The organism is Mesorhizobium sp. M8A.F.Ca.ET.165.01.1.1 (assembly GCF_004792065.1).
In the GTDB taxonomy this organism is placed as follows: Bacteria; Pseudomonadota; Alphaproteobacteria; order Rhizobiales; family Rhizobiaceae; genus Mesorhizobium.
The window spans coordinates 1-226,634 of the sequence record NZ_SRTH01000004.1; the positions used below are offsets into that span (position 1 = coordinate 1).

The window sequence follows — 226,634 nt, forward strand, 5'->3', positions numbered from 1 at the left end:
GGCACGCTGCATCTCAACAGCGACGGCACCTACACCTACACGCTCAACAATGGCCTGGCCTCGGTCCAGGCGTTGGCCGAAGGTGCCAGCGTCACCGACGTCTTCACCTACACCAACGCCGACAACCATGGCGGCTCTTCGAGCTCCAGCCTGACGGTGACCATCAACGGCACAAATGATGCTCCGGTCGCGGTTGCCGACATCAATTCGGTGAAAGAAGACACAGCGCCCAATCCGGTCAGCGGCAATGTGCTGACCAACGACACCGATGTCGACACTGGCGACACCCACAGCGTCACCGCCGTCAATGGCTCGGCCGGCAATGTCGGTGCCAACCTCGTCGGCACGTACGGCACGCTGCATCTCAACAGCGACGGCACCTACACCTACACGCTCAACAATGGCCTGGCCTCGGTCCAAGCTCTGGCTCAGGGTGCCAGCGTCACCGACGTCTTCACCTACACCAACGCCGACAACCATGGCGGCTCTTCGACCGCCAACCTCACCGTCACGGTGAACGGTACAGACGACGTCAGCACAACGTTGATTTCCTCCGTCGTGGACGGCAAGCAGGGAAACAACGCCCTGCCGAGTACCGTGACAATAACATTCACATCGGCCGTCACTGCGAACTTTGTAAATCTGTCGAGTGTGATGCACGTCTCCGGCTTGCCAAACGTGAGCGTCATCGCGGGATCGGGAAGCTTCAACGCGGCCCATACTCAGTACACGTTCCAAGTGGACAAAGGCGCGGGAAGCAACAACGGCTCGTCCTACACCCTGACGATCGATAGCGGGGCCTTCTCGGATTCGGGTGGGAACACAAACGCGGCGAATACGACCACCAATCTCAAGCCCGCCGGAACCGCCGGTGAGCCCATCAACCTCGCCCTCACCGACCCCTCACATGAAGGCGCACTCATCACCGTTACGGTGAAGGACGTGCCCTCAGGCTGGAGCATCGACGGCGCAACCCATAATGCAGACGGCAGCTGGACGGTGCAGACCAACGACCTGCACGGGCTGACCGTGACCACGCCGCCCGAATTCACCGGTGCCACGGTGCTCGACGTCCAGATGACCTGGATCAACGCAGACGGTACCTTGGGCAGCGCGTCGATCGCCGATAATGTCGAGGCCTACGCTCCGGGATCGCCGGTCTTTGCCTGGTCCGGCGACGACGTGCTGACCGGCTCGCACGGCAACGACCTCTTCGTCTTCTCGCAGCCGATCGGCGCCGACACGGTGCACAATTTCGACGCCGCGGCCGACCAGATCGACCTCATCGGCTACAGTGGATTGGCAGACTTTGCCGACCTCCAGACGCACATCGCCGACGATGCCAACGGCAATGCGGTGATCGCGCTCGGCGACGGACAGTCGATCACGCTGGACGGCGTGCATTCGGGCGCACTCACGGCAAGCAATTTCGTCTTCGACCAGACACCGGTGGTCAACAATTCAGGCACCATGACGATCGGCGACGGCGCTCTGCTGCCGCTGAGCGGCATCATCAACAACAGCGGCCTGATCTCGCTCGGCTCGACCGGCAGCGATACGCTGCTGCAGGTTATCCAGCACGGCGTGACCTTGCAGGGAGGCGGGCAGATCCTGTTGTCCGACAGCGCCGCCAACATGATTTCCGGCACAGGGCCGGATGTCACTCTCGTCAACGTCGACAACACGATCTCGGGCGCCGGCCAACTGGGCGGCGGCATGCTCAGCCTCGACAATAGGGGGACCATCATCGCCTCCGGCTCGAATGCGCTGGTCATCGATACCGGAGGCAGTGTCGTCACCAACTCCGGAACGCTGGAAGCAACGGGTTCGGGCGGGCTGACGATCACCGGCGGCCTGGCGAATTCGGGCATGCTCTGGGCCAATGGCGGTGACATCGTAATCCATGGCCAAGTCACCGGCGACGGCGATGCCACCATCGGCAACTTGTCGAAGTTGGAGTTCGGCGGCGCCTCGTCGACGGACGTCACCTTCGGACACGACGCTGCCGGCACGCTGCAACTCGACGATTCCTTCGACTACAGCGGACGCATCGGCGGCATCACCAATGATGACCGACTGGACCTCGGCGATATCCTGTTCGGTGCGGGAACGACGGCCGTCTATCAGGCAAACCAGGATGGCAGCGGCGGAACGCTGACCGTTTCGGACGGCACCCATGGCGCCGCATTGCATCTGGTCGGCAGCTATGATGCGAACGCCTTCAAGCTTGCCGACGATGGCCAGGGCCATACCGTCGTTTCGTACAATCCGGCGGAATTCACGCTGACCGGCATCGGCAGTGGGGCGATTTCGAGCGACTTGGTGGTGTGAGCGAACAGGGCCGCCGGCTGCGGCGGCTCCCTTGACCTGACGAGTATCGAGTGGGGTTCTGGAAGTGGATAGCAAGTCTCGAATTGTGAAGGATGCGCTTCGGGCATGCCGCCGCTATTTCCTGGTTGCGGCGGCATTCAGCCTGGCGATCAACCTGCTTTACCTCGCCTCCCCACTCTACATGCTGCAGATCTACGACCGGGTTGTCACCAGCGGCAGCGAAACCACGCTGGTGATGCTGACCCTGGTGTTGCTGGCGGCGTTCCTTTCGCTGGCCGGTCTCGACCTTGTCCGCGCCTGGATCCTGACGCGTGCCAGCGCCCGGCTCGACCGGTTGCTCTCGGCAAGGATCCTCGCCGCGTCCGTGGAAACCCCATCGCCCGGCTCCTCGCCGAGCCAGCCGATCCGCGACTTCGATACGTTCAGGCAGGTCATCACCGGCAGCGGCATCCACGCCCTGTTCGATCTGCCATGGTCGCCCATCTACATCGGCATCATCTTCCTGCTGCATCCTTGGCTCGGCTTCTTCGCGCTCGGCTGCTCGCTGCTCTTGATCGGCATGGCCGTGCTCAACGAGTATCTCGTGCGCTCGCCGCTGAAGCAGGCCAACGAGCTGGCGACGAACAACTATAACTTCACCGAGATGAGCCTCAGGAACTCGGAAGTCGTTCGCGCCATGGGGATGATCGACGGTCTCATCCGCCGCTGGGGGCGCGACCGCAACCTGGCGCTGCGGCGCCAGGCGGAGGCAAGCGACCGCGCCGCCCTGATGTCGGGCCTTATCCGGTTCCTGCGGCTCACCATGCAATCGCTGATCCTCGGCCTCGGCGCCTATCTGGTGATCGAACGGCAAATTACCGGCGGCACCATGTTCGCGGCGAGTCTCCTGCTGGGCAGGGGGCTGCAGCCTGTCGAGCAGATCGTCGGCCTCTGGCGCAGCCTGATCCTGGCGCGGGCTGCCTTGGCAAGGGTCGAGAAGCTGGTCGACGGCGGCGCGCACAACGAAAGGGCGTTCAACCTGCCCAAGCCCAGTGGCACGATCTCCGTCGAACAGGTCAGCTTTGCAATTCTCAGCCAGCAGAAGGTGCTTCTGCGCGAGGTGTCGTTTCGGCTGGAGGCTGGCGAGGCGCTCGGGATCGTTGGCCCCTCCGGCGCCGGCAAGTCGACCCTGGCGCGCCACCTTGCCGGCGTCATGCAACCCAGCCGAGGCACGGTCAGGCTGGATGGCGCCGACCTGTCGCAATGGGGGCACGACGCGCTCGGCGATCACATCGGCTACCTGCCGCAGGATATCGAACTCTTCTCCGATACGGTCGCCGCCAACATTGGGCGCTTCAAGACCAATGTCGACCAGGAGGTGATCGAGGCCGCGCGGCTCGCCGGCGTACACGAGATGATCATCCGCCTGCCGCAGGGCTACGAGACGCAGATCGGCGAGGGCGGCGCCGTGCTGTCGGGAGGATACCGGCAACGGATTGCTCTTGCCCGGGCGGTGTTTGGAACGCCGAAACTGATCATTCTCGACGAGCCGAGTTCCAACCTCGACGCCGATGGCGACCGCGCGCTGAGCGACTGCGCGATCGAGCTCAAGCGCCGCGGCAGCACGGTTATCATCGTCTCGCATCGTCCCTCGACCCTGGCGAATGTCGACAAGATACTTCTGTTGCGCGATGGCGCCGTCGAGGCGTTCGGCATGAGAAACGAGATCGTGGCGCTGCTCAACCAGCGCGCGGCTCCAATGGCGGTGGCAACCCAATGAGCCGTGGTCGGAGAGATCGATGAGCGACAGCGCCCTCACTTACCATAGCCTGCCCGGCGAGGCCGGCATCCTGGCTCCGGATTCCATCCGGGTGCCGGCCTATATCGGCCTGCTGATCATAATGGCCTTTTTCGGCATTTTCGGCGGCTGGGCGGCCTTTGCCCCTCTGAACGGTGCCGTGCTCGCCGATGCCATCGTCAAGGTGGAAGGCAATCGCAAGAGCGTCCAGCACTTCGACGGCGGCACGGTGAAGGAGATCCGCGTCAAGGATGGCGACGTCGTCAGGAAGGGCGACATCATGCTGAAGCTGGACGACACCAGGATTCGGTCCGAGTTCAATCTCTATGCCCAGCAATATGCGCTGTTGCGCGCAACCGATGCCAGGATCCGTGCCGAACTGGACGGCAGCGAGGCTGTTGCCTTCCCCAAGGACATCCTCAAAGAGCACGAGGACTACCTCAAGGACGCAATGGCAAACCAGATCGCCGACCTGGAAAGCCAACGCGCCTCGATGGCCGGCGCCAAACAGATCCTTCAGCGGCGCATTGCCGAGCTCGAGGAGCAGATACGGGGCAAGCAGTCTCGGGTCGAATCCTACCAGGCCCAGCTCAAATCGACGATCGACGAGAAGGCCAGCCTGTCGAAGCTGCTCAAGGCCGGTTTGACGACCCGCCCACGCATCCTGGAACTGGAAAGGTCGGCCTCGGATTTGCAGGGCTTGATCGACGATAATCTCGGCGCCATCGGCGGCAGCCAACAGAGCAAAGCCGAACTCGAGAGCCAGATCGCACAATTGACCAATGAGCGCCGGACCAAGTTGTCGGCCATGTTGATCGATACGCAATCGAACCTGTCCGACCTCATACCCAAGATGTTCGCCGCCCAGGCTGCCATGGACCGGGCCGAAGTGCGCGCGCCCTATGACGGCCAAGTGATGGATCTAAGCGTTTTCTCGATCGGTGCGATCGTGGCGCCGGGCCAGACCATCCTCGACATCGTGCCGACCGAGAATTCGCTGATCGTCCAGGCACAGGTTCGCGTCGAGGATATATCGAACCTGCGTCCCGACATGGCCGCCGAAGTTCGTTTCACATCATACAAGCAGCGTTCGATACCCATCATTCATGGACGCGTCACCCGCATTTCGGCGGATCGCATCACCGACACCAAGACCGGCTTTCCCTATTATCTCGCGGACGTGGCGGTCGATCCGGTGGAATTAGCCGCGGCCCCACAGATCGCGCTTTATCCGGGCATGCCGGCGTCGGTCATGATCGTTACCGAGCAACGCACGGCACTCGACTACATTTTAGGCCCGCTGGTTGTGTCGTTCCACTCCGCGTTTCGCCAGAAATGACGGTTCAGTCCAACACCGCGCGCGGCGAGAACTCCCGACGCGGCGAGAACCCCCGCCGACCTGTCGTGGAAAATGCTTCTCTCCGCGTTGCGGCGCGTCTGGCCGTTGGTGAAGAATCCAGGAGACCGTCGGATATAAGCGTGGACGTGTGTATGGGTGCGCGGTTCAGCCGCTTACCAAGCTCCACATCGAGGGCTGCATGCTGTCCCGGGTGATGTCGACCGTCGCAAGGGTGACAGGCAGCTTAAACCGCCGTGGGCCAGCGCTGCCCGGATTCAAATGGAGCACGCCATCCACTGTCTCCATGCTTGGCACATGCGAGTGACCGGACACGATCAAATCGATGCCCTGGGCAACCGGGTCGATCTGCAGCGTCTTGAGATCATGAAGCACATAGATTGCTCGCCCGGCGAGGCGGACGAGCTCGGTTTCCGCGTATTCCACTGCCCACCCACCGGTGTCCACGTTTCCTCTGATTGCGGTAACCGGTGCGATACCGCGAAGCGCTGCGATGATCTCAGGGCGACCGATGTCTCCTCCATGAATGATGTGGTCGACCCCGGCCAAGCAGCGCAGCGCCTGCGGCCTCAGCAGACCGTGCGTGTCCGAGATGATGCCAATTCTGAATGTCATGGCTCTGCCATCAGACGGTGAGGGTGCTCAAATCCGTTGCGACAAGGCTGTTCGTAAACGTCCGGACGGCTTCCGCGAGAATTTCGTCGTCGGGATAGCGGCCGGAGATGTGCGTAAGAACGAGTTGCTTTACATCACTGGTCGCTGCCAGCGATGCTGCCTCCGCGGCTGTCAGGTGTCCGTAGTCGCGCGCCATCGTTGCATCTCGTTCCAGGAATGTGGCTTCGATGACAAGCAGATCGGCGCCGCTCACCTTGTCGGCCAATCCATCGGTGGTTTCGGTGTCACCTACAATGACCAGCTTCTTGCCAGCCTCGGGTGGTCCGAGAACTGCTTCGGGAGCAATCGTCCTGCCGTCGGGGAGAGAAATTGAGCGGCCTTCGGCCAAGTCCTTCCGGATCGGGCCGTCTGGCACACCGAGAGCTGCCAAGCGGTCCGAAACGAGGTGACGACGCGCCGGCGTCTCGAAGACGAAGCCGTAGCTGTCGGTGTCGCGATGGCGAACTTGAAAGCAGTCGACCGTGAACTCATCCACGTCGAACACGCCTCCGGGCACAAGCGGCACCAGTTGCAGCGGGATCGGCGCGCGTCCCTCACCCCAAAGGCCAGCGAGCATGCGGGCGACGACCTCGAGAGTGTCGGCGCTGCCATGAATGGTCACAAGGTCCTCGCTCTGCCGGAGCCGCAGCGTCGAGAACAAGCCCGGAATTCCGAGCACGTGGTCGAAATGCGCGTGCGTGAGGAGCAGGCGATCAAGTCGCCTGAATCCGGCGCCGCTGCGCAGAAGCTGACGCTGGGTGCCTTCCCCGCAATCGACCAGCACCCGTTGACTGCCGGCTTCAACGAGCAGCGCCGGGTGGTTGCGCTCGGCCGAGGGCACGCTGGCCGAGGTGCCGAGGAAGATGAGCCTGAAGGTCATGCGAGCAGTCTACCTCGCGGGCAACGAGACCTCAAAGCCGGCGAAGGCCCCTAGACTAGTCTAGACGCTTAGGCGACGAAGCGGACCACGCCGCCATCCACGCGCAGAGCCGCGCCAGTGGTTGCGGAAGCCTGCTCTGAGCACACATAGACGATCATGTTGGCGACCTCGTCGGTCGTCGCGAAACGCTGGATGAGGGTGGTCGGACGCATAGCCCTCAAGAAGCCCTGCTCGGCTTCCTCTTGCATGATTCCGTTTGCCTCAGCCTGTTTCGCCATGAAGTCACCCAGGATCTCAGACCGGGTAGGCCCCGGCAGGACGGCGTTGACGGTGACACCCGTGCCCGCGACCGCCTCGGCAAGACCGCGCGAGACCGCCAGCTGTGCGGTCTTGGTCATGCCGTAGTCGAGCATCTCCTTTGGAATGTTGACCGCGGACTCGCTGCTCACGAACACGACGCGGCCCCAGCCCTTCGCCACCATCCGCGGCAGGTAGTGGCGCGTCATGCGCACGCCGCTCATCACGTTCAGCTGGAACAGGCCAAGCCAGTCGTCGTCGGGGATCTTCGCGATGTCCTCGATGCCGTTGTAGTTCCGGATGTGAGCCGTACCCACGTTGTTGACGAGGATATCGGCGTCGGGCGCCTGCGCGAAGAATGTCTCGGCGCCCTCCGCGGTCGAAAGATCGGCGGTGACGCCGGAGATCTCGCTGTCCGGGAAAGACTGGCGCATCTGCCGCACCGCCTCGTCGACCCGGGCATTCCCACGACCATTAATGACGACCGACGCCCCTGCACGAGCTAAACCTTCTGCGGTGGCGCGGCCGATGCCTGCCGTCGACCCGGTGACGATCGCTGTGCGGCCCTTGAGTTCGATATTCATGTCATTCATCTCCTATTGTGAGCAGCTAAGGCGATCGATGCGCCGAAGCGCATCGTTCCCCTCGACCGAGAGCCTTGAAACCTGGCCCGTGCGGCCCGAGCCTCAGGACAAATGCACTAACCTGCCTTTTTCGCGACATCCGCCTCCGCCGCGCGGGCGAGGCTTTCGACCCATTTCTGGTGATAGCGGTAGAGCGCACCGGGATGCTTGTGTCCGAGCTCCTCGATGAACCAGGGCCCTTGTTGCGTTTCCTCGGTCAGCACATGGCAGCCGTTGGCCGTCGGTGTGATGACCCAGCCGTGGTACGCGCTCGAGCCGGTCTCGTCGCCATCGACGGTCGTCGACCACGCAAGCCTGCGGAAGGGCGCGCATTCCGTCACGACCAGACTCATCGGGAATCCGACCGTCACCCGGCTGTATTTGGTTCCGAGCGCCAGTTCCGGCTCACCGGTCAGGATCTTGACCTGGTCTTCGGCAGGAAAGTAGCTCGACCAGTTCTCGGCGTCGGCCAGCAGCCTCCAAACCACTTGAGGGGGCGCCTTCACGTCGATGTCATTGAGCGCATAGATGGCCGACGTTTTGGGATCGTACTTCTCGGGCCAGATCACACGTTCGTACATCGATCACTGCTCCTTCTTGAACAAATCCTGGAAGATGAGCTGGCCCCAAATGCGGCCGCGTGCGTGCACCAGCGCGCCACCCTCGTCGAGCTTTCCCAGCTTGACGGGTGCGAACCCGAGTTGTTTGGCCAAGGCCGCCACGGGAGCGATCGCGTCCTCGTCGTCACCAGACAGAAACACGACCCGGTGGCCGCCCTCCACGGTTGGATCGGCAGCCAAAGTGGCCGCAATCAGGTGATTGAAACCTTTCACGAACTTGGCGCCGGAGAACGCCTTCGCGACGAAGGCGGAGGACAGGAGACCGTCCAACTCCTCAGGGGGGACTAACGCGTTCATCGCGTCGATGACCGTCTTGCCTTTCCAGCTCGGCAGGGCCCTCGCAACCTCGCGGTGCTCCCCGAACGGGACCGCCAGGATGATTGTGTCGGCCTCGAGTGCGTCCCGCAGCGACTTGGCGACGACCGTGGGTCCAATTGCCCCAGCCTGCGGCGCCAACGCCTCGGGCGGCCGGCGGCTCGCGACGGCAACCTTGATGTTTTTACGGGCGAAAGCGTGGGCGAGGGCCTGGCCTACCTTACCGAACCCTACAATTGCGTAGCTCATAATATTTCTCCGATCCATGTTGATATTGATTCCCCGACCTTCAACGGCGCTGGGTTGTCCGTTCTCGCCGATCAGCCGTTTCCCGCGATCCGGCGCGATTTCAGATCGCCGAGAAGCCTCCGTCGACAGACAACTCCAGCCCGTTCACGAAGCTCGAATCGTCTGAAGCAAGAAACAGCGCGGCCGCCGCAATTTCCTCGGGACGCCCCATCTTTCCCCGCGGGATCAGGGATTCGAACATCCGCTTCGCCTCCTCGGTGAGAACCTGGTCCTGCATCGGTGTGGCGATCGGCCCCGGGTGCAGCACGTTCACCCGGATATTCCTGCTCTTCAGCTCGTTGAGCCACCCGCGTGCGAATGCGTGCAACGCCGCCTTGCTCGCCGCATACACGCTGTAACCAGGAAAACCTTTCACCGAAGCCACTGATCCGGTCATGAAGATCGATCCGCCATCGTTGAACAGCGGCAACGCCTTTTGCACCGTGAACAGTGTGCCGCGCGTATTCAGGCCGAAGGTGGCATCGAAATGCTGCTCGGTAATCTCGCCCAGTGGGACGGCTTCGCCCGTGCCGGCGCTCGCATACAGGACGTCAATCTTGCCCTTTTCCCGCTTGACTGTATCGAACAGGCGGTCGAGGTCGTCGAGATTGGCCGCATCGCCGCGCACGCCGGTCACGTTCCGGCCAACCAGCCTGATGGCCTCGTCGAGCGCCTCCTGCCTCCGGCCAGTGATGAAAACATACGCGCCTTCTTCAACGAACCGTTTGGCGGTCGCCAGCGCCATGCCGCTCGATCCACCCGTGATGACTGCAACCTTGCCTTCGAGCTTTCCCATGATTTTTCCTTTCAAACTCCAACTTTGGTCGTTCGGGGGTGGCCCCCGAGACCCTCGAAATGGGTCCGCCGGCATCAGTTGTTGAGTGCGAAAGCGCGCACATCGGCGGTGCAAAATCGATCCGGTTGAACGACTAATGCCAGCCGCGGCGATCGGTGTCTGCCGTTCGAAAATTGGGCTGCGCTCATCGACATAGGCTATGATGACGGCCGTACTGCTTTACGATGGCGTTAGATACGGGCTTTGGAAGGCGCACCGCGCGGTGCTGGATTGCACCATGATCGACTGGGATGACATTCGCTATTTTCTCGCCGTCGCGCGCGGAGGCTCGGTGCGGGCTGCCGCCGAGGGCCTCGGGGTGTATCACTCGACCGTGCTGCGACGCATCGCACAGCTCGAGGAACGCCTCGGGGCGCAGATGTTCGAAAAGCTGCCTTCGGGCTACCGCCTGACGGCCGCGGGCGAAGAGGTCCTCGAACTCGCGAACCAGATGGAAGCGTCCTCGCATCAGCTGGAGACCCGCGTCTTCGGTCGCGACCAGAGTGTGCGCGGGCTTCTTCGGGTGACGTTGGCACCGCTCCTCGCGACACACCTGCTCATGGCGGACTTCGCCGACTTCGCGCGTCTGCATCCCGACATCGAGATGGAAATCTTGTCGGTCGGCGAGCTGGCAAATCTGACCAACCGAGAGGCCGACGTGGCGATCCGCGTCGTCTACGACCGCAAAACCCTGCCGCTCAATCTTCACGGACTGAAGGGACCGGAGCTGTTCGGCGGCGTCTACATGTCCCGCGATCGACTGGCCGCGTGGCGTGCGGGCGCGCCGGATCCCATCCGGTGGATCGTCATAAGCATTCATGGAATACCGGACTGGGCCAGCGAGGGCGAGGTTCGCACAACCGGGGTTCCATTCAGGACCACGGACGGCGAGGCGCAGATCGTTGCCGTTCGGCAAGGGCTCGGGATCACGACGCTGCCGTGCTTCGTCGGAGATGCCGACCCCCTGCTGGTGAGGGTGCCAGGCACCGACCTGCACATGTACGGAACGCTCTGGCTTCTCACACAGGGGGACACACGCAAGACGAAGCGCGTGCGGCTCTTCACGGAGTTCGTATCCGGCAGGCTCGCCGCGTACGCTCCGCTTCTCACGGGGCTGTCCATGTCGCGCGACTGACGCCCGGCAGGTCACCGGCGACGCCTGCCGTGATCCGGTGGAAGCCGAACCGCGATCGCTTGAAGCGGCATCGTTTTCGGGCCACGGACAATTGGTATCCGGCAAAGCTCCTCGTTCAGGCGGCCGCGGCCTCGATCTGCACCGGGATCTGGTACATCAATCGCTATCGCGCGCAATTAGCTCCAGCGGCCAGACCTCGCGCATGATACGTGGACCCTCCGGGCCGGCGAAGGCAGGAAGCGACGCCAGCAGCATTTCGGCGAGCCGCCGTCCCATCGGCTGCAGCGCCGGGCGGAAAGCAGTCAGCGCCGGCGAGAAATAGCGGCAGAGCGGCGTATCGACGATGACGGTCACCGCCATGTCGTGACCCGGCTTGATCCCCATCTCGGCCAGCGCCTTGCATCCCCCTAGCGCCATTGCGTCATTGTTGAAGATGATGGCGGTCGGCGGGTCCTTGCGGCGCATCACCCGCGGGGTCACTTCGTAGCCACCGGCCTCGTTGATGAAGCCGTCGGCAATCAGGTGGGGATCGACCGCGATGCCATGCCGGCGCAAGGCCTTGCGGTAGCCGTCGAGGAACAGATAGCCGAAATTCAGATCGAGCGATGGGCGGATGGCAGCGATGCGGCGGTGGCCGCGCTCCACCAGCCGGTCGACCGCGTCGGCGCCTGCTTTTTCGAAATCGAGATCGAGCGAGGGGTAGGCCTTGTCGCCGGAGCGGCTACGGCCGAGCGTGGCGAAGGGGAAGCCGGCCTGGGTGAGATAGTCGATGCGCTCGTCCTCGCGCCGCGTCCAGGCCAGCACCACCGCATCGGCACGGCGCGTCTCGACGACACGCCGCAGGCGCTCCTGCTGATAGTCGCCCGGCGCGCCCATCACCACGATCAGGTCCAGTCCGCTTTCGGCGAGCCGGCCCTGCAACCCAGTCAGGAACGGAATGAAGAACGGCTCGCCATATTCCTGGTCGCCCGGATGCGGCTGCAGCATGAAGGCGATCGAGTGGGTAGCGCCTTGCCTGAGACTGCGGCCGGACTGGTTCGGCGAATAGTTGAGAGCCCTGGCCGCCTCGAGAACGCGCTGGCGCGTGTCGGCATTGACGTCGGCGCGGCCGTTCAGTGCCCGCGACACCGTGCCGATCGAAATGTTCAGGTGACGGGCAAGGTCGTGAATGCTGGACGCCAAGTGACTGTTCTCCCCTTGCTTGGCTAGCACCGGTGGCCGCCCGGGCCAAGGCGCAACGACGATTTTCGCCGGCGGCCGATTGACATTCTACGCCTTCGGGTGTGTTCTCGTAAACGTTTACGGAAAAACGTTTACGGTCACGCCGTGAATGCCGGAACGATCGGCCTGGAGGGGCCGAGAGGAGGAGAGCTGGATGATCGACGCCGTTCTTGTCGGCTGCGGAGCGATGAGCAAAGCCTGGCTCGATGCCGCGCGGCAGATCGACGGGCTCGCCATTGTCGGCCTTGTCGACCTCGATGCCGACAGGGCGAAGGCGAGGGCGCGCGAATACGATCTCGGTGGTGCCGTCATCGGCACCAGTCTCGACGCCGTGCTCGACCAGACCCGACCGCAAGCGGTGTTCGATGTGGTGGTTCCCGCCGCCCGGCGCGACGTTGCGTTTTCCGCCTTTGCCCATCATTGCCATCTGCTGACGGAAAAGCCGCTCGCCGATAGCCCGGAGAATGCCCGCGCCATCGTCGAGGCCGCCCGCCAGGCCGGGCGCATCCATGCCGTCGTCCAAAACCGCCGCTACGTCGCCAATGTCCGGCGCATCCGGAGGTTTCTGGACTCCGGCGCCATCGGTGCCGCGACCAGCATCCACGCCGACTTTTTCGTCGCACCGCATTTCGGCGGCTTTCGCGAAGAGATGGCGCACGTGCTGCTGCTCGACATGGCGATCCACACATTCGACGCCGCCCGCTACATGGTCAATGGCGAGCCGGCCGCGGTCCATTGCCAGGAATGGGAACCGGCCAATTCCTGGTACCGACAGGGCTCATCGGCCAGCGCGGTCTTCGATCTCGGCGGCGGCAAGGTCTTCACCTATGCGGGCAGCTGGTGCGCGGCCGGCTTCCGCACCAGTTGGGAGGGCAGCTGGCGCATCGTCGCCGAGCGCGGCAGCCTGATCTGGGACGGCCATGACGGGTTGAAGGCGGAAGTGGTGATGCCGGGCCGCGACGGCATGTTCGACAAGATCCAGCCAATCGAGGTGCCGGCGCTCGATCCCGCCGACCGCATCGACGGCCATCTCGGCATCATCAGGGATTTCATGCGCGCCATCGAGACCGGCACAGAACCGGAAACGCGCGGCGCCGACAACATCAAGAGCCTGGCCATGGTCTTCGGTGCCATCGAAAGCGCCGAAACCGGACGTCGCGTGATGATCGCAGAGGAAGCACAATGATGCCAAACCCGCTTCTCGACATCAGGATCGGCACCATGGTGCGGGCCAACCTCGACGACCCGGCCGCCTACATCAAGGCAATCCTGCCGCTCGGCTTCGAGAGCATTCAACCCTTCTTCTGGCAGACGCTTGGTGGCAAGGACCTGCCCCGGCTGGCCGGCCAGATCCGCGAGGCGATCGGCGATACCGATGTCACGGTGTCCTCGATCGGCGTTTTCGGCAATCCGCTGGAGGGCGGCGATGTCGACCGTGGCGTGCTCCAGGCCTGGGAGACGGTCATCGACAATGCCCATTTGTTCGGCGCTTCGATGGTCTGCGGCTTTACCGGCCGGCTCCGCGGTAAGCCGCTGACAGACAGCCTGCCGCGCTTTCGCGAGGTGTGGGGGCCGCTGGCCAGGCGAGCCACCGACAAGGGCGTTCGAATCGCCTTCGAGAACTGTGCGATGGACGGCAACTGGGCTGCCGGAGACTGGAACATCGCCCACAATCCGGATGCTTGGGAGCTGATGTTCAACGAGTTGCCTGACGACAATCTCGGCCTCGAATGGGAGCCTTGCCACCAGCTCGTCTATCTGATCGATCCGATGCCACAGATCCGCAAATGGGCGCCGCGCATCTTCCACGTCCATGGCAAGGACGCGACGGTGCGCTGGGACGTCATTCGCGAGCACGGCGTGTTCGGCCGGCTGCCATTCGTGCAGATGCGCACGCCGGGCTTCGGCGACAGCGACTGGACGCGGGTGATCAGCGAATTGCGGCTGGCCGGATACAAGGGCGCCATCGACATCGAAGGCTGGCACGATCCGGTCTATCGCGGTGACCTCGAGATCACGGGACAAGCACGCGCCCTGGAGTATCTCAAGCTATGCCGGGGAGGTGCGAGCTACCTGCCAAATCCGGCGTGAGGACCGGTCGGCGGGAGGAGCCGGCCGTAAGTGGTACTGCCAAGGCAATCGTTCGAAAAACCCCTCGGCTGACGAGGGAAACAATGGGAGGAACGTGCATGAGCATCGCGACCAGAACGACATTTCTGCGCACGACCGTCGTGGCGGCGGCCACGGCGCTTGCCGCCGCAATCTCCATCTTGCCGGCGCAGGCGCTCGACGCCCAATGGTGCAAGGACGTCCACATCCGCTTCTTCGTCGGCGGCGCCGAGGGCGACGCCTTCGGCACAATCGTCTACAATGGCGCCAAGCAGGCCGCGGCCGATCTCGGGCCGAAGGTCGACTACATCTTCTCCCAGTGGGACGCGGAGAAGATGGTGCAGCAATTGCGCGAAGCGGTCGCGGTCAAGCCCCAGGGCATCGCCATGATGGGCCATCCGGGCGACGCCGCGATCATGCCGCTCGCCGAAGAGGCGCATAAGGACGGCATCAAGATGATGTACCAGAACGTCCCGGTGCCGAAGGTGACGGCGGCGTTCGGTGGCGGCTATGTCGGCGCGCAGCAGGAACAGCAGGGCCGTGCCCTCGGCGCCGAAGCGTTCAAGCTCGGCAAGCTCAAGGCCGGCGACAAGGCAATCATGATCGGCCCGTTCGAGAACGAGAATCGCGGCGCGCGCGAGCGCGGCACGGTGGCGGCGTTGAAGGAAGCGGGGGTCGAGGTCATCCAGCTGTCCTCGCCGCCGAGCGGCGAATGGGCGTCCGATCCCAACCTCGCCATACCGGTGATCACGGCGGCGCTCCTCAATCACCCCGACATCAAGGCGGTCGGCTATCCCGGCGGACAGATGCTCGGAAATGTCCCAACCTACATGCAGGCGGCGGGGCGCAAGCCCGGCGATATCTTCAACTTCGGCTTCGACACCAGCCCGCAGATCGTCGAGGGCTTCAAGGGCGGCTGGGTGCAACTGACGGCCGACCAGCAGCCATTCCTGCAGGGCTATCTCCCGATCCTCAGCCTGTGCCAGCAGGTGGTGCTGGGCCTGGCGCCGATGAATGTCGACACCGGCGCCGGTTTCGTGACGCCCGAAAATTACGCGATCGTCGCAGAACTCGCCAAGCAGGCGCTGCGCTGACCTCCCAAGCCGTCGGCCGGGATCAGGCCCCGGCCGACGGGACCGCCGGCGAGAAGGCCGGTGCGAGACAATCAAACGAGGATCCGATGGCCGAACGTCTCATAGAACTGCGCGATATCGCCAAGTCCTACGGCCACGTCTATGCACTTGGCGGGGTCAATCTCAGCGTCGACCGCGGCGAGGTGGTCGGCCTCATCGGCGACAACGGCGCCGGCAAGTCGACGCTGATCAAGATCCTCTCCGGCGTGGTCAAGCCGACCAGCGGCGAGATCCTCATCCGCGGCAAGCCGGTGACCGGTTGGAATGCGGCACGTTCGCGCGAGGCCGGCATCGAAACGGTGTTCCAGGACCGGGCGCTGGCCGTACAGCAGACGATCGTGCGCAACATCTTCATGGGCCGCGAACTCACCGGTTTTCTCGGCTGGCTGAAGATCGGCAAGGAAATCGATGAGGCGAGTCGGCTGATGCGCGAGATCGGCTTCACCTCGAAAGTATTCACGCCGCACTCGATCGTCGGCCAGCTGTCGGGCGGCGAACGCCAGGGCGTGGCGATCGCGCGCGCCATCTACAAGCAGGCGGAACTGATCGTACTCGACGAGCCGACGACGGCGCTGTCTCTGACCGAGACCGCCAAGGTCTTCCATTTCGTGCGCCAGGTGCGGGCGAGCGGCCGCTCGATCCTGTTTATCGGCCACAACATCCATCATGTCTTCGACATCGCCGATCGCTTCGTGGTGCTGGACCGCGGCAAGGTCGCGCTCACCGCCGACCGGAGCGAGGTCAAGTCGGCCGAGGATCTCATCAACTTCATGGAAGACGTCGCGCATCCGGGCGGGTTGGCCGGACTGCACGACACCGGCGACGCGGAGCAGAGAGCACGATGAGCAAGACCATGGAGCCCGATCTGCACGAGCCGTCGGCCGGCATCTCCCGCCAAGGCAGTTCCCGGAACGAGTGGAAGCACCCGTCCGACCACTGGCTGCGCGGCTTCGTCCTCGACAATCGGGCGTCGCTTGGCACGCTCGCCGTGTTCATCGTCATGATGGCGGTCTTCATGATCGCCAACCCGACGGTCTTCACAACCTGGTATCTCTACAGCGCCGTGCTCACCACGCTTCCCGTGGCGCTGTTCGTGGTCGTGCCGCTGGTCTTCGTCGTCACGTGCGGCGAGATCGACCTGTCGTTTCCCGCGACGATGGGTTTCGCCTCCTGGGTTTTCGCGCTGGTTGTGCAGGCCGGTTATGATCCGTTCCTCGGCATTGCGGCAGCGCTGGTCACCGGCACGCTGCTTGGTTTCCTCGTCGGGTCGTTGGTGGTCTATGGCGGGCTGTCGTCGCTGATCGCCACGCTCGGCATGAATTTCCTGCTGCGCGGCCTGATCCAGATCATCAATGAGGGCAGATCGACCTCGCTGACCAGCCTTGCCGACAGCTGGGCCTACCGGATCTTCTCCAGCCAGATCTGGGGCATTCCGGTGCAGATTTTTTGGGCGATCGCCTTCGTCGTCTTTTCGGCGATGCTCTACAACCGCCACCGCTTCGGCGCGCAGGTGAGGGTGGTCGGTGACAATCCCGACAGTGCCCAGCAGATGGGCATCGACGTCAAGCGCGTGCGGGTGAAAGTGTTCGTCTTCGTCGGCATCGGGGCCGCGATCGCCGGCACGTTCTCCGTAATGATCAACTTCACCTGGTGGCCAACGGCCGGCGACGGTTATCTCTTGCCGGTGCTGGCCTCGGTGTTCGTCGGCGGCACGCCGACCTGGGGCGGCATCGGCACGGTGGCCGGCGGCGCGATCGGCGCCGTCACGGTGTCGTTTATCCAAACCGGCGTCGTGGCGGCTGGCCTGAGCGGCTTCTATGTCCAGTTCTTCAACGGGTTGATCATCATCCTTTCGCTGCTTGGCCACAAATGGAACCAGGCACGGTATCGGTGACACGACCAGCTTGGTGCAAGGTGTTGGTAGCCGAAAGGCGCCGGCAAAAAGAGCCCGTGCCTGACAGGGACGACTGGAGAGTCACCCGTGACCTCGTCCGTCCATCAAGATTTCGGGTTGGCTTTCCGCCAAGCCTCATACTCATCATTTGCACTTGGGTGCAGCGGATAATAGCGTTGCAACGACCCGCCCTGCATGAGCTTCTCTCGCGAGAACTCCTCCCAATCGTGATGCTTCTGTGATTCCTCGATCACCTTCGCGGCCATTGCGACGGGCAGCACGACCACCCCGTCATCATCGGCGACGATGATGTCGCCGGGGATCACCGTGACCCCGCCGCAGGCAATCGGAACGTTGACGGCATTGGGATAGATGCTGGTTTGCACATGGTAGTTGGGTGTCCAGCCGCGCAGCCATAGGGCCAGGTCGAGTTTTTCGACATTGGGCCGATCGCGCATGCATCCGTCGATGACGATACCCGCGCCGCCTCTGCCTTTGAAGTATGTCGACATCATATCGCCGAACACGCCCGAGCTCATGTCGCCGCGCGCGTCGACCACGACCACATCCCCCTCTTGTGCGTGGTACAGCACATGCCGGTGCAGCTGTGTCTCCGGATCGGCATATTCTCCCTCGTTGAAAAGATCGGGCCGCTGCGGCAGGAACTGCAGCGTCAGCGCCGGCCCGACGATCGACTTGCCATGGTTCTGCGCCATCGGGCCGACCATATGCGGATTTCTGAAGCCCATATGGCCAAGCGTGCCGGCAACCGTCGCGGCGCCGATCTCCCTTAGCGCGTCGATCAGATCCCGGGGCGGTCGCGTGATGTCGGAAGTATGCGTCATTGTGGACTCCGATTGAAAGGGAACTACCAGTTCGTGACAGAACCATCGCGGCGCTTGAGGTGGGGCGCTTCCCAGAAACGGAAGCTTTGCGCCTGGACCGCCTGTTCGTTGACCTCGACGCCGAGCCCCGGCAGATCGGTGACGGGATAATCGGGGCCGTCGAGCCGTGGTTGCACCGGAAAGAATTCGGAATTGTCGAAGCCTAGCTTTGCTTCGGGCGCCCGGGTCTCGAGCCACGAAAAGTTGGGTACCGCGGCGGCGAGATGCACGGTCGCGGCCGTGCACACCGGACCCAGCGGATTGTGTGGCATCAGGTCCACATAGTGCGCCTCGCTCCAGCCGGCGACTTTCATCGCCTCGGTGAAGCCGCCGACATTGCAGATATCGAGCCGGTTGAACTGGTGGATGCCGCGCTCGACATAGGGCAGGAACTGCCACTTGCTGGCAAATTCCTCGCCGATGGCGAAGGGGATCTCGGTCATCTTGCGCAGGGATTCGTAGGCTTCCGGCGTCTCGTCGCGTATCGGCTCCTCGAGGAAATCGAGCACGCCGCGGTCGAGCTTGTTGCAGAAGCTCGCCGCCTCCGCCACCGACAGGCGATGATGATAATCGATGCCGAGGACGACGTCGTCGCCCAGCGCCTGGCGCGCCTTGTTCAGCATCGTCGCTGTTGCGCCGATCGACTCGCGCGGCTCGAAGACATCCTTGCTGTTTTGCCCGACGGGAAAGAAGCGGATTGCCTGCCAGCCCTGCGCGTGCAGTTCGCGGGCCCGTTCGATGGCCACGTCGCCCTCGGCCTCGTCTCCGGTCGAGGCGAAAGTGGGGATCCGGTCGCGCTGCTTGCCGCCCAGCAACTCGTAGACCGGTACCCCCAGCGCCTTGCCCTTGATGTCGTGAAGGGCGATGTCGATGGCGGATATCGCAGCCTGCAGAACGCGGCCGCCTTCGAAATACTGACTGCGATAAAGCTCCTGCCAGATCCGCCCGATCCGCATGGGGTCGCGTCCGACCAGAAACTCGCGATAGTGCTCGACCGCGCCAGCCACGGCCTTCTCGCGGCCGCTCAGGCCGCTCTCGCCCCAGCCGAAGATGCCGTGGTCGGTCTCGACCTTGACCAGCATCTGGTTGCGCGTTCCCACCCACACCGGATACGGCTTGATCGCGGTAATCTTAAGCTTCCTGGTCATCCACACCCACGTCCCACACGCATCCGCCTGCTCAGCTGGCCTCGAGGGCCATTTCGGTTTCGCCGTCGAACAGATGCATCCGCTCCTGGTCGAACTCGAGCCAGATCCGCTCGTCGGGCGTCACGGCAATGTTCGGTGGCACGCTGACGTTGACGATGGCACCGGACAGGAATGCCTGCACGAAGGTCACGTCTCCGGTTGGCTCCACGGTGTAGACCTTGGCCGGGATGCTGCCTGGCACTGCACTCTTGTGCAGCTTGATCGTCGAGTGGCGTGCGCCGAGCACGACTTTTTTGGTCGTTGCCTTCGTGACCTTCTGGACGTTGCGCGGCGAGAGCCCAAGGCTCCAGCCCTCCGCGCTGGTCAACACGGTGCCGCCGTTCGCTGTCGATATCTCCAGCGGAATGAGGCTCATCGCCGGGCTGCCGATGAAGCTGGCGACGAACATGTTCACCGGATGGGCAAAGACCTGCGCCGGCGAATCGTATTGCTGCAGGAAGCCACCGTTCATCACCGCCATCTTGTCGGCCATCGTCACGGCTTCGAGCTGGTCGTGCGTCACATAGATGATCGTCGCCTTGAGGTCCTGGTGGAAGCGCTTGATCTCGGACCGCATCTGTACGCGCAGTTTGGCGTCGAGGTTGGAGAGCGGCTCGTCCATGAGGAACACGGCGGGATCGCGCACAAGGGCGCGGCCGAGGGCCACACGCTGCTGTTGGCCTCCCGAAAGTTCGCGTGGCTTGCGCTCGAGCAGGTGCGTCATGTCGAGCACCCGCGCCGCCTCCTTGACCTTCTTGTCGATCTCGTCCCTTGGCAGTTTGCGCATCTGCAGCGGGAACGCCAGGTTCATGTAAACCGACTTTTGCGGGTAGAGCGCATAGTTTTGAAACACCATTGCGATGTCCCGGTCCTTGGGGTCGAGGTCGTTGACCACCCGGTCGCCGATGACGATGTCGCCCGAGGTGATCGGGGTCAGCCCCGCGACGAGATTGAGAGTGGTTGTCTTGCCGCAGCCTGAAGGGCCGACGAGCGCAACGAACTCGCCGTCGTTGACCGTCAGCGAAACGTCGTTGACGGCCTTGAAGTTGCCGTAGGTCTTGACGAGATCTTTGAGGACCACGTGGGCCATCGGCAACTCCCTAATGCTTGACCGCGCCTTCTGTCAGGGCGCGTACGAAGTATCGTTGCAGGACGAGGAACAGCACCACGACGGGCACGCTCATCATGAAGCTCGCCGCCATCAGGCCCGGAAAGTCCGTCGTGTTTTCCGAGAAGAAGCGCTGGATGCCGACCGGCAGCGTCAGCTGCTCGTTCTTGGAGAGGAAGGTGTAGGCGTAGATGTACTCGTTCCAGGCGCCGATGAAGGAGTAGATCGCGGTGGCGATGATCCCCGGCGTCGAAAGCGGCATCACGATCATGATGAAGGCCTGGAACCGTGTTGCGCCATCGATGCGCGCCGCCTGCTCGAGCTGCACCGGAATGTTGTCGTAGAAACCCTTGAGTAGCCAGATTGCCAGTGGCAGGCCGAAGGTGAGGTAGGTGAGAACAAGCGAGCCATGCGTGTTCACCAGCCCGATCGCGCGCATCAGGATGAAGAGCGGCACGAGAAAGATCACCGCCGGGAACATGTTGCGCAGCAGCACTGCGAAGAACAGGAAGTTGCGGCCCGGGAAGGTGAAGCGCGAAAACGCGTAGGCCGCGGGGACAGCCACGATCACCGAGAGGATTGTCGTGACGGTCGACACGAACAGGCTGTTCCAGAAGAAGCGCAGGAAGTCCTGGCCGACGCTGTTCTGCGGATCGAGCAGCTTCTGGTAGCTGGCAAGCGTAGGCTCGTCCGGCCACCATTGCGGCGGGAATTGCGTCGCCGCGAAGCCGGACTTGATCGAGGTGATCAGCATCCAGATCATCGGCAGCGCGGTGTAGAGCAGCATGAACAGAAGAAAGATGCGCCCGGCCCACCGCCATCCGTCCAAGCGCATACGGCGACGGGTCTGGCCTCGAGAGGCTGTCTCGGCGATCGTGCTCATGCGCCACCCTCTTTTCTCTCGTTGCCGCTCAGCGCACGGACGTAGAAATAGCCGAGGGTCATCAGGATGAGGAACAGGAGCACCGAATAGGCCGATGCCACACCCCAGCGTTGCCGGCCGAAGGCGAGCTCGTAAATATGGGTTATCCAGATATGCGATGCGTTCGACGGCCCGCCTGCGGTCATGATCCAGGGGATGATGAAGGAATTGAAATTGGCCACCGCAAGCAGCAGGATCGTCACCACCGAGACGTTGCGCAAGTGCGGAAAGGTGACGTGCCAGAAGCGCTGCCATGCATTGGCCCCGTCGACCTTGGCGGCGCGCAACAACTGGTCGGGAACTGTCTGCAGGCCGGCCATCATCATGATCATGGCAAACGGGAACTCGCGCCAGATATTGACGACGATCAGGGAGGGCAGCACCGTGCTGACGTTGTCGATGAAATTGGGCGGCCGGTCGGTCAATCCGAGGCCGACCAGTACCGCGCCTATGATGCCGAAATCCGAATGGTAGATCCACTTCCAGATATAGGAGGCGGCGACGGCGCTGATCACCCAGGGAATGATCAGGATGGCACGCAGGACGCCGCGACCGATAAAATCTCGATGCAGCGCCAGCGCCGTCGCAAAACCCAGGACAAAGGAGATGAAAGTCGATCCGAATGTCCAGACCAGGGTGTTCCAGGTGACTTTCCAGAACACCTCACTGGTCAGGATGGTGGTGTAGTTGTCGAAGCCGATGAAGGTCTTGTCGCGGAGTTGCAGGCCGGGCGGCGTCTTATAGAACGACAGCTCGATCGTGTAGTAGATCGGATAGGCGATGACGACGAGCATCACGGCGATTGCCGGAAGCACGTATGCGTAGTCGGCGCGATGAGCCCAGATGTTCCGCAATACGCCGGACCTGCCGGGTTGCAATTTTCGGCGAGCCTCGGCCTTGCCGGTCACGATCGTCACTGTGGCGTGCCCTTGTTCTTCGGAACGAACCGGCTGCGCTCTCGGTGCAGCCGGCCAGATCGGAGGTCAGGTCCGGACTAGAGTCCGCCCATCAGGTCTTTGACCTTCTTGGCCGCGTCGTCCGCTGCCTGATCGACGGTCATAGCTCCGGTCAGGGCATTCTGCAGCATGTCCGGGACGATGATGTTCATGATCTCGGGGGACTCCGGCAGCGCCGGGAACGGGATGCCATACGGCAGCATCGAGGTCGTGACATCGAGGAACTTGATATGGTCCAGGCGTTCCTTCATCCATTTGGTCTTGAAGCCGTTGAGATTGCCCGGGTTGGAGCCGGCATAGGCCATTTTCAGCGACCATTCAGGGCTAGCCCACATGCAGATCATCGCCTTCGCGGCCGGCTCGTCCACCTTGCCGCCCTCTACATATTCGGGCTTCAGGATGTGAATGTTCGAGCCGCCGAACACGACGGCGCGTTTGCCGTCGGGGCCGGTCGGGATCAGGCCGTAGCGCATGTTGTCGATGACGGTCTGCGCCTTGTCCTTGTCGGTCCCGGTCGCCTTTGCCTGGAGGTCGAGCATGACGTTGTAGTCGGATGGGTGGGAGACCATCATGCCCAATTGGCCGGCGACGAACAGAGGCTGGTTGTCGGCCTGCTGGTTGGTAAGTGCAGAGACCGGAACCGACTTGTCGCGGACGTACATGTCATATGAGGCTTGCAGCGCGGCCTTGCTCTGCGGGCTGTCGAGCTCCACCTGCTTGTAGGTCGGGTTCGCGGTGGCCTCGTCGAAGACGCCGCCGCCATAGGCCCACAGCTGCGGCATGAAGCGATAGGGCGTATTGCCGGCATTCTTGCGAGCCACGAGGCCGTAGCCGGCAATGCCGAGCTTGTCGTGGATTTGCTTGGAATATTTGACGACGTCGTCCCAGGTTGCCGGAGCCTTGTCCGGATCGAGGCCCGCACGCTTGAAGATGTCGGCGTTCCAGATGAACGCCATCGTCTCGTTGTTCGTTGGAACGCCGTAGGTCACCCCATCCCAGGTCACCGCCTTCATGGCGCCCGGCCAGAAATCCTCGGTCGAATAGCCAACATCCTCCGGCTTGAGCGGCTGCAGATAGCCCTTCGAGGCGAATTCGGTACCACCCAGGATCTGCAGACGGACCGCCATCGGCGCGGCATTGCCCAGCAGTGCCGTACGGAATTTGTCGAGAAGGTCGTTATAGGTGAGGGCCTGTTCCTCGAGCTGGATGTTCGGATAGGTCTTGCGGAAAGTCTCGAAGAAATCCTTGTAGTACTGGCGCAGGAGGTCGGGATCGCCCTCGAACACGCCCTGATACCAGAAAGTCAGTCGCCCCTTGTAATCGAGCGGGGTGACCTTGGCGCAATCGCCGGCCGTGTCGAAATCCTGTGTTCCGGCGATCGAGCGCACATATTCAGGCGACCATTTGCTCAGGTCGACCGGCGGCGCACCCAGCGCCGATGTGGACATAAGCGATGCCGCCAAAACACCGACGACAGTGCCGCGCAGGACCGCACTGCCGAGCATGATCCTCGTCATAGGTATCCTCCCTGGTTCTCCGCCCTGCGATCGCGAGGATGGCTTTTCAGTACGGTGTATCCTCTCGATCACTTAGTACGTTTTCAGATCACGGATTGCCTGTCAACGCGTCAGATCGTACATTGTTTATGGAAACCGTGCATGATATCGGACTGACTGTGTATTAATTTGGGGAGCCGGCCTTGGCCGAAACAAACGATTTTAAAGCAAAACCACCTCCGGGGATCGACGCTATCGGGGCCTCCAGCGAGGGCGCTTCCCTTTACGAGCTGATAAGGGAAGACATCATCGAGGGACGACTCGCCGCCAACGAACGGCTTGTTGTCACCGATCTCGCCCGTCGCCACGGCACCTCGACCAATCCCGTGCGCGAGGCCCTGCAGCTGTTGCGGGGCGAGGGATTCGTCATCTTCTCACCCAACCGCGGGGCGCGTGTAAGGCCCATCGATCAGGACTTCGTCCGCGATATCTACGAGATCGGTGTGCTGATCGAGCCGGCCCTGACGCGATGGTTCGTAAATATGGCTACAGGCGAGGACATCGCCGAGCTCGAACGTATCCAGGCGCTGATTGAAGAGAACAATTTCGCCGACACCTTCAGGCACAGTGAACTGGACACCGCCTTTCACACCGTGATGTACCAGCGGCACTATAACCGCCATGCCGCCGAGCTCTGGTGGAAGCATCGCGAAGTGTTGCGGGCGGTGAGCCGGCGCTTCAATTTCACGCTGGCGCGGCGTGCGGCGATCATTCGCGAGCACCGCGAACTCATCGCGCTCATCAAGGCGGGAGAGGCAGACAAGGCAGCCGAACTCATTTCCCGTCATGTCGAGGGTTCCGGCCGGCATGTTCTCGAACAGATGCGTGCGCGCAACGCCGCCCGGGCCGGATAGGACCAGGGGTCAAGTCTGGAACATCGTGGCTGACCATTGCTGACAAAGGTATTGAAATGAAAATCACGAGCGTTCGGCCGTGGCTGATCAAGTCTGGTGCTTCTTATTGGGGGGAATTCCTGTTCGTCGAGGTGACGACGGACGAGGGGGTGAGTGGCTGGGGAGAGATCACCACCACCACCAAGCTAGCCAACCGCGCGCTCTGCACGATCCTTCGACAGATCGGAGCCGCGGTGACAGGAGAGGACCCGGCGCGCATCGAATACCTCTGGCACAAGATATTCCGCAGCTTCACCTATATGGGCAGCCGTGGCGCCGCGGTCGAATGCGTGAGCGCGATCGATATAGCTCTCTGGGATCTCAGGGGCAAAGTCCTCGGCAAGCCGATCTACGAACTGTTGGGCGGGCCGGTCCGCGATGAAATCGCGCTCTATACCCATCCCAACCAGGCCAAATTCACCAGCAAGGATGCTGTGGTCCGCGAGATCCTGGACATTGTCGAGTCCGGGCACACAGCTCTCAAGTTCGATCCTTTCCCCCACCAGGGTCGCGGTGCCGACGGCGTGTCGCGTGAACAGCGGGACGGCTACCTCGATGGCGGCATGACCCGCAAGGACGAGCGCGAGGCGGCCGAACTCACGGCTCTGATCCGCGAAACGGCAGGCCCTGATGTCGACATCCTTATCGATGCGCATGGCCGCTTCGACGTCCCCACCGCCATTCGCCTCTGTCGCAGCCTCGAGGAAGCCGGCCAGATCGACTGGTTCGAGGAACCTTGCCCGCCCGAGAGCCTTAACGCCCTCAAGCAGGTGCGCGACAAGGTCAGCGCCGCTATCTCGTGGGGCGAGCGCGGCCACACGAAGTGGGATTTCATCCCGGTACTCGAGAACAAGCTCGCCGACTACATCATGCCCGACGTCACCTGGACCGGCGGCATAACCGAACTCAAAAAGATTTCCGCTCTGTGCGAAGCCTATTACATCCCGGTCTCACCCCATGACGCCGCGGGACCGATCAACGTGGTTGCGGGAGCGCAGGTGATGATGACCGTTCCCAATTTCTACAAGCTCGAAACGTCGGAGTGGAATTTGGGCAAGTACGATCATCTTATCGACAGGCCGCTCGACGTTTCGAACGGCAGCCTCAAGCTTTCGTTGAGGCCGGGTCTCGGCATCGAGATGAACCGCGATTACCTGCAAGCCCATGAGATCCAACTGGGCTAGCAACGTCATCGGCAGCATGCGGGGCGACAGGCCCCGCCGACCACAACGAGGATAAGTCATGCCAAAGACGGATGGAGCCGACGAGGCCCTCAACCGGGTCAACACCAACTCGAAGCCGTCCGAGCTTCGCATCACCGACATGCGGGTGGCCGAAATCGTCGGCGCGCCGTTCACCTCGGCGCTGCTCAAGATCTACACCAACCAGGGCATCGTCGGGCTTGGCGAGGTGCGCGACGGCGCAAGCGCCACCTACGCGCTGATGCTGAAGAGCCGGTTGCTTGGCGAGAACCCCTGCGACATCGACCGCTTGTTTCGCCGGATCCAGCAGTTCGGTGGGCATGGCCGGCAGGGTGGCGGCGTCTCGGCGGTCGAAATCGCCCTCTGGGATCTCGCCGGCAAGGCCTATGGCGTCCCCATCTACCAGATGCTTGGGGGACGATTCCGCGACAAGGTACGTGTCTATTGCGATACCGACGCCGAGAAACCGAGCGGCACCGAAACCGGAAAGCGCCTCAAGCAGCGCATGGACCGGGGTTTCACCTTCCTCAAGATGGACCTGGGCTTGATGCAGATCGCCCATGTCCAGGGCGCCGTGGCCGCGCCTGCCGGCGCGCTCGAAGGGTTTCGTGCCAATCCGCGCGGCCGTGGCGGCACGCTCGAGGAGCGCAAGGCCCGCAATCTCGCTTATGACGCGCAGAACGTGCAGCACCCGTTCACGGGCCTGCATTTCACCGAAAAGGGGATCGATCTGCTCGAGCAGTACATCCACGAGGTTCGCGCGGTGATCGGATACGAGATCCCGCTCGCCATCGACCATGTCGGCCACATTTCGCTGCAGGATGGCATACGCCTGTCGCGCCGTATCGAGAAATACGTTCCGGCCTGGCTGGAGGACGTGATCCCCTGGCAATACACCGAGCAGTACCGGCAATTGCAGCAGGCTACCACGGTGCCGATCTGCACGGGCGAGGACATCTACCTCAAGGAAGGCTTCGAGCCGCTGCTCAAGAGCGGCGGCCTCTCGGTCATCCACCCGGATCTGCTCACCAGCGGGGGCATTCTCGAGACCAAGAAGATCGGCGATATGGCGCAGGATCACGGTGTCGCCATGGCGATCCATATGGCCGAAAGTCCGATCGCCGCGATGGCCGCCGCGCATGTCGCCACCGCGACCGAGAACTTCATGGCGCTCGAATACCACTCCGCCGATGTCGACTGGTGGGACGATATCGTCACCGGCCTGCCCAAGCCGCTCGTCAAGGACGGCTTCATCACCGTGCCCGACAAGCCGGGGCTGGGCATAGACGACGTGGTCGACGAGGTGATCAGCCAGCATCTGCAGCCCGGTGTCACGGGGATATGGCAATCCACCGAGCATTGGGACAATGAATATAGCTGGGACCGGACCTGGAGTTAGCCCAGACCCCTTATCCTCATTCCCCCTAGGCTCACAGGGCCAACGACCGACCATTGGTGTCGACCTCTCCCAAGGGCGAGGCCAAGAAAGAAACGGACGAAACCATGATCTACGAACTGCGTATCTATGACTGCCTGCCGGGCAGGCTGCCGGCTTTGCTCAAGCGCTTTTCCGACCAAACGCTGGCCATCTGGGAGAGGCATGGCATCCGCCAAGCCGGGTTTTTCACCACGGCGATCGGCGAAAACAGCAATCGCCTCACCTATTTCCTCGCCTGGGAATCGCTGGCCGAGCGTGAGGCGAAATGGGCGGCTTTCGTCACCGATCCGGCATGGCACAGGGCCCGGGACGAGTCTGAGCGCGACGGGCAGATCGTTGGCAATATCAGCAGCCAGATGCTCACGCCGACAGCTTTCTCGTCTGTGAAATAGGACTGCGCCATGAAGATCACCGACCTTCGCTGTGCCGTTATCGGCAAGCATCCCATCGTTCGCGTCGTAACCGACGAGGGCCTCTATGGACTGGGAGAAGTCGAGTTCACCAAGACCTATCTCAAGCCTTGGGTGCTGCATTTCCGCGAAGCGCTGATCGGCGAGGATCCGACCGACGTCGAGCGGGTCATGTTGAAGATCCGCCAGCGCGGCTCGTTCAAGCCTTATGGCGCGGCGGTCAGTGCTATCGAGCATGCGCTTTGGGACATTGCCGGCAAGGCCGCGGGCGTGCCGGCATACAAACTGCTCGGCGGCAAGGTGCGCGACAAGGTGCGCGTCTATAACGGCTCGATCCGCCAGAAACGCACGGGCGACCGGCCGGAGGACTACGCCGCCGACGTAAAATGGATGATGGAGCAGCCGCAGAACTTCTTCATGGTCAAGCAGGGAATCTCGTTCCATTCCAACATGAAGGACACCGTCGAGGACTTCCATTACGGTGTGACGCAAAAGAAGGCCGGCTATCACGGTGCCATGGATCAGGGCATGATCAGTGAGCGCGGTTTCAACCACATGCTCGACTGCGTGATCGCGATGAAGGAAGTGCTGGGGGACAAGGTCAGCCTGGCGCTCGACTGCGGCCCGGGCTGGATGCTGCCCGACGCGATCAAGTTCGCCCGCGCGGTCGAGAAGTACAATTTGATGTGGCTCGAGGACATGCTGACCGGCGATTACGTGCCGTGGGTCAATCCGCAAGCCTATCGGGAACTGACCACCTCGACCTCGACGCCGATTCATACCGGCGAGCAGATTTACCTCAGGCACAATTTCAAGGAACTGATCGAGACCCAGGCCGTGCGCGTCATCGGCCCGGATCCTGCCGACATCGGCGGCATTGCCGAGCTCAAATGGGTCGCCGAGCACGCCTATATGCACTCGATCCTGATGGCGCCGCACGGCACCGCGAACGGCCTGCTGGGCCTCGGCGCGCTGGTCAATGTCTGCGCCACCTTGCCCGCCAACTACGTGGCGTTCGAATATCCCAGCGCCTCGGACCCCTGGTGGAACGACATCGTCATCGGCCTGCCCAAGCAGATCGTGAAGGACAGCATGGTCGATCTGCTGGAGGCACCGGGGCTCGGCCTCGATATCGATGCCGAAGGGGCCAGGAAGTATTTGCTGGCGGAGGATGCCGGCTTCTTCGATTGATTGGTAGGGCGGCCCTCGATCTCATCGACCGAGGGCTTGCTTCAAAGAAGCGTGGATGCACATCTTGCCGCAACGCAAATCGGCGCATTGTTGAAACGCGCCGATCGAGTCTAATGGTGGCGGATCTCGGTCCCCAGAACCTTCAGACACTCGCGAATGAAGGCGGCTAACGCTGTCCAACCCTTGGCCGACACCATGGTTCCGTCGACATAGGCCTCCGTCGGCGAGAGGTCGATGTAAGTGCCGCCGGCCAACGTCACTTCCGGTTCGCAGGCGGCGAGCGCGCCAACCTTCTTGCCGCGCACGACGCCGTCCACGGCAATCAGGATCTGAACCCCATGGCAGATCGTGAAAATCGGCTTCTGGGTATCGTGGAAGTGGCGCACCATGGCTTGCACCCGTTTGTCGGTGCGGATGTATTCCGGGCCGCGGCCGCCAGCGCAATATACGGCGTGGTATTGATCGAGCTGCTTTTCCGCCTCGGCGAACGTCTTGTTGATCACCTGAAAATGGCCGAGCTTTTCTGTGTAGGTCTGGTCGCCTTCGAAGTCGTGCAGGGAGGTCTTGATGAGGTCTCCGGCCTTCTTGTCCGGGCAGACCACGTGGACGGTGTGGCCGACGGCTTCCATCGCCTGCTGGTATACGAAGATCTCGTACTCCTCGGTGAACTCGCCGGTGAGCATCAATATTTTCTTGCCTGACATAGTCGGTTCCTCCGTCGTGTGAAAAGAGCGGGGCGAACCATGCTGCGCCCGCATTGGCTTTGTCCGTCCTCAGAATGGCGAGTTGGGGGCGTGGTATTCCTCAGTGTTGTGTTTGGCGGTCAGCGGCGCGGACATCGGTTTCGCCTCAATCGAAGGCCGGCAGCAGGCGATCGCGCGAGTGCTCGATGTGGGCGCGCATTGCTTTCGCGGCGGCATCGGGATCGGCTGAGCCGAACGCGGCGAGGATCGCCTCATGCTCGTCCAGCGCCTCCTCGGTGACGCGGGAGTGGTACATCAGGCGGAATATGTGGAAGTGGGTGTGTTGATGACCCAGCGTCTCGCGAATGAGCTCGTTTTCGGCATATTCCATGATCTTGTCGTGGAAAATCGCGTCTTGCCGGGCGAAGTTTGAATAACGCAGGCGCTCGTCCTTGCCTTCGCGGCGCGACATCACGCCTGCCGCCTCAAGCAGTGTGCCGAGTTTGGCCTCGTCCATCGCGGCGGCGGCCTTCGCCGCGCCGTGCGGTTCGAGCAGGAGACGCATTTCGTACAATTCGTCGAAGCGGCGCCGGGTGATCTGCTGTGCGGCGCGGTATCCGATCAGATGCGTTTTCAGAACCAGGCCTTCGCCTTCCAGACGCCCGAGCGCCTCGCGGATCGGCGTATGGGAAACGTCGAATTCCTTGACCAGATTGTCGACGGTGATGCGTGAACCGGGCGCGATCTTCAGCGACATCAGCTGCGCGAAGATGGCCTCGTAAACGTCCTCGGCCAGGCTGCTCGCGCGCTGGATGCGACCCGCTCCCGTGGGCGCCTCACCATTATTGCTCAAACTGACAGGTTGCATCTTTCGCCTCTCGACAGGGGAGACTGCTAACACGAGGGTTTGACCGATGCAATACTATATCCTATACGATTTTATCGGCGCCGTTCAGTTCCCTTCGGTGCGGATTTTGCAATGCGAGTTTCTCCGACACCCCTCAAGGATGCAGCCTGTCATGAGCCTTCTCACAGCCCTCCGGCTCCCACGCGACATTCTATTCGGAAAGGGGCAACGTCATGCACTGCCAGCCGTGGCCGGTCGCCATGGCCGACGCGCCCTGGTCTGCACCGACGAGCGTTTCGCCGGCACGGCGGTGTTTGCCGAAATCATGGAATCCTTGCAGTCAGCGTCGGTCGACGTGCTGGTTCACGACGGTGTCCTCCCTGACGTGCCGCGCGACTCGGTGGCGGTCTGCGTCGAGGAAGCGAGGGGCTTCCGGCCCGACATGGTGATCGGCATCGGCGGCGGCAGCTGTCTCGATTTCGCCAAATGCGCCGCCTTGCTGATCAGCCACGGTGGCGAGCTGCAGGACTACTATGGCGAGTTCAAAGTCCCGGGACCAACGCTGCCGCTCATCGCCATACCGACCACGGCCGGCACAGGATCGGAGGTGACGCCCGTCGCGGTGATATCCGATCCGGACCGGACGCTCAAAGTAGGCATATCGAGCCCCCATCTCATTGCCGCGGTTGCCATCTGCGACCCCGAACTGACAATGACCTGTCCGCGGGGCCTGACCGCGATCGCCGGTGCCGACGCGCTCACCCATGCGATCGAGGCCTTCACGGCCATGCGTCGGGACGGTGACTTCAGCCTGCCGCAGCGCCACGTTTTCATCGGCAAGACGCCGTTGACCGATCATTTCGCGCTGCTGGCCGTCAAACTGCTCGGCCGCAGCCTGGAGAAGGCGTGCGCCGACGGCGATGACGCCGAGGCGCGCGCCGACGTGATGATGGGAGCGCTGGCTGCGGGTTGCGCCTTCGGCACTGCTGGCACGGCGGCGGCGCACGCGGTGCAATACCCGGCCGGCGCGCTCACGCACACGCCGCATGGGCTGGGGGTGGCGACGATGATGCCTTATGTCATGAGCTACAACAGCCGTGTGGCCGCGGCGGAAATCGCCGAGATAGGGATTGCTCTCGGCCTTGAGGCGAACGGTCGTGGCGCCGACGAAATGGCGGAAGCGACCATCGAGGAGATCAGACGCTTGTTCGCCGCGATCGGTATCACTCCGACGCTGGCCGGTCTGGGGCTTCCGGCCGACAGGCTCGACTGGACCGCCGAGCAGGCGCTTGGCATCGATCGTCTGATCAAGAACAACCCGCGCCCATTCGACCTCGCCGCCATGCGCCGCCTTGTCCAGGCGGCCTATGACGGCGATCTCACCGCCTGCGCCATGTGAACGTCAGGAACAAGACGATGAACCTTCCTTACAATGCCTTCCAGCTCGATCAGGATCCCTACGATGTGCGAGGTTTCCCGCACCGGCTCTATATCGGCGGACAATGGCTGCCGTCTGCCGACGGCAGGCTCATCGAGGTCACCGATCCATCCTCCGGGGCGGTGATCGCGGCGGTTCCCGATGCGACCCTGGAGGACGCCACCGCTGCGGTCGAGGCAGCGGCCAAAGCCGCCAAGGGGTGGCGTGAGACCGCGCCACGCAAACGCTCCGAGATTCTCAGGCGCTGTTTCGAACTGATGGTCGAGCGGTCGGAGACGCTTGCCATGCTGATTTCGCTGGAGAACGGCAAGGCCCTGCGCGACGCGCGCGGCGAGGTGGCTTACGCGGCCGAATTCTTCCGCTGGAACGCCGAAGAAGCTGTTCGCATCACCGGTGAGTTTGGCACCGCTCCGTCCGGGACCAACCGGATCGTGGTCGACTACCAGCCGATCGGCATCTGCGTCCTCATCACACCTTGGAATTTCCCTGCCGCGATGGCGACACGCAAGATCGCACCGGCCCTCGCGGCGGGCTGCACGGTCATTTTGAAGCCGGCCAGCGAGACGCCGCTGACGGCCTATGCGCTGGCCGCGCTCTACAGCGAAGCCGGCGTTCCGGACGGTGTCGTGAACGTGCTGACGAGGTCGACCCCAGGCCCCCTGACGTCGGCCATGCTGGCCGATCCGCGCGTCAGGAAGCTCTCCTTCACCGGTTCGACCGGGGTCGGCCGGGCCTTGCTCGCCGAGGCCGCCAAACATGTGATTTCCTGTTCCATGGAACTCGGCGGCAATGCACCCTTCATTGTCTTCGACGATGCTGATCTCGGTGCGGCCCTCGATGGCGCCATGATCGCCAAAATGCGCAATGCCGGCGAAGCCTGTACGGCCGCCAATCGCATCTACGTCCAGTCGGGCATCCACGATGCGTTCGCCGACGGCCTGTCCCGGCGCATGGCCGCGCTCAAGATCGGCGCCGGCACCAAGGCGGACACCGAATGTGGACCCATGATCACCAAGAAAGCGGTCGACAAGATCGACCGGTTGGTCAAGGACGCGGTCAATCGGGGTGCCAAGGTGCTGTGCGGCGGCTCGGTGCTTGAGGGAGATGGTTTTTTCTATCCTCCGACCGTCTTGTCCGAAGTCTCGCCGGACGCTGACATGGCGCATGAAGAAATCTTCGGACCGGTGGCGCCCATCACCCGCTTCGAGAGCGAGGCACAGGCCATCCTCCACGCCAACGACACCGAATACGGCCTTGCCGCTTACCTCTACACCCGCGATGTGGCGCGCGGCATGCGGGTTGCTTCGGAGATCGAGGCCGGCATGATCGGCCTCAACCGCGGCTTGATGTCGGATCCCGCCGCGCCCTTTGGCGGAGTCAAGCAGAGCGGCCTAGGACGGGAAGGGGGCCAGCACCACGGTATCTCCGAGTTCATGGAGGCCAAATACATCGCTGTAACCTTTTGAGCGGACGCCATGTCGAAGGATCCTTTTCGCACCCGCGACCACGTTGCCGATTTCGATGACATCGTGGCCGATATCGTCGCCCGCAGCGCTGCGACGCGGGCTTCGCTGCCTATGCTGGCGGATGTCGCCTATGGTTCGCACGAGGCCGAGCGCCTCGACCTGTTCTTTCCGGAGGGACCGCGCAAGGACCTCCCGGTGCACATCTTCATCCATGGCGGCTATTGGCGCATGTTCACCAAAAGCGATTATTCCTACGTTGCCGAAACGGTCACGAGCGCAGGGGCAATCGCGGTCGTGATCGACTATGCGCTGATGCCTGCCGTCAGGATGGCGGCAATCGTCGACCAGGTCCGGCGCGCGAGGCAATGGGTGCAGGATAATATCGCCAGCCATGGCGGCGATCCCGGTCGGCTAAGCGTCAGTGGCCATTCCGCCGGCGCGCATCTGGCGACCTTTTTGTTCAACGAGGATTCGACACATCCCCCCTCGGCGGCACTTCTGCTCGGCGGCCTGTATGATTTGAAGCCTCTTCAGCATTCCTTCCTCGAGCCTTTGATAGGCTTGACCGACGCGGAAGTTGCGGCATTTTCGCCGATAAGCAAATCCCACTCTTCGCGGACAAAAGTCAGGATGTTGGTCGGCGAGCGGGAAACACAGCCGTTTCACCTGCAAGCCAGATTGTTTGCTGATCGTCTGATAGGGCAGGACCTGAGTGTATCGATGGGCGTGCTCACGGCGCGCAACCACATGGACAGCGTACGTGATTTAGGGCTGCGCGGGACAATCGCGGGCGACTGGCTTCACCACGTCGTCGTGGCCGCATAAATTCGACACGCGGCCCGCGAGAACATCACGGGCCTGCCGTCGCGGCAGCCGTTATGTCGTCTGACTTTCACGGATCGGCGAAACGGTTCGTCCGCAAGCCAAGTATGTGCCCGAAATCAGGAAGATCATTAGCGTTGAATCGAGAATGTCGTGGCCGACAAGGATGCCTGTTAGGCCACCAACAAGGTATACGATGACGGCGACCACTATCATGGTCGCCCCGAACCTCTCTAACGGATCGGCACTGAAGCGAAGAACCCTCGTTGCGTTCCAGATCGCGACGATGAAGATCGCCGCCAATGATAACGCGCCAACAAGTCCGGCCTGCACCAAGGCTGTCAGAAAGCCGTTGTGAAAATGGTTGAAGCCCTGGCTCACCCCAAATTGCTTTTTGAAACCCTGCTGTGAAATCGCCCGGCTGGCGGATATGCCGTGGCCGAAAAATGGCGCTTCGCGAAATGCATCCATCCCAATGTCCCAGAGCCCAACGCGTAGCCCGAGCGGAGTGGAATGATCATCCTTGGTGGCGAGGGCGTTCCAGTCATCGAACAGAAAATGAGTGCGACCTACGATGATTGGAGAGGTGATTGCCGCGGTGAGCAGGCAGCAGGCGACCGCAATCACCAGCAACCGCCTCATATTCGATCGCGTGAATCTCTGGCGATTGATCACAAGGACGGCGACAATGGCGATCAGCAAGGCTACCCAGATCATGCGCGAGCCGGAATAGACGGTCGCTACGGCGCCGGCGAGTACGGCGACGGTGAGTGTCTTCCAGGCTTTCTCTATTCCCGACACAGCGCCCGCAAGGCACATCATCACGGCGAGGCAGGTGACCGTCGCGAACACGATCGGATTTCCAGCCCCTCCTTCGGCTCTCAGCATCCCGATCCAGTAATATTGGACAATGGTCAGCACCAGCGCTCCGGCACATGCTGCCGCGCTGGCCCGCACAGCAATGCGTGCAAGCGTCGCCTTGTCGGTGATGCTCCAGGTCGAATAGGAGATCGGGAACACCAACAAGGTGATCAGCGGCAGGAAGTGCGTGACATCAGCCCGCAGGGTGCCGTTGACGATCGATGCCAGGACCATCGCCGCGCAATAGGCATAGATCGCAAGGGTCATGGCGAGCATCGGCCGGTCGATGTTAAAGCGGCGTCGCCTGGCGACCAGCAACACCACCGACCAGAGCGCTCCACCATGAAATACGAAGCTCACCACCGACCCGAGCACTGGCGGCGAAAAGAAGCAGATGATCGAGAAGCCACGGTTGACCTGTTCTGCCGTCAGGTGGCGCCGTAGCGATGTAAACGAGTTCAATGCCTTGCTTCGCAATGTTCCGGGTCGCGTGCGAATCGTTCGAACGATCCTTGCTCACCCGTGCTTCGCCCCTGTCCTCGAACCCGTATAGCTGCTTGCTCAGGTATCTGATAGTGCGGGACCGTCTCGCTCCCGATCCGGCTGCGCGAGTGAAAAAAACTGGCCCTGATGCCTGTTCAGGCAGCGACCGCCGATGAAGCTCCCTGGGTTCCTTCCTGCCAGGATTGGAACATCAAGACGTCCCAAAGCAGATACTGATTGTTACGGTGTCCGGAGAGGTGTTCAGACCACGCGCGCCGGATTGCATCGGCTCGAAAGAACCCGTCTTCCCGCAATCGGCGCTCGTCGAGCAGCGCCTCCGCCCATTCGCGAAGCGCGCCGCGCAGCCAGGTGTCGATGGGCACGCCGAAGCCCATTTTCGGACGTTCGACGAGCGCTTTCGGAACATGTCGATAAAGCAGTTGCCTGAGCGGCCACTTTGTCTGGTCGCCGGCTCGCAGGATGGAAAGCGGCAGCGAAAGTGCAAAGCCTATCAGCCGGTGGTCAAGCAGCGGCACGCGGGTCTCGAGGCTGACTGCCATTGCCGCGCGATCAACCTTTACCAGGATGTCGTCCGGCAAATAGCTCATCATATCGATGTACATCATCCGCTCGACGTTGCCCGGCAGCGCTGGAAGCGCCTCCAATCCCGTCAGCATGGTGGGCGGCTCGTCCGCATCCGGGATGATTTCGGTCGCTTCCCAATGCGAGCAGAGGCGGCGGTAGACATCGTCCATTGTTCGCAATGAAAGAACCGACGCCGCCTTGTGGATCTTGTCGCCGACGCGCTCGCGGCGCAGGCGCTGCGGCAGAAGCGGCATGATCCCACCCGCGACATTGTTGTAGAGACCGGGCGAGGGCAGTGTCGCCAGGCTGGCCGACGCGCGGCGCAGCCCCATCGGGACGCGGGAAAGCTTGTTCCATAACGCATCGGCGAGTGCGTAGCGCGTGTAGCCGGAGAACAGCTCGTCGCCGCCATCGCCCGACAACGCCACGGTAACGCTGCCACGCGCCAGTTTGGAGACGAGGAATGTCGGGATTTGCGAGGAGTCGGAGAAGGGCTCACAATAAATGCCGGGCAGATTGGGCACAACCTCTAGCGCGTCCCGCTCGCTGAGATAAAGTTCCGTATGGTCGGTGCCAAGGTGGCGCGCGACTTCCTTGGCATGGCCCGCCTCGTTGTAGCCGACTTCGTCAAATCCGATCGTGAAGGTCCGTACCGGTCGCGAACTGATCGACTGCATGACCGCCACGATGGCGGAAGAATCGATGCCGCCCGAGAGGAAGGCGCCGAGCGGCACGTCAGCGATCATCTGCCCTCCGAGGGCGCGGCGAAGATGACGTTCGAGTTCGTCAACCGCCTCTTCGGGGCTCCCTTGAAAAGGGTCGCGCTGGCCTTGTTCAGCGGCTTCCCTGGCGCTCCAATAGCTCTCGACATGTGGCTCACGCATCGGGTCGGAAAGGACGAGGAGATGGCCGGGTCTTAATTTGCGAATGCCTTGGTAAATGCTGTAAGGCGCGGGGATGTAATTGTGGCGCATCAGCAAAGCCAGCGCATTCCGGTCAATGTCCGGGCGCCAATCCGGCAGCGGTTGAAAGGCCTTGAGTTCCGAAGCAAACGCGAAGGCCTTGCCGATCCGGCCATAATATAACGGCTTTTCCCCCAGGCGATCACGTCCGAGAACGAGCGTTCTCTCCTTGCGGTCCCACAAGCCGAAAGCAAACATGCCGACAGCCAGTCCAAGCGCTTTGTTGGTTCCAAGCTCCTCGATTGCAGCCAGAAAGGTCTCGGTGTCGGAATGACCGCGCCATGCATGAGCGCCGAAGTCCCGATCGAGATGCGTCCGCATCTCGCCGTGATTGTAGATTTCTCCATTGAAGACGATGACATAGCGACCGCTGTGCGAAATCATCGGCTGCGCGCCGGCCGATGACAGGTCGATGATTGCCAGTCGGCGCTGACTGAGCGCGACCCCGGCCTCGGCGTCAGTCCAGATGCCGTCGCCATCCGGTCCGCGATGCCGGATCATGTCCGCCATGCGGCGCACGCTGAAGGGGCCGCTGCTTGTCGCGGCCGCTCCACCCACAATGCCGACGATACCGCACATCCGGCGTTACTCTCCAATGACCAGGCTCGGTTCTTTCTCTCTCTGCCGCGAAATCAGAGGAGGGAACCAGCGGCTATAAATCCATTCGCTCGAAACACCATTCACCACAGCCGGTGCCGAAGAGGCCAATCCCAGGCACTGCATTGAAGCGCCGCTTCGTGCGAAACCCAAGTTTTTCGACTGACGTCTCCAACTCTTCGGCCGAGGTGGATTGATAGGGATAGCCGCCTAGCCAGTCGTCGACATCCGCCAGGAATTCCATGCCTCGGCGCGCGCGATAGTTCTTTACAAACGAGATCGTGTCCCGATGGCGCAGCGTTCTCGCCGACATGTAGGCCGAGACAAACAGCGCTTTGACCGGAGGCCGCAGCCAGCGATGAGAGGAGTAGAGCCTTTTTTCGACCGTCCACAGTCCGCAAAGTGGCGTTTTCAGGTAGATCGCAATGCCAAATCTTCCGCCGTGACCAACGAGGCCGGCTGCGTTGCTGATCGCCGCCCACATGTCGCCCGTGTGATGCAGGACGCCCCACGAGTAGACGACATCGAACGTCCCGGTCGGAAGCGACGCCCTGTCGAGGATATCGGCACGCTCCACGCTCCATTCGGCTTCCGGCGCGAAGCGAGAAAGCACGGCCTTGGTCGTTTCGACACAACCCGGATCATAGTCAACGGCGTGAACCTTCGCTGCCCCCAGCCGAAGAGCGGCCGCTGAATGCAGGCCCGATCCGCAGCCCATGTCGAGAAATGTCTTCCCCTCCAGATCGCCCACCAGGCGGCGAAGATCCTCGCAAGCCCGATCCAGATGCTCGTCCTCGAAGCGCGCGGCAAGCTCGGACCAGTTGCGGCCGAAATCATAACGCGCGTTCATAAGCTTCCCACCGTCGCCCTTTCCGAATGACCGAAGCCTTAGCTGATGCCAGATAGAAGTCCCGAAACGAATGCGTTCAGCCGGTCGAGCCACGCCCGCCTCTTGTGGAGATGGAATCCTCTAAGACCGGCTGCGTCGGTGGTCAGAATCGGCCTGCTTAACCTCACGGTAGATCCCAGTGTTGAATTCAGGCCGAGCCTTACAGACTCCAATACTTTAAATTGTCAGGGATTTCATTCGGCTTGATGGCAGACTTGATGTCGAACAGCGTCCCGCCCTGCTTGATCATTTGAAAAAGACGCGCTCTCTCACTGGTGAGATAGACGTTGTGCGGTACCGCCAAGACAAGCGCCTGCAAATCGCTTATCTCATCGAGCGGCAGGATCGTTTCGCCGTGATCGCGTCGAGCGGATTCGGCGTCGGCAAGGGGATCGTGAAGCTTGGGCACGATGCCGAACTGTCTCAGTTCCTTGACCATGTCGAACACACGGCTGTTGCGCAAATCCGGAACGTCCTCCTTGAAGGTCAGTCCGAGAATGCCGACGGAAGCTCCTTTGACTGATATGTCCGAGCGGATCAACTGTTTGACGACTTGCTGGGCAACGAAGGCTCCCATGCCGTCGTTGATGCGGCGTCCGGCGAGGATAATCTGCGGATGGTAGCCTTCGGCCTCCGCCTTGGCAGTCAGATAATACGGATCGACGCTGATGCAGTGACCGCCGACGAAGCCCGGCTTGAAGGGGAGGAAGTTCCATTTTGTCGATGCGGCATCAATGACATCCTGCGTGCGGATCTCAAGCCGTTCAAAGATCATTGCCAGTTCATTCATCAGCGCGATGTTGAGGTCGCGCTGTGTGTTCTCGATGACCTTCGCCGCTTCGGCCACCTTGATCGACGGCGCGCGGTAGACGCCGGCATCGATGATGCTCCCATAGACGCTGGCTACGCGCTCCAGCGTCTCTGCGTTCTCACCGGAGACGACTTTGATGATCCGCCGCAGCGAGTGTTCCCGATCGCCTGGGTTCGCCCTTTCAGGCGAATAGCCGAGCGCGAAGTCATGAGGATGCCGCAGGCCGGATATATGCTCGATGATCGGCCCGCAAAATTCCTCGGTCACGCCTGGATAGACCGTCGATTCGAAAACGACGACGGCGCCTTTGCTCACCGCTTCACCGACAAGCTCCGATGCCAGTTTCAAAGGCGAAAGATCGGGAGCACGGTTGATGTCGATAGGCGTTGGCACGGCAACGATGAAGAAAGTCGCGCCCTTCAACATCTCTCGGTCGGTCGTAAGCGCGATCGAGGATTCCTTGATCGCCGCCGTGTCGACCTCTCCGGTGCGATCGACGCCGCGACGCAATTCCTCAATCCGGCTTTCGCTTATATCGAAAGCAATGGTGCCCGGGAAAACCTTCCCAAACGCGACGGCTACCGGCAGGCCGACATATCCCAGACCGATAACGGCGATGCGTTCGGACATCGGCGGAGTTCCTAAGTCACTTATGTCCAGCGCTTGTATGGCAGGCTGCACGCCAATTCAACGATGTGTAGTTGCGAAGTGGGAACTCTCCACTCAAAATAGCGCCTGATCGATGCGCGTGCCGCCATCGTCTCGTGGCGCTCGATGTTGTGGATAAGATGCGGCAGGATTGGGTTTCGAGCCTCAAGACCCCTACAAGAGCCGAATGGTCTGGACCAGTCAGCCAAGAACCTGAATGCATGGATCGCATCGTTGTTGTCGTAAGCGAACCAAGATCCCTTGCAACCACGCGGGGACATCTTCTGCTTGCGCTGCGCGCCGCCGGATACGAAGTACATGCCCTGGCGCCAGTCGATGCCATGACCGTTCGTTGGCTGACCGAGAACGGCATCCGTTTTCATCCATTGCCCATGGAGCGTGCGGCTATTGCGCCATTCGGCGATACGCTTTTGGCTTTTCGTCTTTGCAGGAAGCTACGAGAGCTCAAACCCCAGGCCGTGCTGACCTGTGCGATCAAGCCGATCGTCTATGGCATACCCGCGGCGCTGATTGCGGGGGTACCGCGCCGGCACGCGCTTGTCACGGGCCTCGGCTATGCGTTCACGGACCGTCACAAATCTCTACGGTGGAGGATGGTCAATGCGGTGGCCCGGCTTCTTTATGCCGCGAGCCTGCGTGTTGCCACCACGGCCACCTTCCAGAACGACGATGACCGCAATGACTTCGGTCGTCTGGGACTGCTCGGACGTACACCAGCCAATGTAGCCAACGGTTCAGGGGTAGATCTCGATCGATTCAAGGTTGCGCCATTACCAGAGAAGCCGCGATTTCTTATGATCGCACGCCTGCTTCGCGACAAAGGCCTCGGCGAATATCTGGGTGCGGCAAGGCTGGTTAAGGCAATTCGACCTGAAGCCCGTTTCGACCTGGTCGGCGATACGGATCCAAATCCCGCGGGATTTCCGGTATCGGAAGTTGAGGCAGCGGTCGCGGACGGAACCATCCGCTATCACGGGCCTGTGGAAGACGTCCGCGGGGTGATCGCCGATTCGCGTATCTTCGTGCTTCCATCCTACCGCGAGGGTACGTCGCGATCTGTCCTGGAGGCGATGGCAATGGGGCGCCCGGTGATCACGACAGATGCGCCGGGTTGTCGCGCGCCGATCGTTCCCGGCGTGAGCGGCCTGCTGGTGCCGGTCGGCGCCGCGCCCCCCTTGGCGGAAGCCATGATCCGCTTGATCGACAACCCAGGTGAAGCCGAATGCATGGGCAAAAACAGTCGATCGATCGCGGAAGAGCGCTATGATATTCGGAAAGTTACCGCTCATATGATGGAAATCATCGAAGCCCGGCACCGAGCCACAGAATGACGTTCGCGGGAAATCCATCGTCGAACCGATACGAGTTCGGAGCCAATTGGGCGTCGTTCATCGACAAGCACTACTCGGCGGAACGCCGCCGCATGGCGGCGGAGAAGCTCTTGTCCTTCCTCGGCAAGCAGACCCTCGAAGGCTTCGACTTCCTCGATATCGGCAGCGGCAGCGGGCTGCACTCGCTTGCCGCCTTCGATGCAAAAGCGGATAGGATACAGTCCTTCGACTTTGACCCGCTCTCGGTAAGCACAACCGGCAAGTTGCGGCAATTGGCGGGTGAGCCGACGAACTGGATCGTCGAACGCGGCGACGTGCTCGACGCCGACTATATGGAGAAGCTAGGCACCTGGAACCTCGTCTATTCCTGGGGCGTGCTCCACCACACCGGCGCGATGTGGCAGGCGATCGAAAATGCGGCGCGCACGGTTGCCCCCGGCGGTCTATTCTTCATCGCTCTCTATTCGTCGAATGTCGTGAAGCCCTCCGCGCAATTCTGGCTCGACGTGAAACGGCGATACAACGGCGCCAACCCTCGCCAAAGGCGGTGGATGGAGTACTGGTACATCTGGCGCTTCGGGCTCGGTCGCAATCCACTTCAACTGCCCTTGCTCGTGAAGCAGATCTATCAAAAGAAAAAAGGTCGCGGCATGAGCTACATGACCGACATCCGCGACTGGCTGGGCGGCTGGCCTATGGAGTTTGCCGACGACCAGGCGGTGATCGATTTCCTGAAGAAACGGTTCGATTTCGAGCTCGTCAGGATATCTACGGGTGAGGCATGCACGGAGTTCCTCTTCCGGAGCCCGAACAGTCGGCCGCCCAAACGGAGCAAGTCGTTTTAAGCGGTCTGTCCGCCGGCTCTCGTCCAGATATGTGGCCGGCCGTTTTCGAGGGTGACGATCTCGTCGCAATTTTCGACTGTTGTGAGCCGGTGCGCGATGATCAGCACCGTCAGGCCGGCGGGCAGCTCGCGGATCGCCTCCATGACCGCGGCCTCGGTCTCCGTGTCGAGTGCGCTCGTGGCTTCGTCGAAGACGAGCACGGAAGCCTGTCTGTACAACGCCCGGGCGATGCCGATGCGCTGGCGCTGACCACCCGATAGACGGACACCACGCTCGCCGACCCGCGTCTCATAGCCTTGCGGCAAACTTTCGATGAAATCCGCCAGTGCGGCCTGCTGCGCTGCATTGCGCACGCGGTCGCGGTCGATGTTGGCGGGATCGATGCCGAAGGCGATATTGTCGGCGATCGAGGCGTCCGCCAGGAAGATGCTTTGCGGCACATGGGCAATCTGTCTTTGCCAGGCACGCCGTGTGGTTCCGTCCAGCCGCTGCCCGTCGATCTCAATCACTCCGCCAGTCGGCTCGAGCAGACCCATTATCAGATCGACCGTCGTGCTCTTGCCGCTGCCCGTCTTGCCGATGAACCCGACCTTGCTTCCTTTCGAGATCGTGAGATTGAATCGCTCGAGTATCGGCGCTTGGTCAGAAGCGTAACGGAACGACACATCCTTGAGCATGATCGCTCGATCGAATGGGAGACGCTTAGGTGGCGGCTGGTTCCACTCTGGGCCGAGTGATGCCTCGAGCGCCTGGAGCACGACTTCGGCGCCGGCAAGATTGCTCAGTATCAGGGCCCAATTGCCGTATACAAGCTGCATGGATGGGAGCAGACGCTGCGCTCCAAGGACAAATGTTCCAAGTATCGGCAGAACCTGGCCGGCATCGTTCGAGCGGGTGATGAGGAAATAAGCAAGCGCCGCGATGATCACCATACCCGCAGCTTCGATCGCGAAACGCGGAGCGCCCGCGGCAAGTGCGTTCATTGCATTCGCGCGCTGCAGGCGTAAATCGAGTTCGGTGTACCGCAACAGAAAATACGGTTGGGTGTCGTTGATGATAACATCGCGGATGCCACCCAGTCCCTCTTGGACAGATCGGATGCCTTCCGCCTGCGCGCTGGCGATAATTTGCGCATTCTTCTTGAGGTGCTTGCGGATGACGAGCGACATGGCGAGGTAGACCGCCCCAAAGCCCGCGAAGATAACGAAGGTGATGAAAGAACTCAGAGCAAAAAGGGCAGCGACGATGAAGACGCCGATGACTATGCCGCTGATCGATTGCAACAGGGGCAGCATTACACCCGCGGTAATGGCTTGAACCTGGCGAAGCGCGGCCAACACCGAACTGGAATTGCGCGAAACGTGGTAGCTGTAGGGTTGGCGGAGTACTTGGTCATAGACCTTCACGCCCACCTCATGTCCCAGCGAGAAGACATAAGAGTTCGTGGCCCAGGCAAGGAATATGCGCACGGCGCCGGCTATGATCGCCACCACCGAAAACAGAATCGTCAAATCGAGAAGGCTGTCTGAAGAGCTGGTCAGCCGAAAGCCGGCAAGCTGGCGAGCGAGGAACGACTGGCCGCCAACCGCCTCGGGATTGGCGATGCGCGCAAGAAACGGCAGCAAGGCACCAAGCGTAGCGGCTTCCGCAAGTGCTCCGAACATCATCAAGACAAGGAGGCCGAAAAACTGCCTTTGTCTAGGCTTCGATACCTGCCGCCACAAGCGTCGCAGTGTGTCGAGAGTGCTGCCCGAGTTTCGGTTTCCGCTCAATGCCAAATCGATGTCCGCATTCAGAGCGCTCAATGCACACGTTCGGCGCTCCACGACAAGTCACAACAGATGCCCGCTGGCAACTTTATCACAGAAGCGCGAAGGTGACCTGTCCACAACTGCGCGTATGGGCCAGAGACCGTGATTGCGGTGAGGTGATATGCTTCAATCATGGGTGACGCTATAAAGATTCGGGATCGAAGGCAGCGGCTGGCCTTAATTGCGGCATTGCTTCGTGCACTCGGCGTGTTCTCGGCAGGGGTGGGGACGGCATTTCTGTTCTTTGTGTCGGCATACCCGCTCGGATTGGTCAGCGCCTACCCGGCACCACCTGCTTCGGCAATTGAGGGGCCACTGGGGTTTGCACAGAGAGTTGCGGACGTTGATGATCTCTATCGCCGCACGGGTGAGCCGATGCAGCCATATCTTGAGCGTCTGACAACGGCGGTCGCGCGTGGAATGGTACACTATTGGACAGAAGGTGACCGCTGGTCGGAGGCCGATGCGTCCTACACCCGGATCGGGGTTTTCGACAATTACTTGCTCTGGATGCTCAGCTTTCTTTCGGAATATCGGGAAAACCTGGGGAACTATGAATTTGTAACTCCCCGAAAGGCACTGGATCGCGGCTATGGGTTCTGTTCCCAGGTTTCGAAGATCGTCTACTCTGTCCTTGCCGATCAGGGCATCGAAGCGACGATCTACAGTGCGCCCGAGCACACTGTAGTTGAGTCAAATGGCAACATTCTCGATTCCGACTATGGTGTCTTCGTTCCTCACTCGCTTGAGGATGTACAACAAGACCCGTCGATCATCGACACGTACTACGCGCAATTCGGGCCGATGCTGCCTTTGCTAAGAAGGGCGTATGGTCAGGACTGGCAACCGCTCGGAACTGCCGAAGACTTCAACGGCGTGCGTGCGTACGAGGCAAAGTTCGAACGCCTGAAATGGGCTCCGCCGCTTGCGTTCCTTGCCATTGGTATTTTACTCGTCACCATCGGCATTCTGCTCCAGTATCTTCTTTTAGGACGCGGCCGGCTTGTGCTGCAGCGGGTTCGCGGAATTGCTCGGTCCTCTTGATTTCGTTTGCTCGTGACCATTTCTATAAGCCATCGCCTCGCAGAGGCTTCCGCTTGCAAGCGGCTGCGCCTAGCGGCAACCGGCGACCAATGAGGAAAGGCGGCGGAGCGGATGACGCTGCGAGAGAAATTTCCGATGACTGATGCTGAAGGCCAACAGTCGGCTGCCGGGCCTTCTGCCGCACTGGCTAGAAAGCCTCGTCGCAAAGTACTCTTTGTCATCGGAACGCTTGACCTGGGCGGCACCGAGAGCCAGCTCGTGCTGCTTGCCAAGGAATTGAAGCAGCGCGGCTGGAAGGTAGAAGTCTTTGCGCTTTCACAAGGAGGTGTTCTCTCGGAGACGCTGAATCGCGCCGGGATCCGGGTATTGTACGGACTTCATCGGCCGAATCCCCTACCTGCGTCGCCGACAGTGGCCAAAGTGGGTGCCAAGTCGGGCGCGGCGCCGACGAGGCGCCCGAGTGTGAAGGCGATGCTGGTTCTCGGCGCAGCCGTCACTTCGCTTGTCCTGCGCATCGTCTTGACCCGGCCGCGCGTGGTCCACGCCTTCCTGCCGCTGACCAATTTCCTGGGCGCCTTGGCGGGGCGGGTTGCGCTGGCGCCATTTGTCATCACGTCGCGACGCGGTCTCGGCAACCATCAGGAACGGTGGCCCAGGCTCAAGCGAATGGACCGGATCGCCAATCGGCTTTCCCATGTGGTGGTCGCGAATTCGCATGCGGTCGCGGCCGATATGGCGGCTCGCGACGCCTATGATATCGACAGAATAAGGGTGATCCCGAACGGTCTCGATCTCAGCCGCTTCGATGACATCGTCCATCGCCGGGACGAAACCCGGCGGCGGCTCGGCCTCAGCCAGGACGAAGTCGGCATCATCATAGTCGCGAATTTAATCCCATACAAAGGGCACAGGGATCTCATTCAAGCATTCGCTCTTGCGAGCGAAAGCCGGCCGAATCTGAAGCTGTTCATGGCGGGACAGGACCGAGGCATCGGGCCGGGCCTGGCGGAAGAGGCACGGCGGCTCGGCGTCGGATCGAAAGTCCATGCATTGGGATCACAGAGCGAGGTGCCGGAATTGCTCGCCGGCATGGATGTTGGCGTGATCGCCTCCCATGAGGAAGGTTTTTGCAATGCCCTGATGGAAAAGCTCGCGGCGGGTCTTCCTGTTGTCGCCACCAATGTCGGCGGAAATCCGGAGGCTATCTCCGGTATGCCGGGTTGTGTATTGGTGAAACCTCGTGACCCTGCCGATCTGGCTCGCGGGCTTCTAGCCGTTCTCGACCGATTGCCGGAGCCGACAGCCGACCGGGAATTTAGGCAACGGATGATGCGCGAGCGGTATTCGACAGGAGCTATGGTCGACGCATATGAACGCCTCTATCTCGTGGGCTGACGAATGAGCGGGATTGCCCACTCGGAACGCTCGGCGAGCTCAACGCATCCGCTGCGGGCGGTCCTGACGAACATTTCGGCCGGACTCTGTGCGTTCCTCATCGTCATCTGCCAGTCCTGGTTCTTGCCATACTTTATGCCGTTCTTCACCGGACGGGACGAGTTCGCCAGGCTGGTGTTCCATGCGCTCTATGGCGGAGTGCTGATTGTTTCGGTGGCCGTTCTTGTGACGCGTCGAGACGTGCGTAGCGCGATCCTTCTGCTTGCTATCACCGCCGCCATGGCAGTCGTCCCGGTTGCGCTTCATCCGATCGGGATCGTCGCCAAGTGTTACCTGATCACACTTTTCCTCGGCGGCGCGGCGATTGTGCTCATGCTTGCCTCAGCTCCCGCAATCGTGTTGCGCCTCTCGGCGTCAGTCACAGCGCTCAATGCGGTGGTTTGCTTGCTCGACCTCCTCTTTGCCAGCGGCTTCACCAACACGCCTGGCCGGGCCGCCGGTTTGGCGGTCAATCCCAATGTCGCAGCGGCCGGACTTCTGCTTGGGGCTGCGGCGAGCTACCGCGCCGTCGCACAAAAGTGGCGTGCAAGCTTCCTCGTGCTCGTAGCCATAACGCTTCTCGCGACGCTTTCTCGCTCGACCCTTCTTGCCGCCCTTGCAACGGTGGCGGTTCCGATTGTCGTCCGCATTTGGCAACAATTTCGCAGCGGCCGTCGTTTTCAGATCGATCTTGGGGGCTTGGGCCGTGCGGTCGTCGTCGCTTTTGCACTGCTGGGGGCGATCGGCATCGCGTTGACCACAAATGCTTCCTTCCGTATTGCCACGGACGAATCCTATGCCGGAATTTTGTCTGTAAGCACGGCGCTCAACGAAGCATCGAAGGCTGTCGATCGATCTCCGCCAGCCGCTACGGTGTCAATTGCGCCACCGCCTGAAGGGGCGTCGGCAAATCAACCGGCTCCGCCTCGGGCAAGTTCTGCTGACACTACCACGCCCCTCGCCGTCGAACCCCCGAGCGGTTCGGCCGCCGCTAAGGGCGGTGCATCCGCGGACGCCGTAAATTCGTCTCCTCTGCCATCCGGCCCCGCGCCCGCGGCTAACCAATCCACGAACGTCGCCAAGATGCAGGCGCTCGGCGAACGCCTGACCGATGAAGGCAAGAGGAACTCGATTTCGGCAAGGGCTCTCTTTCTCGAGCGCGGCCTGCTCGCCTATCGAGAAGGCGGTTTTTTCGGTCGCGGACTTGAACAGGCGCAAGCCCTTGCGCCGCACAACACCTTCGTCCTGTTTGCAATCGCTTTCGGTCACCTCGGCTGGCTGATTCCGATTGGCTTGGTCTGCTTCGCCTTTTGCTTTGCCCGGAACGCCGGTGATCTTGCCCTTGGTGTCGCGGTTCTAGGGGTGATGCTGACCTCGCATGACCTCTTGCTGACACCAAGTCTCTTTCTTCCAATCGCGCTCGGAATTGGCGGCATGCTCGCCGCACGAAAAGTGGCTGCCTCAAAGTCGTCGCCGACAGAGAAAGGCGAGCCTTGGAGCTTTGCTTGCGGAACAGTGGCAGGCGTCGTCGCCTTCGGGGCCGGCTGCATCGCGATACTGCTCGTCACACCACCGCTTATTACCGGGCGGCTGCAGAACGAAACCATGTTTGCCGCCCGAGGCGGATACGAAACGCTGCTTCCGCGGCCACCATTTCCCGGCCTTTTCCAGTTAGGCAACCTGTCTGACATTCCGCCTTTGCAAGCATCCAATCTGCGCGAAAACGGAACATCGCTACATCGCGTCGGCTGGTCTTCTCACGCATGGCCTGCCGTCAGGCAGGGCGAGTATACTTTTCGCCGGCCGGATGCTGTGCTGTTCGCGCCCACGGATTCGAGCGACCCTCGCAGCAATGACCGAACCTACGAGGTCGCCGTTCCGCTGTCGGTCAGTGCACTATGCTTCATTCTTCTGGGCACGATCATTGCATGGTCGATTGCAACTGTGGCTGCCGTGACGCCACTAACAAGTCGGTCTAAAGCCTCCGGATGATTTTCGGAACAATAAGCCTCGCGCCGAAGATCGACAGGTGATGATCTTCGACGTAGAGGCTATGTCCGGCGCTGTCGTCGCATGGCACAGAGCTGCGGGCTCAATTGCTCATGCTGGTTGTCGAAGGCTGCATGGCGTTCGCTGTCGATACACGAGTTCGCCCGTCGGCTGCGGCTAGGGCCTGGTGGAGACCGATCGTTCGCGCAAGGCCGACGTCGGTCTCCGGTGTCAAGTTTCGGCGCAGGTGAGCTTTGTCGCGGTAAATGAACTCGCCATTGATGTAGGTGGCGCAATGCCTGTCCGGACACATGCCTTTGAGTGGATCGACGAAGAACACCCCATTTTCATCCGCAAGCGACTCCAACGCCGTCACCACCGGCGACCAACGCCGTAGGATTTGCTCGCTATCCATGTCTGTCGAACAACGTCTCCGCTTTCGCGCATTGCCGCGCAGGACGTCAGATCCACGCCTGGCACAGGCACCTGTCCAATGATTCCGATGCGTCGTTGCCGAGCGGTGATTTCTTTTACGAGGCTGAGCAAGCCATCGCGCAACAGCAGGACCCTGTCCGCCTGCCGGCCGTCATCGGCGACGACATTGGTGTCAGCAAGGTTTGTCCAGGCGGAAGACAGGACCACGAGGTCGATATCTTTTCGCTGTCTCAGCATATGGACGACCGCCTTTCGGGAAGACGCGCAGCTTTCCTGGTAGTCGGGGTGCTCTGGAAAATCGCGATGGACACCTTCTCCGAATGCGGCCGGGCACGCGCGATAAAGAAAGAAGGCGGTATTCTCGTGCTGGCCGGCAGCATCGAACAGCGGGGCGAGGTGTTCGGCGTGGCTATCGCCCCACAGGACGGCGTGATGTCTCGCTTTGCCCCAGGGCGCCCCAAACGCGCAAAAGGTGCTGCCCAGTTCAGGAATGACGACCGTCTGTGGACACGGCCAGTCCCACATCACCTCGAGGCTGCGCATTGCCTCGGCTTCTTTCGGAATCCTGCTGGTGAAACCGCCGGCTTCGAAGATCGCATTGCCGCTCAGGCAAACTGTCGCCGCGGCGGCAACACCGGCGGCAAATGCCCTGGATGGAGGCGCCCGCGGACGGCGAACGGGTTCCTCGACGAACCGCCAAGAGAAATACGCCGCCAGCCCTGCCACGGCGACAAGGACAGACGCTTCGGCCGCCGTCGGCATTTCGGTGCCTGCATAGTGGCGGAAGAAAACCAGGATCGGCCAATGCCAGAGATAAAGGCTATAAGAAATCTTGCCCGTCGATCGCAATGGTGCGCTCGCAAGCAGCGCCGAGATCATTGACTGCGAACGCGGCCAGATGAGCAGGACGGCGCCGATCACCGGAAAGAGAGCACTCAAGCCTGGAAACGGTTGGCTCGGCGATAGCCAGATGGTGCTGGCGGCGACCAGGCAAAGGCCGATCAGTCCGAAAGCTTCGGAAGTGCCTCGGTGGCGGACGGGCGCCGCAAAGACCAGCAGGCCGCCGAGGGCCAGTTCCCAGGCTCGGCTGAAGGGAACATAGAACGCTTGTTTTGGATCGGTCGCCACCAGATGGAGGGCAATCGAGAAACTAATCAGTGCGACGGCACAGATGAGCGCGATGACCGGCAGATGGCGGCCCCGCGCCAACCGGTTCGCGGCCAGAAGCAAAACCGGCCATACCAGGTAAAACTGCTCTTCGACGCCGAGCGACCAGAGATGGAGCAGGGGCAGAAGCGTCGACTCGCGGTCGAAATAGCCCGTGTTCCAGAGAAAGTAGTAGTTCCCCACCCCGACGGTAGAATATGCCGCGCTGCGTCCTAAGTTGGCATAGTCCCCGGGGGACAACAGGAACCACCCCGCAACGAGCGAGAAGCAGATCGTTACCAGCATCGCCGGCAGAATTCGATGCATCCGCCTGGCGTAGAACTCGATCAGGGACAGTTCGCCGCCTTCAGCCACCAAAAGGCGGGTGATCAAGTAGCCAGAAATGACAAAGAAGATATCGACGCCGACGAAGCCCCCCGGAAAACCGGGCAATTCAAAATGGAAAAGAATGACGGCGACCACTGCGATTGCGCGCAATCCGTCGATATCTGGCCGATAGTCGGACTTCACGGCTCCCTCCGGGTTATTTCCCGGCCTCACAGCCCAATTGCGTATCATGAGTCGATGGCCGGACATATGCAACGGCGGCACCCGCAATTCGACTTACAAGTCGCATTTCGAGAAACGTGGGGATACCCTCACAATTTGTTTCGCGCTGGAGCGACGAAAACCTAAACATTGGTGCGCGTGTGCCAGAATCAGTCCTGCTCCTGGACCGGGGCGTCGGACCAGTGGCGGCTTTTCGGAGGGAGTATTCATTCGTTAATGATATCGGGGCGATGAAAACTTGCTCGCTTGATAGAAAAACGGGTTGTTCGTCCCGTCCCTGACTGTATAGAAGATTGTCCCGTGCGTTGCGAGGCCACGGGTCGTTCTGGAGGCTGTCAACGTTGGACAACCATAGCGCGGACATGGTTGAATTCGGCCAGCACGGACATGTGTTGGTTACTGGTGGCGCAGGCTTCGTAGGTTCGGCACTGGTCGATATGTTGCTTGCGCGCAATTGCACCGTGACCGTTGTCGATGATCTTTCGAACGGCCTGCTTCGCAATCTGCCGACTGGTGACCCTCGCCTGACGATCCGTACCTTCAGGGTCGGCGATCCGGCATATAATGGGGCGGTCCAGGATGAGGTTGGCCTTGCCGATGCCGTCTTCCATCTGGCGAGTCCGATCGGCGTTGAGCGTGCTCACAAGGAACGCTTCGCCGTCACCAGCGGCATTCTCGAATCAGGCTGTTCAATCGTCGAAGCATGCCGGCTGCACAGGCGCCCGCTTCTTTATACGTCGAGTTCAGAAGTTTACGGCTCCGGTCGGGACCGGCCAATCACAGAGTCCGATCCAGTTATGACGGATCTCCGACCGCGATGGGGTTATGCCGCTGCCAAGGCAGCCGTTGAGCATCTGGTTGCTGGACTGTTTTTCGATTTGGGCATCCCTAGCTGGATCGTTCGACCATTCAACATGGCCGGACCGCGCCAGCGCTCGGCGACCGGCCTCGTATTGCCAGTGTTTGTCAACGCGGCGTTGCGGGGCGAACCGCTTGTGGTTCACGACGATGGCGAGCAGAGGCGCGCGTTTCTCCACGTAGCCGATGCCGCCGAGGGGTTGCTTCTGGTGATGCAGTGCCGGTCGTTGCGAGGCCGGCCAGTCAACCTGGGCGGCAGCGAGGCGGTTCAGATTGGAAATCTCGCCAAGATGGTGGTTGACGCCACCAGGACGAGTGCGCCCATCGTTATGAAACCTTCCAGTGCGGTCTTTGGTGAGCGGTTTGCCGTGACGCATGACCGCGTGCCTGACACAAGTCTGTTGACCTCCATGACCGGATGGCGACCACTGCGAAGCACCAAACAGACAGTGGTCGACTGCATCGAGCACATGCGTGCCGAACGAGCAATGGCTTGACACCTGGTCCATTGGTCCCGTTCATCGGGGCTCTGCTCATATCGGCCGTTTGTGTGTGGCTGTTTGCGCGTCTGGCGATACGCATCGGAGCGGTCTCAAAGGTCAAGAGCGACCGATGGCACACATCGGGCGAGGTTCCCCGGCTGGCAGGGCCGGCCATGCTGATCGCGATGTCTCCGTGGCTTCCGGTTGAGTATATTCTTCTGCTGGCTGTTTTCTGCCTGATCGGCGCGCTGGATGACGTCCGATCCCTTTCCGCCGGTGTCAAGGCAGCGGCATTGGCCGCTGCCGCGATTTTAGCTGGCATCATTACAGGTCTGTGGTGGGTCCCGATCGTCATTTGGATAGCTTGCAACGCGGTCAACATGCTCGACCATGCGGATGGTCTTGCCGCAAGTGCAATCACGGCCGCCTTCCTGGGGCTCGGCGGCGATATCGGGATGGCCGGCGCGGGTGCGTGTGTCGGGTTCCTTTGCTTCAACTATCCGCCCGCCCGCGTTTTCATGGGCGACAGCGGCAGCCTTCTCCTCGGGGCGGCAATCGTGCTTCTTGCCTCGAAAAGAGGTTTTGACGCCTCGTTGGCGTGGATTGCCGTCCCGCTGATTGATGCAATATTCGTAACGACTCGCCGCTTGCTACAGGGGCGCAGGCCCTGGATGGGCGGCACGGATCACCTTGGTCATAGCTTGCTTCGGATTGGTGTGAACCGTCAGGTTTTGCCGGCTATCTACGCAGTGACGGCACTGGCGATAGGGCTGACATTTTCTGCTTTGGCTAATCCTTAGGCCGCTCTTCGCGATACCGATGGATCAGACTCGGCGGCTCCGCTCATTGTCTGCTACGAACGCCTGCCGGACCCACATCAGCGGCTCGCTGGCTGCCGAGCTCACGCAGATTTGCAGAATCGGCTTGAGGGCGGAGACGCGAGGCCGTCGTGGCACGGGTGGGCCCCGACACTGATCGCTACGGGCAGACGCTGTTGATTTGGCAAGCAAAACGCGCCGTTAAGCTTCATGCAATCTATGCAGCATAGACTGCCCGCCAGATTGCGAGGCACCATGAAGCGCAAACCATTATTGCTTTTCGCCTTCCCGGCCTTTGTCCTGCTGATCCTGGCGGCGGAGCGAATGGCCACGATCCTGCTCGGAACCTATCCCGCAAGCCCCGGTATGTGGAAGGTCTGGCTCACCTTGCACCCATCGTCCGGAATGGTCTGGCAGCAGGTCGATGTCTATCTGGGAGGGTCGATGGTCCTGGATTTCGCCCTGCTGGGTGCGGCGCTGGGGATCTGCTGGATGGCAAGTCAGGCCAGAAGGTCGGCCGCTTTCTTTCTTGCCAACCATGGCACCTTGATCCTCGCGGCGTTGATGATTTTGATCGGCGGCCACTCGCAGACCGCCAGCACCATTGCCGGGTTCTCGGCGCCGAGCGGCTTTCAGTTCTCACTGACGATGGACTTCACCTGGCTGAACTGCCTGCTGGCGGTCATCGGGGTTACGGCGTGCGCCTATTGCCATTTTGCCTATATGCGTGAACTCGGCATGCGCGTTGAACCGATGCGTGTCCGGCTCATGGCACTGCAGAGAGATTTCTAGCGCAGCGTGGCCGAGGCCAAAGCTAGTTTATCTTGTGATAGGTGACCTTGCCTTCCGGGGATACGATCCGCTGGTAGTTGGAACTTGGCGGGGGAGGCGCTGCCGGAGCCGGCCTCCTTCGCGTTGAGCGCGGCATATCCTCGGTGGCCGGTTCCGCCTCGGTGGCGCTGGCAACCGCCGCCGTATCTTCGGCGGGCGGGGGGAGCTCCACGACGCGCGGCTCGTCGCCACCGTGATTTCCCGACATTTCCGGTGCCTGCTTGGCGATGCTGGCGTTGACCTCGCCGAAGCTCGCCCGCAACCGGTCGTCCAGCGCCTCGAACCGGCTTTGAAATCCGTTGTTGACCGTGTCCAGCCGCGCGCTCATTCGCTGCTCGAACTGGCCGAGGTCCTCCAGCCGCGCCTCGATCGTACGCAGGTCGTTGATGCCACGGTAGAGATAGACGGCAGCGGTGGCGTTCAGAAGGGCAAACAGCGCCAGGCCGACGCAGACGGCAACGGCCACTCTGAACCGGCTCTTCTCCTTGTCGAGCAATGGCGGTTCGACCGCCGCCAGCAGTTCATCGGGATCGCTGATCGTTGTCATTGGACCACCACCTTGGTGCCGACAGGCACGCGCCTGAAAAGATCGATGACATCGGTATTGGTCAAGCGAAAACAGCCCGACGTGCCGTCGAAACCCACGCCCGAAGGGTCGTTGGTGCCATGGATGCGATAGAGCGTGTCGCGACCGTCCCGAAGCAGATAGAGCGCCCTTGCGCCGAGCGGATTGTACGGCCCCGAGGGAACCATCTCAGGCAACTCCGGCCGGCGGGCGCGCATTTCCTTGGGCGGGCGCCAAGCCGGCCACTCGGTCTTTGACCCCACCTGGACCGTACCCGTCCAGCCAAATCCATCGCGTCCGACGCTGATCCGGTAGCGCAGGGCCTCGCCCTTGCCGGTCACCAGGTAGAGCGCTTTTTCCTGCTTGCGGATGATTATGGTTCCAATCTTCTCGGCCGTGGGAAACACCACCGTCTTGCGCAGGCTGGGACCCATGGCCGGCAAAGGCGGGCGGCTGTCCGCCGACGCGTTCTGTCCGGCTGGAAGCGCCAGCGCCAGGCCGAGAAGGCAGGCGGCCGTCAGTCGAAAGCGATGGCCGCTAGCGGGCCGCATCGTCGAGCCGCTCGCGGAACATCTTCTTCAGATCCTTGTTGAAGCGGGCCCGGCCATCCACTTCGGACGGCAGCATCGCGCGGTTCAGGGCGTCGGCAAGCAGGGCATTGTCGAGGCTGACCGATTTGATATTCGGCGCCTTGAAGATCTTTTCCAGCTCGCCGCGCGAGAAGTGGTTGCCGAACCATTTGCGCTTGTGCTTGTTGGCCACCAGCGTGATGCTGACGTTATTGCCGCGCAGCTCGCGGATCTTCTTGTAGAGCCGTTTGCCTTGCCGCAGCGAAGCGACATTGAGCTCGAAGACGATGAAGATCTCGTCGCTCGTCGACAGCACGGAATTTTGCCAGGGCGTTTCGATGTTGGGCAGGTCGATGACGATGTCGTCGAAACGGTAGGCGACAAGGTCGAGCAGCCGGAACACGAAATCGGCGCCCTGCCGCTCGAACGGCAACTGCGGCCGCTCGAAGGCATAGAGCGTCAGGCCTGAAGGCCGCGACAGCTTGATGACATCCATCAGTTCGACATCGAGCCGTTCCGGCTGGCCGATGATGCCGGCAAGGTCGAACTGGTTGAACAGGTTGAGATAGGCGCCGCAATTGGCACTCTGGAAGTCGAGGTCGACCAGGCAGGTCGAGGCCGCGCGCTCGGTCGATTTCGAGGCCAGGAATTCAGCTGCCGACAACGCCAGCGTCGTGGCGCCGGCGCCGCCGCTGGCGCCGACGAAGGTGATGATGCGGCTTTTGGTACCCTGGTTGCCGCTGTCGTGGAAGGTGACGGCGTTGAGCAGTTCCTTGCCGTCGAGCGGCTTGTGCAGCCAGTCGGAGGCGTTCATGCGCACCAGCACGCGCGTCTGTTCGGACGTCAGCTCGTCCGAAACCGCGATCAGCGGCACGGTTGCCCACAGTCCACGCGCCTCGACGATGCCTGGATTGCCAAGCAATTCGCCGTTGCCGAGATCGAGGATGACGATGCCCGGGCGCGTCTCGGCCGGTGGGCCTTTGAGGAAGTCGCCCGTCTCGGCAACCCGCACGTCATAGATCGCCAGCGCATCGAGCCGCGTCGCCACATCGCGCTTGAAATTCGGATCGGAGGAAAACAGCGCGACCTGCTTTCGCTTGGTGGGCAGGACCTTGGTGTTGATGGCGTTCATGGCGTCCACGTGCTCTTCATGTCTTCGCCCGTGGCCGTGCTCAGCATGGAGGGCATGGTGATGGTTCCGAATCCGAGAAACCCGGCCAGAAAGAAGAACTGGAAGGGATGATTGACGATGCTGACGGTGATCGTTGGCACCGGCCCGCTGGGGCGAGTCCAGTAACCGAGGCCTGAAGCCTGATATTGGATCTGGACCTCGGATTTCAGAAGGGTTGGCAGGAATGTCAGCATGCCCGGCCGGGAGCTGCTGCCGCTAAAGATAAAGTCGAAAGCGGCTTGGCTCACATTGAGGTTCTGGCACGTGGCGCCTGTTCCGCAGCTGCAAGATACTGCTCCGGCGGCACTGGCGGTACAGATGTAGCTGTAAGTGTTGGCTGGAACCGCCTTTCCCACGTCCAGTGGGTCGCTGGGGGTTTTTGCCTCCAGCAGAAGTCCGCTGGCGATCGGAGCGGAAATCTGCGCCAGCCTGGCGCCAGCCTGCACCGCCTTGTTTCCGGCATTCCATTGGTAGAAGGCGTAACCGAAGTCGACGAAACCAAGCAGCAGAGTGAGCAGCACGGGCATTGCGATGGCCGCCTCCACCATTGTCGCGCCGGATTGGTTTCTCCAGAACGTGCCGCCCGACATCACCATCCCAAGACACGCTCCTGATGGAAAACATTGAGCGTAAGGGCACCAAAGCCAAGATAAGACCAGAGGCCCAGGGTGGGATATGGATATGCGGTGCTGACCTGCACGACAACGACAGTGCCGGTGCTGCTGAGATAGAGCTCGGTACCGGTCGTGGGATCGATCGCCTGGAGCGATTGTACTGGCGTGACGGTGACTTGACCCACGGTCCAACCGGTAACCCTCTGGCTGCCGTTCGTGACGGCCCCGTTTACCGCGAGGTTTTTTGCCAACGTTGAACAAGTATTCCAGTCACTGCTGCAGCGCGCCATATAGCGAGCGGCATCCTCGACGCCAGCTGCGAGAAGCAGACGCGTGTTGAAGATGTTCGAGAATTCGAAGACGCCGGCCGACAGCAGCAACACGAGTGGCATGACGATCGCTATCTCGACCAAGGCAGCGCCTTGTTCGTCATGGTGGAACCGCTGGAGGAACTGCCTTATTTTGATGAACATGGCGCTACCGGTACAATTGCGCTTCGTTGCGAAACGCCTTGTCGACAAGGGTATTATTGGCAAAGGCGCCATCCACGTCGACGATCTCCAGACTGATGGGTTTCTCGCCTGCGGAAGGATCGTCTGGATCCTTCGTGTTGTCCTGCTTCTGAACCGGCGTGTTAATGAACACGCTGACATAGCCGTCCGGCTTGATCGAGACGTGACCGTTTAGCTTGTCCTCGTTGGCGAGGCAGTTGACGATCGCCATGTTGAGCAGCCGGCGATCTGGATCGAGTGTCGGGTTAGGACCCTTGTAGCAGGATGGATCGCCGCTTTCCTTGGTCGGATTCAGCGACTTGTCACCGACAAGGCTTTTGGCGATCTCGTACTTGTAGACGTCATATCTTGATGCGGGAGCGCTCGTGGAGCCGGTCGGGTTGGTGGTGCTGGGGACGTTCGGATACGCCGTCCCGTGGTTGACCTGCCAGTAGCTCGTCCAGAAGCTCTGCGATCCGATCGCGTCGGACATTCCCTTCGCATCGACGTAGTTGGTGCCCGGAGGCAAAGGCAACGCGGTGTTGTCCGTCACGGGATCGTACTTGCTGCAGCCGGTCTTCTGGCCCTTGCGAACGTTGGTCGCCGGCCTGTAATTGAAGTCCTTGCTGTCGTTGTTCAACGAGCCGCTGTAGAGATCGAATCGGGTGTTGAGGCCAGTGTTGACCTGGCCAAGGGTGACGCCGGTCTTCGTGGTCAGTGCGTTGCGATTGTAACAGGTTCCCGAGGTGCCGATCGCAATGGCATCTCGCAGCGAGCTGAGATTGTTGTCGATCAGGCCGAAATTGCCGGGGCCAGGATTGGAATCGACTTTCAAAATACGGAACTCTCTCCCGTAAGTATCGCCCGAGGCAAAGGCTTGCTGGATCGTCTTGCTGGTCGAAGAATCCGCTGTCTCGAACGGGTTGCACATGAACAGGGGAACGGTTTCGCAGATTGACTGAACGAACCCGGCCACCGCCTGCGGCTGGATATCCATGGTGTCCTTGCTGCCGACCAGACTTGCCGGAAAGATCGTCGCGAAGGCACCTGCGCCAGCCGCAACGCCGGAAGCGTTGATCGTGACTTCAGCGAATGAAACAGCCTTGGGATCGGTGCTTGCCCAGTTTGTGCCATCGGCATCGACGCCGGCAGCGCTCAATGCGGTTTCGTCGCTGGCTGGTATCCCGGTCAGATAGGTGACGGTCATATCGGCTAAAACCAGCGGATGATCACCCGATGTCGAAAACAGGGTGTTGTTGGTGACGAGGGTTGTCACGGCCAAGTTGGCCCGGGTGATGGAATCCGATCTGCCGTCCAGTTCCGCGGCGGCGGCAAGCGCCATCGCGTCGATGCCCTTTTGCAGATCGTTGTGGAGGCTGTTGACGCGGCTCACGTCGATGGCCAGCACCGAGAAACCGATAAGCACGGGCAGCATGATGGCCACCAGGATCATCGCTATGCCGCGTTGATCGTTCCAGAAGGCTCGAATGGTCCCCAACATGACCTTACTCTCTGCTCTCTCGCGCAAGGGCCCCTCGCATGCCCAGCGCCCTCCGCATCCTTCCGTTCAGTTCACGGCGTCGTCACACCCGATCCACCGACATTGACCGTGATGGCCGGCGGTGGCGGGGGTGGCGGCGGAAATTTGTAGTTGTGCGCGACAGCGGCGGCGCGCGTGCCGTCGCCTTCGATATGCGTGTTCCTGGATGCCGGATTGAGTGGGTCGACCGTCTGCAGCAGGGAATTGTATTTCTGCGTGTCGCCCGCGGCCAAGGTCACGGTGTCGTAGTGGTTCAGATAGTCCGCGGCGCAGCCCGAAAGCGACCCGGCGCACAGAATGAGGATCAAGGCGCTATTTCTTGACATAGAGCATCTTGTCCTTCGATTTGAAGTCCAGCATGTGGCCATAGGGGCCGGTGACGCCGTCGCCTGTTTCATATTTGCGGATCATGTCCTTGTTCACTTCGAGCTGGCCGAGCACGAAGAATTCCGGATCATTCGCGGGCCGGGTCTTGTCGAAAGGCGTCGCCAGCTGTTCGCCGGGCTTCACCGGCCGCACGATGTGCGGCGTGACGACAACGACCAGTTCGGTCTCTTCCTTCTGGCTGCTCGAATTGCGGAACAGCGTGCCGATGACCGGCACCTGGCCGAGCCACGGCACCTGCTCCTGAAGCTTGGTCGTCTTGCTCGACAGGAGCCCGCCGACCGCGAAGCTCTGGCCGTCGCGCAGCTCGACGACGGTTTCCAGCTTGCGGTTGGTGAAGATCGGATCGCCGGCTGTGGTGAAGCCGGTCAGGTCGCTGACCTCGGGCGCCAGCTGGATGTGGATCTTGTCGTCGGCGAGCACCACCGGCGTGAACAGGAGATTGACGCCGAATTGCTTGTATTCGATCTGGACCTCACCATCGTTGTTGACACTGCGGATGGGAACCTGGCCGCCGGCGTTGAAACTGGCGGGTTCGCCGGAAAGCGTGGTGAGGTTCGGCTCGGCAAGCGTGCGCACCACGCCTTTGGCCTCGAGTGCTTCGATGATCAGGTCGACCTTGATATTGCTGTCGATTATCTGGGTGATCAACGCCGCGAAAGGGTTACTGTTCGACAGCAGGCCGGTCACGAGGGTCCCTGGGGCCGTTCCTGTTGGCGTGGTAGCTGCGATGCCCGTTCCAAAATGAGTTGCATTGCTGTCCCTGCTTCTGAACGACACACCGAGATCGCGGCCGGCGTTGCGCTTGGCTTCCAGCACACGCACTTCGAGATTGACCTGCTGGCTGTCGTCGACAGTGACGGAATTGATGATGGCGTCGGGACCATATTGCTGGGCCACTTCCATGATCGCCGACAGCGTGGCGCCGTCCTTGACATGGCCGCCAAGCCTGACCTTGCCGTTGATCGAGCCGATTTCGATGCGCGACCTCGGCGAAACCTGACGGATCGCCGCCGCCATGTCGCTGACATCGACGCCGACCTCGATCTGGATGACGCCGAGCGAGCGCTTGTCGGGCGAGAACAGGTTGACCGTGGTGGTGCCGGCACCCTTGCCGATGACATAGAGCGTGCGGTCGGTCATTGGCTGCGCATCGGCGATCTTCTCGTCGCCGACGACGATGTCGCCGAGATTGGCATTTACCTGGATTGTCACCGATTGCGACATCGGCAGGAAAACACGATGGACGCTGGGGTTGGACACGTCGATGAAGCGGTCAGCCGCCTCGGCCACGAGGCTCGACAGCAAAAACGCCACCAGACAGGCCAACGCGCCCGCCGCCATCCTCAACCAAGTCCCCTGCATCCCCGTCTCCCAAATGCTGCTTAAGGCAGCCACCGTGTCGCGCGGTATTATGCCGCAATAGTATCATGGTTGTCGCGGCACGTCATATGTCTCGAGCTTCACGCCCCGGAACACGCCTACCGACACATTCTTCGGCGGCTCAGGCTGTACATACTTGACCACTTCCTTGACGACTTCCCGCACTTCAGCTGCCGCCGCTGGAGCGGGCTTAGCCTTGCCCAGTTCGTCAAGCCGGCTTCCAACGCGCTCCACGGCCTGGGTGAGCCCGGCAATCTTTTCCTCGGCACGCTTGCGCTCAGCTTCCGCCAATGCGTCCGCGGCAGCTTTCTTCTCGAGTTCGGCCTGTCGCTTGGCGACGTCTTCTGGCATTTCGCCGGTCAGGTCGGAAAGCGTCACCCGCTCGGTGGCCTCGCCCTTGCTGGCCGCCGCCTGGCGCAGCGCCAGAGACAATTGGCCGGCGCCGGCTGCCAGGGTCAGCTTCTGTGCGTCCTTGGTGCTGACCTCGAGCGTCACTGACTTGACGACGGTCGGGCTGTCCTTGCTCACATCTGCAACCTGGTCGATGGCGAGAACCTTCATGCTCTGCAGCAGCACGTCGACGAAACTCTTGTCCGCACCGTCGTCGCCACGCACCGTGCGCGTCAGCAGAATATCGACGCGGTCGCCGGGGAAAACGAATCCAGCCACCCCAAGCACGTCGTTGACCCTGATGGAAACGGCTTTCATGCCTTCGCCCAGCACCGCCGAGAGCGTGGCGCGCTGGCCGGGGCCGGTGATCTTGGTGGCGAGGACAGGCTCATTGGTGCCGATCGCCTGCAGCGCCTGCTTTACGCCTTCGCCAGCCAGCATCTCTTTCGTTGTCTTGAAAGCGCCGGCCGGAACCGCGCCCGCCGGCCACGCGATTTCGCGCAACTTGTCGTCGGTCAGCGTGTCACCGAATTTCAAAGGTACGGCCGCCACCACCACCGTATCGTGCGGGACGTCATCCGTCCGCGCCATGGCATTGCGCTGGCTGGCCAGCCAGATATTGGCGAGCACCACCGCCAGTACGCCGAACACGCCGGCGAGGACAATCATGATAAGCGTATTAGCGCGCATCTTCCCACCCCACCATCGCCCGCCGGGCGAATGTCAGCCCCTTCAAAGCGCAGAATTCTGGGCCGAAATCGAGCGATTCCGGCCCAGAAGGTTTTTAGCAAGTGCCACCGGCACTACCATCAGCCTTCAGGCCCTTGCCGTTCAGGTTCGCGCAAAGGCCGGTGAATTGACTGCCGACCCATCCGCCGATGGCAATAACCGCAATGATCGATGCCGCCGCAATGATGCCGATCAGGATCGAGTATTCCACCATGGCAGCACCGTTCTCATCATCGCGGAACTGCCTGGCTGCAATGATAAGCCTTTTCATGGCTGTATCCTTCGCCTCAGCAGGTGCCGCCAGCGGTACCATCAGCCTTCAGGCCCTTGCCGTTCAGCTTCGTGCAGAGGCCGGTGAACTGGCTGCCGACCCATCCGCCGATGGCAATAACCGCAATGATCGATGCCGCCGCAATGATGCCGATCAGGATAGAATATTCGACCATGGCAGCGCCGTTTTCATCGTCGCGGAACTGCCGGGTCATCGTCATGAGCTTCTTCATGTCAATTTCTCCCTTTGGAGGTTTGAACCCGACGAGACAGAGCCAAGGATGAACTCCATACCCAAGCATCCCCCGTCATCTCGATCCTAGGTCCCGAGAAATTGCGGAGTCAAACGGGATTAACGGTTCCTTAACTTCCCAATACATGAACTTGCGAGTTGAGAGCGGCTTTAAATTTCAGCAAGAGCTTGATTCGTCTAATTTTTCAAGCGTCCTTAACCATTCGTTCACAATTATGCGTAAGGACTAATAAAGTGACGGCTACTTTAGATGTGTAGCATATCCCTTTATATCTAGGGGGTTATAGCCAGATATGGAGTGGATTCCGATGTCGGAAGCACGCAAGGGCACAGGAGGATATAAAGCATAGTCGCACACTCATGTTTGGCAACGCGGGGATCATAAATAAAAACGATATTTTTTGGGTGCGCTCCTTAACTATGTTGAAAGTATTGCCGGCATGTGAGGCGCTCCGGCGCTTGTGCGTCGCTTGGTTAACGTTTAGTTTCCGCTAATATGCGCTGGAGGGGTATAAGGGATTATGCTGGGGCGGTTTATCAAGGGACCAAGCGAGCAGCAGGCCGCGACAAAGGCCGAGCCGCTGACTGTACTGCCCATCGTTCCGGCTGTTTCTCCAGTTGTTGATATAGAACCCCATGGCGACGACTTCCTGACGCTGAAAGTCGAACTGCATCGCCATTTGATTGACAGGTTCAATCTATCCGCGCTCGAAACTGCGTCCAAGGACGAGATTCTGAACGAGATCCGCCCGATCGTGCGCGAGTTCGTGCGCAGCCACAGTGTGCCGCTGAACGCACGCGAGCTTGATCAAATTACCAGCGAGACTGCCGACGAGATGCTGGGACTCGGCCCGATCGAACCGTTGCTCAAGGATGACACTATCACCGATATCCTGATCAACACCCACAAACGCGTCTTCATCGAGCGGCGTGGCCTGGTTGAAGAGACGGCCATCCGCTTTCGTGACGAGGCGCATCTGCTGCGGGTCATCAACAAGATCGTTTCAGCCATCGGCCGGCGCGTCGATGAATCCTCGCCGATGGTCGATGCCAGGCTGGAGGATGGATCGCGCGTCAACATCGCGGTGCGGCCGATCTCGGTCGACGGCCCGCTGGTGTCGATTCGAAAGTTTTCCAAGAATCCCTATTCGCTCGAACGCCTGGTGGCGCTCAATTCGATCCGTCCGCCAATGGTCGATCTGCTGCGGATCGCCGTGCAGGCGCGCAAGTCGGTCCTCGTTTCGGGAGGGACGGGCAGCGGCAAGACGACTTTGCTCAACGCGCTGTCGAGCTACATTCCGTCCAGGGAGCGCCTGATCACCATCGAGGACGCGGCGGAACTGCAGCTGCAGCAGCCTCATGTCGGCCGGCTGGAGACACGCCCGCCCAGTGTGGAAGGAAAGGGAGAGGTTCGCCAGCGCGAGCTGGTCAAGAACGCGCTCCGCATGCGTCCCGACCGTATCATCGTCGGCGAGGTTCGCGGCGAAGAGGCCTTCGACATGCTGCAGGCCATGAACACCGGCCACGAGGGCTCGATGACCACCATCCATGCCAACACGCCGCGCGATGCGATCTCGCGGCTTGAGCAGATGGTCGGCATGGCGGGAATGCCGATGACGCATGAGTCCATCAGGGCGCAGATTGCTTCCGCCATCGACGTCATCGTGCAGACACAGCGCCTGTCCGACGGCGGCCGGCGCGTGACATCGATATCGGAGATTACCGGTATGGAAGGAAATGTCGTCCAGATGCAGGAGATCTACACCTTCGTGCGTCGCGAGGTGACGGTTGACGGTCAGATCGTCGGGGAATTTCGCGCTACCGGCGTTCGCCCACGTTTTGCCCCGGAAGCGGCGACTCTCGGGCACCATTTCGCCAAGGACGCCTTCAATCCCCAGGTTGCGCTCTAATGCCCACCGGCCAGACCTTGCTCTACTTTATTTACACGCTTACGGCCGCGGCCGTCATTCTCGCCGGCGAGGCGCTTTATCTGTCTTTCGCCGATCGCCGATCCCGTGCCGGCATGATCAACCGGCGGCTGAAGCGATTGTCCGATGAGGTTCCGGCCGAAAGGACCTTGCAGGGATTGCTGCGCGAACGCGGCCTGACGGATACCGGTGATTTTCTTTTCGGCATGGTCGGCTTGAACAGGCTCTACACCCAATCCGGCATTACCGGAAACCCGCTGACTTTCGCCGCGATGTTCCTGGTCTCAGCCCTTGCGATCGCGCTGCTTTTCTCATTCCTTCTGCGTTTTTCCATATTGCCTTGCATCCTGATTTTTCTGGTGACCGGATTTGTCCTGCCACTTCTGCTTCTGCGTCGTGCGCGCAGGAAACGGATCCAGAAATTCGCGAAACAGCTCCCGAATGCACTCGACATGATCGTGCGTTCGCTGCGGGCGGGGCACCCGGCAACGGTGGCCATAGGTCTGGTCGCGCGCGAAATGCCCGATCCGATTGGCACGGAATTCGGCATCGTCTCCGACGAAATCACCTTCGGACTGAGCATCGAACAGGCGGTGCGGAAGCTTTCCCAGCGCGTGGGCTTCGAAGGCCTCCACCTGTTGTCTGTGTCGCTGTCGATCCAATCGAAAACTGGCGGCAACCTGACCGAGATCCTGGCTAATCTTTCGTCGGTTCTGCGCGAGCGTCAAAAACTCAGGATGAAGATCAGGGCGCTTTCGTCGGAGGGCCGGGTGTCCGCGTGGATCATTTCGCTTTTCCCGCTCGTAATGTTCCTGCTCCTCCAGCTCGCCGCTCCGACATATTACGGCCAGATATGGCACGACCCTTTGATCATGCCGGTGTTCGTGATCTTCGGAACATGGGCGCTGCTGGGTGACTTCATCATGTATCGCATGGTCAATTTCGATTTCTGACAGGAGCGAGCCATAAACCTGCTATCGAATATTCAGGGACTGAGTTTCCTGGTTTCCACCGCGGTGTTCGTGGCGGCTGCGTCGCTGTTCCTGTTCGGTGCGCTTGTCTTCTTGCCGGCGTTGCAGACGCGCAAGCTGGTTGCCCAGAGCCTGACGTCGGAAGGCATCGTCGACCGCCGCTCGCTCGCGGGGCAGGAACAGTTGCTCAAAATCTCGGCGCAGCGTCCAGTTGACGCCTACTTTCGATCGATGGAGAAGGAACGCAACGAGCCAAATGCGCTCGAGGCGAAGCTTTTTCGCGCCGGGTTTTATCAACCCAGTGCTCCGCTCATCTACACCTTGTCGCGGCTGGGCGCGGTCTGTATCGGCTTTTTGGTTGCCTATGCCCTCCTTGTACGAGTACTCCCGCCTCAACTCCCTGCTTTCATGGCCTTTGCCGGTTCCGCGTTGTTCGGACTCGCCTGCATCGTGATCCCAGCTATCCTGCTCGACCGCTTCGAGAATGCTCAAAAAAATATCTATCGTCGCGGATTCCCCGATTTCATGGACATGATGATCACCTGTGCCGACGCCGGCATGAGCCTGGAGGCGGCGGTCGAACGTGTCGGCGCCGAACTGGCCGGCACCCACAAATGGCTGGGCATCCAGCTTGCGATCATGAACCTGCAATTGCGGGCCGGCAAACCGTTGCGGGAGGCGCTGCGTGAACTCGCGGACCGCATCGGGCTGGAAGAGGCGCGCTCCCTGGCCGTGCTGTTCCGGCAGTCGGAGGAACTCGGCACCAGTCTGACGGATGCGCTGCGCGTCTATAGCGACGAGATGCGCGGACAAAGAATTCTGAGCGCTGAGGAGAAGGCCAACGCCCTGCCTGTCAAAATGATGATCCCGTTGGGATTATGCATCTTCCCGGTGGTCATGATGGTGATCATGTTGCCGGTGATCATCCGCATGAAGGGCATTTTCTTCTAAACGGTTCTATGCTTTGATTCTAAAATAGAGTCGCCGGACTCTGGGGGATAAAATGACAGGGCCAATGCGCCTCGCAACCGTCGTCGCTGCCAGTCTCTTGATGGCAGCCCTTGCCGGCTGCCAGACAAACGGCGCCGACACCACTGGCGGTGTCGTGCGCACCAATGAACCCTCGAAAGGCGATGTGACGTCCTTTGGCGATGCGTTCGACGGATTGAAGACGGTCAGCGACGTCGAATATTACGCATCGGACCAGGCCGTGGCCGAAGCCAAGAACCAGTTCCGCGCGGAAAACTATGGCAACGCCGGCGCGCTGTTCTTCAAGGCGACGCAACTGGCCCCCAATGACGGCGGCGCCTGGATGGGACTGGCCGCTTCGTGCGACCGGATCCACCGCTTCGACCTCGCCGACCGTGCCTATGGCCGCGCCTTCAAGCTGATGGGGCCGTCGCCCGAATACTACAACAATGTCGGCTATTCCGATCTGCTGCGCGGCAAACTGCAGGACGCGCGCGGCAATTTCCTCAAGGCTTATGAGCTGGCACCAAACGATCCGACCGTAGCCAACAATCTGAAGCTGCTGTCGTCGAGCGTGCAGAACATCGAGCGCTAGCATGCTGCTCGTCGAAGCGCTGCTGTTGAAGGCCCTCGCCATCCCGCTGCTCGCCAGGATTGCGTGGCTCGACTTCACGACGCAGAGGATTGCCAATCGCGATGTGCTGCTGCTGCTCTGCCTGGGAGTGGGGTCGCTGTTGCTGCTTGTGCTCCGATCCGGATCCTGGTTGGACATGGGCTTGAGCGCGGCTGCCGGCCTCGTGCTGTTTATAGCCTTGTTCCCGTTCTGGGTCTTGCGCAAGATCGGCGCCGGCGACGTCAAGCTGATGGCGGTCGTCCCTTTTCTGACTGGCGGCGAAGACCTCGTCGTTTTTTCCGTGCTGCTCCTGGTTTTCGCCCTCGTCACTGCAGGGGCAATGAAGAATCCATTCCTGCTGCCCGCGGGCGCCTTCCGCATCTACGTCCAGCATCTCGATCGCAAAGGCGTTGTGCCGTTTGGCGTGCCGATCTCGGTCGCGGCGATCTGCACGACAGCCCTCGTGATCTATGAAAATATGGTGTTGGCGAGCAGTTCTGGAATCCTGAATCAGCTTAACTAACCCCGGCAGCGCGGGCAGCCGCCATCGACCAGAAGATTCCGGTTGTGATCGTCGATTGGATGGCACCTGCGCGATCGACTGCCAAGGGGTCAACGGATATAGGCTTGGCGCCCTTGATCTGGTCCTTGCAGGTACTTCGCTTCGTTGCCGCGCTGATGGTCGTATATGTCCACGCGGCCCAGACCGCCGTTACGGCCACCGGATCCAATGGCCTTTTGCCTCACGATTTGCAGGTGGCCGGCTTCGCAGGCGTAGACATCTTCTTTGTCATATCCGGGGTGATTATTGCCAGGACGGCACCTGGCCTGACCTGGCGATCCTTCGCTTGGAGACGGTTCCGGCGCATCGTTCCGCTCTACCTGCTGATCAGCATCCCCTATGCGATCGTCGCCTACAAAACCGGCTTCGGCTGGCGGGACGCGGTGGCGACACTCCTGCTGTGGCCCGCTACGGATCAAATGACCGCGCCAGCATTGCCCGCAGCCTGGACGCTGTGCTTCGAAATGCTGTTCTACGCCGCCGCAACCGTGGTTCTCGTCGACCGGCGGCTGCTTTGGGGTCTCCTCGGTATCTTCGGCCTCGCAATGATGTTTCGCTCGGCGGGTCCGGTGCTGCAGTTTCTTGGCAACCCGCTGATCATCGAGTTCGGCTTTGGCATCGCTCTCGCCTATGCACCCAAGTGGAGACCGGCGGTGTGGTGCCTGCCGATCGGCGCCGCGGCGATGATCGCTGTGGGATTCATCGGGATGGCGCCGCAAGGGGGGACGATGGAGTTTCTCGCCGGCGATAACGGGTTCCAGCGCGTGCTGGTTTACGGTCTCCCGGCGGCGATGATAGTCTTCGGCACGATGCAGATCGACGCACAGCCGAGCGCATGGACGGTTCTCGGTGATGCCTCCTATATGCTTTATCTGATCCACACTCTGCCGATAACGCTGCTTTTGATGGTGTGGACCGTTTTTCCGATTCCTGCCGACCTCATCATCGTGATTGGCACCGCAACATCAGTTCTTTTCGCTTGGCGGATGCACATCCGGTTCGAGTTGCCGCTGCGCAAATTCCTGCGCCGGTATGATCCCCAGCTGAAGACTGGCTGCCATCCGACTGGCCTGGCATTACGGGATTGACGCGTGCGCCTCGACAGAAGCTGCCCAGCTTCGAGACGGAAATCTTGTTCCCGACGACTCTCCATGATCGGCGGCGGCAGTCACGAAATATTACGTGAGGGAACGCCCGGGCCGCCAGTAGCTTTGACAATCGAGGCGGTTGTCGCCTCGTTCAAAACTCCAAAGGAGATCAAGAATGCCCAATCAAGGTGGAAGCCATGAGCAGCATGTGAAAGCAGGCCAGCAGAGCCATAAGAACATGGACGACAAGAACCGTCAGCAGCAGGCGGCGGGCGGCAGCCAACGCCAGCAAGGTGACGGGTCGGGCACGCGCGGCGGGACCCATGAACAGCATGTGAAGGCTGGCCAGCAAAGTCACAAGAATCGCTAGCCAGAGCTTGATGGCACCGAGCCCGTCCCGAGCAACCGGGATGGGTTCTGCATGTCACACCACTCATCGAAAGCCGCCCGGTTCACTGCCGGCCAGCAAACCGAGAGAAAAGGATTTTGATGCCCGATCCGAGAGAACCCGATCCCAACCGCGATGTGCCCATGCCGGCTCCCAATTGGAAGCCCGAGCCGATCGGCGAACCGGAGCCGGACCGATTGCCCGACGAGGCGCCGCTACCCAATCCCGACGAGAATGAAGAGCCCCCGATGCATGCGGCCGGCTGACCGGATTGCGCACGTCGTTGGGGTCACTCTTCGTCGAAGCGGCCGCCTTCCCTCGAAGGATCGCGTGAAATGACCGCCTCCTCGACATCGTCGGGCAATGCCTCGTCGCTTTCCTGGTAGGGGTTGTCGTCGTCTTCCTCGGGCAAGTCGCCCTCAGCCTCGTCTTCCACCGCCGCGTTGTCGGGAAGGATTTTCGCCCCTGCGAGCGCGTCCCAGTCCTGCTGCCCCATGGCGGGACCTTCGGTTTCGTCGGGGTCTTCGGCCTGCACCGCCGGTTGCTCTGTTTTGCGGGGGTCCATCGTCGTTCTCCGAAATCCTGAGGAGTTGCCCCGGTCGCCTGGCGCCCGGGGCACAAACTTGCCAGCTAGGCGGCCTGTTCCAGGGCACGCTCGTTGACGCCGCCCTCGCCAAGGCTGGAAAGGGCCTCGTCGGTCGCCATCTCCTCCTCGAGGGTCGCGTTGAGGAGGTTGACCACGTCGCCCTTGCCGAGCTGTTCGGCCCAGGCGATCAGCGTGCCGTAGCGCGCAATCTCGTAGTGTTCGACGGCCTGGGCCGCCCCAACCAGCCCGGCGTCCAGCGCGGGGGCGCCCTTGTATTCCTCGAGGATTTCCGAACCCTCCTCGAGGATGCCGTCGATGGCGGGGCAGGTCTTGCCCCGGGCCGGCTTGTCGAGAAGCTCGAAGACCTGTTCGAGGCGATCGACCTGGCCCTCGGTCTCCGCCAGATGTTTCTCGAACGCCGCCGCAAGGTCCTCGGATTCGGCGCCCTTTGCCATTTTCGGCAGCGCCTTCAGGATTTTCTTCTCGGCATAGTAAATGTCCTTCAGCCCGTCGAGGAACAAGGCTGCAAGGCCCTTCGTTGCCGCTTTCTTCGCAGTCGCCATAATTGTCATCTCCAATTGTCGTGAAGCCCACCATCGGTGTAGCTGGGACTCAACTTGCTATCGGGACGGTTGTTCCAGCCGTCTCGCAAAGAGGCTGCCTCCGGCTCGGCCCACGCGCCGCCGCGGGGCGAACTCCCTCACTGGATCTGCCGCATGGTGCACTGGCGCGGCGCCTTGTCCGGCCGCCAGCGCAACAATTTGGTGCCATGCCGGAACCTGTCGCCGGTGACGTGATCGAAGCGGACCTCGACCACCAGTTCCGGCCGCAAGGGTTCCCATTCGCCGCTGCGCTGCGTGCTCCAGCGGCTCGGTCCGCCTGGCGCCTTGCCGGTGAAGCCAGGTCCGCCACGCAGCTTTTCCAGCTTTCGGGTGACGCCGGCCCGGTCGTCCCTGCCGATGGTCGAGGTAAAGCCGACATGGTTGAGTTTGCCGCTCTCCTCGTAGAGGCCGAGCAGGAGCGAGCCGACCTCCTTGCTGCCGGCCAGATAGCGAAATCCGCCTACCACGCAGTCGGCCGTACGCAACCGTTTGACCTTGACCATCGCGCGTTCGCCAGGCCGGTAGGGGTCGGCCAGCAATTTGGCGACCACGCCATCGGTGGGGCCGTGGCCGGCCCCTTCCAGCCAGCGCCTGGCGGCCGCCGGATCGGTCGCGCTGGGCGAGAGCCGCAAGCCGGGTTTGGCGCACTCCTCAACGAAGCCCTCGACCGCCCGGCGGCGCCTCGACAACGGCTCGTCAAGCAGGATCGTCCCGCCCGGCGCAACCGGCATGTCGAACAGGATCAGCCGCGCCGGCGTTTGCACGCTCAGCTTGCGGATACGGCTTTCGGCCGGGTGAAGCCGCATCTGCAGTGCGTCGAAGGAAAGCTGGCCTTCGAGTTCGATGACGATTTCGCCATCGACAACGAAGTTGCGGGCCTCGACCTGCTGCAGCATGGCGACGAGCTCCGGGAAGTAACGGCCGAGAGGTTTGCCGGATTTCGCGCGCAGGTCGACATCCGTGTCGCCTTTGAAGGCGAGGCAGCGAAACCCGTCCCATTTGGGCTCGTATTGCCAAAGGCCTTCCCCTTCCGGCAGGACATCGGCGGCCTTGGCCTCCATGGGAGGCGTGTCCAGGGAGAGGGCAAACCTGTCCGTCATTGAGCCGTTCAGTGGGCGTGGTGTTCGGCATTCCTCTTGCGCGTCGCCGCCGCCTTCTTTGCCGATTCGGACCGGCTCGCGGCCGATCGGGAAGCCGACGCCTTTCCGCCGCTCTTGCCGCCCTTGTGCGCTGCCGGATGGCCCGTGTGCTTGCCACGCCCGGAGCCGCCTTCCTTCTTGCCGCCACCATCGTCCTTGTTGACCGTTGCCCATGCGCGGCGCTCGGCTTCCTTGTCGGAGACGCCACGCTTCTCATAGCCTTCGGCGATATGGTCGGCCTTGCGTTCCTGCTTGTCGGTGTATTTGGATTTCTCGCCTCGTGGCATGATCGCTACTCCTTCTCGCTGGAGGTTGAACGTTAGGCCGGCGCCCGGGTTCCAACGCGGTCGGCGAACCGCCGTTCCCGGCATCGCCCATGACCGCGGCCTGGCTGCTACTCCTCAGGCGCCGTCGCTGGTGCGGTGTAGCGCCGCCGTACGGCATCGAGCACCCGTTTGCGGCTCTCTTCCGCCGAAAGCTTCCTGTCCTTTTCCGCCTCGGCGGTTTCGCGGGCGAGGTCCTTGTCCCTGATCTGGTGGCGGAACCATTTCGAATAGTCGCCCGCGCGCAGATGGAACTCCCAGGTCTTGTCGTCTATGCCTTCGGCCATCTGGGCAAAGATCATCAGATTATGGGCCCTCAGGTTCATCGCATCGTCGGGACCGCGGAAATAGAAGCTGCCGGTCTCATCGAGTTGGCCCTCGGCATATTTGCGGCTGTGGCGCTTGAGAGACTGGCGAGGTTCGATCACCTTGACCGTCGTGAGTTTTTTGCGCACCTGCGGCCGCCAGAAAAGAACCCGGTCGCCCTTGGGCGTGGGAATGTCCTTCGGTGGCTCGATGCCGGTCTCGCGGCAGAAGGCCTTCACCACGTCCTTCGCCGTCGGGCCAAGGGCGATAACGGCCGTAACCAGGCGCAGGGCGTCGGTCGAAATCGCTTCGGGATGGACGGTGATCAGGATTGTTCCCGGCAGTTCCAGGGAGAGCACGGAGCGCGTATCGTCGCGCCGCTTCGGAAGAAGATGGTGCGCTTCGTCGATGACCAGCCAATGCGGTCTCGCGGTGCGGCGGCGGAAGCTGCCAAGGCCAGGCAGCAGGTCGGCAAAGAAATCAGGCCGTTCGTTGACACGCAGCGAAAGCCCGTTGACGACGACATTGCTGTCGGCCTTGGCGACCAGATCCAGCACCTGCGCCTTTGTGGGCGCGCTCGATCCGTCCCCCAGCCGAACCGCACCCTCGAGGCCATCATAGTCGCCCTCAGGGTCGAAGACGCAAAACTGAAATCGGTTCTCGACGAAGCGTTCCGTCAGCGCGGTGGCCAGGGTGGATTTGCCGATGCCCGAACTGCCGGCGATGAGCACGCTGTCGGTCGGCGACAGATAGATGTCGTCGCCACCTGACGATCCCAGAACAATGCCGTCGTGGCGCCTCGGCACGATCCCATGGTCGCGCTTGATCAGCTTGGCGATCAGTTCCTCGACGCCTTTGCCGCGTGCACCGCTCGTGACCAGGGTTGCGGTGCTCTTGACCGCGGGAATGGCATTGTCGACTGCAACGCTGCAGCCGCAGGCCTGCAGGAAGGCATGATCGTTCTCGGCGTCGCCGATACCCACCACATTATGCGGCGACAGGCGAAGATCCTCGAGCGCGGCAGCCAGCCCGGTGGCTTTGTTGACCCCGCTCGGCAGGATCATCACCGCACCCTTGTTGAAGATGATTTCGAGCTCGAGCCCCATCTTCTTGATGACTTCGAGCACGGTCGCCTGATGTGGCTCCCAGGTGGCGACGATCGAACGTCCCACCGAAAGTGGCTTCACCCCCTGCTTTTTCAGTCTGGCGACGAATTTGGGCTCCGGCGATAGCGAGATCACCCGCTCCTCCTCGCTCGCCGGGGTGTAGATCAGGGCACCGTTCTCGGCGACGACCTTGTCGAACAGGCCGACATTGGGAAACACGCGCTTGAGGTCGGGCAGCTCGCGTCCGGTGACCAGAAGCAGTTTACGGCCACTTTTTTTGAACCGCTCCAGCGCGGCGAGCGTCTTCTTGGAGACAGCCCCGTCATGCGCGAGCGTCCCGTCATAATCGGTCGCCAAGGCAATGAAATACATTGCGATGACCTCAGTAGCCGCCGACGATCGGCAGGATCTCGCCGGTGATGTAGCTCGAGCAGTGCGGAGAGGCCAGGAACACATAGGCCGGAGCCAGTTCCTCCGGCTGTGCCGGCCGTTTCATCGGCGTGTCCGCGCCGAATTTCGAGACGTCGCCGGCTTGCTTGTCGGACGGATTGAGTGGCGTCCACACCGGGCCAGGCGCGACCGCGTTCACTCTGATGCCCTTGGCGATGAGATTGCCCGAAAGCGCGCGCGTGAAGGCATGGATGCCGCCCTTGGTCATCGAATAGTCGACCAGTTGCTTCGAGCCGTCTATGCCGGTAACCGAACCGGTGTTGACGATCGCCGAGCCCGGCTTCATGTGCGGCACCGCTTCCTGTGCCATATGGAAATAGCCATAGAGATTGGTCTTCAGCGTCGTGTCGAAATGTTCTTCGGTCAGGTCGCTGAAGTCGCTGGAATGGATCTGGAAGGCGGCGTTGTTGACCAGCACGTCGATGCGGCCGAATGTTTTGACCGTGGCCGCCACGGCATCGTGGCAATCCTGCCGTTCGCTGACGTCGGCCTTGATCAGGATGCAGCGTCGACCTTCTTTTTCGACGGCGGATTTCGTCTCTTCGGCGTCCCTGTCCTCGGCCAGGTAGACGATCGCGACATCGGCGCCTTCGCGGGCGAACAATACCGCCACCGCGCGACCGATGCCGGAATCGCCGCCGGTGATGAGAGCCACCTTTTCCTCGAGTTTCCTTGATCCGAGATAATAGGGAGCATCGTAGAGCGGGGCAGGTTCGATCGCCGCTTCATGCCCGGGCTTGGCCTGATGTTGCTTGGGGAAGGGCGGCTCGGGATAGGTGCGCGCGCCTGCCTGCATGGCGTGCTCCGCCTTGCCGTTGCGCTTCGATTTGTCCCTGGCATCGACGCCGCGCTGGATATGGCGCTGCTTGGCGGCTTCACCGGCGGTCCGGGATTTTGTCTCCATGGCTGTCTCCTCGGCTGAAGAAAGTTCGCGCGCCAAACCGAAAGGTCAGCGCGACGCATAAGCTTGTCGAAATGTGTCGCCGCCCGTCCGCGTCAGTCCTTGACATAGGCGCCGGGTTGGCGGCCCGATCTTGGAGACTTCGCGTCCTTCGAACGTTCGGAGATCGCCGGGCCCGCACCGGATGTCTTTTCGGTTGCAGGGCTGGGTGTCGCCTTGCCAGACGGGTTCTGGCCTTCGGACTGATGTGTTTCTTCATTTGTCTGATCCGCCGGTCGCGTGAGCCCCATTCCGCCTGCCGGCGGCTTGTTGCCTGCCGCATCGAGCGAGAAATCGTCGCTCGGATCCGGGCCGGTCCTGGCGGGATATTTCCGTGCTCCGGTTTCATATTCGGTCCTGTCGCGTGCCATGGCTGCCTCCGTGTTTGCCTGAATGCAAAACAGCCGCGGGCCGATCAGGTTCCGAACAAACGCCCTTGAACCGCGATGCAGGCTGTGCCGGCAGGGCAAGTGTTTCGCATCGGCCGGCAAAAACAGAATGTCGTTCCTTACGGATCGCATAAGCGCGATATAAATATCGGCTACTGGCGATATACGGGGAATTCATGGATCACGATGCCATCCTGAAGGCGTTGGCCCATCCGGTTCGGCGCCAAATGTTGAAGTGGTTGAAAGAGCCGGAAATGCATTTCACGAGCCAGGAACATCCACTGGCCATGGGCGTTTGCGCGGGGCAGTTCGAACGTTGCGGTCTGTCGCAATCAACCGTGTCGGCCCATCTCGCCACGCTTTCATCGGCGGATCTGGTGACCACACGCCGCCTTGGTCAATGGGTCTTCTACAAGCGGAACGACGAAACGATCGCCGCTTTCCGCGCTTCGCTCTCCGATATCTGAACCTGCATTTGCTTGAGTATGAAAGGCCTTCCGATGACCACACTTTTCGACCCGATAGCGGCCGGCGACCTCGCCCTCGCCAACCGCATCGTCATGGCGCCGCTGACGCGCAATCGCTCGCCGAATGCGGTTCCAGGGGATCTGTCCGTCACCTATTACCGCCAGCGTGCCACCGCGGGCCTGATCGTGACCGAAGCGACCGCGATCACTCATCAGGGCCAGGGCTATGCGAACGTGCCGGGTCTTTACGCGCCAGAACAGCTCGCCGGGTGGAAGAAGGTCACCGACGCAGTGCACGCCGAAGGCGGCAAGATCGTCGTTCAGCTCTGGCATGTGGGTCGGATTTCGCACACATCGCTGCAGCCGGGAGGCGGCAAGCCAGTTGCGCCGTCGGCGATCCGCGCGAAATCCAAGACCTTCCTGGTGGGTGCCGACGGCAGCGGCAGCTTTGCCGAGACGTCCGAGCCGCGGGCCCTTGAGGAAGGCGAGATCCAGGGTATCGTGCAGGATTTTCGGCGTGCGGCGAAAGCGGCAATCGAGGTCGCCGGTTTCGACGGCGTCGAGATCCACGCGGCCAATGGCTATCTTCTCGACCAGTTCCTGCGTTCGGGCAGCAATCATCGGACCGATGCTTATGGCGGTTCGATCGAGAACCGTGCCCGCTTCCTGTTGGAGGTGGTGGAGGCGGTCGTCGGGGAAGTCGGCGCCGGCCGGACCGGCATTCGGCTCTCGCCGGTGACGCCGGCCAATGACTCCTCCGATCCCGAACCCCAGCCCTTGTTCGAATACGTGGCCAGGAAACTCGGCCGTCATGGATTGGCCTATGTCCATGTCATTGAAGGCGCGACAGGTGGGGCCCGTGATTTCCAGCAAGGCGAGCGGCCGTTCGACTATGCCGCCTTCAAGGCGGCCTACCGCGATGCGGGCGGCGCCGGCGCCTGGTTGGTCAACAATGGCTATGACAGGGAACTCGCGGAAGCCGCGGTTGAGGCAGGGCGTGTCGATCTGGTCGCTTTCGGAAAATTGTTCATCGCCAATCCCGATCTCGTAGGCAGATTACAACAAGGCATCGCGCTGAACGCCCCCGACAGCAATACATTCTACGGGGGCAGTTCGAAGGGATATACGGACTATCCGACGGCGGCATAGCAGGTCGCCGACTGAACCGAAGTTCTGGCGGATCGCGGTCAATCCCGCGATACCGGAACTTCGACCGATCACTCAATGCCGCTCGGGATGCCCAGCCCATGACACATAAAAAGCAGCTGCGGCTCGGCGCGTTCATGCGCCCGGTCAGTTTGCACACAGGCGCCTGGCGTTATCCCGGCGCCTATCCGGACGCCAATTTCAACTTTGCCCATCTGAAGCGCTTCGCCCAGACGCTTGAGGCGGCGAAGTTCGATGCCTTCTTCATGGCCGACCATCTGGCAGTGCTCAACATGCCGATCGAAGCGCTGCGGCGCAGCCATACGGTGACGTCGTTCGAGCCATTCACGCTGCTGTCGGCGCTGGCCGCCGTCACCGATCATATCGGGCTGGTCGCCACGGCATCGACGACCTTCGACGCGCCCTATCATGTCGCGCGCCGCTTCGCCTCGCTCGATCATATCAGCGGCGGCCGCGCCGGCTGGAACATCGTCACCACGTCCAATCCCGACGCGGCGCTGAACTTCGGTCTCGACGAACATGTCGAGCATGATGAGCGCTACCGGCGGGCGCGGGAGTTCCACGATGTCGTGACGGGGCTGTGGGACAGCTTTGCCGACGACGCCTTCATCCGCGATCCTGAAAGCGGGCTCTATTTCGATCCGGCGAGGCTGCATGTGCTGGATCACAAGGGCGAGCATCTTTCGGTGCGGGGCCCCCTCAACATCGCTCGGCCGGTGCAGGGCTGGCCCGTCATTGTCCAGGCCGGCGCGTCGGAAGCCGGACGGCAACTGGCGGCCGAGACGGCGGAGGTCATCTTCGCCGCGCATGCCGACCTCGCCGCCGGGCAGCGTTTCTTTGCCGACGTCAAGGGCCGGGCGCAGAAACTCGGCCGCTCGCGCGACGACATCAAGATCCTGCCCGGCGCCTTCGTCATCGTCGGCGACAGCGCCGAGGAAGCACAGGCCAAGCGAGCCAGGCTCGACAGCCTCGTCTATTATGAAAGCGGCATCGCCTCGCTGTCGATCGCGCTCGGGCATGATGCGTCCGGTTTCGACCCGGACGCGCCCTTGCCGGACATTCCCGAAACCAACGCCAGCAGGAGCGGCCGCGAGCGCGTCATCGAACTGGCGCGCCAGGAGAAGCTCACCGTCAGGCAGCTCGCGCAAAGGCTGGGCGGCTATTCCGGCCTTGCCTTCGTCGGCACGCCAGGGACCATCGTCGACGACATGGAGGAATGGCTCGTCGCCGAGGGCTCCGACGGGTTCAACGTCATGTTTCCCTATCTGCCCGCCGGACTTGATGATTTTGTCGGCAAGGTCGTGCCTGAACTGCAGCGGCGGGGCATATTCAGGCAGCAATATGAAGGATCGACCCTGCGCGAGAACCTCGGCCTGAAGCGGCCTCCCAACAGGTTCTTCGCGTAGAACATCATCCGGGGAGGGCTATGCAATGTCGACGCTGACGAACACCCGCATCGTGCTCGCGGCGCGGCCGCAAGGCCGGCCCAAGCGGAGCGATTTCCGCGTCGAGTCCGTCGCCATCGGCGAGCCGGGGGAGGGCGAACTGCTGTTGCAGATCCTCTATCTGTCACTTGATCCATATATGCGCGGCCGCATGAACGCCGCCAGGTCCTATGCCAAGCCGGTCGAGATCGACGGCGTGATGGAGGGCGGCACGGTGGCTCGTGTCGTCAGATCCCGCCATGCCGGCTTCGCCGAGGGCGATATCGTGCTGTCCCACTCGGGATGGCAGAGCTTTGCCGTGTCCGACGGCGTCGGCCTGCGCAAGCTTGATCCTGCGGCGGCGCCCGTCACCACCGCGCTTGGGGTGCTCGGCATGCCGGGCTTCACCGCCTATGCCGGCCTGCTCACCATAGGACGGCCTAGGGCCGGCGAGACCGTGGTCGTGGCGGCCGCCAGCGGCGCGGTCGGATCGGCCGTCGGCCAGATCGCGCGCATCAAGGGGGCTCGTGCGGTCGGCATTGCCGGCGGCCCCGAAAAATGTGCCTTCGTGCGCCAGGAACTCGGCTTCGACGCGGTTGTCGATCATCGCGCCGATAATTTTGCCGAGCAACTGAAGGTTGCCTGTCCCGGAGGCATCGACGTCTACTTCGAGAATGTCGGCGGTCCGGTCTGGGATGCGGTGTTTCCGCTGCTCAACGAGTTCGCGCGTGTTCCGGTCTGCGGATTGATCGCGCAGTACAACATCCCTGCGGATTCCGGCGCCGACCGGCTTCCGGCGCTGATGCAGCAGGTGCTGCATCGCAGCCTGACGATAAGGGGCTTTATCCAGCGCGAATTTGTCGATCAACGCCCAGCCTTCTATCGCGAGATGGCCGAATGGATAGCGTCCGGGCGTGTGCGGTACCGGGAAGATATCGTGGACGGCATAGGGAATGCGCCACAAGCTTTTCTGAGGCTTCTCGAAGGAAAGAATTTCGGCAAGCTCATTGTGCGGGTCGCGAGATAGTCATCTCCCGGACGGCCAATTTCGGGAGGCAGTCTTTTAGGAATGAGAGCGTGGCGATACACTTCCGTGCCTGCCGGCCCGCTTCATGGCCGGGCTCGCCCCCGCAGGCAATCCCGTCGAGCAGATTGATGCGCGCGCTGCCAGACACCGCCATGCTTCTTCTTCAGCGCGTCCCGGGAAGAAAAATCTTCTCCGATTTCGTCCTACGGCGATCGTCAATTCCTTTCGTTCGATACCAATGTCTATAAAAACTATGGACATTCTGGCACACTGGCTCGAACATACAACAAGGCGTCCATCATGACCAATCCGGCCATTGTCGGCTTCTCCGGCAATTTCACGCGGCCCTCCAAGACCCGTGGCTTCGTGGACCATATCGTGACGGAGATTGCCGGGCGATACGGCCTCTCCGCCAGCACCCATGACATCGTCGATCTCGGTCCCAGTCTTGGCGGTGCCAAAGGGACGCGCGACCTGGATGGACAGGCCCGCGCCATTCTCGAGCGGATCCTGGCCGCCGATGTCCTGGTGGTCGGCTCGCCCACCTACAAGGGCAGCTATACCGGTCTGTTCAAGCATTTCTTCGATCTCGTCGACCCGGCCGCCCTCAGGGGCAAGCCGGTGCTATTGGCGGCGACCGGCGGCGGCGACCGCCATGCGCTGATCGTCGAGCATCAGCTGCGGCCGCTGTTCGGCTTCTTTGAAGCCTTTGCGCTGCCGACGGCCGTCTACGCCTCGGAGAAGGATTTCGTCGACGGCGTGCTGGCATCCGAAGCGATCCGGGCCCGCGTCGGCCTTGCGGTTGACGATGTCGGCCTGGCGCTCTTCGGCAGGCAGCGCGCCAGGATCGCTGCCGAGTAGCGTGCTCCGGAATATATCCCGCGCGCCAACCTCGTCAGGCGCGCGGTGGTGCGACTTCCAGGCGCTGCCTGAACCTCTTGGCCGTCCGGGGTAGCAATCGGACGTAGCCAGCAATCCAAATGTCCAATCCGTCACGGTTGCCGTGGTCCCAGCCGATGCCGTAGACAAGCGGCGGTGAATCACGTTTTCCGTTGGCGGAGAAGAAACACATGTCGGATCGGATGAAGATCATCTCCGCTGCCAGGTCGCATGGCGGCGTGCAGGGCGTCTATTCCCATGTTTCGGAAGTCTGCGCCTGCGACATGACGTTTGCCGTCTTCGTGCCGCCGCAGGCCCGTGAAAGACCTTGCCCTGTCGTATGGTACCTCTCCGGTCTCACCTGCACCCACGTCAATGTCATGGACAAGGGAGAGTACAGGCGTGTGGCCGCCGAGCTCGGCCTGATCGTCGTCTGTCCCGACACCAGTCCCCGCGGCGCCGATATTCCCGACGAGAAGGACAATTGGCAGTTCGGCAGCGGCGCCGGATTCTATGTCGATGCGACGCAGGAACCCTATGCCAGGAATTATCGCATGTATTCCTATGTCACCGAGGAATTACCGGCGCTGATCGCAGCGGAATTTCCGGCCGACATGAAGCGTCAGGCGATCTTCGGCCACTCGATGGGTGGACATGGCGCATTGACCATCGCGCTGAAGAATCCCGAACGCTTCAAGAGCTGTTCGGCCTTCGCGCCGATCGTGCAGCCCAGCACCGCCGGCTGGTCGAAGCCGGCCTTCGAAAAATATCTCGGTTCCGACGAGAAATCATGGCGGCGCTACGATGCCACCTTGCTCATCGAGGATGGCCACCGCTTCCCCGAGTTATTCGTTGACCAAGGGACATCGGATGGATTTCTCGACGACGGACTGAGGCCCTGGCTCCTGGAAGCGGCCTGCGCCAAGGCCGGTATTGCGCTGACGCCGCGCATGCAGGACGGCTACGATCACTCGTATTTCTTCATTTCGACATTCATGGACGACCATCTGAGATGGCACGCCCAGAGATTGTTGGATGCTGAAGTCTGAAGTCTAGTCCCGCAGCAGGTCGAACATCAGCTTGAAGAAACGGTCGGCGTCGACCTCATAGGCGATACGCGCATTGTCTTTTTCACCGCGCTCGCTCCAGAAATCGGCAACCGTCGCGCCGAACGCATAGGTGCCCGACAGATCGACGCCGATATGGGCCGGGCGCGTGCGCACCAGTGTCGGGTCGATGGCGAGCGCCAGAGCCAACGGGTCGTGCATGGCGCCGCCGACGCCCATCGAGTTGCGATGCAGCTTCTCGTAGAACAGTAGCCAGTCGTTGACGAGCTTGCCGAGCGGCGTGTCGATCGTGGCAAGCTCGGCATATTGCGGCGCCTCGATCAGCACCTGCATGGTGACGTCGAGGCCGACCATCAGGATCGGTACGCCCCTGTCCAGCACGATCTTCAGCGCCTCCGGGTCGCATAAGGCATTGAATTCCGTCGGCGTGATGATCTCGCTCTTGCGGTAGAACACACCGCCCATCCAGATCAGTTCCTTGATCTTGGGCAGCACGTCGCGATGCTTGAGGATCATCAGGCCGATATTGGTCAGCGGGCCGGTGGCGACGACCAGGATCGGCTCGGGCGCGGCGCGGAGCTTGTCGGCCAGGAAATCGACAGCGTGCCGGTCGACCGGCTTGATCGTGGCCTGCGGCAAATAGGGCGAGCCCTCGAGGCCGCTCGGGCCGTCGGCGGTGCCGAGGACCAGCGGCCGCGCCAGCGGACGGTGGCACCCCCGCGCGACCGGCACGTCGCCGGCGCCGATGTACTCCAGGATGCGCAAGGCGTTGGCGGTCGTCTTCTCGACCTCGGCATTGCCGCATGTCGTGGTGACGCCGACGAGTTCGATGGCCGGCGAGCGATGCGCCATGACCAGCGCAATGGCGTCGTCGTGGCCGGGATCGCAGTCGAACAGGATGGGAGTTGCAAGGGTCATTTTATCGGTCCTCACGCCACTTGTTCGTAGCGCGCGATGGTTTGCTTGAAGATGTTCAGGAAGCGGCGGCCGTCGAGATCGGTGCAGATGCGCGTGGTCTTCGGTCCGCCGCCGGGCAGCAGTTGCCGGCCGCGATGGGCAACCGTCTGTCCGCGCGCGAGGCGCCCGTCCAGCACGACATCGACGAAGAGCGGTTCGGTCATCGTGGCCAAGGCCGGGTCGAAGGCCAGCGCCACGGTGATGACGTCATCCATCGGGAAGCCGACGAGGTCGAAGAACTCGCGCCAGATGTCGATGTAGATCGGAAAGCTGTCGGTGATCATCTCCAGGACGGCATTCTTCCGCGCCACGGCCTGCATGTCGGCGATGTCGTCGCGCGTCAGCATCGAGGCGGCGACGCGGTTGTCCTCGCAGATGTCGAGCGGCACCAGGATCTTGTCGACGTCGGCGTTGAGCACGATGCGCGAGGCCTCAGGATCTGCCCATATGTTGTATTCCGACAGCGGCGTGATGTTGCCGGGCGTCTGGAAGTTGCCGCCCAGCACCATGAGCCGCTTCAGCGCGCCGGTCAGGCGCGGCTCCTGCAGCAGCGCCATCGCCGCATTGGTCAATGGGCCTGTGGTCACCAGCGTGATCTCGCCCGGATTGGCCATTACGGTATTGATGATGAAATCGACGGCATGCCCCGGCGTCGCCTGACGCGACGGGGTCGGCGCCGGCGGGTTGAACTTCTTCAGCCGGTCGCCGAAGCGGGCAACGAGCCGCTTCTCGAAATGGACCGGCGCCTCCATGTCGGCCTTGGCATTGCCGACGATCGGCCGCCAGGCGCCGGCATGAACCGGGATGTCGTCGCGCCCGGCAAGCGTCAGCGTGTTGAGCACGACATTGGTGACCTGCTCGATCGGGCCTGCCGCGCCGGTCACCGTGGTCACGCCTTCGAGCCGGACATTCGGGTTCGCCGCGGCAAACAGCACGGCCAGAATGTCGTCGCCGGCGGAATCCACGTCGAGGATTATGCGTTCCATGGGAGTTCCTTCATTGCGGATTTTTGTCGACCGAGGCGCTGTTCCTGTCCGTCGACAAGAGTTTCTGCATCGACGCCAGCGTCTCCTTGATGATCTTTGGCCGTGCCTGGTAGGACAGCACGAACAGCGCCGTCAGTGCCACGACATAGGGCACGGTCAGCACCAGATAGGACGGAAACCCGAAGGTCTGCAGGCGCAGCGAGAAGGCGTCGGCGAAGCCGAACAGCAGGCAGCCGGCCAGCACCTTGAGCGGATCGCCGTTGGAGAAGATCAGGATCGCCACCGCCATGAAGCCGCGGCCGGAAGACATGTTCTCGGTGAACATGGTGATGTAGCCGAGCGACAGATGCGCGCCGGCCAGCCCCGCCAGCAATCCGCACAGCAGCGAGGCGATGTAGCGGACGCGGGTGATCGAGATGCCGAGCGCCTCGGCCGCCTCGGGTTTCTCGCCGACGACGCGGATATAGAGCCCGAGCCGGGTGCGGTTGTAGAACAGCACCAGCAGCGGCACCGCGATGAACGCGACATAGACGATCGGCGTGAACCCCGAGATCAGCGGCGCCCATGAGCCGAGCAGTGCCTGCGCGCCGGGTATCTGCACCTTCGGCAGGCCGACAATGCCGTGACCGACGATCGATCCGCGCGTGCCGAAAATCGCTTTCATCAGCGAGATCGTCATGCCGCCGGCGAGGATGTTGAGCGCCAGCCCGACGACCACTTCATTGGCCCGGAAGGTCACCACCAGAACGGCAAAGGCGAGCGCGAAGGCAAGTGCTGCGGCCACACCGCAGGCGACACCCGCGAAGGCCGAACCCGTCCAGATCGAGCCGATGACGGCGAAGAAGGCGCCGGCCAGCATCTGCCCCTCGAGACCGATGTTGAAGATGCCGGCCTTGGTGGTGAACGACCCGCCAAGAGCGACCAGGAGAATGGGCGCGGTGGTGCGCAGCGTCGCCGCGATCAGCGCGACGTTGATGAGCTTATCTAGAATTTCCATCGCCGCTCCCCCGCCTGGCTGTCGCCGCGGCGTTTGATCAGAACCTGCGCCGACACGCTGAGGATGATCAACGCCTGGATCACGGTGATGATTTCGCGTGACGCGCTGGTATCGACCTCGAGCAGCAGCGACCCGCTGCGCAGCGCGCCAAAGAACAGCGCCGTGACGATGGTGGCAACCGGCGAGCCGTTGGCGAGCAGGGCGGCGATCAGCCCGTCGAAGCCGAAGCCAGGCGCAAAGCCTTCCATGAACCGGTGGTGCACGCCGAGCGTCTCGACGCCGCCGGCCAGTCCGCCGACGGCGCCCGAAAGCAGCAGGACCACGAAGCCCTGACGTTTCACGTTGACGCCGCCATATTCGGCGAATTTCGGCGCCGAACCGACCATGGTCACGCCGTAGCCCCAGCTGGTGTAGCGGAAGACCAGCGCGACGCCGACCGCCAGCAGCAGGCCGATCGCCAGTCCCCAGTTCAGCCGCGAGAATGAAAAGATCTCAGGCAGATAGGCCGTCGCCAGGATCGGCGGTGTCTCCGACCAGCCGCCGGGCCGCTTGAACAGGAAGATGGTGAAATAGGAGGTGAGCAGAACGGCGATGTAGTTCGACAGGATCGTCGAGACCACTTCGTTGGTGTTGTAGCGGGCGCGGAAATAGGCAGGGATGGCGACCCAGGCGGCACCTGCGGCGATCGCGAGCGCCAGCGCAGCCAGCGTATGGATGCCTGGCGGCAGGGAAAAGCTGAAGCCGACCCAGGCGGCGGCAAATCCGCCCAGGAAAAGCTGGCCCTCGATGCCGACATTGAACATGCCGCCGCGCAGCCCGATGCAGGCGGCGACGCCACAAATCAGGATCGGTGTCGTCTGCAGCAAGGTACCGGCAATTTTCTCCTGGTCGCCGAAGGCGCCGCGCAGCAGCGTCATCAAGACACGGACCGGGCTTTCGCCGACCATGAGGATGATGATGGCTCCCAGCAGCAAGGCAACGCCGATGGCGATGATCTGACCGGAAAAGGCGCGCAAGCGGTCATTCATCATGCGGGCTCCAGCTCAGGCGACACGCCCGCCATCATCATGCCGATACGGTCCTCGTCGGCATCATCACCGGCGACTTCGCCCATGATCCGCCCGTTGAACATCACCAGGATGCGATCGGCAAGCGCCGCCAGCTCATCAAGCTGCACGGAAATCAGCAGGATCGCACGGCCGGCCGCGCGCTGGCGCATGATCTCGTCATGGATGGCCTCCTGGGCGCCGATGTCGACGCCGCGCGTCGGCTGATCGATCAGCAGGAAGTCGGCACCATTGGTGAATTCGCGCGCCAGCACGACCTTCTGGATATTGCCGCCCGACAGCCGCTTGACGGGATCGCCCGACCCTTGCGCGCGAATATCGAAGCTCTTGATCAGCGCTCCGGCATTCCCGGCGATCGCCTTCCAGTCCAGCACGCCGCCGCGGCTCCACGGTGCACGATGCTGGCGGCCCATCAGCGTGTTTGCCGCGATCGACGCATTGCGATCGACCCCGCGCACCATGCGGTCGCCCGGCACATGGGCAAGGCCCGCCTCGCGTATCGCGGCTGGGGAAAGCATGGTGAGATCCCGGCCTTTCAGCCATGCCTCGCCATGGCTTGCCGGCCGCAGGCCGGAAAGCACCTCCGCCAACTCCGTCTGCCCATTGCCGGCCACGCCGGCGATTCCCACCACTTCGCCAGCGCGAACGGTGAAACTGGCGCCGCGAACAGCCGGCAGCCGGCGGTCGTCACGCGCCCACAGATCCTTGACCTCGAGGACGGCGCCGCCATGCAGCGCCGCGCGCGGCCGGCGGTCGAAACTGACCTCGCGGCCGACCATCATGCGCACCAATTCGTCCTTGCTGAGTTCCGATGTCGGACGAGTTGCCACCTTCCTGCCGTTGCGCAGCACCGTCACCGTGTCGGACACCTCCATCACCTCTTCCAGATGGTGCGAGATGAAGATCACCGTCATGCCTTCGGCCACGAAACTGCGCAGTGTCTGGAACAGCTCACGGCTCTCCTGCGGCGTCAGCACGGCGGTCGGCTCGTCGAGGATGATGGTGCGGGCGCCGCGCACCAGAACCTTGAGGATTTCGATGCGCTGCTCGATGCCGACCGAGAGCAGTCCGACGCGCTCCGTCGGGTCGACATGCAGCCCGAAACGCTTCGACAGGTCGCGTGTGCGTTCGATCTGGGCGGCATGGTCGATCAATCCATGACGGCGGATTTCCATGCCGAGAAAGACGTTGTCGGCGACCGAGAGCGAAGGCACCAGCTTGAAATGCTGGTGCACCATGCCGAGCCCGGCCTTGATCGCGGCGGCCGGATCGGCGACCACGGTCGTCTCGCCATTCAGCCGGATCGAGCCCTCGTCCGGCTGGAGCAGGCCGAACAGGATGTTCATCAGCGTCGTCTTGCCGGCGCCGTTCTCGCCGATGATGGCGTGGATTTCGCCCCGGCGTACGACCAGGTCGATGCCGTCATTGGCGATGAAGGCGCCAAACCGCTTGGTGATGGCAGCCAGTTCGACGGCCATCGCGGAGGTGCTGTGGAGGGGCGGTGACCCCGGCGCGTTCGACACGATGCTCTCCCAGATTGGGGGCTCACATAAACTGGACGCTGATCCGTCGCGGCAAGCCGCGGCGGATCAGCGTAGCGCTTTCTTGGGAGGGATGCGCTGGTGTTGGCCTATTTCGCCTTGGTGATCGCGATCTTGCCGTCGACGATGCCCTTTTTGATGTCGTCCAGCTTGGCGGTCACGTCGGCCGGGATCGTGGGGGCAATATCGTCGCACACCTTGAACTCGACACCGCCCGAAGCGAGGTCGAACGTGCGGGTGCCGGCGGTCACCTTGTGGCCCCCGACTTCGTCCTTGATCAGCGTGTAGACCGCGATGTCGCCCCGCTTCAACATGCTGCCGAGCACATTCCCGGGAGCCGTGCCGCACATGTCGATATCGACGCCGATCGAATATTTGTCGGCGGCGGCACTTGCCTGCATCACGCCTTCACCCGTCGGGCCGGCAACGTTGTAGACGATGTCGGAGCCCTGGCCGTAAAGCGCCTGGGCAAGTTCGCTGCCCTTGGCCGGGTCGTCGAAGGTTCCGGCGAACACGGAATTCACCTTCACATCGGGCGCGGCATATTTTGCGCCCTGCTCGTAGCCGCCGAGGAAGTTGCGGATCACCGGGATATCGCGGCCGCCGACGAAACCGATTGCCTTGCCGTCGCCGATCTTGGGAAATTCACTGCCCTTGGCCTCGACCATGCCGGCCAGCGCGCCGGCGACGAACGAGCCCTGCTCCTCGGCGAAGTTGGCGTAGATCATCTTGGGATTGTCGAGCACGCCGTCGATGAACACGAAGCGCTGGTCGGGATATTCCTTGCTGACCTTCTGCAACGAGTCCACCAACTCCCAGCCCATCACGAAGATGAGGTCGTATTGCTTGCCCTTGGCGAGGTTTTCGAACTGCTCCTCATAGTCGAGGGCACGATTGCCGGTGTCGACCAGCTTGAGGTCGATGCCGAAATCGGTCTTGGCCTTGTTGAGGCCGTTGACGATCGAAACGCCGAAGCCCTGTGCGAAATATCCCGAGATGGCGGCCACGGAAACCTTGGACTGTGCGGCGGCCGATCCCAACGAAACGGCAAGCATCGTGCCGGCCAGAAACAAACTCTTGAGTGCCCTTGTCATGTCATTCCCCTTCAGCTTTTTTCAGCTTTTGAAGCCACGCCTTGACCATCCCCTAAATATCGCCGGGACACTGGCGAGTTCGTTGATGGTCATATGAGTTTATGAGCGGCCAAACAGGCTGTCAATCGTCCTCCGGTGCAGTTTTCTCACCGCTTTGTCCGCATGGTCCTTGTCGACGCTTGACAAATATCGGCGATGCATAATTGTTGGTACTCTAACGAGTTTCATCAGAACGACGGGACGAAGGAAACGCGCCATGCCGGCTGTTGTGGTCAGGAAATTTCTGGTTCAGGTCGAAGAGATCTTCCATGAGGGCGGCCCCCTCGCGGCCCGCCCGCCCAAGCGCGGCGCGATCGTGGCGGTCATCGCCAACCCATTTGCCGGACGCTACGTGGAAGAGATCACCGGATTCATGGAGGACCTGAAGCCGCTCGGCCTCGACATGGCCCGGCGCCTGATCGACGCCATGGGCGAGGGGGTTTCAGCCATCGAAGGCTATGGCAAGGGCGCCGTCGTCGGCGCCGCCGGAGAGCTCGAACACGGTGCGCTCTGGCACAATCCGGGCGGCTACGCGATGCGCGAACTTCTCGGCAACGCCAAGGCTATCGTGCCGTCGACCAAGAAGGTCGGTGGCCCGGGAACGCGCATCGACATTCCGATAACGCACATAAACGCCTCCTATGTGCGCAGCCATTTCGACGCCATCGAGATCGGCGTCGGCGATGCGCCGCGCAGCGACGAGATGGCTGTCATCCTGGCGATGACCACCGGGGCGCGCGTTCACGCTCGGGTCGGCGGCCTGGCGGCAGCCGATATCAAGGGCGAGGACGGCTTGCGATGAGCCCTGAAATCCGCCGCGTCATTACCATCGTCGAGGAAACCCTGATCGAAGGCGGCCGCCCCGTCGATCCGCCAACGCGTCGCGCCGCGGTGATCGCGGTGATCCGCAATCCCTATGCCGGCACTTTTGTCGAGGATCTGTCGGCGCTGAGTGTCGTTGGTGAGGCGTTGGGCGACATCTTGCCCAGGCGGGCCGTCGCGGCCCTCGGCATTGGCGGTGACCAGGTCGAGAGCTTCGGCAAGGCCGCCGCCGTCGGCGCCGATGGCGAGCTTGAACATGCCGCCGCCATCCTTCATCCAACGCTCGGCGCCCCGTTCCGCGATGTGCTCGGCAAGGGGGCCGCGCTCATCCCCTCATCGAAGAAGCGCGGTGGCCTTGGCGTGCCGCTCGACATTCCGCTCGGCCACAAGGACGCGGCGCGGGTGCGCAGCCATTTCGACGGCATGGAGGTTCGCGTTCCCGACGCACCGCGTGCCGACGAGATCGTCGTCGCCATCGCCGTCACCGATTCCGGCAGGCCGCATCCGCGTGTCGGCGGGCTGACCACGGACAAGATCGTCGGCAAGGACGGCGTAAGTTGATGCGTTCGCAGGTGGCTGCCGCTACGCCGCCCTGACTTCCGGCACCCGCATCGCCGGCGGAGTATTGCGGCTGCGGTTGGTGCGCACCTCGCCGTCGATGATCACCATGCCGATACCCGGCAGATTGCCGAGCGCCACGCTGTCCAGCAGTCCGTCACCGGCGCCACCAATCGCCTGGTCGATGAAGATGAGGTCGGCGGCGCGGCCGACCTCGATGATGCCGCGGTCAGCCAGTCCGCGCACGCGCGCCGTGTTGCCGCTGGCAAGGCAGAACGCCACTTCAGGGGCGATACCGCCCAGCGAAGCGAGCATCGTCAGCGTCCTCAGGATGCCGAGCGGCTGCACGCCCGATCCGGCTGGGCTGTCGGTGCCGAGGATGACGCGCGAAAGTTCGCCGCGCTGCCTTGCCAGCTCGAGCACGAACAGGCCGGTGCGCAGATTGCCGTTGTGGACGATTTCCAGCGCGCGCGAGCCGTTCTCGCAGATCTGCCGGATCTCAGCTTCCGGCAGTGCCGTCGGTCCGCCATTGACGTGAGCCACGATGTCGGCATCGACCTCCAGCACGACATCGGCGCCGATGCGGCCGGAGCCGGGCAGGGATGGGCCGCCCGTATGGGTCATCGAGGTCATGCCGTATTTGCGCGCCCAGCCGATCATCTGGCGGCCGGTCGGACCGTCCTTGACGCCGCCGAGCCCGACCTCGCCGACAAGCGTCACGCCGGCCTCGGCGAGGGCGCGGAAATCCTCCTCGACTAGGCCTGGTTCCAGTATGGGAGCGCCGGCCAGGATCTTCATGCCGTTGGGGCGGAAGTTGGAGAAGGTCCTCTGCGCCGCGATCGCCAGCGCCTTCAGCCCGACCAGGTCGCGCGGGCGGCCCGGTGTGTGGACCTCTCCCGCCGAAATGATCGTGGTGACGCCGCCATGCACGGTCGAATCCATCCAGCCGATCTGGTTTTGCCGCGGCGTCCAATCGCCCGCGACCGGATGGACATGGTTGTCGATGAGCCCCGGCGCCACGGCGCAGCCCATCGCGTCGATGATCGTCGCCGCATTGCCGCCGTCGACCTCGCTTGCCTTGCCGATGGCGGAAATGCGCCCGTCGGCAACGACAATGGTGTCGGCCTCGAGGATCGGTCGGCCGAGGTCACCGCTCAGCATCAGGCCGATATTGCGGACGACGAGCGTGTTGGCAGACGACTTGGGGTCGGACGACATCGGTTCTCACTTCTGCTGGTATGGAACGTCCCGACGCGGCCTATTTGCCGCTGTCGCCATTCGATGGATCGTCGTCGTTGATGCGCGTGAGCAGGCGGAGCAACGTCGCCTGCTCGGCGGGTGAAAGCGGCGACAGGAAGCGGCGCCCGACTTCGACGCTGCGTTCAAGCCGTTCGAGCGTATACTCGGTCCCCTTCTCGGTCAGAGCGATCATCGACAGGCGCTGGTCGGTGTCGGAGGCGCTGCGCGTGATCAGTCCGTGCTTGAGCAGCTTGCGCATCACGATGCTGATGGTCGACGGGTCCATCGCCGTCAGCCGGCCGAGGTGGTTCTGCGAGACCTCGCCATGTTTGAGGATCGTGGCAAGCGCGGCGAACTGGGTCGGCGAAAGGTCTTCGCCCGCCATCACCTGCTGGAACCGCAGCGTCGCGCGCTGATGCGCCTTGCGGATGACGTGAGCCGGATGGAGGTCCAACGCGTATCCGGTCTGCGCGTATTGCTGCAGCACCTGCTCGCGGCTCAGCGGCGGCGCCTTGCCGCGCTGCCGCTTCGGTGTCGCGTCTTTCTCGGATTTCTTTTCGGTCGTCAAACCGGACTCCTGTTGCCTGTCTTGGATGTTGCTCACTCCAGGGCTCAAGCCGCAACTTCAGCCGGTTGCAGTGAGGCTCCATCGCGAAGAGCCGCGACGACATCAGCCGAACCGCTGACCACGCCGAAATGAGTCGCTATATCGTAGAGCGAGCTTTCCTGCTCGCGCGGTCCCGTCGCCGCGCAGCAATCGCTTGGCACCACCACTTCATAGCCCTGGAAAAAAGCGTCGTGGACGGTCGAGCGCACGCAGATATTGGTGACCACGCCGAATATGACCAGCTGGTCGACCTGCATGTCCTTGAGCGTCAGGTCGAGGTCGGTCTGAAAGAAGGCCGAGTAGCGGCGCTTGATCACGTGGATCTCATCGTCGCGGGCACCCAGGTCCTCGATGATTTCAGGTCCCCAGCTTCCTTCCACGCAATGCGGCGTGCGCTTCACCCATTCGCGCTCGCGGCGCATGCCCGGCCGGTGCGCGTCGTGAACCCAGATCACCGGGACGCCGGCGGCGCGCGCAGCCTCGATGACAGCCAGTTGCGGTGGGACCAGCGTCTCATAGCCAGGCAGGACCATGGCCCCGCCGGGCTTGCAGAATTCATTGACCATATCGATGACCACGATCGCCGCACGGTGCCGATCGAGGCGCATCGCGTCGTCGTGCCGGTGTGAGGAAAAGACGTCCACGGCCATGGCGGTCTCCTTGGGTCGATCGTTGATGCTCATACAAAAAACCCTGGCGAATGCCAAGTCAATCCCGTTCGACGCAAAGCGGTGACCGCCAGCCTTGCGCACGTTGGTCGCACCAGCGTATGCGCTATTTGTCCGGCGCGACATGGCCTTGACAAGAGGTGGCAATCATGTGCTCGATTTGTATGACCATCAATGATATTCAGATCGCCAAGTTTGCCGGGCCGAGGGCTGTGATATGAAGACAATCATCACCGGGGCCAGCGGTCTGCTTGGGCGCCATGTGGCCGAGGCCCTGGTTGCGGCCGGCCACGATGTGCTGGGCATCGACGCGGTGGCGCCCGCCGGCGCGGCATGGCGGCACGCCACCGCCGATCTGACGGATCTGGGATCGACCCTGCAGCTGGTACGCGATTGCGATGCCGTGGTGCATGTGGCGGCGATCCCGCGCCCAACCGGGCGGGCCGGCGGCGAGGTGTTCAAGACCAACATCGCGACCGCCTACAATGTCGTCGAGGCCGCTGCCCTGGCCGGCGCCAGGCGCCTCGTCTATGCCTCGTCCTTCAGCGTCTTCGGCTATCCCTTCTTCGAGAAGACGGTCATTCCGCCTTATCTGCCGGTCGATATGAACCATCCGGTCGGTGCGCAGGATCCCTACGGCCTGTCGAAATGGCTGGGTGAGGAGATCGTCGACGCCGCGGTGCGCCGCGGCGCGTTTTCAGCCGTCAGCATCCGCATGCCGTGGATCCAGACCCCGCAGTCCTTCTTCGCCGGCGTCGGTCCGCGCCGCGCCACCGCCGACAGTGCCCGCGACCTGTGGAGCTATCTCGACGCGCGCGATGCCGGTCAAGGCTTTCTGCGGGCGCTCGAGTGGCAAGGCAGTGGCCATCTGCGCGTCCTGCTCAGCGCCGCCGACACCTTCATGGAGGAGGAAAGCGAGCCGCTCGTGCGCCGGGTCTATCCAGCTGTCCCGCTGTCGCGGCCGATTGCGGGCTTCGGTTCGGTGCTCGATACGGCCCATGCGCGCGAAACGATCGGCTTCGAGCCGCGGCACTCATGGCGTTCCTATCCAAAGCCGGAGACCCAGGGATGAAGCGGTTCGACCGGAAGAAAGTCCTCGTCACCGGCGGTGCCGGCGCCATTGGCAGCGCCGCGGTCCGGCGTTTTCTCGACGAAGGCGCGCGGGTCGCGATCGTCGACCGCAACGGCGCGGCGGCGCGGCAACTGGCCAGCTCGCTTGGCAAAAAAATCATCGCCATCGAGGCCGACGTCACCGACGAGAACAGCGTGCGCGGCGCCGTCGAAACGGCCGTCGAGGCCTTCGGCGGGCTGGATGTGGTGTTCAACAATGCCGGGATTTCCGGTGTCGTCGCTCCCGTGCACGAGCTGCCGGTGGAGGATTGGGACGCCGTCATCCGCATCAATTTGCGCGGTATCTTCCTCGTCTTGCAGGCATCGCTCCAGGCCATGATCAAGGCCGGAACCGGCGGCTCGATCGTCAATATGGGATCGTCGATGGCCGGTTGGGACGTCCTGTCAGGCGGCGCCGGCTATGTCGCGTCGAAACATGGCGTGGTCGGACTGACGCGGGTCGCGGCGCTCGATGCCGCGCCTTACGGCATCCGGGTCAACGCCATCTGTCCGGGTGTCATCGAGACGACGCTCGGCGTGCCGGCTTCTGGGGAGGGCGATTTCAAGAGCAGCGTCCAGCATTTCGCCGACCGGATTCCGTTGCGCCGCATCGGCCAACCGGACGATGTCGCCGCGGCGGTGGCTTTCCTCGCCTCGGACGAGGCAAGGCACGTCACCGGCGTCGACTGGCTGATCGACGGCGGCCAGACCTTGCAGAGCTGGGCCAACGCGCCGGCCGGCGACACGTTTCCGAAGGTTCGCTAGGAGATGCCGGGCGGGCTCTTCTCGTCAGAGGCCGAATCGGTCCTTCACCCGGCCCGAAAGGATCGCCGCCTTGACGCCAAGCGGCCAGAAGCGATGGAACCGGATTGGCTTCAGCCCCGATATCGGCATCGGGAAGGGCGTGGTCGCGTCGCCGCGAAGGCGATTTGCCAGCGCATTGCCCATCGCAGAGGCCATGGCGACGCCACGGCCATTGTAACCAAGGCAAATCAGGATGCCGTCCTCCGGCTCGTGAACGTGCAGGAGATGATCCTTGGTGATGGCGACCCGGCCGTTCCAGCCATGTGTCCACGCGGTTCCAGCAAGCACCGGCCAGAGCCGTAGCGCATAGTCGGTAAGGTAGCGGATGGCGGAAGCATCGCCGATGGGTCTCATCGGTCCCCGGCCGCCCATGAGAAGCCGGTTTTGCGCATCGACGCGGTAATAGACGGTGATATTGCCGGCTTCGTAAACGACGGGCCTTTGAGGGAGGATTGCGGCCGCGACCGTTGGTGACAGCGGTTCGGTCGCCGCGATGGCGCTGAACACCGGAACGAGCGACTGCTCCAGGCCCGGCCACAGGTCGCCGGTATAGCCGTTGGTCGCGACAAGGACCTTCTCGGCGCTGACAGAGCCGTCTGCCGTCTTGAGGACCCAGCGTCCGGCCTGCCTGTTCAGCGAGAGGACTTCGCTGCCGCCGAATATCCGCGCGCCGGCCTTCCGCGCGGCGGCAGCCAGGCCGAGCGTGTATTTCAAGGGATGAAGGTCGCCGCCGCGGGCATCGAACATGCCGGATATGTATCTGTCGGTGCCGGTTCGCGCCGCCATCGCCGTTGCGTCGAGCAAGCCGACCGGCATCCCCCGCCGCTTGCATTGCGTTGCCGTGGCCCGCACCGCGGCTGCCGGCTTTGGCCGGATGGCCGCGCGTATGGTGCCGTTTTGCCGGGCCTCGCAATCGATCGACAGGCGCTTGATGAGGCCGAAGGTGAAATCCGGCGCACCGTAGGAGAAGTCGATCATCCGCTGCCCGAGATCGGGGCCGAACATCGCCTCGATCGTGTCGGGATCGTATTTGAGACCGGGATTGACCTGGCCGCCATTTCTGCCCGACGCCCCCCAGCCCGGCTGATGGGCCTCGAGCACGCAGACTTCGTCGCCGGCTTCCGCCAGGTGCAAGGCGGTGGAAAGGCCTGTGAAGCCACCGCCGACGATGGCGACCCTTGCCCTGTGCGCCCCGGAAAGGGCAGGGTAATTGGCTGTGCCGCCGGCCGTATCGCGATAGAGGCTCCTGGGCGGGCTGCTTGCGGGCATGGACGAGGCTCTTACGACAAGGCGGCTGGCTTGAGATATCTGGCTTTCAATTGCCCGATATCTTGCGCGCGTGGCAGACCCAGACTTTGGTGTCGGGTACGCCAGGCAATTCTGCGTGGCGTCGGGAAATCACAACAATTGCGACAGGGCGGCCATGAAGTGGTCGTTCTCCGACGGCGAGCCGATGCTGACGCGCACATAAGTGTCGAAGCCTGCCTGTTTCCATGGCTTGACGATGACGCCGTTCCGCAGCAGCCCTTCGACGAAGGCAGTGGCATCTTGCCGGCAGTCGAAGAACAGGAAGTTGCCTCTGGACGAAGCGACTTCGAGGCCCTTGCCCGCCAGGAAACGCTCGACGCGTGCCCGCTCCGTCCTGGCCAGCGCGACGACCTTGGCCAAGTGCTCCTCATCGGCGAGCGCCGCAAGCGAGGCGGCCTGCGCGACGCCATTGGCGTTGAAAGGCGTGCGCACCCTGTCGAGCAACGCGCGCAATTGCGGGTCGCCGACAATGCCGAAGCCGATCCGCAGCCCTGCCAGTCCGAACGCCTTGGAAAATGTCCGCAGCACGATCCAGGGTTGATCGCGTTTGCTCAGACAGGGCAGGGACGAAACATAGTCGTCTCCCTCGGCATATTCGGCATAGGCTTCATCCACGACGATCAGCGTCTCGTCGCTGACAGCGTCCAGGAGCCTCGACAGATCGCCGCCGGAGAGCCAGCTGCCGGCCGGGTTCATCGGATTCGAGAACAGCAGCATGCGAGGCCGTTCGCGCACCGCCTCGATCAGCGCGTCGAGATTGATGCTGAGATCGCCGTTGACGGTTACACGGTTGACGCTTGCACCCATCAGCGTCGCATAGTCCTCGTGCAGCGGGAACGATGGATAGAGCGTGACGACGACGTCGCCGGGCCGCAGGACGGCACGGCTGATGACGGAGAGGAGATCTTCCGATCCGTTGCCGAGGATGACCTGATCCTCGCCGGCCGCATGTCTGGTGGCGATGGCCTGCCGCAGTTCGCGCCCGGCCGGATCCGGATAAAGGCGGAACATTTCGGAGCCGCCCTGCATCATCTTGGCCAGGGTCGGGCTAGGGCCGATCGGGTTTTCATTCGAGCCCAGTTTGGCGATCCTGGCCGGGGCGTATCGCAACATGACCTCGGCGATGGTCAGCCCGGAATTGTAAGGCGACAGGCGCGTGACTTCGGTGCGGACCATGTCTGAAGCGTTGGACATGTCTGGTCTCCTCCATCGCCGGCCGATTATTGTCGCCAGACAAACCTCGAACAATCGCCGCCCGTGGCATCTCGTATTAAAGAGCCAGCTATGTGGTCGCGCGTGCGGCGGACGACGTCACCACTATCGCACTCGAGGCTGTTTGTATATGCTTGTATATGTAAGTCGATCTGATAGTCTCCGTGCCACGCAACCGGAGCGGCCAAGGAGGATCATATGCGCAACGCTGCTCTTTTCGACCTCTCTGGCAGGAAGGCGCTGGTCACCGGTGCCAGCCGCGGCATTGGCCGCAGCATCGCCGAGGCGCTGAGCGCCGCCGGCGCCGACGTCGCGGTCACGGCGCGTAGCGTGGACTCGCTTGATGAGACAGCGGCGGGCATTCGCGCGGGCGGCGGGGTTGCGCACGCCATTGCTCTTGACGTGACCGACGTCGGCCAGTGCCGCGCGGCTGCTGCCGAGGCAGCCCGTCTGCTTGGCGGCCTCGACATTCTCGTCAACAATGCCGGGGTGGAAGAGGTCCGGCCATCGCTCGATGTCGACGAGGCGCTGTGGGACCGGATCGTCGACACCAATCTCAAGGGGGCGTTCTTCTGTGCCCAGGCGGCGGCGCGGCAGATGCGGGATGCTGGCCGGCCCGGCGCCATCATCAACCTCTGTTCGCTGACGTCAGAAGTCGGCATTCCAACGGCGGTGCCGTATGGCTCTTCCAAGTCGGGTCTGCTCGGCATGACACGGGCTCTCGCGGCGGAGTGGGCGCAGCTTGGCATCAGGGTCAACGCCATTGCCCCGGGCTATTTCAGGACGGCGATGACGGAGGTGTTTTACGGCAATGAGGCATGGCGGCAATCAATGCTCGCCAAGATTCCGCAGCACCGTTTCGGCGATCTGCGCGATCTGCACGGCATCGCCGTGTTCCTAGCCTCCGATGCCGCCGCCTACATAACCGGCCAGTCCATTCCGGTGGACGGCGGGTTCCTTGCTTCGGTCTGACGTAGATCGCCGATGTTTCGAATTGAATGTCTTGCGCAGATGTGACCGGTCGGCACATTGCGCTCTGAACTGAAGGAAAAATCCATGTCCGACATCAGCTTCCACGATCTGTCATCCCTTGATGCCACTCGGCGGGCCGGGCTGCTGAAACGCGCCGAGGGCGATCTGTCGGTCTTCATCGAAAAGGTTCGCCCGATCATCCAGGCGGTCAGGGACGAGGGTGACGCCGCCCTGATCCGCTTCGCCAGGGACCTCGACAAGGCCAATGTGGCCGAAGGCGGACTGAAGGTGTCGGAAGCGGAATTCGACGCGGCATTCGACAAGGTCGAGAAGGATGTCGTCGAGAGCATCAGGTTCGGCATCGACAACATCCGGCATTTTCATGAAGAGCAGAAGCCGGAAACCATGTGGCTCAAGGAGGTCCGCCCGGGCGCCTATGCCGGCGACAGGTACACGCCGATCGCATCAGTTGCGCTCTACGTGCCGCGCGGCAAGGGCGCCTTTCCGTCGGTGACGATGATGACGTCGGTTCCAGCCGTCATCGCCGGCGTGCCGCAGATTGCCATCGTGACGCCACCAACCCCGGATGGTTCCGTGGACGCGGCCACACTGGTCGCCGCTCGCCTTGCCGGCGTCGAGACCGTGTACAAATGCGGCGGCGCCCAGGCCGTCGCCGCGGTCGCCTACGGCACCGAAACGGTGAAGCCGGCACTCAAGATCGTCGGCCCGGGCAGCCCCTGGGTGGTGGCAGCCAAGAGCGTTCTGTCCTCGATCATCAACACGGGTCTGCCGGCCGGACCGTCGGAAGCCATCATCTTTGCCGACGACAGCGTCGATGGAGGCCTCGCCGCGCTCGATCTGCTGATCGAGGCCGAGCACGGGCCGGATTCCTCCGCCTATCTGGTGACGCACAGCCGCAAGGTTGCCGAGGCCGCCCTGGCCGCTATCCCGCAGCACTGGTCGCGCATGACCGAGCAGCGTGTGGAATTCTCGCGCGCGGTGCTGACGGGAGAGCGCGGCGGCATCGTGCTGACCGGGTCGCTGGAAGAGTCTTACCGCTTCATCAACGACTATGCGCCCGAACATCTCGAGATACTCTCGAAGGAGCCGTTCGCGCATCTCGGCCACATCACCGAGGCGGCGGAAATCCTGATGGGTCCGCACACGCCGGTGACCCTTGCCAATTTCGTCCTCGGGCCGAATGCGGTGCTGCCGACCAGCCGCTGGGCGCGCACCTATGGGCCGCTCTCGGTGACGGATTTCGTCAAGCGCTCGTCGGTTGGCTATGTGACCTCGGCCGCCTATCCGGAACTGGCGCGGCATGCCCGCCGGCTCGCCCGCTACGAAGGCTTCAGCTCGCATGAAAACGCGGTTTCGGAGATCCGCGACCGCTATCTCGCCGGCTGAGGGGGACCATCGCGATGAAGGCGGCGCGACTTTATGGACCGGGGGATCTGCGCGTCGAGGATGTCGCCGCGCCAGGTATCCCGGATGCCGGCTGGGCAAAGCTCAGGATCGATGCCGCCGGAATCTGCGGTTCGGACCTGCACAATTTCCGCACCGGCCAGTGGATAAGCCGTTCGCCTTCGACGGCTGGCCATGAGCTGACCGGTACGGTGATCGCGCTGGGCGAGGGCGTCGACACAATCGCTGTCGGCGACAGAGTGGTCGCCGATTCCCGATTCTGGTGCGGGGATTGCGCGCAATGCCGCGCCGGCAGGCGGCATCTCTGCGGGTCGCTGGGTTTCGTTGGAGAAATCTGCGACGGCGGCTTTGCCGAACAGGCCGTGTTGCCCGCACGTTTGCTGCATGTCATCGACGCCGGCCTTGACGAACGGGTCGCCGCCATGGCCGAACCCCTCGCGGTCGCGCTGCACGCGGTGCGGCGTCTGCCGAAAACGGTCGGTTCGGTGCTTGTCGTCGGCTGTGGGCCGATCGGTGGTCTTGCCGCGTTGCTGCTCTCCCGAACCTTCGCCGGAACCGTGCTTGTCGCCGACCGCAACCAGGCACGTTGTGCCCGCGTGGCGCGGGTAACGAGCGCCACGATCGTCGATCTCGACCGCGATGCCATTGCCGCAGCCATCGCCAATGCCCCGCTGCTGGCGGCCGTCGAGGCGACGGGCAGCATCGCTGCGTTCAACCAGTTGCTCGGCGTTCTCGATCCAGGTGGCGCGGTGGCGATGGTCGGGATATTTCATGGCCGCCTCGACATCGACCCCAATCTTCTGGTCGAGCGCGAGATTGCATTGCTGGGATGTCACGCCTTCGCCGACGAATTGCCCGACGCTGTCCGCATGCTGGGTGAACTCAGCGAGCCGCTTCTGGCCTTGGTCGACCGCGAGATAGGCCTGGACGATATTCCAGCCGCCTATGAGCGGCTGTTGGCCGGGAAGAGCGATGGCTTGAAAACAATCATCCGCATGCGGCAACCTGCCGGAAAGGATTTTTGAAATGATCGATTTGCCCGATACGGCGAGCCCCCTTTACGAGAAGGTGAAGGACTACATCCTGACCAACATCGGAACGGGCAAATGGGGCAAGGACCGCAAGCTGCCGTCCGAGAACGAGCTGGTGGTTTCGCTGGGTGTGTCACGGATGACGGTTCACCGGGCCTTGCGGGAACTGACCGCCGCGGGATTCCTGATCCGGCTGCAAGGCGTCGGAACATTCATCGCGCCACCCCGGCCGCAATCGACTCTGATCGAGATCAACAACATCGCCGCCGAGATCGTCGAGCGCGGCAACAGGCATCGCTCCGAAGTCCTGGTCCTCGAAACCATCATGCCGACGAAGGAACTCGCGCTGTCGTTCGAGTTTGCGAAGCGCACCTCGATCTATCACTCCGTCGTCGTCAATTTCGAGAACGACCTGCCGGTGCAACTGGAAGAGCGCTTCGTCAATCCGGGCCTGATCCCCGACTATGACAAGCAGGATTTCACCAGGACGGCGACCTATGACTATCTGATGCAGAAGACCCCGGTCACCGAGGTCGAGCATATCATCTCCGCCGTCCCGGCCGACAGGGAGTCGGCGCAGCATCTGGGCATCGATGTCGGCAGTTGCTGCCTTCTCCTGCATCGCCGGACATGGACTGGGGCGGTCGTGGCCACGATCAGCAAGCTGACCTATGCCGGCAGCCGCTACTCGCTAGGCAGCCGCTACTCGCCTTCCAGGGCAAGCTGACTTCGACGAACCAATGTAAGCCGAGGCTTCGTTCAAATGTATATACATGTATCGATAAGAGTGCTTCGGCTGGTGGACGCACGGGCTTGCGGAGTCTGGGGATGACGGCGACACCGAGCCGCACGGCCCGGATACGGGCTCTCGCGCAGCATGATGTGGCCGAAGCGCAACGCGCGCTGACTGCGTTGCTGGCCGACTTGTTCGGGATGAACCCCGGCAACGTCCGCATCAATGTCGACAAATACAGCCTCAACTCCCTGAATGGCTTCTTTGACAGTGACGGCCAACCGTATTTCTTCAAATTCCATCAGGAAGAACGGGAAGAGGCGATGGCCGGCGAGTATTACCGGGCCGAAATCCTGTCGCGCGCCGGCTTGCCGGTCGACCAGCCCGTGCATATGTCCGCCCAGCCCGGCGAGCAGATCCTTGTCTATAGCCGCCGCGTGGATCCTCGATTTTCGGATGTGCTGTTCGCGCTGGACACCAAGGACGATGCCGGCAGGCGGCGCGAGGCGGTTCTTGCCGAGCGTGACCTGTCCGCCAGGCTGCTCGATGTCTATCTCGAAACGCTGCATCCGGTGACCGTCGCGCAGGTGTCGGCCGAGCCGATCCACCGGCTGTTTCATGAGCGGCTGATCGACGCCGATACGCGTTTGTCGCCAGGTGGCCGCCTGGCCGATTTCTACGTCGGCAAGTCGTTTGTCTTTCCCGGCGCGGAACTGGATTGGGATCGGTTTTCCCGGCTGAAATTCGTCATCAACGGGCAGCGCTACATCAGCAGCATCGGCGAGCTCTTCGACGCCGCCGCGGAGCGCCTGCGGCCGGACCGGCTTGCCGATGCCGGCGGCGTGGTCGCGCATGGTGACGCCCACAATGCCAATGTCTGGTACGTGGAGACGGCGGGACGGGCGGAACTGTCCTTCTTCGATCCGGCCTTTGCCGGCTCGCACATCCCGACGCTGCTGGCCGAGGTGAAGGCGACGTTCCACAACATCTTCGCCCATCCCTTCTGGCTCTACGATCCGGCCATGGCCACCCAGGCTTTTCAAGCGCGGGCGCGGCTGGATGGCGACTTTCTGTATGTCGACACGGACTGGGATTTGAGCCCGATCCGCCGCGACCTTCTGGAGGTGAAGGCGATGGAGCTGTGGCGGCCCTTGCTGCTGGAACTCAAGCGTCGCGGCATGCTGCCGGCGGATTGGCGAACGGTGCTGCGCTCTGGGCTGTTCCTGTCGCCGACCCTGGTGATGAACCTGCGGGCCGGCGCGCGCAGCCACACGCCGGTCTCGTCTCTCATCGGGTTTTCAGTCGCGGTCATGGTCGGCAGCGAGCCCGATGGCGGAACCGACCGGATGACCGGTTTTCTCGATCGGATCGATCCTGAAAAGCAGGAGTAGTCAGGCTGGGGACGCGCCAAATCAAGGTAAAATTTGAGTCACTCCAACTTGTATATGCATGTATGTATTTTAGCCTTGACATCCGCTGCCGCTGACGCTGAAATGTGCCAGCACTTCAACCACGAAGTGGCGGGCAAGACGCCGAGGCACAGTGCCGCAAGAGCAGAACCCCGCAGTCTCACCAGACCGGATGCCTGGGTAAAAAAGCGGTCTGATCATCAAGGGGAACGAAAGATGACGCTTAACCTAGCAGGACAATTTCGCGCGTTGGTGATGACCGTTGCCGTCGGGCTCACCGCCGCCCCAACAGCCCATGCGGCCGATGCGGCCATTCCCACGAAGCCCGAGGCCGGATCGTTCAAGATCGGCATCGAACCCTGGCTTGGCTATGGCCAGTGGCACGTCGCCGACGCCAAGGGCCTGTTCAAGACAAACGGTCTGTCGGATGTCCAGATCGTCAATTTCGCCGAGGACAAGGATATCAACGCCGCACTGGCCAGCGGCCAGCTCGACGCCGCCAACATCGCCACCCACACGGCGATGGGCATGGTTGCGGCCGGCCTTCCGGTGAAGATCGTGCTGCTGCTCGATGTCTCCATGACGGCAGACGCCATCGTCGCCGGCAAGGACGTCACCTCCATCGCCGATCTCAAGGGCAAGCAGGTCGCTTTCGAGGAAGGCACGACGAGCGACATCCTGCTCAAATACGCGCTCGCCAGGAACGGCATGTCGGTCGCCGATATCCAGCCGGTTCCCATGCCTGCCGCAGATGCCGGCGGCGCCTTGATCGCGGGCCAGGTGCCGGTCGCGGTTACCTACGAGCCGTACCTCACTGTCGCCATGGCGCAGAACAAGGACGTCAAGCTGTTGTTCACCGCCGGCGAGGATCCCGGCCTGATCAGCGACGTGCTGGTGGTGCGCGACGAAGTGATCAAGTCGCGGCCCGGCCAGGTGCTGGCCATGATCAAGAGCTGGGACGCCGCGCTCAAGGACTACAATGCCGATACATCAGGCGGTCGCGCCATCATCGCCAAGGCGGTCGGTTCCGACGTCAAGGACCTCAACACCGCCTTTGACGGCGTGCGCTACTATTCCCTGGCCGAAAACAAGACGGCGCTCACCGGCGATTTTACCACCAAGACATTCGCCGATGTCGAAGCGGCGGCGAAGAACGCCAAGCTGCTTCAGGCCGATGTGACGCCGGAGCAGATGATCGACCCGTCCTTCGTCAAGGCGGCGGAATGACGAAGGCCGGATCGCGGTGGTAACGCAGATGTCGGGAGAACCCACCGCGAAAACCGATCTGGCCCGTTCCGCAGCGAAGCCAGTCACGAAGAAGGCCACGCGTCGCCGATCCTCCGGGATCGGCGTGCCGATCGCCCGGTCACGTTTCCTGGCGATAGCGGTGGCCGTCTTTGTCGGCCTCGGCCTCGCCTGGTGGGCGGCGACCGGGCTGGAATGGGTAAAACCCATCTTCCTGCCGTCGCCGGGCAGCGTCGCGACCCAGATCGCCAAGCTCGCGGCCGACGGCACCTTGTGGCTGGACCTCCGGGCCTCCATGTACCGCATTTCCATCGGCTTTCTTCTCGCCTCGGCACTGTCCATCCCGATCGGCGTGCTGATCGGCAGTTTCCGCTCCTGGGAGGCTGCGATCGAGCCGCTGGTGGATTTCATCCGCTATATGCCGGTTGTCGCTTTCGTACCGCTCTCCATCCTGTGGGCCGGCACCGGCGATACCCAGAAATTCCTGATCATCTTCATCGGCACCTTCTTCCAGCAGGTGCTGATGATCATGGACAATGTGAAACGGGTCCCCGCCGACTTCATCGGCCTCGGGCGCACGCTCGGCCTGCCGGACCGCAAGATCCTGACGCGCATCGTCGTGCCCAGCGCCTTGCCGGGCATCTGGGACACGCTGCGCATCAGCCTCGGTTGGGCATGGACATGGCTGGTTCTGGCCGAACTCGTCGCGGCGACATCCGGTCTGGGCTATCGCATCACCGTATCGCAGCGCTATTTCCAGACCAACACCATCATTGGCTACATCCTGCTCCTGGGCGTGCTTGGCCTCATCACCGACCAGGTCATGAAGGCATTGGAGAAGGTGCTGTTCCGGCAGGATGGCCACTCGCAATGAGGAACCGCCGATGACTGTTCCCAAATTGCGCATTGCGGGTCTCGACAAGAGCTTCGGCGCCGGCGAGCGGCGCACGGAAGTGCTGCGGGACATCAATCTTGACCTTGCCGACAACGAGTTCGTCTCCCTCGTCGGCACGTCGGGCTGCGGCAAGAGCACGTTGCTGTCGATCGTCGCCGGACTGCAGGATTTTGACGCCGGCGATCTCAGCATCGACGGCGCGCCGATTCTGCAACCGGGTCTCGACCGTGGTGTCGTCTTCCAGTCCTACACGCTGCTTCCCTGGCTGACGGCGCGGCAGAACATCGAGTTTGCCCTCAAGGCCGCCGGCTATGATCGCTCCGCCTGCCGCGAGATCGCGCTCGAGCATCTCGACCTCGTCAAGCTGTCGCAAAGCGCCGATCGCTTCCCGTCCGAACTGTCGGGCGGCATGAAGCAGCGCGTCGCCATCGCGCGCGCGCTCTCCTATCGCCCCAAAATGCTGCTGATGGACGAGCCCTTCGGCGCGCTCGATGCCTTGACGCGGCACCAGATGCAGGAACTCCTGACCCAGATATGGGAAGAGCATCGTCTAACCGTGCTGTTCGTCACGCATGACGTCGAGGAGGCAGTCTATCTGTCGGACCGGATCGTCGTCATGGGGATCGGCCCGGGGCGCATCATGCAGACCTTCAACGTCGACATCGAGCGCCCGCGCCGCGAAGAGGTGATGGAAACCCCGGCCTTCATGGATTTGCAGCGCGGCGTGCACAAGGCGATCCGCGAGGCCTCAAGACGTCCCGAAATGGCGTAGTGCCGGCAACCTTCGCCGGCGCATTGGCGTTGTCGCCGATCCAACCGCTACCGACCCAACGGTGTCCGTGTTCGCGGTTCGCGGCGTGCGTGTGGCCATTATGACGGCGGTGACGCGGCATAGGTGGTGCCTGGTGACGGCGGCATCCGCGACAGTCGCGTCTTCTCGGGAAGGACATCGAAGCAATCTTTCGTTCGAACCCGCCAGCACCGGCTCACGTCGCCTTGCCGGCCGCCGCATCCATTCCCATCTCGTCCTCGGAAATGTCGTCGAAGGAAGCGTAGTTCATGTTGTAGAGGCGGGCGTAGAGACCTTTCGTCTTCATGAGCTGCTCATGGTTGCCGCTTTCGACGATCTCGCCATTCTGCAGGACGATGATGCGGTCGGCGCCGCGGATGGTGGCCAGGCGATGCGCGATGACCAGCCCGGTACGCCCTTCGAGCAGTTTGATCAGCGCCTTCTGGATCAGCATCTCGGTGTAGGAATCGATGCTGGCGGTGGCCTCGTCGAGCACAAGGATTTTGGCATCGGCCACCAGCGCGCGCGCAAAACTGATCAGCTGGCGCTGGCCGAGCGAGAGATTGCCGCCGCGCTGCTCGAGTTCGGTGTCGTAGCCGTCGGGCAGGTCTTCGATGAAGTCGTGCGCGCCGACGGCAACTGCTGCGCGCACCACTTCTTCGCGGCTGGCGCCGGTCTTGTGATAGCGGATGTTCTCCAGCACCGTGCCGGAGAACAGGAACGGCTCCTGCAGCACCATGGCCACCTGGTCGCCCAACGAATCCTGCGTCAGGTCGCGCACGTCATGGCCGCCGACCAGGACCTCGCCCGACCAGACATCGTAGAAGCGGTGCACCAGCGCCATCGAGCTCGACTTGCCCGATCCGGTCGGGCCGACAAGCGCGACCGTCTCGCCCGGATTGACGCGGAAGGAGATGTTCTTCAACACCGGCTGATTTTGACGGTAGCCGAAGGTGACGTTCCTGAACTCGACCGAACCATCCATGTCGCGCGACAGCGCGATGGCGCCGTCCTTGTCGCTGACGTCGACGGGCACGTCGAGCACTTCGGAGATGCGCTGGCCCGAAGCCATGGCCCGCTGCATGACGCTGTACTGCATGGTGAGCGAGCGGATCGGATCGAAGAAGCGCTGGATGTAAAACAGGAACGCCACCATCACGCCGATATCGAAACTGTGCGACAGCACCATCGACCCGCCGACGACGATGACGGTCGCCATGGCGATGCCGGTCAGCGTGTCGACGATCGGCACCATCACCTGTGCATATTTCGCCGACCGCAGATGGGCGTTGAGATTGGCCAGAACCTTTTCGTCGTAAAGGTCGAAATTGACATGCTGGCGCTCCAGGCTCTGCACCGTACGCACGCCGTGGATGCCTTCGGCAAGCGCGCCGTTGGCGATCGAGTTGGTTTCGTGCGCGGCCATGAAGGCGACCTTGGCCCGCGGCAGCCAGAACAGGCGCACGATGAACAGCATCGGCATGGTCGACAGCGTCAGCAGGCCAAGCCGGAAATCGAGCCAGAGCAGGACGGTGACGATGCCGAAAAGAAGCACGATATCGCCTACTGACATGACGGATGTTTCGAGGAACTCCTGCATCGAATTGACGTCGCCCTGCAGGCGCGACATCAGCCTGCCGACCTCGGTCTTGTCCATGAAACTCAGCGAGACGCGCTGCAGGTGGCTGAACATGGCGCGGCGCAAGTCGGACAGCACGTTCTCCGCCACCTTGCCGACGACGCTTTCCTGTACATGGCTGGCGGCATAGTTGATGAGGATGATCACGGTGAAGGCGGCGATCGCGGAGATCATCACCGAACGGTCGAGCCTGCCCGGCGCCATGCCGTGATCGATGGCGTAGCGGATGACCAGCGGGATCGCCAGCTGTGTCAGCGTGAACACCAGCACGGCGGCGACCGAGATGAAAATCCGGCCCTGATACGGTCTGACGAAGCTCCAGATGCGCCTGACGATGCGCGGGTCGTAGGCCTTGCCGAAGACCTCTTCCTCATCGCGGTGCGAGCCGACGACCGCCTTGGTCGGGCGTCCGCTTGTGTCTACCTTCTCGTCGTCGTCCTGCGTCGACATCAGGCGGCTCCCTCGAGCCGATCGTCGTCCGGCCGTAGCTGCAGGTCGTAAAGCGCGCGGTAGCGTCCGCCGAGCGCCAGCAATTCCTCATGCGTGCCGCGTTCCACGATCCGCCCGCCCTCGACGAACAGGATCTGGTCGGCATGCATCAGCGAACTCAGCCGATGCGAGATGATCAGCGTCACGCGATCCCGGGCGAAGCGCTTCATCGCCGCTCGTATACGCTGCTCGGTGCCGGCGTCGACGGCGGCCGTGGAATCGTCGAAGACCAGCACCGATGGCCGCAACATCAGGCTGCGCGCTATGGTCAGGCGCTGCCGCTGGCCGCCGGAAAGCGACGCGCCACGTTCGCCGACGACCGTGGTGTAGCCGGCTGGAAGGCCGATGATATAGTTGTGCAGCTGGGCATACTCGGCGGCCTGGCCGATGCGGGTCTCGCGCGCCCAGGGATTGCCATAGGCGATGTTGTTCTCGATCGAGGTGGTGAACAGGAACGCGTCCTGCTGGACGACGCCGACCGCCTTGCGCAGCGACTGCAGCGTGACCTTGCGGATGTCCTGTCCGTCTATGGTGATCGCGCCCGACGTCACGTCGTAGAAGCGCGGGATCAGATGCGCGATGGTCGACTTGCCGCTGCCCGGCGGGCCGACGATACCGACGGTCTCGCCCGGCCTGGCTTCGAACGAAACGCCCGAAAGCGTCGGACGCTCGCCCGCGCCCTCATAGCGGAAACCGACATTGTCGAAGCGCAGTACGCCGTCGGTGATGACGAGCTCCCTGGCGTCGGGCGCGTCCTTGATGTCGAGTTCGGCGTCGAGTAGTTCGAACAGCCGCGTGCCACAGGTCGAGGCGCGCGCGAAGGAGTTGACCATCAGGCCGAGCTGGCGCACCGGCATCTGCAATATGGTCATGAAGGTGAGAAACTGGGCCAGTGTGCCGACGCTGATCTGCCCCGCGATCACCTTCTGGCCGCCGAACCAGAGAACCAGGCCCATGGCGGCCAGGAAGGAAAAGTTCATGGCGCTGGTGTTCGAGACGCGGATGTCGACGCGCTCATTGGCGAGTTCCAGCGCATCCTGCTTGGCGCGGTCGAATTTTGCCAGCTCATGCCGCTGCGCCGCGAAGGCGCGCACGACACGGATGCCGCCGAGATTCTCATCCATCACCCGGCTCAGCACGGACAGCCGCTCCTGCAGCGTCAGCCAGGTGCTGCGCAGTCGGAGTTGCGTCACCGAAGAGCGCCAGGCGACGAACGGCACGAAGCTGAGGCTCAACAACCCGAGCACGAGATCGGTGCTGATCAACAGATAGGCGCCGACGCCGATCAGCACGCCGAGCAGCACCACGCGCAGGATGCCGGTGGAAAAGAACATGCGCACGCCGTCGAGGTCGAGCAGTCCGAGTGTGATGAGATCGCCGGTATGAACCTTGTCGTGGAAGGAAAAGCTGAGCCGCTGGATCTTCTCGTAGAAGGCGAGCCGCAGCTCATAGCCGGTCTGATGGCCGACGGCCTCGCCATAGTAGTTCTGCGCCATGGTGAAGAGGCCGCGCAGGATGCTGACGGCCAGCAGTGTCAGGGCCGTATTCCAGAGCGCCTGCTCGGCCGCGGTGCCGGCCCCCGCGGCCATCACGCCTTGCGCCTGATCGATGGCGCGCCCAAGGAGGCGCGGAATGAAGAGCTGCAGCGTCGCAGCGATAAAGGTCGAGACGAGGGTGATGGCAACCTGCCAGGGATGGCGCAGCGTCATGCGCACGATGCGCAGCAAGGTGCTGAGGCCCTTGCCCCAGGAGGCTTCCGCCACATGGGCAAATGATTTGCCGCGCCTGGCCGCGCTGGTTGCATCCGTGTGCAAGGAAAATACCCAGACCGATCCGGACATTAGCCCGAACGAATGTAGCAGACTCAATCAGATAGCTGGATTTTACGCGCGTCCGGCTTGCCCGTACAAGGGGCCAATGGCGACATCGCACTGTACCTGAAAGGGGTGCCGCGTGCCTTCTCGGCCATGGCCATCAGGGCCTGATCGGCGGCGCGGTCACCGGCAAGATCGTGTCGCAACTCGCTGCTGGTCTGCCGCCGGTGATCGATCTCACGCCGTTCCGGGCGGATAGGGTCGGAGTGTTCAGCGCCTGCTCTACCAGCAGGCCTTCCGTCCTGCATGAGGGGAACGACGTGACCGCGACCACAGACACACACGCCGTTGAGTCGATCGATCCGCAACGCGCCTACGCCGTCCTGGTCTGCGATCTGATCGGCCTGCGCTTCGACGCTGACGGAAAACCGGACCCTTCGGAGGTGCAGGCCCATATCGAAGCCAAGGGCGGCCGCTTTCATGCGGCCGGACTTGGCGACAAGGCCGCTCTCGAACGCGGGCGCGTTCATTTCTTCTACCAGCCGGATCTCAGCACTCGCGAAGAGCTGATCGAAGCCGCCGGCGACGGACGCTATGATGCCGTCATTGCCGCCGCGACCTTCCTGCCCGCCGAAACCGTCTTTCCGCTGGCCGGCGTGCGGATCGGCGCCGGCACCGGCAATATGGGCTCGCGCTCCTGGGGTGGCGGCAGTGGCGAGGGCGGCACTGCGGTGCTGATGAACACGCCCGGCATCAACAGCCGGGCCACGGCGCAGATGGTGATGAAGGCGATCCTGAAAGTGCTGCCGGATCTCCCGGTCGACACGCTTCACAGCCGTGTGGCGCGTGGTGCTTTCGACACCGGCAGGGACCTGCGCGATTTCCCCACCGAAAAGCTCGAAGGCAAGACCATCGCGATCATCGGCTACGGCAATATCGGCCGCGAGGTGGCCAAGCTTGCCCGCGCCTTCGGCATGCGCGTGGTGATCCACGCGCGGCCACGGCACCGCGACTGGATAGAAGCCGAGGGCTTTGCCTTTGCCGCGGACCTTGTCGAGGCGGCCGGAGGCGCCGATGTGCTCAGCGTTCACGTTGGCCTGGGCAAGCAGGATGCGCAGACCGGGCGCTACGCCAATGCCGGGCTCATTGGCGCGGACGTCTTGTCCCGCATGAACAAGGGCGCGGTGCTGGTCAACTACGATCGCGGTGAACTTGTCGACATCGAGGCTCTTGATGGAGCTCTGAATACAGGCCGGCTACGCCACGCCGCCATCGATGCCGACCTGTTCAGGGATGCCTCGACTGGCCGCCTGTTCGGGCCGATGCTGCCTTATCTCGGCCTCGTCGAGAAGCATGGCGCCAGTCTTGAGCTCCTGCCGCACGCTGCCGCCGATACGGACCACCCGTCGCGCGTCGCAGGCGCCAAGCAGGCTGTCGACCAGATATTCGATGTCATCTGCCGCAAATCGGTAACGAATGCGAAAGGCACAGTGCCGCAAGGCTACCTTTCCCTTGGCGCCACCACGCCTCCAGGCATTGGACCTGTGACGGCGGACCACCTTTTGAAACTGACCTCCAGCGACTGCGCCGAATTGGCGGATCTCTGCGATCGGCAAGGCCGTCTGTGGAAGGCTCTCTCCGATACCCCGCCTGCCGAGCGAGGCGCGATTGTCGTCGAACAGGGCGACGAGCTTGTCCGGTTGATCGACCGCTTCTGCCTTCTGGCCGAGAACCTCAATCTGAGGGGACCTTTTCAGAAATAGTCCGGAGTTCTCAGTCCCGGGGACCGGCCACCATACGGGCGACCCGCGTCATGTCGGCGCTCATCTCACGATCGTCGTCGAGCGGGCTGACGAGCGCACGCACCGCAGCAAAGGTGCGCTGGGGTCCTTCGCCCATGCTGTCGACGACGCCGCGCAACTCCACGCCCGTGGCCGCGAAGATCAGTTCCATCGCAACGAGATAGCGCAGGCGTTCGACAATCTCGGCGGTCTTGGCCACCACGCGCGGCGCCATCGACGACTGGTCCTCGATCCCATCCGAAACGGCCAGCGGGCTGAGTGACATCGGATTGGCCAGATGCCGAATCTCGGCTTCCAGCGCGGCCAGCGGCTTCTGCAGTTCCGCGTAGCCCTGGCGGCTGCCGCCCCTGGCCGACAGGAAGCGCGGCAGCTCGGCAATTGTCGGCGACATCAGCTTCATGCAGCGGTTGGCGGTGCCCACCGCGCAATGCGCGAGCGCCTGGCCGAGCTGTTCCCAGGCCAGCGTCATGGCAGTGAGGTCGAAATTGCCGTTCGAGACGACGCGTTCGTCTTCGGGCAGGATCACCGGGTTGTCGCCGGAATGGGTGAGTTCGATCTCCGTCGCGAGCTTCGCCTGTTCGAACGCGTTGAGCAGGCCGCCCCAGACTTGCGGCACACAGCGATAGCTGAGCGGATCTTGCAGCCGCCGCGCCGCTCTGTCCTTCCACAGGCCGCTTCCGGCGAGTTCCGCGCGCAGCCGTGCGCCGATCTCGCGCTGGCCGAAGGCCGGCCGAGCGGCCAGGGCATCCCTATCGATCGCGGTCAGGGAAGAACGGAACGCCTCATAGTTGAGCGCCACCGCGGCCAATGCCCAGTCGATGAGATGGGCGACGTCCTCGAGACACAGGCATGCCGTGCCGGTCGACAGGCTGTTGGCGACGATGATGGCATGGCCGTCCTTCTCGCGCAGGTCAAGCGGTTCGAGCCCGGCCAGCGCCAGCGCCTCGCCCGACGGCATGATCCTGCCCTGGAACTCCGTCTCGCCGTCGCCGCGCAGCGCTCGTGCCATGTGGCCAAGATGGGCAAGGTCCGCCGCGCCGATCGATCCCCAGGTGGGGATCACCGGATGGACGCCGGCGTTGAGCGCCGCCACGAGGCCCATCACCACGCGTTCGGAAGTGCCGGTGCCGCCGGCGGCCATGCCTGAGATGCGCGCGGTCATCAGCGCGCGCACTGCCTCGGTCGGAAGGGCAGGGCCGATGCCCATGCTGTGGCTGAGCGGCACGCTGTGCTGGAAGGCGATCAGATCGGCCTGCGCGAGCGGCGTGTCGACACAGGCGCCGAGGCCCGTGGTGACGCCGTAGATCGGCTTGCCGAGCCCGGTGAGGTGCTCGATCAGCGCGCGGCTCGCCCGGATGCGCCGCATCGCCTCCTCGCCCAGCATCAGCCGCGCGTTGCGCCGCGCGATCTCGGCGACGTCAGCCGCGCCAAGCGGCTTGGCGTCGAGCAGTATCATTCGCGCTGTCATGTCTCGCCTGTATCCTGTGACCAGAGGCCCGGACCAGCGGCGCGGCGGGCGTCACCATTTGTGGCGGCATGCCGGCTGGACTGCAAGCCATTCCCATTATGGCAGCGATGAGAAGGAGGCGGAGGCAAGGGACCCAGGATTTTGCGATTACGTCGATCGCTTCGCGACAGCGTCCGGCACCACCACCAGCTTGCCGACAAAATCCTTTGCGACGAAATCGGCCTGCGCGTGGTGGAAATCGGAGAGCTTGTAGACGCCACCGACCAACGGTCTGATCTTGCCCTCCTCGATGTAGCGAACGATGCGGCGGAAATCGGCACGCGTGCCCTGGCTCGAACCATGCAGTTGCAGCTGCTTGAGATACATTGTCCTGAGGTCAAGCTGGACGACCGGGCCTGCAATCGCGCCGGCCGTGGTATACCGGCCCTCGGGTCGCAGGATGCGCAGCAGGTCGTTGAAGATCGCGCCGCCGACGAGATCGGCGACCACGTCGATCGGCTGGCCGCCGGTCGCTTCGGTCACGGCTTGCGGCAGGTCCGCGACGCCACGGGTGATGACCGCCTCGGCGCCGATGTCGAGTACGGCCTGTTCCTTGCCCTTGCCGGCGATCGCATAGGGAATGGCGCCACGCGCACGCGCCAGCTGCACGATGCCGGAACCGACGCCGCCCGAGGCGCCGGTGACCAGCACTCGCTCGCCAGCCTTCAGGCCGGCGCGTTCCAGCATCTGTTCGCCGGTAAGGTAGGCGCAGCAGAAGGTGGCGAGTTCGACGTCGCTCAAGTTGGTGTCGACGACATGCGCGTTGTCGGCTGGCACAGCCTGATACTCGGCATAACCGCCATCGCGGCCGTGCCCCATATAGTCGATGTCGGCCAGTGAATCGTCGTCGCGGTTGTAGATGGAGAAATCGACCATCACCCGTTCGCCGACACGATCTGGCGAGACGCCTTCGCCGACGGCAGCGATGGTGCCTACCGTGTCGGTGCCCTGGACGCGCGGAAAGGTCAGCGTGTTGCCCTGGCGCCGCCAGGTCGACACGGCGGCGGCGTCCTCTTCCGTGCCGTAGGCGCCCTGGCGCACCCAGACATCGGTGTTGTTCATCCCGCAGGCGCTGACTTTCACCAGCACTTCGCCGGGGGCGGGCGCAGGCACTTTCACATCGGTGCGGTAGACGAGCTTTTCCGGTCCGCCGTGCCCGGTGAGCAGCACGGCGGCCATGGTGGCGGGGAGGGTTTTGGTCATGGCATTCATGGGTCGCTCTCAGAGATTGGCGAATACGCTGTTCACGGCATCGGCGGTCTTGGCCACCACGATGTCGGCCTCCTCGCGGGTCAGGCACAGCGGCGGCGCGAAGCCAAGTATGTCGCCCTGCGGCATGGCGCGGCCGATGACGCCGCTGGCGGCAAGGGCCGTGGCGACCTGCGGTCCGATCTTGAGCGAAGGATCGAAGAAGACACGGTCGTCGCGATCCCTGACGAATTCCACCGCCGCGAGCATGCCGTCGCCGCGCACCTCGCCGACGTGTTTGTGGCCGCCGACGGCCTTGGCCAGTTCGGCACGGAAATAAGCGCCGGTCTCGCCGGCATTCCGCACCAGGTCCATCTCATCGATCAGCTCGAGATTGGCGACGCCGGCTGCGACGCAGATCGGATGCGCCGAATAGGTCCAGCCATGGCCAAGCGAGCCGAGCTTGTCCGAACCCTGCACCAGGACCTGCCACATCTTGTCGGCGACGATGACGCCCGACAGCGGCGCATAGGCCGAGGTCAGGCCCTTGGCGATGGTGATCAGGTCAGGCTTGATGCCGTAATGGTCGGAGCCGAACATGGTGCCCAACCGGCCGAAGCCCGTCACCACTTCGTCGGCGACCAGCAGCACGTCGTACTTTTTCAGCACCGCCTGGATTTTCTCCCAATAGCCGGCAGGCGGCGGCACGATGCCGCCAGTGCCGAGGATTGGCTCGCCGATGAAGGCGGCGACGGTTTCAGGCCCTTCGGCGAGGATCATCTCCTCCAGCTTGTCGGCGCAATGCTGCGAGAACTGTTCCTCGCTCATCGAGCGGTCGGCGCGGCGGAAATAATAGGGCGCCTCGGTGTGCAGGATCGGCGCGCGGGGCAGGTCGAAGGCATTGTGGAAGAGGTCCAGCCCCGTCAGCGATCCCGTCATCACGCCCGAGCCGTGATAGCCGCGCCAGCGCGAGATGATCTTCTTCTTCTCCGGCCGGCCCAGCACATTGTTGTAGTACCAGATCAGCTTGATGTTGGTTTCGTTGGCATCCGAACCGGACAGGCCGAAATAGACCCTCGACATGCCCTTCGGCGCGCGGTCGATGATCATCTTCGCCAATGTGATCGAGGCCTCGGTGCCGTGCCCGACATAGGCGTGGTAATAGGCGAGGTTCTTTGCCTGCGTGGCGATGGCGTCAGCGATCTTCTGGCGGCCATAGCCGACATTGACGCAATAGAGGCCGGCGAAGGCATCGATGCTCTTCCTGCCGTTGTTGTCCCAGACGGTGACGCCTTCGCCGCCGGCCATGATCCTTGTCGGCGATTCACCGCGAGCGTGCGTGCCCATATGGGTCGAGGGATGGAAGAAATGGTCGCGATCCCAGGCGGCGAGTTCGTTGGACTGGTCGAGCATTTTTTTTTACTCCTTGAAAATTCCAGTGTGGCCTACGCCACGTCGAGGCATAGATATTTGAGATCAGTGAAGGCCTCCAAGCCGTGGCGCGAGCCTTCGCGGCCGATGCCGGACTGCTTGACGCCGCCGAAGGGGATCGGCGCGCCGGTGATCTTCACACGGTTGATGGCGACCATGCCATAGTCGAGCGCGCGACCCATGCGCTGCTGACGCGCGCCATTCTCGGTCACGACATAGGCGACGAGGCCATATTCGGTCGCATTGGCGCGGGCGATCACCTCGTCCTCGTCGTCGAAGGATGTGACGGCGGCGACCGGACCAAAGGTCTCCTCGCGCATGATCAGCGCTTGGTCGGGCACATCGGCCAGCAGCGTCGGCTGGTAGAACAGCGGCCCGGCCTGATGGCGCTTGCCGCCGGCAAGGCAGCGGGCGCCGTGGGCGAGGGCATCCGCGACCTGCTCCTCGACCTTCTGGACGGCACGTTCATGCATCAGCGGCCCGATGTCGGTTTCCTCGGCAAGGCCGCTGCCGGTCCGCAGCGCGTCAATGCGCTTGGCGAATGCGGTGCAGAAGCGGTCGTAAAGCGGACGCTGGACATAGATTCGGTTGGCGGCGAGGCAATCCTGGCCTGATGTGGCGAATTTGGCGTCGACAGCAATGGTCACCGCCTTGTCGATATCGGCATCGGCAAAGACGATCAGCGGCGCGTGGCCGCCGAGTTCCATGACCAGCCGCTTCATCGTCGGCGCACTTTGCGCGGCGATCAGCCGGCCGATCTCGGTCGAGCCCGTAAAACTCATGGCCCGCACGCGCGGATCTTCGCACATGCGTCCAACGATCGTCGCGGCCTTGCCGGTGACGATGTTGAAGACGCCGGCCGGCAACCCGGCGCGCTCGCCGAGTTCGGCCAGCGCCAGCGCCGAAAGTGGCGTCTCCGAGGAGGGATGGGCGACGATGGTGCAGCCGGCGGCAAGCGCCGCCGCCGCCTTGCGGGTCAACATGGCCGACGGAAAATTCCACGGCGTGACCACGCCGACGACACCGAGCGGTTCGCGCCGCACCATCATTTCCGCGTTCGGCAGATGGCTGGTGACGCTCTCGGCGTTGAGGCGCTTCGCTTCCTCGGCATACCATTCGATGAAGGAGGCGGCGTAGTCGATTTCGCCGAGCGACTCTTTGAGCGGCTTGCCCTGCTCAAGCGTCATCAGCAGAGCCAGATCAGCCTTGGCGGCGATGATCAGCTCGAACCATTTTCGCAGGATTTTCGAGCGCTCCTGCGGCAACAGCGTCCGCCAGGCCGGAAAGGCGCGCGCCGCGGCGTCGATGGCCTTTGTCGTCTGTCGGCTGTCGAGTGCTGCGACGAAGGCGACGGTGGTGCCGGTCGCCGGATCGGTGACCTCGAAACTCTCGGCCGCATCGCTCGCCGTCCAATGGCCGTCGACGTAAGCGAGTTCGCGCAGCAGCCGGCGGTCGGCGAGCCGGTCGAGCGCTTCGTGGCGATGCGAGCGGGCGAAATGCGCGGACATGGTCGAAGCCTCCCGGTTCGGTCTGATCCGGGAAGACTATCCTTCACCGGCAGACAGAGAGGCTGTTTGGGCGCCTGATCAGAGAGAGAATCTCTCTATTGCGCCGTGAGGGCAGCCCGTTTCTCCGGCGCTATGCCGATGCCGGCAACAGGTCCGCAATGGGCAGCGCGATATCATCCTTCACCGTCTTGATGACGATGTAGGTGAAGTAGCGGTCGATGCCGATCTCGCGATCGAGCAAGCCGTCGACCAGCCGCTGATAGGCGTCGATGTCGCGCGCCATCACCTTCAGCACATAGTCAACGCCGCCACCCACCGACCAGCAGGCGACGATCTCGGGGATATCGCGGATGACGCGCTCGAAGCGGTCGAAATCGGCCTGACGGTGGCTGGCCAGCGTCACCTCCATCAGCACTGTGGCGACAGGCGCCACGACGCGCATGGCGATGCGGGCGTGATAGCCCGAGACGATGCCGGCTTTTTCCAGCTTGCGCAGCCGCATCCAGCATGGCGTCGGCGACAGCCCGACCTGCTCGGCCAGCGCCAGCTTGGTGATGCGTCCGTCACGCTGGATGGCGTCGAGGATTTTGAGATCGATCGGGTCGAGTTTCGCAGCAGTCATCAGCGCTCACTTTTTCGTCCATCGTACCATGAGGGCGCATTATTTCGATTGTCAATTGCACTGATTTCGATCTCTAATAAGTCATGACATTGTGGCAACCCGATCCCGCGCTTATCCGCCGGCCAGCCTATCAATCATTGGCCGACCAGTTTGCGCGCGCCATCCATGACGGACGCCTGGCCAATGGCGCGAGGCTGCCGACGCATCGCCGGCTGGCGGACGATCTCAAGCTCTCGGTGCAAACGGTCAGCCGGGCCTATGAGGAATTGATCCGCCGCGGCCTGATTTCGGGCGAGATCGGGCGCGGCAGCTTCGTCCAGACGCAGCGCCGCGAGCCGGACCCGCCCTATCTGCCCGAGCGCCTCGGTGAGGTCATCGACCTCTCGATCCTGAAACCGGTCTGCGAGCCGATGCACCTGGAGCGGATGAAGCAGGCGCTGGGCTGGCTTGCCGAAAACCTGCCGTCGAGTTCGGCACTGTCGTTCCGGCCAAACATGGTGTTCCCGCGCCACCGCGCCGTGGCGGTCGAATGGCTGAAACTGTGCGGCCTCGAAGCCTCCGCGCAGAACATCAGCCTGACCAATGGCGCCACCGCCGGCATGACGGTGGCGCTGATGAGCGTCGCGCCACCGGGCTCCACCGTTGCCACCGAGGCGATAGGCCATCACACGCTGGTGCCGCTCGCCCGCTATCTCGGTTTCAACCTCGAAGGCCTGCCGATCGACGAAAACGGCCTGATTCCGGAAGCGCTGGACGAGGCTTGCCGGCTGTCCGATATCCGCGCCGTATTCGTGCAGCCTTCGGTGATCAATCCCACGGCAACGCTCATGGATGGGGCGCGCCGTGAGCAGATCGCGGCGGTGGCGCGCAAGCATGACATCGCCATCATCGAGAACGATGTGCTCGGTCCCCTGGTCGAGGATCGACCGCCGCCGGTCGCTGCTTTCGCGCCGGAGCGGACGCTCTACGTCACCTCCTTCACCAAGATCACCGTGCCCGGCCTGCGCATAGGTTATCTCGCCGCGCCCGACCGTTACGTTGCGGCCGTCGCCAACCGGCATCTCGTCTCGAACTGGATGGCAACACCAATGGTGGCCGAGATCGCCACCAAATGGGTAACCGACGGCACCGCGATGGAGCTGGTGCGCTGGCAGCGCGCGGCGTTGCGTCGCCGGCAGGATATCGCTGGCGAGGTACTGGCCGGCGTCGACTACCGTGCCCGTCGCGACGGATTGCATATCTGGCTGCAACTGCCGGCCGACCGTTCCGAGGAGAGCTTTGTCGCCCAGGCTCGGTTGCAAGGCGTGGCCATAGCCCCGGGCACCTCGTTCCGCATATCGGATGCGCCCTGGCATCCGGCAGTGCGCATCTCGCTGGGTTCGACCACCGAAGGGGAACTGCGCGCCGGTCTCGGCGTTGTCACCAAGCTCTTGCTTGGCGATCCGGAGCATTTGCTGCTCGCAATCTGAGCGCGCCACCCACTATCGCCAGGTGGTTCTGGGGCAACGGCATGCCCAAAAAGCCAGCTGCGATTGACCGGAAAATGTGCGTAATCAGAATAATTGTCATGATATTATTTTACCAATTGACATGATTTGGCGTGTTCCCCATCGTTAAGGGCACAGGCTTCTCCAGCACGGGGAAATTCATTTGTCCGCAACCGCGCCCATCATCAAGGTCGACGCCATCTCGAAGAGCTTCGGCGCCTTCAAGGTGCTGGACGGCTTGTCCATGCAGGTCATGCCGCGCGAGAAGCTGGCGCTGATCGGCCCCTCTGGCTCGGGCAAGACCACGATCCTGCGCATCCTGATGACGCTGGAGCGCATCGACGGCGGCCACATCCAGATCGACGGCGAGCAGCTCTACCACATGGAGCGCAACGGCCAGCTGCTGCCGGCCGACGAGCGGCATCTGGCAAAAATGCGCCAGAAGACCGGCATGGTCTTCCAGCTGTTCAACCTGTTTCCGCACAAGAGCGTCATCGACAATGTGACGCTGGCCCCGATGCTGACCAAGGGCACGCCACGCGCCGTTGCCGAGAAGCGGGCGATGGAACTTCTCGAGATGGTCGGCATGGCCGACAAGGCGAAAGCGATGCCGGCCCAATTGTCCGGCGGCCAGAAGCAGCGCGTGGCGATCGCCCGCGCGCTCGCTTTGCAGCCGAAGATCATGCTGTTCGACGAGGTGACATCGGCGCTCGACCCGGAACTGGTCGAGGAAGTGCTCAACGTCTTGTGGCGGCTCTGCGCCGAGACCGACATGACCATGCTGCTGGTCACGCACGAGATGGGTTTTGCTCACGACTTCGCCGACCGGGTGCTGTTCTTCGATCGCGGCCGAATAGTCGAGGAAGGCAAACCCGACGAGATTTTCCGCAATCCCAAGCAGGAACGCACGCAAGGGTTCCTGAAGAAGATCATCGCGGCCGGACACCGTGTCTGACCGCCATGCGGGGCGTGCGAATCGCCCACAGGCAAACCAAGAAGAGAAACAAGGAGTTGGGAACAATGAAGAAACTTGGCATTTTGGCTGGCGTCGCCGGCCTTGCAATTGCGGCGGTGCTCGCGACATCGAGCGTAGGCTCGGCCGCGGACAAGAAGCTCGAACAGCTGAAGGCTCAAGGGTTCGCCCGCGTCGCCATCGCCAACGAGCCGCCTTATACGGCGGTCGCCGCTGACGGCAAGGTTTCGGGCGCGGCGCCCGATGTGGCGCGCGAGATTTTCAAGCGTCTCGGAGTGGCCGATATCGTCGCCTCGATCTCTGAGTATGGCGCGATGATCCCCGGCCTGCAGGCCGGCCGCTTCGACGTCGTCACCGCCGGCCTGTTCATGAAGCCGGAGCGTTGCGCTGCGGTCGCCTATTCCGAACCGGTCCTGTGCGACGCCGAGGCGATGCTGGTGAAGAAGGGCAATCCGAAAGGCTTCAAGAGCTACGAGGATGTCGCCAAGGACACGTCCGCCACGATCGGCGCGCCGGGCGGCGGCACCGAGGAGAAGCTGGCGCTCAACGCCGGCGTGCCGCGTGAACGTGTCATCGTCGTGCCGGACGGCCAGAGCGGCCTGAAGATGGTGCAGGACGGCCGTATCGACGCCTATTCGCTGCCCGTGCTCTCGATCAATGATCTGATGAAGAAGGCCGCCGATCCGAACCTCGAAGTCATCGCCCCGGTGCAGGGTGCGCCGGTCTATTGCGACGGCGCCGCCTTCAAGAAGGGCGACGAGGCGATGCGCGACGCCTTCGACGTCGAACTCGCCAAGATGAAGAAGTCGGGCGAGTTCGCCAAGATCATCGAGCCCTACGGTTTCTCCGCGGCGGCGGCGATGTCGACCACGCGCGACAAGCTCTGCGCCGCGAAGTAGCGCTTCCTTTTTCCTTCTCCCCGTGAACGGGGAGAAGGTGGCCCGAAGGGCCGGATGAGGGGCAGCACAAGCTTTGCTTACGCTGGCACTGCCCCTCATCTGCCTGCCGGCATCTTCTCCCCGTTGAACGGGGAGAAGGAAGCTAACCGCCAACGTTGGAACCCAGATGACCCAGTGGTCCGGCTATTTCGGCCTGATATTGCAGGGAGCGCTTGTCACCATCGAGCTGACGCTGATGGGGTCGGTTCTTGCCCTGATCATGGCCTTTCTCGCTGGCATGGGGCGCCTATCGCGCTTCTTCGTGCTGCGGGCCCTGGCAACGGCCTATATCGAATTCTTCCGTGGCACCTCGATCTTCGTGCAGCTGTTCTTCGCCTATTTCGTGTTGCCCTTGGTGGGTTTCGAACTGACCCCGCTGCAGGCCGGCGTCTTGGCGCTGGGCTTGAATGTCGGCGCCTATGCCGCGGAGGTGGTGCGCGGCGCCGTGCAATCGATCGGCCGCGAACAGCATGAGGCCTGCATCGCGCTCAATCTGGGCCGCTGGCAAGGCATGCGCCATGTCATCCTGCCGCAAGCGTTTCTGGTGATGCTGCCGACCTTCGGCAACAATGCGATCGAGCTGCTCAAGGCGACATCGGTCGTCTCGCTGATCTCGCTCGCCGACCTGACCTTCCAGGCGCAGGTGGTGCGCGCCCAGACCGGCAACACCATGGTGCCGTTCACCACCATTCTCGTCATCTATTTCATCCTGGCGCTGCTCATCTCGTGGGGGGTGCGCTCGCTGGAACGCCGCATGGCGCGCGGCCTCGACGGAGTGCGCGTCTGATGGCCGGCGCATTCCTGATGAATTGGGTCCGCTGATGGATTGGGATTGGGATTTTGTCCGGCAGATCCTGCCGACGTTGATCCAGGGGGTGAAGATCACCATCCTGGCGACGCTGCTCGGTTCGGTGCTGGCGGCGATCGTCGGGTTGGGCATCGCGCTGGCGCGCCGCTCGCCCAACAAGGCGGTGTCTCGCACTGTCGGCTGGGTAGCCGAATTCATCCGCGGCACACCGCTCCTGGTGCAGCTCTATTTCATCTTCTATGTGCTGCCCGACATCGGCATCCTGCTGCCGCCGCTGGTCGCCGGCGTCATCGGGCTCGGGCTGCACTACGGCACCTACACGGCGGAGGTCTACCGCGCCGGCATCGACAATGTGCCGCGTGGCCAGTGGGAGGCCGCCAAGGCGTGCAATCTCAGCGCCCGGCAGACCTGGTCCCACATCATCATCCCGCAGGCCATTCCGCCGATGATCCCGGCATTGGCCAACTACTTCATCGCCATGTTCAAGGAGACGCCGCTGCTCTCGGCGATCACCGTGCTGGAACTGATGAACCAGGCAAAAAGCGTCGCCAACACCTACTATCGCTACCTCGAGCCGATCACGCTTGTCGGCGCCTTCTTCCTCGCCATCAGCCTGATCTCGGTCGTGCTGCTGCGCTGGCTGGAACGCCGTTACGGCAAGATCGAAAGATAAAAGATGAAGCCCTTGCCGCAGATCAAGCTTGTGCCCAACCGGCCAGCGCTCGATGAGCGTCCGCTGGAGCGGCGCGTCGGCCTCATCATCCTTGCCACGGACCATACGACCGAGCCGGATTTTCGCCGCATGGTGGCGAGCGAACGGATCGGCGTCTATGTCGCGCGCATCCCCTATGCCAATCCGACGACGCCTGAGAACTTGCGCAAGATGCAGCCGGCGCTGACGGCGGGCGCGGCCTTGATCCTGCCTGACGAGCCGCTCGACGCCGTCTGCTATTCCTGCACGTCGGCCTCGGTGGTGATTGGCGATGCCGAGATCGAGACGGCGATCCAGGCCGCCAAGCCAGCCGTGCCCGTCGTCACGCCAACAATGGCCGGCGTGCGCGGGCTGAACGCGTTCGGCGTGCGCCGGATCAGCATCCTCACGCCCTACACCATGGAAACCGCCAGGCCGATGGCGACCTATTTCGCCGAACGCGGCTTCGACATCCTAGGCTTTACCTGTCTCGGCTTCGAGGATGACCGCGAGATGGCGCGCATTGCCCCGGCAGCGCTTGTCGACCTCGCACGCCAGGCAATGCATCCGCAGGCCGATGCGCTGTTCGTGTCCTGCACGGCGCTGCGCGCTGCGCTCGCGGTCACCGGCATGGAACAGGCGATCGGCCGCCCGGTGGTGACCAGCAACCAGGCGACCGCCTGGTACTGTCTGCGCCTTTGCAGCGATGAGACGGCCCATCCCGAATTCGGCAGTCTGATGACGCTGCCCTTGCCGTGCGGCTGACGACCATGGCGACAGTGACCCTTGGCGATATCCGTGACGCGCGCAAGCGAATTGCCGGCAAGGTCGAGCGCACATCGATCGTGCTTTCGGCGAGTCTTTCCGAACGGCTGGGCGTGCCGGTTCATCTCAAGCTCGAGCATCGCCAGACCACCGGCAGTTTCAAATTGCGCGGTGCATCCAACGCCGTTGCATCGCTTGATGCCGAGGAGAGGGCGCGCGGCGTCGTCGCGGCATCGACCGGCAATCATGGCCGTGCGCTGGCCCACGCGGCGAAGCTCGAGGGCATGCGTGCGGTGATCTGCATGTCTCGACTGGTACCCAAGAACAAGCTGGACGAAATCCGCCGCCTCGGCGCGGAAGTCCGTATTGTCGGCAACAGCCAGGACGATGCCCAGCAGGAGGTCGAGCGGCTGGTGACGGAGGAGGGGCTTGTCATGCTGCCGCCCTTCGACCATCCCGCGATCATCGCCGGGCAAGGCACGCTCGGGTTGGAGATGATCGAGCAGGTCCCGGATGCCGCTCTGGTGCTGGTGCAACTCTCCGGAGGTGGGCTGGCCTCGGGTGTAGCGGCCGCAATCAAAGGCGTTAGCCCCGGCACAAAGATAATCGGCGTGTCGATGGCGCGCGGCGCCGCGATGAAGGCGAGCCTCGATGCGGGCCGTCCCGTCTTGGTGGAGGAACTGCCGACGCTGGCGGATTCGCTCGGCGGGGGCATCGGCCTCGACAACCGGCTGACCTTCGCCATGAGCCGAGACCTGCTCGACGATGTCGTCCTGCTCAGTGAGGACGAAATCGCCGCCGGCATTCGCCATGCCTATGAACTGGAACGCGAGATCGTCGAAGGAGCAGGTGCGGTAGGCATCGCAGCACTGCTCGCCGGCAAGGTCAGGGCGGAGGGGCCGGTGGTGGTTCTGCTTTCCGGCCGCAACATCGACATGGAACTGCACAGGAAGATCGTCTGCGGGGAAATGCCATCGATTTCGGAGCGCGCCGCATGAGCAGGATGACCATCCTCACCGAAGCTGAACTGCGCACGATCGTGACGCTCGATCTCGACGCCGTCGCTTGCGTCGAGAATGCTTTCCGCGCGCTGGCAACATTGCCGGTGGCCATGCCGCCGATCCTGCGCCTCGACATCGCCGAGCATCGCGGCGAGGTCGACGTGAAGTCCGCCTATGTACCCGGTATCGACGGCTTCGCCGTCAAGATCAGTTCCGGCTTCTTCGACAATCCAAAGCTCGGTCTGCCAAGCGGTGGCGGCATGATGGTGCTGCTTTCGGCAAAGACCGGTGTGGTCGACGCCTTGCTGCTCGACAATGGCTATCTCACCGACGTCCGCACCGCCGCCGCCGGCGCCGTCGCGGCCAAACACCTGTCGCGAGAGGACTCGTCCGTCGCCGCGATCTTCGGCGCCGGCGTCCAGGCCGGGCTGCAGCTCGAAGCCCTGATGCTGGTGCGGCCGATCACGCAGGCCCGCATCTGGGCGCGCGATGCCGCCAAGGCGGAGGCGGCCGCGGCCACCTTGCGCGAACGGCTCGGCATCGACGTGCGCCACGAACCCGACGCGGCCAACGCTGTCGCCGGCGCCGACATCATCGTCACCACCACGCCGTCGATCGAGCCGCTGATCAAGGCTGGGTTTGTCTCGGCTGGCCAGCACATCACCGCCATGGGCTCGGATGCCGAGCACAAGAACGAGATCGCGCCTGCCATCCTGCGCATGGCCGATCTCTATGTCGCCGACAGCGCGAAGCAGACACGGCGGCTGGGCGAACTGCACCATGCCATCGCCGCCGGCGTGATGGCAGCCGATGCCGAGGTCACCGAACTTGGCCAGATCATCGCCGGCGAAAAACACGGTAGGCGCTCGGCCAGCGACATCACCATCGCTGACCTGACCGGCACCGGCGTGCAGGACACTGCGATCGCCACGCTCGCCCGCGACCGCGCGCTGGCGGCCAATGCCGGAACCATTTTCGAAAGCTGATCCTGGCCGCGGGAGCATGATCTGGAAAAGTGGCAACCGGTTTTCCGACCAGATCGTGCTCCGACAAAACAATACCTGGAGACAGATTTTCAACGAAGTTGAAGCGGGCTCCAGGCCCAACAAACGAGGACCAACAAAAAATGCAGCCGAACCTGAAATTCTCGCGAAGCGAATACGCGGATCGCCTCGCCAAGACGCGCAAGGCGATGGAAGCCAAAGGCGTCGATCTCCTTGTTATCAGCGATCCATCCAACATGGCCTGGCTGACTGGATATGACGGCTGGTCCTTCTATGTGCATCAGGCGGTCATCGTGCCGCCGTCGGGCGAGCCGGTCTGGTATGGCCGTGGCCAGGACGCCAACGGCGCCAAGCGCACTGCTTATCTCGCGCATGACAACATCGTCGGCTATGCCGACCACTATGTGCAGTCGACAGAACGCCACCCGATGGACTTCCTGTCCAGCGTGCTGAGCGATCGCGGCTGGGGCAAGCTTGTCGTCGGTGTCGAGATGGACAATTACTGGTTCTCCGCCGCCGCCTTCGCCTCTTTGCAGAAGCATCTGCCCAACGCCCGCTTCGTCGACGCCACCGCGCTGGTCAACTGGCAGCGCGCGGTGAAGAGCCCGACCGAGATCGACTATATGCGCAAGGCCGCCCGCATCGTCGAGGCGATGCACCAGCGCATCTTCGACAAGATCGAGGTCGGCATGCGCAAATGCGATCTGGTCGCCGAGATCTACGATGCCGGCACCCGCGGCGTCGACGGCATCGGCGGCGACTACCCCGCGATCGTGCCACTGCTGCCGTCAGGCGCGGACGCTTCGGCGCCGCACCTGACCTGGGACGACAAGCCGATGAAGCGGGGCGAGGGCACCTTCTTCGAGATCGCCGGCTGCTACAACAGGTACCACTGCCCGCTGTCGCGCACCGTCTTCCTCGGCAAACCGACGCAGGAATTCCTCGATGCCGAGAAGGCGACGCTGGAAGGCATGGAAGCAGGTCTTGCCGCCGCCAGGCCGGGCAATACATGCGAGGACATCGCCAACGCCTTCTTTGCCGTCCTGAAGAAATACGGCATCGTCAAGGACAACCGCACCGGCTATCCGATCGGTATTTCCTATCCGCCGGACTGGGGCGAACGCACCATGAGCCTGCGTCCCGGCGACCGCACCGAGCTCAAGCCCGGCATGACCTTCCATTTCATGACCGGCCTTTGGCTGGAGACAATGGGGCTGGAGATCACCGAGTCCATCCTGATCACTGAAACCGGTGTGGAGTGCCTGGCCAATGTGCCGCGCAAGCTGGTGGTGAAGGATTGAGCCCGATGTCCAGTCATCGCCCGTCGCCGATCGCGCCGACCGTCGATTTCGATCGCGACGGCGTCCAGCATGGTTTCCTGCGCTTGCCCTATAGCCGCGACGACTCGGCCTGGGGCTCTGTGATGATCCCGATCTGCGTCATCCGCAACAGCAAGGGGCCGGCGGCACTGCTGACCGGCGGCAACCATGGTGACGAGTATGAGGGGCCGCTGGCGCTCTACGAACTCGCCCGAACGCTCGATCCCAGCCAGGTCAGCGGCACGGTGATCATCGTGCCGGCGATGAACTATCCGGCTTTTCGGGCCGGCACGCGCACCTCGCCGATCGACAAGGGCAACATGAACCGCAGCTTTCCCGGCCGGCCGGACGGCACGGTGACGCAGAAGATCGCCGATTATTTCCAACGCGAGTTGCTTCCCCGCGCCGACATCGTCTTCGACTTCCATTCCGGTGGCAGGACGCTGGATTTCGTGCCGTTTTGCGCTGCTCACACCTTGCCCGACAAGGCACAGGAGCAGAAAGCCTTTGCGGCGGTGGCGGCATTCTCAGCGCCGTTCTCGATGCGCATGACCGAGATCGATGCGATCGGCATGTATGACACGGCGGCCGAAGAGATGGGCAAGGTCTTCGTCACCACCGAGCTCGGCGGCGGCGGCACATCGCGAGCCGAAACGGTGCGGATCGCCCGGCGCGGCATCCTCAACGTGTTGCGTCACGCCGGTGTCGTCGCCGGGGCGGTCGAGACGGGCAAAACCCAGTGGCTGGACATGCCCTCGGGAGATTGCTTCTGCTTTGCCGAGGACGACGGCATGATCGAAACCATGGTCGATCTTGGTGAGCCTGTCGAAGAAGGCGCGGTACTGGCCCGCATCCATTCCACCGGCCGCACCGGCGTTGCTCCGCGGGAGATCCGGGCGAAAATGTCGGGCATGCTGGCGGCACGGCATTTCCCCGGACTGGTCAAGGCCGGCGACTGCGCCGCGGTGGTCGCCGTGAAGGTCGATTGACTGACGTGATTTCTCCGCCCGGACCAAACCGGGCGGACCCAGCCATCGACGGCTTCTCGTGTCGCTCTTCGGCCAGAAACCAAACCGCTCTCGTACACGGGGATACTTATATCGCCGGATGTTTTCCACTAGGCTGGCGATCGCGTGGCATGGGAGCATCGATTGCGCGGATTTATGGAAGGCCTGATCGAGAGGCCGCAGACGGTGGCGGAACAGGTCGCCAATGTCCTGCGCGAGGCTATAGCCAGCGGATCGCTGAAGGCAGGCACCACGCTGCGTCAGGATGAACTGGCCGAGCAATTCGGTTTCAGCCGCATGCCCATCCGCGACGCGCTTCGCCAATTGGAGGCGGAAGGCATTGTTTCCATTCATCCCACGAAGGGCGCGCATGTCGCCGGGATGGACGGTGCCGAGATCGCCGAAATCTACGCGGTGCGCGAATTGCTCGAATGCGAGGCGCTCCGGCTGTCCGTTCCGGCCCTGCCCGGCGCCAAGCTTGAAGAAGCCGAGCAGGTGCTCGACCAGATCGACGCGGAGCGCAATGCGGGCCGCTGGGGCGCCCTGAACAGGGCCTTTCACCTGTCGCTCTACGATGCCTGCGGCAACCGCCGTTTGCTTGACCTGATCGAGGCGCATCACAACGCGGCCGACCGCTATGTCCGCATCCTGCTGTCGAACCTCGACTACCGCACCCGCTCTCAGAGCGAGCATCGCGATCTGCTGGCCGCTTGCCGGCGGCGTGACGAGAAGAAGGCCGTGAGCGTTCTGAGGCAGCATCTTCGCGAAGGCAGCGACACACTCGTCAATGCGATAGACGGCGGCGGACTGTCGCGAAAATCCTGAGCCCGAGGGGCAGGGCCGTCCGCGATCGATGCCATGGCGCGCGGTTGCCAGCGGGGCGGTTCGCTGCCACATATTGCAACATCAACGCTCGACATAAGGATCGCCATGTCTCCCGTCAGCCACCTGCCGGCACGTGCCCTTGCCCCGCGCCGCCATGATGAGATCCTGCGGCGGCTGGGCGCCCAGGGCTCCGTCAGCGTCGCCGAACTGGCCGGGTTCTTCGATGTCTCGCGCGAAACCATCCGCCGCGATTTGAAGCTGCTTTCGGACCAGGGCAGGCTCGGCATCGTGCATGGCGGGGCCGCCCGCTTCGAGCCGAGCGAGCCGTCGATGAGCTTGCGCAGCCAGGAAAATGCGGCCGGCAAAGCGGCGATCGGCAGGGCGGCCGCCAGGCTGGTCAGGGATGGCATGGTGGTCTTTCTCGATTCCGGCACCACCACTTTGGCCGTCGCGCATGCCATATCGGAACTGCGCGACCTCACCATCTGCACGGCCAGCCTGAAGATAGCGCTGCATCTATGCCATGTCCCCGGCATGCGCGTGCATATGCTGGGCGGCGAAGTCGACCCCGGCGAGGAGGCGGCTGTCGGCATCGACACGCTCGATGCGATGGCCCGCTTTCGTGTCGACATCGCCTTTCTTGGTGGCGGCGCGCTGTCGCCGGACGGGGAGGTGACCGACTTCACCCGCGCCGGCGCCGAACAGCGCGGCCGCATGATCGCCCTTGCCGGGAAGGCCTATTTCGTGCTCGACGCCAGCAAGTTCGGCAAGCTGACGCCGCTCAGGATTCCCAACTTCGAACGTGCCGCCGGGGTGATCGTCGACGCCAATCCCGAACCGGCGCTTGCCGAAGCGCTTTCGCAAAAGGGTCCAGAACTCATCGTCGCAGCTTGATGTGATATTTTGTGACTTTATGGGTTGATATTTGGTTTTCTCGTGCTAATGTCCCGGCCATCCTTCAAATGGCGGAACGCTCATGGCCCATGAATTTCCCACCCAGGCTCGAATCGTCATTGTCGGCGGCGGCATCATTGGGTGCTCGGTCGCCTACCATCTGACAAAACTCGGCTGGACCGATGTTGTCGTGCTCGAACAGGGGCAACTCAGCGGCGGCACCACTTGGCACGCGGCTGGTCTTGTCGGCCAGTTGCGCAGCCATTCCAACATGACCAGCCTGATCCGCTATTCCACGCAGCTCTACAGCGAACTGGAGGCCGAGACCGGTCTTGCCACCGGCTGGAAGAATTGCGGCTCGCTGTCAGTTGCGCGCACGGCCGACCGCATGACGGTGCTGAAGCGCACGGCTGCGTCGGCGCGCGCCCAAGGGGTAGAGATCGACGTCATCTCGCCCAGGGAGGCTGGCGATCTGTGGCCTGTCATGGCGACAAACGATCTCGTCGGCGCTGTCTGGCTGCCCGGAGACGGTAAGGCCAATCCCACCGATCTCACGCAATCGCTTGCCAAGGGCGCGCGCAATGGCGGCGCCAAAATCTTCGAGCGGGTCAAGGTCACTGGTATCAGCGTCAGCAACGGCGTCGCTTGCGGTGTCGAGACCGACCATGGCGACATCGCCGCCGAGATCGTCGTCAATTGCGCCGGCCAATGGGCGCGCAAGGTCGGGCTGATGTGCGGCGTGTCGGTGCCGCTGCATTCGGCCGAGCACATGTACATCGTCACTGGCCGGATAGAAGGCGTGCATCCGGATCTGCCCGTCATGCGCGATCCCGATGGATTCATCTACTTCAAGGAAGAGGTCGGCGGCCTGGTCATGGGCGGCTTCGAGCCGCATGCCAAGCCGTGGGGCATGAACGGCATTCCCGAAAATTTCGAGTTCGCGCTGCTGCCGGATGATTGGGACCAGTTCGAAATCCTGATGGAAAACGCGCTGGTGCGCGTGCCGCAGCTGGCGCAGGCCGAGGTCAAGAAATTCTACAATGGTCCCGAGAGCTTCACGCCAGACAATAATTTCCTCCTCGGCGAGGCGCCGGAGTTGAAGAATTTCTATGTCGGCGCTGGCTTCAATTCGATGGGCATTGCCAGTGCCGGTGGCGCCGGCAGGGCGCTGGCCGAATGGATCGTCAACGGCGCGCCGACCATGGATCTGTGGCCGGTCGACATCAGGCGCTTCGCCTCGTTCAACAACAATCCGCGCTGGCTGCATGACCGGGTCAAGGAGACGCTCGGCCTGCATTACGCCATGCCATGGCCGAACCGCGAACTGGACACCGCGCGGCCATTCCGCCGTTCGCCGCTTTACGACCGGCTCGCCGCCAAGGGCGCGTGCTTCGGCTCCAAGATGGGTTGGGAGCGCGCCAACTGGTTTGCGGGTCCAGGAGAGACAGCCGGGAACGACTATGCCTTCGACCGCCAGAACTGGCACGCGGCGGTGCAACGCGAGATGAAGGCGACGCGCGAAGCCGTCGCCATCTTCGACCAGACCTCCTTCGCCAAGCTCTTTGTCCAGGGGCGCGACGCCCGTGCCGTGCTGAACCGGATCTGCGCCGGCGACATCGATGTGCCGGTCGGCACTTCGGTCTACACGGGTGTGCTCAATGCGCGTGGCGGCTACGAAAGCGATCTCACCGTGATGCGGCTTGGCGCGGAAAAATTCCTCATCGTCACCGGCTCCGCCCAGGCCGTCCACGATGCAGACTGGATCGTCAAGAACATCCCGGCGGACGCGCATGCGATACTGACCGACGTCACCTCGGCTTATGCGGTGCTGGCGTTGATGGGACCGCGTTCGCGCGACCTCCTGGGCAGACTGTCTTCGGCGGATCTTTCCAATGCCGGCTTCCCCTTTGCCACCATCCGCGAAATCGATATCGGCTATGCCACAGCCTACGCCAACCGCATGACCTATGTCGGTGAGCTCGGCTGGGAACTGATCGTGCCGACCGAGTTCGCGGTCGGCGTCTACGAGGCGCTGCATGAAGCCGGCCGTGAATTTGGCCTGGCCGACGCCGGCTACTACGCGCTCGATGCCTTGCGCATCGAAAAGGGTTTTCGCGCCTGGGGTCGCGAACTGACGCCTGATATCAACCCGTGGCAGGCTGGGCTCGGTTTTGCCGTCGCGATGGACAAGCCGGGCGGCTTCATCGGCCGTGATGCGCTCGCCGCCGCGAAATCCTCGTCGGCGCCGATCAGGCGCATCGTGCTGTTCACAACAGACGATGCCGAGCCGATGCTGTGGGGCGGCGAGCTGATCCTGCGCGACGGCAAGCCGGTCGGCGAGGTGCGCTCGGCTGCCTACGGCCACACACTCGGCCGTTCGGTGGCGCTCGGGCTGATCGAGCACGAAGCGGGCGTCGATGCTTCATTCCTGGCCAACGGCCGTTTCGAGATCGATCTTGCCGGCGTGCGCCATGCGGTTACCGCGCATTTGCGCAGCCCCTATGATCCGAAGTCGGAGCGGGTGAAAGCCGATGCAGTGGAGATCAAGGTCGCGGCTTAAAGCATGATCCCGAAAAGTTGGAACCGGTTTTCGGAAAAGATCATGCTCAACTAGTCCGCCGACATCGAGCGCGCCATGTCGAGAAAGGCGCGCACCAGTTTGCCGCCGCTGCGCTCGCGCAGGCAGATCAGCGCCTCGTCCATCAAGGTCTCGGGCGCATCGATGGTGATCGGGACGAGCCGCGAATCCTGGCCGAATTCGGCCGCCGAGACAAAGCCGATGCCGGCGCCCGAGGCGACGATCTCGCGCACGGCTTCGCGGCCCTCGGCCTCGATCACCGGCCTGAGCTCGACCTTCGACGTCGCCGCCATGTCTTCGAGCTTCTGGCGCGTCTTGGAACCGCGCTCGCGCATGACCAGCGATTCCTGCGCGAGCTGCTTGAGCGTCAGCGATTTTTTCCCTGCCAAAGGATGGTCGATCGAGGTGAAGGCGATGATCGGCGTCGAGTTCAGTTTCAGCACCTCGAAATCGCGCCCGGCGGGCACCTCGCCCAGCACGCCGATGTCGGCATCATAGCTGTAGAGGCTGCTGATCACCGTCTCGGTGTTGCCGGCGCGCACTGAGACCTGTACGCCGGGATAGCGGGCCCGGAAGCTGCCGAGGATGTGAAGCAGGTGGTGCGCTGCATCGGCGACGATGCGCAGCGTGCCGGAACGCAAAGCGCGCGACTCGGTCAGGAGCTCGAGGGCCTGTTGCTCGGTATCGAACATGCGGTGGGTTATTTCGAGCAGCTTCTGGCCCGAATGGGTCAGCGTGACCTGTTTCTTGTTCCGATTGAACAGCAGCACGTCATACTCTTCCTCGAGCTTGCGCACCTGGTCCGATATCGCCGGCTGGGTCAGGAAAAGCGCTTCGGCCGCCCGCGAAAAGCCGCCGGAGATCGCCACCTGATGAAAGGCTCGCAGCTGAACATAGCGCATCCTGTGTGCCTTTCGGGTCTCGAAGCCGCCTGCACCTTATCATAAGCCTGGCTAGCCAAAAGGACGGAATAAACGATTCCGCTAATGTCTGGGGATGAACCCTACCGCGTTCACAGCCGTGTCATGAGCGGCATGCAGCCTGTCCAATGCAATTCATCATCGTTCTAATCGATACGTCGATACAAAATAACGATTTTACAAATACGTCGCCCGGACCAACAATGGCGCCACATCAAAAAAGCAGCGACCTGTCGGAGGACATCATGCTCGCCGAGACGAAATTTGCCGCCGAGCCGCTGGCCAGGCCGGCCCTGGGCGAGCCCTATCTTTTGACCCCCGGGCCGCTCACCACGGCCTATTCGGTCAAGCAGGCGATGTTGCGCGACTGGGGATCCTGGGACGGCGACTTCCGCGCCATGACATCAGACATGCGCCGCCGCCTGCTGGCGCTGACCGGCGACACGAAAGGCGAGTTCGACTGTGTGCCGATGCAAGGCAGCGGCTCCTTCTGCGTCGAGGCGATGCTGGGCTCGTTCGTGCCCAGTGATGGCAAGGTTCTGGTGCTGGCCAACGGCGCCTATGGCCTGCGCGCCGCGCAGACCATGCAGTATCTCGGCCGCGCCTATACGCTGATCGACAAGGGCGACTACCTGCCGCCGCGCGGCGACGAGGTGGCGGCCGCGCTCGAGGCTGATCCTGCGATCACGCATGTCATCGCCATTCATTGCGAGACCAGCTCCGGCATTTTGAACCCTGTCGCCGAGATCGCCGAAGCAGTCCATGGCAAGGGTCGCAAACTGCTGGTCGATTCCATGAGTGCCTTCGGCGCCGTCGCGCTCGACGTCAACGAGATCCGTTACGAGGCGATGGTGTCGTCGGCCAACAAATGCATCGAGGGCGTGCCCGGCTTCGGCTTCATCATCGCCCGCAAGAGCGAACTCGAAGCAGCCAAGGGGCGCAGCCATTCCCTGTCGCTCGACGTTCACGCGCAATGGGCGCACATGAACAAGACCGGCCAGTGGCGCTACACGCCGCCGACGCATGTCGTCGCCGCCTTCCTGGAGGCGCTGCGCCAACACGAGGCCGAAGGTGGCGTCGCCGGCCGTGGCGCCCGCTATGTCAAGAACCGCGACGTCATGGTGGCGGGCATGCGCGAACTAGGCTTCGAGACGCTGCTTAGGGACCGCTGGCTGTCGCCGATCATCGTCACCTTCTTCAACCCGGCCCACGCCAACTTCGCCTTCGATCGTTTCTACGAACTGATGAAGGACAAGGGCTTCATCATCTATCCCGGCAAACTGACGGTCGTGGATTCCTTCCGCGTCGGCTGCATCGGCCAGATGGACGAACATGTCATGCGCCGCGTCGTCGAGGCGGCGGCGCAATCGCTTGATGAAATGGGCGTCGACACCGCCGCTCCACCCGCGGCGGCAATCGCCGAGCGCGCCAAACTCGCCGCCTGAAGCGGCCGTTTTCGAGGATTTTTGATGAACCAGATGTCTCCCATCAACGTCGCGGTCAATGGCCGCACCTACGCCTGGCCGCGCGTGCCGGCCATCGCCATCTGCCTTGACGGCTGCGAGCCGGCCTATCTTGACGAGGCGATCAGGGCCGGGCTGATGCCGGCCCTGGTCAGGATCAAGCAGAAGGGTACGGTGCGCTTTGCGCACTCGGTCATTCCGAGCTTCACCAACCCCAACAATTTGTCGATCGCCACCGGTCGCCCGCCCTCGGTGCACGGCATTTGCGGCAACTATCTCTACGAGCGCGAGACCGGCAAGGAAGTGATGATGAACGACCCGCGCTTCCTGCGCGCGCCGACCATTTTCCAGGCCTTCTACGATGCCGGCGCCAAGGTCGCGGTGGTGACCGCCAAGGACAAGCTGCGTGCGCTGCTCGGCAAGGGCCTCGCCTTCGGCGAAGGCCGCGCGCTGTGCTTCTCGGCTGAAAAGTCGGACACCACGACAGTGGCCGAGCACGGCATGGACAATGCCTCGAAGCATTTCGGTCTGCCGGTGCCGGAAGTCTATTCGGCCGAACTGTCGGAATTCGTCTTCGCCGCCGGCGTTCAGCTGCTCAGGGAATTCCGCCCCGACATCATGTACCTGACGACGACCGATTATGTGCAGCACAAATATGCGCCCGGCGTGCCACAGGCCAACGCCTTCTACGAAATGTTCGACAAGTACTTGACCGAGCTCGATGCGCTGGGCGCGGCGATCGTCGTCACCGCCGACCATGGCATGAAGCCCAAGCACAAGGCGGACGGTTCGCCCGACGTCGTCTACGTCCAGGATATTCTCGACGAATGGCTGTGCAAGGACGCCGCCCGCGTCATCCTGCCGATCACCGACCCCTATGTCGTGCATCACGGCGCTCTCGGCTCTTTCGCCACCGCCTACTTGCCTGATGGCGCTGATCAGGCCGGCATCATGGCGCGGCTGGCCAAGGTTGACGGCATCATGCTGGTGGTCGACAGCCCTGATGCCTGCGAGCGCTTCGAACTGCCGGCCGACCGCATCGGCGACATCGTGCTGATCTCCACCGAGAACAAGACGATCGGCACATCAGAACATCGCCACGATCTGGCGGCGCTGAACGAGCCGCTGCGCTCGCATGGCGGGCTGACCGAGCAGAAAGTACCGTTCATCGTCAACCGCGTGCTGCCGGATCTGCCCAATGAGCCGACCTTGCGCAATTTCGACGCCTTCTACTACGCGACGATGGCGGCGGCGCTGGCGGGCTGAGTGAGTTGGATCGCCAGCAGCGTGTAGCCGTCCATGATGGTGCTGGTCGACCCCCACTCCGGCCCTTCGGGCCACCTCTCCCCCGATCGACGGGGGAGAGGAAGGGCGCTGAGTTCGCCGGCCTTGGCTTTCCTCTCCCTCCGGAGGGGGGGAGAGGTGGCGCCGCGAAGCGGCGACGGAGTGGGGGAAGCCGGAGCCGAAACGCGATGACCTAGCCGACAAAAGATCAATGTTGCTCACTGAGCACAGGGAAGACTCACATGACCCAACTTGACCCTGCCATCAAAGTTCGCCACGAGCCGATGCGTATCGCCGGCAAGAAGGTCGATGCCGACGGCATCGTCGAGGTGCGCTACCCCTGGAACGACACTGTTATCGGCACCGTGCCAGCCGGCCGTGCCGAGCATGCGCGAAAAGCTTTCGAGATCGCCGCCGGCTACCGGTCGAAGCTGACCCGCTACGAGCGCCAGCAGATCCTGTTCCGCACGGCGGAAGCACTGGCGTCGCGCCGGGAAGAAATTTCCGATCTCATCACGCTCGAGCTCGGCATCTCCAAGACGGATTCGCTCTACGAAGTCGGCCGCGCCTATGACGTGTTCACGCTGTCGGCGCAGATGTGCATCCAGGACGATGGCCAGATCTTCTCCTGCGACCTCACCCCGCACGGCAAGGCGCGCAAGATCTTCACCACGCGTGAGCCGCTGAAGGCGATCTCGGCGATCACGCCATTCAACCATCCACTCAACATGGTCTCGCACAAGGTGGCGCCGGCCATCGCCACCAACAATTGCGTAGTCGTCAAGCCGACCGAGCTGACGCCGATGACGGCGCTTCTGTTGGCCGACATTCTCTACGAAGCCGGCTTGCCGCCGGAAATGCTGTCGGTAGTGACCGGCTGGCCGGTCGACATCGGCAACGAGATGATCACCAACGAGAATATCGATCTGATCACCTTCACCGGCGGCGTGCCGGTCGGCAAGATGATCGCCCGCACCGCCGGCTACAAACGCCAGGTGCTGGAACTCGGCGGCAACGATCCGCTGATCATCCTCAACGATCTGTCGGATGAAGATCTGGCAAAGGCCGCCGATCTCGCGGTGGCGGGTGCGACGAAGAATTCCGGTCAGCGCTGCACGGCCGTCAAGCGCATCCTCGTTCAGGAAAGCATCGCCGACCGTTTCGTGCCGCTGGTGCTGGAGCGCGCGAGAAAGATTCGCTTCGGCGACCCGATGGACCGCTCTACCGATCTCGGTACCGTCGTCCACGAGAAGGCGGCGGCGCTGTTCGAAACCCGCGTTCACATGGCCGCCGAGCAAGGCGCTGATATCCTCTACAATCCTGGCCGCCAGGGCGCTCTGTTGCCGCCAATCGTCGTCGACCGCGTGCCGCATAAATCCGAACTCGTGATGGAAGAAACCTTCGGGCCGATCATCCCGATCGTGCGCGCGCCGGACAATGACGATGCGCTGATCGCGCTCTCCAACTCGACCGCCTTCGGCCTGTCGTCGGGCGTCTGCACCAACTCGTTTCCCCGCATGCAGAAATACATCACCGGCCTTCAGGTCGGGACGGTCAACATCTGGGAAGTGCCGGGCTACCGCATCGAGATGTCGCCCTTCGGCGGCATCAAGGATTCGGGCAATGGCTACAAGGAAGGCGTCATCGAAGCGATGAAGAGCTACACCAATGTGAAGACCTTTTCGCTGCCCTGGTCCTGACCAGGCGCGACCGACGGACAGAAAACAGAGGGAGCGGCCAACGCTCCCTCATTCGCGTTTCGGAGATGATGATGGCCGCGATATCCGAGCTTGTGCATACAGAGGGCGATTCCAACACCACGGCGGCGCGCGGCCGCTGGGATGCCGGCCAGGACGATCCCCGCATTCGCGGCCTGCTTGATCGCGATGCCGCCGCCTTCATGCACCAGAGCCTGTCCAGCCCGTGCCTCTCGACGATCGCCAAGGCTGAAGGCATCTGGATCGAGGATACCGCCGGCCGCCGTTTCATGGATTTCCACGGCAACAGCGTCCACCATCTCGGCTACGGCCACCCGAGATTGGTGGCGGCGATCAAGAGACAGCTCGACGAACTCTGCTTCGCGCCGCGCCGCTTTACCTGCGAGCCCGCCGTCGAACTGGCGGAGAGACTGGCGGCCCTCGCGCCTGGCGACCTCGGCAAGGTGCTGTTCACCACCGGCGGCTCGGATGCCATCGAGGTCGCGCTGAAGATCGCGCGCGCCGCGACCGGCCGTTTCAAGACGGTGTCGTTCTGGGACGCCTTCCACGGCGCCGGCTTTGGCGCGGCAAGCGTCGGCGGCGAGGCGACCTTTCGCTCGCACATATCAGGTCCGATGATGACCGGCACCGAGCATGTCGCGCCCTGGGACGGCTATCGCTGCCCCTATGGCCACGATTCCCTAGAGGCTTCTGGGCTCGCTTGCGCCAACATGATCGCCTATGTGCTCGGCCGCGAGCAGGATGTGGCGGCGGTCGTTGCCGAGCCGATGCGCGCGACGCCCAATCCGCCGCCGCCCGGTTTCTGGAAGCGGGTGCGCGAAGCCTGCGACCGGCATGGCACGCTGCTGATCTTCGACGAAATCCCAACCGGCCTCGGCAAGACCGGAAAATTCTTCGCCCACGAACATGACGGCGTTACGCCCGACATCGTCGTCCTCGGCAAGTCGCTGGGCGGCGGCATCCTGCCGATCGCCGCCGTCATCGCGCGCCGCGACCTCGACGTCACCGGCGGCTTCGCCATCGGTCACTACACCCATGAGAAGAACCCGGTGACGACGCGCGCCGCGCTGACGACCATCGACATCATCCTGGAGGACGGGCTGGTCGAGCGTTCGGCCGAACTTGGCCGGCATATGCTTGGACGGATGCAGGACCTGATGGCGCGTTCGCCCCATGTCGGCGATGTCAGGGGCAGGGGACTGATGGTCGGGGTCGAACTGGTCGAGGATCGCGCCTCGCGCCAGCCGGCACGCGACCTCGCCGAACGCGTCTTCTACGCCTGCCTGGAACAGCGACTGAGCTTCAAGGTCAGCCAAGGCAACGTGCTGACACTCTCGCCGCCATTGGTCATTTCAAAGACCGATCTCGACCGGGCGCTCGACATCGTCGAGGCCGCGGTGCTGGCGGCCTGACATGAAGGCCGTCCGCACAGATCGCGAACTCGAATGTCCTGAAATCGATGCCGGCTTGCGGGCGAGGGGCGTCGACCTGGTGACGTTGCCGGACGGCATTCCCGAAGCCGATCTCATAAAAGCAGTGGCCGACGCCGACCTTCTCTTGATGTGCTACACGCCGATCACCGCGCGGGTGATAGACGCGGCGCCAAGGCTGAAGGGCATCGTGAAATATGGCGTTGGTATCGATGCAATCGACATCGCCGCCGCGATGAGGCGTGGTATTCCCGTGGTCAACGTGCCCGAATATGCCGAGGAAACCGTTGCCGAAGGCGCCTTTGCGCTGATGATCGCGCTCGCCAAGCGGCTGCCTGCGATCACGCAGGCAATGTCGCGCGATGGCTGGATCTGGCCCGAGCAACGCTGGCTGGGGCGTGATATTTCCGGCGCCACGCTTGGGCTCGTCGGTTGTGGCAAGATCGGCCGCAGCATGGCGCGCATGGCAGGCCAGGGATTTCGCGCGCGCGTGATTGGCTTTGATCCCGCTGTCGATGCAGCGACAATGCGCGCCGCCGGCATAGAGAAGGCCGACGACCTCGATGCCATGCTGGGCGCATGCGATTTCGTTTCCATCCATTGCGTGCTGAACGACCAGACACGCGGCCTGATCGGCAAGCATGAGCTCGCCTGCCTCAAACCCTCGGCCATCATCGTCAATGTCTCGCGCGGTGCGTTGATCGATGAGGCGGCCCTCGTCGAGACGATCGTTGCCGGGCGCATCGGTGGTGCCGGGCTCGATGTCTATTCGGCGGAGCCGCTGTCGAAGTCAGGCCATCCGATGAGCGCGCTGTTCGGTCGCGACAATGTGATCCTGTTTCCGCATCTCACCTTCTTCACGCACGAGGCGATGCGCCGGCTCGAGGACGACACGCTCGCGCGCTGTTTCGAGATTCTCGAAGGCCGGCCGGTGACCGTCCGTTCGCATGATCCGCGATTGCGGGCGCAGACGGGAGGTATTGTGTTCGGCTGATAAGCGAGATTTTTCAAGCTGATAGCTGCCTTCGGCCCAGCCACATTCATGGTCAAGACGTGGATGCGACAGTTCCATGACAAATATCAGAGGAATTTTGGCTCTCATAAAATAAATAGATTTTACTTATCGATCGCCGATCCCCAGAGTTGTCACAACGAAGACATCCAACCGGCTCAACGTCCGTCAGAAACCCAAGGCCGGTTGGTCCTAGTGCATCGCAGAATGTGCCTTCAATCAAAGGGGAACTCGTCATGAAATCAAGAAACGCAACCATGGTCGCGGCCTTCGCCGCATTGCTTGCATCGGCGGCCCTCGTCGGGCCGGCGCTCGCCGACGGCGTCGTCACCGTCTACTCCGCCGATGGCCTGCATGATGGCAATGGCAGCTGGTACGAGACCGAATTCGCCGCCTTCACCAAGGCCACCGGCATTACCGTTCAGTATATCGAGGCAGGTTCGGGCGGCGTCGTCGAGCGCGTCGCTAAGGAAAAATCTAACCCGCAGGCCGACGTGCTTGTGACCTTGCCGCCCTTCATCCAGCGCGCCGCCGCCGACGGCCTGTTGCAGGACTACAAGCCGGAGGCCGCGTCCCAGATCGACGGTGGCACCGACAAGTATCGGCCGCTGGTCAACAATTACATGAACTTCATCTACAACAGCGCCGTGCTGTCGGAAGCGCCGAAGAGCTACAACGATCTGCTCGATCCGAAGTTCAAGGGCAAGATCCAGTATTCGACCCCCGGCCAGGCCGGTGACGGCACCGCCGTCATGCTGCAGATCATTCATGCCTTCGGCGGCGAGGACGCCGGCTTCGAGTTCATGAAGAAGCTGCAGGACAACAATGTCGGCCCATCCGCCTCGACTGGCAAGCTGACCGCGCTGGTCAACAAGGGCGAGCTGCACGTCGCCAATGGCGACCTTCAGATGAACATGTCGCAGATGGCCGACAATCCCAACATCAAGGTGTTCTGGCCGGCGGGGCCTGACGGCGTGCGCTCCACCTTCGCGCTGCCCTACGAAATCGGGCTGGTCACCGGTGCGCCCAATGCCGACAATGGCAAGAAGCTGATCGATTTCCTGCTGTCCAAGGAAGCCCAGTCGACTGTAAGCTCGATTGCCATCGGCTTGCCTGCCCGCAAGGACGTGACGCCCTCCGACGCCAACTTCGCCAAGCTGCAGGAGGCCATGAAGGGCCTGACCATCTGGTCGCCGAACTGGGACGAGGCGCTGAGCAAGCTGCCCGACTACGTCAAGAAATGGAACGAAGCGACCGGAAGTTGATCCGCCAAGGAAACAGTCCGGAGAACAACGCCATGTCGGCAGCCGCCTTCACGGGTTCCGAAGTCACGGATATCGACGCCGCGAAAGTTCGCGGCGCCGGCTCCAATGTCCACTTCGACAAGGTCGTTGTCGCCTATGGCGCGCATGTCGTCCTGCATCCGCTGACCCTCGACATCGCGCCGGGCGAAATCCTGGCGATGATCGGCCCGTCCGGGTCCGGCAAGACGACCGCCTTGCGGGCCGTGGCCGGCTTCGTGCGGCCGAGAAGCGGACGTATCCGTATCGGCGCCACCGACGTGACCGATCTGCCGCCCTACGAACGCGGGCTCGGCATGGTGGTGCAGAACTACGCGCTGTTCCCGCATATGCGGGTCGAGGACAACGTCGCCTTCGGCCTGCGGGCACAAGGCGCCGACAAGGCGCTGATCGGCGAACGGGTGAAGGATGCGCTTGCCACCGTCGGCATGGCGACGTTTGCCCGGCGCTATCCACGCGAACTTTCGGGCGGCCAGCAGCAGCGCGTCGCGATTGCCCGCGCCCTTGCCGTGCGGCCACGCGTGCTCCTGCTCGACGAGCCGCTTTCAGCGCTCGACGCGCAGATCCGCCGCAACATGGTGGAGGAAATCGCTCGCCTGCACCGCAGCCTGCCCGGCCTGACCATCCTTTATGTCACGCATGACCAGACCGAGGCACTGACGCTTGCCGACAAGATCGCCATCATGCGCGATGGCAGGGTCTGTTCGCATGGGCCAACGACCGAACTCTATCGCCGCCCGCCAAACCGTTTTACCGCCGAGTTCCTCGGCCGCGCCAATCTTCTGCCGGTGACGGTTGCCGAAGCCGCCGGCCCGAAAGGCTTCGCCTCGGCAAGGCATGGTGATGCCGTGCTCACCAGTGCCGGTCGCGACGAGAAGGCCGGCGACAAGAGCCTGCTTTGCATCAGGCCGCAGCATCTGAGCCTCACGGCAGACAGCGAGCACACCAACCGCATTGTCGGCACGCTCAGGGAAGTGCACTGGCAGGGCGAACTCACCCATCTGGTGCTCGATGTCGGCGGCACGCCGGTGCGCGTCTCGGCAACGAAACTGCCTGTCGCCTTGCCCGAAACCGGCACGAAGGTGCCGCTGTTCTTCGCGCCGGCGGATACGTCACTTCTTCCGGAAGACGCCGGTGTCTGAAGCGCTCGCCATTGGTGCTCCGATGGCCAGGAAGCGAGAGCCGGGCCGGCTGTGGATCGTGCCGCCGGCTGCCCTGCTGGCGCTGCTGTTCTTCTACCCGCTGGCGCTGATTGTACGTCAGGCGTTCCTCGACGACAGCGGTGTCGCCAATGTCGCGGAGATCATCCGCGTCCTGCATTCGCGCTTCTTCCTCAACGCGCTGGTCAACACGATGACGATCTCGGTCGCAGCGACGGCCGGATGCCTGATCGTCGGCCTGGTGCTGGCCCTGATCCTCGCCTTCGTGCCATTTCCCGGCAGCGGCTTCATCGCCAGGCTGATCGACACCTTCATCGCGCTACCGACCTTCCTGGTGACGCTTGCCTTCACCTTCCTTTACGGTTCCGCCGGCATGCTCAACTCGGGGCTGATGGAGGCCTTCTCGCTGCCGTTGCCGCCTGTCGATTTCCTCTATTCGAGCTGGGGCGTCGTGCTGGCGGAAGTCACGGTGTACACGCCGTTCATCCTGCGGCCGCTGCTCGCCGCCTTTTCGCTGGTCGATCGCGGCCAGATCGAAGCGGCAAGCGTGCTTGGCGCCAGGCCGTTCCGCATTGTCCGCCAAGTCATCCTGCCGGCGGCGGTGCCCGCGCTCGTCGCTGGCGGCAGTCTCTGCCTGCTGCTCACCGTCAACGAATTTGGCATCGTGCTGTTCATCGGCGCCAAGGGCGTCATCACCCTACCGCTGCTGATCTACGGCAAGGCGATCCAGGAATCGGCGTACCAGGTCGCCTGCATCATCGCCGTGGTCAACATCGCGCTGTCGCTCGGCTTGTTCGGTCTCTACCGGTTTGCCGCCGGTCGATTGGGAGTCTAGCCATGCTGGTCTGGTCGCGCTCCGGCCGCTTGATCATCTGGGTGATCTTCGCGCTGATCTTCGGCGTGCTGTTCCTGGCGCCGCTGGCGGTCATCCTCTTGTCCAGCCTTGCCGACCAATGGAACGGCGTGCTTCCCAATGGCTTGACCACGCAGCACTATGCCGACGTCGCCAAGGGCGCGGCCTGGAACGCGGTCAAGGCCAGCCTCATCACCGGCTTCGCGGCAAGCGCATTGGCGCTGGTCAGCGGTACCTGGGCGGCCTTGTCGCTTCGCCTGCAAGGGCCGGCCTTGAAGCGGCTGCTCGGCCTTTTGTTCTTCATCCCGAGCGCGGTGCCTTCGGTGTCCGTCGGCCTTGGCCTGCTGGTTGCGTTCAGCCATCCGCCGCTGTTGCTCAACGGCACGATCGCAATCGTCATGATCGCGCATTTCGTGCTGATCTCGGCTTTCACCTTCGGCAACGTCTCGGCCGGGCTGGCACGGCTGTCGCCCGACTTCGAGCAGGTGGCGTCAAGCCTCGGCGCGAGGCCGGCCTACCGGCTCCGGCATGTCACGCTGCCTTTGCTCGCGCCCTATCTGGTCGCCGCCTTCGGTCTGAGCTTCGCGCTCTCCATGGGCGAACTGGGCGCGACCGTGATGGTCTATCCGCCGGGCTGGGTGACGCTGCCGGTGTCGATCTTCTCGCTAACCGATCGTGGCGACATCTTTGCCGGGGCCGCGCTCACCATGATCCTGGTGGCGGCGACGCTGATCCTGCTGCTTGGGCTGGAGCGCATCACCAAGCGTGCCACCGGTTCGTAGGCGCTGAAGCTCAGCTCTGCGCCGGCTGCCGTTCGACGATGTAGATATGGTCGGCCGCCAGCACCACCTCGCCGCGCTGGTTGATGACCTCGCATCGCTCGATCACGCGTCCCGACCCAGGCCGCTTCGGATCGTCCTCCTTGGCCGCGATGGTGGTGCGCGTACGGATCGTGTCGCCGATGAACACCGGCTTGATGAAGCGCAGCCGGTCATAGCCATAGGAAAAGGCGACAGGGTTGATCACGTTCGCCGTCAGCCCGATGCCGACCGAGAACACCAGCGTGCCATGCGCGATGCGCTGGCCGAACGGCGTCGTCTTCATGAATTCGGCGTCCATGTGGTGCGGGAAGAAATCGCCGGTGTGGCCGGCATGAACGATGAAGTCGGTCTCGGTGATGGTGCGGCCGCTGGTGAGGCGTGACGAGCCGATCTCGTACTCCTCGAAATAGGTGATCTGTTCCATCAGGGCCTTTCCGCGATCGGCGTCGCAGGCGCCGCGCTCGAACGATAGGCCGCTTCCACCAGCGCCATTGTGTTCCAGGCGTCGTCGACCGAGCTAATCAACTCATCGTCTTCGCCTGATGCAAAGCGCTGGACATTGGCCATGCGGCCGACGAAGGCGTCGGGAAACCATTCGCCGGCCAAAGGCACTGATATCCAATCGCTCCCGCCTTTCGGATAGATCTCCAGAATATCCGGCTCGCCCTTGGGATAGTCGAGGTTGAGGCCGAGCTTCAGATAGGCCGCACCCTCGGTGCCGCTGATGCGGAACTCGCAGGCCTGGTGCCGGCGCCCGAACTTGTGGTCGTGGTTAATCGACAGCGCGCAGCGCACCGTGTCGCCATAGTCGAGAATGGCACTGGTGCGCGTCTGCGCCACCTTATGGTTGGGGTGGCCAAGCGTCTTGGCATGCACGCCCTTGGGATCGCCGAGCAATTGCCGGATCAGGTCGAGATAGTGGATCGAGTGCATGGCGATCTCGACGCGCGGCGCCTTGAGCAGGAATTCCCACAACTGCCACGGCGTCGCCAGCGCCAGCCAGGCGTCGAAGTCGACGACCTCGCCGAGCCAACCCTTGGCGATTGCGTCCTTCAGCGCCAGCATCATCGGCGCGAAGCGCAGCTGGAAATTCACCGCCGCCTTGAGCTTCTTGGCGCGGCAGATTTCGAGGATTTCGGTTGCTTCGCCGAGATAGTTGCCCATCGGCTTCTGGATCAGTGCGAACGCACCGTCGGGCAGAGCCTTCAGGATCTCGGCATGCCGCCCCGGTGGCGTTGCCAGATCGAAGATCGCGTCCTTCACTGCAGCGGCTTCTTCCGCCGAACGGAACGCCGTCACACCCCATGTGTCGGCCAGGACCCGCGCCTTGGCCTGGTCCGGATCATAGAGGCCGGCGATCTGAAATCCCGCCTTCCGGTAGGCGGGAAAATGCGCATCGCCGACGATGGAGCCGGCGCCGAAGGTGACGATCGGCCGGGACTTTGAGGGTTTGGGCCAGGACTGGACGAGCGAGGCAGGGTCGAAACCGCCCTCAGTCCCTTCAGTCATGGTGAAAAACCTCGTCCATCTCGGCCCACCACTCGCCCTCCTTGCGTGTCGCCAGCGGCTCCTGGCAAGGTATGCAGACCGCCCACCACTCCTGCGTCCTGGGATCAGCGGCCATCTTGGCCATGTCGGCGGCATAATCGGTGCCATGGTATTCGAAATTGGAAAACAGCAGGTTCTCCGGCCTTTTCAGGTAGATCGAGTAGTTCTTGATGTTGCAGGCCGAAATCATTGTCAGCACGCCAGGCCAGACGGCGGCGTGCAGGCGGACATATTCCTCGACCTTTTCCGGTTTTAACCCCAGTACAAATCCCATCCGCTGCATATCAGCTTCCTTATGCCGTGATCGCCTTGGTGAATTCGGCGATGCTCATGCTCTTCACCGCGTCCCAGTCCCAATCGATGCCGATACCCGGTTCGTCGGGCGCCAGCGCGTGCCCATCCTCGATGCGCATGTGCCTGCCGGTCAACTGGTCGAGTTGCGGAATGTACTCGACATACCTGCCGTTCTGAACAGCGCAGGTCAGGCTGACATGCAATTCCATAAGAAAATGCGGGCAGACCGGAATGTCGAAGGCCTCCGCCGCATGGGCGATCTTGAGCCAGGGCGTGATGCCGCCGATGCGGCCGACATCAACCTGCACGATCGAGCAGGCGCCCTTCTGCATGTATTCGCGAAAGTGGCGCATGGAATAGAGCGACTCGCCGATGGCGATCGGCGTCGGCGTCGAGTTCGACAACCTGATATGCCCGTCGATATCGTCGGCAGGCAATGGCTCCTCGATCCAGGCAAGATCGAGTTCGCGCAACCTTGCCGCACGCCGGATCGCCTCGTCGACCGAAAATCCCTGATTGGCGTCGGTCATGATCTCATAGCCGTCGCCCACCGCCTTGCGCACCGCCGACAGGCGCGCAAGATCCTCGGACCCATGCGGCCTGCCGATCTTTACCTTCGAGCCGCGAAATCCCTTGGCCTTGGCAGCGAGCGCATCATCGACCAGCGCCTGCGTTTCGATGTGCAGCCAGCCGCCCTCGGTCGTGTAGAGCGGGCAGCGGTCCTTGGCGCCACCGGCCAGTTTCCACAGCGGCAGGTTCTGCTTCTTCGCCCTGAGATCCCAGAGCGCCGTGTCGATCGCCGCGATGGCGATGGCGGTGATGGCGCCGATCGTGGTCGCATGCGTGGCGAATTCGAGATCGTGCCAGATCGCCTCGATCATGTCAGGGTCGCGGCCGATCAGGCGCGGCGCCAGATGGTCGCACAAGAGCCGCATCACCGAGGAACCGCCAGTGCCGATCGTGTAGCTGTAGCCGGTGCCGACCGCGCCGTCGGAATCGGTGATCGTCACGATTGGCGTTTCCTGGCTGACGAAACTTTGGATAGCGTCGGTGCGCTTGACCTTGGGCACAAGGTCCACCATCCGCAACTCTATCTTTTCGATCTTGGCCATGTCCGTCATCTCCGCAAAGTCTTGCCGGTGTCGGCGGCAAACAGATGCGCCTGTGACAGGTCGAGGCTCATCGCCACTTGTTCGCCCGGCTTCAGCGGTCGCGGGTTCAACATGCGCGAGACCCAGTCGCTGCCGTTGAACTCGACGAACACCAGCGTCTCGTTGCCGAGCGGTTCGGTGACGGTGATCGGCAGTTCGATCTGATGCACGTCGGCGGCACCACCGGAGCTGATGCCATGGCCGGTCGGATAGATGTCGTCGGGCCGCAGCCCGAACACGACCTTGTCGCCGGTGGCGACGTTGGCCTTGAACTGGGCGGGCAAAGGCAGCTTTTCGCCGCTGGCGAAAACCAGTCGGCCATTGTCGGCCGTCGCCTCGTGCAGGTTCATCGGCGGCGAGCCGATGAAGCCGGCGACGAAGCGTGTCGCCGGCCGCCGGAATACTTCGTCGGGCGTGCCGACCTGTTCGATGTGGCCGTCGCGCATGATGACGATGCGGTCGGCAAGCGTCATCGCCTCGACCTGGTCGTGGGTGACGTAGATCACCGTCGATTGCACCTTGGCGTGCAGCTTCTTGATCTCGGTGCGCATCTGCGTGCGCAGTTTGGCGTCGAGGTTGGAGAGCGGCTCGTCGAACAGGAAGACATCGGGATCGCGCACGATGGCGCGGCCCATCGCGACGCGCTGCCGTTGCCCGCCGGAGAGTTGCGACGGGCGGCGGTCGAGCAGTGTGTCGAGGCCGAGGATGGCCGAAGCCTCGGCAACGCGGCGGTCCATGTCTTCCTTGGCGGCCCCGGCGATCTTGAGTGAAAAGCCTAGATTCTCGCGCACCGTCATATGCGGGTAGAGCGCGTAGGACTGGAACACCATGGAGATGTTGCGCGAGCGCGGCGGCAAATCGTTGACGACGCGCCCGCCGATCTCGATCGAGCCGGCGCTGATCTCTTCCAGCCCGGCGATCATGCGCAGCGTCGTCGACTTGCCGCAGCCGGACGGGCCGACCAGCGCGATGAATTCGCGGTCGGTAATATCGAGATCGATGCCATGCACGATCCCGATATTGCCGTAGCGCTTGGTCAGTTTTTTGAGGGAAACCGTTGCCATGGGGTCAGCCTTTCACCGCGCCGGAGGTCAGGCCGCCGACAAGGTGTTTCTGGACAATGTAAGTGAGGGTGAGCGCCGGAATGATCATCACCACGGCGAGCGCGCACATGCCACGCCAGTCGATGGTGAACTCGGCCGTGTAGTCGAGCAGGCCGACCGGCAGCGTCTTGGCGCTGACCGAGCGGGTCAGTTGCGAGGCCAATGCGAACTCGTTCCAGCAGGTCAGGAAGGCAAAGATTGCCGCCGACGCAATGCCCGGGCCGGCAAGCGGAAACTCGACTTGCCAGAAGGCCTGCCAGCGCGTGCAGCCGTCGATTTGCGCCGCTTCCGCAAGGTCCTTCGGCACCTGGCGGAAGAAGCCGTCGATCAGCCAGATGGTGAAAGGCACGTTGAGCGCGACATAGGCGAGGATCAGGCCGAAATGCGTGTCGATGATGCCGAGCCGCACATAGAGGAAGAACAGCGGCAGCGACAGCGCGATGCCCGGCACCGTGCGCGTCAGCATCAGTCCGAGGAAAACGCCGGATTTGCCGCGGAAGCGGTAACGCGCGAAGGCATAGCCGCCGGCCATGCCGATGGCGACCGCGATCACCGTCGAGGTCACGGAGATGATCAGCGAGTTGCGGAAATATTCGATGACCGGGATGCCGCCCTTGCCGATGCCTGAGAACATCGCGACATAGGCGTCGAACGAGATATCCTGCGGGATCCACACCGGCGGCTTGGCCATGATCTCGACCGTCGGCCGCAGCGACGACAGCACGATCCAGAGGCCGGGCAGGCAGATGGTCAGCATCGCCAGGAACAGGCCGACGCGATAGACGATACCAAAGAGCCGGCGCTTCAGGCGGGCGGAAGAATTCTCGTCCATTTTCACCACTCCGCCCTTCACCACTCAGCGCCGATCTGCGTGCGCGCCGCGGCGAGCTTGTTGAAGAAATAGACGGTGAAGGCGATCGACAGCAGGATCGAGAAATAGGCCATGGCGTTGGCCATGCCCATGCGTCCGTCGCTGTAGGCGGTGCGGGCCACCAAAGTCCACAACAGCTCGGTGCGCCCCGCCGGCCCGCCATCGGTCATGATCTTGACGATGTCATAGGCGCGCGCGACGTCGAGCGAGCGGATGGTCATGGCGATGTAGGCGAATGGCATGACGAAAGGCCACGTCACATAGCGGAATGTCTGCCACGGCGTGCAGCCATCGACGCGCGCCGCCTCGATCGGCTCCTTGGGCATGGCGAGCAGCCCGGCGAGGATCAGGATGGCGAAGATCGCCGTCGAGGACCAGATCTCGGCAATCGAGATGGCGATGAAGGCGAGATGGCCTTCGATCAGCCAGGGGATGGCATCCCTGGTGATGCCAAGCGACTGCAGGGCGTTGTTCACCAGGCCGATATTGTCGTTGAACATGAACTTGAACTGGAAGCCGACGAGGATCGGCGAGAACATCATCGGAAACATCATCAGAGTGCGCAGGATGCGCTGCCCGCGCGTCGCCTTCTCGACCAGCATCGCCAGGCCGAGGCCAAGCAGCATTTCGAGATTGAGCGCGATCGTCAGCAGCAGAACCGTGCGCCCGAACGCCCACCAGAAATCGGTGTTGCCTAGGATCGAAAGATAGTTGCGGAAACCGACGAAGACGAAAAACGTCTCGGGCTTGGTCAGCCGGAACGGCGTGAAGCTGGAATAGAGCGAGAGCAGCAACGGCACCACGACGACCGCCGCCAGCACGATGATAGCCGGAAGCAGCAGCAGGAATGGCGCGGATGGCTTGAAGCCCTTCATCGGGGTCCTTTGGTGTCTGGCATGCAATGTTGGGCCGAGGCCCGACCCGGTGAACAGCACCGGCAAGACGCGATCGCCTCCCCCATTCACGATGGGAGAGGCGGCCTTTGGAGCATTGGTTAGAGTTTGCCGGCGTCCTGCAGGATCTGCGTCGCCTTGGCGGCGGCTTCATCCAGTGCCTGCTTGGAGGTCTTGTCGCCGAGGATCGCGGCCTGCAGCTCGGGATAGACGGCGTTCGAAATCTCGATCCACTCGGGCGTCTGCGGCACGGCAAAGGCGTGCTTGGCTTCTTCCTGGAAAGCCGACAGAACCTCCTTCTTGTAGGGATCGTTGGCCGCCTGCTGCAGGTCCCAGTCCCAGACCGCGCTGCGGGTCGGCAGCGGGCCGGCGGCGGCCTCGAACTTCTGGCTGTCCTCGTTGGTCAGCCACCACACCAGCGATGCGGCAGCCTCCTTGTTCGGGCAGTTCTCGGTCACCGAGAATCCATGGAAGCCCGACCAGCCGGTGCGTACTCCGGCGGAGCCTTTCGGTGCGACCTTGACGCCGACATTGCCGGCGACCTTCGACGACTTCGGATCGTTGAAGAAGCCTGCCCAGCCCGGCCAGTCCAAATTGATGGCGACGGTGCCGGAGGCAAAGCCCTGGCCGAGATCGTCCCAGAGATAGTTGGTGGTGCCGGCCGGAACGGCCTTGGCCTTGTAGAGGTTGACGAACCAGTCGAGTGCCCGGATGCCAGCCTCGGAATTGAAGACGGGCTTGCCGTCCTTGTCGAGATATTCGCCGCCCTCGGCGACAACCATCTCGTAGAAGCGGCCGTTGATCGCCTCTTCCTTGCCGGCGAATTGCGTGCCGTAGAAATTGGGCGGATTGGCGAAGAACTCGGCCTGGTCGGTGACTTCCTTCCAGGTGTCCGGCGGCACCAGGTCATAGCCGTATTTCGCCTTGAACTTGGTCTTGTTGTCGGCGTTCTCGTACAGGCTCTTCTGGTAGTAGAGAGCCGAAACGTCGAACTGCGCGCGCGGCAGCATCTCCAGCTTGCCGTCGATGGTTGCCGCCTTGATGGTCGAGGGTACGAAGGCGTCGATCTCCGACTTCGGCAGCAGTTTGCTGAGGTCGGTGTAGAGGCCCGTATATTGCGGCGCGAACGAGGAATGGTTCCAGCCGACGCACCAATTGGTGCTGCCCGAGGCGATGTCGGACTTCAATTCCTTGTCGATGTCGAAGCCGTTCTTCTTGGTCAGGATGTTGATCTTGGCGCCCGTCGCCTTCTCCCATTCGGGTATGCGCTCGTAGAGCTTTTCATATTGCTGGCCGCCGATCAGCTTCACGTCGACGGTCACGCCCTCGAACTTGCCGGGCAGGTCGCCGGCAAGGGCTGCGCCTGCGCCTGACGCAAGCACCAATGCGCCGGCGCACACGCCGGAAAGCAGTCTGTTCATCGATATCCTCCCTGGGTGCGCCTCGATGGCGCCCGCAACTCGTCACGTGACAAAAGATGCTACATTCATATACAAACAAAACATTCATACGTACGTCAAGGCGAAATTTGTTTCCGCCGGCTGCGTTCCTGCGTATATGAAGAGCTGAATTCACTGGAGGGATGGGCCATGGACGACAGCGAAGACGAGCGCTACCGTGCGCCGGCGCTCGACAAGGGGCTCGACATTCTTGAACTGCTGGCGGGCGTCGACGGCGGCCTGACGCAGGCCGAAATCGCCAAGAAGCTCGACCGCAGCCCCAATGAATTCTACCGCATGCTGGACCGGCTGGTGCGGCGCGGCTACGTCACGCGGCTCGATGGCGACCGCTATTCGCTGACACTGAAGCTGTTTGGCCTGGCCCAGTTGCACGCGCCGGTGCGGCGGTTGGTTTCCTATGCGACGCCGCTGATGCGCGAGCTTGCCGAGACCTCGCAACAGGCCAACCAACTCGTTGTTTTTGATCGCGGTTCCGCCGTGGTGATCGGCCAGCAGGAAGCGCCGAATTACTGGGGCATCTCGATCCGCGTCGGTTCCCACATCAGCCTGTTCGACACCGGTTCAGGCCACGTCCTGCTCGCCTTCCGTTCGCCGGAAGAGCGGCAGATGATGATCTCGGAGCACGTCCGCAGCACCGACAAGACGGCGCAGCCGGCCGAGTTCTTCGCCCGTCTCGACCAGATCCGCGACCGCGGCTACGAGATGATGGCTTCCATGCAGACGGCAGGCGTCTTCAACCTCTCGGCCCCGGTGCGCGGTTCCGACGGCAAGGCCATCGCGGCGCTATCCATCCCCTACATCACGGTGGTCAATGCGCCGTCCGCGCCCGATATCACACGGACCATCGAGCTGTTGCTGGCAACCTGCGAAAAGCTGTCGCATCTGGCCGGGTCGGCTGTCGGCTCAGCGGCGTGAATTCTTATTTGAATGAAGAATTCCTCCGTGAGATGATCTGAAAAAAGCTATCGGAGGAGCCTCGCCATGATCATCGACACCCATCTGCATCTCATCGATCGCTCGGCCCTGCGCTATCCCTGGCTTGCCGGCGTGCCGGCGCTGAACCGCGATTTCTCCTATGAGGAATATGCGGTGGAGGCCCAGCGTGTCGGTGTCGGGCGCGTGCTGCATATGGAGGTCGATGTCGATCCGGCCGACATAGAGGCGGAAACCGCCCGTGTCGAAGGCCTGTCGCGGCAGTCCGGCAGCATGTTGGCCGGGGTGATCGCATCCTGCCGACCGGAAGAGGGTGACTTTCCTGCCTATCTCGAACGCCAGCGTGCGAACCCCTTCGTCAAGGGTTTCCGCCGCGTCCTTCACGTCGTGCCGGATGAGCTTTCGGAAGGGGCATTGTTCCGCGACAACATCAAGCGGCTTGGCGGCACCGGCCTGACCTTCGACCTCGTCGTGCTGCCGCACCAGATCCCCAGGGCGATCGCGCTCGCCGATCTGGCTCCCGATGTCCAGTTCGTGCTCGATCATTGCGGCGTCCCCGACATCAAGGGCAACGCCGAGCATCCCTGGCGCGAACATATGAGCGAGATCGCGCGGCGTCCGAACGTCATGGCCAAGATTTCAGGCGTGGTCGCCTATGCCGATCCCGGCAGTTGGACCGTCGAGACGCTGCGGCCTTATGTCGAACACACGATCGGTGCGTTTGGCTGGGACCGTGTCGTCTGGGGCAGCGACTGGCCGGTCTGCACGCTTGGCGGGGGTCTGTCGACCTGGGTGGCGGCGACCCATGCGCTGCTTTCGGGCTGCGGCATTTCGGAGCGCGACGGGCTGCTGTCGGGCAATGCCCGCAGGCTATGGCGGTTGAAGTAACGATGCAGTTCAGGTCCCTCAGGTGGGCGCCTGGGTACTGGCCCGGAACAGGCTGATGAGATCGGCGACGACCTGGCCGGCCGGATGGCCGGAGGTCAGCCCGGAATTGATGCGGTCGGACGCCGCCTGCTGGAACGCCATGTAGCCGTCATGGCGCGGCCGCACCCAGGCGCCCTCCAGCGTTGCGCGCGTGTCCCGATAGAAGCTGCCGGTCGCTTCATTGACAGCCTGGTCCTCCCAGGCAGCCGCGTGGCCCGGCTGGCCGCCGGCGGCGGCATAGATGCCGCGCTGGACATCGCAGCTGGCGACCCAATAGGCGAAATCGATCGCCGCCGCTTTTGTCTTCGAGAAAGCTGAAACGGCTATGCCCGTGCCGCCGAGTGCCGAGCCGATCGGACCATCGGAACCAATGACCGGGATGTCGGCAAAGGCCAGCCTGTTCGCGCGAAAACCCGACGCCGCATAAGAGACATAGCCGTAGATCAGCGGTGCGCAGACAATGCGAGAGACGGCCTCCGCCATGCGCTCCGAAACGGCGATCGGGTCCATGTCGAAACAGGCCGGGTCGAGCAGCGCCGCGATCTCGCGCATCCTCTCGAAGACTTCGCTGCCTGTCTCGATAGCGATGAGATCGTGGGACGGGTCGGTCCCGCAAGGACGTCCCAGATTGCCGGCCAGCGTGTAGAAGGTCATCAGGCAATGCGGTGGCCGCAGCGGCAGCAGCACACGGCCCTGCCGGGCGAGATCGAGCACCTCGCCCCACGTCGCTGCCGGCGCATCGAGCGCATCCGGCCGCCAGGCCTGCGCCTGCGCCGCCGCGTCGATCGGAAACGCCCATTGCCGGCCTTGCCAGCTGTAGCTCGGATAGGACTGGCCGACGCTGCCCGAGGCGAGCGCCGCGCGCTCGGCCTCGCGGCCGGCGACATCGAGCGGTTCAAGGCAGCGCTCCGCCGTGATCTGGCCGACATGCGGATGGTCGATGACGATCAAATCATAGGCCCGCGCCAATTCCTCGACCGGGAAAGATTCGAAATCCTGCAGCGAGCGCTTGTCCCATTCGACGGCAACGCCGGTTTTCTGCTCCCACCGGGATGAACACGCGACCATCGGATCGTAGCCGCGGGGGTGGCTCCAGGTCATGCCCTTGAGTTTATGCACGCTCACAGATCGAACTCCGCGCGGATTTTCGCACTGTGTTCGCCGATGCGCGGCGCCGCGCGGTCGACCTTGGCTCTGATCCCATCGACCCTGAGCGGCGAACTGGTGGTGAGGATGGAAACATCATCCTCGCGCGTCACCGTCTGCAGCATGTCGAGCGACTGGAAGCCTTCGCTTGCCAGCATCTCGGGCCAGGTCAGCACCTTGGCGCACCAGATGTCGGCTGGTTCGAGGATATCAAGCCATTCGTCGATGGTCTTGGTGGCAATTCTCCGCGCGATGATTGCCTTGATGTCGTCGCGCGCGGTGAACCACGATGCTGGTCTGTCGCGATAGGGGGCCAGTTCTCCGAGCGACAAAAGGTCGGCCAGCTTGGGGATCGGCGTCATGGCGATGGCGAGGTAGCCATCCTTGGCCGGATAGACGCCGTAAGGCGCCGACAGATAGGCATGCGCGCTGCGGAAACTTGAGCGTCTGGGCAGGCGGCGGCCGTCATTGAGATGCGTGGTCAGCACCTCGAACTGGAAGTCGACCAGCGCTTCCAACAAGCTGGTTTCGATATGGCTTCCCTGGCCGGTGATGCCGCGCCGAACCAACGCGGCCAATATGCCTTGCGCGCAGGCCGCGCCCGCCAGCATGTCGCCAATGGCGAGGCCGAACGGCACCGGCCCCTGGTCCTCGTCGCCGTTCAGCCACATCACGCCGGAGCGCGACTGCGCCAGCAGGTCCTGGCCGGGCCGCTTGACCCAGGGACCTTCCTCGCCATAGCCGCTGATCGAGGCATAGACCAGGCGCGGATTGATCTGGCGGACGGCCTCGTAGTCGAGGCCGAGGCGTTCGATGACACCCGGCCGGAAATTCTGAATCAGCACATCGGCCTTGGCCAGCAGCCCGCGCAATGCCTTGAGGTCCGCCTCGTTCTTCAAATCGATGGCCAGGCTTTCCTTGGCCCGGTTGATGGCATGGAAGATGGTGGAATCGCCGCCGATCTCGGTGTCGCTGAGATAGAGCCGGCGCGACAGGTCGCCCCCGTCAGGACGTTCGATCTTGATGACGCGGGCGCCGAGATCGAGCAGCCTGAGCGAGCAGTACGGCCCGGACAGGAACTGGCTCATGTCGACGACGACGAGGCCGGCAAGCGGCAATTCGGCTGCTGCCGGCATCTTCATTTCTCCGTCTTGCCGACGAAATCGGCAGGGTTGCGGTATTTCACCGTCTGCAAATGCTCGCAATACAAAACGAGTTCGCCTTCACCCTTGAAGACCTCGTAGCTGGCGCGGATCAGCCCCATCTCCTTGTAGCGGGGCTTTTTGTCGAGGTTGGAGCGGATCGAATAAATCGTGTCACCAATGAAGACGGGCTTTATGAAGCGCAGCTTGTCGTAGCCATAGGAGAAGGCGTTGACACAGTTGGTGGCGACCAGCCCGAGGCCCGCGGAGAAGACGAACGCGCCGGCAATCAGCCGTTTGCCGAAAATGCCCTCGCTCTCGGCAAACATCTGGTCCTGCACATAGGGGTGGATGTCGAGGACCAGCGTGTTGAAGAGGTGGCTGTCGCTCTCGGCCATGGTGCGGCGCAACGAGCGGATTTTCTGGCCGACCGGCCAGTCCTCGTAGAACCAGTTCTCGGCGTTCCACACCGGCAGGGCGGCATGATCGGCAGGCATGTTCGCAGGGTGCGTCGAGGCAACGCCGACGGTTGGCGCGAAATCGTTCATGGCGCAATCCACCGGTCTCGCGAGAACGCCCGGTCTATCATTCGAGCACGCATCAAGGCGCCTGACTGCACGACGTCTCCTCCCGTCAATCTTCTTTTGTAAATACTATTTTCACATATGGGGTTGCGTTGCAAGCGAGGACAGGCGAAATTTTGACCGGTTTTGGCGCGCGGCAGCGCGGGCAGGCAGGAGGAAATCATGCGCGGTGTCTGGAATGCCTGTCTGGTGTTTGTCGGCAGTCTGAACCGCGAGGCGCCGTATTTTCAGGGCGCCCGCGGTGTTGGTCTTGGTGTTTACAGTTTTGATGAAAGGACGCTGGCTGTTCAAAAGCTGGCTGAGACCAACGACATCGACAACCCGACCTTCCTGTCCGTCACCCCCGATGGTTCGCGCCTCTATGCCAACTCGGAAGTGTCTACCTGGCGGGAGGGAACTGTCTCCGCCTACAGCTTCGATCGGGCCTCGAACAGGCTGAGCTATCTGAACAAGCAGCCCGCCCTTGGCAGCATCACCGCCCACAACAGCATTACCCGTGACGGGACGAAACTCCTGGTTGCCAACGATGGCGCCGGGGAGGGTGGCCCGGATCGGGCGGTGGCGATCTATGCTTTTGACAAGGACGGTGCGCTGTCCGCGCCGCTGGCCAGCGTGTCGCACAAGGGCACCGGAACGAATGCGGCGCGGCAGGAGCGGTCGCATGCGCACAGCGTCAACGAAACCATTGCCGGTGGAACGGCAATCGTCGCCGACCTCGGCATCGACCGGCTGGTCTCCTACCGGATCGGTCAGGACGGGAGTCTGGTGAAGCTCGCCGAATCCGCACTGCCAGCGGGTGCCGGTCCGCGTCACATCGCCCTGCACCCGAACGGCCGCTTCGTCTTTGTCATGAACGAGTTGGATTCGACGATTGTCTCGATGGCACTCGACAATGCGACCGGCAGGTTGTCGATCATCGACATCAAGCCGGCGGTGCCGGACGAGGCGCGTGAGACCAACCACTGCGCCGATATCCAGATCTCGCCGGATGGCCGTTTTGTCTATGGCGGCAACCGCGGCCACGACAGCATCGTCATCATGGCGGTCGATCAGGAGACCGGCGGCTTGCGCCTTGTCGGCTATGTTCCTTGCGGGGGTGCCACGCCACGCAACCTTGCGCTGACACCGTCGGGCGGTCATCTGTTCTCGGCCAACCAGAACGCCGACCGCATCTCGATCTTTGCCCGCGATGCCAGCACCGGCATGCTGACCGACACCGGACGCGCCATCGAGATCGGCACGCCGATGTGCGTCAAGATCGTGGGTTGATCGCCAGCAGGCTCGCCGGACTCAAGCCTCTTGTATTGCCGAGAGCTTCCAGGTCGAGCCATTCTGGCGCGTGAACGTCCACAACTCTGTCGCCTCTGTCGGATGATCCTCGTCACCGTCGACGACCTTGCCGCTCGCCCGTTCGCGCGTCACGTCGCGAGACTCGTAGCGCAATGCGGCCGTGGCGTAGTCGCGGTCATCCTCGCGCCAGCTTTCCGCGATGTCGGCCTGCAGCAGGGTGACATCGGACACTTCGTTTCTGAGACCTTTCTGGGCATTGTCGGCCAGTTCTTCCGACAGATAGGACACCATCTCGGGCGTCACCGACCGGCGCAATGCGGCATGGTCTTCGCGGCCGAATGCTTCCTGGACCTCGGTCAACAACTGCTGGAAGGCGTCGAGGTCCGTCTGGGCCAGCGTGATCTCCTCGGATCCGGTGGCCTCATGGCCTCCGCCCGAACCGCCGCCAAAGCCGGGAATCGTGAAGGAACCCCCGGTTCCGGTCTCCTTCTGTGCCGTTGCGCGGTTCTCGAACCGCGAAGCCTGGGCATTGCCCATGCCGGCGAGCGCCGGCGCGGGACCACGCGCAGATTGCGACCGGGAGAACCGGATGGCCAGCATGATGGCGCCACCGATGAGCAGGGCCTGGAGCAGGAATCCGAACATGCCGGCGAGGCCGCCGAAGCCCTGGCCCACGAGCAGTCCGATCAGGCCGCCGAGCAGCAGGCCGCGCATCATCGTTCCGCCGAAGCCGCTCATGAAGCCGGGCCTCTGCGGGCCGGCCTGCGGCTGCCGGGCAGCATTGTTGACCCCGGTGTTGGGTGTCATCGAACGCTCGACCGGCGCGGTCGGCGCCGGCGCGGTCCTGGTCGGCGGTGCCGACTGGAAGGTGCGCGTGCCGCGACTGCCGAAGCTGCCGCCGCGCCGCGCCTCGGCATGATCGATCGCGACCATGGAGAAGGCGAGGAACAGTCCAGCGAAGAGGGCGGCAAATCGGCTTGTGCGGGAAGTCATCGGGGTGACCTTTATCGATGTGGTTTCGGAAATTTCAGCAAAACGTCGGCCGGGTGGCGGGCGTCATGCGATCAGTCGAACAACTCTTCGAAGAACGACTTCTTCCGCTTCGGATAGCGTTGGCCATGCGAGCGGGAATAGTCGTCATCGCGGTCCCGGCCATGGTGCGGCTGGGAGAATGCTGCCGGCTTTGGCTCCGGCGCGGGCGGCGCATCCCTGCCGGAGCGCTCGATGATCTTGTCGAGTTCGCCACGATCGAGCCAGACGCCGCGGCACTGCGGACAATAGTCGATCTCGATCCCCTGGCGTTCGCTCATTACGAGCGCGACGCGGCAGGAGGGGCAAACCATACCAAGCAGAGATGATGTCATCAGGGGCTCCGAACCAATGAAGGAATGAGCCCGCTCGACCGAAAAGAATGGAAAGGGGCCCGTTATAGCGGTCCGACATCACGGTCGCCGAAAAGCGACAGTCAGAGGGGCCCGGCCCGCATTCGGGATTTAGGAATGCGGGGCGGCGCCTTCAAGGGGTAATATTGCCGGTGAGAATGATTGCTGCTCAAACCGTCATGACGATCTTGCCGAACTGCTCGTTCGATTCGAGATAGCAATGCGCCTCGACGATCTGGTCGAAGGGAAACGTTCTGTCGATGATCGGCCTCAGCGTGCCGTCCTCAAGCCCTTGGAGGATGAACGCCTTGGCACCCTCCAACTTCTCCGGATTTCCGGTGATCTCGTGGACGAGATAACCGTGCAACGTCAGTGTCTTTCCTAGCACCGCAGGCAACGGGAACGGCGTCGGCTCGCGGCTGAGGCCACCGTATTCGATCAAAATGCCGCCCGACGACATGGACGCGGTCAACGGCTCGAAGATCGGCCCGGCGATCGGATCGAACACGACGCGTACGCCTTGCGGCCCGGCGATCTGGCCCAGTCTTTCCGCCAGTTCCTCTTCCTCGAGCACCACCACATACGCTGCGCCGGCGTCGAGAAGTGCTTGCCTCTTCGCTGACGTCCGCGTCACCGCGATCGCTGTCGCACCAACCCTGTTGGCAATCTGGATCGCGGCGAGCCCGACGCTGCTGGAGGCGGCGGTGATGACGACGAAGTCTTGTCGACACAGCCCAGCGATATCGATCAACGCACCATAGGCGGTGAGGTACGGCATCCAGATCGCCGCCGCCGTCCCCCAGTCGAGGGACGGCGGGTGTTTGACGATAAGCCCGGCGGGAAAGGTGACAAGCTCGCCATAAGCCGGCCAGCGAACCATCGATTGCGGCGGGATGACACTGACGGCATCGCCGGGGCTCAGCCCGGTCACGCCTTCGCCAATTGTCTCGATGACGCCTGCCGCTTCCAGCCCAAGCCCGGAGGGCAGCACGGGTGTCTCGATATAGCTGCCCGCGCGCAGCAGCGCCTCGGCGCGGTTGAGGCCGAGTGCCTTGACGCGGATTTGAACCTCATCCTGGCCCGGCCGGGGAAGATCGACCTCCTCGATGCGCAGGACCTCGGGACCACCATGCTGGTGGAAGCGGACGATACGGGTCATTTTGCTCACTCCAAATTATCTGAACCGAATGAGCTATGAGGCGAAGCCCGTTGGCGATAAATGGCTGTTTGGATTGTGCAGTAGAAACCAGGAGTTTCGAAAATGGATAGGCTTGAAAGCATGGCCGTGTTCGTCAGGGCCGTTGATCTCGGCTCGTTCGCGGCGGCGGCCACCGTGCTCGATCTATCCGGACCGATGGTCGGCAAGCATGTCCGGTTTCTTGAGGACAGGCTTGGCGTGCGTCTCATCAACCGGACCACGCGCCGCCAGAGCCTGACCGATTTCGGCCGCGCCTATTATGAGCGGTGCCGGCTGGTGCTGGCCGAGGCCGAAGCCGCCGATGCGCTTGCTGCTGATCAGCTCTCGGAACCGCGGGGAAAATTGCGCGTCACCATGCCGGCGCATTTCGGCCGCCACTGCGTAACCCCTCTATTGCTGCAATTGGCGCGGCGGTATCCGATGCTGGAGCTCGACCTGTCGCTGAGCGACCGCTTCGCCGATCTCGCCGAGGATGGCTACGACCTCGCCATTCGGACCGGTGAACTGGACGACAAGGCCGGCGTGATTGCGCGCCGCGTTGCACGCCAGGACATGGTCGTCTGTGCCGCGCCTTCCTATCTGGAAATTCATGGCGAACCACGGCGGATCGAGGACCTCGCCGGTCATCAGGCGATTGTCTACCGCCGGCTCGGCATGATCGCTCAGCCCTGGCTGTTTCCGCGCGAGGGACAAGCCGCGCTCGAACTCATGCCAAACGGCCGGCTGCGGCTCGACGATCTCGATGCCATCGCCGATGCCGCCGTCGGCGGCATGGGCCTCGCGTGGCTGCCTCATTGGCTGGTTCGCGAACGAATCCAGGCCGGCGCGCTGGTGGCACTATTGCCGGACCAGCCGCGCTATCCCTACGACTGTCATGCGCTCTGGCTGCAGACGCCGCATCTGCCGCTCAAGGTCCGGCTGGCCGTCGACGCATTGGCGGCCGGCTTGCCGAAAATGATGGCGTGATCGCCAGCAGACGACTAGCCCTCTTTGAGGCGTCGCGTTCCGGTGCCATATGAAGATGGCTGGCGGAATGCGCGCATCGCAGGAGAGACGGTTGATGACCAAGGGTTCGGATCTGTTCGTGGCTGCCCTCGAGAATGAAGGGGTCGATCGGATTTTCGGCATTCCGGGCGAAGAGAATCTCGACATCGTCGAGTCCATCCGCGGCTCGTCGATCCAGCTCATCCTGACCCGCCACGAGCAGGCGGCCGCTTTCATGGCCGCCACCTATGGCAGGCTCACCGGCAAGCCGGGTGTGTGCATCACCACGCTTGGCCCCGGCGCGCTCAACCTGACGACCGGTGCGGCCTATGCGCTGCTCGGCGCCATGCCGATGATCATGCTCACCGGCCAGAAGGGCATCCTGTCGTCGCGGCAGGCGCGCTTCCAGATCGTCGACATCGTCGCGGCGATGAAGCCGCTGACCAAGCTGTCGCGCCAGATCGTCTCGCCCAGGATGATCCCTTCGCTGGTGCGCGAAGCTTTCCGCGTCGCGCAGGAGGAGCGCCCCGGCCCCGTGCATCTGGAGCTGCCGGAAGACATCGCGGCGGCGCAGTGCGAGCCGGTCGCGCTGGTGCCGACACACCCGGTCGACCTCCCCATAGCCAGCGCGGACGGGCTCGATCGCGCCGCCCGCATGATCATCGAGGCCAAGCGTCCGCTGCTGATGTTCGGCGCGGCGGCGTCGCGCCCGCGCGTCACCCCTGACATCGCCCAATTCGTGCTGCGCACGCAGATCCCCTACTTCACCACTCAGATGGGCAAGGGCACCGTGCCCGGCGGCACCGAACTCTACATGGGAACGGCGGCACTCTCGGAACGCGACTATGTGCACGAAGCCATCGAGCAGGCCGATCTGATCATCACCATCGGCCACGACACGGTCGAGAAACCGCCCTTCATCATGGGCGCCAACGGACCGAAGGTCATCCATGTCGGCTACCACTCAGCCGACGTCGAGCAGGTCTATTTTCCGCAGGCCGAGATCGTCGGCGACCTCGGTCCGTCGCTGGCGCTGCTGGCGGACCGCGTCGAAGGCAAGATCCACAACGCGCAAGCTCTGCTGCCGCTGCGCGAAGGCATTCTGAGCCGCATCGCCGCGCGCGCCACCGAAGACCGCTTCACGCCACAGCGCATCGTGCACGACGTGCGCGCCGTGATGCCGGCCGAGGGGATCCTCGCGCTCGACAACGGCATGTACAAGATCTGGTTCGCGCGCAACTACCGCACGCGCATGGCAAACACGCTGCTGCTCGACAATGCGCTCGCCACCATGGGCGCTGGCCTGCCGTCGGCGATGATGGCGGCTTTGCTCTACCCCCAGCGCCGTGTCATGGCCATTTGCGGCGACGGCGGCTTCATGATGAACAGCCAGGAATTGGAGACCGCCGTCAGGCTCAAGCTCAACCTCGTCGTCCTGCTGCTCGAAGACCATGCTTATGGCATGATCCGCTGGAAGCAGGCGGTCGACGAGTTCCCGGATTTCGGCATGACCTTCGGCAATCCCGACTTCGTCAAATACGCCGAGGCCTATGGCGCCAAGGGGACCAGGGTTGGCGCGATAGCCGACCTGCAACCGACGCTGGAACAGGCCTTCACCGGTGGTGGGGTCCACCTCGTCGTCGTGCCGATCGACTATTCCGAAAACACCAGGGTGCTTGTCGACGAATTGCGCGAGCGCCTGCCGGCGCCGAAGGCGAGCTGACGGCAGCGGCACCACCGCCGTCAGACCGGGTGTGGCCTACAGGTTGCAGTAAGGCGTTACCGGCGCGATGGTGCCGAAATCCTTGGCGATCTCGTAGCCGATGCCGTCCGCCGCCGCCTTGCCGACATAGGAATGGCAAAGCGTGTGGTTGTTCGAGGCATCGACGCGGATCTTGCCTTGCGGTGCGTCGAACTCGATCGTCGGCAGCGCCTTCAGCACATCGTCGTCCTTCAGCGAGCCCGCTTTCTCGGCGGCCAGAGCGTAGAGATGCAGGCCGTTGTAGCCGGCTTCGCCGATGCCGTTGACCATTTTCTCCTGGCCGAACTTTTCGCGGAAGCTCGCGATGAACTTCTTGTTGACCGGATTGTCGAGCGCCATCCAGTAGGGCTGCGGCGCGTAGGTGCCGGCGGCGACACCGGGCGGCAGCGCGTCCTTGTTGAAGACCTCGTCGAGCGGCGCGATCAGCGGCTGCTTGATGTCGAAGCTGCGGTACTGCTTGAGCTGGGTGACGGCGTCGTTGCCGACCACCATCGACCAGACGACATCGGGCTTCAGAGACTTGATCTTCTGGAACGCCGGGCCGAAATCGGTGGTACCGAACGGATAGTAGTCGGCGCCGATGATCTTGCCGCCGGCCTTTTCGTAAGCCAAGGTGATCGCCTCGGTCATCTTCTGCGGCCAGGCATAGTCGGAGGCCATGATGTAAATCGTCTTGCCGAGGTTGTCGGCCACCCATGGCATCATCGGGTCGACCTGCTGCATCGGGATCGGGCCGGTGGCGACGAAGTAGCGGTTGCATTCGCCACCTTCGAAATTGGTCGGGTAGAAGAACAGCTTCTTGGCTTTCGCGGTCACCGACAGCGTGGCGCTGCGCTCGGGCGAGATGATCGTGCCCATGATCACGTCGACCTTGTCCTCGTTGAGAAGCTTGCGCGCCTTGTCGATCGACCCCTTCGTCGTGGTCTGGTTGTCTTCGATGAAGAGCTCGACCTGGCGGCCGCCGATGCCGTTGGCGGCGTTGAGCTCTGCGGCGGCGAGCTTGTAGCAATTGAGCAGCGTCTCGCCGAGGATCGCCTGCAGCCCGGTGATCGGGATCGACAGTCCGACCTTGACCGTATCGGCGGCACGCAGGATCGACGGCGCGCCGACCATGGCGAAGGCGGCCGCGGCGCCGCCGGATTTCAGGATAGTTCTTCTGCTTATCATTGTAGTGTTCCCTTCCAATCCCAGGCGCGCCCCATGCACGCCTTACAAAGCCAGGAGATCCTTCAGCAGGGTCTCGTCGGCGAATGCTTCGGGCGTGCCCTCGTGCACGATCCTGCCCTTCTCCATCACCAGGCAGCGGTCCGCCGCCTTGAGAACGAGATCGAGATTCTGCTCGACCAGAACGATCGCGATGCCGCGCTCGCGGGCGATGCGCGGCACAAGCTCGGCGATCGACTGCACGATGTTGGGCTGAATGCCTTCCGAGGGCTCGTCGAGCAGCAGCACCGACGGCAGGCCGCACAGCGCCCGCCCGATCGCCAGCATCTGCTGCTGACCGCCCGAGAGCGTGCCGGCAACCTGCGTCTCGCGCTCGCGCAGGATGGGAAAATAGCCAAAAATGTCCGTTGGAATGTCGCCGTCGCCGCGGTCCTGGGCGGCACGGGTGCCGACCTCCAGGTTCTGCCGCACGGTCAGCTGGTTGAAGATGCCGCGGCCCTGCGGCACATGCGCGATGCCTGCCCGCGCTCGGCGGAAGGCGGGAGCATTGGTGAGATCCTGGTCGCCGAGAACCACAGCACCGCCGCTCGCCTTCAAGGCGCCGGCGATGACGCGCAGCAGCGTCGTCTTGCCGGCGCCGTTGCGGCCAAGCAGGCCGACGACTTCGCCGGATGCCACGCCGATATCGATGCCGTTCAGCACTGGGAGCAGGCCATAGCCGGCCGAGACGGCGAGTGTCCGCAGCATGGTCAGCGCCTCCCCAGATAGACGTCGCGGACCATGTCGTCGGCCTCGATGTCGTGGAAGGGACCGCTGCGCAGCCGGCGCCCCTGATGCAGCACCAGCGTCTCGCAGTTCAGCGCCCGCACGAAGCGGATGTCGTGCTCGACGGCGACGATAGAAAACTCACCCTTCAGGCGCAGCAGCATTTCGGCTGTGGCAAGCGTCTCCTGCGGCGTCATGCCGGCGGTCGGCTCGTCGAGCAGCAGCAGCCGTGGCTCGATCGCCAGCGCCATGCCGATTTCCAGCCATTGCTTCTGGCCATGCGCGAGTTCGCCGGCCAATGTCGCCGCCCGATTGGTCAGCGCGATCAGCTCCATCAACTCGCTGATCGGGCGAGCCGGCGAGGGGGCGCCCCACCGTGCGACCTTGAGATTGTCCTCAACCGAGAGGCTGGGGAAAACCGACGGAATCTGGAACTTGCGGGCGATGCCGAGCCGGGCGATGCGGTGCAGCGGCAGGCCGGCAATGTCGTGGCCGAGGAAACGGACGCTGCCGCTGGTTGGGCGAAGTGTGCCGGTCAGCACGTTGAGGAATGTGCTCTTGCCGGCGCCGTTCGGCCCGATGATGCAGCACAGCTCCTTGTCGCGCACCATCAGGTTCAACCCTTCCAGCGCTTGCAACCCGCCAAAGCGGATGCCGACATTTTCGGCCTGGAGCAGGACGTCGCTCATCGCGCGTGCCTCCGGCCTTTGAACAGGCTCTTCAGCCGCGCGTAGATCGACAGGATGCCGTCCGGCAGCACAAAGACGATGATGACGAAGACGCAGCCGAGCAGCAGCGGCCACAGGCTCGGATTGAAGCTGCTGATGGTCTGCTGCGCGCGCTGGATGGCGATGGCGCCCAGGACCGGGCCAAGCAGCGTGCCGCGCCCGCCGACCGCCACCCAGACGATGACTTCCGTCGACAGAAGCAGCCCGGAGAGATCTGGCGCCACAAGCCCCGCCATGCAGACATAGAGCGCGCCGGCAAGACCGGCGATCGCCGCGGACAGGACGAAAGTGACAAGCAGCCGCAAGGGTGCATTGTGACCAAGTGCTGCCGCCCGGACCTCATTGTCCTGGATTGCGGTCAGCACGGTGCCCCAGCGGCCACGGCTGATCGACCACAGCACCAGCACGGCCACAGCGACGATGGCCGCGACGAAGATATAGCTCGGCAGGTCCTGGCTGAGATCGACATGCATCCCGCCAAGATCGAATGCGATCGGCGGGATGCCGATCAGGCCGCTGTCGCCGCCGGTGACTGAGCTCCAGGAGATCGCGGCCTGCTGACAGATGACACCCATGGCGAGCGTGACGATGGTGAAATAGCTGCCGCGGATGCCGCCGAAGAACAGGAAGTAGCCGATGATGGCCGCGACGAAGGCCGCACCCGTGACCGCGCCTATGACGCCGAGCACGCTGCCGACAGGAATGGCGTCGTTGAGCGTGACCAGCGCCATGATGTAGCCGCCAATGCCGAAGAAGGCGGCGTGGCCGAAGCACAATATGCCGGTACGGCCCCAGAAGAAATCGAGGCTCGCCGCGAACAGCCCGAAGATCAGCGCATCGCGGATCACCGTCAACTGATAGCCGTCGGCGATGAAGGGATAGAGAACCGCGAGCGCCACGCAGACGGCGAAGATCAGCAGCCAGTTGCGGTCGCGGGCGATCATCGCGACGCTCCGTTGAACAGGCCGTTTGGCCGCAGCCGCACGGCAACGATGGCCGCGAGCAGCACGATCGCCTGCGCCAGCGATGGCGAGATCTGGTAGTTGAGGATGCTGGTCAGCCCGCCGACGAAGACGCTGCCGGCGACGAGGCCGCCGATCGAGCCGACACCGCCGACGATGACGACGAAGAAGGCGTTGGCGAGATAGTTCACCCCCATCTGCGGCAGCACAATCGCCAGCGGCGCGACCAACCCGCCGGCCAGGCCCGCGATTGCCGCGCCGAAGGTGAAGGCGATGGCGTAGGTGCGGCGCGTGTTGATGCCGACCCCCTCGGCCATTTCCCGGTTCTGGATGACGGTGCGGATGTCGAGCCCGAAGGACGTCCGGCTGATCAGCAGGACCACGCCGAGCAAAGTCAGCATGGCGATGCCGATCAGGATCAGCCGGTAGGCCGGATAGACGGTGAAGAACAGGTCGAACGTACCCTCGATCGGCGGCGTCACCGGCTTGGCGCCAAGCCCGAAGGTCAGCTCCAGCCCTTGCTGCAGGATCAGGCTGACACCCCAGGTGGCGAGCACGGTCGAGACCGGCCGCGAGTAAAGGTGGCGGATGATGGCGAATTCCAGGATGCAGCCGACCACCGCGCCGGCGATCGGGGCAGCAAGCAACCCCAGCCAGAAGGAGCCGCCGATGCTCTGGACGAAATAGACCGCGAAGGCACCGACAGTGACGAACTCGCCATGCGCCAGATTGGTCACGTTCATCAGGCCGAAGCTGATCGCCAGCCCGAGCCCGACCAGCATCAGGATGCTGATCAGCGTCAACGCGTTGAGCAGTGTGGTGACGACAAAGTCCATCGCGTCAGGCCGCGCTGGCGAGGCGTTGGCGCAGGCCCGCGAGCAGGCCTTCGGCGGCGTCGATTACCTTGGCTTGGTGTGGCTGCAGATCCTGCCCGGCCCATTCGTCGATATGATCCGACAGGGGATCGACCACTTCGGTGCGATGATTGGCCAGCGTCTCGATGACGGCATGACCGCAGAACGGCACGTAGCCTTCGGAGTAGCCGCCTTCATGCGTCATCATCAGGCGGCCGTTCGAGACTTCGGCGGCCAGTGCCACCATGCGCGCGGCAAGGCGCCGGAAGCATTCGCTGTTGAGCATCATGCGGCCGAGCGGGTCGAAGCCCGACGCGTCGAAGCCGGAAGCGACGATGACGAGGTCCGGTTTGTAGGCGCGCAGCGCCGGGGCGACGACGCGGTCGAAGCTCGCTTCATAGGCGCCGGTGCCGCTGCCGGCCGGCAGCGGGATGTTGATGTTGTAGCCTTCGCCTTCGCCCTTGCCGTTGTCGGCCAGCGCGCCGCGCCCGGTCGGATAGAGATTGTCTTGGTGCAGGGAAATCGTCAGCACCGACGGGTCGGAATAAAACACTGTCTCGGTGCCGTTGCCATGATGCACGTCCCAGTCGACCACCGCGGCGCGGCCGAGCAGGCCTTCATGCTGAAGCCGGCGCACCGACACGCCAATGTTGGAGAACAGGCAGTTGCCCATGGCCTGATCGGGTTCGGCATGGTGCCCTGGGGGACGCGCCAGCGCATAGGAATTGTCGACGCGGCCGGTCAGCACCGCGCGCATCGCCGCATAGGTGGTACCGGCGGACAGCAGGGCAATATCGAAGCTGTTGAGGCCGATCGGCGCTTGCGGTCCGGCGAAACCGGATCCGCGTTCGCTGAGCATTCGGATATCGTCGATATGGCGCTGCGTGTGCACGCGCAGCAGGTCCTCGACCGTCACTGGCTCGGCGATGATCGGCACCAGATGACGTGACAGGCCGCTGACCTGGATGAGGTTGTTGAGCCGGCGCTTCGACCCAGGCGATTCCAGATGCCGGCCAGGCTCCACGAAGCGGCCGGGCGGCATCATGTCGGCGCTGGAGCCGGTGTCATGCCACATCAGCTGTTCGTGAAAGACGTAGCCTGTCGCCATCCGCGGCATCCTCTGAAAACCAGATGACGCTAGCAGGCTAACAATCGCCTGGCCCGACCCTAAAGAGGGGGCCATGTCTGTAATCTATGCCCCTCCTTTCGGAGGGGTGCGGAGGTTTGCGGCGGCCTGCGCGGCGCGCACGGCCTGGACGCGGTTGGATACGGAGAGCTTGCCGAAAATGTTCTTCAAATGCCACTTCACCGTCGTTTCGCTCACCGACAGCGCAACGGCGATATCGCGGTTGGACATGCCTTCCGACAAGCAGTGCAGCAGCTCGGACTCGCGCTGGGTGAGCTGTTCCTTCTCGGCAACCGGCATGGCTGGCTTACGCGCCGCGACGGGCAGTGTCTGCGCGGCATCGATGATGCGCGTTGCATAGGCCGACAATGCCGGGTCGGTCTTTGCCTGTGCCGCGCGCAGCCGCATCAATCCCTCGACGACGGGCCTGCCCTCGTCGACGAAGGAGCGGATGAAGCCGGAGGGCTGGGCAAGGCGCAGTGCTTCGAGCAGATGCCGGTCGGCCTCGCGCTGGTCATGGCCGGCGCTCTTGGCGCGCAGGATCTGCGCCAGTATGTGACGGCGCATGCGCCCGCTGCCTTTCGTTCGCTCCAGCAGCGTGTCGAAAATCGCGGCCGCCCCTGCGTAGGATTTCTCCGCCGTCAGCAGCCGGCCTTCGGCGAAGAACTCGAATTCGTTGGCGACAGTTGGGACGGTCTCGGCGCTTTCGCCGCGATGCTGGCTCAGCAATGCGCGTGCCTCGGCGACGCGGTTCTGGTCGATCAGCAGCCGGATGCGATCATGCACCAGCACCGAAGCGAGGCGGCGGTAGACGGAGCCGCGCACGCGCTGATAGACGCGCTCCAGCATGTCCAGGGCCGCGTCGCCCCGGCCGGTCAGCTGCAGCACGCGGGCATAGGTCGGCACGCTGGCCAGGGGATAGACAATGACCGCGGCGCCCTCGATTAGCGGGCCGAGATTCTCGACCAGCGACAGCGCCTCACCGGACGCGTTGGTCTCGTAGGCGAGTTCGGCAAGCAGCGTACCGGCGAGCGCCTCGGCATAGGAGTTCGCGCCGATCCGCGTCCGCGCCTCGATGATCGCGTTGCGAAGCAGCCGTTCGGCGGCCGGCAGGCGGCCGGCCGAGCGCTCGATGACGGCCATGTAGCAATTGGCGATGGTGACGCCGAGCAGGCTGCCGCTTCGCTCATGCGCCTTGCGTGCAGCGTCCACCGCCGCGCGTGCCCCTTCGAGGTCGCCCAGCGCATAGAGATTATAGCCGATGACGTTGGCGGTCGCGCCTTCCATGAACCAGGCATCGGGCGCGATGATGCGCAGCGCGGCCAGCGCGGTGTCGCGTGCGTCCTCGAACTGTTCCAGCGTGCTGTGGACCGCAGCGGCAAGGACCTCGAGTTCGGCCTCGATCGTGGTGCCGGTCAGCGTGCCCGGGTCATTGCTGTCAGTCGGCCCAGTCTCGACCAGCTTGCGCGCATTGGCGAGCGTCTGCTGGGCAATCTCGGGCTGGCTCGAGTGCACCGCCAACCACAGCACGACAAGCTGCAGCCGGATGCGCTGGTCGATCAGTTTCCTCGGCAGCAGCGCCAGCAACTGGCGCACGTAGAGAAGCTGGCACTGGGCGATGAGTTCGAGCGCGTTGTTCTCGACGAACACCGCCGCGCGGGCCTGGTCGCCGGCGGCGAGCGCATGACCGATGGCCTCGGTCAGCATCTTGCGTTCGCCGAACCATTCCGAAGCCGCCAGATGCAGCGGGGCGATCATCTCCGGTTCGCGCCGTTCCATCTCGCGGGTGAGGAAGTCGTGGAACAGATGATGATAGCGGAACCAGCGGCGCTCCTCGTCGAGCGGCACGAGGAACAGGTTACGGGTCTCGATCTCGGTGATAGCAGCCTCGGCGTCCGCCGCGCGTATCACCGCCCGGCAGGCCTCGGCGCTGAAACGCTCGAAGATCGAGGAGTAGAGCAGGAACTTCGCCAGCGCCGGCGGCAGTTCCAGGAACACTTCCCCCATCAGGAAGTCGGCGACGTTGCGGTTGGCTCCGGTGAAATTGCCGATGACGGTTTCGGGCGCATGGGCAGCGCTGAGCGACAGCGAGGCGAGCTGCAGGCCTGCGGCCCAGCCTTCGGTGCGCGAGCACAAGGTCTCCACCGTGCCACTGCCGATGGAGAGGCCAAGCTTGTCGTTGAAGAAGGCTTCGGCTTCGGACGAGGCGAAACGCAGATCGTCCGGGCCGATTTCAAAGACATCGCCGAGCACCCTGAGCTTGCCGAGCTGCAGGTCGGGCAGGTTGCGCGAACCGATGACGAAGGCAACGTTGGCGGGGGCCTGCCGCGTCAGGCGCTCCATGAACCGCTTCACCGCCGGTGCTTCGATAGCGTGATAGTCGTCGAAGAACAGAGTGATGTCGGCATGGCGTGCCGCAAGACCCGCCACAAGGGCCGCCAACACCACGTCAAGCTGCGGGATCGGGCTCGACTGGAAGGCGAGATCGAGCTCGGCTGGGTTCTGCACGAGATGGCGCAGCGCCCCAACCAGATGCGACAGGAAGGCGCCTTCGTCATTGTCCGTCGCTTCGCAGGACAGCCATGCCGTCAGCCGGCCGTGGCGCGTGACCTCGGCTGCCCATTGCGCCATCGTCGTCGATTTGCCGAAGCCGGCGGGTGCGGCGAACAGCACGATGCGCGTGTCGACATGCCGCTCCAACCTCGACAGGATGCTCTCACGCCGTACCCAACGGCGGTGGTGGGGCGATGCCTGGCCCGCGGGTTGAGAAGACGGTCTCATCTGGCGCGGGGCACCCATTCCGTTTCGATCAGCGGAATTTGCGGCGCGCAATCGCGCGGCAAGGTTCCCTTGATCCGCGGATCGTCGGTGATCTCGAAGCCGGCCGCGAAGGGTTCAAACCCGCAAGCCCGGTAGAAGCCGATGACGCTGTGATGATCGATGCTGCTGGTGTGCAGCCAGATACGCCCCGGCTTTAGGGGCCATGCCTGATCGAGCGCACCCGCCATCAGCCGCTTGCCAAGGCCTCGGCCGGTCAAGGAAGGGAAGAGACCGAAATAGGTGATTTCGATCTCGTTGCTGTCGGCGAGCGTGAATTCGGCCATGCCGACATGGCTGCCGCGTTCATCGTGACCGTAATAGAGATGCTGGCGCGGGTCGGCGAAATGCTCCGCGATGTCGGCGTCCGACATTTCGGCGGCGCGATCCCACAGCCAGGGAGAGCCGATCTCGAGAAAGACCGAACGGTAGAAGGCGGGCTCGAGGTTGGTGACGCGGGTCATCGCCAGCGGATGCGCGAGACCCTGCACCGGCGCGCGCGCTTCCATCCATGTCACGGCATTGACGATCTTGCCGGCCGGGATACGCCGGTAGCCGGACGCGAGATCGGTGATTTCATCCGGCAATGTGCCTTCGGTGACTTGCATCTGTCCTCGATCTTCCGTCGCGCAGCCTACCGGCATGTCAAGAAGCTGATGCCAATTCTGCGGCCGCCTGCCAAGAGGCTGCAGGGGTGGGCCATAATTTTGGCCGGCCTGTCTTCTTGCCTTTTCCAGAGATGGCATATGAGATATGATACACCATTCACAGGAAAGCGGAATATCATGCCTGAGCGAATTGCGGATGAGGCCATTTTGCGGGCGGTCGACGATGGTTTCGACCGTCAGCTCGCCTTTATGGCCGATCTCGTGCGCTTTCCCTCCCAACGCGGCGAGGAGCATGCCGCGCAATCCTTCATGGCGGCGGCTTATGAAGCCGATGGCTATGCGGTCGATATGTGGCGTGTCGATGTCGACGCGATCCGCGACCTGCCCGGATTTTCTCCCGTTGCGGTTTCCTATGACGACGCATTCAACGTCGTCGCCACTCACACGCCGAAAAACGCCACCGGCCGCTCGCTGATCCTCAACGGGCATATCGATGTCGTGCCGACGGGACCGCTCGATCGCTGGGTCCGCGACCCCTACGATCCGGTGATCGAGGATGGCTGGATGCATGGCCGTGGCGCCGGCGACATGAAGGCCGGCCTGTCGGCCTGCCTCTATGCGCTGGCCGCCTTGCGTGGCCTCGGCTACCAGCCGGCCGCGAAAGTGTTTCTGCAGTCGGTGGTCGAGGAGGAGTGCACCGGCAATGGCGCGCTCGCTTGCCTGCAGCGTGGCTACCGCGCCGACGCGGCCTTCATTCCCGAACCGCTGGAGCCAAGGCTGATGCGGGCGCAGGTCGGCCCGATCTGGTTCAGGGTCGAAGTCGATGGCGACCCGCAGCACGCGTCGGGCGCCTTCTCGGCCGGCGCCAATGCCATCGAAAAGGCCTTCCTCATCATCCAGGCGCTGAAGCAGCTCGAAATCGTCTGGAATGCGAGGAAGGTCGACGACAGGCATTTCTGCGATCACCCGCACCCGATCCGCTTCAATCTCGGCAAGATCGAAGGCGGCGAGTGGACGTCGAGCGTTCCGGCGCGTTGCGTCTTCGAGATGCGTGTCGCGACCTATCCCGGCCAGAAGCTCGAGGACGCCAGGGCCGAGTTGGAAGCTTGCATCGCGAATGCGGCGCGCGCTGATCCGTTCCTCGCCAATCGTCCGCCAAGGATGACCTATAACGGCTTCATGGCCGAGGGTTACGTACTTGAGGGGGCCGACGAGATGGAAGCCGTGCTGCGGCGCAGCCACACCGCCGTGTGGGGTGAGCCGCTGACGGAACACGTCACCTCGGCCACCACCGATGCGCGCTTCTTCGGCCTTTATGCCGACACGCCCGCAATCGTCTACGGCCCGATCTGCCGCATGCCGCATGGCTATGACGAGGCCGTCGATCTCGACTCCGTGCGCAAGGTCACGCAGACCATTGCGCTCTTCATCGCCGACTGGTGCGGTCTTGAACCCATAAATGCCGAGGTCAGGCCATGAACGCGGCCGTATCGGATGCCTTCGGCGAGACGCTTGCGGAGGATGCGCCTGATGTCTCGATCGCCGAGGCGCTTGCCCTGTTGCGCCGGCACTATGGGCTCACCGGCAGCGCGCGCCCGCTGCCGGGCGAACGCGACCATAATTTCCATATCCAGACCGAAGGCGAGGGCGAGTTCGTCCTGAAGGTCTCGCATCCGGCTGAAGAGGCCGGCTTCACCGATTTCCAGAACAAGGCGCTCGACCACATTCTGACGGTCGACCCTTCCTTGCCAGTTCCTTCCGTGCGCAAGAGCGTCGAAGGCGAAGCACAGTTCATGGTAGGCGTCGGCGGATCGCCGCCGCGCATCGTCCGGCTGGTCAGCTATCTGCCCGGCCAGCTGCTTTCGCGCTCGCCCACGTCAGCGGCGCAGGACCGCAATCTTGGCATCTTCCTCGCCCGGCTTGGCCGGGCACTGCGCGGCTTCTTCCATCCGGCCGCCGGCAGCGACCTTTTGTGGGACATTCGCAAGGTCGCCAAGACGCGGCCCATGCTGGCGCACATCGCCGATGCCGGCCATCGCGCCATGGTCGAGCGCGTCATCGACGCCTTCGAGGAACATGCGGCGCCGGTGATCCCCGGCCTGCGCGCCCAGATCGTCCACAACGACATGAACTCCTACAATGTGGTGATGGATGCCGCGCGGCCGGAAGTGGTGAGCGGCATCCTCGATTTCGGCGACATGATCCATTCGCCGCTGATCTGCGACCTCGCCATCGGTGCCGTCTACCGCTGGCCGGCTGAAGGTCACCCTCTGGCGCCCGCGGCCCGCTTCGTCGCCGGCTATCAGTCGGTGCAGCCGCTCGAAATCGAAGAGCTTGGCATCCTCTTCCACCTCATTCGTGCACGGCTTGCGCTCATCGCCAACATTGCCAGCTGGCAGGCCGGGCGGTTTCCGGCCAAACGCGACTATGTGCTTCGCCTCATCACCGAGGTCTGGACCTCGCTCGAACGGCTGGACGGTCTATCGCCCGCTGACGCCCGCCGCTATTTTCTCGACCATTCCAAGCCGGAGTAGATGCCCGTGTCCCAGTCCTCGCCCGCAAGTGCCTCCGCCGACACCGGAGTTTCCGCACGAGAGCACGCGCTGCTCGAACGCCGCGCCAGATTGCTCGGGCCGACCTATCGCGCCTTCTACCGCAACCCGATCCATCTGGTGCGTGGCAGCGGTGTCTGGCTCTACGATGCCCAGGGCCGAAAATACCTCGACGCCTATAACAACGTCGCCTCGGTCGGACACTGCCATCCGCGCGTCGTCGAGGCATTGTCGGGACAGGCCGCCACGCTCAACACGCACACGCGCTACCTCAGCGAGATCATCCTCGATTACGCCGAAAAGCTGCTTGGCACGCTGCCGCCCCATCTCGGCCATGCCATGTTTACCTGCACCGGCAGCGAGGCCAACGATCTCGCCATCCGCATCGCCCAGCACTCCAGCGGCAACACCGGTGTGATCATCACCGAATTCGCCTATCACGGCGCCACCATCGCCACCGCGCAGTTGTCGCCGGCGGCGGTCGGGGCCAAGGGCGTGCCCGCGCAACACCGGACCGTGGCGGCGCCGGACACCTTCCGTGACGGCGGCCGCGCCGCGCATGATTTCGCCAAAAATGTCGCCGCCGCCATCGAGGATATGCGCGCGCGAAACATCCGTCCGGCGGCGCTGCTTCTCGATTCCGCCTTTTCCAGCGACGGCATCTTCTTCCCTGATGCTGCAGTCATGCGCGAGGCGGCCGATCACGTCAGGAAGGCGGGCGGCATCGTCATTGCCGACGAGGTCCAGTCCGGTTTCGGCCGGCTTGGCCGGGGCATGTGGGGCTTCGCCAATTATGGCCTCGAACCTGACATCGTCACCATGGGCAAGCCGATCGGCGACGGACATCCGATGGGCGCGGTGATCGTGCGGCCGCAGCTTGTGAGCTCGTTCGGTTCGAACACCGGCTACTTCAATACCTTCGGCGGCAATCCGGTCGCGGCCGCTGTCGGCATCGCCGTGCTCGACGTGATCGAGGGCGAGGGGCTGATCGAGAACGCGCGCACGGTCGGCACCTATACCGGAGAATTGCTGGACGCCTTGAAAGGCCGCCACGGCATGGTCGCCGATGTCAGGCACAACGGTCTCTATTTCGGGGTCGAGTTGACGGCGGAGGATGAGGCCACTGCCGCCGCCAAGACCTCATCCGCCGTTGAAGCCATGCGCGAGGATGGCGTGCTGATCTCGTCCTGCGGTCCGCGCGGCAATGTCCTGAAGATCAGGCCGCCACTGCCCTTTGCCAGGGACAATGCCGAGCAGCTGGCCGAGACGCTCGATCGCGCGCTGTCGGCATGGTGAGCTGAGCGGGCGCATGCTGAAGCTCGAGCATCAAACCCTCAACGACCGCGCCTATGGCGCGCTCAAGCAGGAATTGATTTCAGGCGGTTTCAGCCCGGGCCAGACACTGGTCATCCGCAAGCTCGCGGAAACCTTTGGCATTTCGACCACCCCGATCCGCGAGGCGTTGCAAAGGCTGGTCGCCGAGCGGCTTCTGGAACTGCAGAACAACCGCTCGATCATCGTGCCCTTGCTGTCGGAGCCCGCCTTCGCGGAACTGACGCGCATCCGCATCGCCGTCGAGGGATTGGCGGGCGAGATGGCCGCCACGCGCATGAGTGAGAGCGCGCTGGCCGACATACAGGTCGCGCTCGCCGGCATGCAACGCGCCATCGAGGCGCAGGACGCCAGGACCTATCTTTCCCTGAACGAGGCCTTCCATTTTGCTATTTATGAGCACGCCGGCGCGCCGATCCTCCTGAACATGATCCGCGATCTCTGGGGGCGCGTCGGACCTTATCTGAAGCTCCTGATGCGGGCCGATCGCTACATTCCGCAGTCCAATGACGCACATCACAGGATTGTCGCCGCGCTCGAACAGCGCAACGGTCCGGCCGTTCGTGTATCCCTTGAACAGGACATCGCCGTGGCGGCCGCGGTTCTCTCCGAAAATCTTCGCACGACAAACTGATCGGACGGCAGGCCCGGTCGGCCTATGCTGTTTCGTCCATCCGGTCGCGCAGCATGCTCCAGCCGAGCAACATGTTGGGTGCGTGTCGCAGCAGGGCGTGAAACGGAATCGGCGCCGGTGGCGCGAAAGGCAGTGGCAACTCGCGGGCGTCGGTTCCAGCGGCCCAGTCGGCCAGTACCTTGCCCATCGCCGTCGTCATGGCGATGCCGCGTCCATTGCAGGCGCGGCCGGCGATCAGGCCCGGGCCGAGGTCCAGGAGGTGCGGCAGGAAATCCGGCTCGACGGCGGCCATTCCCGACCAGCCATAGACAAGCGGGGGCAGGTCGGGCAGGTCGAGACGGGCGGCGAGCCGGCGCCAGATTGTTTGCGGTACGCGTCTGTCGGCACCGGCGCTTAGAATATGCATGCCGCCGCTGATCAGCCGGTTATCGGCATCGAAGCGGAAGGTGAAGAGATTGCGCCTGGTGTCGCCGACGCCTTGCCCCCCGGGAAGCAGACGCGTGCGGATTTCGAGCGGTAGCGGCGCCGTGGCGATCTGGAAAACCTTCAGCGGAAAATAAGTCCGCTGCAGCGACGGATCGAGCGACCCGCCATAGGCGTTGGTGGCGATCAGCACCCTGGCGGCGCGCACCGAGCCCGATGGCGTTTTCAGCGCCCAGCCGTCGGCCACGCGATCAATCGACGTGACACGTGCCTGTTCGAAAATCCGCGCGCCGGCCTTTTCCGCCGCATCGGCCAATCCGCGTGCATAGGCGACCGGATTGAGTACGCCGCCGGAACGGTCCATCCAGCCGCCGAGATAGCCGCGCGCGCCGGTCAGCGTTGCGACATCCTGCCGATCCAGGGTGACGACAGGCCGTCCACGCTGCGCCCATTGTCCCGCGCGTGATTTGACCTTCTCCAGGGCCGCCGGCGAGTGCGCCGGCTGGATCCATCCGTTCTGCACCGCGTCGCAATCGATGCCGTGCTGCCGGATCAGGCCGAAGACGAGGTCGGCGCTGTCGGCGGCAAAATCGATGAGGCGTTCGCCGCGTTCCGGGCCGAGATGGGCAACGATGCCGTCCGGGTCCATCTTGGCGAAGTTCGGCACGACGAAACCGGCATTCCGGCCGGTCGCGCCCCAGGCGATGATTTCGGCTTCGAGAACGGCGACGGAAAGTCCTTTTCCGGCGGCGTGCAGTGCGGTTGAAAGCCCGGAAAAACCGCCGCCGACAATAGCGAGGTCGACATCGAGGTCGCCATTCAGCGCAGGCCGCTCGCGCCGATCGCGGCTGACGGCGTGCCAGAGCGAAGCGCCATGCGCCTCCTGCCTGACCATCGCATTCATCCGTTGGAACTGCTTTTGGCCGTGTCCAGTTTCGCCCGCTTGCCGAAGCGTGCCCGCCGCGGCCTGTCGCCGAACAGGCCGTTTGGCCTGATCAGAAGGATGACGCAGAGCATGACGCCGATGGCAACGATTTGCAGCGAGGCGGCGCGTGCTTGCTGCTCGGGCGGGAAGAACACGCTGGTCGCCGTGCCCGATCCGGCCCATATCCCCCAGACCAGCACACTGCCGACGACGGCGCCGAGATTGCTGCCGGAGCCGCCGACGATCAGCATGACCCAGACCTGGAAGGTCAGGATCGGCAGGTAATTGTCGGGTGCGATGAAGCCGGTGAAATGCGCCTGCATCGCGCCGGCCAGTGCCATGATGGCGCCGCCGACGGCAAAGGCCTGGACGCGGTAGAAACGCGCGCTCTTGCCGAGCGAGATCGCGGCCCGCTCGTCCTCCCGCAGCGCCTTCAGCACGCGGCCCCAGGGGCTGCGCGACAGATGCTCCAAGGCGAGATAGGCGATCAGCGTCACCGCACAGACGACGGCAAGGTTGGACAGGTTGAACAGCAGCGGTGTCTCCGCCAGGCCGCCGAAGGGGCGCGGGATGAAACCGATGCCGAATGGGCCACCCGTCAGCTTCTGCGCGTTGAGCGCAACCAGTTGCACGACCACGGCGACACCGAATGTGGTGATCGCCAGATAGTCCGACCGCAGACGCAATGTGGCCATGCCGGTAAGGGCTGCGGCCATACCGCCAACCACCATGGCGCCTGCCCACCCGACAAGGATCGGCAGGCCGAAACCGCCCAGCCTCGCGGCGTCGTCCGGTGTCGTCAGCAGCGCCGATGTGTAGGCGCCGATGGCAACGAAGCCGGCGAGCCCGACATTGAACAGGCCTGTCAGCCCCCACTGCAGATTGAGCCCCAGCGTGACCAGCGAGAAGATCAGCGCCGTGGTCAGGAAGAAGGCGCCGTAGCCGACGAGATCGATCATCTTTCCCGAACTCCGAAAAGGCCGATCGGCCGCACGAACAGCACCGCCATCAGGATGATGAAGGAGACGGCGGCGCGCCATTCGGCACCGATCAATTGCACGGCGCCGGCTTCGGCGAGCCCGATGATCAGGCCGCCGAGCACCGCGCCCGGGATGCTGCCGATGCCGCCGAGGATGGCGGCGGCGAACATCGGTAGCAGCATGTCGAAGCCCATGAAGGGGCGGATCTGCACCAGAACGCCGATCATCACGCCGGCAACGCAGGCAAGCGCGCCGCCGACGATCCAGGTGACGCGCACCACCTTGGCGACGTCGATGCCGACGATCCGGGCCAGCGCCGCGTTCTGGCTCAGCGCCTGCATGGAACGCCCGGTCTGCGTACGTGTCATCAACAGATGCACGCCGAGCACGAGCACGGCGGTCAGCGCCAGCAAGGCGATCTGGTCGGGCGTGATGCGGATGCCGAAGCCGACCGGCATGGCGATCTGGATGGCTCGGCTGAAATAGGTTGGCCGTGAGGTGAAGGTGAACTCCAACAGGCTCCGCAGCGCCATCGAGGCGCCGAAGCTCGCCATCACGACGATGATCGCCTGGCCTTGCGAGCGCAGCCGCGAGAACAACACCTTGTCGAGTAGCAGCGCCAGCAGTGCGGTGAACGCCATGCCGACGACCAGGGCAACAAGGAGCGGCCAGCCGAAGGACAGCGGCCCGATCGGCGCCACCTTGCCGAATGTCGCGCCGATGGCGCTGACCACGGCCAGCGTCGCATAGGTGCCCCAGGCCATGAAGTCGCCATGGGCGAAGTTGGAGAAACGCAGGATCGAATAGGTGAGCGTCACGCCGATGGCACCGAGGCCGATCATCGAGCCGGTCAGCAATCCGTCGATGATGAACTGCAGGCTCATGCAGCGCCTCCCTGCTGGCGCTGGGGACGCTGGCCGAGATAGAGTTCGGCGACGACCGGGTCGTTCCACAATTCCGAGGCGACGCCCTCATGCCGGTCCTTGCCTTCGACCAGAACATAGGCGCGGTCGCCGATGGCAAGCGCTGCCTTGGCGTTCTGCTCGACCAAAAGGATGGTGACTCCGGACTTGCGGATGCCGGCCAGCATCTCGAACACCGCCGAGACGAACTTTGGCGACAGGCCAGCCGACGGTTCGTCCAGCACCAGCACCTTGGGGTGGACGATCAGCGCACGTGCAACGGCGAGCATCTGCCGCTGTCCTCCGGACAGATTGCCGGCCGCGGTGCGGCGCTGGCGGACGAGGTCGGGGAAGGCGGCATACATCTCCTCGATGCGGGCCGGGATGTCGCGCCGCTCGAGGATGCCGCAGGCAACCCTGAGATTGTCCTCGACCGACATCAGCGGAAAGATATTCTCGGTCTGCGGCACGAAGGCGAGGCCAAGCCGCACCATGGTGTGGGCCGGTGCCGCGGTGATATCCTGGCCGTCCAGGAACACTGAACCGCCGGTGATCGGCACGAGGCCTGCGATCGCCTTGATGAAGCTCGACTTGCCGGCGCCGTTGGGACCGAGGACGACGACGATTTCACCTTTTCTGACCGTGATCGAGGCGCCGCGCACGATCGGCACGCCGGGTTCGTAACCGGCTTCGAGATTGTGGACATCGAGGACGGTCTCGCTCATGCGGCGCCCCCGAGATAGGCCTCGATCACGCGTGGATCGCGGGCGACTTCTTCCGCCGTGCCTTCGCTGAGCAACTGGCCGCTCGCCATCACAAGGACGCGGTGGCAGAGCCGCGTCACCATGTCGATGTTGTGCTCGATGAGCAGGAAGGTGATGCCGCGCGCATTGATGTCGCGGATGCGGTCGATGATGACTTCGAGCAGCGTCGCGTTGACGCCGGCCGCCGGTTCGTCGAGCAGGATGATCGCCGGATCGGCCATCATCACCCGGGCAAGTTCGAGCAGCTTGCGCTGGCCACCGGAAAGCACGCGCGCCGGCTCATGCGCGAGGTGGGTGAGGGTGACCAGTTCCAGCAGTTCGAGCGCCTTTGCCCGGGCGGCTCTTTCCTGCGCCGCCACCCGCCACGGCGTGACGAAGTTGGCGAGCAGCCTTTCGCCCGCCTGGCCCTGTGCCGCCAGCATGATGTTCTCGATCAGCGTCAGATTGGGGAGCGGGCGCGGGATCTGGAAGGTGCGGCCGAGACCCCGGCCGATGCGCAGGTGAGCGGCTTCGCCGGAGACGCGCACGCCGTTGAGCAGGATGTTGCCACTGGTGGGCAGGATACTGCCGGCCAGCAAGTCGAACATGGTCGTCTTGCCGGCGCCATTGGGTCCGATCAGGCCAAGGATTTCGCCCGCTTTGACGTCGAACGAGACATCGTTGACGGCGACAAGGCCGCCGAACCGCCTGACGACCTGGCTCGCCGTCAGAACCGGCACACGGGTCTCCCGCCCTTGGCGTTCCGCTACCTCGCTCATCGAACCCTCTGGCCGAAGACGATCGTTGCCGCCTCCTGATTATGATTTGTGATCACACTTGCTTTGATCACGCTATTCGGCTTTAATTTCATCCGCAAGCCGAAAACCCGCCGAGAACGGAATTCCATGCAAAAGGCTGCTGTCGGAAAGAACAACGAGGCGATCGCGGCCCAGCTCGCGCCGGTCGGCCGCGAAACGGTGCAGGATCGCGTCTATTCCGAACTGCGGCGCGCGCTGATCGGCGGCCTGTTCGAGCCAAGCCAGGTGCTGACGATCCGCGGTCTGGCCGATGCGCTGGTCACCTCGACGATGCCGGTGCGCGAAGCGCTAGGCCGGCTGATCACGGAGAAGGCGCTGGAGGCGCTGCCCAACCGCTCAGTGCGCGTGCCGCCGATCACGCTGGAACGTCTCGACGATCTCCTGCGTGCCCGCGTCCTGATCGAGGGCGAGGCGATCGCGCTGGCCGCGGCGCGCATGGGGCCCCGCCAGATAGCCGCCATCGAAACCATTCTGGCTGAATGGGACGAGATGCGGGCGCTGAAACACAAGAAGGATGTCGACCGCGAAGTGACGCTCAACCAGAGCTTTCACTTCGAGATCTACCGATCCTGCGGCTCGGCGGTGCTGATTCCGATGATCGAGAGCTTGTGGCTGCAATCGGGGCCATGCATCCGCGTCGCCATCTACGCCTTCTCGGAAGCCGGCGAGGTCGACACCGCCCAGTATCACCGCCGTATCGTCGAGGCGCTGACCACGCAGGACGCGCATGCGGCGCGCGAGGCGCTGGCCGCCGACATCAGCCGGCCCTTCACCTTCCTGCGGAACAAGCTGCAATCCGCCGCCGCGAAAGCCCAGACATGACCTCCATCAGGATCAGTGAGCCTCGTTCGAAGCTTTCCGTCACCGCGCTCCTGTTGCCCGGGAAAGCGCCGGAAAACGCCGCCTTTCTCACGGCGTATCTGGCCACGCCACGCGTCGTCCCCGGCATCCACGCGATGTGGACGGGACCGGAGATTTCCTGTCCGGTTCCCGCCGCCGATCTTGAAGGCCAAACCTATGCCAAGCCCTTGCCGGCGGAGAACGCGACGCTGACGCCGCAGCCGGGCGACATCGTGCTGTCCTACGTGCCGCCGCGCATGTGGGGCGGCAATCCCAATGCCATCTTCGACATCGGCCTGTTCTACGGGCAGGGCGCGCGCCTGCTGTTCCCCATTGGTTGGCTGGCCGGCAGCGTGGTGGCACAGGTGCTTGCCGAAGACCGCGATCAATTCGCCGCCGCGTGTGGGGTGATCCGGCGCAACGGCGCCTGCGACATCACCTTTAGCCTGGTGGAGGCCCCAAATGGCTGACGACAGTTTCGAGCTCTTCGATCTTCGCGTCGAGGCGGTCATCCCGCAGGGCAAACCGATCTACTGCGGCGCCAAGGCCGGCGATTATTTCGAGCTCAAGGGCGAGATGCTGTCGATGCCGGCGGCGCAGGGTTTTTCGATCTATTCGCTCGCCGCGGTGCTGCCGCTGCTGGCGGCGAAGCAGCGCCCGACCCACCCGAACGACTGGATGACCTCGGATGCCGAGATCGCCTGCCCCGATCCCAACTGCGCCAGCCGGTTGCGGATCGTCAGGCTGGCCAAGCGGCGGTTCAGCCATGCCGAAACCACGGCCGTACCGCTGCCGAAGGAGAATGACCGGACATGACCGCCAAGGCCTTCGAGCTCAGCCCCGGCTATACCGTCTCACGTGTCATACGAGGCGGCTGGCAACTGGCCGGCGGCCATGGCGCCATTGATCGCAGCCAAGCGGTGACCGACCTGATCGCCACCTTCGATGCCGGGATTTGGACCTATGACTGCGCCGATATTTACACAGGCGTCGAGGAACTGATCGGCGCCACGCGGTTGCGGCTGGCCAATGAACGCGGCCTCGATGCGGCGGCCAAAATGAAGGTGCACACCAAGCTGGTGCCTGATCTGGAACGGCTGGCCAACATCAGCCGCGATTATATCAGGGGCATCGTCGACCAGTCGCTGCGGCGGCTGAAGACCGAGCGGCTCGATCTCGTCCAGTTCCACTGGTGGGATTATGCGATGGCCGGCTACGTCGAGGCGATGGGCTGGCTCGAGGAGCTTCGGCGCGAGGGCAAGGTGCGCAATCTCGGCACCACCAATTTCGACACACCACGGCTCGCCGAAATCCTGGCCGCCGGCATTCCGCTGGTCAGCCAGCAGCTGCAATATTCGGTGCTCGACCAGCGTCCGGCGAACAGCCTCGCGGCACTTGCCGAGAAAAACGGTGTCAGTTTCCTTTGCTACGGCTCTGTCGCCGGCGGCTTCCTCAGCGACAGATGGCTCGGCGTGTCCGAACCTGTCACACCGCTCGAAAACCGCTCGCTGGTCAAGTACAAGCTGATCATCGATGATTTCGGCGGCTGGGACCTGTTCCAGCAACTGCTCCAGGTGCTTAAGACCGTCGGCGACCGCCACGGCGTCGACATCGCCACGATAGCCAGCGCCTGGGTGCTGGAGCGGCCGCAAGTGGCCGCCGTCATCGTCGGCGCCCGCAACCAGGCGCACGCGCTGGCCAATGCGGAGATCATGAATGTCGCACTCGACGCCGATGACCGGGCACGGATTGCCGCCGCCATCGCGCGGGGCACCGGCCTTGAGGGGGACGTCTACACGCTGGAGCGTGACCGCCACGGCCGCCACGGCTCGATCATGCATTACAATCTGAACGCGGGCCGGGTGTGAAACCATGGACGACAGGCTGTTTTCGCAGGCTAGCGCCGAGATCACCGACCTGCACCGCTTTTTCGTCGACTGGTTCGTCGCCGCGCGGGCCGACAAAGTGGATTTCGGCCGCTTCGAGGCCGTCATGGGCGAAGGCTTGACCATGATCGCACCAGGCGGCCAGATCCTCGACCGCGATGCCGTGATCGACCATGTGCGCTCCAGCCGCGCCACCTGCGACGACGGCTTCGCCATCTCGATCGAGGACATCAAGCCCGGATGGCAGGATGGCGATACGATCGTCGTCCTCTACGTCGAGGCGCAGTCGCGTGGCGGCAAGCGTAGCCGCCGCCAGTCGAGTGCCGTTTTCACCACCAGTTCATCGGCGCCCAATGGCGTTCAATGGCGGCATCTGCATGAAACCTGGCTGCAGGTGCCGGAACACTAAGACCTTCCAGACGTCAAATCAGTTCGTGTAACTCAAGGGGAACAACAATGAGAAAGACGATACTCCAACTCACCACCGCGCTTGCTCTTGCCACGATTGCCGGTGCTGCCCAGGCCGCCGACTGCAAGATCACCGTCGGCCTCGTCATGGAACTGACCGGTCCGGCCGGCGAATACGGCCAGGCCGGCGCCAAGTCGGTCGAGATGGCCTTCCGCGACATCAACGACGCCAGCGGGGTGCGCGGCTGCGATCTCGTCACCGATACCCGTGACAGTCAGAGCCAGGGCAACATCGCGGTCGACGCCGCGACGCAGCTGGTTCAGGTCAAGAAGGTGCCGGTCATCATCGGCGGCATCATCTCCTCGGTGTCGATTCCGATCCTGACCTCGGTCACCGCTCCGGCCAAGATCGTCCAGGTCTCGCCAGCGTCATCCTCGCCGACGCTGACGACACTCGGTCGCGACGGCAAGACCAACGGCATCTTCTTCCGCACCATCACCTCGGATGCGCTGCAGGGCGTGGCCGCCGCCAAATACGCCATCGACAAGGGCTTCAAGAAGCTGGCGATCATCCACGTCAACAACGACTTCGGCGTCAACATGGTGGCCGAATTCTCGCGTGCCTACAAAGCGCTAGGCGGCACCATCGTCTCCGACACGCCCTACAATGAGAAGCAATCGAGCTATGCGTCCGAGGTCACCGCGGCGATGGGAGGCGAGCCGGACGGTCTCTATCTCGTCAGCACGCCGGTCGATGGCGCCACCGTTGCCCGCACCTGGATTTCCCAGGGCGGCGTGCAGAAGTTCCTGCTCAATGACGGCATGAACAGCCCTGACTTCATCGACTCCGTCGGCGCTGATTATCTGAAGGATGCCTATGGCACGTCCTCCGGCACCAGCCCGACCGCCTCGACCGAGTATTTCACAAAGAACTACAAGGCATTCTCCGGCATCGAACCGTCGAACCCGGCGGCCGACCGTTCCTATGATGCCGGCGCCATCGTCGGCCTGGCCATCGCCATTGCCGGCTCCGAGGATCCGGCCAAGATCAAGGATGCCATGTACAAGGCGGTCGACCCTGCCGGCACGCCGATCTATGCCGGCAAGGAGGAGTTCGCCAAGGCGCTCGGCCTGATCAAGGATGGCAAGCCGATCCGTTACGAAGGCGTCATCGGCCCTGTCGCCTTCGACAAGTTCGGCGACATCACCGGCCCGTTCCGGCTGTGGAAGATCGTCGACGGCAAGGTGACCACCGACGGTGAAATGACCACCGACGATGTCAACGCCCTGCAGGCCAAGCTTCAGTGAGCTGGACAGTACTTCCGGCATCAACCGCGTTTCTTCGCGATTGATGCCGGCATCGCCTGGCCAATATCGCTTGCACGGCGCGCCATCACGAATAGGATCGGCCGGCTGCAATTGAAGGATGCGAGCGTGTTGGACAAGGGTACCCATCGGGCCGTCCGGTCGGTGTATGCGGATGACGCGTTTTGCCACACGGGCGCCTGAGCCCGATGTCGCCTGAAACACAACGACTTCTGTCCGCGCTTGGCGATCGGCTGGGCGCGGGCGGCGTGCTCGCCGGCTCTGATGTCGACCAGCGCTACCGTGACGATCCCGACGGCAAGCTTGGCTCGCTGCCCGAAGTGGTGCTGCGTCCGCGCGATACCGTTGGTGTGGCGGCAGCACTCGCTGGCTGCAACGCTCTCGGTCAGTCGGTCGTCATCCAGGGCGGGCGCACCGGACTGGCCGGTGGCACACGTGTGCAGCCGGGCGAGATCGTGCTGTCGCTGGAGCGGATGACCGGGCTTGCCGCCCCGGACATCCAAGCCGCCAGCATTATCGCCGAAGCCGGCGCCACGCTACAGGCGGTGCAGGAGGCGGCCGACAACGCCGGGCTGATGTTCGGCGTCGATATCGGCGCGCGCGGTTCGGCCACGGTCGGCGGCAACATCGCCACCAATGCCGGCGGCATCCGCGTGCTGCGTTATGGCATGTACCGGGCGCAGGTGCTGGGGCTGGAAGCGGTGCTGGCCGATGGCAGTGTGCTGTCCTCGCTGAAGGGCCTGTCCAAGGACAATTCCGGCTATGATCTAAGCCAGCTCTTCATCGGCGCGGAAGGGACGCTTGGCGTTGTCACCCGCGCCGCGCTCAGGTTGCATCCGAAGCCTGCCTCCGAGGTGAACGCCTTCTGCGCGCTGCCTTCGCTCGATGCAGCGATTGCCTTGCTTGCGCTGCTGCGGCAAAAGCTCGGCCCGCTTTTGTCCGCCTATGAGGTCAACTTCGCGCCGCTCTACGACGTCATGGTTGCCAGCATGGCCATGCCGGCGCCGCTGCCGGCTGGCTCACCCGTCTATGTGCTGGCCGAAATCCAGGGCAGCGAGCCGGATCGCGATAGCGAGCGCTTCGCCGAGGTTCTGATGCAGGCGGTCGAGGACGGCGTCGTCGACGATGTCGTCGTCTCGCAATCGCCGCGCGAATTCCGCACGCTCTGGGATGTGCGCGAAGACGCCAACCGCGTCCTGTTTTCGATCAAGGGCCTGATCGGCGTCGACATCAGCATCCCGCTGGCGCGCATGGGAGCCTTCCTGCAGGAAGCGGATGCCGCCATCCATGCCGTCGATCCCGGCGCCGACATCTATGTCTTTGGCCATCTCGGCGACGGCAACCTGCACTATCAGGTCCTGACCAAGGATCCGGCGGCGGCCTATGGCATCATCTATCGCGGCGTGGCGGCGGCCGGAGGCGGCGTGTCGGCCGAGCACGGCATCGGCCTCGACAAGAAGCAGTGGCTGCATCTGGTGCGCAGCGACGCCGAAATCACTGCCATGCGGCGGCTGAAGTCGGCGCTCGATCCGAAGAACATCCTCAATCCGGGACGAGTCTTCGACCTCGGCCCGGCTGCTTCTGCCGGATGATCATCCTGGCTTAAACCTCAATTCCGTTCCGTCGCCATCTGCCTGGGAATGAGAAAACGGGCGGCGAGCACGCACAGCAGGACAGTGAACATCAGGATCAGCGCCACCAGCGCGTTGATGTCGGGCGAGAAGCCAAGCCGCATCATCGCCCACAACCTGACCGGCAGCGTGCTTTGCGTGCCGGTGACCAGGATGGTGATCATCGTCTCGTCGAACGACAGAGCGAAGGCCAGGATGGCGCCGCCGACCATGGCGCTCGACAGGTTCGGCAGGATGACGCGCCAGAAGGTCTGCCAGCCGCTGGCGCCGAGATCGTAGGAGGCCTCGACCAGCGTGCGGCTCATCGACTGCAGCCGCATCAGCACGGTGCGATAGACGATCGCCAGCACGAAGACCGTGTGGCCGATGACGACGGTCAGCAGCGACCGTTCGAGGCCGATCTCGCGGAAGAAGATCAGTAGCGCCAGGCCGCTGATGATCGGCGGCATCAGGAATGGCAGGAAGATGATGAACTGCAGAACCGAACGGCCTGAGCGGCGGCCGTGGTAGTAGAGCGCCAGCAGCGTCCCGCTGACCACCGACAGGATTACGGTGCAGACGCCGACGATCAGCGTGGTGCGCAGCGCGGCCAGGATGTCGTGGTTCCCCGCCAGCGCCACATAGGTCGAAAGGGTCGGCGACGACCAGTCGACATTGCCATGTGAAATGATGAAGAACGACGACACGATCGGCACGAACAGCGGGCTGTAGAGCAGCACCGCGACCAGTGACGTGATCGCGGCCAGGAAGATGGTGGACGGCCGGGGCAGCGCACTCATACCGACGTCCCCCGGCTGCGTCCGAACCGTTCACCGATGAGGATGGCGGCGATCACCACGATCGCAAGCGCCACCGACAGCGCCGCGCCGAACGGCCAGTTATAGGCGGTGCCGAACTGGCTGTAGAGGATGCGGCCGAAGGTGAAGCCGCTGATCCCGCCGACCATCTGCGGCGTCAGGAAATCGCCGATCGCCAGCACGAAGACGAAACTCGCCGCCGAGGCGACGCCGGGCAGGCTGAGCGGCAAGGTGATGCGCAGGAACGTCTGCAGGCTGCTGGCGCCCAGATCGTCCGAGGCACGCAGCAAGGTCTGCGGAATCCGCTCCAGCGAGAGGAAGATCGGCAGGATGGCGAAGGGGATCAAAAGCAGGCTCAGCGTCAAAAGGATAGCGTTCATGTTGAAGACAAAAAGCGTCGACGGCTGATCCAGGATGCCGAGCGCCACGAGCGCCTTGTTGAGGAAGCCGTTGAGGCCGAGGATGCTGCGGATCGCATAGATCTTGATGACGTAGCTCATCAGCAGCGGCACCAGGAGCAGCATCAGCAAGGCGTAGCGCCACCGTCCTTTCAGCGTCGTCAGGAAATAGGCGGCGGGATAGGCGAGCAGGATGCAGATCACCGCCACCGACACGCACAGCACGATGGTGTTCCAGAACACCGGCAGAAAGATCGGGTCGGTGAAGAACCTGACATAGTTGCCGAGCGTCGGTGCATGGACGATCGTGCCCTGGTCGACGCTGAAGAAGCTGTAGACGAGGAAGATCGCCAGCGGCACGAGGACGAAGATCACCGGCAAGGCGAAGGCCAGCACCGTCACCAGCCGCGACAATCGCCGTTCCGCCGCCTGTGTCGACCCGGCTCCGCTCATGCCAGCACCAGATGGCCTTCATGCGGCGCAAAGCAAAGCGAGACCGTCTCGCCTGATTTCAAAATACTGCCGTCGATCCGACTCGGCATGCGCAACCGCAGGCGCTGAGCGGCGTTGTCCGCGCCCGCCATGATCGTGGCAACCGTCGACGAGCCGGCAAAGGCCAGATCGGCGATGACGCCGGAAAAGCGGTTGTCGCCATCATTGGCATCAGCAAGACGCAAGGCTTCGGGACGGAACGCCGCGAAGGCGCTGGCGCCGTCGGCGGCGGCCTTGAGATGCGGCTGGCCGCTGACCGAGCAGACCAGGCGGCCAAGCGCGGTCTCGATCGGCCGCTGCTCGCCCTGCACGGGACCGAGCTTTCCGGCCACCAGGTTGTTCTCGCCGAAGAAGCGCGCCACGAACTCGCAATTTGGCTTGTAGTAGAGCTCATGCGGCGTGCCGAGCTGGCGGATATGGCCGGCCTGCATGACGCAGATCCGATCGGCCATGCCGATCGCTTCTTCCTGGTCATGGGTGACGAACAGGAAGGTGGTTTTGATCTCGCGCTGGATGGATTTCAGGAATTCCTGCATCTGCCGGCGCAGTTCGAGATCGAGTGCCGCCAACGGCTCGTCGAGCAGGATCAGGCGCGGCTGGCAGATCAGCGCCCGGGCGAGCGCGACACGCTGGCGCTGGCCGCCGGAAAGCTGCGCCGGAAAGCGGTCGGCGAAACGTCCGAGCTGCACAAGTTCGAGGGCTTGCGACACACGGCTTGCGATCTCCTTGCGCTTGATATGGCGCACCGAAAGCCCGTAGCCGACATTACCGGAGACGGTCATATGCGGGAACAGCGCATAGTCCTGGAACACGGTGTTGAACGGCCGCTTGTTGATCGGCATGCGGCTGATCTCCTGGCCGTCCAGCCGGATTTCGCCGGCGGTCAGCGGCTCCAGCCCGCCGATCAGCCGCAGGACCGTGGTCTTGCCCGAACCCGACGGTCCAAGAACGGTGAGGAACTCACCGTCCCGGATCGACAGGTCGATGTCGTGCAGCACGGGAACCGTGCCGTAGGATTTCGAGACGGACCGCAGCGTCAAGAGGTCGGTGTTCTGGTTCATGGAATATTCTCGCATACGCTTCGGCGGTCCGGAACGTCCGGACCGCCGGGTCCTTCGAGGTCAGGCGCGGAAAAGATCAGGGCGTCGCCTTGACCTCATTCCACATGTCCGAACGCTTGAGCGGATCCTCGACATTGTTGAGCCAGACCAGCTTGTCGTTGCCGCCGGCGCTGCTCGACTCGACCACGGTGTTGCCGAAGCCGGTACGCTCGGAAAGCTCGCCGCCGATCTTCTTGCTCAGCATGAAGTCGATCCACTTCTCGGCCGCCGCATTGTCGCGGACACCCTTGGAGATCACCCAGTTGTCGAGCCAGGCAAGCGCGCCTTCGCTCGGGTTGACGTAGGCGACATGGGCGCCGATCTTCTGCAACGCCTTGACCTGCTGCTGGCCGTAATTGGCCCAGATCAGGGCGACGTCATTGTTCTGGTATATCTGCTGCGCCTCGTCGGCGGTGGTGTAGAAGCTCAGCACATTGCGCTTGAGTTCGACCAGCTTGGCCTTGACCGCCGCCATCTGCTCCGCATTGAGGTTGAACGGATCCTTGTAGCCGAGCGTCAGCGCGGTGAAGGAGAAATTGTGCTCGCCATTGTCATAGGCGAGGATCTTGCCCTTGTAGGCCGGATCCCACAGCACCGACATCGAGGTCGGCGCCGGCTTGACCTTGTCCGTGTCGTAGATCAGCCCGATGGAATCGAAGCAGAACGGAATGCCGTAGACCTTGCCGTCCTTGGTGTCGCCGCTGACCTGCGACAGATCGCGGAAGCGCGGCAGCACGTCCTTCTGGTTCGGCAGTTTCGTGATGTCGATCGGCGATACCAGATCAGCCTTGATGTAGCGCTGCAACTGGGCGGTGTTGACGGCGAAGACATCAAAGTCCTGCCCTTCGCTGCCTTTGATCTTGGCCCAGATCTCGTCATCGCTGCCGATGAAGACGACGTCGACGCCGATGCCGGTGGCGGCGGTGAAGTCTTTCACCCAGTCCGGGTCGGCATAGCCGTCCCAGGCCAGCACGCGAAGGTTCGCGGCCAGCGCCGCCGATGTCATCAGGCCGATGCCAAGCCCGATTGTCGCTAATCTCAGAAATGCTTTCTTCAGTCCCATTTTTAATCTCCCATTGTCGTTCTGGTGGACCGTAATTTCCGGGGCTTTTGCCGTCACAGCTGGGTGACGGCGACCAGTCCCTCGTCCGGCACCGACACCATCCGGTTGCGCAGCGGCTTGCCGAATGCCTGTGCCTGGATTTCATACTCGTCGCCGGAAGCCGTCTTGATACCGGAGGCGTAGCTCATCACCGCCGCCCCGAAGAAATAGGCGTGCAGGTCGCCCGCCCTGCGGTGCATGGGGTAGCGGAAATGGAAATGTTCGAGATTGGCGATCGAGTGCGACATGTGCGCTTCGCCCGACAGGAATTCCTGTTCCCAGATGACCGCGCCGTCGCGCAGGATGCGGGAATGGCCGCGCACTTCTTCGGGCAGGTCGCCGATCAAGAGCTCCGGACCGATCGAGCAGGAGCGGAGTTTCGAATGGGCGAGATAGAGGTAGTTCTCGGCCTCCGTCACATGGTCGGAATATTCATTGCCGAGCGCATAGCCGATGCGATAGGGGCGGCCATCAGGCCCATTGAGGTAGAGCCCGACGATCTCGGCCTCCTCGGCACCGGCGCGTGCGAAAGCCGGCATGGGCAGATCGGCGCCGGGCGGCACGACACAGGTGCCGACACCCTTGAAGAACCATTCGGGCTGGATTCCGATCTTGCCGGCGCCGGGCTTGCCGCCTTCCAGGCCCATGCGGAAGATCTTCAGCGAATCCGATTCCTCGGCGTCCTCGCCATGGGTCAGCACATGCATCTTGTCGCGCGCGGCGGCACTTCCGGTGTGGGTCAGGCCGGTGCCGGTGACCAGGAAGCGTGCCGGCTCCGGGTGGTCGACGGGAGCGAGCACGCGGCCATCGCGCAGCAGTTCGCCATAGTCGACCGTGGCCGCACCCGTCCGCTTCTCGACCAGCGCCGTGATCGATGCACCCTGGGCAATCGCCGCTTCGGCGAGTTCCAGCACGGTGCTGGTTTTGTCGAGCGGATGCAGGCGGTTGCCGTCATCGGAAACCCGGCCGACCCGCCTGCCGCCATCGGGCGTTGTGTACTGTACCAGACGCATGAAATACCCTTCTTCCTTTGAGGCTGTACCGGTCACACCCAGCCAGCATCGACGATGAACTGCTGGCTCGTGCACATGCGGCTGTCGTCGGCGGCGAGGAACAGCGCCATGCGCGCGATGTCGGAGGGCTGCAGCCGGTCGGGCAGGCACTGCCTCTCGTCGATCTGGCGTTCGCCGGCCGGGTTCAGCCACAGGCTCATCTGGCGCTCGGTCATCACCCAGCCAGGCACCATGCAGTTGACGCGGATGCGCTCGGGGCCGAGTTCGCGGGCCAGCGCCCGCGTCATGCCGTACACTGCCGCCTTGGCGGTCACATAGGCGGGGCAATCGGGATCGCCGACCATCCAGGTGATGGAGCCGAAATTGATGATCGAGCCGCCGCCCTGCGCGCTCATCTGCGGGCGCACTGCCTGGGCCGCGAAGAACTGGTGGCGCAGATTGACCGCCATGCGGTCGTCCCAATACGCCACCGTCACATCCTTGGTCTGGTGGCGGTCGTCATTGCCGGCATTGTTGCAAAGCGCCTGGATCGGGCCGTTGTGCTGCATCGCCTCCACGGTCGCCGCCTGCAGCTGCTCGACATTGCGCAGGTCGCAGGGAATGAACAGCGGCGCGGCATGCCCCTCGGTCACGATCGCATCGACCAGGCGCCGCGAAGGCTCCTCGGCCAGATCGGCGAAGGCGACGCGGCTGCCTTGCGCGCAGAAATGGCGCACCAGGCTTTCGCCGATGCCGCTTCCGCCACCGGTAATGAACACGCTGCGGCCCTTGAGGCTGGGATAGGTCGCGTAGCTGCCGATCTGATCCGTCATCGCGCGCCTCTCTAGTGGGAATGCCGGGGGACGCCGGCATCGCGCCGGCCGACGAGAAAGTCGAAGTCGCAGCCCTTGTCGGCCTGCAGCACGCGCTCGACATAGAGGCTCTGGTAGCCGCCCAGCGGTGGCGTCGGGGGCTTCCAGTCGCGGCGGCGGATGGCCAGTTCTTCATCCGACACCAAAAGCTCGAGACGACGGCCGGCAACGTCGAGCTCGATGAGATCGCCGTCACGCACCAGGGCAAGCGTGCCACCTGCCGCGGCTTCGGGCGCCACATGCAGCACCACCGTGCCGTAGGCCGTGCCGCTCATGCGCGCGTCCGAAATGCGCACCATGTCGGAGACGCCTTCTCTAAGCAGCTTGGCCGGCAGCGGCATGTTGCCGACTTCTGCCATTCCGGGATAGCCGCGCGGCCCGCAGTTCTTCAGCACCATCACCGAGGAGGCATCGATATCCAGTTCCGGATCGTCGATGCGGGCGTAGTAGTGCTCGATATTCTCGAAGACGACGGCCCTGCCGCGATGCTGCATCAGCTCGGGCGTTGCCGCCGACGGCTTGATGACCGCTCCGTTGGGCGCCAGATTGCCGCGCAGGATCGAAATGCCGCCCTCCTTGGTCAGCGGCTCGCTCAGCGGCCGGATGACCTCACGGTTGTAATTGGGCGCCCCGTCGATCAATTCACCGATGGTCTTGGCGCTGACGGTCATGGCGTCGCGATGAAGAAGCCCCACTTCATCAAGCGACGCCATGACCGCAGCTAGCCCCCCGGCATAGTAGAAATCTTCCATCAGGAACCGGCCCGACGGCATCAGGTCGACAATGGTCGGAACGTCGCGGCCAAGGCGGTCCCAGTCATCGAGGCTGAGATCGACACCAACCCGGTTGGCGATGGCGATCAGATGCAGCACCGCATTGGTCGAACCGCCGATCGCGCCGTTGACGCGAATGGCGTTCTCGAAGGCCTGCCTGGTGAGGATCTGCGAAATCGTCACGTCGCGGCGGACGAGATCGACGATCTGGCGTCCGGCCAGCTGGGCGAGCACGCCACGGCGCGAATCCACGGCGGGGATCGCGGCGTTGTCCGGCATGCCGATGCCGAGCGCTTCCACCATGCTTGCCATGGTCGAAGCGGTGCCCATCGTCATGCAGCTGCCCGCCGACCGGCTCTGGCCCTGCTCGGCGGCGAGGAAGTCGGCGACCGGCATGCGGCCGGCCTTGACCTCCTCGGCGAATTTCCAGACATGCGTGCCCGATCCGATATCCTGTCCGCGGAACTTTCCGTTGAGCATGGGTCCGCCGGAGACGGCGATGGTCGGCAGGTTGCACGAGGCAGCCCCCATCAAGAGCGCCGGCGTGGTCTTGTCGCAGCCGACCAGCAGGATGACGCCATCGATCGGATTGCCACGGATGGATTCCTCGACATCCATGCTGGCGAGGTTGCGAAACAGCATGGCGGTCGGGCGCATGTTGCTTTCGCCCAGCGACATGACCGGGAATTCCAGCGGCAGGCCGCCGGCCTCGTAGACGCCACGTTTGACGTGGTCTGCCAGCGCCCGCAAATGCGCATTGCACGGGGTCAGTTCCGACCAGGTGTTGCAGATGCCGATCACCGGGCGGCCGTCGAAAGCGTCTGCGGGAATGCCCTGATTCTTCATCCAGCTGCGGTGCATGAAGGCGTTCTTGCCCTCTCCGCCGAACCAGGCTTCGGACCGCAGTTTGCGTTTGGTTTCGGTCACGATTGCTGGCCCCGGTCGTTGCGGCGTTTGTTGCGGTTCTCGACGCTGCGGCGCACGTCGTCCTCCGCATTGTCGATGAGCACCAGCAGCGCCTTTTGCGCGCCTGTGGCGTCGCCGGCGGCAATCTTCTCGGCCACTTCCCGGTGCAGCGGCAGGGAGTGGCGCTGGCCTTCCGGATTGTCGTTGGAGAGGCGAAAGCTCATTACCAGCGCGGTTTCGACCAGCGCTGCCAGCGAGCCGATCAGCTCGTTGCCGGTCATGCGCAGGATTGTCTGGTGGAACACCAGATCGGGCTTGGCGAAGCGGTCGCCGTCATCGCTGACTGCCTCCATTTCGGCCAGCGCCGCATGGATCTCGGCGATCTGCGCCGGCGTTGCACGCCGCGCGGCGAGGGCTGCCGACATCGGCTCGATGGCGCGGCGCAATTCGAACAGCGCCCGCACATCCTCGGCGCTGACACCGCCGGCATAGCGCCAGGACAGGACATCGGGGTCGAGGAAATTCCAGTCGGAACGCGGCCGCACCCGCGTGCCGGTCTTTGGCCGCGATTCGACCAACCCCTTGCCGGCCAGCACCTTGATCGCCTCGCGCAGCACCGTGCGGCTGACCCCCAGCATCTCGCTGGAATCGTCGGCATTGGGCAGGGCCTCGCCGGGCAGGAAGTCGCCTTGCACGATGCGCAAGCCGATCTGCTCGACAACGGTGGCGTGCAGCGCGGTGGAGCCGCTGGAAACCGCCACGGCAACCCGTGACGTGCGTGCGGTGCTGAACGATTTTCTATTCTTCATACTATTCATATGATATGTCTTATAGCCATGGCGATTGGAGTCAAGGGATTGGGGTGCCAATGACAAAGAATTCCGCTGTGGCGGTCGCGCAGCGCACGGAACTGGTCTCGATCGGTGACGGCATCGCGACGGTCGAGATTGCTCCGGCCGCCGGCGGAGCGCTGGCGTCGTATCGGTGGTGGCAGGATGGTTCAGCCGTGGATTGGCTGCGCCCGGCCGATCCAGTGGCGATCAGCCGTCGCGATGCTGGCGCCATGGCTTGCTTTCCGCTCGTTCCCTACTCCAACCGTATCAGGGGTGGCCGCTTCGAATTCGCGGGGCGTTCGATCCAATTGCCCAGCCAGCCTGACGATCCGCACTACGAGCATGGCCATGGCTGGCGTCGCCCATGGACGGTCGTCAGTCACCAAGCCAGCATGATCGTCCTGCGCTGTCGGCACACCGCCGATACCTGGCCATGGAGCTATGAAGCCGAGCAAGCGATCTCGCTGGCCGACGGCAGGCTTTGCATGACCATTGCGGTGCGCAACCTGTCGGACGCGCCGATGCCGGTGGGCTTCGGCCTCCATCCCTATTTCCCGTCGACACCGTGGACGCATGTCCAGGCCCGGGTATCAGGCATGTGGGAAACCGATGCGGAGGTCCTGCCCATCCGGCATGTCCCGCCGCCTGCTGGGGCCGATCCATCCATCGGCTTTGACGTATCGGAGGTCGACTTCGACACGGTCTTCACGGGATGGACGCGCCGCGCCCGAATCTCCTGGCCCGAACACGAACGGCAGCTGGACATCGAGGCGGAGGCGCCGCTCGATTTCCTCGTCCTCTACACGCCGCCGGGCGAACCGTTCTTTTGCGCCGAGCCGGTCAGCAACATCACCGACGCTTTCAACCGGATGGATGACGAGAAGATCCATACCGGCTGCATCGTACTGGCGCCCGGCCAGAAGCAATCCGCCAGTATTCGCTTCACACCGTCGCTGGCTGTTTGACGGTCAGCCGTCCAAAGCAGTCCGGTCAGAACGGATAATGCTGGCCAGGGTCCTCGATCGTCACCCAGCGCAAATCGGTGAATTCGGCGATCGAGGCCTTGCCGCCGAAACGGCCATAGCCGGAGCCCTTGACGCCGCCGAACGGCATCTGCGCCTCATCGCCGACCGTCGGTCCGTTGATATGGCAGATGCCAGCTTCGATGCGGGCGGCGACGGCAAACGCACGTTTGATGTCGCGGCTGAAGACGGCTGACGACAGGCCATATTCGGTGTCGTTGGCGACCCGCACGGCCTCGTCCTCGCCCTTGACGCGGATCACCGGCTTGACCGGTCCGAAGGATTCTTCCGAATAGACGCGCATCGTCGGCGTCACGTGATCGAGCAGCGTTGCCTCGACCACGGTACCGCTGCGCTTGCCACCGGCGACAAGCTTGGCGCCCTTGGCCACGGCATCGGCGACAAGTTCCTCCATCTTGTCGGCCGCCTGGCTGCTGATCAGCGAGCCCAGCACGACATGGCCGCGCGGGTCTCCCGCCGGCAGTTGCGAGGCGCGGACCGCGAGTTTTGTCACGAATTCATCGGCGATCTTTTCATCGACGATCAGCCGCTCTGTCGACATGCAGATCTGGCCCTGATGCATGAAGGCGCCGAAAGCGGCCGCATTGACCGCCGCGTCGATGTCGGCATCGTCCAGCACCAAAAGCGGCGCCTTGCCGCCGAGTTCGAGCAGCGCCGGCTTGAGGTGCCGGCCGGCGAGCTCGGCGATGATCCGGCCGACCTTGGTCGAGCCGGTAAAGTTGACGCGTTTCACCGCGGGATGCGCGACCAGCGCTTCAACGATACCGGCAGCGTCTTTAGGATCGTTGGTGACGACGTTAATGACGCCCTTGGGCAGCCCTGCCTCGACCAGCACCTGGCCGATCAGCCGATGCGTGCCCGGGCACATTTCGGAGGCTTTCAGCACCACGGTGTTGCCGCAGGCGATCGGCATGGCCACGGCGCGTGTCCCGAGAATGACCGGCGCATTCCAGGGTGCGATGCCGAGGCATACACCGGCCGGCTGGCGGATCGCCATGGCGAGCGTGCCCGGCTTGTCGGACGGAATGATCTCACCCGAAATCTGCGTCGTCATGGCCGCAGCCTCGCGCAGCATGTTGGCTGCCAGCATGACATTGAAGCCGGCCCAGGGGCCTGTGGCGCCGGTCTCTTCCATCATCAGCCTGGTGAATTCACCGACCTTGGTGGCCATCACATCGGCCGCTCTGGAGAGCAGTGCCCGGCGCTCGCCGGGCCCGGTCTTCGACCAGGCGGAAAAGGCAGCGGCGGCTGCTTCGACGGCGGCGTTGGCATCGGCCACGCTTGCCGCCGCCGCGCGCGTCGCCAATTTGCCGGTGAACGGGTCCATGCGCTCGTAGGAAGCCTTGCCTGTTGCCGCCTTTTCGTCGCCGTCGATCAGAAGTCCGATATCCATAGTTGTTTCCCTCGCTCGATGGAGCTTCACAGATTAGAAGCCGAGCACTTCGGCATTGATCGATGCTTCGAGGCCACCGTCAACCGGCACATTGGCGCCGTTGACCCAGCGCGCGCCGTCCGAGCACAGGAACAGCACGACAGGCGCGACGTCACCCGATGTGCCGGTACGTCCGACCCGGGCGATATCGCTGTCGACGCGGGCATCGCCAAGCACGCTGCGGAACTGTTTCAGGATCGGTGTTTCGACCGGGCCAGGGCTCACCGCATTGACGCGGATGCCACGGTTCCTGAACAGCTCCTGATGTGCCGCGCGCATCGTCCACAGGAGCAGCAGTTCCTTGGACACGGGGTAGCCTTCCTCGTTCTTCATCGCGTGGTCGGCGACCACTTTGGCGACATCGGGGAAACCTTCGATGCCGACCATCGAGGCGGCGCGGTTGAGATTGGCGCGCCAGCCATAACCGGCGATCGAGGCGACGTTGACGATGGCGCCGCCTTCGCGAAGGCTGGGCGCAAGCCCTTCCGAGAGCGCACGCAGACCGAAGAAGTTGACGGCCAGCGTCGAGGCCGCACCGGTGTTGCCGGAGAGGCCGGCGACATTGCAGAGTGCATCGATGCGCTGCGGCAGGCGCGCGATGAGCTCATCGACGCCCGCCTTCGACGAGATGTCGGCCTTGACGAAACTGCCAACCGCTGCGGCCGGCTCGCGCACATCGGCGCCGATCACGTCGGCGCCGAGCTGGCCGGCAAGCTCCGCCGTGCGTGCGCCGATGCCGGAGGCAGCCCCGGTGATGAGGATGGTCTTGCCGAAAAGCATGCTCATGCCTTCTCCTGATATGTTGTGGCTTGCTGCGACGGGATCATGCCGCCATCGGCGACGTTCGCCGGCAGCTTGACGCGGTAGCCGACCGGCAGCAGGCGCAGCCCAAAGCGCTCCTCGATCGTTCCCCACAGGCCGCGCGGCAGGAAAAGCGAAAACAGCACGGCGGTGGCGCCGAGGCCGATCAGGTACCAGACGCCGGCGCCGCCGAACCAGGTCTCGATGAGGAAGAAGACCAGCGCGCCGAGAATGGCGCCCTCGAACGTGCCGATGCCACCGACCAGAACCATGAAGATCATGTAGGCTGTCCACTGCACGTTGAAGTAGGTTTTCGGCTGGAAGGTGATGGAGGTCGCCAGCCACAATGCGCCGGCAATGCCGATGCCGAAGGCGGCAAGCACGAACAGCAGCCGCTTGGTGCCGGTGACGCGCACGCCGACCGAAGCGGCCGCATCCTCATTGTCGCGAATGGCGCGGATGGCGGCGCCCGTGCTGCCGCGCAGCAGGCCGAAGAGGGCAGCGAGCAGGGCCGTCATCGAGGCCAGCGCCAGCCAGTAGATGGTCACCCGCCTCATCGAGGCATCGTAGACGTTGAGCGAGATCAGCGAGGTGCCGGTTTCGCCCTGCACCAGCCGGTCGAGATTGACCAGCAGATGGGTGAGCGCCGCGATCACCCACATGCCGATGGCGAACTCGCCATTCCTCAGCCGCAGCATGAACAGCGACAGCGGCCAGGAAACCGCGCCGACGATAATTCCCGATGCAAAGAGCGCCAGGAAAGGATTGAGACCGGCATCGGCAAGACGGATGGCGAAATATGCGCCAAGCCCGAAGAACACCTGCTGGCCGACCGAGACCAGGCCGCCGAAACCGGCCAGCGCGTTCCACATCGCCGCCAGGATCACATAGATGAACAGCGCCGTCATGCGGTCGACCGCGCCGGCCGAGAGGAATTGCGGCGCGATGGCGAGCAGCGCGATGACGATGGCCACGGCGATAGCCGTGATGCGCGAGGTCGCGGTACCACGCTCGATCATGGGCGAAGTCGGACCGACGCTCATGGTGCGCTCCGGGAAGGCAGGTGCAACAGCCAGCGCAGGCCAAAGCCGGATGCCGAAAGCCGCACGAACAGCACGACAAGGAACACGGCATGACCGCCGATCAGAAATCCCTGCGGATGCACTTGCGCGCCGAGCGTCTGGGCCAGCGCCAGCACGATGCCGCCGATCAGCGTTCCCCACAGCGACCCGGCGCCGCCGATCACCGCCGCCTCGAAGGCGAACAGCAATTGCGGCGCGCCGGCATAGGGATCGAAGGTCGCGCGCATGCCGAGGAACGCGCCGGCAAGGCCGACGGTGACCATGGCGATGGCGGCAGCAACGGCGTTGGCACGCCGTGCATCGACGCCGACCAAGCCGGCGGTGTCGGGGTCTTCCGAGGTGGCGCGGATCGAGCGGCCAAGCCGGGTGCGGGTCAGGAATAGCTGCAGCCCGCCAAGCAGGACCACGGCGGTGGCGAACATGATCACCGCGAGCTTGCCGACATAGATGCTGCCCGGCCATTCCCAGGAATCATAGGACAGGCTGCCGATGAAGGGCGCCAGCGAACGGGTGTCGGCGCCGAACTGTTGGAACAGCATGTTGTCGATGACGATGGCGAGGCCGAACGTGGTCAGGATCGGCAGCAGGGCGCCGCCGCGCGCACTGCGCTCGAGCAGGAAGCGCTGCAGCGCCCAGCCGATCGCCGCCATCACTGGCAAGACGATGAGCAGGCCGAGAAACGGCGGGATGTGGAACCGCGAGGCCAAAAACCACAGCGCATAGGCGGCGAACACGGCAAGGCTGCCATGGGCGAGGTTGATGATGCGCATCACCGAAAACATGAAGGACAGGCCGCAGGCGATCAGCGCGTAATAGCCGCCGAGCAGGATGCCCTGGATGATCTGGTTGCTCATGCGGGAACGCTCCCGGTGCCCTTCCGGTGCAGGCCGAAATAGGCTTTCGTCACCGCGTCGCGCGAAACGCTCCTGCTCGACCCTTCGAGCGCGATGCGCCCCTCCAGCATGCAGATGACCTTGTCCGAAACCGACAGCGCCCGATTGAGGTCCTGTTCGACGAGGATGATTGTCGTGCCCGAAGCGATCAGCCCCTGAAGTGCCGCATAGACACGGTCGACGATCAGCGGCGAAAGACCAAGCGAGACCTCGTCCAGCAGCAGCACATCCGGATTGCTCATCAGCGCCCGGCCGATCGCCGTCGCCTGCTGCTCGCCGCCCGACAGATGCCCCGTCTTGGCGTGGCGGCGCGGTTTCAGATTGGGAAACATTTCGAGCACCTTGTCGACGCTCCAGTCGCCTGGCCGCCCGGTGGTCTTGCCGAGCAGCAGGTTCTCCTCGACCGTCATCCGCACGAACAGCTTTCGCCCTTCCGGCACCAGCGCTATGCCCATGCCGACGCGCCTGTGCGACGGCACGCTGGTGAGATCCGCGCCGTCCAGAAACACACGCCCGGCCGCCGGCTGATGCGCGCCGGCGATGGCCCTGAGCAGCGTCGTCTTGCCGGCGCCGTTGGCGCCGACCAGCGCCAGCGTCTCGCCGCGCTCGACGCCGAAGCTGACGCCGCGCACCGCCTGCAGCAGGCCGTGCCGGACAACCAGGTTCTCGACCGACAGCAGGCTCATTTCGGGCCTCCGCCGAGATAGGCGCGCACGACCTCCGGGTCGGCCATCACCGTTTGCGGCTCGCCGTCGGCGATGATCTTGCCCGCATCCATGCAGATCAGCCGCTCGGCCACCTGCAGCAGGATGTGCACGATGTGCTCGATCCAGACGATGCCGACCTTGCGCCGGCGCAACTCCTTGATCGTGTCGACAAGCTCGCCGGCTTCGCCATCGGTCAGGCCGCCGCCGATCTCGTCCAGCAGCAGCAGCGTCGGCCGGGCCGCCAATGCGCGTGCCAATTCCAGCCGTTTCCGGTCGAGCAGGCCGAGCGTCTCGGCGCGCCGGTTGGCGACCCCAAGCATGCCGCACAGCTTCAGCGAGCCGAGCGCCTCCTCATAGGCCTCGTCGCGGCCGAGCCCCGCGCCATGCGACGCGGCAACGAAAACATTCTCGAAGGTGGTCATGCCGCCGAATGGTTTCGGCACCTGATGCGTGCGCACCAGGCCCAGGCGGCAACGCGCCGTCGCCGGCAGCGCCGTTACATCGCCGCCCTTGAAGGAGATCGAGCCGGCGCTCGGCGGAAAGGCGCCTGAAAGCACGCTGAGCAGCGTGGTCTTGCCGGCGCCGTTCGGGCCGACAATCCCGACCGCCTCGTCGGCGGCCATGGTGAAATCGACGGCCTCCAGCACCACGAGCGCGCCGAAGCGCTTGTGGATGCCGGCGGCGGCGAGAACAGCCTGTTGTTGCGGATGGGTCACCAGGCGGTCCTCGTCAGCGGTCCATCAGCCGTTGTAAGGCAGAAGCTTGGCTTCGACCGGAACCTTCGGGTCGGTGGCGTTCTCGGTCACCACATAGTCGAGCGGGAACTTGCTGCCTTCCTTGGCGGCAATCCATTGCGTGCCGATGATCGGGCCGGGGGATACATTGGCCACCGGGCCGCCGGTGAAGTCGACCTTCCCGATCATGGTCTCGGTCTTGAGCGTGCTCAGCGCTTTGGCGACCGACGCCTTGTCCTTGGCATCGGAGCTCGCTTTCAGCGCCTCGAAGCCGGCATCGAGCAGCGACATCGAGGCGCCGAGCTGCTGCGTCCATTGCTTGCCGCTCGCCGCCTCGTAGCCGTCGGCAAGCTCGGTCCCCGAGACGCCGGTCAGCGGCGACTTGTATGGAAAGGCCTTGTGCCAGTAGGCGGCGCTCGAAATCTTCATGCCGAGGTCGCCCAGTGCCTCGATGTCGGATGGGAACAGGCCGGTCTTGGCGACCTGGCAGATCTTGATCTGCTTGATCAGGCCTTGCTGGGCCGCCTGACGCCAGAAGGCGGCGAAGTCAGGCGGGATCGGGAACGAGTTGAAGATCTCGACGCCTTCCTGCTTGAACAGCGCGATCTGCGAGGAATAATCGGTGGTGCCGGTCTCGTAGGCGCCCGGGTCGACGATGGTGAAACCCTGCTTGGCCAGCAACGGCGCCAGATGAGCGCGGATGGCGTTGCCGTCGGCGTCGTTCGGATACATGACGCCGACCTTCTTGTTGGTCTCGATCAGGTTCCACTGCGAGACGTAGGCCCTGAAGAATTCGTCGACCCCGAAGCCGAAATGATAGGTCCATTTGAACGGCGAGGGCTCGCCGGGCTTGGCGCCGCGGCCGAAATACCAGGCTTCCCACGGCATGACCGTTGATAGACAAGGCACGCCGGCGGCTTCGCAGGCATCGGCCACCGGGTTGATCACCTCGGGCGTCGACACCGCGAGCATCAGGTCGATGGCCTGGTTGTTGATCAGGTCCTTGGCGAGCTGGCCCGCGCGGGAGGGATCCGATTGCGTGTCCTGGTCGAGGATTTCCACGCTGTATTTCTTGCCGCCGAGCTCGATGCCGCCGGCCAGCGCCTTGCGGGCTAGGTCGAGCACATAGCCGTCGGTCTCGCCGAAGCCACCGAGCGGTCCGGTGCGCGGGCTGACGAAGCCGACCTTCAGCGTGTTCTCAGCCTGGGCGAAGGCCTTGCCGCCACCAAGCGCGAGTGCCGCGCCGCCAGCCATCGAGGTGGCGAGAAACTGGCGCCGCGACACGCCACGAATACTGGATCTGCTACTGCTAGCGTAGGTCATGCATTCCTCCCTCTGTGGTCCTCCATCGGTACAGTGCACCAGTGATTTGGTTCGGTAAAATGATATTTTGCGGTGTTTCATTAACCCTGGGGTTAGCGGATTCCTGAGGGAAGACGGAGCCCGTCTGACCAGTCGATGCCTTAGCTGCCCGATCTGGCCGCCTCGCGAATGGTTTGCAGCAGAATGGTGAAGGCCGGCGAGGGGGCGGTGTCGGTGCGCATCGTCAGGCCGACCGGCCCCTTGGTCTCGTCGGTGTCGACCGGCAGGGAGACGAAGGCGCCGTTGGCGATCTCGTTGGCGACCACGCCGGCCGAAATGATCCACACCGCATTGCTCTGCCGCATGAAGGCGCGGCCGAACGAATCCGAGACCGTCTCGATCTCGGTGGCCGGCGCGGTCATGCCGTTGGTTATGAACAGGCGATCGACAAAGGGCCGGATGACGGATTCCCGGGTCGGCATCAGCACCGGAAATTCGTCGAGGCTGGCGAAGATGTCGGCCCCCGGCTCCAGTAGCGGATGTCCGGCCCGCACCACGAACAGCACTTGTTCGGAGTAGAGATGTTCGAAGAAAAAGCCGGTCATGTTCTCGGGCGCCGCCAGCCGTCCGACGACGAGGTCGAGCGCGCCGATGCGCAACTGTTCAAGCAGAACAGCGTTTTCGCCGGTGACGATCTTGAGAGCGGCGCCGGTATTTTCCCGCAGGAACAGGCTCATGGCTCGCGGCATGACCTTCGCCGACACCGTCGGCAGCGCGCCGATGCGGATCGGATGGCGATTGACGGCGCCGTCCTGGCGGACGGAATCGACACCGCGCTTGAGAGCCGTAATCGCCGAACCGGCATGGCCGAGGAAGATCTCGCCAAGCCTCGTGACGCGGATGCCGCGCCCGTCACGCTCGACGACGGCGACACCCAGCGCGTCTTCCAGTTCACGCAGCGTCTTGGTCACCGCCGGCGCGCTGACATGCAGAAAATCGGCGGCGCGGGCCACGCTGCCTTGTCGCGCGACTTCCAGGAATGCCTGCAGGTGACGGAACCGGATGCGGCTCTCGGACATGAATTTGATAACCCCTGAGTTAATGAAACGGCGCAAAATATCATTTTACCGAACCAAACGCCTTGTGCAATGTGGAGATGGAGGATTGAAATCGTGCCATTCGTCACCCTTGGCGGCATCACGCTGCATCACCGATATGTCGAGGCGAACGGCAGGACGCCACCGGTGGTGTTCATCAATTCGCTGGGCACCGACTTTCGCATCTGGGACGAAACTGTCTCGGCGCTTGAGGGGGAAATGCCCTTGCTGGTCTACGACAAGCGCGGCCACGGACTGTCCGACATCGGTGACATCAGGTCGATCGACGATCATGTCGACGATCTCTCGGCGCTCATCGATCATTTCGGGTTGGAGAAGGTCGTGCTGTGCGGCCTGTCGGTCGGTGGCATGATCGCGCAAGGGCTATATGCCAGGCGGCCCGAAATCGTCGAGGCCATGATCCTGTGTGACACGGCCCACAAGATCGGTACGACGGACAGCTGGAACACACGCATTGCGACGGTCGAAAGCAAGGGCATCCAGGCCGTTGCGGATGGCGTGCTCAAAGTGTGGTTCACTCCGACCTTCCATACCGCGCGGATGGCCGAGCTTGACGGCTATTGGAACATGATGACCCGGCAATCGCCTGCCGGCTATATCGGGACTTGCGTGGCGGTTCGCGACGCGGATTTCACCGACGTGGCATGCCGCATCGCCGTGCCGACGCTCTGTATCGCCGGCGACCAGGATGGCTCGACACCTCCCGATCTTGTCCGCTCGCTGGCGGCTCTTATCCCCGGTTCGCGCTTCGAGGTCATCCGCGACGCCGGGCACATTCCCTGCGTCGAACAACCCGAGGCGCTCACCGCGCTGATCCGCGATTTCATCGCATCGCTTGCCCCTGGAGCACAAACCCATGGATGAAGTCCCCGGCAACGCGACCAGATATCGCACCGGCCTTGCGGTGCGGCGCGCCGTGCTCGGCGATCCGCATGTCGATCGGGCCGAGGTCGCTGCCACCGATTTCGATCAGCCTTTCCAGGAACTTATCACCGAGGCTGCCTGGGGAACGGTGTGGGCCAGGCCAGGCTTCAGCAAGCGCGAACGCTCGATCGTCACGCTGGCGCTGCTGGCGGCACTCGGCCATGATGAAGAGGTCGCCTTGCATGTGCGTGCCACCGCCAACACCGGTGCGACGCGCGAGGATATTTGCGAGGCCTTCCTGCATGTCGCGATCTATGCCGGCGTGCCGGCGGCCAACCGCGCCTTCAGGATTGCCAAGGAGGTGTTTGCGGAAATGGACGCAGACAAGGCTGCCCATGGCTGAGCCCGGCTCCAACCGGACGCCGGAAACCGGCGCCTTCTTCCAGCGCGACCGCCAATGGCACCCGCCGGCGTTCACGCCGGGCTATAAGAGTTCTGTGCTGCGTTCTCCACAGAAGGCATTGCTGTCATTTGACAACACGCTGTCGGAACTGACCGGCCCGGTGTTTGGCCATGCCATGATCGGTGAACGCGACAACGACCTGATCCACAATTTCGCCAGGCCGGGCGAGAGCGCCATCGGCGAGCGCATCATCGTCCATGGGCGGGTGCTCGACGAGCGCGGCGTTGGCGTCCCCGGTGCGCTGCTCGAATTCTGGCAGGCCAATGCCGGCGGCCGCTATCGCCACAAGAAAGACGGCTATCTGGCGCCGCTCGATCCGAATTTCGGCGGATGCGGCCGCACCCTCACCGGCGAGGACGGCGCCTATGCCTTTCGCACTGTCAGGCCCGGTCCTTATCCCTGGCCGAATGGCCCGAACGATTGGCGGCCGGCGCACATCCATTTCTCGGTTTTCGGCCACGGCTTCGCGCAGCGGCTGATCACGCAGATGTATTTCGAGGGCGATCCGCTGATCTGGCGCTGTCCGATCGTCGGCGGCATTCGCGACAAGGCGGCCGTCGAAGCGCTGATTGCCGCGCTCGACATGCAATCGACAATCCCGATGGACGCGCTTGCCTACAAATTCGATATCGTGCTGCGCGGGCGCCGCTCGACGCTGTTCGAAAACAGACCGGAGGGCAATTGATGGCGCAGTCGCTCGACCGGCCGAAAGAGAGCCCTTCGCAGACCGCCGGACCCTATGTCCATATCGGGCTGACGCCGAATTTCTGCGGCATCGGCGGCGTCTATGAGGACGATCTTGGCTCGGCCATGGTCAATGAGCGGACCAAGGGCGAGCGCATCGAGCTGCGCATTCGCGTGCTCGACGGCACCGGCACGCCGTTGAAGGACGCGCTGATCGAGATCTGGCAGGCGGATGCCGACGGGCTCTACAATTCGTCCGCAGAGATGCGCGGTGCCGCCGATCCGAACGTCTTCGGCTGGGGCCGTTGCCCGACCGACATGGAAACCGGGCTCTGCTCGTTCGAGACCATCAAGCCCGGCCGCGTGCCGTTCCGCGACGGTCGCCTGATGGCGCCGCACATCACGCTCTGGATCGTCGCGCGCGGCATCAACCTCGGTCTGCATACACGGCTCTATTTTTCCGACGAGGAAGAGGCCAATGGCGAGGATCCGATCCTGGCGCGTATCGAGCACCGCGTTCGCGTGTCGACGCTGATCGCCGAGCGCCAGGGCGACGCCTATATCTTCGATATCCATCTCCAGGGGGAGAAGGAAACCGTCTTCTTCGACAGTTGATGGACGGAGCAGGACATGACCGTATCGCCCTTCGACCATCCGCTGCTTTCGGGCCTGCTCGGCGACGAGGAGGCGGCGCGGCATTTTTCGGTGGAAGCCGACATTGCCGCGATGCTGGATTTCGAACGTGCCTTGGCCGAAGCCGAGGCCGACCGCGGCATCATCCCCAGGGAGGCCGCGGCGGCGATCGTCAAGGCGATTGCCTCGTTCCGGCCGGATACCGGCAAGCTGCGCGCTGGGGTCACCAAGGATGGCGTCGTGGTGCCGGAGCTGGTGCGCCAGATCAAACTGGCCGTCGGCGAACCGCATGGCGGTTCGGTCCATTTCGGCGCCACCAGCCAGGACGTCATCGACACCAGCCTTGTGCTCCGGCTGAAATCCGTCGTCGAGCATCTCGGCCTGCTGCTGACCGAGACAATCATAAGGCTCGCGTCCCTGGAGGAGCGCTTCGGGGGTAGGGCGCTGACCGGGGTGACCCGCATGCAGCCGGCGATCCCGATCACCGTGGCGGATCGCGTGACGGCGTGGCGGGCGCCACTGCAGCGGCACCAGGAGAGGCTGTCGCAACAGTCGACGCGCCTGCTCGTCCTCCAGTTCGGCGGCGCCGCCGGCACTCTGGAAAAGCTTGGCGACAAGGGGCTGGCGGTGCGCGCCGCACTTGCCGCCAGGCTCGGCCTCGGCGATGCCTCGCAATGGCAGAGCCAGCGCGATGCGCTCGCCGATCTTGCCGGCCTGATGTCGCTGATAACGGGAAGTCTCGGCAAGTTCGGCCAGGACATCGCGCTGCTGGCGCAAGGCGGCACCGACATCGAGCTATCGGGCGGTGGCGGCTCGTCGGCGATGCCGCACAAGCAGAACCCGGTGAAGGCCGAAGCATTGGTGGCGCTTGCTCGTTTCAACGCCATGCAACTTTCCGGCATGCATCAGGCGCTGGTGCATGAGCAGGAGCGTTCGGGTTCCGCCTGGACGCTGGAATGGCTGCTGCTGCCGCAGATGGTCGTCGCGACGGCCGCATCCCTGCGCCTTGCCGCCGAACTGGCCGCGCAGGTCGAAAGCCTCGGCCACTGATGCGCACCCAGGTCGTCATCGTCGGCTCGGGACCGTCCGGCCTGCTGCTCGGCCAGTTGCTCGCCACCATCGGCGTCGAGACCGTCATCCTCGAGCGGTCGAGCCGCGAGCACGTGCTTGGCCGCGTGCGGGCCGGCGTGCTCGAACAGGGCACGGTCGACCTGCTTGGGGAGGCTGGTGCTGCTGAAAGGCTGTATGCCGAAGGCCTTCCGCACTCCGGCATCTCGCTTGCTTTCGACGGACGGCTGCACCGCATCGATCTCACTGCACTCACCGGTGGCAAGCATGTCACCGTCTATGGCCAGACCGAGGTGACACACGATTTGATGGACAAGCGCGAAGCGGCGGGACTGGTCACCGTCTATGAAGCAGCCGATGTCGCGCTGCACGATTTCGACGGTGCCGCGCCTTTCGTCACCTATGAGAGGGATGGCGTCAGCCATCGCATCGACTGCGACTTTATCGCCGGCTGTGACGGCTATCACGGTGTCTCCCGCAAATCGGCACCAGCGCGGGCGCTGAAAACCTTCGAGCGGCAATATCCGTTCGGCTGGCTGGGCGTGCTGGCGGAAGTGCCGCCGGCCGATCATGAACTGGTCTACGCCAATCATGAGCGAGGCTTCGCGCTGTGCTCGATGCGGTCGACGCACCGCAGCCGCTACTATGTGCAGTGCCCTCAGGACGACAGGGTCGAGGCATGGTCCGACGACCGCTTCTGGGACGAGCTGCGCCGCCGCTTGCCGGAGCGGACGGCAGCAGGCGTCACCACCGGACCGTCCTTCGAAAAGTCGATCGCGCCGCTGCGCTCCTTCGTCGCCGAACCCATGCGCTTCGGCCGGCTGTTCCTGGTCGGCGATGCAGCCCATATCGTGCCGCCGACCGGCGCCAAGGGTCTCAACCTCGCCGCCAGCGACGTGCGCTATCTCTTTGCCGGCTTGCGCGACTTCTACCGCGAGAAATCCATGGCCGGCATCGACGCCTATTCGCAAAAGGCATTGGCGCGGGTGTGGAAGGCGGTGCGCTTTTCCTGGTGGATGACGACGATGCTGCATCGCTTTCCCGATACCGGCGACTTCGGCCAGCGCATCCAGGAGGCCGAACTCGACTATCTCGTGCACTCGCGCGCAGCGTCGACCGCGCTTGCCGAGAACTACGTCGGCCTTCCTTACTGAGGACGGCTACCCCTTGATCGCCGAGCCGACGATGGAATCGACGAAGAAGCGCTGCAGGAAGACGAACAGGATGAGAGGCGGCAGCACGGCCAGTGTCGCGCCGGCCATCACCAGTCCGGTGTTGACCGCGCCCCTGTTGTAGCTCAACAGCCGGCTCAAGCTGATGACGATCGGATAGGCGTCGGCGTTGCCCTGCAGCACCGTCAGCGGCCACAGATAGCTGTTCCAGTGATAGACGAAGGCGAACAGCGCAAGTGCGGCGATCGCGGGCGCCACGCTCGGCGCCACGATCTTGAACAGGATCAAAAGTTCCGAGGCACCGTCCATGCGCGCGGCGTCGATGAGGTCGTCGGGCACCCCGGCGATGAACTGGCGCATCAGGAAAATGCCGAAGGCATTGGCGAGGTTGGGCACGATGATGCCGGCAAGGCTGGCATTGAGGCCGATCGAGCCGACAAGACGATAGAGCGGGATCAGCGTCACGATCGGCGGCAGGAACATGGTGGCGATCAGCACCGAAAACAAAAGCGAGCGGCCGGGGAAGTGGTATTTGGCGAAGGCGTAGCCGGCCATCATGCTGGTGACCAGCACGCCGCCCGTGGTGATCGAGGCGATCACCAGCGAGTTCCACATGGAGCGGCCGACATTGACCACACCCGAAACTTTTTCATAGGCCTCGAGGCTCGGCGCATGCGGTATCCAGACCGGTGGCACCTGCATGCTCTCGGCCGGCGTTTTCAGGCTCGACAGCACCATCCACACCAGCGGGAAGGCGGATGCGACGGCGGCCAGCAGCATCAGCGTCGCCAGCAGCGCCTTGCGGCCGGAGGGGCGTCCGCGCGGAAGCCAGCTCGACGATCCCGCGCTCATTCCTGGTTCTTCCGGTTGGCGAGTGCGAAGAGCGCACAGACAACGACGATCAGCGACAGCATCAGCATGACAGCCATGGCCGAGCCCAGTCCGCCCTGCGCGCGTTCGATGCCGACACGGCGGATGTGATAGGTCAAGACATTGGTCGAGCCGACCGGCCCGCCCTGTGTGATCAGCGCCACCGGCTCGAACACTTGCACCGCGTTGATGATGGCGATGACGGCGCTGAACAAAAGCGTGCGCCGCATCAGCGGCAAGGTGATGAAGCGGAACTGCTCGAATCGGTTGGCGCCGTCGAGCTTCGCCGCCTCGTAGAGGCTGCCCGGAATCTGCGTTAGCCCTGCGATTGCCAGCACGGTGAAATAGCCGACCTGCTGCCAGACGTTGAGGAAGACGATCGAGATCAGCGCCGAGCGCGGCGACGACAAGAAGGGCTGCGGTCCGACGCCGATCAGGCCGAGCATCTGGTTGAGCGGCCCCTCGCTCGGCGAATAGAGTTTCGACCAGACCAGCGCCACCGCGATCATCGGCACCATATAGGTGGAGAACAGCACCGTCCTCAGCGCCGTGCCGCCGGCGACATCGTGCTGGTAAACCATCAGGCCGAAAGCCACCGACAGCGGCAGGATCAGGACGACGGACAGTGCGGTATAAATGGCGGTGTTGGTCAGCGCGCCCTTGAAGTCGCGCCCGACCGAGGTCGGCCCGAAGATCTCGCGGAAATTGTCAAGGCCGATGAAGCTGGCGCTGGAAAACGGTGTCTGCGTCGACCAGTCCTGGAAGGACAGCCAGACGGTGAGCAGCATCGGCAGCAGGATGAAGATGCCGATCAGCGTCACGGCGGGCATAAGCATGATGCCCGCCGAGGCACGGTACCTCTGGATCATTACGGTCTGATCATTATTTGGCGGCGCGCTCCAGGATCGAGGTGGCGTCGGCCTGCGCCGTCGCCTGCGCATCCTTGGCCGAGACCTGGCCATACTGCAACGCCTCGATCGTCTGCTGCAGGGATTCCGAGAATTCCTGTCCGCCGGGCACCACCGGGAAGGGCTTTGCGCCGGCGAGCACGCTGACATAGCCGGACAGGAATTCCGAGCCGAGCTTGTCCTTGTGCGCCTCGATGTCGGAGGTGCGCGACGGCAGGATGCCCATCGACATCAGGATGTCGGACATGGCCGACGCGCCGTTCTTGCCGGACTTCGGATTGTTGAGCCAGGCCAGGAAATCCCATGCCGCCTTCTGCTCGGCCTGGCCCGCATTGGCGTTGACCACGGTCATCCAGGAATAGGAGATCGCATGCGGCTTGTCGCCGCTCGGGCCGACGGGGATGGGGGCCGTGGCGATGTCGGTGAACTTGTCGCCCATGCCGGTCTTCAGCGCACTCTCCCACCAGTTGGCCATGATGATCATGCCGGTCTTGCCGGAGACGAAATTGTCGAGGAACGGGCCGGTGGTGTTGGCGTCGGCGGTCGCCATGGCCGGCACGCTGGCGCCGGACTTGATGAGGTCTTCATAAAGCTGGAACGTCTCGCCGGCCTGCTTGCTGTCCAGCACCGGCTTGCCCTCCCTAACCAACTCGCCGCCATTGGAAACCAGCAGTGACGCGAAGGGATGGACGACGCCCGCGGCCCATGAATTGATCATGCCAAAACCCTGTTGGCCGGCGTCCTTGTTGGTCAGTTTCCGCGCCGCGTCCTTGAACTCGTCCCACGTCTTTGGCGGAGCGGCGATGCCGGCCTGCTTGAACAGCGCCTTGTTGTAGTTGAGCGCGTAGACGTCGATCTCGTTAGGTATGCCGTAGAGCTTGTCGCCGACCGAAGCGGCGCTGGCGACGCCCGCCGGCCAGGCGCCCTTGACCTCGCTCGCCACCGCATCGGGGGCAGGAGCGACGAGCTTGTCGCGGGCGAGTTCCGGCAGCCAGAGATCGTAGATGCCACCGATCGTCGGACCGTCCGCACCGCCGCCTTGGGAGCGAAGCGTGGTCAGGAGATCGCCGAAAGGAACGGCGCGCACGGTGACGCTGATGTCGGGATTGGTCTTGGCGTAATCCTTGGCCGCCGCTTCCAGCAGCGCCACCGTCTCGGGCGACCAGTGCGTCAGGTAGGAGATGTTGACCGATTGCGCCCAGCCGCTGGCGGGCAGGATGGCAAGACCCGCGGCCAGTGCCAGTTTCGACGTCCAGGCAAACGACATCCCTCATCCTCCACTTGAGCATAGCGATCACGATGACGTTATGACAACATGAAGCGATCGCGCAAGGCCCGTTTGCGAAAAAGCTGCATGCAGAAACTGGCGCCATCTTTCCATGGCCACCACAGTGAGATATTTAGTTATTGAAAAACAATAAGTTAATAGAATTTATTGAATCAGATTATTCGACGATGCCGTTCTGAGGGAAAATGACACCTCTTGCGAACAACGCTATGTCGTTATAATGACTTAGGCCGAGCGAATGACTCTCGCGCGGCATCGAAGTGTCGCGGGACGCCAAGGACAGAGAAAAACGGGAGAACTGGCAATGAGCATGCTTTTAATTCACCGGCGCGCCGCGCTAGGGCTAATCGGCGGCCTTGCCGCCGCCTGCGCGGGCATCTTCACGACCCTGCCGGCCAGGGCCGACAGCACGGTGACATTGTGGAGCTGGCGCACCGAGGACGAGGCGGCGATGCGCCGCATCTTCGACGCCTTCGAGGCCAAGAACCCCGGCATCAAGGTCAACATCCAGTTCACCCCGGATGCCGACTACCAGAACCGGCTGAGCACGGCGCTGCGCGGCGGCCGCGGGCCTGATATCGCCCAGCTCAAGGCCTATGGCGAGTTGCAGCCCTTCGTCGATGCCGGCTATCTCGACGTGCTCGACGACAGCGTGCCGGAATTGAAGAACATGCCGGACGCAGCCCTTGGTGGCGCGCGCGGCCGCACCGACGGCAAGGTCTACGGCGTGCCTTATTCGGTGCCGATGATGGGGGTGTTCTACAACCAGGATATCTTTGCCGCGCAAGGCATCGAGATCCCCAAGACCTACAAGGATTTCGTCGCCGCCTGCGAGAAGCTGAAGGCGGCCGGCATCACCCCGATCGCCACCGGCGGCGCCAATGGCTCCGCCTGGGAACTGGAGATCGGCGTCGGCGTCATCGGCCCGACCGTCTACGGCCCCGGCTTCTACGACGAGATGATGACCGGCAAGGCGACCTTCGAGGACCCCCGCTATGTCGCGGCACTGAAGCGCTTCGCCGAGCTGAAGCCCTATTTCCCCGACGGCTTCGCCGGCATCGACTACACCACGGCCACGCAGCAGTTCATCGGCGGCAAGGCGGCGATGTTCCTCGGCGGGTCCTTTGAGAACGGCAGTTTCAAGGCGCAGAATCCGAAGCTGAAATTCTCCATCTTCCCATTCCCAGCCGACGATGCCGGGACCAAGCTCTATACCTCGGCCTTCTCGGACGGCTCCTACGGTCTCGTCTCCGAGAGTCAGAACAAGGAGGCCGCCACCAAGGTGCTTGGCTTCATGGCCTCGGCCGAATTCGCCCAGCTGTTCGCAGACGAGCTCGGCTGGCCTCCGGCCCGCACCGATGTGACGGTGAAGGATCCTGTGCTGGCGCAGATGATGGAAATGTCGAAGAACTCGACACCCTATCTGACGCTGGTCGGCTTTCGCTGGCAGTCGCCGACGGCCTCCTCGGTCTTGCAGTCGGAGATCATCGACATGGTCGAAGGCAACATCGCACCCGAGAAGCTGGCCGCCGATATGCAGGCCGCCGTCGCCACCTGGTTTAAGCCGAAGCAGTGAGGAGCCGGGCCGGTCGCATCGCGGCCGGCCTCTCGCCGGACAGAACGTATGGCCAACCTTCACCGCACAAGCAGCCTGAAACGCACGCAGCAGCGCATGGCCGTGCTTTTCATCCTGCCGGCGCTGGCCGTCTATGCGCTCTTCGTCCTCTATCCCCTGGCGATGTCGCTGTGGGGCAGCTTCTTCATCTGGAAGGGGCTGCGCATGGTCGAGTTTGCCGGTTTGTCGAATTTCTCGCGGCTGTTCGTCTTCCCGAGCGGCGCGCGGCTCTACGGCGCGCTCTGGCACAACACCGCCTGGTTCTTCGGCATCATGGTCTTCCAGAACGGCATCGGTCTTTTGTTCGCCTGGCTGCTGTTCCTGCGCGACAGGGGCGCGGCCTTCTTCCAGTCGGTGTTTTTCTTTCCGGCGGTGCTGAGCCCGGTCATCGTCGGTGCGCTGTGGCGGCTGCTCCTGGCGCCCGGCGGCGTCGTCGAATGGGCGCTGAACGGGCTTCGCCTGCATGAGGGCAGCCTCACCGTGCTCGGCAACAGCCACACGGCCCTCGGAATGCTGATCGCCGTCGACGCCTGGAACTGGATGGGCTTGCCGGTGCTGATCTACACGGCCGGCCTGCGGCAGATTTCCGGCCAGATCTTCGAGGCGGCCAAGCTCGACGGCGCCGGCAATGCACGCATGCTGTTTTCGATCGCGCTGCCGCTTTTGATGCCGGCGCTCGGCACGCTGACGACGCTGTCGTTTATCAACACCTTCAACCAGTTCGACATCGTCTATGTTATGCAGGGCGTGCAGGGCAATCCGAGCTACGCGACCGACACGCTGGTGACCTATTTCTACCGGCTGGCCTTTGGCGCCGAGGGCGCTGTCGGTATCACGGATATCGGGCTGGCGCTGGCCTTGGGCACCGTACTGTTCCTGATCCTCAGCATCGGCACGCTTCTGATGCTGCGCTTCTTCGATCGCCGCACGGTGCAGCTATGAGCGCGCTGGCGATCCCGCACAGGACCTTCTCGCCGAGACTGGCGCGGCTGCCCGGCTGGACGGTGCTGGTCTGCTGGACGGCCGCGGTTCTGCTGCCGCTCTACATCCTCGTCGTCTCCTGCTTCAAGACGACCGCCGAGATCTATGACAATCGGCTCGGCCTGCCGCAAAGCTGGGCCTTCGACAATTTCGTCCGGGCGTGGACGCGCGCCGATCTCGGCCACAATTTCATCAACAGCCTGATCGTCACCGGCGGCGCGGTCATTCTCACCATCGTCGTCTCGGCGATGGCCGCCTATCCGCTCAGCCGCTACCGGCTCGGCTGGAACGCCATCATGCTCGGCCTGTTCCTGTCGGGCGTCATGCTGCCGATCAGGCTGGCCTCGGTCGAACTGTTCACCTTGATGCGCAATCTCGGCCTGCTCGATTCGCTGACCGGGCTGATCCTCGTCTATTCGGCGATCCGCATTCCCTTCGCCGTCTTCATCTTCGCCAACTTCATGCGCGTGTTGCCCTCCGAACTCGACGAGGCGGCGCGCATGGATGGCGCCGGCGAGGTCCGCATCCTGTTCCAGATTATCCTGCCGATGGTGAAGCCGGCGGTGTCGATCGTCGCCATCTTCACGGCGATTGCCGTGTGGAACGACTTCTTCTTCCCGCTGATCTTCATCTTCGACGACCGCTACAAGACCGTGCCGCTGGCGATCAGCGTCTTCGTCGGCCAGTTCCGCACCGACTGGGGCCTGGTCTTCGCCTCGCTGGCGATCTCCATGGCGCCCATCCTGATCATGTATTGTCTGCTCGCCCGCCAGATTCGCGAAGGCGTCGGCGCCGGGGGAGGCATGAAATGATCGAAGACAGGATCTACGCCGCAAGCTCCATCCTGGTCGTCGGCGCGCACGCCTTCGATGCCGAGGTGATCGCTGGGCCGCTGGCCGCCGCCGCCGTTAAACGCGGTGCTTCGGTGACCTTCCTGCACCTGACCATGGGCGAGCAGGGGCATCCCTGCCTCATCCCCGCGCATTATTGCGTGCAGAAGGAAGAGGAAGCGGGCAGGGCCGCCGAGCGGCTTGGTGTCAAGGTGCGCAGCCTCGGCCTGCGCGACGCCTTCCTGCCGTCGGACGACGAGACGGCGCTCGAGGTATGCGACATCATTCGCGAACTCAAACCCGAGATCGTCATCACTCATTGGCACGGCAGCTGGCACAAGGACCATCGCGCCGCCGCGCATCTGACGCAAACCGGCATCTTCTACGCCGCCCTGCCGACGGTAGCCAGCGACAACCCGGCGCACACGCCGCAACTGCTCCTGTTCGGCGAGAACTGGGAGGATGATGACGGTTTTCGGCCCGAACATCTCGTCGATGTCAGCGACGGCTTCGAGGACTGGAGCGAGGCGGTCAAGGAGTACGAGTTGGCGCGGGGCCTGAGCAGCTTTCCCTATGTCGATTACTACAGCGCGCTCTACCGGTTGCGCGGCTGCCTGCGCGGTACGCGTTACGCACAAGCCTTCGCGGCGGCGTCGCATTCGTGGAATGCCGGCAGCGGCCTGTTCGCGCCGCCGTTCGGCAAGGGGCCCGGCCGATGACGCGGGTTCTGGCCATCGATCTCGGCGGCACCAATCTGCGCGCCGCCGTCTTCACCGGCGATGTCGGCGCGCTGGACATGCCGAGCCGCGAGCCGGCTCCGGCAAGCCTTGATGCGTTCGTCGCCCGCATCCAGGCGCTGCGCGCTGGAGCCGGGGCGGTCGAGGCGCTCGGCATCGCGGTGCCCGGGCTCGTCGAAGGTGTCGTCTGCCGCTGGATCCCGAACCTGCCGTTTCTCGACGGCGTCGACGTCCAGGCCCTGTTTCCAGGCCTGCCCGTGGCGCTCGGCAACGACGCGCAGATCGCGCTGCTGGCGGAAGCCGTCGAGGGTGCGGCAAAAGGCATGTCGGATGCGATCCTGCTCGCCATCGGCACCGGCATCGGCTCGGCGGTGCTGGCCAACGGCCGCATCGTTGCCGGCGCGCATGGCGGCGCCTGCTCGTTCGGCTGGGCTTGCGCCGACATCAAGGATCATGGCGAGGAGCGCAGCGGCTGGCTGGAGCGCGTCGCCTCGGGCCGGGCGCTCGATGCGCTTGCCGGCCAGATCGGCCTCACCGATGGCCGCCAACTGATCGCCGCCGCTCAGGCAGGCGAACTCGCAGCGCAGACCTTGCTGGAAGTGCCGGCGCGGCGGCTCGGCACGGCGCTGGCCGGGGCCGTGGCGCTTCTCGATCCGCAGGCGGTTCTGATTTCGGGGGGACTGGCCGAGGCGCTGGAGGTGATGCGGCCGCCGCTGCTTGCCGCGCTGCGGCGTCAGTTGCCGGCGCATCTGCGTGGCATCGATGTCCGGCCCGGCCGGTTCGGTCCGGGTGCCGGTCTTGTCGGCGCGGCGCTGGCTGGTCGCGCCGGGAAAGAGTGGAGACAGGTGCGATGAGCGAAGCGAGCTTTCAGCAGCCGGACCGCAGACGCCCGGAGCCGCTCTGGTATCAGGTCGAGGAGGCTATCCGCGCCATCGTCAAGAGCGGCGAATGGGCGACCGGCGACCAGATCCCGGCGGAAGACCGGCTGTGCGCTCTGTTTGGCGTCAGCCGCATCACCTTGCGCCATGCTCTGCGCAATCTGGAGGAAGGCGGGCTGCTGCGGCGCGAGCATGGCCGCGGCACGTTCGTGCGCTCGACCACGCTGGTGGCCGGTACGCGCGAGCTGACCAGCTTCACCCAGGAAATGGGCAATATGGGCGTGGTCGCCGGCTCGCGCCTGCTCGATTGCAGCCTGACGACGGCCAATGCTGCGGCGGCCGGAGCGCTGGAGATCGAGGAAGGCGATCCGGTGGTGCGCATCCGGCGTCTCCGGTTGGGCAACAACGAGCCGATCGGCATCCAGACGGCGCAGCTTTCGGCGGCGCGCGTGCCGGGCTTCCTCGACGCCGGCCTGCTGCAAGGCTCGCTCTACGAAGCGCTCGAGCGTCACTACGGCATCGTGCCGGTGGCCGCGCGGGAAAACTACCGCGTCGGTGCCGTTGGCGCGGCGGACGCCGACCTGCTCGATCTGCCCGCCGGCAGCCCCGCCTTCATCGTCGAACGCATCACCACCGACGAGCGCGGCCCGTTCGAATTCACCGTCTCCATCATGCGCGGCGACCGCTACGAAATCCGCTCGACGCTGCGCGCCGGGCGCGTCCCGTCGAACCCGCGAAGCTGATCCACCCTCCCAAGCAGACACTTAAACAGGAGTACCCACGTGTCCGATCTCTACATCCACCGTCTCGCCGCTCTCATCGACAAGGCAGCGAAAACCAACGAAGAGCTCTTCGGCCAGGCCGCCAGCCGCTTCGCCGACTCGCTTGAAGGCGGCGGTCTGGTCCATCTCTACGGTTCGGGCCATTCGGTGCTGCCGGTGCAGGAAGTGTTCCCGCGCTACGGCAGCTATGTCGGCTTCAATCCGCTGACCGACCCGCGCGTGATGTGGCACAACGTGCTCGGCGCCGGCGGCGTGCGCGAGCTTCTGTGGCTGGAGCGGACCGAAAGATACGCCGAGAAGTTCCTCGATCACCAGCCGCTCAACAAGGGCGATTCCATCATTATCTTCGGCCATAGCGGCCGCAATTCGTCGGGCATCGACACCGCGCTCTACGCGAAAAAACGCGGCATCTTCGTCGTCGCGGTGACCAGCAAGAACAATCTCGACAAGCCTGCCACGCATTCCTCCGGCAAGCGGCTGGCGGATGCGGCCGATCTCGTCATCGACACCTGCTCGCCGATCGAGGACGCCATCGTGCCGGTCGAGGGCTGGAGTCGTCCGGTGTCCGGTTCGTCGACGGTGCTCGCCATGATCCTGGCGCATGAGCTGATTGCCCGCACCGCCGAGCAGCTCGCCAAGCGCGGCATCGAACTGCCGGTCTTTGCCTCGCCGACGATCGCGGGCGTCACGCTGCACGACACCGACGTCATCTACGGTGTCTACCGCGAACGCATGCTGGAAGCGCAGAAGAAGCACCTGCCGACTTTCCAGGCAACGATGCGCGGCGAGTGATACTAGGGGCGGGGGAGGCGCTGCCGCGCCTTCCCGGCGCGATCACCGCCCCAAAAGATTGCGCTCGACGGTTTTCAGATGCGCCAGCATGGCCTGGCTGGCGCTCTCCGGATCGCGGCGCAGCAGCGCGTCGAGAACCGTCTGGTGTTCGCTGCAATAGATGCCGCGGCGCTCCTCGGAAAAGGAGCGCTTCTTCATTTCGAACCACGGCGCCTGATTGCGCAGGATGCGCATCAGATTGTGGATCTCCTTGAGGAATTCGTTGCGCGAGCAGGCGAAGATGCGGTGATGGAACTCCGCGTCCCAGTGTTCGAAGGTCGGCATGTCCTGCGCTTCGCAGGCGATCTTGTGCGCCTCGCGCACCGCGTTGAGTTCCATGGCGCTGGCATTGGTGGCGGCGAACGATGCCGCCGCCGGTTCCAGCAACTGCCGGATCTCCATCATATCGGCCGGGCTGGTGCCTTCCATCCGCCCGACCACCGCGGCCATCGAGGCTGGATTGGTGGCGGTCAGGAAAGTTCCGCGCCCGACATGGCGCACCACCGTGCCGTCCTCCTCGAGGAAGGAGACGGCGCGCCGCACCGTGTTGCGCGCGACGCCGAACTCGCTCGCAAGATCGCGTTCCGGCGGCATGCGGCCATTCTCGATCCACTCGCCCGAGGAGATGCGTTTTTTCAGGACGGTGGCGATATCGTTGGCGACGAGCTTTGGCATGCCTGGCAACTTTTATCTGATCCGATACTGAACCACGCATATCAGCTTCCTGCGCCGCCGTCCATTATGCAGCGCCGGTGCGATTCCGCTGAAACTCGCCTATCGTGGCCGGATACTTTTGGTACGATCAGTCGAGATTCCACTTGCGGCCTAAACCAATCGGCGATAGCGTGTAGCGAAAGAGCAAAAAATTGGCTCAATATTGGTTCAGGGAGGAACTTGATGCGGGTCGCGACTTTTTCGATATCGGGCGAACGTCGCGTCGGTCTTGTCGACCTCGATGCCCAGACCATTGCGCCTTTCGATTTTTCGGTCGACCAGGCCAGGTCCGGTATCCTGGCGCTGGTCGAGCGCAATGGCGCCGGCATCCCGCGCACCTTGTCGCCGGTCCCGCTTGCTCAGGTCGAGATCGAGGCGCCGATCCCCCAGCCGCGCCGCAACATTTTCTGTGTCGGCAAGAACTATCACGAGCACGCGCATGAGTTCGCCCGCTCGGGCTTTGATTCCAGTGCCGGCGCCGGCGCGATCCCGAAGCACCCGATCATCTTTTCCAAAGTGCCGGAATCGGTGGTCGCCAACCATGCCAGCGTGCTGATCGATCCCTCCGTCTCGACGGCTATCGACTACGAGGCGGAACTCGCCGTCATCATCGGCAAAGGTGGACGCGGCATTTCCAGGGAGAACGCGCTCGATCACGTCTGGGGCTACACCATCGTCAATGACGTCACCGCGCGCGACCTGCAGGGCAAGTACAGCCAGTGGCTGATCGGCAAGTCGCAGGACACGTTCTGCCCGATGGGCCCCTGGGCGGTGACCAGGGACGAACTCGACCTGGCGACCGCCGGAATCAGGTGTTTCGTCAACGAGGATCTGCGCCAGGATTCCAGGATATCGCTGCTGATCTTCGATATTCCCACCATCATCGCCACCCTGTCGCAGGGCATCACGCTGAAGTCCGGCGACATCATCGCCACCGGCACGCCGGTCGGCGTCGGCATCGGCTTCGATCCACCGAAATACCTGAAGGCTGGCGACGTTGTGCGCATCGAAATCGACGGCATCGGCACGCTGGAAAACCGCTTCGCGGAGCATGCTCAATGACGACGGTGACGGTTGGCCAGGTCGTTGCCGAAACTGTCGGCGAGCGGGCTGCCGTGGCGATGATCCACGGCCTTGGCGGCACCTCGAACATGTTCCAGCCGCAGATGGCGGCATTGTCCGGCTATCGCGTCATCCGGCTCGATTTGCCGGGCTCCGGCCGTTCGCCGCGTCCGATCGAGCCGCTGACCATCGAAGGCATGAGCGAGGCGGTGATCCGCGCCTTGGCCGGCATGGGGGTCACGTCAGCCCATTTCGTCGGCCATTCGATGGGCACCATCGTCTGTCAGCAGATCGCGGCGGCGCAGCCTTCGCTGGTTAGGTCGCTCGCCCTGTTTGGGGCCTTGGCCGAGCCGACCGAAGCGACACGGCAAGGGCTCGGCAAGCGGGCGCAACTGGCGCGCTCGGGCGGCATGGCCGACATAGCCGACCAGATCGTCGCCAACGCGATCTCGGCACACAGCAGGGAAACCTCGCCGGCGGCAGTCGCCTTCGTGCGGGAATCGATCACGAGGCAGGATCCCGAATCCTATGCCCGCACCTGCGAGGCGCTGGCCAAGGCGACCGCCGTCGATGCGCGCCGGATCTCGGCGCCGACACTGCTGGTCACCGGCGATGCCGACACGGTCAATCCGCCCGGCGTCGCCCAGTCGCTTGCCGATAAAATCAAGGGCGCCGTATTCTCGTCGCTGGATCGGTGCGGACATTGGGCAACGGTCGAGAGCCCGCGCGAAAGCACCCAAAAGCTCGCTGATTTTTTGAGACGGGTTGATAGGTGAGGAATTCTGATCGGGCGTAAACTTATGCGCTCGGCAAGTTGGGAGGCTTGTGATGGCAGACGACAGCTGGAACGGCAACGGCTCGGGCAGCACGCTGTTCACCAATGTGCGCGTGCTCGACGCAACTGGTGAATATCCCTACACCGGCGAGGTGCTGGTGCAGGGCAACCGCATCAAGCAGATCACCAAGGGTTCGTCGCGCTTCGGCTCGTCCTCGTCGTCCTCCTACAGCGGTGGTGCAGCGGGGGGAGCAACTATCATCGACGGCATGGGCGCGACGCTTATGCCCGGCATGATCGACGCGCATCTGCACCTGTCCTGGAACAACGCGCCCGGCATCGATCCCATCCAGATGATGGAGGTCGAGGAACACATGCTGGTCACCATGGAGATGGCCAAGCTGGTGCTCGACGCCGGCTTCACCGCCGGCCGGGGCGCTGCCGCTGCCAAGCCGCGCCTCGATGTCGTGGCCAAGAAATTCATCAACCAGGGCCGTTTCCCCGGACCACGCTATCTCGCGGCGGGTCCCGAGATCACCACGGTCGGCGGTCTCGGCGATTCAGCGCCCTCGCACATTCCGCATGAGGGGCTGAACCTCGGCCTCGTCGTCTCCGGCCCCGAGGAAATCCGCCGCACCGTCCGCCAGCTGATCAAATACGGCGTCGATTCCATCAAGCTCAATTTGTCCGGCGAGAGCATCACCGGCATGGGCGCCGAGGAAACGCCGATGTCGGAGGAGGAGGTTGCCATGGCCGCCTCCGAGGCGCGCTGCCGCAACAAGGTGCTGTCGGCGCATGCGCGCTCGTCCGGCTCGGTCAAGCAGTGCGTGCGCCACGGCATCCAGAACATCTATCACGCCTCCTTCGCCGACGAGGAGGCGCTCGACATGCTCGAGGCGGTCAAGGACAAGCACTTCGTCGCGCCCGGCATTGCCTGGCTGATCAACACCGCTCGCCATGCCGAGCAATGGGGCATCAAGCCCGGCTCGCCGCTCTCGCTCGAATATGAGCGCGAACTCGAAATGTGCATCGACACGATGAAGAAGATGCATCGGCGCGGCATTCGTGTGTGCATCGGCGGCGACTACGGCTTTGCCTGGACGCCGCAAGGCACCAACGCCAAGGACATTCAGACCTTCGTCGAGATGCTCGGCTTCTCGCCGATGGAAGCGATCCAGGCCGGCACCAAATATGGCGGCCAGATCATGAACATGGGCGACGAGCTCGGTCTGATCAAGGAAGGCTACCTCGCCGATATCCTGCTCATCGACGGCGATCCGATCTCGGATGTGCGCATCCTGCAGGACAAGAACCGCATCCTCGCCATCATGAAGGACGGCAAGTTCCACAAGGCGCCGCGCATGAACGAGCAGCGCCGGCGGCTGACGGCATGAGCCTGCTCGACCAGCCATCCTCGTCGTCCGGGCTGTCCTCGGGCGATGGCATGACGCGCGGGCAAGCGTGGGGCCTTGTTGGCCTGCTCGCCGCCGCTGTCATCGCATGGCTGGTCTTTGCCGTCTGGCCCGATTGGCTGAACGCCATCCTGATCTCGAAGAAGGCTTTCGTCAGCGCCATCCTCAACGGCATTACGCTGGCCGGCCTCTATTTCCTCGTCGCCTCGGGCTTCACTCTGATCTTCGGCCTGATGCGCAACGTCAATCTCGCACATGGCTCGCTCTATCTGCTCGGCGCCTATATCGGCTACGAGGTCACCAACCGCACCGGCTACTGGCTGCTCGGCGTCGCCGCCGGCTTCGCGGTGCTGGCCATCGTCGGCGTCGTCATGCAGGTCTTCGTGTTCCGTCGCCTCGAAGGCGACGACCTGCGGCAGACCCTGGTGTCGATCGGCATTTCGATCGTCGCCGCCGACCTGATGCTGGCGGTGTGGGCCGGCGGCACTTACCAGATCACGACGCCGGAATGGCTCGACGGCGCCTTGACCTTGCCTGTCATCACGGCGGTGCGTTCCAACGGCGCCTCGGTCTTCCTCACCTATCCGCTCTACCGCGTCGTCGTGCTGGCGGCGGCGATCGTCATCGGCGTCGGCCTCTGGCTGATGCTGCACAAGACCCGCGTCGGCATGATGATCCGCGCCGGCGTCGACGACCGCGCCATGCTGCAGGCCTCCGGCGTCAACGTGCACGCGGTGTTCGCCATCGTCTTCGCGGTTGGCGCAGGTCTTGCCGGTTTTGCCGGCGTCGTCGGAGGGTCGGCACTGTCGGTCGCGCCCGGCGAGGACGTGCGCTACCTCCTGGCGTCGCTGGTCGTGGTCATCGTCGGCGGCATGGGCTCGATCACTGGCGCGGCCATCGGCGCGCTGCTGATCGGTCTCGCCGAGCAGATCGGCCTCGTCTATTTCCCGACCTACGGCATCGTGCTCACCTTCGTCATCATGGTGGTGACGCTGGCGGTCAGGCCGCAAGGCATCATGGGGAAGGCCCGATGAGCCTCGCCATCGCCACGGACGGCACGACGCAGCAGAGCTGGGTGGAAAAGCTCGGCGCCGGCCACATCATCCTTGGCGTCGCGCTGGTGCTGTACCCGCTCGTGGCGTCGGACTTCTTCCTGACCCAGATCGGCGGCTATTCGCTGATCTTCGGCATGCTGGGCCTCTCGCTTATGTTGCTCGCCGGTTATGGCGGCATGGTCAGCTTGGCGCAGATCACCGTTGCCGGCATATCGGCCTATGCCATCGCCATCCTCGGCAACAACAATTCCAATATCCTCGGTTTCGGCTGGCCGTGGTGGTTGGCGGTGCCATTCGCCGTGCTCGCGGCGGCGCTGGCATCGGCGCTGATCGGCTGGATCTCGGTGCGCACCGAGGGCATCTACACGATCATGATCACGCTGGCGATCGCCACCGCGACCTACTATTTCGCCCAGCAGAACTACGCCATCTTCAACGGCCATTCCGGCTATGCCGGCATCCGCGCGCCGGCCTTCTGGGGCATCGGTTGGCGCGACGCCAAGCCCTTCTATTACCTTTGCCTCGGCCTGGCGGCGCTGTGCTACGCGGCGGTGCTTTATGGCTCGCGCTCGACCTTCGGCATGACCTTGCAGGCGATCCGCGACAACCCGCGCCGCATGCGCGCGCTGGGCTACCATGTCACCGCGCACAAGGTGTTCGCCTGGCTGCTCTCCGGCGTCATCGCCGGTCTGGCGGGCGTGCTGCTGGTCTGGTTCAACGGCCGCGTCTCGCCAGGCACTATCGGCGTCGATGCCGCGATCGATGTCTTGATCATCGCCGTCATCGGCGGGCTGCGCCATCCGATTGGGCCGTTCCTCGGCGCGCTCGTCGTCGTCCTGATGCAGACCTTCGCCATCGACATCGTCGGCGCTGAGCGGTTCAACACGCTGATCGGCCTTGTGTTCCTGGTGATCGTCTTCGTCTCACCGGACGGAATTCTTGGGTTGTGGGGGAGGATCAAGCCACATCTTGCCCAGGAGTCCTTGCGTCCCGGCGCCTAGCGACCGGGATGGAATGAACCACTGCAAAACGAAATCAACGGGAGGAAAAAACATGAGGATGCATAGACGTACCTTACTGGCGCTCGCGGTGTTCACCGGGCTGACCGCGCCGTCGATGGCGCTGGCCGCCGACGACACCGTCAAGATCGGCCTGCTCGCCACCTTCGAGGGACCGTTCACGGTGCTTGGCGAGGACGGCGAACGCGGCGCCATGACCGCGGTCGAAGAGATGAAGGGCATGGTCGCCGGCAAGAAGATCGAGATCGTCAAGGGCTCGTCCGACGCCTCGCCCGACAGCGCGGTGCGCGCGGCGCGCAAGCTGGTCGAGCAGGACGGCGTCAAGGTGCTGGTCGGCCCGCTTTCGGGCGACGAAGGCATCGCCGTCAAGGACTACGCCAAGACGCAGCCGAACGTGACCTTCATAAACGGTACGTCGGCCGCGCAGGACACCACTTTGCGCAATCCGGCGGAAAACTTCTTCCGTTTCTCCACCGACGGCGCGCAGTGGATGGCCGGCCTTGGCACCTATGCCTTCAAGGACAAGGGCTATAAGAAGGTCGCCACCGTCGCCGAGGACTATTCCTTCCCCTACACGCAGGTGTTCGGCTTCATGGCCGAGTTCTGCAAGGCCGGCGGCCATGTGCCGTCGAAGTCGTGGGTGCCGATCGGCAACAAGGATTTTTCGTCGGTCATCGCAGCCATTCCCGAGGACGTCGATGCGATCTATGTCGCGCTCGGCGGCGCCGACGCCGTCAACTTCCTGACCCAGTACCAGCAGGGCGGCGGCACCGCGCCGCTGATCGGCGGTTCGATCACCGTCGACCAGACGGTGCTGACTTCGAAGGGCAAGCTGAAGGACGTGCTCAAGGGCACGCCATCGGCCGGACCGACCGCCGACACCAATGACGCGCCGGCGTGGAAGGCGTTCGTCGAGGCCTACAAGAAGCAGCCTGGCGCCTTTCCGTCGCCCTCGCTCTTCGCCCATGGCTATTATGTCGACATGAAGGCGACATTGCTCGGCCTCGACCAGGTCGGCGGCGATGTCTCCGACGGCGGCAAGAAGCTGCGCGACGCGCTGTCGAAGCTCTCCTTCGACACGCCGACCGGCAAGGTGTCGCTCGACAAGAACCGCAACGCCATCGCCGACATCTTCCTGACCGAGGTCACCGAAGGTGCCGACGGCAATCTCCTCAACAAGCTGGTCAAGGTCGTGCCGCAGGTCAACCAGACGCTCGGCATTCCCGAAGACGAGTTCATGAAGCTCGGCGCGGTCAACCGCGACAATCCGAGCTGCCCGTAACAGCCAATATCGAATGCAGCCGCCAGTGACCGAAAGCCTCGCAGCAAACCGCCTCCAGAGCACCGGTGCCTATGCGCTGGAGCTCGATGGCGTGGCGCGGCATTTCGGGGCGCTGGTGGCGCTCTCGGGCATCACCATGAGGATCGCGGCCGGAGAACGGCGCGCGGTCCTCGGCTCCAACGGCGCCGGCAAGACCACGCTGTTCAACGCCGTGACCGGCGACTTCATGCCGACGTCAGGGCGCATACGCTTCTTCGGCGAGGACATCACCGACCTGCCGCCGCATGAGCGCATCCGGCGCGGCCTGCGGCGCACCTATCAGATATCGCAATTGTTCAAGGGCCTGTCGGTTCTCGATTCCATCTTCCTTGCCTGTCGCGGCGTCTCGAGGCGGCGCTTCTCGCTGCTGCGGCCGGCCGCGTCGGACGTCAACATGGTGCAGGCGGAATCGATCCTCAACGCCGTGCATCTGGAAACCTATCGCGACACGCTGGTGGCGACGCTGAGCCATGGCCAGCAGCGCCAGCTGGAGATCGCCCTGGCGCTGGCTGGTGCGCCGCGCTTCATCCTCTTCGACGAGCCGGCGGCTGGCCTGTCGCCAACCGAGCGCCGCGACCTCGTCGCCATCCTCAACGCACTGCCCAGGCATATCGGCTACATCATCATCGAGCACGATCTCGACGTCGCGCTGCGCGTCTCGGAATATGTCTCGATGATGCACAATGGCCGCCTGTTCAAGGAAGGCACGCCGCAGGAGATCGAAGCCGACCCGGAAGTCCAGGAGATCTATCTCGGGGGCAAGCATGGCTGAGCGTGCCGGGAAGACCGCCAAGGCAATGCTGCGCATAGAAGACCTCCAGGTCTTTTATGGCGAAAGCCATGCCTTGCAGGGCGTTTCGCTGACGCTGGAAAGCGGCGTGCTGTCGGTGGTCGGCCGCAACGGCATGGGCAAGTCGACGCTCTGCAACACCATTGTCGGCCTGAAGCGCGCGAAGTCCGGCTCGATCCGCCTCGACGGCCGCGAAATCACCTCGCTTGAGCCGCACGAGATTCACCGTCTCGGCGTCGGCTATGTGCCGCAAGGCCGCCGCGTCTGGCCGAGCCTGACGGTCGACGAGCATCTGCGCCTCGCGGCCGGCAACAGGCGCGACGCCTCCTGGACGGTCGAACGGGTCTACCAGACCTTTCCGCGTCTGGCCGAACGCCGGACAAATGGCGGCTCGCAGCTTTCGGGCGGCGAGCAGCAGATGCTGGCGATTTCGCGTGCGCTGCTCAGCGATCCCAAGCTGTTGGTGATGGACGAGCCGACCGAAGGGCTGGCGCCGGTCATCGTTGACCAGGTCGAAAAAATGCTGGTCGATCTCGCCGCCGAGGGCGAGATGGCGGTGCTGGTCATCGAGCAGAACATCGGCGTGGCGACCTCGGTGTCGAACCAGGTCGCCATCATGGTCAACGGCCGCATCAACCGGCTGATGGACGCCAAGGCGCTGGCCGCCGACCGCGAACTGCAGCAGCGGCTGCTTGGCGTCGGCCGCCACGCCGAGGAAGCGCCCGTCACGCTGGCCGAAGCCGCGCAGGCCAGGGAGCAACTGGCGAAAGTCTATCGCGTCGACCGTACCGGCACCGCATCGGGCGAGCCGATGCCTCAAGACGGCGTCTACCGACCGGTCGTCGAACTGCCCAACCGCTGGAACGTCCCGGTCACCGAATTGCGCCAGGCGGCGGTCGACAAAACCGCCCCGCAGGACGATCCGAAAAAAATCTTCGCCATCCCCTTTGCCGAGCGCATCGGCAGGACCGTGCTGGTT

At 63.3% G+C, this 226,634-nt stretch carries 216 protein-coding genes and 1 pseudogene (1 of these 217 running past the window's edge); 112 read left to right on the top strand and 105 right to left on the bottom strand.

Going from position 1 to position 226,634, the window contains the following annotated elements; genetic code table 11:
• From EN808_RS13295 to EN808_RS13305, 3 genes are all read left to right on the top strand, one after another.
• A partial coding sequence (locus EN808_RS13295) for a VCBS domain-containing protein (protein WP_189524111.1) occupies positions 1-2,331 on the top strand: 2,331 nt, incomplete at its 5' end.
• A 64-nt stretch (positions 2,332-2,395) separates the two neighbouring features.
• Complete coding sequence (locus tag EN808_RS13300) at positions 2,396-4,090, top strand: type I secretion system permease/ATPase (protein WP_135916033.1); 1,695 nt, start codon at positions 2,396-2,398, stop codon at positions 4,088-4,090.
• Between the two features lie 19 nt (positions 4,091-4,109).
• Positions 4,110-5,447 carry an HlyD family type I secretion periplasmic adaptor subunit gene (locus tag EN808_RS13305; RefSeq protein WP_135916034.1) on the top strand — a complete coding sequence of 446 codons (1,338 nt, stop codon included), beginning with the start codon at positions 4,110-4,112 and terminating at the stop codon, positions 5,445-5,447.
• 165 nt (positions 5,448-5,612) lie between these two features.
• Here EN808_RS13305 and EN808_RS13310 read toward each other — a convergent pair whose 3' ends face one another.
• The 6 genes from EN808_RS13310 to EN808_RS13335 form a co-directional block, all read right to left on the bottom strand.
• Positions 5,613-6,080, bottom strand: coding sequence for a metallophosphoesterase family protein (locus EN808_RS13310; protein ID WP_135881790.1), 468 nt, complete (start codon positions 6,078-6,080; stop codon positions 5,613-5,615).
• Between the two features lie 10 nt (positions 6,081-6,090).
• Entirely contained in the window at positions 6,091-6,999 is a 909-nt protein-coding gene (locus tag EN808_RS13315) for an MBL fold metallo-hydrolase (RefSeq protein WP_135864905.1), read from the bottom strand.
• 68 nt (positions 7,000-7,067) lie between these two features.
• Positions 7,068-7,880 (bottom strand): SDR family oxidoreductase, encoded by an 813-nt coding sequence (locus EN808_RS13320; protein ID WP_135916035.1) that lies wholly within the window; start codon positions 7,878-7,880, stop codon positions 7,068-7,070.
• Between the two features lie 116 nt (positions 7,881-7,996).
• Positions 7,997-8,500: an SRPBCC domain-containing protein gene (locus tag EN808_RS13325; RefSeq protein WP_135864909.1), complete on the bottom strand. Its 504-nt coding sequence runs from the start codon at positions 8,498-8,500 to the stop codon at positions 7,997-7,999.
• Between the two features lie 3 nt (positions 8,501-8,503).
• Positions 8,504-9,103, bottom strand: coding sequence for an NAD(P)-binding domain-containing protein (locus EN808_RS13330; protein WP_135864911.1), 600 nt, complete (start codon positions 9,101-9,103; stop codon positions 8,504-8,506).
• Between the two features lie 100 nt (positions 9,104-9,203).
• A complete protein-coding gene (locus EN808_RS13335) occupies positions 9,204-9,938 on the bottom strand; it encodes an SDR family oxidoreductase (protein WP_135881788.1) in 735 nt (244 codons plus the stop codon).
• A gap of 277 nt (positions 9,939-10,215) precedes the next feature.
• Here EN808_RS13335 and EN808_RS13340 point away from each other — a divergent pair, with 277 nt between their 5' ends.
• Entirely contained in the window at positions 10,216-11,112 is an 897-nt protein-coding gene (locus EN808_RS13340; RefSeq protein ID WP_135916308.1) for a LysR family transcriptional regulator, read from the top strand.
• Between the two features lie 156 nt (positions 11,113-11,268).
• Here the strand turns inward: EN808_RS13340 and EN808_RS13345 are convergent, their stop codons facing one another.
• Entirely contained in the window at positions 11,269-12,294 is a 1,026-nt protein-coding gene (locus tag EN808_RS13345) for a LacI family DNA-binding transcriptional regulator (RefSeq protein ID WP_135916036.1), read from the bottom strand.
• Positions 12,295-12,487: 193 nt separating this feature from the next.
• Between EN808_RS13345 and EN808_RS13350 the strand changes: the two genes are divergently transcribed.
• The 5 genes from EN808_RS13350 to EN808_RS13370 all read left to right on the top strand — a co-directional run bounded on the left by EN808_RS13350 (position 12,488) and on the right by EN808_RS13370 (position 17,469).
• Positions 12,488-13,519, top strand: coding sequence for a Gfo/Idh/MocA family oxidoreductase (locus EN808_RS13350; protein WP_135916037.1), 1,032 nt, complete (start codon positions 12,488-12,490; stop codon positions 13,517-13,519).
• Positions 13,516-14,424 carry a sugar phosphate isomerase/epimerase gene (locus tag EN808_RS13355; RefSeq protein WP_135916038.1) on the top strand — a complete coding sequence of 303 codons (909 nt, stop codon included), beginning with the start codon at positions 13,516-13,518 and terminating at the stop codon, positions 14,422-14,424. The genes EN808_RS13350 and EN808_RS13355 overlap by 4 nt, the downstream gene beginning before the upstream one ends.
• 98 nt (positions 14,425-14,522) lie before the next feature.
• Entirely contained in the window at positions 14,523-15,536 is a 1,014-nt protein-coding gene (locus EN808_RS13360; protein WP_127870433.1) for a substrate-binding domain-containing protein, read from the top strand.
• 86 nt (positions 15,537-15,622) lie between these two features.
• Positions 15,623-16,420, top strand: coding sequence for an ATP-binding cassette domain-containing protein (locus EN808_RS13365; RefSeq protein WP_135881785.1), 798 nt, complete (start codon positions 15,623-15,625; stop codon positions 16,418-16,420).
• On the top strand, positions 16,417-17,469 hold the full coding sequence (locus EN808_RS13370; protein WP_127275494.1) for an ABC transporter permease: 1,053 nt from the start codon (positions 16,417-16,419) through the stop codon (positions 17,467-17,469). Before EN808_RS13365 ends, EN808_RS13370 begins: the two co-directional genes overlap by 4 nt.
• 104 nt (positions 17,470-17,573) lie before the next feature.
• Here EN808_RS13370 and EN808_RS13375 read toward each other — a convergent pair whose 3' ends face one another.
• The 6 genes from EN808_RS13375 to EN808_RS13400 all read right to left on the bottom strand — a co-directional run bounded on the left by EN808_RS13375 (position 17,574) and on the right by EN808_RS13400 (position 24,043).
• Complete coding sequence (locus EN808_RS13375) at positions 17,574-18,314, bottom strand: ribonuclease activity regulator RraA (RefSeq protein ID WP_135916039.1); 741 nt, start codon at positions 18,312-18,314, stop codon at positions 17,574-17,576.
• A 23-nt stretch (positions 18,315-18,337) separates the two neighbouring features.
• A complete protein-coding gene (locus EN808_RS13380; RefSeq protein ID WP_135916040.1) occupies positions 18,338-19,501 on the bottom strand; it encodes a mandelate racemase/muconate lactonizing enzyme family protein in 1,164 nt (387 codons plus the stop codon).
• A gap of 31 nt (positions 19,502-19,532) precedes the next feature.
• The gene (locus EN808_RS13385) at positions 19,533-20,630 is read right to left on the bottom strand and encodes an ABC transporter ATP-binding protein (RefSeq protein WP_127275491.1); all 1,098 of its coding nucleotides are present in this window, start codon (positions 20,628-20,630) and stop codon (positions 19,533-19,535) included.
• A 10-nt stretch (positions 20,631-20,640) separates the two neighbouring features.
• Positions 20,641-21,531: a carbohydrate ABC transporter permease gene (locus EN808_RS13390; protein WP_127275490.1), complete on the bottom strand. Its 891-nt coding sequence runs from the start codon at positions 21,529-21,531 to the stop codon at positions 20,641-20,643.
• Positions 21,528-22,487: a sugar ABC transporter permease gene (locus tag EN808_RS13395; protein WP_127275489.1), complete on the bottom strand. Its 960-nt coding sequence runs from the start codon at positions 22,485-22,487 to the stop codon at positions 21,528-21,530. The genes EN808_RS13390 and EN808_RS13395 overlap by 4 nt, the downstream gene beginning before the upstream one ends.
• A 77-nt stretch (positions 22,488-22,564) precedes the next feature.
• Positions 22,565-24,043, bottom strand: coding sequence for a sugar ABC transporter substrate-binding protein (locus EN808_RS13400; protein ID WP_127275488.1), 1,479 nt, complete (start codon positions 24,041-24,043; stop codon positions 22,565-22,567).
• Between the two features lie 182 nt (positions 24,044-24,225).
• Here EN808_RS13400 and EN808_RS13405 point away from each other — a divergent pair, with 182 nt between their 5' ends.
• The 5 genes from EN808_RS13405 (at position 24,226) to EN808_RS13425 (ending at position 29,216) form a co-directional block, all read left to right on the top strand.
• Positions 24,226-24,936 carry a GntR family transcriptional regulator gene (locus EN808_RS13405; RefSeq protein WP_127275487.1) on the top strand — a complete coding sequence of 237 codons (711 nt, stop codon included), beginning with the start codon at positions 24,226-24,228 and terminating at the stop codon, positions 24,934-24,936.
• A 56-nt stretch (positions 24,937-24,992) separates the two neighbouring features.
• Positions 24,993-26,159 carry a mandelate racemase/muconate lactonizing enzyme family protein gene (locus EN808_RS13410; protein ID WP_127870437.1) on the top strand — a complete coding sequence of 389 codons (1,167 nt, stop codon included), beginning with the start codon at positions 24,993-24,995 and terminating at the stop codon, positions 26,157-26,159.
• A gap of 58 nt (positions 26,160-26,217) precedes the next feature.
• Positions 26,218-27,576: a mandelate racemase/muconate lactonizing enzyme family protein gene (locus EN808_RS13415; RefSeq protein ID WP_135916041.1), complete on the top strand. Its 1,359-nt coding sequence runs from the start codon at positions 26,218-26,220 to the stop codon at positions 27,574-27,576.
• A gap of 104 nt (positions 27,577-27,680) precedes the next feature.
• The gene (locus EN808_RS13420) at positions 27,681-28,007 is read left to right on the top strand and encodes an NIPSNAP family protein (protein ID WP_135916042.1); all 327 of its coding nucleotides are present in this window, start codon (positions 27,681-27,683) and stop codon (positions 28,005-28,007) included.
• 9 nt (positions 28,008-28,016) lie between these two features.
• Positions 28,017-29,216: a mandelate racemase/muconate lactonizing enzyme family protein gene (locus EN808_RS13425; protein WP_135916043.1), complete on the top strand. Its 1,200-nt coding sequence runs from the start codon at positions 28,017-28,019 to the stop codon at positions 29,214-29,216.
• Between the two features lie 110 nt (positions 29,217-29,326).
• Here EN808_RS13425 and EN808_RS13430 read toward each other — a convergent pair whose 3' ends face one another.
• A complete protein-coding gene (locus EN808_RS13430; protein ID WP_135916044.1) occupies positions 29,327-29,920 on the bottom strand; it encodes a DJ-1/PfpI family protein in 594 nt (197 codons plus the stop codon).
• Between the two features lie 145 nt (positions 29,921-30,065).
• Complete coding sequence (locus EN808_RS13435; protein WP_135916045.1) at positions 30,066-30,767, bottom strand: GntR family transcriptional regulator; 702 nt, start codon at positions 30,765-30,767, stop codon at positions 30,066-30,068.
• A 151-nt stretch (positions 30,768-30,918) separates the two neighbouring features.
• On the opposite strand from EN808_RS13435, the gene EN808_RS13440 reads away from it, so the two are divergent.
• From EN808_RS13440 to EN808_RS13450, 3 genes are all read left to right on the top strand, one after another.
• Positions 30,919-32,145: an iron-containing alcohol dehydrogenase gene (locus EN808_RS13440; RefSeq protein ID WP_135916046.1), complete on the top strand. Its 1,227-nt coding sequence runs from the start codon at positions 30,919-30,921 to the stop codon at positions 32,143-32,145.
• A 17-nt stretch (positions 32,146-32,162) separates the two neighbouring features.
• Positions 32,163-33,650, top strand: coding sequence for an NAD-dependent succinate-semialdehyde dehydrogenase (locus EN808_RS13445; RefSeq protein ID WP_135916047.1), 1,488 nt, complete (start codon positions 32,163-32,165; stop codon positions 33,648-33,650).
• A 63-nt stretch (positions 33,651-33,713) separates the two neighbouring features.
• Entirely contained in the window at positions 33,714-34,475 is a 762-nt protein-coding gene (locus EN808_RS13450; protein ID WP_348629800.1) for an alpha/beta hydrolase, read from the top strand.
• 51 nt (positions 34,476-34,526) lie between these two features.
• On the opposite strand, the gene EN808_RS13455 is transcribed toward EN808_RS13450, so the two are convergent.
• The 4 genes from EN808_RS13455 to EN808_RS13470 all read right to left on the bottom strand — a co-directional run bounded on the left by EN808_RS13455 (position 34,527) and on the right by EN808_RS13470 (position 40,290).
• On the bottom strand, positions 34,527-35,795 hold the full coding sequence (locus EN808_RS13455) for an O-antigen ligase (protein WP_135916048.1): 1,269 nt from the start codon (positions 35,793-35,795) through the stop codon (positions 34,527-34,529).
• A gap of 176 nt (positions 35,796-35,971) precedes the next feature.
• Complete coding sequence (asnB, locus tag EN808_RS13460; protein ID WP_135916049.1) at positions 35,972-37,942, bottom strand: asparagine synthase (glutamine-hydrolyzing); 1,971 nt, start codon at positions 37,940-37,942, stop codon at positions 35,972-35,974.
• A 73-nt stretch (positions 37,943-38,015) separates the two neighbouring features.
• Positions 38,016-38,810, bottom strand: coding sequence for a class I SAM-dependent methyltransferase (locus tag EN808_RS13465; protein ID WP_127275382.1), 795 nt, complete (start codon positions 38,808-38,810; stop codon positions 38,016-38,018).
• Positions 38,811-39,009: 199 nt separating this feature from the next.
• Positions 39,010-40,290: a nucleotide sugar dehydrogenase gene (locus EN808_RS13470; RefSeq protein ID WP_127275383.1), complete on the bottom strand. Its 1,281-nt coding sequence runs from the start codon at positions 40,288-40,290 to the stop codon at positions 39,010-39,012.
• Positions 40,291-40,529: 239 nt separating this feature from the next.
• On the opposite strand from EN808_RS13470, the gene EN808_RS13475 reads away from it, so the two are divergent.
• Positions 40,530-41,660, top strand: coding sequence for a glycosyltransferase family 4 protein (locus EN808_RS13475; RefSeq protein ID WP_127275384.1), 1,131 nt, complete (start codon positions 40,530-40,532; stop codon positions 41,658-41,660).
• Complete coding sequence (locus EN808_RS13480) at positions 41,657-42,505, top strand: class I SAM-dependent methyltransferase (RefSeq protein WP_127870448.1); 849 nt, start codon at positions 41,657-41,659, stop codon at positions 42,503-42,505. Before EN808_RS13475 ends, EN808_RS13480 begins: the two co-directional genes overlap by 4 nt.
• Here the strand turns inward: EN808_RS13480 and EN808_RS13485 are convergent.
• Positions 42,502-44,310, bottom strand: a complete 1,809-nt coding sequence (locus EN808_RS13485; protein WP_245525070.1) for an ABC transporter ATP-binding protein — start codon at positions 44,308-44,310, stop codon at positions 42,502-42,504. The genes EN808_RS13480 and EN808_RS13485 overlap by 4 nt on opposite strands.
• A 138-nt stretch (positions 44,311-44,448) precedes the next feature.
• Here EN808_RS13485 and EN808_RS13490 point away from each other — a divergent pair, with 138 nt between their 5' ends.
• The 3 genes from EN808_RS13490 (at position 44,449) to EN808_RS13500 (ending at position 48,786) form a co-directional block, all read left to right on the top strand.
• Entirely contained in the window at positions 44,449-45,360 is a 912-nt protein-coding gene (locus EN808_RS13490) for a hypothetical protein (RefSeq protein ID WP_127275386.1), read from the top strand.
• A 135-nt stretch (positions 45,361-45,495) separates the two neighbouring features.
• Positions 45,496-46,755 carry a glycosyltransferase gene (locus EN808_RS13495; RefSeq protein WP_167531362.1) on the top strand — a complete coding sequence of 420 codons (1,260 nt, stop codon included), beginning with the start codon at positions 45,496-45,498 and terminating at the stop codon, positions 46,753-46,755.
• Positions 46,756-46,758: 3 nt separating this feature from the next.
• Positions 46,759-48,786: an O-antigen ligase family protein gene (locus EN808_RS13500; protein WP_127870451.1), complete on the top strand. Its 2,028-nt coding sequence runs from the start codon at positions 46,759-46,761 to the stop codon at positions 48,784-48,786.
• A 100-nt stretch (positions 48,787-48,886) separates the two neighbouring features.
• Here EN808_RS13500 and EN808_RS13510 read toward each other — a convergent pair.
• Positions 48,887-50,961, bottom strand: a pseudogene (locus EN808_RS13510) (acyltransferase family protein).
• Positions 50,962-51,275: 314 nt separating this feature from the next.
• Here EN808_RS13510 and EN808_RS13515 point away from each other — a divergent pair.
• The 3 genes from EN808_RS13515 (at position 51,276) to EN808_RS13525 (ending at position 53,884) form a co-directional block, all read left to right on the top strand.
• Entirely contained in the window at positions 51,276-52,289 is a 1,014-nt protein-coding gene (locus tag EN808_RS13515) for an NAD-dependent epimerase/dehydratase family protein (RefSeq protein ID WP_135864959.1), read from the top strand.
• 158 nt (positions 52,290-52,447) lie between these two features.
• Positions 52,448-53,074 (top strand): MraY family glycosyltransferase, encoded by a 627-nt coding sequence (locus EN808_RS13520; protein ID WP_245464228.1) that lies wholly within the window; start codon positions 52,448-52,450, stop codon positions 53,072-53,074.
• A gap of 273 nt (positions 53,075-53,347) precedes the next feature.
• Positions 53,348-53,884 carry a hypothetical protein gene (locus EN808_RS13525; RefSeq protein ID WP_127870454.1) on the top strand — a complete coding sequence of 179 codons (537 nt, stop codon included), beginning with the start codon at positions 53,348-53,350 and terminating at the stop codon, positions 53,882-53,884.
• Positions 53,885-53,906: 22 nt separating this feature from the next.
• Here the strand turns inward: EN808_RS13525 and EN808_RS13530 are convergent, their stop codons facing one another.
• The 11 genes from EN808_RS13530 to EN808_RS13580 form a co-directional block, all read right to left on the bottom strand.
• Positions 53,907-54,470, bottom strand: a complete 564-nt coding sequence (locus tag EN808_RS13530; RefSeq protein ID WP_135916052.1) for a hypothetical protein — start codon at positions 54,468-54,470, stop codon at positions 53,907-53,909.
• The gene (locus EN808_RS13535) at positions 54,467-55,039 is read right to left on the bottom strand and encodes a L,D-transpeptidase (protein ID WP_135916053.1); all 573 of its coding nucleotides are present in this window, start codon (positions 55,037-55,039) and stop codon (positions 54,467-54,469) included. Before EN808_RS13535 ends, EN808_RS13530 begins: the two co-directional genes overlap by 4 nt.
• Positions 55,026-56,189, bottom strand: a complete 1,164-nt coding sequence (locus EN808_RS13540) for an AAA family ATPase (RefSeq protein ID WP_127275395.1) — start codon at positions 56,187-56,189, stop codon at positions 55,026-55,028. The genes EN808_RS13535 and EN808_RS13540 overlap by 14 nt, the downstream gene beginning before the upstream one ends.
• Positions 56,186-56,824 (bottom strand): TadE/TadG family type IV pilus assembly protein, encoded by a 639-nt coding sequence (locus EN808_RS13545; RefSeq protein ID WP_135916054.1) that lies wholly within the window; start codon positions 56,822-56,824, stop codon positions 56,186-56,188. Before EN808_RS13545 ends, EN808_RS13540 begins: the two co-directional genes overlap by 4 nt.
• Complete coding sequence (locus EN808_RS13550) at positions 56,818-57,315, bottom strand: TadE/TadG family type IV pilus assembly protein (RefSeq protein ID WP_189524113.1); 498 nt, start codon at positions 57,313-57,315, stop codon at positions 56,818-56,820. The genes EN808_RS13545 and EN808_RS13550 overlap by 7 nt, the downstream gene beginning before the upstream one ends.
• 4 nt (positions 57,316-57,319) lie before the next feature.
• On the bottom strand, positions 57,320-58,834 hold the full coding sequence (locus EN808_RS13555) for a pilus assembly protein TadG-related protein (protein WP_135916056.1): 1,515 nt from the start codon (positions 58,832-58,834) through the stop codon (positions 57,320-57,322).
• A 71-nt stretch (positions 58,835-58,905) separates the two neighbouring features.
• Positions 58,906-59,181, bottom strand: coding sequence for a hypothetical protein (locus tag EN808_RS13560; protein ID WP_245525071.1), 276 nt, complete (start codon positions 59,179-59,181; stop codon positions 58,906-58,908).
• A gap of 4 nt (positions 59,182-59,185) precedes the next feature.
• Entirely contained in the window at positions 59,186-60,622 is a 1,437-nt protein-coding gene (locus EN808_RS13565) for a type II and III secretion system protein family protein (protein WP_135916057.1), read from the bottom strand.
• A 63-nt stretch (positions 60,623-60,685) separates the two neighbouring features.
• The gene (cpaB, locus tag EN808_RS13570) at positions 60,686-61,720 is read right to left on the bottom strand and encodes a Flp pilus assembly protein CpaB (protein WP_135916058.1); all 1,035 of its coding nucleotides are present in this window, start codon (positions 61,718-61,720) and stop codon (positions 60,686-60,688) included.
• Between the two features lie 94 nt (positions 61,721-61,814).
• Positions 61,815-62,030, bottom strand: a complete 216-nt coding sequence (locus EN808_RS13575; protein WP_135864977.1) for a Flp family type IVb pilin — start codon at positions 62,028-62,030, stop codon at positions 61,815-61,817.
• A gap of 16 nt (positions 62,031-62,046) precedes the next feature.
• The gene (locus tag EN808_RS13580) at positions 62,047-62,262 is read right to left on the bottom strand and encodes a Flp family type IVb pilin (RefSeq protein WP_135864980.1); all 216 of its coding nucleotides are present in this window, start codon (positions 62,260-62,262) and stop codon (positions 62,047-62,049) included.
• Between the two features lie 541 nt (positions 62,263-62,803).
• On the opposite strand from EN808_RS13580, the gene EN808_RS13585 reads away from it, so the two are divergent.
• From EN808_RS13585 to EN808_RS13620, 8 genes are all read left to right on the top strand, one after another.
• Complete coding sequence (locus tag EN808_RS13585) at positions 62,804-64,192, top strand: CpaF family protein (protein WP_127870465.1); 1,389 nt, start codon at positions 62,804-62,806, stop codon at positions 64,190-64,192.
• Complete coding sequence (locus EN808_RS13590) at positions 64,192-65,163, top strand: type II secretion system F family protein (RefSeq protein ID WP_135916059.1); 972 nt, start codon at positions 64,192-64,194, stop codon at positions 65,161-65,163. The genes EN808_RS13585 and EN808_RS13590 overlap by 1 nt, the downstream gene beginning before the upstream one ends.
• Before the next feature lie 18 nt (positions 65,164-65,181).
• Positions 65,182-66,132 (top strand): type II secretion system F family protein, encoded by a 951-nt coding sequence (locus tag EN808_RS13595; RefSeq protein ID WP_135864984.1) that lies wholly within the window; start codon positions 65,182-65,184, stop codon positions 66,130-66,132.
• Positions 66,133-66,184: 52 nt separating this feature from the next.
• Positions 66,185-66,745: a tetratricopeptide repeat protein gene (locus EN808_RS13600; protein WP_167531359.1), complete on the top strand. Its 561-nt coding sequence runs from the start codon at positions 66,185-66,187 to the stop codon at positions 66,743-66,745.
• A 1-nt stretch (position 66,746) separates the two neighbouring features.
• Positions 66,747-67,286, top strand: coding sequence for a prepilin peptidase (locus EN808_RS13605; protein ID WP_135916060.1), 540 nt, complete (start codon positions 66,747-66,749; stop codon positions 67,284-67,286).
• 104 nt (positions 67,287-67,390) lie between these two features.
• Positions 67,391-68,413 carry an acyltransferase gene (locus tag EN808_RS13610; protein WP_245525072.1) on the top strand — a complete coding sequence of 341 codons (1,023 nt, stop codon included), beginning with the start codon at positions 67,391-67,393 and terminating at the stop codon, positions 68,411-68,413.
• Between the two features lie 175 nt (positions 68,414-68,588).
• On the top strand, positions 68,589-68,783 hold the full coding sequence (locus EN808_RS13615; RefSeq protein ID WP_127870469.1) for a hypothetical protein: 195 nt from the start codon (positions 68,589-68,591) through the stop codon (positions 68,781-68,783).
• A 119-nt stretch (positions 68,784-68,902) separates the two neighbouring features.
• Positions 68,903-69,067, top strand: a complete 165-nt coding sequence (locus EN808_RS13620; RefSeq protein WP_127281181.1) for a hypothetical protein — start codon at positions 68,903-68,905, stop codon at positions 69,065-69,067.
• Between the two features lie 23 nt (positions 69,068-69,090).
• On the opposite strand, the gene EN808_RS13625 is transcribed toward EN808_RS13620, so the two are convergent.
• The 7 genes from EN808_RS13625 to EN808_RS13655 all read right to left on the bottom strand — a co-directional run bounded on the left by EN808_RS13625 (position 69,091) and on the right by EN808_RS13655 (position 74,744).
• On the bottom strand, positions 69,091-69,297 hold the full coding sequence (locus tag EN808_RS13625) for a hypothetical protein (RefSeq protein WP_245525081.1): 207 nt from the start codon (positions 69,295-69,297) through the stop codon (positions 69,091-69,093).
• Positions 69,298-69,431: 134 nt separating this feature from the next.
• The gene (locus tag EN808_RS13630; protein ID WP_135916062.1) at positions 69,432-69,950 is read right to left on the bottom strand and encodes a ferritin-like domain-containing protein; all 519 of its coding nucleotides are present in this window, start codon (positions 69,948-69,950) and stop codon (positions 69,432-69,434) included.
• Positions 69,951-70,087: 137 nt separating this feature from the next.
• Positions 70,088-71,089, bottom strand: coding sequence for an ATP-dependent DNA ligase (locus tag EN808_RS13635; protein ID WP_135916063.1), 1,002 nt, complete (start codon positions 71,087-71,089; stop codon positions 70,088-70,090).
• 8 nt (positions 71,090-71,097) lie between these two features.
• On the bottom strand, positions 71,098-71,415 hold the full coding sequence (locus EN808_RS13640; RefSeq protein ID WP_023771230.1) for a hypothetical protein: 318 nt from the start codon (positions 71,413-71,415) through the stop codon (positions 71,098-71,100).
• A 107-nt stretch (positions 71,416-71,522) separates the two neighbouring features.
• The gene (locus EN808_RS13645) at positions 71,523-73,235 is read right to left on the bottom strand and encodes an HAD-IIB family hydrolase (protein ID WP_135916064.1); all 1,713 of its coding nucleotides are present in this window, start codon (positions 73,233-73,235) and stop codon (positions 71,523-71,525) included.
• A 10-nt stretch (positions 73,236-73,245) separates the two neighbouring features.
• Positions 73,246-74,217 carry an SDR family oxidoreductase gene (locus tag EN808_RS13650; protein ID WP_135916065.1) on the bottom strand — a complete coding sequence of 324 codons (972 nt, stop codon included), beginning with the start codon at positions 74,215-74,217 and terminating at the stop codon, positions 73,246-73,248.
• A gap of 92 nt (positions 74,218-74,309) precedes the next feature.
• Entirely contained in the window at positions 74,310-74,744 is a 435-nt protein-coding gene (locus EN808_RS13655) for a hypothetical protein (RefSeq protein ID WP_245525073.1), read from the bottom strand.
• A 74-nt stretch (positions 74,745-74,818) separates the two neighbouring features.
• Here EN808_RS13655 and EN808_RS13660 point away from each other — a divergent pair, with 74 nt between their 5' ends.
• The 6 genes from EN808_RS13660 (at position 74,819) to fghA (ending at position 80,655) form a co-directional block, all read left to right on the top strand.
• Positions 74,819-75,109, top strand: a complete 291-nt coding sequence (locus tag EN808_RS13660; protein WP_135916066.1) for a metalloregulator ArsR/SmtB family transcription factor — start codon at positions 74,819-74,821, stop codon at positions 75,107-75,109.
• 33 nt (positions 75,110-75,142) lie between these two features.
• Positions 75,143-76,258, top strand: coding sequence for an alkene reductase (locus tag EN808_RS13665; RefSeq protein ID WP_135916067.1), 1,116 nt, complete (start codon positions 75,143-75,145; stop codon positions 76,256-76,258).
• A 98-nt stretch (positions 76,259-76,356) separates the two neighbouring features.
• Positions 76,357-77,682: an LLM class flavin-dependent oxidoreductase gene (locus EN808_RS13670; RefSeq protein WP_127870475.1), complete on the top strand. Its 1,326-nt coding sequence runs from the start codon at positions 76,357-76,359 to the stop codon at positions 77,680-77,682.
• 25 nt (positions 77,683-77,707) lie between these two features.
• On the top strand, positions 77,708-78,727 hold the full coding sequence (locus tag EN808_RS13675) for an NADP-dependent oxidoreductase (protein WP_135864996.1): 1,020 nt from the start codon (positions 77,708-77,710) through the stop codon (positions 78,725-78,727).
• Positions 78,728-79,027: 300 nt separating this feature from the next.
• Complete coding sequence (msuE, locus tag EN808_RS13680; RefSeq protein ID WP_135864998.1) at positions 79,028-79,588, top strand: FMN reductase; 561 nt, start codon at positions 79,028-79,030, stop codon at positions 79,586-79,588.
• A 209-nt stretch (positions 79,589-79,797) separates the two neighbouring features.
• A complete protein-coding gene (gene fghA, locus EN808_RS13685; RefSeq protein WP_135865000.1) occupies positions 79,798-80,655 on the top strand; it encodes an S-formylglutathione hydrolase in 858 nt (285 codons plus the stop codon).
• 3 nt (positions 80,656-80,658) lie between these two features.
• Here the strand turns inward: fghA and EN808_RS13690 are convergent, their stop codons facing one another.
• The 6 genes from EN808_RS13690 to EN808_RS13715 form a co-directional block, all read right to left on the bottom strand.
• Complete coding sequence (locus tag EN808_RS13690) at positions 80,659-81,591, bottom strand: nucleoside hydrolase (RefSeq protein WP_135916068.1); 933 nt, start codon at positions 81,589-81,591, stop codon at positions 80,659-80,661.
• Positions 81,592-81,602: 11 nt separating this feature from the next.
• Positions 81,603-82,616 carry a nucleoside hydrolase gene (locus EN808_RS13695; protein WP_135865004.1) on the bottom strand — a complete coding sequence of 338 codons (1,014 nt, stop codon included), beginning with the start codon at positions 82,614-82,616 and terminating at the stop codon, positions 81,603-81,605.
• 10 nt (positions 82,617-82,626) lie between these two features.
• On the bottom strand, positions 82,627-83,613 hold the full coding sequence (locus EN808_RS13700; RefSeq protein WP_127870479.1) for an ABC transporter permease: 987 nt from the start codon (positions 83,611-83,613) through the stop codon (positions 82,627-82,629).
• Positions 83,601-84,641: an ABC transporter permease gene (locus EN808_RS13705; protein WP_127870660.1), complete on the bottom strand. Its 1,041-nt coding sequence runs from the start codon at positions 84,639-84,641 to the stop codon at positions 83,601-83,603. Before EN808_RS13705 ends, EN808_RS13700 begins: the two co-directional genes overlap by 13 nt.
• The gene (locus EN808_RS13710; protein WP_127278031.1) at positions 84,641-86,206 is read right to left on the bottom strand and encodes an ABC transporter ATP-binding protein; all 1,566 of its coding nucleotides are present in this window, start codon (positions 86,204-86,206) and stop codon (positions 84,641-84,643) included. The genes EN808_RS13705 and EN808_RS13710 overlap by 1 nt, the downstream gene beginning before the upstream one ends.
• A 104-nt stretch (positions 86,207-86,310) precedes the next feature.
• Positions 86,311-87,315 carry a BMP family ABC transporter substrate-binding protein gene (locus EN808_RS13715; protein WP_127870480.1) on the bottom strand — a complete coding sequence of 335 codons (1,005 nt, stop codon included), beginning with the start codon at positions 87,313-87,315 and terminating at the stop codon, positions 86,311-86,313.
• 256 nt (positions 87,316-87,571) lie between these two features.
• Here EN808_RS13715 and EN808_RS13720 point away from each other — a divergent pair, with 256 nt between their 5' ends.
• Positions 87,572-88,156, top strand: coding sequence for an amino acid synthesis family protein (locus EN808_RS13720; RefSeq protein WP_127870481.1), 585 nt, complete (start codon positions 87,572-87,574; stop codon positions 88,154-88,156).
• Complete coding sequence (locus tag EN808_RS13725; protein ID WP_127870482.1) at positions 88,153-88,737, top strand: amino acid synthesis family protein; 585 nt, start codon at positions 88,153-88,155, stop codon at positions 88,735-88,737. Before EN808_RS13720 ends, EN808_RS13725 begins: the two co-directional genes overlap by 4 nt.
• Before the next feature lie 21 nt (positions 88,738-88,758).
• Here EN808_RS13725 and EN808_RS13730 read toward each other — a convergent pair whose 3' ends face one another.
• The 3 genes from EN808_RS13730 to EN808_RS13740 are packed head-to-tail and all read right to left on the bottom strand — an operon-like array spanning position 88,759 to position 91,230.
• The gene (locus EN808_RS13730) at positions 88,759-89,952 is read right to left on the bottom strand and encodes an amidohydrolase family protein (RefSeq protein WP_135865006.1); all 1,194 of its coding nucleotides are present in this window, start codon (positions 89,950-89,952) and stop codon (positions 88,759-88,761) included.
• A gap of 40 nt (positions 89,953-89,992) precedes the next feature.
• On the bottom strand, positions 89,993-90,541 hold the full coding sequence (locus tag EN808_RS13735) for a MarR family winged helix-turn-helix transcriptional regulator (RefSeq protein WP_127276136.1): 549 nt from the start codon (positions 90,539-90,541) through the stop codon (positions 89,993-89,995).
• Positions 90,542-90,585: 44 nt separating this feature from the next.
• Positions 90,586-91,230 carry an isochorismatase family cysteine hydrolase gene (locus EN808_RS13740; protein ID WP_127276138.1) on the bottom strand — a complete coding sequence of 215 codons (645 nt, stop codon included), beginning with the start codon at positions 91,228-91,230 and terminating at the stop codon, positions 90,586-90,588.
• Positions 91,231-91,465: 235 nt separating this feature from the next.
• Between EN808_RS13740 and EN808_RS13745 the strand changes: the two genes are divergently transcribed.
• Positions 91,466-92,320: an NAD(P)-dependent oxidoreductase gene (locus tag EN808_RS13745; protein ID WP_127870484.1), complete on the top strand. Its 855-nt coding sequence runs from the start codon at positions 91,466-91,468 to the stop codon at positions 92,318-92,320.
• The gene (locus EN808_RS13750) at positions 92,317-93,123 is read left to right on the top strand and encodes an SDR family NAD(P)-dependent oxidoreductase (protein ID WP_127870485.1); all 807 of its coding nucleotides are present in this window, start codon (positions 92,317-92,319) and stop codon (positions 93,121-93,123) included. The genes EN808_RS13745 and EN808_RS13750 overlap by 4 nt, the downstream gene beginning before the upstream one ends.
• A 24-nt stretch (positions 93,124-93,147) precedes the next feature.
• Here EN808_RS13750 and EN808_RS13755 read toward each other — a convergent pair whose 3' ends face one another.
• The gene (locus EN808_RS13755) at positions 93,148-94,431 is read right to left on the bottom strand and encodes an FAD-binding oxidoreductase (protein ID WP_135916069.1); all 1,284 of its coding nucleotides are present in this window, start codon (positions 94,429-94,431) and stop codon (positions 93,148-93,150) included.
• Between the two features lie 129 nt (positions 94,432-94,560).
• Positions 94,561-95,664, bottom strand: coding sequence for a histidinol-phosphate transaminase (locus EN808_RS13760; RefSeq protein WP_135916070.1), 1,104 nt, complete (start codon positions 95,662-95,664; stop codon positions 94,561-94,563).
• A 216-nt stretch (positions 95,665-95,880) separates the two neighbouring features.
• On the opposite strand from EN808_RS13760, the gene EN808_RS13765 reads away from it, so the two are divergent.
• The 8 genes from EN808_RS13765 to EN808_RS13800 all read left to right on the top strand — a co-directional run bounded on the left by EN808_RS13765 (position 95,881) and on the right by EN808_RS13800 (position 104,164).
• Positions 95,881-96,654 (top strand): glucose 1-dehydrogenase, encoded by a 774-nt coding sequence (locus tag EN808_RS13765; RefSeq protein WP_135916071.1) that lies wholly within the window; start codon positions 95,881-95,883, stop codon positions 96,652-96,654.
• 84 nt (positions 96,655-96,738) lie between these two features.
• On the top strand, positions 96,739-98,061 hold the full coding sequence (gene hisD, locus EN808_RS13770) for a histidinol dehydrogenase (protein WP_135916072.1): 1,323 nt from the start codon (positions 96,739-96,741) through the stop codon (positions 98,059-98,061).
• 14 nt (positions 98,062-98,075) lie between these two features.
• Positions 98,076-99,104 carry a zinc-binding dehydrogenase gene (locus EN808_RS13775; RefSeq protein WP_135916073.1) on the top strand — a complete coding sequence of 343 codons (1,029 nt, stop codon included), beginning with the start codon at positions 98,076-98,078 and terminating at the stop codon, positions 99,102-99,104.
• A 1-nt stretch (position 99,105) separates the two neighbouring features.
• Positions 99,106-99,837 (top strand): histidine utilization repressor, encoded by a 732-nt coding sequence (hutC, locus tag EN808_RS13780; RefSeq protein WP_135916074.1) that lies wholly within the window; start codon positions 99,106-99,108, stop codon positions 99,835-99,837.
• A gap of 101 nt (positions 99,838-99,938) precedes the next feature.
• Positions 99,939-101,234, top strand: a complete 1,296-nt coding sequence (locus tag EN808_RS13785) for a hypothetical protein (RefSeq protein WP_189524114.1) — start codon at positions 99,939-99,941, stop codon at positions 101,232-101,234.
• 234 nt (positions 101,235-101,468) lie between these two features.
• Positions 101,469-102,479, top strand: coding sequence for an ABC transporter substrate-binding protein (locus EN808_RS13790; RefSeq protein WP_135916076.1), 1,011 nt, complete (start codon positions 101,469-101,471; stop codon positions 102,477-102,479).
• Positions 102,480-102,507: 28 nt separating this feature from the next.
• The gene (locus EN808_RS13795; protein ID WP_127276161.1) at positions 102,508-103,371 is read left to right on the top strand and encodes an ABC transporter permease; all 864 of its coding nucleotides are present in this window, start codon (positions 102,508-102,510) and stop codon (positions 103,369-103,371) included.
• Positions 103,372-103,381: 10 nt separating this feature from the next.
• Positions 103,382-104,164, top strand: a complete 783-nt coding sequence (locus tag EN808_RS13800; RefSeq protein ID WP_127276163.1) for an ABC transporter ATP-binding protein — start codon at positions 103,382-103,384, stop codon at positions 104,162-104,164.
• Positions 104,165-104,378: 214 nt separating this feature from the next.
• Here EN808_RS13800 and EN808_RS13805 read toward each other — a convergent pair whose 3' ends face one another.
• Both EN808_RS13805 and EN808_RS13810 read right to left on the bottom strand, forming a co-directional pair.
• Positions 104,379-106,271 carry an ABC transporter ATP-binding protein gene (locus EN808_RS13805; RefSeq protein WP_135916077.1) on the bottom strand — a complete coding sequence of 631 codons (1,893 nt, stop codon included), beginning with the start codon at positions 106,269-106,271 and terminating at the stop codon, positions 104,379-104,381.
• Positions 106,271-108,124 carry an ABC transporter ATP-binding protein gene (locus EN808_RS13810; protein ID WP_135865017.1) on the bottom strand — a complete coding sequence of 618 codons (1,854 nt, stop codon included), beginning with the start codon at positions 108,122-108,124 and terminating at the stop codon, positions 106,271-106,273. Before EN808_RS13810 ends, EN808_RS13805 begins: the two co-directional genes overlap by 1 nt.
• A 320-nt stretch (positions 108,125-108,444) precedes the next feature.
• Between EN808_RS13810 and EN808_RS13815 the strand changes: the two genes are divergently transcribed.
• The gene (locus EN808_RS13815; protein ID WP_135916078.1) at positions 108,445-109,887 is read left to right on the top strand and encodes a 2-hydroxyacid dehydrogenase; all 1,443 of its coding nucleotides are present in this window, start codon (positions 108,445-108,447) and stop codon (positions 109,885-109,887) included.
• A 10-nt stretch (positions 109,888-109,897) separates the two neighbouring features.
• Here the strand turns inward: EN808_RS13815 and hutH are convergent, their stop codons facing one another.
• The 5 genes from hutH to EN808_RS13840 all read right to left on the bottom strand — a co-directional run bounded on the left by hutH (position 109,898) and on the right by EN808_RS13840 (position 116,182).
• On the bottom strand, positions 109,898-111,394 hold the full coding sequence (hutH, locus tag EN808_RS13820) for a histidine ammonia-lyase (RefSeq protein WP_135916079.1): 1,497 nt from the start codon (positions 111,392-111,394) through the stop codon (positions 109,898-109,900).
• 147 nt (positions 111,395-111,541) lie between these two features.
• Positions 111,542-112,645, bottom strand: coding sequence for an alcohol dehydrogenase family protein (locus tag EN808_RS13825; protein WP_135916080.1), 1,104 nt, complete (start codon positions 112,643-112,645; stop codon positions 111,542-111,544).
• Positions 112,646-112,654: 9 nt separating this feature from the next.
• Positions 112,655-114,034 carry an aspartate aminotransferase family protein gene (locus tag EN808_RS13830; protein WP_127870499.1) on the bottom strand — a complete coding sequence of 460 codons (1,380 nt, stop codon included), beginning with the start codon at positions 114,032-114,034 and terminating at the stop codon, positions 112,655-112,657.
• A gap of 32 nt (positions 114,035-114,066) precedes the next feature.
• Positions 114,067-115,560, bottom strand: coding sequence for an NAD-dependent succinate-semialdehyde dehydrogenase (locus EN808_RS13835; RefSeq protein ID WP_135916081.1), 1,494 nt, complete (start codon positions 115,558-115,560; stop codon positions 114,067-114,069).
• A gap of 130 nt (positions 115,561-115,690) precedes the next feature.
• Positions 115,691-116,182, bottom strand: coding sequence for an Lrp/AsnC family transcriptional regulator (locus EN808_RS13840; protein WP_127870501.1), 492 nt, complete (start codon positions 116,180-116,182; stop codon positions 115,691-115,693).
• 83 nt (positions 116,183-116,265) lie between these two features.
• Between EN808_RS13840 and EN808_RS13845 the strand changes: the two genes are divergently transcribed.
• The 13 genes from EN808_RS13845 (at position 116,266) to EN808_RS13905 (ending at position 130,454) form a co-directional block, all read left to right on the top strand.
• Complete coding sequence (locus EN808_RS13845; RefSeq protein ID WP_127870502.1) at positions 116,266-117,651, top strand: PLP-dependent aminotransferase family protein; 1,386 nt, start codon at positions 116,266-116,268, stop codon at positions 117,649-117,651.
• 181 nt (positions 117,652-117,832) lie between these two features.
• Positions 117,833-118,624 carry an ectoine/hydroxyectoine ABC transporter ATP-binding protein EhuA gene (ehuA, locus tag EN808_RS13850; protein ID WP_135881729.1) on the top strand — a complete coding sequence of 264 codons (792 nt, stop codon included), beginning with the start codon at positions 117,833-117,835 and terminating at the stop codon, positions 118,622-118,624.
• 65 nt (positions 118,625-118,689) lie between these two features.
• Positions 118,690-119,541: an ectoine/hydroxyectoine ABC transporter substrate-binding protein EhuB gene (gene ehuB, locus EN808_RS13855; RefSeq protein ID WP_135916082.1), complete on the top strand. Its 852-nt coding sequence runs from the start codon at positions 118,690-118,692 to the stop codon at positions 119,539-119,541.
• 166 nt (positions 119,542-119,707) lie between these two features.
• Positions 119,708-120,367 (top strand): ectoine/hydroxyectoine ABC transporter permease subunit EhuC, encoded by a 660-nt coding sequence (gene ehuC, locus EN808_RS13860; RefSeq protein WP_127275884.1) that lies wholly within the window; start codon positions 119,708-119,710, stop codon positions 120,365-120,367.
• Positions 120,368-120,401: 34 nt separating this feature from the next.
• Entirely contained in the window at positions 120,402-121,061 is a 660-nt protein-coding gene (gene ehuD / locus EN808_RS13865; RefSeq protein ID WP_127870505.1) for an ectoine/hydroxyectoine ABC transporter permease subunit EhuD, read from the top strand.
• Positions 121,062-121,064: 3 nt separating this feature from the next.
• Positions 121,065-121,844, top strand: coding sequence for an ectoine utilization protein EutA (eutA, locus tag EN808_RS13870; protein WP_135916083.1), 780 nt, complete (start codon positions 121,065-121,067; stop codon positions 121,842-121,844).
• 5 nt (positions 121,845-121,849) lie between these two features.
• Positions 121,850-122,842: a hydroxyectoine utilization dehydratase EutB gene (gene eutB / locus EN808_RS13875; protein ID WP_135916084.1), complete on the top strand. Its 993-nt coding sequence runs from the start codon at positions 121,850-121,852 to the stop codon at positions 122,840-122,842.
• Positions 122,839-123,831, top strand: a complete 993-nt coding sequence (eutC, locus tag EN808_RS13880; RefSeq protein ID WP_135916085.1) for an ectoine utilization protein EutC — start codon at positions 122,839-122,841, stop codon at positions 123,829-123,831. Before eutB ends, eutC begins: the two co-directional genes overlap by 4 nt.
• A gap of 140 nt (positions 123,832-123,971) precedes the next feature.
• On the top strand, positions 123,972-125,150 hold the full coding sequence (gene doeA, locus EN808_RS13885) for an ectoine hydrolase DoeA (protein WP_127275879.1): 1,179 nt from the start codon (positions 123,972-123,974) through the stop codon (positions 125,148-125,150).
• A gap of 5 nt (positions 125,151-125,155) precedes the next feature.
• Entirely contained in the window at positions 125,156-126,157 is a 1,002-nt protein-coding gene (gene doeB / locus EN808_RS13890; RefSeq protein WP_135916086.1) for a N(2)-acetyl-L-2,4-diaminobutanoate deacetylase DoeB, read from the top strand.
• A 174-nt stretch (positions 126,158-126,331) separates the two neighbouring features.
• A complete protein-coding gene (locus EN808_RS13895; RefSeq protein ID WP_167531369.1) occupies positions 126,332-127,000 on the top strand; it encodes a GntR family transcriptional regulator in 669 nt (222 codons plus the stop codon).
• A gap of 105 nt (positions 127,001-127,105) precedes the next feature.
• A complete protein-coding gene (locus EN808_RS13900) occupies positions 127,106-127,894 on the top strand; it encodes a DeoR/GlpR family DNA-binding transcription regulator (RefSeq protein ID WP_135916087.1) in 789 nt (262 codons plus the stop codon).
• An 82-nt stretch (positions 127,895-127,976) separates the two neighbouring features.
• Positions 127,977-130,454 (top strand): FAD-dependent oxidoreductase, encoded by a 2,478-nt coding sequence (locus EN808_RS13905; RefSeq protein ID WP_135916088.1) that lies wholly within the window; start codon positions 127,977-127,979, stop codon positions 130,452-130,454.
• 50 nt (positions 130,455-130,504) lie between these two features.
• Here the strand turns inward: EN808_RS13905 and EN808_RS13910 are convergent, their stop codons facing one another.
• Positions 130,505-131,374: a LysR substrate-binding domain-containing protein gene (locus EN808_RS13910; protein ID WP_135916089.1), complete on the bottom strand. Its 870-nt coding sequence runs from the start codon at positions 131,372-131,374 to the stop codon at positions 130,505-130,507.
• A 263-nt stretch (positions 131,375-131,637) separates the two neighbouring features.
• Between EN808_RS13910 and EN808_RS13915 the strand changes: the two genes are divergently transcribed.
• The 9 genes from EN808_RS13915 (at position 131,638) to EN808_RS13955 (ending at position 142,395) form a co-directional block, all read left to right on the top strand.
• Positions 131,638-132,837 carry a 2-aminoethylphosphonate--pyruvate transaminase gene (locus EN808_RS13915; RefSeq protein WP_135916312.1) on the top strand — a complete coding sequence of 400 codons (1,200 nt, stop codon included), beginning with the start codon at positions 131,638-131,640 and terminating at the stop codon, positions 132,835-132,837.
• A gap of 24 nt (positions 132,838-132,861) precedes the next feature.
• A complete protein-coding gene (gene phnA, locus EN808_RS13920) occupies positions 132,862-134,121 on the top strand; it encodes a phosphonoacetate hydrolase (protein ID WP_135916090.1) in 1,260 nt (419 codons plus the stop codon).
• Between the two features lie 260 nt (positions 134,122-134,381).
• Positions 134,382-135,839: a phosphonoacetaldehyde dehydrogenase gene (gene phnY, locus EN808_RS13925; protein WP_135916091.1), complete on the top strand. Its 1,458-nt coding sequence runs from the start codon at positions 134,382-134,384 to the stop codon at positions 135,837-135,839.
• Positions 135,840-135,910: 71 nt separating this feature from the next.
• On the top strand, positions 135,911-137,269 hold the full coding sequence (locus EN808_RS13930; protein WP_135916092.1) for an aspartate aminotransferase family protein: 1,359 nt from the start codon (positions 135,911-135,913) through the stop codon (positions 137,267-137,269).
• A 1-nt stretch (position 137,270) separates the two neighbouring features.
• Positions 137,271-138,281 (top strand): NAD(P)-dependent oxidoreductase, encoded by a 1,011-nt coding sequence (locus EN808_RS13935; protein ID WP_135916093.1) that lies wholly within the window; start codon positions 137,271-137,273, stop codon positions 138,279-138,281.
• Between the two features lie 254 nt (positions 138,282-138,535).
• Positions 138,536-139,564 carry a 2-aminoethylphosphonate ABC transporter substrate-binding protein gene (locus EN808_RS13940; protein WP_127870518.1) on the top strand — a complete coding sequence of 343 codons (1,029 nt, stop codon included), beginning with the start codon at positions 138,536-138,538 and terminating at the stop codon, positions 139,562-139,564.
• Between the two features lie 32 nt (positions 139,565-139,596).
• Positions 139,597-140,742: an ATP-binding cassette domain-containing protein gene (locus tag EN808_RS13945; protein WP_135916094.1), complete on the top strand. Its 1,146-nt coding sequence runs from the start codon at positions 139,597-139,599 to the stop codon at positions 140,740-140,742.
• Entirely contained in the window at positions 140,735-141,595 is an 861-nt protein-coding gene (locus EN808_RS13950; RefSeq protein ID WP_135916095.1) for a 2-aminoethylphosphonate ABC transporter permease subunit, read from the top strand. The genes EN808_RS13945 and EN808_RS13950 overlap by 8 nt, the downstream gene beginning before the upstream one ends.
• A 2-nt stretch (positions 141,596-141,597) precedes the next feature.
• Positions 141,598-142,395: an ABC transporter permease subunit gene (locus tag EN808_RS13955; RefSeq protein ID WP_135916096.1), complete on the top strand. Its 798-nt coding sequence runs from the start codon at positions 141,598-141,600 to the stop codon at positions 142,393-142,395.
• A 10-nt stretch (positions 142,396-142,405) separates the two neighbouring features.
• Here EN808_RS13955 and EN808_RS13960 read toward each other — a convergent pair whose 3' ends face one another.
• From EN808_RS13960 to EN808_RS13995, 8 genes are all read right to left on the bottom strand, one after another.
• Complete coding sequence (locus EN808_RS13960; RefSeq protein WP_189524124.1) at positions 142,406-142,861, bottom strand: MaoC/PaaZ C-terminal domain-containing protein; 456 nt, start codon at positions 142,859-142,861, stop codon at positions 142,406-142,408.
• The gene (locus EN808_RS13965; RefSeq protein WP_127870522.1) at positions 142,858-143,943 is read right to left on the bottom strand and encodes a Gfo/Idh/MocA family oxidoreductase; all 1,086 of its coding nucleotides are present in this window, start codon (positions 143,941-143,943) and stop codon (positions 142,858-142,860) included. The genes EN808_RS13960 and EN808_RS13965 overlap by 4 nt, the downstream gene beginning before the upstream one ends.
• Positions 143,936-144,265 (bottom strand): L-rhamnose mutarotase, encoded by a 330-nt coding sequence (locus EN808_RS13970; protein ID WP_135916098.1) that lies wholly within the window; start codon positions 144,263-144,265, stop codon positions 143,936-143,938. The genes EN808_RS13965 and EN808_RS13970 overlap by 8 nt, the downstream gene beginning before the upstream one ends.
• 10 nt (positions 144,266-144,275) lie before the next feature.
• The gene (locus EN808_RS13975; protein ID WP_135916099.1) at positions 144,276-145,388 is read right to left on the bottom strand and encodes a mandelate racemase/muconate lactonizing enzyme family protein; all 1,113 of its coding nucleotides are present in this window, start codon (positions 145,386-145,388) and stop codon (positions 144,276-144,278) included.
• 5 nt (positions 145,389-145,393) lie between these two features.
• Positions 145,394-146,491 (bottom strand): sn-glycerol-3-phosphate ABC transporter ATP-binding protein UgpC, encoded by a 1,098-nt coding sequence (ugpC, locus tag EN808_RS13980; protein ID WP_135916100.1) that lies wholly within the window; start codon positions 146,489-146,491, stop codon positions 145,394-145,396.
• A gap of 4 nt (positions 146,492-146,495) precedes the next feature.
• Positions 146,496-147,362, bottom strand: a complete 867-nt coding sequence (locus EN808_RS13985; RefSeq protein WP_127279176.1) for a carbohydrate ABC transporter permease — start codon at positions 147,360-147,362, stop codon at positions 146,496-146,498.
• Positions 147,363-147,379: 17 nt separating this feature from the next.
• Complete coding sequence (locus EN808_RS13990; protein ID WP_127870525.1) at positions 147,380-148,276, bottom strand: sugar ABC transporter permease; 897 nt, start codon at positions 148,274-148,276, stop codon at positions 147,380-147,382.
• Between the two features lie 119 nt (positions 148,277-148,395).
• Positions 148,396-149,715: a sugar ABC transporter substrate-binding protein gene (locus EN808_RS13995; RefSeq protein WP_135916101.1), complete on the bottom strand. Its 1,320-nt coding sequence runs from the start codon at positions 149,713-149,715 to the stop codon at positions 148,396-148,398.
• A gap of 168 nt (positions 149,716-149,883) precedes the next feature.
• On the opposite strand from EN808_RS13995, the gene EN808_RS14000 reads away from it, so the two are divergent.
• Together EN808_RS14000 and EN808_RS14005 are read left to right on the top strand one after the other, a co-directional pair.
• A complete protein-coding gene (locus EN808_RS14000; protein WP_127870527.1) occupies positions 149,884-150,669 on the top strand; it encodes an IclR family transcriptional regulator in 786 nt (261 codons plus the stop codon).
• A 66-nt stretch (positions 150,670-150,735) separates the two neighbouring features.
• Positions 150,736-151,575 carry an amidohydrolase gene (locus tag EN808_RS14005; RefSeq protein WP_127870528.1) on the top strand — a complete coding sequence of 280 codons (840 nt, stop codon included), beginning with the start codon at positions 150,736-150,738 and terminating at the stop codon, positions 151,573-151,575.
• A gap of 18 nt (positions 151,576-151,593) precedes the next feature.
• Here EN808_RS14005 and EN808_RS14010 read toward each other — a convergent pair whose 3' ends face one another.
• From EN808_RS14010 to EN808_RS14020, 3 genes are read right to left on the bottom strand one after another with little or no spacing between them, the layout of a single operon-like run.
• On the bottom strand, positions 151,594-152,739 hold the full coding sequence (locus tag EN808_RS14010; RefSeq protein WP_135916103.1) for an extracellular solute-binding protein: 1,146 nt from the start codon (positions 152,737-152,739) through the stop codon (positions 151,594-151,596).
• The gene (locus EN808_RS14015; protein WP_127278598.1) at positions 152,736-153,896 is read right to left on the bottom strand and encodes a CaiB/BaiF CoA-transferase family protein; all 1,161 of its coding nucleotides are present in this window, start codon (positions 153,894-153,896) and stop codon (positions 152,736-152,738) included. Before EN808_RS14015 ends, EN808_RS14010 begins: the two co-directional genes overlap by 4 nt.
• 2 nt (positions 153,897-153,898) lie before the next feature.
• Complete coding sequence (locus tag EN808_RS14020) at positions 153,899-154,450, bottom strand: MaoC family dehydratase (RefSeq protein WP_135916104.1); 552 nt, start codon at positions 154,448-154,450, stop codon at positions 153,899-153,901.
• Between the two features lie 198 nt (positions 154,451-154,648).
• Here EN808_RS14020 and EN808_RS14025 point away from each other — a divergent pair, with 198 nt between their 5' ends.
• Positions 154,649-155,755 carry a lactonase family protein gene (locus EN808_RS14025; RefSeq protein ID WP_135916105.1) on the top strand — a complete coding sequence of 369 codons (1,107 nt, stop codon included), beginning with the start codon at positions 154,649-154,651 and terminating at the stop codon, positions 155,753-155,755.
• Positions 155,756-155,776: 21 nt separating this feature from the next.
• Here the strand turns inward: EN808_RS14025 and EN808_RS14030 are convergent, their stop codons facing one another.
• The 3 genes from EN808_RS14030 to EN808_RS14040 form a co-directional block, all read right to left on the bottom strand.
• Positions 155,777-156,769: a Tim44 domain-containing protein gene (locus EN808_RS14030; protein ID WP_135916106.1), complete on the bottom strand. Its 993-nt coding sequence runs from the start codon at positions 156,767-156,769 to the stop codon at positions 155,777-155,779.
• 71 nt (positions 156,770-156,840) lie between these two features.
• The gene (locus EN808_RS14035) at positions 156,841-157,140 is read right to left on the bottom strand and encodes a zf-TFIIB domain-containing protein (protein WP_189524115.1); all 300 of its coding nucleotides are present in this window, start codon (positions 157,138-157,140) and stop codon (positions 156,841-156,843) included.
• Between the two features lie 187 nt (positions 157,141-157,327).
• Complete coding sequence (locus tag EN808_RS14040) at positions 157,328-158,317, bottom strand: zinc-dependent alcohol dehydrogenase family protein (RefSeq protein ID WP_135916108.1); 990 nt, start codon at positions 158,315-158,317, stop codon at positions 157,328-157,330.
• Positions 158,318-158,419: 102 nt separating this feature from the next.
• Here EN808_RS14040 and EN808_RS14045 point away from each other — a divergent pair, with 102 nt between their 5' ends.
• Entirely contained in the window at positions 158,420-159,322 is a 903-nt protein-coding gene (locus tag EN808_RS14045) for a LysR family transcriptional regulator (RefSeq protein WP_135916109.1), read from the top strand.
• Positions 159,323-159,416: 94 nt separating this feature from the next.
• Positions 159,417-161,063 carry an acetolactate synthase large subunit gene (locus tag EN808_RS14050; RefSeq protein ID WP_135916110.1) on the top strand — a complete coding sequence of 549 codons (1,647 nt, stop codon included), beginning with the start codon at positions 159,417-159,419 and terminating at the stop codon, positions 161,061-161,063.
• 36 nt (positions 161,064-161,099) lie between these two features.
• Here the strand turns inward: EN808_RS14050 and EN808_RS14055 are convergent, their stop codons facing one another.
• The 8 genes from EN808_RS14055 to EN808_RS14090 form a co-directional block, all read right to left on the bottom strand.
• Positions 161,100-162,269: a substrate-binding protein gene (locus EN808_RS14055; protein WP_135916111.1), complete on the bottom strand. Its 1,170-nt coding sequence runs from the start codon at positions 162,267-162,269 to the stop codon at positions 161,100-161,102.
• 42 nt (positions 162,270-162,311) lie between these two features.
• Positions 162,312-163,013, bottom strand: a complete 702-nt coding sequence (locus tag EN808_RS14060; RefSeq protein ID WP_135916112.1) for an ABC transporter ATP-binding protein — start codon at positions 163,011-163,013, stop codon at positions 162,312-162,314.
• A 2-nt stretch (positions 163,014-163,015) separates the two neighbouring features.
• Positions 163,016-163,720: an ATP-binding cassette domain-containing protein gene (locus EN808_RS14065; RefSeq protein WP_135916113.1), complete on the bottom strand. Its 705-nt coding sequence runs from the start codon at positions 163,718-163,720 to the stop codon at positions 163,016-163,018.
• Positions 163,717-164,703 carry a branched-chain amino acid ABC transporter permease gene (locus EN808_RS14070; protein ID WP_135916114.1) on the bottom strand — a complete coding sequence of 329 codons (987 nt, stop codon included), beginning with the start codon at positions 164,701-164,703 and terminating at the stop codon, positions 163,717-163,719. Before EN808_RS14070 ends, EN808_RS14065 begins: the two co-directional genes overlap by 4 nt.
• A complete protein-coding gene (gene urtB / locus EN808_RS14075; protein ID WP_135865068.1) occupies positions 164,700-165,557 on the bottom strand; it encodes an urea ABC transporter permease subunit UrtB in 858 nt (285 codons plus the stop codon). The genes EN808_RS14070 and urtB overlap by 4 nt, the downstream gene beginning before the upstream one ends.
• 4 nt (positions 165,558-165,561) lie before the next feature.
• Positions 165,562-166,683 carry a class II histone deacetylase gene (locus EN808_RS14080; protein WP_127277728.1) on the bottom strand — a complete coding sequence of 374 codons (1,122 nt, stop codon included), beginning with the start codon at positions 166,681-166,683 and terminating at the stop codon, positions 165,562-165,564.
• Positions 166,684-166,767: 84 nt separating this feature from the next.
• Positions 166,768-169,482, bottom strand: a complete 2,715-nt coding sequence (locus EN808_RS14085; RefSeq protein WP_135916115.1) for a LuxR C-terminal-related transcriptional regulator — start codon at positions 169,480-169,482, stop codon at positions 166,768-166,770.
• Positions 169,479-170,126: a GNAT family N-acetyltransferase gene (locus tag EN808_RS14090; protein WP_135916116.1), complete on the bottom strand. Its 648-nt coding sequence runs from the start codon at positions 170,124-170,126 to the stop codon at positions 169,479-169,481. Before EN808_RS14090 ends, EN808_RS14085 begins: the two co-directional genes overlap by 4 nt.
• A gap of 177 nt (positions 170,127-170,303) precedes the next feature.
• On the opposite strand from EN808_RS14090, the gene EN808_RS14095 reads away from it, so the two are divergent.
• Genes EN808_RS14095 through EN808_RS14110 form a run of 4 tightly spaced genes read left to right on the top strand, consistent with a single transcriptional unit; the run spans position 170,304 to position 174,644 of the window.
• Entirely contained in the window at positions 170,304-171,605 is a 1,302-nt protein-coding gene (locus EN808_RS14095) for an ArgE/DapE family deacylase (RefSeq protein ID WP_167531353.1), read from the top strand.
• Positions 171,602-172,660 carry a phosphotransferase gene (locus EN808_RS14100; protein WP_127277725.1) on the top strand — a complete coding sequence of 353 codons (1,059 nt, stop codon included), beginning with the start codon at positions 171,602-171,604 and terminating at the stop codon, positions 172,658-172,660. Before EN808_RS14095 ends, EN808_RS14100 begins: the two co-directional genes overlap by 4 nt.
• Positions 172,661-173,974 (top strand): aspartate aminotransferase family protein, encoded by a 1,314-nt coding sequence (locus EN808_RS14105; protein WP_189524116.1) that lies wholly within the window; start codon positions 172,661-172,663, stop codon positions 173,972-173,974. It begins immediately after the preceding gene.
• Positions 173,975-173,987: 13 nt separating this feature from the next.
• Positions 173,988-174,644 (top strand): GntR family transcriptional regulator, encoded by a 657-nt coding sequence (locus tag EN808_RS14110; RefSeq protein ID WP_135916119.1) that lies wholly within the window; start codon positions 173,988-173,990, stop codon positions 174,642-174,644.
• Positions 174,645-174,666: 22 nt separating this feature from the next.
• On the opposite strand, the gene EN808_RS14115 is transcribed toward EN808_RS14110, so the two are convergent.
• From EN808_RS14115 to EN808_RS14135, 5 genes are read right to left on the bottom strand one after another with little or no spacing between them, the layout of a single operon-like run.
• Positions 174,667-175,971: an FAD-dependent oxidoreductase gene (locus EN808_RS14115; protein WP_135916120.1), complete on the bottom strand. Its 1,305-nt coding sequence runs from the start codon at positions 175,969-175,971 to the stop codon at positions 174,667-174,669.
• On the bottom strand, positions 175,968-176,951 hold the full coding sequence (locus tag EN808_RS14120; RefSeq protein WP_189524117.1) for a branched-chain amino acid ABC transporter permease: 984 nt from the start codon (positions 176,949-176,951) through the stop codon (positions 175,968-175,970). The genes EN808_RS14115 and EN808_RS14120 overlap by 4 nt, the downstream gene beginning before the upstream one ends.
• Entirely contained in the window at positions 176,948-177,856 is a 909-nt protein-coding gene (locus EN808_RS14125; protein ID WP_135916122.1) for a branched-chain amino acid ABC transporter permease, read from the bottom strand. The genes EN808_RS14120 and EN808_RS14125 overlap by 4 nt, the downstream gene beginning before the upstream one ends.
• On the bottom strand, positions 177,853-178,599 hold the full coding sequence (locus tag EN808_RS14130; protein WP_135916123.1) for an ABC transporter ATP-binding protein: 747 nt from the start codon (positions 178,597-178,599) through the stop codon (positions 177,853-177,855). The genes EN808_RS14125 and EN808_RS14130 overlap by 4 nt, the downstream gene beginning before the upstream one ends.
• On the bottom strand, positions 178,596-179,396 hold the full coding sequence (locus EN808_RS14135) for an ABC transporter ATP-binding protein (protein ID WP_127280493.1): 801 nt from the start codon (positions 179,394-179,396) through the stop codon (positions 178,596-178,598). The genes EN808_RS14130 and EN808_RS14135 overlap by 4 nt, the downstream gene beginning before the upstream one ends.
• A gap of 126 nt (positions 179,397-179,522) precedes the next feature.
• On the opposite strand from EN808_RS14135, the gene EN808_RS14140 reads away from it, so the two are divergent.
• The 7 genes from EN808_RS14140 to EN808_RS14170 all read left to right on the top strand — a co-directional run bounded on the left by EN808_RS14140 (position 179,523) and on the right by EN808_RS14170 (position 185,487).
• Positions 179,523-180,257, top strand: coding sequence for a GntR family transcriptional regulator (locus tag EN808_RS14140; RefSeq protein WP_127870547.1), 735 nt, complete (start codon positions 179,523-179,525; stop codon positions 180,255-180,257).
• On the top strand, positions 180,254-180,745 hold the full coding sequence (locus EN808_RS14145; protein ID WP_135916125.1) for a DUF3830 family protein: 492 nt from the start codon (positions 180,254-180,256) through the stop codon (positions 180,743-180,745). Before EN808_RS14140 ends, EN808_RS14145 begins: the two co-directional genes overlap by 4 nt.
• On the top strand, positions 180,738-181,091 hold the full coding sequence (locus EN808_RS14150) for a TIGR04076 family protein (RefSeq protein WP_135916128.1): 354 nt from the start codon (positions 180,738-180,740) through the stop codon (positions 181,089-181,091). Before EN808_RS14145 ends, EN808_RS14150 begins: the two co-directional genes overlap by 8 nt.
• Entirely contained in the window at positions 181,088-182,143 is a 1,056-nt protein-coding gene (locus EN808_RS14155) for an aldo/keto reductase (RefSeq protein WP_135916130.1), read from the top strand. The genes EN808_RS14150 and EN808_RS14155 overlap by 4 nt, the downstream gene beginning before the upstream one ends.
• Before the next feature lie 4 nt (positions 182,144-182,147).
• Positions 182,148-182,570, top strand: coding sequence for a DUF4440 domain-containing protein (locus EN808_RS14160; RefSeq protein WP_135916132.1), 423 nt, complete (start codon positions 182,148-182,150; stop codon positions 182,568-182,570).
• A gap of 47 nt (positions 182,571-182,617) precedes the next feature.
• Positions 182,618-183,877, top strand: a complete 1,260-nt coding sequence (locus EN808_RS14165) for an ABC transporter substrate-binding protein (RefSeq protein ID WP_135916135.1) — start codon at positions 182,618-182,620, stop codon at positions 183,875-183,877.
• A 206-nt stretch (positions 183,878-184,083) separates the two neighbouring features.
• Positions 184,084-185,487 carry an FAD-binding oxidoreductase gene (locus tag EN808_RS14170; RefSeq protein WP_135916137.1) on the top strand — a complete coding sequence of 468 codons (1,404 nt, stop codon included), beginning with the start codon at positions 184,084-184,086 and terminating at the stop codon, positions 185,485-185,487.
• Positions 185,488-185,504: 17 nt separating this feature from the next.
• Here EN808_RS14170 and EN808_RS14175 read toward each other — a convergent pair whose 3' ends face one another.
• The 8 genes from EN808_RS14175 to EN808_RS14210 form a co-directional block, all read right to left on the bottom strand.
• Complete coding sequence (locus EN808_RS14175; RefSeq protein WP_135916139.1) at positions 185,505-186,305, bottom strand: ABC transporter permease; 801 nt, start codon at positions 186,303-186,305, stop codon at positions 185,505-185,507.
• On the bottom strand, positions 186,302-187,174 hold the full coding sequence (locus EN808_RS14180; protein ID WP_127279051.1) for an ABC transporter permease: 873 nt from the start codon (positions 187,172-187,174) through the stop codon (positions 186,302-186,304). Before EN808_RS14180 ends, EN808_RS14175 begins: the two co-directional genes overlap by 4 nt.
• On the bottom strand, positions 187,171-188,274 hold the full coding sequence (locus EN808_RS14185) for an ABC transporter ATP-binding protein (RefSeq protein WP_127279052.1): 1,104 nt from the start codon (positions 188,272-188,274) through the stop codon (positions 187,171-187,173). Before EN808_RS14185 ends, EN808_RS14180 begins: the two co-directional genes overlap by 4 nt.
• Before the next feature lie 76 nt (positions 188,275-188,350).
• Positions 188,351-189,376, bottom strand: a complete 1,026-nt coding sequence (locus EN808_RS14190; RefSeq protein WP_127279053.1) for an ABC transporter substrate-binding protein — start codon at positions 189,374-189,376, stop codon at positions 188,351-188,353.
• A gap of 53 nt (positions 189,377-189,429) precedes the next feature.
• Positions 189,430-190,428 (bottom strand): AraD1 family protein, encoded by a 999-nt coding sequence (araD1, locus tag EN808_RS14195; RefSeq protein ID WP_127870555.1) that lies wholly within the window; start codon positions 190,426-190,428, stop codon positions 189,430-189,432.
• A 32-nt stretch (positions 190,429-190,460) separates the two neighbouring features.
• On the bottom strand, positions 190,461-191,240 hold the full coding sequence (locus EN808_RS14200; protein ID WP_127279055.1) for an SDR family oxidoreductase: 780 nt from the start codon (positions 191,238-191,240) through the stop codon (positions 190,461-190,463).
• 11 nt (positions 191,241-191,251) lie between these two features.
• Positions 191,252-192,979, bottom strand: coding sequence for an IlvD/Edd family dehydratase (locus tag EN808_RS14205; protein WP_135865112.1), 1,728 nt, complete (start codon positions 192,977-192,979; stop codon positions 191,252-191,254).
• Positions 192,976-193,767 (bottom strand): FadR/GntR family transcriptional regulator, encoded by a 792-nt coding sequence (locus EN808_RS14210; protein WP_189524118.1) that lies wholly within the window; start codon positions 193,765-193,767, stop codon positions 192,976-192,978. The genes EN808_RS14205 and EN808_RS14210 overlap by 4 nt, the downstream gene beginning before the upstream one ends.
• Positions 193,768-193,826: 59 nt before the next feature.
• On the opposite strand from EN808_RS14210, the gene EN808_RS14215 reads away from it, so the two are divergent.
• Positions 193,827-194,756 (top strand): aldose 1-epimerase, encoded by a 930-nt coding sequence (locus EN808_RS14215; protein ID WP_135916141.1) that lies wholly within the window; start codon positions 193,827-193,829, stop codon positions 194,754-194,756.
• A gap of 25 nt (positions 194,757-194,781) precedes the next feature.
• On the opposite strand, the gene EN808_RS14220 is transcribed toward EN808_RS14215, so the two are convergent.
• The 8 genes from EN808_RS14220 to pcaQ form a co-directional block, all read right to left on the bottom strand.
• Complete coding sequence (locus EN808_RS14220; RefSeq protein ID WP_135916143.1) at positions 194,782-196,227, bottom strand: aldehyde dehydrogenase; 1,446 nt, start codon at positions 196,225-196,227, stop codon at positions 194,782-194,784.
• Between the two features lie 33 nt (positions 196,228-196,260).
• The gene (locus EN808_RS14225; protein WP_135916315.1) at positions 196,261-197,046 is read right to left on the bottom strand and encodes a coniferyl-alcohol dehydrogenase; all 786 of its coding nucleotides are present in this window, start codon (positions 197,044-197,046) and stop codon (positions 196,261-196,263) included.
• A gap of 2 nt (positions 197,047-197,048) precedes the next feature.
• On the bottom strand, positions 197,049-198,110 hold the full coding sequence (locus tag EN808_RS14230; protein WP_135916145.1) for a branched-chain amino acid ABC transporter permease: 1,062 nt from the start codon (positions 198,108-198,110) through the stop codon (positions 197,049-197,051).
• A complete protein-coding gene (locus tag EN808_RS14235; RefSeq protein WP_135865119.1) occupies positions 198,107-199,003 on the bottom strand; it encodes a branched-chain amino acid ABC transporter permease in 897 nt (298 codons plus the stop codon). The genes EN808_RS14230 and EN808_RS14235 overlap by 4 nt, the downstream gene beginning before the upstream one ends.
• A complete protein-coding gene (locus EN808_RS14240; RefSeq protein WP_135916147.1) occupies positions 199,000-199,728 on the bottom strand; it encodes an ABC transporter ATP-binding protein in 729 nt (242 codons plus the stop codon). The genes EN808_RS14235 and EN808_RS14240 overlap by 4 nt, the downstream gene beginning before the upstream one ends.
• Positions 199,725-200,468 carry an ABC transporter ATP-binding protein gene (locus EN808_RS14245; RefSeq protein ID WP_135916149.1) on the bottom strand — a complete coding sequence of 248 codons (744 nt, stop codon included), beginning with the start codon at positions 200,466-200,468 and terminating at the stop codon, positions 199,725-199,727. The genes EN808_RS14240 and EN808_RS14245 overlap by 4 nt, the downstream gene beginning before the upstream one ends.
• Before the next feature lie 21 nt (positions 200,469-200,489).
• On the bottom strand, positions 200,490-201,806 hold the full coding sequence (locus tag EN808_RS14250) for an ABC transporter substrate-binding protein (protein ID WP_135916151.1): 1,317 nt from the start codon (positions 201,804-201,806) through the stop codon (positions 200,490-200,492).
• Between the two features lie 140 nt (positions 201,807-201,946).
• On the bottom strand, positions 201,947-202,864 hold the full coding sequence (gene pcaQ / locus EN808_RS14255; protein WP_135916153.1) for a pca operon transcription factor PcaQ: 918 nt from the start codon (positions 202,862-202,864) through the stop codon (positions 201,947-201,949).
• A 93-nt stretch (positions 202,865-202,957) separates the two neighbouring features.
• On the opposite strand from pcaQ, the gene pcaD reads away from it, so the two are divergent.
• Genes pcaD through pobA form a run of 6 tightly spaced genes read left to right on the top strand, consistent with a single transcriptional unit; the run spans position 202,958 to position 207,769 of the window.
• The gene (gene pcaD, locus EN808_RS14260) at positions 202,958-203,767 is read left to right on the top strand and encodes a 3-oxoadipate enol-lactonase (protein WP_135916155.1); all 810 of its coding nucleotides are present in this window, start codon (positions 202,958-202,960) and stop codon (positions 203,765-203,767) included.
• A complete protein-coding gene (gene pcaC / locus EN808_RS14265; protein ID WP_127277755.1) occupies positions 203,760-204,170 on the top strand; it encodes a 4-carboxymuconolactone decarboxylase in 411 nt (136 codons plus the stop codon). The genes pcaD and pcaC overlap by 8 nt, the downstream gene beginning before the upstream one ends.
• Complete coding sequence (gene pcaH, locus EN808_RS14270) at positions 204,163-204,915, top strand: protocatechuate 3,4-dioxygenase subunit beta (RefSeq protein WP_135916157.1); 753 nt, start codon at positions 204,163-204,165, stop codon at positions 204,913-204,915. Before pcaC ends, pcaH begins: the two co-directional genes overlap by 8 nt.
• Positions 204,915-205,529 carry a protocatechuate 3,4-dioxygenase subunit alpha gene (pcaG, locus tag EN808_RS14275; protein WP_135916159.1) on the top strand — a complete coding sequence of 205 codons (615 nt, stop codon included), beginning with the start codon at positions 204,915-204,917 and terminating at the stop codon, positions 205,527-205,529. Before pcaH ends, pcaG begins: the two co-directional genes overlap by 1 nt.
• Positions 205,530-205,544: 15 nt before the next feature.
• Positions 205,545-206,597 carry a 3-carboxy-cis,cis-muconate cycloisomerase gene (locus tag EN808_RS14280; RefSeq protein ID WP_135916161.1) on the top strand — a complete coding sequence of 351 codons (1,053 nt, stop codon included), beginning with the start codon at positions 205,545-205,547 and terminating at the stop codon, positions 206,595-206,597.
• Positions 206,597-207,769 carry a 4-hydroxybenzoate 3-monooxygenase gene (gene pobA / locus EN808_RS14285; protein ID WP_135916163.1) on the top strand — a complete coding sequence of 391 codons (1,173 nt, stop codon included), beginning with the start codon at positions 206,597-206,599 and terminating at the stop codon, positions 207,767-207,769. The genes EN808_RS14280 and pobA overlap by 1 nt, the downstream gene beginning before the upstream one ends.
• A 6-nt stretch (positions 207,770-207,775) precedes the next feature.
• On the opposite strand, the gene EN808_RS14290 is transcribed toward pobA, so the two are convergent.
• From EN808_RS14290 to EN808_RS14300, 3 genes are read right to left on the bottom strand one after another with little or no spacing between them, the layout of a single operon-like run.
• A complete protein-coding gene (locus tag EN808_RS14290; RefSeq protein ID WP_135916165.1) occupies positions 207,776-208,639 on the bottom strand; it encodes a carbohydrate ABC transporter permease in 864 nt (287 codons plus the stop codon).
• Positions 208,636-209,526 carry a sugar ABC transporter permease gene (locus EN808_RS14295; protein ID WP_127277761.1) on the bottom strand — a complete coding sequence of 297 codons (891 nt, stop codon included), beginning with the start codon at positions 209,524-209,526 and terminating at the stop codon, positions 208,636-208,638. The genes EN808_RS14290 and EN808_RS14295 overlap by 4 nt, the downstream gene beginning before the upstream one ends.
• Before the next feature lie 13 nt (positions 209,527-209,539).
• Positions 209,540-210,832, bottom strand: coding sequence for an extracellular solute-binding protein (locus tag EN808_RS14300; RefSeq protein ID WP_135916168.1), 1,293 nt, complete (start codon positions 210,830-210,832; stop codon positions 209,540-209,542).
• 325 nt (positions 210,833-211,157) lie between these two features.
• Between EN808_RS14300 and EN808_RS14305 the strand changes: the two genes are divergently transcribed.
• From EN808_RS14305 to EN808_RS14335, 7 genes are read left to right on the top strand one after another with little or no spacing between them, the layout of a single operon-like run.
• On the top strand, positions 211,158-212,429 hold the full coding sequence (locus EN808_RS14305) for an extracellular solute-binding protein (RefSeq protein ID WP_135916170.1): 1,272 nt from the start codon (positions 211,158-211,160) through the stop codon (positions 212,427-212,429).
• Positions 212,430-212,477: 48 nt separating this feature from the next.
• Positions 212,478-213,410, top strand: a complete 933-nt coding sequence (locus tag EN808_RS14310) for a sugar ABC transporter permease (protein ID WP_135916172.1) — start codon at positions 212,478-212,480, stop codon at positions 213,408-213,410.
• A complete protein-coding gene (locus EN808_RS14315) occupies positions 213,407-214,261 on the top strand; it encodes a carbohydrate ABC transporter permease (RefSeq protein ID WP_135916175.1) in 855 nt (284 codons plus the stop codon). The genes EN808_RS14310 and EN808_RS14315 overlap by 4 nt, the downstream gene beginning before the upstream one ends.
• The gene (locus EN808_RS14320) at positions 214,258-214,998 is read left to right on the top strand and encodes a PIG-L family deacetylase (RefSeq protein WP_135881659.1); all 741 of its coding nucleotides are present in this window, start codon (positions 214,258-214,260) and stop codon (positions 214,996-214,998) included. Before EN808_RS14315 ends, EN808_RS14320 begins: the two co-directional genes overlap by 4 nt.
• Positions 214,995-215,870, top strand: a complete 876-nt coding sequence (locus EN808_RS14325; RefSeq protein WP_135916177.1) for an ROK family protein — start codon at positions 214,995-214,997, stop codon at positions 215,868-215,870. The genes EN808_RS14320 and EN808_RS14325 overlap by 4 nt, the downstream gene beginning before the upstream one ends.
• Complete coding sequence (locus EN808_RS14330; RefSeq protein WP_135881657.1) at positions 215,867-216,637, top strand: GntR family transcriptional regulator; 771 nt, start codon at positions 215,867-215,869, stop codon at positions 216,635-216,637. Before EN808_RS14325 ends, EN808_RS14330 begins: the two co-directional genes overlap by 4 nt.
• 39 nt (positions 216,638-216,676) lie before the next feature.
• The gene (locus tag EN808_RS14335) at positions 216,677-217,468 is read left to right on the top strand and encodes an SIS domain-containing protein (protein ID WP_135916179.1); all 792 of its coding nucleotides are present in this window, start codon (positions 216,677-216,679) and stop codon (positions 217,466-217,468) included.
• A 42-nt stretch (positions 217,469-217,510) separates the two neighbouring features.
• On the opposite strand, the gene EN808_RS14340 is transcribed toward EN808_RS14335, so the two are convergent.
• A complete protein-coding gene (locus EN808_RS14340) occupies positions 217,511-218,182 on the bottom strand; it encodes an FCD domain-containing protein (RefSeq protein ID WP_127277803.1) in 672 nt (223 codons plus the stop codon).
• Between the two features lie 222 nt (positions 218,183-218,404).
• Here EN808_RS14340 and EN808_RS14345 point away from each other — a divergent pair, with 222 nt between their 5' ends.
• The 8 genes in view from EN808_RS14345 to EN808_RS14380 are tightly spaced (at most 58 nt apart) and all read left to right on the top strand, a layout consistent with a single transcriptional unit that may run on beyond the window.
• Positions 218,405-219,283, top strand: a complete 879-nt coding sequence (locus EN808_RS14345; RefSeq protein ID WP_135916180.1) for a fumarylacetoacetate hydrolase family protein — start codon at positions 218,405-218,407, stop codon at positions 219,281-219,283.
• On the top strand, positions 219,280-220,059 hold the full coding sequence (locus tag EN808_RS14350; protein ID WP_135916181.1) for an alpha/beta fold hydrolase: 780 nt from the start codon (positions 219,280-219,282) through the stop codon (positions 220,057-220,059). Before EN808_RS14345 ends, EN808_RS14350 begins: the two co-directional genes overlap by 4 nt.
• A gap of 52 nt (positions 220,060-220,111) precedes the next feature.
• Positions 220,112-221,452, top strand: coding sequence for an amidohydrolase family protein (locus EN808_RS14355; RefSeq protein ID WP_135881653.1), 1,341 nt, complete (start codon positions 220,112-220,114; stop codon positions 221,450-221,452).
• Between the two features lie 50 nt (positions 221,453-221,502).
• Positions 221,503-222,504, top strand: coding sequence for a branched-chain amino acid ABC transporter permease (locus EN808_RS14360; RefSeq protein ID WP_167531366.1), 1,002 nt, complete (start codon positions 221,503-221,505; stop codon positions 222,502-222,504).
• Positions 222,501-223,526, top strand: a complete 1,026-nt coding sequence (locus EN808_RS14365; RefSeq protein WP_135916182.1) for a branched-chain amino acid ABC transporter permease — start codon at positions 222,501-222,503, stop codon at positions 223,524-223,526. Before EN808_RS14360 ends, EN808_RS14365 begins: the two co-directional genes overlap by 4 nt.
• Before the next feature lie 58 nt (positions 223,527-223,584).
• Positions 223,585-224,826, top strand: a complete 1,242-nt coding sequence (locus EN808_RS14370) for an ABC transporter substrate-binding protein (protein WP_245511736.1) — start codon at positions 223,585-223,587, stop codon at positions 224,824-224,826.
• 13 nt (positions 224,827-224,839) lie between these two features.
• On the top strand, positions 224,840-225,637 hold the full coding sequence (locus tag EN808_RS14375; protein WP_127870585.1) for an ABC transporter ATP-binding protein: 798 nt from the start codon (positions 224,840-224,842) through the stop codon (positions 225,635-225,637).
• On the top strand, positions 225,630-226,634 hold the 5' end (the start) of the coding sequence (locus tag EN808_RS14380) for an ABC transporter permease (protein WP_127277811.1). 1,212 nt of this gene lie beyond the right edge of the window; only the first 1,005 of its 2,217 coding nucleotides appear in the window; it begins with the start codon at positions 225,630-225,632; its stop codon lies off the right edge, out of view. The genes EN808_RS14375 and EN808_RS14380 overlap by 8 nt, the downstream gene beginning before the upstream one ends.

What these genes read in the sequence shown, in the direction of transcription:
- EN808_RS13635 (WP_135916063.1), bottom strand. Translation starts at nt 71,089, where the DNA reads ATGACGGACAGGTTTGCCCTCTCCCTGGACACGCCTCCCATGGAGGCC.
- EN808_RS13805 (WP_135916077.1), bottom strand. Translation starts at nt 106,271, where the DNA reads ATGTCGACGCAGGACGACGACGAGAAGGTAGACACAAGCGGACGCCCG.
- EN808_RS14375 (WP_127870585.1), top strand. Translation starts at nt 224,840, where the DNA reads ATGCAGCCGCCAGTGACCGAAAGCCTCGCAGCAAACCGCCTCCAGAGC.
- EN808_RS14320 (WP_135881659.1), top strand. Translation starts at nt 214,258, where the DNA reads ATGATCGAAGACAGGATCTACGCCGCAAGCTCCATCCTGGTCGTCGGC.
- EN808_RS13940 (WP_127870518.1), top strand. Translation starts at nt 138,536, where the DNA reads ATGAAATCAAGAAACGCAACCATGGTCGCGGCCTTCGCCGCATTGCTT.
- EN808_RS13425 (WP_135916043.1), top strand. Translation starts at nt 28,017, where the DNA reads ATGAAGATCACCGACCTTCGCTGTGCCGTTATCGGCAAGCATCCCATC.
- urtB (WP_135865068.1), bottom strand. Translation starts at nt 165,557, where the DNA reads ATGGACTTTGTCGTCACCACACTGCTCAACGCGTTGACGCTGATCAGC.
- EN808_RS13555 (WP_135916056.1), bottom strand. Translation starts at nt 58,834, where the DNA reads ATGTTGGGGACCATTCGAGCCTTCTGGAACGATCAACGCGGCATAGCG.
- EN808_RS14060 (WP_135916112.1), bottom strand. Translation starts at nt 163,013, where the DNA reads ATGCTGCGGACACTCGCCGTCTCGGCCGGCTATGGCCTGCTCCCAGTG.
- hisD (WP_135916072.1), top strand. Translation starts at nt 96,739, where the DNA reads ATGTCCGACATCAGCTTCCACGATCTGTCATCCCTTGATGCCACTCGG.
- EN808_RS13750 (WP_127870485.1), top strand. Translation starts at nt 92,317, where the DNA reads ATGAAGCGGTTCGACCGGAAGAAAGTCCTCGTCACCGGCGGTGCCGGC.
- EN808_RS14305 (WP_135916170.1), top strand. Translation starts at nt 211,158, where the DNA reads ATGAGCATGCTTTTAATTCACCGGCGCGCCGCGCTAGGGCTAATCGGC.
- EN808_RS14250 (WP_135916151.1), bottom strand. Translation starts at nt 201,806, where the DNA reads ATGACCTACGCTAGCAGTAGCAGATCCAGTATTCGTGGCGTGTCGCGG.
- EN808_RS13700 (WP_127870479.1), bottom strand. Translation starts at nt 83,613, where the DNA reads ATGGAAATTCTAGATAAGCTCATCAACGTCGCGCTGATCGCGGCGACG.
- ehuD (WP_127870505.1), top strand. Translation starts at nt 120,402, where the DNA reads ATGGATTGGGATTGGGATTTTGTCCGGCAGATCCTGCCGACGTTGATC.
- EN808_RS13740 (WP_127276138.1), bottom strand. Translation starts at nt 91,230, where the DNA reads ATGGCCGTGGACGTCTTTTCCTCACACCGGCACGACGACGCGATGCGC.
- ugpC (WP_135916100.1), bottom strand. Translation starts at nt 146,491, where the DNA reads ATGGCAACGGTTTCCCTCAAAAAACTGACCAAGCGCTACGGCAATATC.
- EN808_RS14065 (WP_135916113.1), bottom strand. Translation starts at nt 163,720, where the DNA reads ATGAGCGACGTCCTGCTCCAGGCCGAAAATGTCGGCATCCGCTTTGGC.
- EN808_RS13725 (WP_127870482.1), top strand. Translation starts at nt 88,153, where the DNA reads ATGAGCCCTGAAATCCGCCGCGTCATTACCATCGTCGAGGAAACCCTG.
- EN808_RS14000 (WP_127870527.1), top strand. Translation starts at nt 149,884, where the DNA reads ATGGACGACAGCGAAGACGAGCGCTACCGTGCGCCGGCGCTCGACAAG.
- EN808_RS13665 (WP_135916067.1), top strand. Translation starts at nt 75,143, where the DNA reads ATGACCACACTTTTCGACCCGATAGCGGCCGGCGACCTCGCCCTCGCC.
- EN808_RS14100 (WP_127277725.1), top strand. Translation starts at nt 171,602, where the DNA reads ATGAACGCGGCCGTATCGGATGCCTTCGGCGAGACGCTTGCGGAGGAT.
- EN808_RS13580 (WP_135864980.1), bottom strand. Translation starts at nt 62,262, where the DNA reads ATGAAGAAGCTCATGACGATGACCCGGCAGTTCCGCGACGATGAAAAC.
- EN808_RS13975 (WP_135916099.1), bottom strand. Translation starts at nt 145,388, where the DNA reads ATGGCCAAGATCGAAAAGATAGAGTTGCGGATGGTGGACCTTGTGCCC.
- EN808_RS13440 (WP_135916046.1), top strand. Translation starts at nt 30,919, where the DNA reads ATGAGCCTTCTCACAGCCCTCCGGCTCCCACGCGACATTCTATTCGGA.
- eutB (WP_135916084.1), top strand. Translation starts at nt 121,850, where the DNA reads ATGGCGACAGTGACCCTTGGCGATATCCGTGACGCGCGCAAGCGAATT.
- EN808_RS14110 (WP_135916119.1), top strand. Translation starts at nt 173,988, where the DNA reads ATGCTGAAGCTCGAGCATCAAACCCTCAACGACCGCGCCTATGGCGCG.
- eutC (WP_135916085.1), top strand. Translation starts at nt 122,839, where the DNA reads ATGAGCAGGATGACCATCCTCACCGAAGCTGAACTGCGCACGATCGTG.
- EN808_RS13845 (WP_127870502.1), top strand. Translation starts at nt 116,266, where the DNA reads ATGACATTGTGGCAACCCGATCCCGCGCTTATCCGCCGGCCAGCCTAT.
- EN808_RS13830 (WP_127870499.1), bottom strand. Translation starts at nt 114,034, where the DNA reads ATGCTCGACCAGTCCAACGAACTCGCCGCCTGGGATCGCGACCATTTC.
- EN808_RS13415 (WP_135916041.1), top strand. Translation starts at nt 26,218, where the DNA reads ATGCCAAAGACGGATGGAGCCGACGAGGCCCTCAACCGGGTCAACACC.
- EN808_RS14340 (WP_127277803.1), bottom strand. Translation starts at nt 218,182, where the DNA reads ATGCCAAAGCTCGTCGCCAACGATATCGCCACCGTCCTGAAAAAACGC.
- EN808_RS14240 (WP_135916147.1), bottom strand. Translation starts at nt 199,728, where the DNA reads ATGAGCCTGCTGTCGGTCGAGAACCTGGTTGTCCGGCACGGCCTGCTG.
- EN808_RS14210 (WP_189524118.1), bottom strand. Translation starts at nt 193,767, where the DNA reads ATGAAGAATAGAAAATCGTTCAGCACCGCACGCACGTCACGGGTTGCC.
- phnY (WP_135916091.1), top strand. Translation starts at nt 134,382, where the DNA reads ATGACCCAACTTGACCCTGCCATCAAAGTTCGCCACGAGCCGATGCGT.
- EN808_RS13525 (WP_127870454.1), top strand. Translation starts at nt 53,348, where the DNA reads ATGAAGCGCAAACCATTATTGCTTTTCGCCTTCCCGGCCTTTGTCCTG.
- EN808_RS13330 (WP_135864911.1), bottom strand. Translation starts at nt 9,103, where the DNA reads ATGAGCTACGCAATTGTAGGGTTCGGTAAGGTAGGCCAGGCCCTCGCC.
- EN808_RS13375 (WP_135916039.1), bottom strand. Translation starts at nt 18,314, where the DNA reads ATGACGCATACTTCCGACATCACGCGACCGCCCCGGGATCTGATCGAC.
- EN808_RS13835 (WP_135916081.1), bottom strand. Translation starts at nt 115,560, where the DNA reads ATGTCCGCGCATTTCGCCCGCTCGCATCGCCACGAAGCGCTCGACCGG.
- EN808_RS14190 (WP_127279053.1), bottom strand. Translation starts at nt 189,376, where the DNA reads ATGGGACTGAAGAAAGCATTTCTGAGATTAGCGACAATCGGGCTTGGC.
- EN808_RS14080 (WP_127277728.1), bottom strand. Translation starts at nt 166,683, where the DNA reads ATGGCGACAGGCTACGTCTTTCACGAACAGCTGATGTGGCATGACACC.
- EN808_RS14085 (WP_135916115.1), bottom strand. Translation starts at nt 169,482, where the DNA reads ATGAGACCGTCTTCTCAACCCGCGGGCCAGGCATCGCCCCACCACCGC.
- EN808_RS13825 (WP_135916080.1), bottom strand. Translation starts at nt 112,645, where the DNA reads ATGAATGCCATGACCAAAACCCTCCCCGCCACCATGGCCGCCGTGCTG.
- ehuC (WP_127275884.1), top strand. Translation starts at nt 119,708, where the DNA reads ATGACCCAGTGGTCCGGCTATTTCGGCCTGATATTGCAGGGAGCGCTT.
- EN808_RS13370 (WP_127275494.1), top strand. Translation starts at nt 16,417, where the DNA reads ATGAGCAAGACCATGGAGCCCGATCTGCACGAGCCGTCGGCCGGCATC.
- EN808_RS14015 (WP_127278598.1), bottom strand. Translation starts at nt 153,896, where the DNA reads ATGCCGGCAGCAGCCGAATTGCCGCTTGCCGGCCTCGTCGTCGTCGAC.
- EN808_RS14150 (WP_135916128.1), top strand. Translation starts at nt 180,738, where the DNA reads ATGGCTGACGACAGTTTCGAGCTCTTCGATCTTCGCGTCGAGGCGGTC.
- EN808_RS13945 (WP_135916094.1), top strand. Translation starts at nt 139,597, where the DNA reads ATGTCGGCAGCCGCCTTCACGGGTTCCGAAGTCACGGATATCGACGCC.
- EN808_RS14175 (WP_135916139.1), bottom strand. Translation starts at nt 186,305, where the DNA reads ATGAGTGCGCTGCCCCGGCCGTCCACCATCTTCCTGGCCGCGATCACG.
- EN808_RS13625 (WP_245525081.1), bottom strand. Translation starts at nt 69,297, where the DNA reads ATGGGGCAGCAGGACTGGGACGCGCTCGCAGGGGCGAAAATCCTTCCC.
- ehuB (WP_135916082.1), top strand. Translation starts at nt 118,690, where the DNA reads ATGAAGAAACTTGGCATTTTGGCTGGCGTCGCCGGCCTTGCAATTGCG.
- EN808_RS14030 (WP_135916106.1), bottom strand. Translation starts at nt 156,769, where the DNA reads ATGACTTCCCGCACAAGCCGATTTGCCGCCCTCTTCGCTGGACTGTTC.
- EN808_RS13355 (WP_135916038.1), top strand. Translation starts at nt 13,516, where the DNA reads ATGATGCCAAACCCGCTTCTCGACATCAGGATCGGCACCATGGTGCGG.
- EN808_RS13365 (WP_135881785.1), top strand. Translation starts at nt 15,623, where the DNA reads ATGGCCGAACGTCTCATAGAACTGCGCGATATCGCCAAGTCCTACGGC.
- EN808_RS13970 (WP_135916098.1), bottom strand. Translation starts at nt 144,265, where the DNA reads ATGCAGCGGATGGGATTTGTACTGGGGTTAAAACCGGAAAAGGTCGAG.
- phnA (WP_135916090.1), top strand. Translation starts at nt 132,862, where the DNA reads ATGAACCAGATGTCTCCCATCAACGTCGCGGTCAATGGCCGCACCTAC.
- EN808_RS14070 (WP_135916114.1), bottom strand. Translation starts at nt 164,703, where the DNA reads ATGATCGCCCGCGACCGCAACTGGCTGCTGATCTTCGCCGTCTGCGTG.
- EN808_RS13575 (WP_135864977.1), bottom strand. Translation starts at nt 62,030, where the DNA reads ATGAAAAGGCTTATCATTGCAGCCAGGCAGTTCCGCGATGATGAGAAC.
- EN808_RS13445 (WP_135916047.1), top strand. Translation starts at nt 32,163, where the DNA reads ATGAACCTTCCTTACAATGCCTTCCAGCTCGATCAGGATCCCTACGAT.
- EN808_RS13500 (WP_127870451.1), top strand. Translation starts at nt 46,759, where the DNA reads ATGAGCGGGATTGCCCACTCGGAACGCTCGGCGAGCTCAACGCATCCG.
- EN808_RS13715 (WP_127870480.1), bottom strand. Translation starts at nt 87,315, where the DNA reads ATGACAAGGGCACTCAAGAGTTTGTTTCTGGCCGGCACGATGCTTGCC.
- hutH (WP_135916079.1), bottom strand. Translation starts at nt 111,394, where the DNA reads ATGACAGCGCGAATGATACTGCTCGACGCCAAGCCGCTTGGCGCGGCT.
- EN808_RS14355 (WP_135881653.1), top strand. Translation starts at nt 220,112, where the DNA reads ATGGCAGACGACAGCTGGAACGGCAACGGCTCGGGCAGCACGCTGTTC.
- EN808_RS13545 (WP_135916054.1), bottom strand. Translation starts at nt 56,824, where the DNA reads ATGGTGATGTCGGGCGGCACGTTCTGGAGAAACCAATCCGGCGCGACA.
- EN808_RS14045 (WP_135916109.1), top strand. Translation starts at nt 158,420, where the DNA reads ATGGATAGGCTTGAAAGCATGGCCGTGTTCGTCAGGGCCGTTGATCTC.
- cpaB (WP_135916058.1), bottom strand. Translation starts at nt 61,720, where the DNA reads ATGCGCGCTAATACGCTTATCATGATTGTCCTCGCCGGCGTGTTCGGC.
- EN808_RS13475 (WP_127275384.1), top strand. Translation starts at nt 40,530, where the DNA reads ATGGATCGCATCGTTGTTGTCGTAAGCGAACCAAGATCCCTTGCAACC.
- EN808_RS13660 (WP_135916066.1), top strand. Translation starts at nt 74,819, where the DNA reads ATGGATCACGATGCCATCCTGAAGGCGTTGGCCCATCCGGTTCGGCGC.
- EN808_RS13760 (WP_135916070.1), bottom strand. Translation starts at nt 95,664, where the DNA reads ATGTCCAACGCTTCAGACATGGTCCGCACCGAAGTCACGCGCCTGTCG.
- EN808_RS13310 (WP_135881790.1), bottom strand. Translation starts at nt 6,080, where the DNA reads ATGACATTCAGAATTGGCATCATCTCGGACACGCACGGTCTGCTGAGG.
- EN808_RS13470 (WP_127275383.1), bottom strand. Translation starts at nt 40,290, where the DNA reads ATGTCCGAACGCATCGCCGTTATCGGTCTGGGATATGTCGGCCTGCCG.
- doeB (WP_135916086.1), top strand. Translation starts at nt 125,156, where the DNA reads ATGTCCAGTCATCGCCCGTCGCCGATCGCGCCGACCGTCGATTTCGAT.
- EN808_RS14170 (WP_135916137.1), top strand. Translation starts at nt 184,084, where the DNA reads ATGTCGCCTGAAACACAACGACTTCTGTCCGCGCTTGGCGATCGGCTG.
- EN808_RS13795 (WP_127276161.1), top strand. Translation starts at nt 102,508, where the DNA reads ATGTCGGGAGAACCCACCGCGAAAACCGATCTGGCCCGTTCCGCAGCG.
- EN808_RS13705 (WP_127870660.1), bottom strand. Translation starts at nt 84,641, where the DNA reads ATGAATGACCGCTTGCGCGCCTTTTCCGGTCAGATCATCGCCATCGGC.
- EN808_RS13530 (WP_135916052.1), bottom strand. Translation starts at nt 54,470, where the DNA reads ATGACAACGATCAGCGATCCCGATGAACTGCTGGCGGCGGTCGAACCG.
- EN808_RS13840 (WP_127870501.1), bottom strand. Translation starts at nt 116,182, where the DNA reads ATGACTGCTGCGAAACTCGACCCGATCGATCTCAAAATCCTCGACGCC.
- EN808_RS13605 (WP_135916060.1), top strand. Translation starts at nt 66,747, where the DNA reads ATGCTGCTCGTCGAAGCGCTGCTGTTGAAGGCCCTCGCCATCCCGCTG.
- EN808_RS13600 (WP_167531359.1), top strand. Translation starts at nt 66,185, where the DNA reads ATGACAGGGCCAATGCGCCTCGCAACCGTCGTCGCTGCCAGTCTCTTG.
- pcaC (WP_127277755.1), top strand. Translation starts at nt 203,760, where the DNA reads ATGGATGAAGTCCCCGGCAACGCGACCAGATATCGCACCGGCCTTGCG.
- EN808_RS13670 (WP_127870475.1), top strand. Translation starts at nt 76,357, where the DNA reads ATGACACATAAAAAGCAGCTGCGGCTCGGCGCGTTCATGCGCCCGGTC.
- EN808_RS13360 (WP_127870433.1), top strand. Translation starts at nt 14,523, where the DNA reads ATGAGCATCGCGACCAGAACGACATTTCTGCGCACGACCGTCGTGGCG.
- EN808_RS14290 (WP_135916165.1), bottom strand. Translation starts at nt 208,639, where the DNA reads ATGAGCGCGGGATCGTCGAGCTGGCTTCCGCGCGGACGCCCCTCCGGC.
- EN808_RS13915 (WP_135916312.1), top strand. Translation starts at nt 131,638, where the DNA reads ATGCTCGCCGAGACGAAATTTGCCGCCGAGCCGCTGGCCAGGCCGGCC.
- EN808_RS13900 (WP_135916087.1), top strand. Translation starts at nt 127,106, where the DNA reads ATGTCTCCCGTCAGCCACCTGCCGGCACGTGCCCTTGCCCCGCGCCGC.
- EN808_RS14280 (WP_135916161.1), top strand. Translation starts at nt 205,545, where the DNA reads ATGACCGTATCGCCCTTCGACCATCCGCTGCTTTCGGGCCTGCTCGGC.
- EN808_RS13495 (WP_167531362.1), top strand. Translation starts at nt 45,496, where the DNA reads ATGACTGATGCTGAAGGCCAACAGTCGGCTGCCGGGCCTTCTGCCGCA.
- EN808_RS14235 (WP_135865119.1), bottom strand. Translation starts at nt 199,003, where the DNA reads ATGAGCAACCAGATCATCCAGGGCATCCTGCTCGGCGGCTATTACGCG.
- EN808_RS14345 (WP_135916180.1), top strand. Translation starts at nt 218,405, where the DNA reads ATGCGGGTCGCGACTTTTTCGATATCGGGCGAACGTCGCGTCGGTCTT.
- asnB (WP_135916049.1), bottom strand. Translation starts at nt 37,942, where the DNA reads ATGTGCGGTATCGTCGGCATTGTGGGTGGAGCGGCCGCGACAAGCAGC.
- EN808_RS13585 (WP_127870465.1), top strand. Translation starts at nt 62,804, where the DNA reads ATGCTGGGGCGGTTTATCAAGGGACCAAGCGAGCAGCAGGCCGCGACA.
- pcaH (WP_135916157.1), top strand. Translation starts at nt 204,163, where the DNA reads ATGGCTGAGCCCGGCTCCAACCGGACGCCGGAAACCGGCGCCTTCTTC.
- EN808_RS14325 (WP_135916177.1), top strand. Translation starts at nt 214,995, where the DNA reads ATGACGCGGGTTCTGGCCATCGATCTCGGCGGCACCAATCTGCGCGCC.
- EN808_RS13955 (WP_135916096.1), top strand. Translation starts at nt 141,598, where the DNA reads ATGCTGGTCTGGTCGCGCTCCGGCCGCTTGATCATCTGGGTGATCTTC.
- EN808_RS13420 (WP_135916042.1), top strand. Translation starts at nt 27,681, where the DNA reads ATGATCTACGAACTGCGTATCTATGACTGCCTGCCGGGCAGGCTGCCG.
- EN808_RS13935 (WP_135916093.1), top strand. Translation starts at nt 137,271, where the DNA reads ATGAAGGCCGTCCGCACAGATCGCGAACTCGAATGTCCTGAAATCGAT.
- EN808_RS13385 (WP_127275491.1), bottom strand. Translation starts at nt 20,630, where the DNA reads ATGGCCCACGTGGTCCTCAAAGATCTCGTCAAGACCTACGGCAACTTC.
- EN808_RS13305 (WP_135916034.1), top strand. Translation starts at nt 4,110, where the DNA reads ATGAGCGACAGCGCCCTCACTTACCATAGCCTGCCCGGCGAGGCCGGC.
- EN808_RS13430 (WP_135916044.1), bottom strand. Translation starts at nt 29,920, where the DNA reads ATGTCAGGCAAGAAAATATTGATGCTCACCGGCGAGTTCACCGAGGAG.
- EN808_RS14095 (WP_167531353.1), top strand. Translation starts at nt 170,304, where the DNA reads ATGCCTGAGCGAATTGCGGATGAGGCCATTTTGCGGGCGGTCGACGAT.
- EN808_RS14115 (WP_135916120.1), bottom strand. Translation starts at nt 175,971, where the DNA reads ATGAATGCGATGGTCAGGCAGGAGGCGCATGGCGCTTCGCTCTGGCAC.
- EN808_RS14145 (WP_135916125.1), top strand. Translation starts at nt 180,254, where the DNA reads ATGACCTCCATCAGGATCAGTGAGCCTCGTTCGAAGCTTTCCGTCACC.
- doeA (WP_127275879.1), top strand. Translation starts at nt 123,972, where the DNA reads ATGCAGCCGAACCTGAAATTCTCGCGAAGCGAATACGCGGATCGCCTC.
- pobA (WP_135916163.1), top strand. Translation starts at nt 206,597, where the DNA reads ATGCGCACCCAGGTCGTCATCGTCGGCTCGGGACCGTCCGGCCTGCTG.
- EN808_RS14225 (WP_135916315.1), bottom strand. Translation starts at nt 197,046, where the DNA reads ATGCTTTTCGGCAAGACCATCCTCATCACCGGGGCTGCCTCCGGCATC.
- araD1 (WP_127870555.1), bottom strand. Translation starts at nt 190,428, where the DNA reads ATGCGTCTGGTACAGTACACAACGCCCGATGGCGGCAGGCGGGTCGGC.
- EN808_RS14360 (WP_167531366.1), top strand. Translation starts at nt 221,503, where the DNA reads ATGACGCGCGGGCAAGCGTGGGGCCTTGTTGGCCTGCTCGCCGCCGCT.
- EN808_RS13995 (WP_135916101.1), bottom strand. Translation starts at nt 149,715, where the DNA reads ATGAACAGACTGCTTTCCGGCGTGTGCGCCGGCGCATTGGTGCTTGCG.
- EN808_RS13535 (WP_135916053.1), bottom strand. Translation starts at nt 55,039, where the DNA reads ATGCGGCCCGCTAGCGGCCATCGCTTTCGACTGACGGCCGCCTGCCTT.
- EN808_RS14160 (WP_135916132.1), top strand. Translation starts at nt 182,148, where the DNA reads ATGGACGACAGGCTGTTTTCGCAGGCTAGCGCCGAGATCACCGACCTG.
- EN808_RS14200 (WP_127279055.1), bottom strand. Translation starts at nt 191,240, where the DNA reads ATGACGGATCAGATCGGCAGCTACGCGACCTATCCCAGCCTCAAGGGC.
- EN808_RS14370 (WP_245511736.1), top strand. Translation starts at nt 223,585, where the DNA reads ATGCATAGACGTACCTTACTGGCGCTCGCGGTGTTCACCGGGCTGACC.
- EN808_RS13650 (WP_135916065.1), bottom strand. Translation starts at nt 74,217, where the DNA reads ATGGAGACAAAATCCCGGACCGCCGGTGAAGCCGCCAAGCAGCGCCAT.
- EN808_RS14155 (WP_135916130.1), top strand. Translation starts at nt 181,088, where the DNA reads ATGACCGCCAAGGCCTTCGAGCTCAGCCCCGGCTATACCGTCTCACGT.
- hutC (WP_135916074.1), top strand. Translation starts at nt 99,106, where the DNA reads ATGATCGATTTGCCCGATACGGCGAGCCCCCTTTACGAGAAGGTGAAG.
- EN808_RS14125 (WP_135916122.1), bottom strand. Translation starts at nt 177,856, where the DNA reads ATGAGCCTGCAGTTCATCATCGACGGATTGCTGACCGGCTCGATGATC.
- EN808_RS13985 (WP_127279176.1), bottom strand. Translation starts at nt 147,362, where the DNA reads ATGGACGAGAATTCTTCCGCCCGCCTGAAGCGCCGGCTCTTTGGTATC.
- EN808_RS14230 (WP_135916145.1), bottom strand. Translation starts at nt 198,110, where the DNA reads ATGAGCGTCGGTCCGACTTCGCCCATGATCGAGCGTGGTACCGCGACC.
- EN808_RS14165 (WP_135916135.1), top strand. Translation starts at nt 182,618, where the DNA reads ATGAGAAAGACGATACTCCAACTCACCACCGCGCTTGCTCTTGCCACG.
- EN808_RS13380 (WP_135916040.1), bottom strand. Translation starts at nt 19,501, where the DNA reads ATGACCAGGAAGCTTAAGATTACCGCGATCAAGCCGTATCCGGTGTGG.
- EN808_RS14090 (WP_135916116.1), bottom strand. Translation starts at nt 170,126, where the DNA reads ATGCAAGTCACCGAAGGCACATTGCCGGATGAAATCACCGATCTCGCG.
- EN808_RS13490 (WP_127275386.1), top strand. Translation starts at nt 44,449, where the DNA reads ATGGGTGACGCTATAAAGATTCGGGATCGAAGGCAGCGGCTGGCCTTA.
- EN808_RS13320 (WP_135916035.1), bottom strand. Translation starts at nt 7,880, where the DNA reads ATGAATATCGAACTCAAGGGCCGCACAGCGATCGTCACCGGGTCGACG.
- EN808_RS13350 (WP_135916037.1), top strand. Translation starts at nt 12,488, where the DNA reads ATGATCGACGCCGTTCTTGTCGGCTGCGGAGCGATGAGCAAAGCCTGG.
- EN808_RS13590 (WP_135916059.1), top strand. Translation starts at nt 64,192, where the DNA reads ATGCCCACCGGCCAGACCTTGCTCTACTTTATTTACACGCTTACGGCC.
- EN808_RS13410 (WP_127870437.1), top strand. Translation starts at nt 24,993, where the DNA reads ATGAAAATCACGAGCGTTCGGCCGTGGCTGATCAAGTCTGGTGCTTCT.
- EN808_RS14035 (WP_189524115.1), bottom strand. Translation starts at nt 157,140, where the DNA reads ATGACATCATCTCTGCTTGGTATGGTTTGCCCCTCCTGCCGCGTCGCG.
- EN808_RS14300 (WP_135916168.1), bottom strand. Translation starts at nt 210,832, where the DNA reads ATGTCGTTTGCCTGGACGTCGAAACTGGCACTGGCCGCGGGTCTTGCC.
- EN808_RS13540 (WP_127275395.1), bottom strand. Translation starts at nt 56,189, where the DNA reads ATGAACGCCATCAACACCAAGGTCCTGCCCACCAAGCGAAAGCAGGTC.
- EN808_RS14020 (WP_135916104.1), bottom strand. Translation starts at nt 154,450, where the DNA reads ATGAACGATTTCGCGCCAACCGTCGGCGTTGCCTCGACGCACCCTGCG.
- EN808_RS13800 (WP_127276163.1), top strand. Translation starts at nt 103,382, where the DNA reads ATGACTGTTCCCAAATTGCGCATTGCGGGTCTCGACAAGAGCTTCGGC.
- EN808_RS13340 (WP_135916308.1), top strand. Translation starts at nt 10,216, where the DNA reads ATGATCGACTGGGATGACATTCGCTATTTTCTCGCCGTCGCGCGCGGA.
- EN808_RS14220 (WP_135916143.1), bottom strand. Translation starts at nt 196,227, where the DNA reads ATGGATATCGGACTTCTGATCGACGGCGACGAAAAGGCGGCAACAGGC.
- EN808_RS14005 (WP_127870528.1), top strand. Translation starts at nt 150,736, where the DNA reads ATGATCATCGACACCCATCTGCATCTCATCGATCGCTCGGCCCTGCGC.
- EN808_RS14310 (WP_135916172.1), top strand. Translation starts at nt 212,478, where the DNA reads ATGGCCAACCTTCACCGCACAAGCAGCCTGAAACGCACGCAGCAGCGC.
- EN808_RS14365 (WP_135916182.1), top strand. Translation starts at nt 222,501, where the DNA reads ATGAGCCTCGCCATCGCCACGGACGGCACGACGCAGCAGAGCTGGGTG.
- EN808_RS14105 (WP_189524116.1), top strand. Translation starts at nt 172,661, where the DNA reads ATGCCCGTGTCCCAGTCCTCGCCCGCAAGTGCCTCCGCCGACACCGGA.
- EN808_RS13400 (WP_127275488.1), bottom strand. Translation starts at nt 24,043, where the DNA reads ATGACGAGGATCATGCTCGGCAGTGCGGTCCTGCGCGGCACTGTCGTC.
- EN808_RS14140 (WP_127870547.1), top strand. Translation starts at nt 179,523, where the DNA reads ATGCAAAAGGCTGCTGTCGGAAAGAACAACGAGGCGATCGCGGCCCAG.
- EN808_RS14025 (WP_135916105.1), top strand. Translation starts at nt 154,649, where the DNA reads ATGCGCGGTGTCTGGAATGCCTGTCTGGTGTTTGTCGGCAGTCTGAAC.
- EN808_RS13465 (WP_127275382.1), bottom strand. Translation starts at nt 38,810, where the DNA reads ATGAACGCGCGTTATGATTTCGGCCGCAACTGGTCCGAGCTTGCCGCG.
- msuE (WP_135864998.1), top strand. Translation starts at nt 79,028, where the DNA reads ATGACCAATCCGGCCATTGTCGGCTTCTCCGGCAATTTCACGCGGCCC.
- EN808_RS13640 (WP_023771230.1), bottom strand. Translation starts at nt 71,415, where the DNA reads ATGCCACGAGGCGAGAAATCCAAATACACCGACAAGCAGGAACGCAAG.
- pcaG (WP_135916159.1), top strand. Translation starts at nt 204,915, where the DNA reads ATGGCGCAGTCGCTCGACCGGCCGAAAGAGAGCCCTTCGCAGACCGCC.
- EN808_RS14295 (WP_127277761.1), bottom strand. Translation starts at nt 209,526, where the DNA reads ATGATCCAGAGGTACCGTGCCTCGGCGGGCATCATGCTTATGCCCGCC.
- EN808_RS14120 (WP_189524117.1), bottom strand. Translation starts at nt 176,951, where the DNA reads ATGATCGATCTCGTCGGCTACGGCGCCTTCTTCCTGACCACGGCGCTG.
- EN808_RS13520 (WP_245464228.1), top strand. Translation starts at nt 52,448, where the DNA reads ATGCTGATCGCGATGTCTCCGTGGCTTCCGGTTGAGTATATTCTTCTG.
- EN808_RS13695 (WP_135865004.1), bottom strand. Translation starts at nt 82,616, where the DNA reads ATGGAACGCATAATCCTCGACGTGGATTCCGCCGGCGACGACATTCTG.
- EN808_RS13785 (WP_189524114.1), top strand. Translation starts at nt 99,939, where the DNA reads ATGACGGCGACACCGAGCCGCACGGCCCGGATACGGGCTCTCGCGCAG.
- EN808_RS13905 (WP_135916088.1), top strand. Translation starts at nt 127,977, where the DNA reads ATGGCCCATGAATTTCCCACCCAGGCTCGAATCGTCATTGTCGGCGGC.
- EN808_RS13315 (WP_135864905.1), bottom strand. Translation starts at nt 6,999, where the DNA reads ATGACCTTCAGGCTCATCTTCCTCGGCACCTCGGCCAGCGTGCCCTCG.
- EN808_RS14215 (WP_135916141.1), top strand. Translation starts at nt 193,827, where the DNA reads ATGACAAAGAATTCCGCTGTGGCGGTCGCGCAGCGCACGGAACTGGTC.
- EN808_RS13435 (WP_135916045.1), bottom strand. Translation starts at nt 30,767, where the DNA reads ATGCAACCTGTCAGTTTGAGCAATAATGGTGAGGCGCCCACGGGAGCG.
- EN808_RS14185 (WP_127279052.1), bottom strand. Translation starts at nt 188,274, where the DNA reads ATGAACCAGAACACCGACCTCTTGACGCTGCGGTCCGTCTCGAAATCC.
- EN808_RS14050 (WP_135916110.1), top strand. Translation starts at nt 159,417, where the DNA reads ATGACCAAGGGTTCGGATCTGTTCGTGGCTGCCCTCGAGAATGAAGGG.
- EN808_RS13390 (WP_127275490.1), bottom strand. Translation starts at nt 21,531, where the DNA reads ATGAGCACGATCGCCGAGACAGCCTCTCGAGGCCAGACCCGTCGCCGT.
- EN808_RS13745 (WP_127870484.1), top strand. Translation starts at nt 91,466, where the DNA reads ATGAAGACAATCATCACCGGGGCCAGCGGTCTGCTTGGGCGCCATGTG.
- EN808_RS13620 (WP_127281181.1), top strand. Translation starts at nt 68,903, where the DNA reads ATGCCCGATCCGAGAGAACCCGATCCCAACCGCGATGTGCCCATGCCG.
- EN808_RS13990 (WP_127870525.1), bottom strand. Translation starts at nt 148,276, where the DNA reads ATGAAGGGCTTCAAGCCATCCGCGCCATTCCTGCTGCTGCTTCCGGCT.
- EN808_RS13690 (WP_135916068.1), bottom strand. Translation starts at nt 81,591, where the DNA reads ATGACCCTTGCAACTCCCATCCTGTTCGACTGCGATCCCGGCCACGAC.
- EN808_RS14135 (WP_127280493.1), bottom strand. Translation starts at nt 179,396, where the DNA reads ATGAGCGAGGTAGCGGAACGCCAAGGGCGGGAGACCCGTGTGCCGGTT.
- pcaQ (WP_135916153.1), bottom strand. Translation starts at nt 202,864, where the DNA reads ATGTCCGAGAGCCGCATCCGGTTCCGTCACCTGCAGGCATTCCTGGAA.
- EN808_RS14330 (WP_135881657.1), top strand. Translation starts at nt 215,867, where the DNA reads ATGAGCGAAGCGAGCTTTCAGCAGCCGGACCGCAGACGCCCGGAGCCG.
- EN808_RS13550 (WP_189524113.1), bottom strand. Translation starts at nt 57,315, where the DNA reads ATGTTCATCAAAATAAGGCAGTTCCTCCAGCGGTTCCACCATGACGAA.
- EN808_RS13910 (WP_135916089.1), bottom strand. Translation starts at nt 131,374, where the DNA reads ATGCGCTATGTTCAGCTGCGAGCCTTTCATCAGGTGGCGATCTCCGGC.
- EN808_RS13645 (WP_135916064.1), bottom strand. Translation starts at nt 73,235, where the DNA reads ATGTATTTCATTGCCTTGGCGACCGATTATGACGGGACGCTCGCGCAT.
- EN808_RS13615 (WP_127870469.1), top strand. Translation starts at nt 68,589, where the DNA reads ATGCCCAATCAAGGTGGAAGCCATGAGCAGCATGTGAAAGCAGGCCAG.
- EN808_RS14040 (WP_135916108.1), bottom strand. Translation starts at nt 158,317, where the DNA reads ATGACCCGTATCGTCCGCTTCCACCAGCATGGTGGTCCCGAGGTCCTG.
- EN808_RS14180 (WP_127279051.1), bottom strand. Translation starts at nt 187,174, where the DNA reads ATGAGCGGAGCCGGGTCGACACAGGCGGCGGAACGGCGATTGTCGCGG.
- EN808_RS13335 (WP_135881788.1), bottom strand. Translation starts at nt 9,938, where the DNA reads ATGGGAAAGCTCGAAGGCAAGGTTGCAGTCATCACGGGTGGATCGAGC.
- EN808_RS13630 (WP_135916062.1), bottom strand. Translation starts at nt 69,950, where the DNA reads ATGGCGACTGCGAAGAAAGCGGCAACGAAGGGCCTTGCAGCCTTGTTC.
- EN808_RS14350 (WP_135916181.1), top strand. Translation starts at nt 219,280, where the DNA reads ATGACGACGGTGACGGTTGGCCAGGTCGTTGCCGAAACTGTCGGCGAG.
- EN808_RS13965 (WP_127870522.1), bottom strand. Translation starts at nt 143,943, where the DNA reads ATGACTGAAGGGACTGAGGGCGGTTTCGACCCTGCCTCGCTCGTCCAG.
- EN808_RS13720 (WP_127870481.1), top strand. Translation starts at nt 87,572, where the DNA reads ATGCCGGCTGTTGTGGTCAGGAAATTTCTGGTTCAGGTCGAAGAGATC.
- fghA (WP_135865000.1), top strand. Translation starts at nt 79,798, where the DNA reads ATGTCGGATCGGATGAAGATCATCTCCGCTGCCAGGTCGCATGGCGGC.
- EN808_RS13790 (WP_135916076.1), top strand. Translation starts at nt 101,469, where the DNA reads ATGACGCTTAACCTAGCAGGACAATTTCGCGCGTTGGTGATGACCGTT.
- EN808_RS14315 (WP_135916175.1), top strand. Translation starts at nt 213,407, where the DNA reads ATGAGCGCGCTGGCGATCCCGCACAGGACCTTCTCGCCGAGACTGGCG.
- eutA (WP_135916083.1), top strand. Translation starts at nt 121,065, where the DNA reads ATGAAGCCCTTGCCGCAGATCAAGCTTGTGCCCAACCGGCCAGCGCTC.
- EN808_RS13325 (WP_135864909.1), bottom strand. Translation starts at nt 8,500, where the DNA reads ATGTACGAACGTGTGATCTGGCCCGAGAAGTACGATCCCAAAACGTCG.
- EN808_RS13895 (WP_167531369.1), top strand. Translation starts at nt 126,332, where the DNA reads ATGGAAGGCCTGATCGAGAGGCCGCAGACGGTGGCGGAACAGGTCGCC.
- EN808_RS13675 (WP_135864996.1), top strand. Translation starts at nt 77,708, where the DNA reads ATGTCGACGCTGACGAACACCCGCATCGTGCTCGCGGCGCGGCCGCAA.
- EN808_RS13765 (WP_135916071.1), top strand. Translation starts at nt 95,881, where the DNA reads ATGCGCAACGCTGCTCTTTTCGACCTCTCTGGCAGGAAGGCGCTGGTC.
- EN808_RS14055 (WP_135916111.1), bottom strand. Translation starts at nt 162,269, where the DNA reads ATGATAAGCAGAAGAACTATCCTGAAATCCGGCGGCGCCGCGGCCGCC.
- EN808_RS13930 (WP_135916092.1), top strand. Translation starts at nt 135,911, where the DNA reads ATGGCCGCGATATCCGAGCTTGTGCATACAGAGGGCGATTCCAACACC.
- EN808_RS13755 (WP_135916069.1), bottom strand. Translation starts at nt 94,431, where the DNA reads ATGCCCGCAAGCAGCCCGCCCAGGAGCCTCTATCGCGATACGGCCGGC.
- EN808_RS13775 (WP_135916073.1), top strand. Translation starts at nt 98,076, where the DNA reads ATGAAGGCGGCGCGACTTTATGGACCGGGGGATCTGCGCGTCGAGGAT.
- EN808_RS14130 (WP_135916123.1), bottom strand. Translation starts at nt 178,599, where the DNA reads ATGAGCGAGACCGTCCTCGATGTCCACAATCTCGAAGCCGGTTACGAA.
- EN808_RS13730 (WP_135865006.1), bottom strand. Translation starts at nt 89,952, where the DNA reads ATGTCGTCCGACCCCAAGTCGTCTGCCAACACGCTCGTCGTCCGCAAT.
- EN808_RS13565 (WP_135916057.1), bottom strand. Translation starts at nt 60,622, where the DNA reads ATGCAGGGGACTTGGTTGAGGATGGCGGCGGGCGCGTTGGCCTGTCTG.
- EN808_RS13480 (WP_127870448.1), top strand. Translation starts at nt 41,657, where the DNA reads ATGACGTTCGCGGGAAATCCATCGTCGAACCGATACGAGTTCGGAGCC.